191 protein-coding genes and 5 tRNA genes (1 of these 196 only partly in view) are annotated in these 230686 nt (G+C 69.2%); 95 read left to right on the forward strand and 101 right to left on the reverse strand.

Annotation, left to right across the window (positions count from 1 at the left end; translation table 11 throughout):
• From RIC11_RS10460 to ppk1, 3 genes are all read left to right on the forward strand, one after another.
• Positions 1–613, forward strand: partial view of a toxin-antitoxin system YwqK family antitoxin gene (locus RIC11_RS10460; protein WP_350210980.1) — the 3' portion only. 269 nt of this gene lie to the left of the window's left edge; the window shows 613 of its 882 coding nt (coding positions 270–882); its start codon lies off the left edge, out of view; the stop codon is at positions 611–613.
• A gap of 263 nt (positions 614–876) precedes the next feature.
• Complete coding sequence (gene ftsH / locus RIC11_RS10465) at positions 877–2889, forward strand: ATP-dependent zinc metalloprotease FtsH (protein WP_350210982.1); 2013 nt, start codon at positions 877–879, stop codon at positions 2887–2889.
• A gap of 210 nt (positions 2890–3099) precedes the next feature.
• On the forward strand, positions 3100–5325 hold the full coding sequence (ppk1, locus tag RIC11_RS10470; RefSeq protein ID WP_350210983.1) for a polyphosphate kinase 1: 2226 nt from the start codon (positions 3100–3102) through the stop codon (positions 5323–5325).
• Between the two features lie 10 nt (positions 5326–5335).
• Here the strand turns inward: ppk1 and RIC11_RS10475 are convergent, their stop codons facing one another.
• Positions 5336–7216, reverse strand: a complete 1881-nt coding sequence (locus RIC11_RS10475; protein WP_350210985.1) for a Hint domain-containing protein — start codon at positions 7214–7216, stop codon at positions 5336–5338.
• 217 nt (positions 7217–7433) lie between these two features.
• Positions 7434–7742, reverse strand: a complete 309-nt coding sequence (locus RIC11_RS10480; protein ID WP_350210987.1) for a hypothetical protein — start codon at positions 7740–7742, stop codon at positions 7434–7436.
• A 245-nt stretch (positions 7743–7987) separates the two neighbouring features.
• Here RIC11_RS10480 and RIC11_RS10485 point away from each other — a divergent pair, with 245 nt between their 5' ends.
• The 8 genes from RIC11_RS10485 to RIC11_RS10520 all read left to right on the forward strand — a co-directional run bounded on the left by RIC11_RS10485 (position 7988) and on the right by RIC11_RS10520 (position 12108).
• The gene (locus RIC11_RS10485; RefSeq protein ID WP_350210989.1) at positions 7988–8263 is read left to right on the forward strand and encodes an antitoxin family protein; all 276 of its coding nucleotides are present in this window, start codon (positions 7988–7990) and stop codon (positions 8261–8263) included.
• The gene (locus RIC11_RS10490; protein WP_350210990.1) at positions 8260–8661 is read left to right on the forward strand and encodes a type II toxin-antitoxin system VapC family toxin; all 402 of its coding nucleotides are present in this window, start codon (positions 8260–8262) and stop codon (positions 8659–8661) included. Before RIC11_RS10485 ends, RIC11_RS10490 begins: the two co-directional genes overlap by 4 nt.
• A 177-nt stretch (positions 8662–8838) precedes the next feature.
• Complete coding sequence (locus RIC11_RS10495; protein WP_350210992.1) at positions 8839–9057, forward strand: zinc-ribbon domain-containing protein; 219 nt, start codon at positions 8839–8841, stop codon at positions 9055–9057.
• 138 nt (positions 9058–9195) lie between these two features.
• Positions 9196–9669 (forward strand): DUF6428 family protein, encoded by a 474-nt coding sequence (locus tag RIC11_RS10500; protein ID WP_350210994.1) that lies wholly within the window; start codon positions 9196–9198, stop codon positions 9667–9669.
• Between the two features lie 62 nt (positions 9670–9731).
• Positions 9732–10571: a ThuA domain-containing protein gene (locus RIC11_RS10505; RefSeq protein ID WP_350210996.1), complete on the forward strand. Its 840-nt coding sequence runs from the start codon at positions 9732–9734 to the stop codon at positions 10569–10571.
• A 32-nt stretch (positions 10572–10603) separates the two neighbouring features.
• Positions 10604–11431, forward strand: coding sequence for a hypothetical protein (locus tag RIC11_RS10510; protein ID WP_350210997.1), 828 nt, complete (start codon positions 10604–10606; stop codon positions 11429–11431).
• Positions 11432–11498: 67 nt separating this feature from the next.
• Entirely contained in the window at positions 11499–11696 is a 198-nt protein-coding gene (locus RIC11_RS10515) for a hypothetical protein (protein ID WP_350210999.1), read from the forward strand.
• Positions 11697–11778: 82 nt separating this feature from the next.
• Positions 11779–12108: a hypothetical protein gene (locus tag RIC11_RS10520; protein WP_350211001.1), complete on the forward strand. Its 330-nt coding sequence runs from the start codon at positions 11779–11781 to the stop codon at positions 12106–12108.
• Positions 12109–12527: 419 nt separating this feature from the next.
• On the opposite strand, the gene thrS is transcribed toward RIC11_RS10520, so the two are convergent.
• A complete protein-coding gene (gene thrS, locus RIC11_RS10525; protein ID WP_350211003.1) occupies positions 12528–14708 on the reverse strand; it encodes a threonine--tRNA ligase in 2181 nt (726 codons plus the stop codon).
• A 339-nt stretch (positions 14709–15047) separates the two neighbouring features.
• Between thrS and RIC11_RS10530 the strand changes: the two genes are divergently transcribed.
• From RIC11_RS10530 to panB, 3 genes are all read left to right on the forward strand, one after another.
• Positions 15048–15743 carry a DOMON domain-containing protein gene (locus RIC11_RS10530; protein WP_350211004.1) on the forward strand — a complete coding sequence of 232 codons (696 nt, stop codon included), beginning with the start codon at positions 15048–15050 and terminating at the stop codon, positions 15741–15743.
• Between the two features lie 20 nt (positions 15744–15763).
• A complete protein-coding gene (locus RIC11_RS10535) occupies positions 15764–16582 on the forward strand; it encodes a class I SAM-dependent methyltransferase (RefSeq protein WP_350211005.1) in 819 nt (272 codons plus the stop codon).
• Positions 16583–16817: 235 nt separating this feature from the next.
• Positions 16818–17612, forward strand: a complete 795-nt coding sequence (panB, locus tag RIC11_RS10540) for a 3-methyl-2-oxobutanoate hydroxymethyltransferase (protein WP_350211007.1) — start codon at positions 16818–16820, stop codon at positions 17610–17612.
• Positions 17613–17709: 97 nt separating this feature from the next.
• Here panB and RIC11_RS10545 read toward each other — a convergent pair whose 3' ends face one another.
• Positions 17710–18279 carry a type 1 glutamine amidotransferase domain-containing protein gene (locus RIC11_RS10545; RefSeq protein WP_350211009.1) on the reverse strand — a complete coding sequence of 190 codons (570 nt, stop codon included), beginning with the start codon at positions 18277–18279 and terminating at the stop codon, positions 17710–17712.
• A 242-nt stretch (positions 18280–18521) separates the two neighbouring features.
• Positions 18522–18950 (reverse strand): thiol-disulfide oxidoreductase DCC family protein, encoded by a 429-nt coding sequence (locus RIC11_RS10550; RefSeq protein WP_350211011.1) that lies wholly within the window; start codon positions 18948–18950, stop codon positions 18522–18524.
• A 118-nt stretch (positions 18951–19068) separates the two neighbouring features.
• Between RIC11_RS10550 and RIC11_RS10555 the strand changes: the two genes are divergently transcribed.
• The 5 genes from RIC11_RS10555 to tmk all read left to right on the forward strand — a co-directional run bounded on the left by RIC11_RS10555 (position 19069) and on the right by tmk (position 27098).
• The gene (locus RIC11_RS10555) at positions 19069–20712 is read left to right on the forward strand and encodes a hypothetical protein (RefSeq protein ID WP_350211013.1); all 1644 of its coding nucleotides are present in this window, start codon (positions 19069–19071) and stop codon (positions 20710–20712) included.
• Positions 20713–20851: 139 nt separating this feature from the next.
• A complete protein-coding gene (locus RIC11_RS10560) occupies positions 20852–22729 on the forward strand; it encodes a hypothetical protein (protein WP_350211015.1) in 1878 nt (625 codons plus the stop codon).
• Positions 22730–23051: 322 nt separating this feature from the next.
• Positions 23052–25457 carry a TolC family protein gene (locus RIC11_RS10565; RefSeq protein WP_350211017.1) on the forward strand — a complete coding sequence of 802 codons (2406 nt, stop codon included), beginning with the start codon at positions 23052–23054 and terminating at the stop codon, positions 25455–25457.
• Positions 25390–26364 carry a helix-turn-helix transcriptional regulator gene (locus RIC11_RS10570; RefSeq protein WP_350211019.1) on the forward strand — a complete coding sequence of 325 codons (975 nt, stop codon included), beginning with the start codon at positions 25390–25392 and terminating at the stop codon, positions 26362–26364. Before RIC11_RS10565 ends, RIC11_RS10570 begins: the two co-directional genes overlap by 68 nt.
• 122 nt (positions 26365–26486) lie before the next feature.
• A complete protein-coding gene (gene tmk / locus RIC11_RS10575) occupies positions 26487–27098 on the forward strand; it encodes a dTMP kinase (protein ID WP_350211020.1) in 612 nt (203 codons plus the stop codon).
• Between the two features lie 33 nt (positions 27099–27131).
• On the opposite strand, the gene RIC11_RS10580 is transcribed toward tmk, so the two are convergent.
• On the reverse strand, positions 27132–28100 hold the full coding sequence (locus RIC11_RS10580) for a DUF368 domain-containing protein (protein ID WP_350211022.1): 969 nt from the start codon (positions 28098–28100) through the stop codon (positions 27132–27134).
• A gap of 399 nt (positions 28101–28499) precedes the next feature.
• Here RIC11_RS10580 and ispE point away from each other — a divergent pair, with 399 nt between their 5' ends.
• The 10 genes from ispE to RIC11_RS10630 all read left to right on the forward strand — a co-directional run bounded on the left by ispE (position 28500) and on the right by RIC11_RS10630 (position 40276).
• Complete coding sequence (ispE, locus tag RIC11_RS10585) at positions 28500–29411, forward strand: 4-(cytidine 5'-diphospho)-2-C-methyl-D-erythritol kinase (protein ID WP_350211024.1); 912 nt, start codon at positions 28500–28502, stop codon at positions 29409–29411.
• A gap of 120 nt (positions 29412–29531) precedes the next feature.
• Positions 29532–30179 carry a septation protein SpoVG family protein gene (locus tag RIC11_RS10590; protein WP_350211026.1) on the forward strand — a complete coding sequence of 216 codons (648 nt, stop codon included), beginning with the start codon at positions 29532–29534 and terminating at the stop codon, positions 30177–30179.
• Between the two features lie 628 nt (positions 30180–30807).
• A complete protein-coding gene (locus tag RIC11_RS10595; RefSeq protein WP_350211028.1) occupies positions 30808–31035 on the forward strand; it encodes a carbon storage regulator in 228 nt (75 codons plus the stop codon).
• 221 nt (positions 31036–31256) lie between these two features.
• On the forward strand, positions 31257–32540 hold the full coding sequence (locus RIC11_RS10600; protein WP_350211030.1) for an ATP-dependent 6-phosphofructokinase: 1284 nt from the start codon (positions 31257–31259) through the stop codon (positions 32538–32540).
• Positions 32541–32725: 185 nt separating this feature from the next.
• Positions 32726–34696: a redoxin domain-containing protein gene (locus RIC11_RS10605; RefSeq protein ID WP_350211031.1), complete on the forward strand. Its 1971-nt coding sequence runs from the start codon at positions 32726–32728 to the stop codon at positions 34694–34696.
• A gap of 183 nt (positions 34697–34879) precedes the next feature.
• The gene (locus RIC11_RS10610) at positions 34880–37201 is read left to right on the forward strand and encodes an efflux RND transporter permease subunit (RefSeq protein WP_350211033.1); all 2322 of its coding nucleotides are present in this window, start codon (positions 34880–34882) and stop codon (positions 37199–37201) included.
• Positions 37198–37620, forward strand: a complete 423-nt coding sequence (locus tag RIC11_RS10615; RefSeq protein WP_350211035.1) for a secondary thiamine-phosphate synthase enzyme YjbQ — start codon at positions 37198–37200, stop codon at positions 37618–37620. The genes RIC11_RS10610 and RIC11_RS10615 overlap by 4 nt, the downstream gene beginning before the upstream one ends.
• Before the next feature lie 219 nt (positions 37621–37839).
• Positions 37840–38391: a Uma2 family endonuclease gene (locus RIC11_RS10620; protein ID WP_350211037.1), complete on the forward strand. Its 552-nt coding sequence runs from the start codon at positions 37840–37842 to the stop codon at positions 38389–38391.
• 491 nt (positions 38392–38882) lie between these two features.
• Positions 38883–39896: an HD-GYP domain-containing protein gene (locus RIC11_RS10625; RefSeq protein WP_350211039.1), complete on the forward strand. Its 1014-nt coding sequence runs from the start codon at positions 38883–38885 to the stop codon at positions 39894–39896.
• Complete coding sequence (locus RIC11_RS10630) at positions 39836–40276, forward strand: PilZ domain-containing protein (RefSeq protein WP_350211041.1); 441 nt, start codon at positions 39836–39838, stop codon at positions 40274–40276. The genes RIC11_RS10625 and RIC11_RS10630 overlap by 61 nt, the downstream gene beginning before the upstream one ends.
• 236 nt (positions 40277–40512) lie before the next feature.
• Here the strand turns inward: RIC11_RS10630 and RIC11_RS10635 are convergent, their stop codons facing one another.
• Positions 40513–41856: a sulfatase family protein gene (locus RIC11_RS10635; protein WP_350211043.1), complete on the reverse strand. Its 1344-nt coding sequence runs from the start codon at positions 41854–41856 to the stop codon at positions 40513–40515.
• Positions 41857–42035: 179 nt separating this feature from the next.
• Here RIC11_RS10635 and RIC11_RS10640 point away from each other — a divergent pair, with 179 nt between their 5' ends.
• Positions 42036–42371 carry a DUF4235 domain-containing protein gene (locus RIC11_RS10640; RefSeq protein WP_350211044.1) on the forward strand — a complete coding sequence of 112 codons (336 nt, stop codon included), beginning with the start codon at positions 42036–42038 and terminating at the stop codon, positions 42369–42371.
• A 226-nt stretch (positions 42372–42597) separates the two neighbouring features.
• Positions 42598–43308, forward strand: a complete 711-nt coding sequence (locus tag RIC11_RS10645; protein ID WP_350211046.1) for a hypothetical protein — start codon at positions 42598–42600, stop codon at positions 43306–43308.
• Between the two features lie 113 nt (positions 43309–43421).
• Here RIC11_RS10645 and RIC11_RS10650 read toward each other — a convergent pair whose 3' ends face one another.
• The 5 genes from RIC11_RS10650 to RIC11_RS10670 form a co-directional block, all read right to left on the reverse strand.
• Positions 43422–43895, reverse strand: coding sequence for a YdeI/OmpD-associated family protein (locus RIC11_RS10650; protein WP_350211048.1), 474 nt, complete (start codon positions 43893–43895; stop codon positions 43422–43424).
• Between the two features lie 115 nt (positions 43896–44010).
• A complete protein-coding gene (locus tag RIC11_RS10655) occupies positions 44011–44841 on the reverse strand; it encodes a hypothetical protein (protein ID WP_350211050.1) in 831 nt (276 codons plus the stop codon).
• A gap of 322 nt (positions 44842–45163) precedes the next feature.
• Positions 45164–46096: a PEP-CTERM sorting domain-containing protein gene (locus RIC11_RS10660; protein WP_350211052.1), complete on the reverse strand. Its 933-nt coding sequence runs from the start codon at positions 46094–46096 to the stop codon at positions 45164–45166.
• A 221-nt stretch (positions 46097–46317) separates the two neighbouring features.
• The gene (gene groL / locus RIC11_RS10665; protein WP_350211054.1) at positions 46318–47937 is read right to left on the reverse strand and encodes a chaperonin GroEL; all 1620 of its coding nucleotides are present in this window, start codon (positions 47935–47937) and stop codon (positions 46318–46320) included.
• Between the two features lie 160 nt (positions 47938–48097).
• Positions 48098–48415, reverse strand: a complete 318-nt coding sequence (locus RIC11_RS10670) for a co-chaperone GroES (protein WP_350211056.1) — start codon at positions 48413–48415, stop codon at positions 48098–48100.
• 462 nt (positions 48416–48877) lie between these two features.
• Between RIC11_RS10670 and RIC11_RS10675 the strand changes: the two genes are divergently transcribed.
• Both RIC11_RS10675 and RIC11_RS10680 read left to right on the forward strand, forming a co-directional pair.
• Complete coding sequence (locus RIC11_RS10675; protein ID WP_350211057.1) at positions 48878–49135, forward strand: hypothetical protein; 258 nt, start codon at positions 48878–48880, stop codon at positions 49133–49135.
• A gap of 211 nt (positions 49136–49346) precedes the next feature.
• On the forward strand, positions 49347–49631 hold the full coding sequence (locus tag RIC11_RS10680) for a hypothetical protein (RefSeq protein WP_350211059.1): 285 nt from the start codon (positions 49347–49349) through the stop codon (positions 49629–49631).
• Between the two features lie 390 nt (positions 49632–50021).
• Here the strand turns inward: RIC11_RS10680 and RIC11_RS10685 are convergent, their stop codons facing one another.
• Entirely contained in the window at positions 50022–52274 is a 2253-nt protein-coding gene (locus tag RIC11_RS10685; protein ID WP_350211061.1) for a penicillin acylase family protein, read from the reverse strand.
• Positions 52275–52355: 81 nt separating this feature from the next.
• On the opposite strand from RIC11_RS10685, the gene RIC11_RS10690 reads away from it, so the two are divergent.
• Entirely contained in the window at positions 52356–53330 is a 975-nt protein-coding gene (locus RIC11_RS10690) for a carbohydrate ABC transporter permease (protein WP_350211063.1), read from the forward strand.
• 63 nt (positions 53331–53393) lie between these two features.
• Here the strand turns inward: RIC11_RS10690 and RIC11_RS10695 are convergent, their stop codons facing one another.
• From RIC11_RS10695 to RIC11_RS10720, 6 genes are all read right to left on the reverse strand, one after another.
• Positions 53394–55208: a 6-phosphofructokinase gene (locus RIC11_RS10695; protein WP_350211065.1), complete on the reverse strand. Its 1815-nt coding sequence runs from the start codon at positions 55206–55208 to the stop codon at positions 53394–53396.
• A 165-nt stretch (positions 55209–55373) separates the two neighbouring features.
• Positions 55374–56156 carry a polyprenol monophosphomannose synthase gene (locus RIC11_RS10700; RefSeq protein ID WP_350211067.1) on the reverse strand — a complete coding sequence of 261 codons (783 nt, stop codon included), beginning with the start codon at positions 56154–56156 and terminating at the stop codon, positions 55374–55376.
• A 60-nt stretch (positions 56157–56216) separates the two neighbouring features.
• Positions 56217–56462, reverse strand: a complete 246-nt coding sequence (locus RIC11_RS10705) for a hypothetical protein (protein ID WP_350211069.1) — start codon at positions 56460–56462, stop codon at positions 56217–56219.
• A gap of 45 nt (positions 56463–56507) precedes the next feature.
• Positions 56508–56711: a CsbD family protein gene (locus RIC11_RS10710; protein ID WP_350211071.1), complete on the reverse strand. Its 204-nt coding sequence runs from the start codon at positions 56709–56711 to the stop codon at positions 56508–56510.
• A gap of 285 nt (positions 56712–56996) precedes the next feature.
• Complete coding sequence (locus RIC11_RS10715; RefSeq protein WP_350211073.1) at positions 56997–57935, reverse strand: SDR family oxidoreductase; 939 nt, start codon at positions 57933–57935, stop codon at positions 56997–56999.
• Between the two features lie 37 nt (positions 57936–57972).
• On the reverse strand, positions 57973–59721 hold the full coding sequence (locus RIC11_RS10720; RefSeq protein ID WP_350211075.1) for an ExeA family protein: 1749 nt from the start codon (positions 59719–59721) through the stop codon (positions 57973–57975).
• A gap of 219 nt (positions 59722–59940) precedes the next feature.
• Here RIC11_RS10720 and RIC11_RS10725 point away from each other — a divergent pair, with 219 nt between their 5' ends.
• The 3 genes from RIC11_RS10725 to RIC11_RS10735 all read left to right on the forward strand — a co-directional run bounded on the left by RIC11_RS10725 (position 59941) and on the right by RIC11_RS10735 (position 62912).
• Positions 59941–60603, forward strand: a complete 663-nt coding sequence (locus RIC11_RS10725) for a phosphoribosylanthranilate isomerase (RefSeq protein ID WP_350211077.1) — start codon at positions 59941–59943, stop codon at positions 60601–60603.
• 211 nt (positions 60604–60814) lie between these two features.
• Positions 60815–62176 (forward strand): adenosylhomocysteinase, encoded by a 1362-nt coding sequence (gene ahcY, locus RIC11_RS10730; protein WP_502879389.1) that lies wholly within the window; start codon positions 60815–60817, stop codon positions 62174–62176.
• A gap of 145 nt (positions 62177–62321) precedes the next feature.
• A complete protein-coding gene (locus RIC11_RS10735; protein WP_350211079.1) occupies positions 62322–62912 on the forward strand; it encodes a DinB family protein in 591 nt (196 codons plus the stop codon).
• 260 nt (positions 62913–63172) lie between these two features.
• Here RIC11_RS10735 and RIC11_RS10740 read toward each other — a convergent pair whose 3' ends face one another.
• Complete coding sequence (locus RIC11_RS10740; protein WP_350211081.1) at positions 63173–63742, reverse strand: hypothetical protein; 570 nt, start codon at positions 63740–63742, stop codon at positions 63173–63175.
• A gap of 329 nt (positions 63743–64071) precedes the next feature.
• Here RIC11_RS10740 and RIC11_RS10745 point away from each other — a divergent pair, with 329 nt between their 5' ends.
• Together RIC11_RS10745 and RIC11_RS10750 are read left to right on the forward strand one after the other, a co-directional pair.
• Positions 64072–64818: a ParA family protein gene (locus RIC11_RS10745; RefSeq protein WP_350211083.1), complete on the forward strand. Its 747-nt coding sequence runs from the start codon at positions 64072–64074 to the stop codon at positions 64816–64818.
• A complete protein-coding gene (locus RIC11_RS10750; RefSeq protein WP_350211085.1) occupies positions 64811–65854 on the forward strand; it encodes a ParB/RepB/Spo0J family partition protein in 1044 nt (347 codons plus the stop codon). The genes RIC11_RS10745 and RIC11_RS10750 overlap by 8 nt, the downstream gene beginning before the upstream one ends.
• 59 nt (positions 65855–65913) lie before the next feature.
• Here RIC11_RS10750 and RIC11_RS10755 read toward each other — a convergent pair.
• From RIC11_RS10755 to RIC11_RS10770, 4 genes are all read right to left on the reverse strand, one after another.
• Positions 65914–65987, reverse strand: a tRNA-Pro gene (locus RIC11_RS10755).
• Between the two features lie 91 nt (positions 65988–66078).
• Positions 66079–67272, reverse strand: a complete 1194-nt coding sequence (gene lhgD / locus RIC11_RS10760) for an L-2-hydroxyglutarate dehydrogenase (protein WP_350211087.1) — start codon at positions 67270–67272, stop codon at positions 66079–66081.
• A gap of 47 nt (positions 67273–67319) precedes the next feature.
• Positions 67320–67811 carry a flavin reductase family protein gene (locus RIC11_RS10765; RefSeq protein ID WP_350211089.1) on the reverse strand — a complete coding sequence of 164 codons (492 nt, stop codon included), beginning with the start codon at positions 67809–67811 and terminating at the stop codon, positions 67320–67322.
• 45 nt (positions 67812–67856) lie between these two features.
• Positions 67857–68183, reverse strand: coding sequence for an MTH1187 family thiamine-binding protein (locus RIC11_RS10770; RefSeq protein ID WP_350211091.1), 327 nt, complete (start codon positions 68181–68183; stop codon positions 67857–67859).
• A 220-nt stretch (positions 68184–68403) separates the two neighbouring features.
• On the opposite strand from RIC11_RS10770, the gene RIC11_RS10775 reads away from it, so the two are divergent.
• Positions 68404–69459 (forward strand): DUF1207 domain-containing protein, encoded by a 1056-nt coding sequence (locus RIC11_RS10775; protein WP_350211093.1) that lies wholly within the window; start codon positions 68404–68406, stop codon positions 69457–69459.
• A 40-nt stretch (positions 69460–69499) separates the two neighbouring features.
• Here the strand turns inward: RIC11_RS10775 and RIC11_RS10780 are convergent, their stop codons facing one another.
• Both RIC11_RS10780 and RIC11_RS10785 read right to left on the reverse strand, forming a co-directional pair.
• On the reverse strand, positions 69500–71410 hold the full coding sequence (locus RIC11_RS10780) for a protein-disulfide reductase DsbD family protein (protein ID WP_350211095.1): 1911 nt from the start codon (positions 71408–71410) through the stop codon (positions 69500–69502).
• A 211-nt stretch (positions 71411–71621) separates the two neighbouring features.
• The gene (locus RIC11_RS10785) at positions 71622–72608 is read right to left on the reverse strand and encodes an aminoglycoside phosphotransferase family protein (RefSeq protein ID WP_350211096.1); all 987 of its coding nucleotides are present in this window, start codon (positions 72606–72608) and stop codon (positions 71622–71624) included.
• 273 nt (positions 72609–72881) lie between these two features.
• Here RIC11_RS10785 and RIC11_RS10790 point away from each other — a divergent pair, with 273 nt between their 5' ends.
• The 3 genes from RIC11_RS10790 to RIC11_RS10800 all read left to right on the forward strand — a co-directional run bounded on the left by RIC11_RS10790 (position 72882) and on the right by RIC11_RS10800 (position 76510).
• Entirely contained in the window at positions 72882–75734 is a 2853-nt protein-coding gene (locus tag RIC11_RS10790; RefSeq protein WP_350211098.1) for a zinc-dependent metalloprotease, read from the forward strand.
• A gap of 41 nt (positions 75735–75775) precedes the next feature.
• Entirely contained in the window at positions 75776–76123 is a 348-nt protein-coding gene (locus RIC11_RS10795) for a P-II family nitrogen regulator (protein ID WP_350211100.1), read from the forward strand.
• Positions 76124–76186: 63 nt separating this feature from the next.
• On the forward strand, positions 76187–76510 hold the full coding sequence (locus tag RIC11_RS10800) for a hypothetical protein (RefSeq protein ID WP_350211102.1): 324 nt from the start codon (positions 76187–76189) through the stop codon (positions 76508–76510).
• On the opposite strand, the gene RIC11_RS10805 is transcribed toward RIC11_RS10800, so the two are convergent.
• From RIC11_RS10805 to RIC11_RS10845, 9 genes are all read right to left on the reverse strand, one after another.
• Positions 76492–77490 (reverse strand): hypothetical protein, encoded by a 999-nt coding sequence (locus RIC11_RS10805; protein ID WP_350211104.1) that lies wholly within the window; start codon positions 77488–77490, stop codon positions 76492–76494. The two genes, RIC11_RS10800 and RIC11_RS10805, sit on opposite strands and share 19 nt — an antisense overlap.
• Before the next feature lie 21 nt (positions 77491–77511).
• The gene (locus RIC11_RS10810; protein WP_350211106.1) at positions 77512–77697 is read right to left on the reverse strand and encodes a DNA gyrase inhibitor YacG; all 186 of its coding nucleotides are present in this window, start codon (positions 77695–77697) and stop codon (positions 77512–77514) included.
• Between the two features lie 8 nt (positions 77698–77705).
• Complete coding sequence (locus RIC11_RS10815; protein ID WP_350211108.1) at positions 77706–78044, reverse strand: FmdB family zinc ribbon protein; 339 nt, start codon at positions 78042–78044, stop codon at positions 77706–77708.
• A 128-nt stretch (positions 78045–78172) separates the two neighbouring features.
• Positions 78173–78757 carry a nucleotide exchange factor GrpE gene (grpE, locus tag RIC11_RS10820; RefSeq protein WP_350211110.1) on the reverse strand — a complete coding sequence of 195 codons (585 nt, stop codon included), beginning with the start codon at positions 78755–78757 and terminating at the stop codon, positions 78173–78175.
• Between the two features lie 22 nt (positions 78758–78779).
• Positions 78780–79961, reverse strand: a complete 1182-nt coding sequence (dnaJ, locus tag RIC11_RS10825) for a molecular chaperone DnaJ (RefSeq protein ID WP_350211112.1) — start codon at positions 79959–79961, stop codon at positions 78780–78782.
• Between the two features lie 354 nt (positions 79962–80315).
• A complete protein-coding gene (gene groL, locus RIC11_RS10830; RefSeq protein ID WP_350211114.1) occupies positions 80316–81935 on the reverse strand; it encodes a chaperonin GroEL in 1620 nt (539 codons plus the stop codon).
• A gap of 136 nt (positions 81936–82071) precedes the next feature.
• Positions 82072–82374 (reverse strand): co-chaperone GroES, encoded by a 303-nt coding sequence (groES, locus tag RIC11_RS10835; RefSeq protein ID WP_350211116.1) that lies wholly within the window; start codon positions 82372–82374, stop codon positions 82072–82074.
• 172 nt (positions 82375–82546) lie between these two features.
• Positions 82547–84232 (reverse strand): chaperonin GroEL, encoded by a 1686-nt coding sequence (groL, locus tag RIC11_RS10840; RefSeq protein WP_350211118.1) that lies wholly within the window; start codon positions 84230–84232, stop codon positions 82547–82549.
• Positions 84233–84553: 321 nt separating this feature from the next.
• Positions 84554–85798: a Y-family DNA polymerase gene (locus RIC11_RS10845; RefSeq protein ID WP_350211120.1), complete on the reverse strand. Its 1245-nt coding sequence runs from the start codon at positions 85796–85798 to the stop codon at positions 84554–84556.
• Positions 85799–86025: 227 nt separating this feature from the next.
• Here RIC11_RS10845 and RIC11_RS10850 point away from each other — a divergent pair, with 227 nt between their 5' ends.
• Positions 86026–86439, forward strand: coding sequence for a GlcG/HbpS family heme-binding protein (locus RIC11_RS10850; protein WP_350211122.1), 414 nt, complete (start codon positions 86026–86028; stop codon positions 86437–86439).
• A gap of 188 nt (positions 86440–86627) precedes the next feature.
• Here the strand turns inward: RIC11_RS10850 and RIC11_RS10855 are convergent, their stop codons facing one another.
• Entirely contained in the window at positions 86628–87818 is a 1191-nt protein-coding gene (locus RIC11_RS10855; RefSeq protein WP_350211124.1) for a hypothetical protein, read from the reverse strand.
• A 409-nt stretch (positions 87819–88227) separates the two neighbouring features.
• Here RIC11_RS10855 and RIC11_RS10860 point away from each other — a divergent pair, with 409 nt between their 5' ends.
• From RIC11_RS10860 to RIC11_RS10870, 3 genes are all read left to right on the forward strand, one after another.
• Positions 88228–88974: a redox-sensing transcriptional repressor Rex gene (locus RIC11_RS10860; protein WP_350211125.1), complete on the forward strand. Its 747-nt coding sequence runs from the start codon at positions 88228–88230 to the stop codon at positions 88972–88974.
• 94 nt (positions 88975–89068) lie between these two features.
• Positions 89069–89140, forward strand: a tRNA-Gln gene (locus RIC11_RS10865).
• A gap of 324 nt (positions 89141–89464) precedes the next feature.
• A complete protein-coding gene (locus RIC11_RS10870) occupies positions 89465–89740 on the forward strand; it encodes a hypothetical protein (protein ID WP_350211127.1) in 276 nt (91 codons plus the stop codon).
• A gap of 135 nt (positions 89741–89875) precedes the next feature.
• On the opposite strand, the gene RIC11_RS10875 is transcribed toward RIC11_RS10870, so the two are convergent.
• Together RIC11_RS10875 and RIC11_RS10880 are read right to left on the reverse strand one after the other, a co-directional pair.
• Positions 89876–90862, reverse strand: a complete 987-nt coding sequence (locus RIC11_RS10875; RefSeq protein ID WP_350211129.1) for a ribose-phosphate diphosphokinase — start codon at positions 90860–90862, stop codon at positions 89876–89878.
• Positions 90863–90922: 60 nt separating this feature from the next.
• Positions 90923–91666 carry an NTP transferase domain-containing protein gene (locus RIC11_RS10880; RefSeq protein WP_350212034.1) on the reverse strand — a complete coding sequence of 248 codons (744 nt, stop codon included), beginning with the start codon at positions 91664–91666 and terminating at the stop codon, positions 90923–90925.
• Between the two features lie 228 nt (positions 91667–91894).
• Here RIC11_RS10880 and argB point away from each other — a divergent pair, with 228 nt between their 5' ends.
• From argB to rph, 4 genes are all read left to right on the forward strand, one after another.
• Positions 91895–92806: an acetylglutamate kinase gene (gene argB / locus RIC11_RS10885; protein ID WP_350211131.1), complete on the forward strand. Its 912-nt coding sequence runs from the start codon at positions 91895–91897 to the stop codon at positions 92804–92806.
• 128 nt (positions 92807–92934) lie between these two features.
• Positions 92935–94140: an aspartate aminotransferase family protein gene (locus tag RIC11_RS10890; protein WP_350211133.1), complete on the forward strand. Its 1206-nt coding sequence runs from the start codon at positions 92935–92937 to the stop codon at positions 94138–94140.
• A gap of 53 nt (positions 94141–94193) precedes the next feature.
• Positions 94194–95120 carry an ornithine carbamoyltransferase gene (gene argF, locus RIC11_RS10895; protein WP_350211135.1) on the forward strand — a complete coding sequence of 309 codons (927 nt, stop codon included), beginning with the start codon at positions 94194–94196 and terminating at the stop codon, positions 95118–95120.
• Positions 95121–95173: 53 nt separating this feature from the next.
• Positions 95174–95893 carry a ribonuclease PH gene (gene rph, locus RIC11_RS10900; RefSeq protein WP_350211137.1) on the forward strand — a complete coding sequence of 240 codons (720 nt, stop codon included), beginning with the start codon at positions 95174–95176 and terminating at the stop codon, positions 95891–95893.
• An 18-nt stretch (positions 95894–95911) separates the two neighbouring features.
• Here rph and RIC11_RS10905 read toward each other — a convergent pair whose 3' ends face one another.
• Entirely contained in the window at positions 95912–100057 is a 4146-nt protein-coding gene (locus RIC11_RS10905; protein ID WP_350211139.1) for a vWA domain-containing protein, read from the reverse strand.
• A 379-nt stretch (positions 100058–100436) separates the two neighbouring features.
• On the opposite strand from RIC11_RS10905, the gene RIC11_RS10910 reads away from it, so the two are divergent.
• The 3 genes from RIC11_RS10910 to RIC11_RS10920 all read left to right on the forward strand — a co-directional run bounded on the left by RIC11_RS10910 (position 100437) and on the right by RIC11_RS10920 (position 104717).
• A complete protein-coding gene (locus RIC11_RS10910; protein WP_350211141.1) occupies positions 100437–102374 on the forward strand; it encodes an SLC13 family permease in 1938 nt (645 codons plus the stop codon).
• 110 nt (positions 102375–102484) lie between these two features.
• Positions 102485–103588, forward strand: a complete 1104-nt coding sequence (locus tag RIC11_RS10915) for a S1C family serine protease (protein ID WP_350211143.1) — start codon at positions 102485–102487, stop codon at positions 103586–103588.
• A gap of 565 nt (positions 103589–104153) precedes the next feature.
• Positions 104154–104717, forward strand: a complete 564-nt coding sequence (locus tag RIC11_RS10920; protein ID WP_350211144.1) for a thioredoxin domain-containing protein — start codon at positions 104154–104156, stop codon at positions 104715–104717.
• A gap of 91 nt (positions 104718–104808) precedes the next feature.
• Here the strand turns inward: RIC11_RS10920 and RIC11_RS10925 are convergent, their stop codons facing one another.
• The gene (locus RIC11_RS10925; RefSeq protein ID WP_350211146.1) at positions 104809–106239 is read right to left on the reverse strand and encodes an Nramp family divalent metal transporter; all 1431 of its coding nucleotides are present in this window, start codon (positions 106237–106239) and stop codon (positions 104809–104811) included.
• A 309-nt stretch (positions 106240–106548) separates the two neighbouring features.
• Here RIC11_RS10925 and rpmG point away from each other — a divergent pair, with 309 nt between their 5' ends.
• The 6 genes from rpmG to RIC11_RS10955 all read left to right on the forward strand — a co-directional run bounded on the left by rpmG (position 106549) and on the right by RIC11_RS10955 (position 113573).
• Complete coding sequence (rpmG, locus tag RIC11_RS10930) at positions 106549–106725, forward strand: 50S ribosomal protein L33 (protein WP_350211148.1); 177 nt, start codon at positions 106549–106551, stop codon at positions 106723–106725.
• Positions 106726–106889: 164 nt separating this feature from the next.
• Positions 106890–108647: a single-stranded-DNA-specific exonuclease RecJ gene (gene recJ, locus RIC11_RS10935; RefSeq protein WP_350211150.1), complete on the forward strand. Its 1758-nt coding sequence runs from the start codon at positions 106890–106892 to the stop codon at positions 108645–108647.
• 59 nt (positions 108648–108706) lie between these two features.
• Positions 108707–109501: a hypothetical protein gene (locus RIC11_RS10940; RefSeq protein WP_350211151.1), complete on the forward strand. Its 795-nt coding sequence runs from the start codon at positions 108707–108709 to the stop codon at positions 109499–109501.
• A gap of 252 nt (positions 109502–109753) precedes the next feature.
• Complete coding sequence (gene lepA / locus RIC11_RS10945; protein ID WP_350212036.1) at positions 109754–111553, forward strand: translation elongation factor 4; 1800 nt, start codon at positions 109754–109756, stop codon at positions 111551–111553.
• 68 nt (positions 111554–111621) lie between these two features.
• Positions 111622–113079, forward strand: a complete 1458-nt coding sequence (locus RIC11_RS10950; protein WP_350211153.1) for a hypothetical protein — start codon at positions 111622–111624, stop codon at positions 113077–113079.
• Positions 113080–113147: 68 nt separating this feature from the next.
• A complete protein-coding gene (locus tag RIC11_RS10955; protein ID WP_350211155.1) occupies positions 113148–113573 on the forward strand; it encodes a gamma-glutamylcyclotransferase family protein in 426 nt (141 codons plus the stop codon).
• 6 nt (positions 113574–113579) lie between these two features.
• On the opposite strand, the gene RIC11_RS10960 is transcribed toward RIC11_RS10955, so the two are convergent.
• Together RIC11_RS10960 and RIC11_RS10965 are read right to left on the reverse strand one after the other, a co-directional pair.
• Complete coding sequence (locus RIC11_RS10960) at positions 113580–121019, reverse strand: SDR family NAD(P)-dependent oxidoreductase (protein ID WP_350211157.1); 7440 nt, start codon at positions 121017–121019, stop codon at positions 113580–113582.
• Positions 121020–121154: 135 nt separating this feature from the next.
• Positions 121155–122330: a Gfo/Idh/MocA family protein gene (locus RIC11_RS10965; protein ID WP_350211159.1), complete on the reverse strand. Its 1176-nt coding sequence runs from the start codon at positions 122328–122330 to the stop codon at positions 121155–121157.
• Between the two features lie 183 nt (positions 122331–122513).
• Between RIC11_RS10965 and RIC11_RS10970 the strand changes: the two genes are divergently transcribed.
• From RIC11_RS10970 to RIC11_RS10980, 3 genes are all read left to right on the forward strand, one after another.
• Positions 122514–123773 carry an acyltransferase family protein gene (locus RIC11_RS10970; RefSeq protein ID WP_350211161.1) on the forward strand — a complete coding sequence of 420 codons (1260 nt, stop codon included), beginning with the start codon at positions 122514–122516 and terminating at the stop codon, positions 123771–123773.
• 39 nt (positions 123774–123812) lie between these two features.
• The gene (locus RIC11_RS10975) at positions 123813–124445 is read left to right on the forward strand and encodes a hypothetical protein (RefSeq protein WP_350211162.1); all 633 of its coding nucleotides are present in this window, start codon (positions 123813–123815) and stop codon (positions 124443–124445) included.
• A 115-nt stretch (positions 124446–124560) separates the two neighbouring features.
• Positions 124561–124633 (forward strand) — tRNA-Glu (locus RIC11_RS10980).
• Here the strand turns inward: RIC11_RS10980 and RIC11_RS10985 are convergent.
• The 13 genes from RIC11_RS10985 to RIC11_RS11045 all read right to left on the reverse strand — a co-directional run bounded on the left by RIC11_RS10985 (position 124596) and on the right by RIC11_RS11045 (position 134926).
• A complete protein-coding gene (locus tag RIC11_RS10985) occupies positions 124596–125903 on the reverse strand; it encodes a tyrosine-type recombinase/integrase (RefSeq protein ID WP_350212038.1) in 1308 nt (435 codons plus the stop codon). The genes RIC11_RS10980 and RIC11_RS10985 overlap by 38 nt on opposite strands.
• A gap of 4 nt (positions 125904–125907) precedes the next feature.
• On the reverse strand, positions 125908–126108 hold the full coding sequence (locus RIC11_RS10990) for a helix-turn-helix domain-containing protein (protein WP_350211164.1): 201 nt from the start codon (positions 126106–126108) through the stop codon (positions 125908–125910).
• 137 nt (positions 126109–126245) lie between these two features.
• Positions 126246–126710 (reverse strand): ATP-dependent Clp protease proteolytic subunit, encoded by a 465-nt coding sequence (locus tag RIC11_RS10995; RefSeq protein ID WP_350211165.1) that lies wholly within the window; start codon positions 126708–126710, stop codon positions 126246–126248.
• On the reverse strand, positions 126710–127135 hold the full coding sequence (locus RIC11_RS11000; protein ID WP_350211166.1) for a hypothetical protein: 426 nt from the start codon (positions 127133–127135) through the stop codon (positions 126710–126712). Before RIC11_RS11000 ends, RIC11_RS10995 begins: the two co-directional genes overlap by 1 nt.
• A gap of 101 nt (positions 127136–127236) precedes the next feature.
• Positions 127237–127569, reverse strand: coding sequence for an HNH endonuclease (locus RIC11_RS11005; protein WP_350211168.1), 333 nt, complete (start codon positions 127567–127569; stop codon positions 127237–127239).
• 20 nt (positions 127570–127589) lie between these two features.
• Positions 127590–127985, reverse strand: a complete 396-nt coding sequence (locus RIC11_RS11010; RefSeq protein ID WP_350211170.1) for a hypothetical protein — start codon at positions 127983–127985, stop codon at positions 127590–127592.
• Positions 127985–129379: an AAA family ATPase gene (locus tag RIC11_RS11015; protein ID WP_350211171.1), complete on the reverse strand. Its 1395-nt coding sequence runs from the start codon at positions 129377–129379 to the stop codon at positions 127985–127987. The genes RIC11_RS11010 and RIC11_RS11015 overlap by 1 nt, the downstream gene beginning before the upstream one ends.
• On the reverse strand, positions 129376–130071 hold the full coding sequence (locus RIC11_RS11020) for a hypothetical protein (RefSeq protein ID WP_350211173.1): 696 nt from the start codon (positions 130069–130071) through the stop codon (positions 129376–129378). The genes RIC11_RS11015 and RIC11_RS11020 overlap by 4 nt, the downstream gene beginning before the upstream one ends.
• A 156-nt stretch (positions 130072–130227) precedes the next feature.
• On the reverse strand, positions 130228–130350 hold the full coding sequence (locus tag RIC11_RS11025; RefSeq protein ID WP_350211175.1) for a hypothetical protein: 123 nt from the start codon (positions 130348–130350) through the stop codon (positions 130228–130230).
• Positions 130347–130925: a hypothetical protein gene (locus RIC11_RS11030; RefSeq protein ID WP_350211177.1), complete on the reverse strand. Its 579-nt coding sequence runs from the start codon at positions 130923–130925 to the stop codon at positions 130347–130349. The genes RIC11_RS11025 and RIC11_RS11030 overlap by 4 nt, the downstream gene beginning before the upstream one ends.
• Before the next feature lie 27 nt (positions 130926–130952).
• On the reverse strand, positions 130953–131159 hold the full coding sequence (locus tag RIC11_RS11035; protein ID WP_350211179.1) for a helix-turn-helix domain-containing protein: 207 nt from the start codon (positions 131157–131159) through the stop codon (positions 130953–130955).
• A 206-nt stretch (positions 131160–131365) separates the two neighbouring features.
• Positions 131366–132292 (reverse strand): hypothetical protein, encoded by a 927-nt coding sequence (locus tag RIC11_RS11040; RefSeq protein ID WP_350211181.1) that lies wholly within the window; start codon positions 132290–132292, stop codon positions 131366–131368.
• 558 nt (positions 132293–132850) lie between these two features.
• Positions 132851–134926, reverse strand: a complete 2076-nt coding sequence (locus RIC11_RS11045; RefSeq protein WP_350211183.1) for a hypothetical protein — start codon at positions 134924–134926, stop codon at positions 132851–132853.
• 324 nt (positions 134927–135250) lie between these two features.
• Between RIC11_RS11045 and RIC11_RS11050 the strand changes: the two genes are divergently transcribed.
• Positions 135251–135490, forward strand: coding sequence for a transposase (locus RIC11_RS11050; protein WP_350211185.1), 240 nt, complete (start codon positions 135251–135253; stop codon positions 135488–135490).
• An 83-nt stretch (positions 135491–135573) separates the two neighbouring features.
• Positions 135574–135885 (forward strand): hypothetical protein, encoded by a 312-nt coding sequence (locus RIC11_RS11055; protein WP_350211187.1) that lies wholly within the window; start codon positions 135574–135576, stop codon positions 135883–135885.
• A gap of 258 nt (positions 135886–136143) precedes the next feature.
• Here RIC11_RS11055 and RIC11_RS11060 read toward each other — a convergent pair whose 3' ends face one another.
• From RIC11_RS11060 to RIC11_RS11100, 9 genes are all read right to left on the reverse strand, one after another.
• The gene (locus RIC11_RS11060; RefSeq protein WP_350211189.1) at positions 136144–137628 is read right to left on the reverse strand and encodes a GxGYxYP domain-containing protein; all 1485 of its coding nucleotides are present in this window, start codon (positions 137626–137628) and stop codon (positions 136144–136146) included.
• Between the two features lie 541 nt (positions 137629–138169).
• Positions 138170–140419, reverse strand: a complete 2250-nt coding sequence (locus RIC11_RS11065) for a GH92 family glycosyl hydrolase (RefSeq protein WP_350211191.1) — start codon at positions 140417–140419, stop codon at positions 138170–138172.
• Between the two features lie 32 nt (positions 140420–140451).
• Positions 140452–142152 (reverse strand): LamG-like jellyroll fold domain-containing protein, encoded by a 1701-nt coding sequence (locus RIC11_RS11070; RefSeq protein ID WP_350211193.1) that lies wholly within the window; start codon positions 142150–142152, stop codon positions 140452–140454.
• A complete protein-coding gene (locus RIC11_RS11075) occupies positions 142145–142660 on the reverse strand; it encodes a sigma-70 family RNA polymerase sigma factor (RefSeq protein ID WP_350211195.1) in 516 nt (171 codons plus the stop codon). Before RIC11_RS11075 ends, RIC11_RS11070 begins: the two co-directional genes overlap by 8 nt.
• 41 nt (positions 142661–142701) lie before the next feature.
• The gene (locus tag RIC11_RS11080; RefSeq protein WP_350211197.1) at positions 142702–143760 is read right to left on the reverse strand and encodes a DUF1559 family PulG-like putative transporter; all 1059 of its coding nucleotides are present in this window, start codon (positions 143758–143760) and stop codon (positions 142702–142704) included.
• Between the two features lie 50 nt (positions 143761–143810).
• Positions 143811–144779, reverse strand: coding sequence for a hypothetical protein (locus RIC11_RS11085; protein WP_350211199.1), 969 nt, complete (start codon positions 144777–144779; stop codon positions 143811–143813).
• A 28-nt stretch (positions 144780–144807) separates the two neighbouring features.
• The gene (locus tag RIC11_RS11090; RefSeq protein WP_350211201.1) at positions 144808–147033 is read right to left on the reverse strand and encodes a dockerin type I domain-containing protein; all 2226 of its coding nucleotides are present in this window, start codon (positions 147031–147033) and stop codon (positions 144808–144810) included.
• 229 nt (positions 147034–147262) lie between these two features.
• Complete coding sequence (locus RIC11_RS11095) at positions 147263–147901, reverse strand: PEP-CTERM sorting domain-containing protein (protein WP_350211203.1); 639 nt, start codon at positions 147899–147901, stop codon at positions 147263–147265.
• Positions 147902–148756: 855 nt separating this feature from the next.
• Positions 148757–150394 (reverse strand): N-acyl-D-amino-acid deacylase family protein, encoded by a 1638-nt coding sequence (locus RIC11_RS11100; RefSeq protein ID WP_350211205.1) that lies wholly within the window; start codon positions 150392–150394, stop codon positions 148757–148759.
• A gap of 297 nt (positions 150395–150691) precedes the next feature.
• Between RIC11_RS11100 and RIC11_RS11105 the strand changes: the two genes are divergently transcribed.
• The 3 genes from RIC11_RS11105 to tsaD all read left to right on the forward strand — a co-directional run bounded on the left by RIC11_RS11105 (position 150692) and on the right by tsaD (position 154410).
• Positions 150692–151657: a dihydrodipicolinate synthase family protein gene (locus RIC11_RS11105; RefSeq protein WP_350211206.1), complete on the forward strand. Its 966-nt coding sequence runs from the start codon at positions 150692–150694 to the stop codon at positions 151655–151657.
• A gap of 16 nt (positions 151658–151673) precedes the next feature.
• Positions 151674–153098, forward strand: a complete 1425-nt coding sequence (locus RIC11_RS11110) for an oxidoreductase (protein WP_350211208.1) — start codon at positions 151674–151676, stop codon at positions 153096–153098.
• A 283-nt stretch (positions 153099–153381) separates the two neighbouring features.
• Positions 153382–154410: a tRNA (adenosine(37)-N6)-threonylcarbamoyltransferase complex transferase subunit TsaD gene (tsaD, locus tag RIC11_RS11115; protein WP_350211210.1), complete on the forward strand. Its 1029-nt coding sequence runs from the start codon at positions 153382–153384 to the stop codon at positions 154408–154410.
• A 211-nt stretch (positions 154411–154621) separates the two neighbouring features.
• On the opposite strand, the gene dnaE is transcribed toward tsaD, so the two are convergent.
• The 6 genes from dnaE to purH form a co-directional block, all read right to left on the reverse strand.
• Entirely contained in the window at positions 154622–158251 is a 3630-nt protein-coding gene (dnaE, locus tag RIC11_RS11120; protein ID WP_350211212.1) for a DNA polymerase III subunit alpha, read from the reverse strand.
• Positions 158252–158338: 87 nt separating this feature from the next.
• Complete coding sequence (locus RIC11_RS11125; protein WP_350211214.1) at positions 158339–158764, reverse strand: PIN domain-containing protein; 426 nt, start codon at positions 158762–158764, stop codon at positions 158339–158341.
• Positions 158761–159036, reverse strand: a complete 276-nt coding sequence (locus RIC11_RS11130; protein WP_350211216.1) for a hypothetical protein — start codon at positions 159034–159036, stop codon at positions 158761–158763. Before RIC11_RS11130 ends, RIC11_RS11125 begins: the two co-directional genes overlap by 4 nt.
• Before the next feature lie 60 nt (positions 159037–159096).
• Positions 159097–159537 (reverse strand): SseB family protein, encoded by a 441-nt coding sequence (locus tag RIC11_RS11135; RefSeq protein ID WP_350211218.1) that lies wholly within the window; start codon positions 159535–159537, stop codon positions 159097–159099.
• A gap of 40 nt (positions 159538–159577) precedes the next feature.
• Entirely contained in the window at positions 159578–160273 is a 696-nt protein-coding gene (locus RIC11_RS11140; RefSeq protein ID WP_350211219.1) for an FHA domain-containing protein, read from the reverse strand.
• A 297-nt stretch (positions 160274–160570) separates the two neighbouring features.
• Positions 160571–162154, reverse strand: coding sequence for a bifunctional phosphoribosylaminoimidazolecarboxamide formyltransferase/IMP cyclohydrolase (purH, locus tag RIC11_RS11145; protein WP_350211221.1), 1584 nt, complete (start codon positions 162152–162154; stop codon positions 160571–160573).
• A gap of 820 nt (positions 162155–162974) precedes the next feature.
• On the opposite strand from purH, the gene RIC11_RS11150 reads away from it, so the two are divergent.
• The 5 genes from RIC11_RS11150 to sdhA all read left to right on the forward strand — a co-directional run bounded on the left by RIC11_RS11150 (position 162975) and on the right by sdhA (position 171029).
• Positions 162975–164729 (forward strand): S41 family peptidase, encoded by a 1755-nt coding sequence (locus tag RIC11_RS11150; RefSeq protein ID WP_350211222.1) that lies wholly within the window; start codon positions 162975–162977, stop codon positions 164727–164729.
• Between the two features lie 444 nt (positions 164730–165173).
• Positions 165174–165920 (forward strand): hypothetical protein, encoded by a 747-nt coding sequence (locus RIC11_RS11155; protein ID WP_350211224.1) that lies wholly within the window; start codon positions 165174–165176, stop codon positions 165918–165920.
• 299 nt (positions 165921–166219) lie between these two features.
• Entirely contained in the window at positions 166220–167848 is a 1629-nt protein-coding gene (locus RIC11_RS11160) for a tetratricopeptide repeat protein (RefSeq protein ID WP_350211226.1), read from the forward strand.
• A 250-nt stretch (positions 167849–168098) separates the two neighbouring features.
• Positions 168099–168989 carry a succinate dehydrogenase cytochrome b558 subunit gene (locus RIC11_RS11165; RefSeq protein ID WP_350211228.1) on the forward strand — a complete coding sequence of 297 codons (891 nt, stop codon included), beginning with the start codon at positions 168099–168101 and terminating at the stop codon, positions 168987–168989.
• 51 nt (positions 168990–169040) lie between these two features.
• Positions 169041–171029 (forward strand): succinate dehydrogenase flavoprotein subunit, encoded by a 1989-nt coding sequence (gene sdhA / locus RIC11_RS11170; RefSeq protein WP_350211230.1) that lies wholly within the window; start codon positions 169041–169043, stop codon positions 171027–171029.
• A 197-nt stretch (positions 171030–171226) separates the two neighbouring features.
• On the opposite strand, the gene RIC11_RS11175 is transcribed toward sdhA, so the two are convergent.
• Complete coding sequence (locus RIC11_RS11175; protein ID WP_350211232.1) at positions 171227–171574, reverse strand: winged helix-turn-helix domain-containing protein; 348 nt, start codon at positions 171572–171574, stop codon at positions 171227–171229.
• 273 nt (positions 171575–171847) lie between these two features.
• On the opposite strand from RIC11_RS11175, the gene sdhB reads away from it, so the two are divergent.
• Positions 171848–172699, forward strand: coding sequence for a succinate dehydrogenase iron-sulfur subunit (gene sdhB, locus RIC11_RS11180; protein ID WP_350211234.1), 852 nt, complete (start codon positions 171848–171850; stop codon positions 172697–172699).
• A 130-nt stretch (positions 172700–172829) separates the two neighbouring features.
• On the opposite strand, the gene RIC11_RS11185 is transcribed toward sdhB, so the two are convergent.
• Positions 172830–173153: a hypothetical protein gene (locus tag RIC11_RS11185; protein ID WP_350211236.1), complete on the reverse strand. Its 324-nt coding sequence runs from the start codon at positions 173151–173153 to the stop codon at positions 172830–172832.
• 714 nt (positions 173154–173867) lie between these two features.
• On the opposite strand from RIC11_RS11185, the gene RIC11_RS11190 reads away from it, so the two are divergent.
• The 6 genes from RIC11_RS11190 to RIC11_RS11215 all read left to right on the forward strand — a co-directional run bounded on the left by RIC11_RS11190 (position 173868) and on the right by RIC11_RS11215 (position 179217).
• A complete protein-coding gene (locus RIC11_RS11190) occupies positions 173868–175655 on the forward strand; it encodes a DUF1549 domain-containing protein (RefSeq protein ID WP_350211238.1) in 1788 nt (595 codons plus the stop codon).
• A gap of 227 nt (positions 175656–175882) precedes the next feature.
• Positions 175883–177133, forward strand: a complete 1251-nt coding sequence (locus RIC11_RS11195) for a DUF1501 domain-containing protein (RefSeq protein ID WP_350211240.1) — start codon at positions 175883–175885, stop codon at positions 177131–177133.
• A 51-nt stretch (positions 177134–177184) separates the two neighbouring features.
• Complete coding sequence (locus RIC11_RS11200) at positions 177185–177454, forward strand: hypothetical protein (RefSeq protein ID WP_350211242.1); 270 nt, start codon at positions 177185–177187, stop codon at positions 177452–177454.
• 120 nt (positions 177455–177574) lie between these two features.
• Complete coding sequence (locus RIC11_RS11205) at positions 177575–177844, forward strand: hypothetical protein (RefSeq protein ID WP_350211244.1); 270 nt, start codon at positions 177575–177577, stop codon at positions 177842–177844.
• Complete coding sequence (locus tag RIC11_RS11210; protein ID WP_350211246.1) at positions 177841–178164, forward strand: type II toxin-antitoxin system RelE/ParE family toxin; 324 nt, start codon at positions 177841–177843, stop codon at positions 178162–178164. Before RIC11_RS11205 ends, RIC11_RS11210 begins: the two co-directional genes overlap by 4 nt.
• A gap of 6 nt (positions 178165–178170) precedes the next feature.
• Positions 178171–179217: a zinc-dependent alcohol dehydrogenase family protein gene (locus RIC11_RS11215; protein WP_350211248.1), complete on the forward strand. Its 1047-nt coding sequence runs from the start codon at positions 178171–178173 to the stop codon at positions 179215–179217.
• 33 nt (positions 179218–179250) lie between these two features.
• On the opposite strand, the gene RIC11_RS11220 is transcribed toward RIC11_RS11215, so the two are convergent.
• Positions 179251–180630, reverse strand: coding sequence for a glycoside hydrolase family 183 protein (locus RIC11_RS11220; protein WP_350211250.1), 1380 nt, complete (start codon positions 180628–180630; stop codon positions 179251–179253).
• A 34-nt stretch (positions 180631–180664) separates the two neighbouring features.
• Positions 180665–182065: an excinuclease ABC subunit UvrC gene (locus RIC11_RS11225; RefSeq protein ID WP_350211252.1), complete on the reverse strand. Its 1401-nt coding sequence runs from the start codon at positions 182063–182065 to the stop codon at positions 180665–180667.
• Positions 182066–182399: 334 nt separating this feature from the next.
• Here RIC11_RS11225 and RIC11_RS11230 point away from each other — a divergent pair, with 334 nt between their 5' ends.
• The 3 genes from RIC11_RS11230 to RIC11_RS11240 all read left to right on the forward strand — a co-directional run bounded on the left by RIC11_RS11230 (position 182400) and on the right by RIC11_RS11240 (position 184945).
• On the forward strand, positions 182400–182996 hold the full coding sequence (locus tag RIC11_RS11230; RefSeq protein WP_350211254.1) for a YceI family protein: 597 nt from the start codon (positions 182400–182402) through the stop codon (positions 182994–182996).
• 135 nt (positions 182997–183131) lie between these two features.
• Positions 183132–184361, forward strand: a complete 1230-nt coding sequence (locus RIC11_RS11235) for an aldo/keto reductase (protein WP_350211256.1) — start codon at positions 183132–183134, stop codon at positions 184359–184361.
• Positions 184362–184399: 38 nt separating this feature from the next.
• Positions 184400–184945, forward strand: coding sequence for a hypothetical protein (locus RIC11_RS11240; RefSeq protein WP_350211257.1), 546 nt, complete (start codon positions 184400–184402; stop codon positions 184943–184945).
• Between the two features lie 40 nt (positions 184946–184985).
• On the opposite strand, the gene RIC11_RS11245 is transcribed toward RIC11_RS11240, so the two are convergent.
• The 5 genes from RIC11_RS11245 to RIC11_RS11265 all read right to left on the reverse strand — a co-directional run bounded on the left by RIC11_RS11245 (position 184986) and on the right by RIC11_RS11265 (position 191922).
• Positions 184986–185894: a DMT family transporter gene (locus RIC11_RS11245; RefSeq protein ID WP_350211259.1), complete on the reverse strand. Its 909-nt coding sequence runs from the start codon at positions 185892–185894 to the stop codon at positions 184986–184988.
• Between the two features lie 167 nt (positions 185895–186061).
• Positions 186062–187861 carry an aspartate--tRNA ligase gene (gene aspS, locus RIC11_RS11250; protein ID WP_350211260.1) on the reverse strand — a complete coding sequence of 600 codons (1800 nt, stop codon included), beginning with the start codon at positions 187859–187861 and terminating at the stop codon, positions 186062–186064.
• Between the two features lie 147 nt (positions 187862–188008).
• Positions 188009–189061, reverse strand: a complete 1053-nt coding sequence (locus tag RIC11_RS11255) for an NAD-dependent epimerase/dehydratase family protein (RefSeq protein ID WP_350211262.1) — start codon at positions 189059–189061, stop codon at positions 188009–188011.
• 134 nt (positions 189062–189195) lie between these two features.
• Positions 189196–190989, reverse strand: a complete 1794-nt coding sequence (locus tag RIC11_RS11260) for a fatty acid CoA ligase family protein (protein ID WP_350211263.1) — start codon at positions 190987–190989, stop codon at positions 189196–189198.
• An 84-nt stretch (positions 190990–191073) separates the two neighbouring features.
• On the reverse strand, positions 191074–191922 hold the full coding sequence (locus RIC11_RS11265; RefSeq protein ID WP_350211264.1) for an Lnb N-terminal periplasmic domain-containing protein: 849 nt from the start codon (positions 191920–191922) through the stop codon (positions 191074–191076).
• A 192-nt stretch (positions 191923–192114) separates the two neighbouring features.
• On the opposite strand from RIC11_RS11265, the gene RIC11_RS11270 reads away from it, so the two are divergent.
• Complete coding sequence (locus RIC11_RS11270) at positions 192115–193140, forward strand: mechanosensitive ion channel family protein (protein ID WP_350211266.1); 1026 nt, start codon at positions 192115–192117, stop codon at positions 193138–193140.
• Positions 193141–193273: 133 nt separating this feature from the next.
• On the opposite strand, the gene mutY is transcribed toward RIC11_RS11270, so the two are convergent.
• The 5 genes from mutY to lysS form a co-directional block, all read right to left on the reverse strand.
• Entirely contained in the window at positions 193274–194383 is a 1110-nt protein-coding gene (gene mutY, locus RIC11_RS11275; protein WP_350211268.1) for an A/G-specific adenine glycosylase, read from the reverse strand.
• Positions 194380–196392 carry a hypothetical protein gene (locus RIC11_RS11280; RefSeq protein ID WP_350211270.1) on the reverse strand — a complete coding sequence of 671 codons (2013 nt, stop codon included), beginning with the start codon at positions 196390–196392 and terminating at the stop codon, positions 194380–194382. The genes mutY and RIC11_RS11280 overlap by 4 nt, the downstream gene beginning before the upstream one ends.
• Positions 196393–196615: 223 nt before the next feature.
• Entirely contained in the window at positions 196616–197035 is a 420-nt protein-coding gene (locus tag RIC11_RS11285; RefSeq protein ID WP_350211272.1) for a DoxX family protein, read from the reverse strand.
• A gap of 115 nt (positions 197036–197150) precedes the next feature.
• A complete protein-coding gene (locus tag RIC11_RS11290) occupies positions 197151–197882 on the reverse strand; it encodes a hypothetical protein (RefSeq protein WP_350211274.1) in 732 nt (243 codons plus the stop codon).
• A gap of 128 nt (positions 197883–198010) precedes the next feature.
• Positions 198011–199684 carry a lysine--tRNA ligase gene (gene lysS, locus RIC11_RS11295; RefSeq protein WP_350211276.1) on the reverse strand — a complete coding sequence of 558 codons (1674 nt, stop codon included), beginning with the start codon at positions 199682–199684 and terminating at the stop codon, positions 198011–198013.
• Between the two features lie 241 nt (positions 199685–199925).
• Here lysS and RIC11_RS11300 point away from each other — a divergent pair, with 241 nt between their 5' ends.
• Positions 199926–200675 carry a hypothetical protein gene (locus RIC11_RS11300; protein WP_350211278.1) on the forward strand — a complete coding sequence of 250 codons (750 nt, stop codon included), beginning with the start codon at positions 199926–199928 and terminating at the stop codon, positions 200673–200675.
• Positions 200676–200823: 148 nt separating this feature from the next.
• Here RIC11_RS11300 and RIC11_RS11305 read toward each other — a convergent pair whose 3' ends face one another.
• The 3 genes from RIC11_RS11305 to RIC11_RS11315 all read right to left on the reverse strand — a co-directional run bounded on the left by RIC11_RS11305 (position 200824) and on the right by RIC11_RS11315 (position 204971).
• Positions 200824–201441 carry a superoxide dismutase family protein gene (locus RIC11_RS11305; protein ID WP_350211280.1) on the reverse strand — a complete coding sequence of 206 codons (618 nt, stop codon included), beginning with the start codon at positions 201439–201441 and terminating at the stop codon, positions 200824–200826.
• Between the two features lie 310 nt (positions 201442–201751).
• A complete protein-coding gene (locus RIC11_RS11310; RefSeq protein WP_350211282.1) occupies positions 201752–202720 on the reverse strand; it encodes an ankyrin repeat domain-containing protein in 969 nt (322 codons plus the stop codon).
• A 499-nt stretch (positions 202721–203219) separates the two neighbouring features.
• Positions 203220–204971: an NADPH-dependent assimilatory sulfite reductase hemoprotein subunit gene (locus RIC11_RS11315; protein WP_350211284.1), complete on the reverse strand. Its 1752-nt coding sequence runs from the start codon at positions 204969–204971 to the stop codon at positions 203220–203222.
• Between the two features lie 209 nt (positions 204972–205180).
• On the opposite strand from RIC11_RS11315, the gene RIC11_RS11320 reads away from it, so the two are divergent.
• Both RIC11_RS11320 and folD read left to right on the forward strand, forming a co-directional pair.
• Positions 205181–205699 (forward strand): phosphatidylglycerophosphatase A family protein, encoded by a 519-nt coding sequence (locus tag RIC11_RS11320; protein WP_350211286.1) that lies wholly within the window; start codon positions 205181–205183, stop codon positions 205697–205699.
• A 42-nt stretch (positions 205700–205741) separates the two neighbouring features.
• A complete protein-coding gene (folD, locus tag RIC11_RS11325) occupies positions 205742–206617 on the forward strand; it encodes a bifunctional methylenetetrahydrofolate dehydrogenase/methenyltetrahydrofolate cyclohydrolase FolD (protein WP_350211288.1) in 876 nt (291 codons plus the stop codon).
• A 155-nt stretch (positions 206618–206772) separates the two neighbouring features.
• On the opposite strand, the gene RIC11_RS11330 is transcribed toward folD, so the two are convergent.
• Both RIC11_RS11330 and RIC11_RS11335 read right to left on the reverse strand, forming a co-directional pair.
• On the reverse strand, positions 206773–207708 hold the full coding sequence (locus RIC11_RS11330) for a mechanosensitive ion channel family protein (protein WP_350211290.1): 936 nt from the start codon (positions 207706–207708) through the stop codon (positions 206773–206775).
• 51 nt (positions 207709–207759) lie between these two features.
• Positions 207760–207833: transfer RNA gene (locus RIC11_RS11335), tRNA-Val, on the reverse strand.
• 161 nt (positions 207834–207994) lie between these two features.
• Here RIC11_RS11335 and RIC11_RS11340 point away from each other — a divergent pair.
• Positions 207995–208963, forward strand: coding sequence for an aldose 1-epimerase (locus tag RIC11_RS11340; protein WP_350211292.1), 969 nt, complete (start codon positions 207995–207997; stop codon positions 208961–208963).
• A gap of 494 nt (positions 208964–209457) precedes the next feature.
• Here the strand turns inward: RIC11_RS11340 and RIC11_RS11345 are convergent, their stop codons facing one another.
• From RIC11_RS11345 to RIC11_RS11395, 11 genes are all read right to left on the reverse strand, one after another.
• Complete coding sequence (locus tag RIC11_RS11345) at positions 209458–209862, reverse strand: hypothetical protein (protein WP_350211294.1); 405 nt, start codon at positions 209860–209862, stop codon at positions 209458–209460.
• 87 nt (positions 209863–209949) lie between these two features.
• On the reverse strand, positions 209950–210459 hold the full coding sequence (locus RIC11_RS11350; RefSeq protein WP_350211296.1) for a hypothetical protein: 510 nt from the start codon (positions 210457–210459) through the stop codon (positions 209950–209952).
• Positions 210460–210504: 45 nt separating this feature from the next.
• A tRNA-Leu gene (locus RIC11_RS11355) sits at positions 210505–210586 on the reverse strand.
• A gap of 71 nt (positions 210587–210657) precedes the next feature.
• The gene (locus RIC11_RS11360) at positions 210658–212022 is read right to left on the reverse strand and encodes a Gfo/Idh/MocA family protein (protein WP_350211298.1); all 1365 of its coding nucleotides are present in this window, start codon (positions 212020–212022) and stop codon (positions 210658–210660) included.
• Between the two features lie 128 nt (positions 212023–212150).
• Positions 212151–214253: a VWA domain-containing protein gene (locus RIC11_RS11365; protein WP_350211301.1), complete on the reverse strand. Its 2103-nt coding sequence runs from the start codon at positions 214251–214253 to the stop codon at positions 212151–212153.
• Between the two features lie 21 nt (positions 214254–214274).
• On the reverse strand, positions 214275–215153 hold the full coding sequence (locus tag RIC11_RS11370) for a DUF58 domain-containing protein (protein WP_350211304.1): 879 nt from the start codon (positions 215151–215153) through the stop codon (positions 214275–214277).
• A gap of 73 nt (positions 215154–215226) precedes the next feature.
• On the reverse strand, positions 215227–215523 hold the full coding sequence (locus tag RIC11_RS11375; RefSeq protein WP_350211306.1) for a type II toxin-antitoxin system RelE/ParE family toxin: 297 nt from the start codon (positions 215521–215523) through the stop codon (positions 215227–215229).
• Complete coding sequence (locus RIC11_RS11380; protein WP_350211308.1) at positions 215516–215752, reverse strand: addiction module protein; 237 nt, start codon at positions 215750–215752, stop codon at positions 215516–215518. The genes RIC11_RS11375 and RIC11_RS11380 overlap by 8 nt, the downstream gene beginning before the upstream one ends.
• A gap of 161 nt (positions 215753–215913) precedes the next feature.
• Positions 215914–216930, reverse strand: a complete 1017-nt coding sequence (locus tag RIC11_RS11385; protein WP_350211309.1) for an AAA family ATPase — start codon at positions 216928–216930, stop codon at positions 215914–215916.
• Between the two features lie 134 nt (positions 216931–217064).
• Positions 217065–220184 carry a VWA domain-containing protein gene (locus RIC11_RS11390; RefSeq protein WP_350211311.1) on the reverse strand — a complete coding sequence of 1040 codons (3120 nt, stop codon included), beginning with the start codon at positions 220182–220184 and terminating at the stop codon, positions 217065–217067.
• Positions 220185–220262: 78 nt separating this feature from the next.
• A complete protein-coding gene (locus RIC11_RS11395) occupies positions 220263–221246 on the reverse strand; it encodes an NHL repeat-containing protein (protein WP_350211313.1) in 984 nt (327 codons plus the stop codon).
• 295 nt (positions 221247–221541) lie between these two features.
• Here RIC11_RS11395 and RIC11_RS11400 point away from each other — a divergent pair, with 295 nt between their 5' ends.
• The 4 genes from RIC11_RS11400 to RIC11_RS11415 all read left to right on the forward strand — a co-directional run bounded on the left by RIC11_RS11400 (position 221542) and on the right by RIC11_RS11415 (position 224929).
• On the forward strand, positions 221542–222678 hold the full coding sequence (locus RIC11_RS11400) for an L-threonylcarbamoyladenylate synthase (protein WP_350211315.1): 1137 nt from the start codon (positions 221542–221544) through the stop codon (positions 222676–222678).
• A 70-nt stretch (positions 222679–222748) separates the two neighbouring features.
• Entirely contained in the window at positions 222749–223216 is a 468-nt protein-coding gene (gene rpiB, locus RIC11_RS11405; RefSeq protein WP_350211317.1) for a ribose 5-phosphate isomerase B, read from the forward strand.
• A 15-nt stretch (positions 223217–223231) separates the two neighbouring features.
• Positions 223232–224629, forward strand: a complete 1398-nt coding sequence (locus tag RIC11_RS11410) for a glycerate kinase type-2 family protein (RefSeq protein ID WP_350211319.1) — start codon at positions 223232–223234, stop codon at positions 224627–224629.
• Positions 224630–224731: 102 nt separating this feature from the next.
• The gene (locus RIC11_RS11415) at positions 224732–224929 is read left to right on the forward strand and encodes a hypothetical protein (RefSeq protein ID WP_350211321.1); all 198 of its coding nucleotides are present in this window, start codon (positions 224732–224734) and stop codon (positions 224927–224929) included.
• 150 nt (positions 224930–225079) lie between these two features.
• Here RIC11_RS11415 and RIC11_RS11420 read toward each other — a convergent pair whose 3' ends face one another.
• A complete protein-coding gene (locus RIC11_RS11420) occupies positions 225080–226666 on the reverse strand; it encodes a DUF1598 domain-containing protein (RefSeq protein ID WP_350211323.1) in 1587 nt (528 codons plus the stop codon).
• 472 nt (positions 226667–227138) lie between these two features.
• Between RIC11_RS11420 and RIC11_RS11425 the strand changes: the two genes are divergently transcribed.
• The 3 genes from RIC11_RS11425 to RIC11_RS11435 all read left to right on the forward strand — a co-directional run bounded on the left by RIC11_RS11425 (position 227139) and on the right by RIC11_RS11435 (position 230641).
• A complete protein-coding gene (locus RIC11_RS11425) occupies positions 227139–229427 on the forward strand; it encodes a hypothetical protein (protein WP_350211325.1) in 2289 nt (762 codons plus the stop codon).
• A 140-nt stretch (positions 229428–229567) separates the two neighbouring features.
• Entirely contained in the window at positions 229568–229990 is a 423-nt protein-coding gene (locus RIC11_RS11430; RefSeq protein WP_350211327.1) for a hypothetical protein, read from the forward strand.
• A gap of 192 nt (positions 229991–230182) precedes the next feature.
• On the forward strand, positions 230183–230641 hold the full coding sequence (locus RIC11_RS11435) for an MraZ-related protein (RefSeq protein WP_350212040.1): 459 nt from the start codon (positions 230183–230185) through the stop codon (positions 230639–230641).
• Positions 230642–230686 lie beyond the last annotated feature (45 nt).

The raw sequence follows: 230686 nt of genomic DNA on the forward strand, positions 1-230686 counted from the left end.
GTCGGTCAACTTCCCGGACACCGACACCGTGCGGTTCGAGCGCGGCGTGGCCATCCTGTCGAACAACACGGCCGTCAGCGACGGTCCCAACAAGGAGTACTACTCCAACGGGCAGCTCTTCGTCGAAGGCCGCTTCGACATGGGCAAGGCCGTCGGCGAGTGGACCTACCACCACGAGAACGGCCAGGTCGCCAAGACGGTGAACTACGTCGACGGCAAGCCCGACGGCGAGGTCACGCTGTACAGCCCCGATGGGAAGGTCGTCGCCCGCCGCCAGTACGACGCCGGCGCCCGCGTCGGCACGTGGGAGAGCTTTAGCCCCGACGGCGAGCAGAAGGTCCGCGAAGAGTCTTACGCCGAGGGGAAGCCCGACGGGACGTTCCGGGTCTGGTTCCCCAACGGCCAGTTGCAGACCGAGATCCCCTTCGTTGACGGCAAGCGCGAGGGCGTGGCCAAGCAGTGGGACCGGTTGGGGAACCTCCGCGCGGAAATCACGTACAAGAACAACGAGCAAGACGGCCTCACCACGATCTACCGCAACGACGGCGTGGTCGTGCGTCGGCAGTACCAGGAAGGGCAGGTCCAGAGCGTCGAGCGGTCCGACCAGGGCTGACCCGACGCCGCTAGCGGGGGGGCGCCCGAGTTGGCGTTGGTGGGGTCGCCGTCTAGGGTTATGGCGCAGACCCACGCGGCGCCGACTTTGCAGCCGAGCAGCCCGTCGCAGCTCTCGGCGCACCGATCGACCCCGTGGCGCCGGCAGAGCCCCTGGGGCCGGCGAACAGAGCGGCCCCGGACGATCCAGCGGCGTCCGAACACGTAATGGCGCCCCAGCACACCTGGCGGCGCCCGAGAAAGCGTTCGCCCCCCCGGACCCCCATGCCCGAACCGCAGCCTAGCCCCTCTGCCGGCGGGCCCAACGCCGCCAAGCGTCCTCCGGCCAAGCGCCGGACGCCGCAATCGGTCTGGCTGATCGGCCTGCTGATGATGGCCCTGGGCTTCGTGATCGTGCAGTCGTTCACGACGCTCCCGTCGCTCGACTACTCTTTCTTCTGGAAGCAGGTCGAGGAGGGCAACATCGAGACCGCCGTGGTGCGGGGCCGCACGCTGTACGGCGAGTTCCGCGAGCCGCCCCCCGCGCCGGCCGTCGACGGCCAGACGCCGGCCGCCGCGCGCGAGCCGCTGCCCGAGCGCTTCACGGTGACCCTGCCGCCCGACGGGCTCGACGCGGACCTGAAGAAGAAGCTGGTCGCCGAGGGCGCCAACTTCCGCATCGAGCAAGAATTCAACCTCGACGCGTTGCTGACCGTGCTGTGGCTCGGCTTGCTGATCGGGATGGGCGTGTGGCTGTGGACCTTCGCCCGCCGGACCCGCGAGCAGATGGTCGGCGGCGGCATGCTCGGCGGCGTGACCCGCAGCCCCGCGAGGCTCTACGAGGCCGAGGAAGGCAAGGGCAAGACCTTCGACGACGTGGCCGGCCTGAGGGGCGTCAAGAAAGACCTCCAAGAGATCGTCGAGTTCCTCAAGGACCCCGAGAAGTTCCAGAAACTCGGCGCCCGCGTGCCCAAGGGAGTTCTGCTGAACGGCCCCCCCGGCACCGGCAAGACGCTGCTCGCCAAGGCGATCGCCGGCGAGGCCGGCGTGCCGTTCTTCTCGATCAGCGGCTCGGAGTTCATCCAGCTTTTCGTGGGCGTGGGCGCCAGCCGCGTGCGCGACATGTTCAAGAACGCCAAGAAGGCCGCGCCGGCGATCCTGTTCATCGACGAGATCGACGCGGTCGGCCGCCAACGCGGCGCCGGCCTGGGCGGCGGGCACGACGAGCGTGAGCAGACCCTCAACCAGATCCTCAGCGAGATGGACGGCTTCACGCCGAGCGAGACCGTCATCGTCATCGCGGCCACGAACCGGCCCGACGTGCTCGACCCGGCCCTGCTCCGCCCGGGCCGCTTCGACCGCCACATCACGGTCGACCGGCCGACGATCGAGGGCCGCGAAGAGCTGCTCGAGGTCCACACCCGGCACGTGCCGGTCTCCGAGGAGGTCGACTTCGGCAAGCTCGCCCGCGCGACGGTCGGCATGACCGGCGCCGACATCATGAACCTGGTCAACGAGGCCGCCCTGTGGGCGACCCGCCAGGGCAAGATCCTCGTCGGCCAAGACGACTTCGAGTACGCCCGCGACAAGCTCCTCATGGGCGACGCGCGCGAGGACATCCTCACCGAGAAAGAGAAGCAGGTGACCGCCTTCCACGAGGCGGGCCACGCGATCCTCGGCTGGCTGATCCCCAGCGGCTCGAAGGTCCACAAGGTCACCATCATCCCCCGCGGCCGGGCCCTGGGCGTCACGCAGTACGTGCCGACCGAGGACCGCCACAACATGTCCGAGAGCGAGATGCGCGCCCGGCTCGCCATGACCATGGCCGGCCGCGCGGCGGAGGACCTCGTCTTCAGCGAGCTGTCGGCCGGCGCCGAGAACGACCTGAAGCAAGCGACCGCGCTGGCGCGGAGGATGGTCGCCCACTGGGGCATGAGCGAAAAGCTGGGGCCCGTCGCGTTCCACTCCGACCACCACGACCCGTTCCTCGGCCGGGAGATCGTCCAAGAGACCAAGCCCTACAGCGAGCACACGGCCCAGATCATCGACGAGGAGATCACACGGACCCTGATCGAGGCGGCCGAGCTGGCCGACCGCACGCTGCGAGAGAACCGCGGAAAGCTCGAGAAGCTCGCGATGACGCTGCTCGAGAAGGAAGAGGTCGGCGACGACGAGCTGGCCAAGATCCTCGGCCCGGCCGTCGAGCCCGAGGACTCCCCGCTGGGCCCTCCCCGGCCGGAGTACATCTCGCCCGACAAGACGCCCGCCGCCGTCCGGGAAGACTCCCGCCGCGACTGACCCGGCGGCCGTGTGGCCGTGTGGCCGGCCCGACCGGCCCAGCCGGCAAAACCGGCCCGGCCCCAGCGGCCCGCTCACCGCCCGGCCGCGTGTGGCCGCGGGGGCGCTGAAAAGCCGCCACAAATCGCCTAGAGTTCCAGGTCGGGGCTCGCCCCCCCCGGGCGCCGCCGCCGCGCCGCCAGCCGAATCGCCTCGCTTCTCCGCGGCTCGATGGAACCACCCCCTTACCAGCCCGAGCACTTCCTCAACCGCGAGTTGAGCTGGCTGGAGTTCAACGCGCGGGTGCTGGAGGAGGCCGAAGACGACGCGAACCCGCTGCTGGAGCGGGTCAAGTTCCTGTCGATCTTCTCGTCGAACCTCGACGAGTTCTTCATGGTCCGCGTCGCGGGGCTCCGCGAGCAAGCGTTCGGCGCGATGGCGCCGCAGGACCCGCCGGCCGACGGGCTCAGCGCGTCGGCCCAGTTGCTGCGGATCGGCGTTCGCACCCGCGAGCTGGTCGCCCGGCAGTACGCGTGCTGGAACGACTCGGTCCGCCCCGCGTTGTCCGGCGAGGGGGTGCGGATCGTCAGCGAGAGCGACCTGTCGGCCGAGCAGCGGTCGGCGGTCGATTCCTACTTCCGCGACAGGGTGCTGCCGGTCCTCACGCCGATGGCGATCGACCCGAGCCACCCCAGCCCGCGGTTCCACAACCGGGGGCTCTACCTGGCCGCGAAGCTCAAGCGGAAGAAGGGCATCGGCCCCGAGCTGATGTTCGCCGTGGTGCAGCTGCCGCAGAACCGCGACCGCTTCGTGCCGATCGAGCCGGGCCAGAAGAGCGAGTTCTTGCTGCTGGAGGAGGTCGTCGCGAACCGCTTGCCGGAGGTGTTCGGCGGGTACCGCGTGCTCTCGTGCGGGTCGTTCCGCGTGTCGCGGGACATGGACTACGACCTGCTCGACGAGGAAGGCGACGACATGCTCCGCGCGATCGAGTCGCGCCTGCGGCAACGCCAACGCAGCGAGGCGGTGCGGGTCGAGGCCTCCACCGACCTGGACGACGAGCTGCTGCAGATGGTCGTCGCGCAGGAGGAGCTGCGGGTCGCCCCCGACGGCGAGGCCGACGCGTACAGCGAGGTCTACCGCGCGCCGGGGCCGCTCGACCTGACCGCGTTGGTGTCGCTGGTCGACCTGGTCGGCCGCGACGACCTGCTGCACCCGCCGCTCACGCCCCACGTGCCGCCGCACCTGAGCGAAGAGAAGAACCTGTTCGCCGAGATCGGCGAGCGCGACCTGCTGCTGCACCACCCGTTCGACTCGTTCCGGCCGGTCGTCCGCTTCATCTCCCGCGCGGCGCGGGACCCCGACGTGCTGGCGATCAAGCAGACGCTCTACCGCACGAGCGGCGACAGCCCGATCGTCGACTCGCTGATCGAGGCCGCCGAAGCCGGCAAGCACGTGACCGCGCTGGTGGAGCTCAAGGCCCGCTTCGACGAGCAGAACAACATCTCTTGGGCCCGCCGCCTGGAGCGGGCCGGCGTGCACGTGGTGTTCGGCTTCATGGACCTGAAGACCCACTGCAAGCTCGCGCTGGTGGTCCGCCAGGAGGGGGATCGCGTCCGCTGCTACGCCCACCTGGGCACGGGCAACTACAACCCCAGCACCGCGCGCGTGTACACCGACCTCGGCCTGTTCACCGCCGACCCGGCGATCACCGACGAGGTCTCCGCGTTGTTCAACTTCCTCACCGGCTACGCGCAGCACAACAACTGGAAGAAGCTGGTCGTCGCGCCGCAGGACCTCCACGACCGGACGATCGAGCTGATCAACGAGCAGACCGAGCGGGCCCGCCGCGGCAAGAAGTCTTGGGTGTTCGCCAAGATGAACTCGCTGGTCGACCAGCGGACCATCGAGGCCCTGTACGACGCGTCCACGGCCGGCGTGCCGATCGACCTGGTCGTGCGGGGCATCTGCTGCCTGAAGCCCGGCTTGCCGGGCGTGTCGGAGAACATCCGCGTGCGGAGCATCGTCGACCGCTTCCTCGAGCACAGCCGGATCATGGTGTTCGGCGTCGGCACGCGGCAAACGGTATGGCTCTCCAGCGCCGACTGGATGCCGCGGAACTTCGAGCGCCGCGTGGAGGTCATGTTCCCGGTAGAGCAGCCCGACCTGCGGCAACGCATCGTGCGCGAGATCGTGCCGGTCTACCTCCGCGACAACTCCCGATCGCGGGTGCTCCAGCCCAGCGGCGACTACGTGCGCCCCGACCTGGCGCCCGATGAGCCCCGCCGGCGGAGCCAGGTCGACCTGCTCGCGCTCGCCGAGGGCCGCTCGCCGCTGCCGCGCGTGCGTGGCGGCCTCTCGTTCGCCGACGACCCCGAGGCCGACGGGGCGCCCGCCGCCGCCGGCGACAACGGCGCCGCCGCCGGCAAGGGCCGCGGCCGCAAGAGCCGCAGCGCCTGACGCACCCCGTTCACCGCCGCGTGAGCAGCCCCACGGCCGGCCGGCGGGGCGTGTTGTCGTGCACGAGCAAGCCCGACTCGCCCACGTAATAGTTGGCCGCCCCCTCGACCACCAGGTTGTAAGCCCGCCGCGGCGCCATCGGCTCGACCGACCCGACGCGCACGGGCCCGTCGACCGCGCTGACGAGGTCCCCCTCGCGGAACTGCTTTGCCATCCGCCACCCCTGGCCCACGACCCAGAACGGGTGGCCTACGGTGCAGCGGATGGTCTCGCCGCCGGCGACGACCTCGAGCATCGGGCTCGGGTCGCGCACGGTGGTTGCGAGGACCGCGCGGAACGTGAGGTCGCCCCGGTCCGGGTCGCGAGCGAGGACCAGGTCGCCCGCCGCCAGCTCGTCGATCGGCCGCTGGCCCGTGCGTGTCCAGACCGGCGTGCCGGCGACGAAGCACTCGCAGCCCCCGGTGGGTGGCGGCGGGGGCGGCAAGCGGATGTAGGTCGGGTCGGCGGTCACGTAGTCCTGCGAGTAGCTCGTCTCGTAGGTCTGCTCGAAGGGCCGTTCGTAGCTGTCGTAGCCTGTGTACTCCCGCCAGTAATCCCACCACAGCCGAGGCTCGTCGCCCAGGTTGCGGCCGGTGAGCTGGGTTAGCCGCTCTACCACACGGCCGTTGACTCCACTGGCGACGGCGTTGTACGCGACGGCTTGAGCGTTCGTCTGCTCGGCTTCGTTTTGGTAAGCGATTTGTGTCTTCAATCCCTCGAAGCGCGCCTGGATCATCGCCTTGTAGACCGCGTCGGCTCGGGTTTCGACTCGGAAGCCATCCGGCGCGCCGAGCACGCGGTTGATGACCACGTCGGCGGTGCGTCGGCGGAGGTGCTCGTTGGTGCGGTCGTCGGCTTGCCGCCGCAGCCGGTGCTCGTAAACGACGTTCCCCTCGCGGTCCCTGATGATCCGGCTCTCGCTCTCGATCGGCGCGATCAGGGCCGAGAGCAGCATCGGCACGCTGTCCTCTTCCGGTCGACCGACGAGCGCTTCGCCGGCTTGGTCGCGCACGGCCGCCGACGGCGCCATCACCGCGAGGCGGCACAGCGAAGCGGTCACCTCGGGGTCATCGAGCCGCTGGGTCGCGGTGAGGAACTCCGCGAGCAGCCGGCGCCGGCGTTCGGCCAAGCGGCTGTCGTCCGCGTCGCGTAGGGCGAGGGCCCTGTTCTCGATCGGCCCGGCCGCGGCCGCGTCGAGGTCCTCGGCGAGCGACTCCCACTGCTCCGGTTCGATCCGATACTCGGCCTCCAGGTCGGCGAGCCGACGCTCCCAGTGCTTCGCGGCGTCCTCGGTCTTCTCGGCCTCGGCCTCCGCTTTTTCGGCCAGCGCGCGGTCCCAGAGCCGGCCGTCGCGCCATTCGGCATTGAGCCCCTCGAGCGCGGCGCGGTGGTTGGGCTCGGACTCGAGCACCCGCAGCCAGTGCGCGCGGGCCTCGGCGCGGAGGCCGTTCTCTTTGCACCAGGCTGCCAGGCCCGCGTGCTCGCGGGGCGTGTCGCCGAGGTCCTCCAGCCGCTGCTGGTACTCGGCGACCCGCGGGTCTTCCGACGCCAGGTGCTGCGCGTACCAAACCGGCAGCCAGCGGCCGTCGAAGCGGACCTCGCCCCGCTCGGCGCGGAGCGCGCCGTGGTCCGGGTCGAGCTCGAGGCCCTTGCGCAGCAGCTCGTCGCGGCCCGCGGCGGGCGACTCCTGGAGCGTCGCATCGACGGCCGCCGCCAAGCAAGAGTCGGGCGTCGACAAGGTCTCGGTCGCCGCGCCGAAGGCGGCGGTCGCCGCGGCGAGCGTCAGGGCGAGCGTCAGGGCGAGCGACGCCGGCAGCGGCAGGCGCGGGGTCGTGCGAATCGCGGTGGTCATGGCAGAACTCCTTCTCGGCAGGGGCGTCACGTGCGACGGACATGATCGGGCGGCGCGTAACGCTTCGCTGGGCCGCCGCGAGCCTATTCCCGCCGGTCGCTCGGCGCAAGCGCTTTGGTGGTTTGGGGTTGCTGCGCGGTGTGGGAGAACGACCAATCGAAACAAACGCGACACGCCTCCGGAGTCGTTGTAACGCTTGTTCGCGTCCGTTTGGCCCTTAAGCCGTTTCTGCGTCTTGGCTTACGGATCCGTTACACCATCGCGCCGACAACTGCTGGTGGAGCGTCGCGAACAGGCTCGCTACAGGGTCCTCGACGCGGGGCCGCCGCCGCTCGCGCCACTCGTGGCCTGTGTGGCGGGCCGTGTCGAGTCGGCTGCGGAAGGCGGGGTCCTGTTTCGCGGCCCGATAGACCGCTTGCCGGCTGAAGCCGAGTTCCTCGGCCGCTGCGGTGATCGATTGGCCGAGCAGCACGCGGCGGAGCAGCAGCTCGCGACGCGGGGCGGTGAACTTTCGTTGGCTGGGCATCACGAACCTCCGGGGCAAGTAGGGGCGGCAGGGCCAGCCCCTATTGTCCGCGACCCGATCCGGCTCTACGCCGGCCAATTTTGGCCGCTCGGGTCGCGAGCGGGTCTGCGGCGGGGCGCTTCGCACGGCCGATCTGCCGCTTTGGGGTGACCGTTGCGTCGCAGTCCCGCGATGCGGTGCCGTGTGCCGCACTCTGGCTCGCACGGAAATTGCTACCCGGCCGCCCCGCGGGCTAGAATCGGGGCATGGACCGAGTGCCCGCTATTTACGAAGACGGCGTGTTCAAGCCGCTCGCGCCGGTGTCGCTCCCGGAGCGGACCGAGGTCGAGATCCCGCTGCCGGCGCGTGACGCGGGCGCCCTGCCGGAAAGCGACGAAGACCGCATCGCTCGACAGGAGGCGGCTCTCCGGGCGATGTTCGACGAAATCGACGCTCTTCCGCAGCGGCGCAACCACGATGGGTGGTCGGTCGCGAACAATGCCGACGACGTGCTGTACGGCGGTCCCAACGGCCCGGCATGAGTCTTCTGTTTGTCGACACGGGCGTGTGGTACGCGGCGTCGCTGCCCGAGGACCGCGACCACGCGCTGTGCCGGACGGCGTTGGCGTCGGCAACGGCAAGGCTCCTTACCACCGACTACGTGCTCGACGAGTTGCTCACGCTATTGAGCGCTCGCGGCCATCGTGACGTAGCGGTATCTGTGGGGCAAAGGCTTCTCGAAGAAGACACGGTAACGCTGCTGAGGATCACCGACGCCGACATCGCCGAGGCGTGGCGCGTCTTCAAGTCGTTCACCGACAAGCGCTGGAGCTTCACCGACTGCACCAGCTACGCGGTCATGCAGCGGCTAGCCATCGGCGAGGCGCTTGCTCTGGACGACCATTTCCGCCAGTTCGGCTTCTTGAAGGTCCGGCCGTAGGCGGGGCGGCTTTTTGGAATTGGAGCCGGTTGTGGCGTCCGCCCCGGACCGACGTGGGTGGCTCGCCGCGGTGCGGTCAGGCGGGGCGCCGGATGACGGCACGGGCTTTGCGGGTTTGCGGGTTTGCCCGAGACTCTCTCCGCAGAGGACTCGGTACCCGCCGTCCCCGAGGCCCCTATGCTCATTATCGGCGTCAGCACCAAAGAGAAAGCGAAGCCGCAAGGGCGGTTCCAATGCCCGGTGTGCCAGTCGCAGCAGACCTACGCCGAGCTGCGACACGCGCGGCGGTTCACGTTGTTCTTTATCCCCGTGCTGCCGCTGGGGAGCAGCGGCACGGGGCGCTACGTGTGCACGAACTGTGGGAGCGGGTTCGGGTCGGAGGTGGTCCGAGGATAGCGGCGGATCGTTTGCCGGTGGTGCTAGGTCGATTTCGCGGTTGCGGCTTCCTGTCGCGCCAGGCGGGCTACGCGCGTCGGTCGCTTTGCGTGAGACTCGGGGGACGACCCCGCTCAACGCCCCTTTCGAGAGACTCCAATGAACCTCGCCGACTTCCGCGACGCCATAGCTGCCGGCGACAACTGCTCGCTCCGCTTCGAGCACTCAGCCGGCGCCCTGGCCGACCACTTCCACGTGACCGAGGTGGGCCGCGTCGAGAAGGACTTCGTCGACTGCGGCGGGGTGCGCCGGACCGAGGTCCGCTGTGTCTTGCAGACGCTCGTGGCCGGCGACACCGACCACCGGCTCACGTCGAACAAGCTGTCGAAGATCCTCGCGCTAGTCGACAAGCTCGACTTGCCCGGCGACGCGGCAGTCGAAGTCGAGCACCAAGAGCGGAGCGTGTCGGTTGACACGGTCGAATCGGTCCAGCGCGACGGTCCGACGCTCGTCGTCCGGTTGCGGCCGAAACAGACCGCCTGCCTGGCCGAGGACGCGTGCGGCATTGCGCCGGGGCTGCCGCAGCTAGAGGTCACCGACGGCGGCTGCTGCAGCGGGCCGGGTTGTTGCTGACCCGATGGGTCGACGCCGCTGGCTGTTTTCTCCTCTCACCAGAACGTCAGGAGCGCCGATCGATGGTCTCGAAGCGACTCTTAACCTGCCTCGCATTCACCGCAGCGGCCGGCTTCCTGCTCGCCACGGCCAGCGCCTCCGACGCCCAGCCCCCGGCGAAGCGGATCCTCTTGATCGGCAAAGAGCCCGATCACCCGCCGCGGTCGCACGAGTACATGGCGACCTGCCGGTTGCTGGCCGCTTGCCTGAACCGCGTCGAGGGCGTCGAGGCGACCGTGTCCGACGGCTGGCCCGACGAGCCGCTCGACGCCTTCGCCGCGGTCGTGCTCTACCGCGCGCCGTTCGCCGAAGAAATGTTCGTCGGGCCTCGCTCGGGCGAGGCCCGACGGTTGCTCGATAGCGGCGGCGGGCTGGTGACGATCCACTGGTCCGTCGGCGTGCCGCCCGAGGGCTACGACGCGCTCGGCGGCGTCATGACGCGCTACCAAGGGGGCGTGTGGCTGTCCAACAGCGGGCAGGTCGCGATCGGGCAGTCGCGCGTGCGCACGCTGCAGCCCGACCACCCGATCCTGCGCGGCGTGCGGCTCGAATCGATCCGCGACGAGTGGTATTTCAACCCAGAGGTCGCGGCCGACGCGGCGCCGCTGTGGTCGGTCGACACGGAGAGCGGCCCGCTCACCGTCGCCTGGACCTACCAACGCCCCGGCGGCGGCCGCACTTTCGCCACGACGCTGGGCCACTTCTGGGAAAACTTCACGCGCGAGCCTTTCCGCAAGGCAATCGTGAACGGCGTGCTGTGGGCCGCCCAAGCCGACGTGCCGGCCGGCGGCGCCGACGTGGAGGTCAACCGTGAGCTGCTCGAGCTCGAAGCCGCCGAGCGGCAGCCGGCTCTCTCGCCCTAGCTCAGCGTGGGGCCTCGCGCGGACTGTCCTGTATGCCAATCGTGCTAGGGATCGATGTCGGGCTCGTGTTGCACCGCCCGACGAGCGGGGTCTGCCTGAGCGGCGAGGGGCGTTTCGCCGTGGGCCACGCTTGTGCAGACAAGCTCAGCCGCGCGGCGGTGATCGGGCCGGTCGAGCGGGTCGACGTGGTCGCGATCGACGGGCCGGTGCTGCCCCGCGGCTCGCTGCACTTCGGCGTGCGGCCGGTAGAGAAGGTCTTCTGCTGGAAGCCGTTCATCGGCCGCGCGAGCGTCGGCGAAACGCGCCACGGCATCGGCGCCGCCCTGCGCCGCGGCGGGTGCGACACGGCCGAGCAGTTCGGGGAACTAACCAGCGGCTCGCCCTGCGCGACGCCCTACCCGCGCGTGCAACAAGGCCGCCACCTGGTCGAGGCGTTCCCGAACGCGTTGCTCGGGCTCATGCTGCCCGAAGCCGATTTCGACGAGCAGCCGAAGCACCGCCGCGGCGGCCGTTTCGATTGGCTGCTCCGAGCCTGGCGGGAACGCCGCGGCGACAAGCGACTGCGACGCGCGATCGGCTGGGACGACGCGGCCCTCTGGCGCGAGATCGGCAGCAACACGCACCACGAAGAGCAAGCCGGCCTGCTGTGCGCGGCCACGGCCGCGTGCGTGGTGCAGAACCGCTACACGGCGGTCGGCGAGCCGCAGGGGGGTTACCTGTTCTTCCCGCCGTGGGAGCTGTGGGCGCCCTGGGCGAAGGAGGGGCTCGGCCGCAACCGCGACGACCCGCGGCTGCCGCGGCCGGTCGACGTGTGGATCGACGGCGAGCGCTTCGCCGCCGCCGAGCCGCTGCCGCGGTAGGGCGCCGCGCGAGGCTCTGCGATAGAATCAGGGCCTGAGTCTTACGGACACCGCAGGCGGTGATGAGATGAAGGGGCTGAAGAAATTCCTCGGCGAGACCTGGTGGCTGTTCGGCGCGGTCGCCGCGATGGCGATCGCGATGGGCTACTTCACCGGCATGTGGCTTTACTACTTCTTCCCGCCCGTGCTCGTGCCGGTGATCCTGTACATGGCCTCGGTGCGGTACGACGCGCAGGGGAACCTGCGCGAGGAGCAGCGGCGGTGAGGGCGGGCTAGGGCGATGCGGAAATTCGCGCGGCTGCTGTGGTACGATAGAGAAGAGTCAACAACACGAACCGAGGGCCTGTATGCACGCCGAAAACGAGTCTTTCGTCCCACTGCTGCGGACATTGATCGACGCCGGGGACGGGGTGGCGGAGATCGTCGATCACGAGACCGGCCGCGTGTTTGTCGCCGTAGACAAGTCAGAGATCGAGCCACTTGACGCCGGGGGTCACGGCGCCCCGCCCGCGTGTTCGTTGGTCGGCAAGAGCCGCGACGACCGGGACGCGATGATCGACGCAGGCTACGCGAGCGGCGCGGCGGGCACGGTCGACGCGGCCTTCTGGAGCGACCTGCGGGCGAAGCTAGCCCAGCGTCAGTCGGCGCGTGGCGGCGAGTCGAATAGGCCTGTCTGACGAGCGACCTGCAGAGGTAAAGCGGAGTTGTTGCCGTCGACGCTCCGGGCTCGAGAATCCGGGCCGCCCGGGTCGCGGCCAAGGCTACGCGACGTCGCCCCTGTCGGAATTTTCGCCGGAGCTAAGACCGCAGACGAACCCGATTGCCGCGCAAATCGTCCAGCTGAGTGCAGAAGCCGCTGTGATCCATAGCGCGGAGACCCAAACGCCGGTAGCGACGTCTGAGAAACTCATGTCGGCAATTGACAGAGCGTTTACAAGGTTAGTCGACTCTTCGAAAGCTACATAGTTGGCGATGCACCAAAATAGGAACCATAGAACGCAACCGATTGCTACCAGGACAAGAGCCACCCACTTGGCGCCGAGCCAACCGGCATAACGCCCGGTCGCAACTGCGTTATCTAGCCGACCGCGATCCATCAATACTCGTTCCCCGCCGCCTTGCCGCTGAGGTCGACGCTCGTTCCTTCCGCCACTTGGCGGACGCGCTTCTCGGCGACTTCGGTGGTGAGCCGCTCGATCGCTTCGGCCACGGTGCACGCGCCGAGGTCCCCTTCGAGGCGGTCTCGGAGGGCGACCGTGCCGGCGTCGCGGTCCGCTTCTCCGACGACGACCAGGTACGGGATCAGCTCGAGCTGGCCCTCGCGGATCTTCGCTCCGAGCTTGCTGCCGCGGTAGTCGCCCTCGACGCGCAGGCCCGCTTCGCGGAGCTTGGCCTCGACCTCGCGGCCGTACTCTTCGGACTTCTCGCTCACCGTGAGCACCCTCGCTTGAACGGGGGCGAGCCAGAGTGGGAACGCGCCGGCGAAGTGCTCGATCAGCACGCCGACGAAGCGCTCGAGCGACCCCAGCGGCGCGCGGTGGATCATCACGGGGCGGTGCGGCTTGTTGTCGGCGCCGACGTACTCCAGCGCGAAGCGGGCCTCGCTGGGCAGGTTGTAGTCGAGCTGCACGGTCCCCAGCTGCCACTCGCGGCCGATACAGTCGGTCACGACAAAGTCGGCCTTCGGCCCGTAGAACGCGGCCTCGCCCGGCTCGATCGACAGGTCCGGCAGGTCCATGCTCTCGCAGACCTCTCGCAGCTGGGCCTCCGCCTGGTCCCACAGCTCCTCGCCGCCCACGTACTTCGTGCTGTCCGGGTCGCGGAAGCCCAGACGCACGCGGTAGTCCCGCATGCCGAGCGACTGGAGCACCTTCTGCGTCATCTCTAGGCAGCCGCGGAACTCGGCGGGCACTTGCTCGGGCGTGCAGAACAGGTGCGCGTCGTCCTGGGTGAAGCCGCGCACGCGGGTCATGCCGGAGAGCTCGCCCGACTGCTCGTACCGGTAGACCGTGCCGAACTCCGCCAGGCGGACCGGCAGGTCGCGGTAGCTGCGCGGCTTCGCCTTGTAGATCATCACGTGGTGCGGGCAGTTCATCGGCTTGAGCAGGTACCGCTCGTGCTGGTGGGCCCAGCGGTCGAGCGCGGCGGCGCGCTCGGCGGGGGTCTCCGCGGAGGTGAGGTCCGCGTCGCAGCCCAACAGTTGCGCGGCCTCGAAGAGCTTTTGCTCCTCGGCCTCGGTGATGTCGCCCGCCCTGAGGCGGTCGACCAGCGTGTCGACGAGCTGCCCCGCGCTGTGCTCGCAGAGCACGGGGAACTGGCTTTCGCGATAGTAGGGGAAGTGCCCGGAGGTCTCGTACAGCTCGACGCGGCCCACGTGCGGCGTGTAGACCGTCTCGTAGCCGCGTTCTTTCAACTCATCGCGGATCATCGCCTCGAGCGTCTGGCGCACGACGGCCCCCTTGGGGAGCCAGAGGATCATGCCGCTGCCGGCCTTCTGGTCGATCGTGAACAGCTCGAGCTGCTTGCCGAGCACGCGGTGGTCGCGCTTCTTGGCCTCCTCGATCTGCGCGAGGTGATCGGCCAGTTCCTTCTTGTCGAAGAACGCGGTGGCGTAGAGCCGCTGCAGCTGGTCGCGCGAGGCGTCGCCCTTCCAGTACGCGCCGGCCACGCTGAGGAGCTTGAACGCCTTGCCGATGTGGGCCGTGCTGGGGATGTGCACGCCGCGGCAGAGGTCGACGAACTCGCCCTGGCGGTAGAACGACAGCTCGCCCTCGTCGCCCAGGCCGGTCTGCACGTGCTCCACCTTGAACCGCTGGCCGAGCTCCTCGCAGAGCGCGAGCGACTCGTCGCGCGGCTTCTCGAGCCGCTCGAACTCGAGGTCCTCTTTGACGATCTTCTTCATCTCCGCTTCGATCTTCGGGAAGTCCTCCTCGGAGATCGGCCGCGGCGTGACCATGTCGTAGTAGAAGCCGCTAGCGGTCGTCGGGCCGAAGGCGAGCTGCACGCCGTCGAACAGCCGCATCACGGCCTGGGCCATCACGTGCGCGCACGAGTGCCGCATGATGCCGAGGGCCTCCGGGTCGCGCTTGGTGAAGAAGCGCACGCTCGCTTCCCCCTCGGCGGGCAGGCGGTAGGCCAGGTCGCGGGGCTTGCCGTCGACCTCCGCGGCGATGGCCGCCTTCGCCAGGCCGGGGCCGATCGCCTCGGCCACTTCGCGGCAGGTGACAGCGGATTCGAACGGCTTGGTGCTTCCGTCGGGCAGGGTGACCGTGAGCATGACGCGTCGCGCTTCCTGGTTTCGCAGTCGGGTTTCGGCGCCCCGCTACGAGAGGGGCGCATCGCCCGGCGATCATAACGCCTTACGCCCCTCAGCGGGACGGCGGCTCGACAAGGGGAACCGCCAAGTCGCCAAGAGCGCCAAGGCCGCCAAGGCTTTTGCTCTGAGCCGACGGCGCTAGCCGCGGGCGATCGAAGCGTGGCGGCCCGTGGTCCGATCGCCCGACGCTAGCGCGTGCGGCTAAAGCCAAGTCCTTGGCGGCCTTGGCGCTCTTGGCGACTTGGCGGTTTTATGTCGTCGGTTAGACTTGCGCACTGCAATCTCAACCTACTGAAGTCGATGTCGAACCTCCCCGCCCAGATCAACACGCTGCTGCCGCCGCGGTTCTTGTTCCAGTTCGCCGTGCCGGTGCGGAAGAAGACGCCGCTCTGGTCGCCCAAGGCGAAGGACGGGCTCACCCTCGGCGAGGAGCACCGCCTGCCCGACCTGGCCGCGCTGGACAGGGAGACCCCCTCGTCCGAGCGGAGGTTCGCCGACGTGCGCCTGGCGTGGGGCGAGGAGGGCCTGGCGCTGTGGGTCGAAGTGACCGGCAAGCAGCAGCCGGTCTGGCGCCGCGAGTCGCGGCTGGACGAGTCGGACGGGCTGCACATCTGGGTCGACACCCGCGCCACGCACAACGTGCACCGCGCGACCAAGTTCTGCAACCGCTTCATCTTCGTGCCGCCCGGCGCCGACCGGGGCGAGGATCAGGCGCTCGCCGACCAGATGCTGATCAACCGCGCCCGCGAGAACGCCCGCCCGGTGCGTCCGCGCGAGCTGCAAGTCGCCGCCAAGCCGCTCGACGGGGGCTACCGCCTGGCCGCGTTCATCCCCGCGGTGGCGATGACCGGCTACGACCCGTCGCAGCACGACCGGCTGGGGTTCAACTACGCGGTGGTCGACCGAGAGTTCGGCCTGCAGACGTTCTCTAGCGGCCCGTCGATGCCGTTCGACGAAGACCCGAGCTGCTGGGCGACGATGGAGCTGGTGGAGTAACCGCGCGGCCGAAACAGCGAATGTCCCTCCCCGAATGGCGACTGCCTGCCGGCGTGCCGCGTGGCGTGTGGGACTATACGCGCTCGGGCCAGATCGCCGAGCGCTACGACGCGTACCACGGCGACAACCCGCTGTTCGGGTTCGAGGCCGGCGTGCTCCGCGCGGCCTTCGGACCCGCGCCGCCGGACCGCGCGGGCGTGGTCGCCGACCTCGGGTGCGGCAGCGGCAGGGCGCTCGTGCCGCTGGTCCGGCAGGGGTGGCGCGGGTTGGCCATCGACTTGTCGCCGGCGATGCTCGACGTGGTCCGCCGCAAGGCCCAGGCCGAGGGCCTGCCGATCGACTGCGTCGAAGCGAACCTCGTTGAGCTCACCGCCGACCTCGTGCCCGATCAGGCGGCCGACCATGCGATGTGCCTGTTCAGCACGCTCGGCATGATCCGCGGCAGCGAGAACCGCCGCGCGGCGCTGGGGCACATGCGGCGGATCTTGAAGCCCGGCGGGCGGCTGGTGCTGCACGCGCACAACTTCTGGAACAACCTCCGCGACCCGGGCGGGCCGGGCTGGGCCCTCCGGAGCCTGGCCCGCGGCGCAGTGGGCCGCGGCGGCTACGAGACCGGCGACCGCACGTTCCCCTACCGGGGCGTGCCGAACTTCTTCGTGCACGCGTACCGCGCGCGCGAGCTCCGCGCCGACCTCCGCTGGGCGAACTTCCGCGTCGCCAGGTGGGTCCCCCTCGGCGCCGCGATCGACCCCGCCCGCCGCCACGCGCTGCCGCGCCCGTGGCTGCTCCCCTCGCTCCGCGCCACCGGCTGGCTGGTCGTGTGCCGCCGGGAGGGGTGAACCACGACGGGCACGACGGACACGACGGCCAAACACCGGGACCAACACGCTCCAGCCGTTGCTGCTCGCATCGGGTGGCGGGCAGACCGAATCTGCAAACGACAAGACTTCTGTGGCAAGTGCTCGCCGAGCGGTCCCGGAGAGCCTTCCAAGGGCGGCCGTCGTGCTCTTCGTGTCCGTCGTGGTTCACAGCCCGCCGATAGAATCTTCGCCTGGTCGATGCGAGACTAGGCGTATGCCACAGATGACCGCTCCGCAGTTCGCCGCCCGGAAGGGGTCGCGCGACAAGCTCGCCGTGCTGACGGCCTACGACTACCCGACTGCGCGGCTTGTGGACCAAGCCGGGCGGGAGGAGGGGGGCGGGGTCGACGCGATCCTCGTCGGCGACAGCCTGGGCATGGTGGTCCAGGGGCGCACGTCGACGCTCGGCGTCACGCTCGACGAGATCATCTACCACGCAGAGATGGTCGGCCGCGCGGTCGAGCACGCGTTGACCGTGGTCGACCTGCCCTTCCCGATCAACCACCGCGACCCGGCCGGCGTGATCGCCGCGGCCGCGCGCGTGCTCAAAGAAACGCGCTGCCAGTCGGTCAAGCTCGAAGGGGGCGTGGCCCAGGCCGATTCGATCGACGCGCTGGTCACGGCCGGCATCCCCGTGATGGGGCACGTGGGCCTGCGCCCCCAGAGCGTGCACCAGCTGGGCGGCTACAAGGTCCAGCGCGACCAGGAGCGCCTGGTGGCCGACGCGGTGTCGGCGGCCCAGGCGGGGGCCTACGCGATCGTCGTGGAGTGCGTGCCGCCGGACGTGGGCCGCGCTATCACCGAAGCGGTGGCCGTCCCGACGATCGGAATCGGCGCCGGGCCGCACTGCGACGGGCAGGTGCTGGTCGTGAACGACATGCTCGGCCTCACCACCGGCTACGTGCCGAAGTTCGCCCGCCAGTACGCGGCCCTCGGCGACGAGGTCCGCCGCGCGGTCGGCGCGTTCGCGGCCGACGTGCGCCGTGGCGAGTTCCCGCCCGGCGGGTGATCCACCGACGCGACGCGGGCGCGGCGCAGAAGAAGAGCCGCAAGCGCCGGGCGCTCGCGGCTCGATGCGGTTTGCAGGGATGAACGGCCCGAGCGCCTCAGGCGACCTGCGCCGCGTGTTTGCCCTCGGCGATCTCTTCGACCAGCTTGTCGCAGAACGCGGGCAAGTCGCTGGGCCGGCGGCTGGTGACGAGGCCCTCGTCGCAGACGCACTCCTCGTCGACCCAGTTCGCGCCGGCGTTGATCAGGTCGGTCTTGATGCTCGGGTAGGAAGTCACCTTCCGACCATCGACCACGCCGGCCTCGGCCAGCATCCACGGGCCGTGGCAGATCGCGGCGACCGGCTTGTGCTGCTCGAAGAACCCGCGGACGAAGCGGACCGCCTTCTCGTTCTGCCGCAACGCGTCCGGGTTGAACACGCCGCCGGGCAGCACGAGCGCGTCGTAGTCGTCGGGCGTGACCTCGTCGACGGTCTTGTCGACGGTGAACTCGTCGCCCTGCTTGTCGTGGTGCGCGCCGGTGATCTTGCCGCTCTCGAGCGACACCAGGTGCGGCGCGCCGCCGGCGGCCTCGACCGCCTGCCAGGGCTGGACCAACTCGATTTGTTCGAAGCCCTTGGCCGCGAGGAAGGCGACACGCTTGTTCTTGATCGGTGTGGGGCTGCTCATGCGGTGAAACTCCTTCCGTTGAAGGGTGACGGTACGGTGGACGGCGTCCTGTTCGCCCTGTTCTCCGGCGCTGGGCGCCACGGGGGGCGAGGACGCGATGAACGAGAAATGAGTGCAAATCGGGCGCCGACTTGCGTGCTGATGCTGTTAATCCCCGCTGATTTCCGGGGATTGATCGTCGTCGTTAGCCCCCCGTCATTGACGGGGGGCTAATTGCCCTGAGCGAGCGATCGCGGCGTTCTTTACCGGCTGTGCAGCGAGCATGCGCCGTCTTCGCAGTCGTCGGTGCGGCCGGCGATGAGATACCGATGGCGGGCCACCCACGCGTAGGCCGGCTTGGCCAGCCACATCGCTCCGGGAAAGTGCATCAGCGGGGCGAGCCACCACAGCCGCGGCAGCCGGCGGCTCAAGTAGCGCACGGCCTCCGCGCCCCAGTGATAGCTGCCCTGCTGGTCGACGACGCACATCTCCTCCAGCAGCCGCTCCGCGGGCGCGCCGGGGTGGTCCTCGGCTACGCGCGGGTCGTGCAGCGACAGGTAGGCCAGCCGGCCGCCCGAGTCGAACCAGCGGAGCTGCTCGACCCGCGCACGGCAGAACCGGCAGCGGCCGTCGTACAGCACGACGTCCGCCTGGGGGCGGTCCTCGGGGGTTGGCAGCGGTTTCTCGGGCATGGCGGTTGGCGGGGGTCGGTCCCTTCTAACCCGCAAGCGGTGCGGACGCGTATACTAGACCACCGGAAGACCGCTGGGCCCGCGGGTTCCGCCCAACTGCATTATCGGAGGCTGACCAGTGGACGAGATCCGGCAACGCATCGACGCGGCGCGGCGGCGGTTGATCCTCCGGCAATGGGCGGGCCGGTTGGCGGTCTGCCTGGCGGTCGCGTTCGGCGCGGCGCTGGTGGCGATCGCCGTGCCGAAGCTGGTGGCGGTCGCGGGGCTGCCGGCTGCTTGGTCCGTTTGGTGGCTAGTTGGCGCGGCGGTGATCGGCCTGGCAGCCGCGACCGTGTGGACGGCCCTCGACAATCGTAGCCCGCTCGACGCGGCCGTGGAGATCGACAAGCGGTTCGGTCTCCGCGAAAGGGTTGCCAGCACCCTGTCGCTGACCGAGGAAGACTTCTCGACCGAGGCCGGCGCGGCTCTGGCGCGCGACGCGCGGCGGGCGATCGACCGTGTCGAGGTCAGCGAGCAGTTCCGCTTCGGGCTCAACCGCACCGCGTGGCTGCCCGTCGCGCCGGCGGTGGTCGCGGTGCTGCTGGCGGCCCTGGTGAGCAACCGGACCGCCAGCGCCACGGCCGACACGCCCGACGCCAAGCAGGCGGTGGCCGAGCAGATCAAGAAGGTGGCCGAGGAGTCGCGCAAGAAGCTCGCGGAGCGGCGCAAGAAGGCCGAGGAGGAGGGCCTCGCCGACGCGAGCGCGCTCTTGAAGAAGGTCGAGGAGGGCACAGGCGAGATCGCCAAGAAGGACACCAAGGACAAGACCGAAACGGCCGTCAAGCTGAACGACCTCACGCAACAGCTCGCCGAGCGGAAGCAGAAGCTCGGCGGCGGCGACGAGCTCCGCGACCAGCTCAACCGGATGAAGGACCTCGGCAAGGGCCCCGCGGACAAGGCCGCCGACGCGATGAAGCAGGGCGACTGGAAAAAGGCGCTCGACGAGATCAGCAAGCTCAGCGAGAAGATCGCCAGCGGCAAGCTCTCGCCGGAGGAGCAGGAGCAGCTCGCCGACCAGCTCGGCAAGATGAAGGAGAAGCTGCAGCAAGCGGCCCAGCAGCAGGCCGCGCAGAAGAAAGAACTCGAGCGGCAGCTCGCCGACGCCCAGCGCAAGGGCGACCTGCAGCAAGCCGGAAAGCTCCAGCAGAAACTCGACCAGCTCGCACAGAAGGCGCCGCAGATGCAGGCGCTGGAGCAGCTCGCGCAGAAGATGGGGGAGTGCCAACAGTGCATGAAGCAGGGCGACGGCCAACAAGCGGCCCAGGCCATGCAGCAGCTCGCGCAGCAGATGCAGCAGTTGCAGAAGCAAGCCCAAGAGATGGAGATGCTCGACGCGGCGATGACCGACATCCAGATGGCCAAGCAAGCCATGGGCATGGAGGCCCAACAGCTCGCGCAGATGATGGGACCCGCGCCGCCGAACCAACAGGGCAAGCCCGGGCAGGGCATGGGCGAGGGGCGCGGCGAGGGCGCGCGGCCTAGCGAAGAGAACGACGTCAACTTCCGCGACTCGCAGGTGAAGCAGAACGTCGGCCGCGGCGCGAGCACGTTCGGCGGTTTGGTCGAGGGGCCGAGCATCAAGGGCGAGGTGGCCGAGTCGATCAAGACCGGCCTGTCGGCCGACACCGTCGAGCCCGCCGACCCGCTCGTCAGCGAGCGCCTGCCCAAGTCGCGACAAGAGCACGCCGAGGAGTACTTCCGCGGCCTCCGCGAGCGGCTCTAGCGGACGCTCGCAGCACGCACCGGGTCAAATCCCGCACGGCCTGCGCGGCACACGGTCCACCTTTTGCGTGGTAGACGCCCGCCGGACGGGGGGCGTAGAGTGCAAGTCCTCCTTTGACTCGCTCCTACAGGTGGACAGGATGTTGTCTCTTCGCCGATTCGCGGCGCCGTCGTTGGCGGTTGCTCTGTTGGTCGCCAGCGCCACGGCCTCGGGCCAGGCCCCCGACGAAGCCGACCTTTCGCAACTGGCCGAGCAGAGCGTCGAGCAGTTCGAGCCGCTGGGCGATGAGCACCTCAGGGAGATGCGTCGGCAGCTCGGCGAGCGGCTGATGGCTGTGGAGCGGCTGGTGGGGCCGGGGTCCGCGTGGCTGGATTACTTGCGGTGGGACGGGGCCACGCAGCTGCTCGACCCAGAGGGCCGGCCTGATTTCGCCGCCGCCGAGCAGACGCTGCGCCAGCTGTCTAGCGGCGCGGAGGGGCTCGAACGGCCCGAGCTGGGGGCGGCTTACCGAGCGATCGACCGCTTCCTGGGGCTTGCGCCGTTCGCGATGGCGCCGGCCGACCGGCAGCAGCAATCTTACGAAGCGGCCGCGTCGGGCTTAGCCGAGATGCTCGCCGACCCCGAGCGGCTCGCCGCCGCGCGGGGGAGTTTCCAGGCCGAGCGGCGCCTCGACGTGCTGGCCGACCTGGCGCCGGCCGGGCGGGGCGGGCCGCTGCTCGACGCGGCCCAGCGGCGCTTCGGGGCGAGCAACCTGATCGTCGAGGTGCAAGCGCCGCTGCTGGACCGCTTCGTGTCACGGCCCGTGACCGACTGCGCCCCGCTGACCGACTGCATCCTCGGCACGAGCATCCGCGGCACGGGCGCGACGTCGGCGCGGCTGGGCGCGTCGCCGATCGAGTCGGCCGGCCGCGCGCGGTTGGCGTTCAGCCTGGTTGGCTCGACCCGTTCTCAGACGGTCGGCGTGAACGGCCCGGCACAGATCCGCAGCGTCGGGAACACCACGTTCTACGCGACGAAGGTCGTTGAGCTGTCGGACGAGTCGTTCCGGTTGTTGCCCGCCACCGCCGAGGCGACCACCCGCACGCGGACCCAGAGCGTGTCGAAAGTCGGCGGGGGGCTTGGCAGCCGCTTGGTGTCGAAGATCGGCTCGCGGCGGGTGGCCGAGCAAAAGCCGCTGGCCGACGCGATCGCCGGCGAGCACGCCGAGGACCGCGTGGCGGCCGGCCTCGACCGCCGGCTGACCGACGAGATCGTCGAGGCCCGGCGCCGGTACGACGACCGCGTCACAAGGCCGCTCCGCCGGCGCCGAGCGACGCCGCGCCGCCTCACGCAATCGACGACCCGCGAGGCCTTGTTCGTCGACGCGGTGCTGGCCGACGAGGGTCAGCTCGCCGCCTGGGGCCCGCCGCCGCCGGGCGTGCCGGCGCCGCTATCGGTGCGGCTGCACCAAACGGCCGTCAACAATTTCCTCGACGCGTACCTGGCGGGCGTGACGATCCGCCGCGAGTCGGTCGACGAGCCGCCGCGGCTGGACATCGTCGCGCCGCCGTGGCTCGACCTGAAGGCCGAGGCCCCCGCCCAGGGGCGGCGGTTTCAGCCGTGGTCGATCCGCCTGCGGGACCGCCGGCCGGTCAGCGTCGAGTTCAACCAGGGCGAGCTCACCGCGCTGGTGCACGCCGAGGAGATCCGCGTCGAAGACAAGGTCTACGAAGGCTGGGACCTGATCGTGACCTACCGGCCCGAGCTGGTCGACGGCCACTGGCGCCTGCAGCGGCAGGGCCGCATCGATGTCTTGCCCACCGACTTCGACCCCGACCGGGGCGGCCGCTTGGCGAGCCGCGACGTGGGCCTCCGCAACAACCTGTCCGACGCGATAAACGATCCGCCCCGCTTGCCCGACACGATCGACATCGACCCGATCGACCTGACGCGCCGGCAAGGGCCCATCGACTGGCTCTCGATGGTCGACTTCCGCGTGGGCGAAGGTTGGCTATCCGCGGGCTGGAGGGCGCTCTAACGCCCGCCGAGGGCCGCCATTGCGGGCGGCCGCAACCGCTTCTCTCTCCCCGCCAGCCGCTTCCCACCTTTTTGTTAAACCCTGCGGGTTGGGCGGACGATATCGGTTGTGCTGAATGCTCCGGCTCGGGGTAGGCGGTCGCGCTTTGGGGGCGTGGCCGCCGCCCGCCGCTGGGGGCGGCCCGGGGGGGCGGGCGGCTTGCTAGCGAGCGAGTCGCCGAGATGTCAGCGAGCGGCAAACCCGGCGTGTCGAGCGTCCCCGAGCGGGGGCGGCCGCACGCTCCGGCCAGCCGGTCGCTTCCTCACGCCCGGAAACGCCCGCTATGCCTCGGACCTGTAGAGACGCCCTCTCGATCGCATTGGCCGCCGTGATGGCCGTCACGGGGTGCGCCCCGACGCAGCCGTTCTACTTCATGGAAGACGGCGACCTCAGCCACTATGTGAACGTGGCGACCCAGATCGAGTACCCGGACGTCGAGAGCCAGCCGCTGGACGAGGTGACCGGCGCGATGGCGCCGCTGACGCTCAAGAACCTCAGCGACTACGAGTTCTGGGACGTGTCGCTCGAGGAGGTCACGCGGATCACGCTGACCAACAGCCAGGTCATGCGGCAGGTCGGCGGCGTGGTCCAAGAGACCGGCCCGGAGACCATCTCCCGGAACCTGATCAACAACGTCGCGGTGGCGACCACCTTCGACCCGGCCCTCACCGAAACGTCGACCGGCACGTCGTTCGGGTCGGCGTTCAACGGCACCGGCGTCGAGGCGGCCCTCTCGGCGTTCGACGCGCAGTGGGACGCGTCCGTCAGCTGGCAACGCAACGAGCGGCCCCAGAACATCGGCGGCGTCGCCGCCCAGTTCCAGGCGCTGAACTTCGCCCAGGAAGGCGCCAACTTCTCGACCGGCCTGTCGAAGACCGACGCGGGCGGCGGCCAGTGGGGCTTCCGCAACAACACGCTGTACGACGGCAACACCAACCTCATCGCCCAAGGCGCCCCGGCGTTCAGCCAGTGGGAGACCAACTTCGAGGCGTTCTTCAGCCGCCCGTTGTTGCAAGGCGCCGGGGCCCAATACAACCGGATCGCCGGCCCGTTCGCGTTCGACCAGTACGCGCAGAACGGCTTCAACAACTTCGACGGCGTGATGATCGCCCGGATCCGCACCGACCTCACGCTGGCCGACTTCGAGGGCGCCGTCCGCAACGTGATGCGCGACGCGGAGCAAGCCTATTGGTCGCTCTACTTCGCCTACCGCGACCTGGAGTCCCGCAAGATCGGCCGCGACTCGGCCCTCCAGACCTGGAAGTCGGTCGCCGCCAAGCGGCGGCAAGGCTTCACCGGCGGCTCGGCGGGCCAAGAGGCCCAGGCGCGCACGCGGTACTACGAGTTCGAGGCGCAGGTCGAGCAAGGCATCTCGGCGCTGTTCACGGCGGAGAACCGCCTGCGCTACATCATGGGCCTCACGCACACCGACGGCCGGCTGATCCGGCCCGCCGACGAGCCGACCACGGCGCGCGTCAACTTCGACTGGCACGCGATCCACGGCGAGGCTTTGGTCCGCCGGGTGGAGGTCCGCAAGCAGAAGTGGACGATCAAGCAGCGCGAGCTGGAGCTGATCGCCGCCCGCAACCACCTGCTGCCGCGGCTGGACGCGTTCGGCACGTACCGTTGGCTCGGCGCCGGCGACCAGTTGTTCGGCAACGACCCGCAGAACATCCTGGTCGGCCAGCCGCCGATGCCGGTCGCCAGCCCGTTCGGCGATGGGGCCGGCGCGTTCAACGTGCTGACCGACGGCGACTACCAGGGCTGGGAAATGGGCCTCCGCTTCAGCCTGCCGATCGGCTTCCGCCAGCAGCTCTCGTCGGTCCGCCACCACCAGCTCTCGTTGGCCCGCGAGCGGGCGTTGCTGCAAGACCTGGAGCTAGAGGTCTCGCACCAACTGAGCGACTCGGTCCGCGACCTCGACCTGCAATACGGCTTGTCGGAGACCAACTTCAACCGCCGCTCGGCGTCGGTCGAAGAGGTCGAGGCGACGCAGGCCCTGTACGACGCCAACAAAGCGACGCTCGACACGCTCCTCGACGCCCAGCGCCGCCGCTCGGAGGCCGAATCCGCCTACTACCGCAGCCTGGTGGACTACAACCTCGCGCTGGTCGACATCCATTGGCGCAAGGGCTCGCTGCTCGAGTACAACGGCGTCTACTTGGCCGAGGGGCCGTGGCCCGGCAAGGCGTCGTTCGACGCAACACGGCGCGCCCGACAGCGTGACGCGAGCCTGCAGCTCGATTACGGTTTCACAAGGCCGGGCGTGATCAGCCGCGGGCCGCACGCCCAGCGACAAGGCGCGACCCACGGCGGCTGGCAAGACGCCGCGCCTGCCGAGGGTGTCGAGGTCCTCACCCCCACGCCCGCCGAGCCGGAGACCCTGCCGCCGCTGCCCGAAGAGACCCCGCTGAGCTCGGCCGGCGCCGGCGGCGGCGCGCCGCTGGCGCGGCTGTTCGGCGCGCCGGGCGCCGCGACGGCGGCGGACCGCCAGCTGCCGACCGGCTACGAAACAACCGACGACGCCCCCACGCAGCCCGCGGCGATCGCGCTGGCCAGCCACAGCGAAGCCCGGCCCGCCGCGGGCGGCGCGCCACCCAACCGCGCCGTGAACGCCTTTTATGAACGTCAAGCGGATCACGCGGCTGATCGACCTGCTGCAGCGGCTGCAGTCGGGTCAGGGAGATAGCGCCGAGGGCCTCGCCCGCGCGGGCGGCCTCAGCAAGCGGACCGTGTTCCGCGACATCGACTCGCTCAAGGCGGCCGGCGTGCCGGTCGCTTACAACCGCTCGACGAAGCGGTACCACATCGACGGCGAGCACTTCTTGCCGCCGACGAACCTGACGATCGACGAAGCGCTCGCGGTGGTGCTGATGGCCGACCGGCTGGGCCGTTCGCCCGGCGAGGCGATCCTCGCGCCCGCGGTGCGCGCGGCGGAGAAGATCGAGGCCGGCTTGCCCGCGGCGATGCAGAAGCGATTGCAAGCCGCCTCCGAGGCGATCCACATCGACCCCGGGCCGCGCAACCCGCTGGGCGATCACCACGACACGCACCACACGCTGCTGACCGCCAGCGTCGACCGGCAGGCGGTCCGGCTGCGGTACGACTGCCGCACCGAGTTCCAGGTCATCCAGACCGAGCTGGAGCCGTACTCGGTCTTGCACCGCGAGCGCAGCTGGTACGTGATCGGCCACTCGACCCGCCACGACCAAGTCCGCACGTTCAACATCGGCCGCGTGCTCGACATCGAAGCGCTCGACCGCTCGTTCGAGCGCCCCAAGTCGTTCAGCCTCGAGCGCCACCTCGGCAACGCGTGGCGGATGATCCCCGAGGACGGGCCCGACGAGCACGTGCACCTGCGCTTCGCCCCGTTCCTCGGCGGCAACGTGGCCGAGGTCCTGTGGCACCCGACGCAGCGTTGCCAATTCGCCGAGGACGGCTGGCTCGACTACCACGTGACGGTCTCTGGCCTGCGTGAGATCGTGTGGTGGGTGCTGGGGTATGGGGACCAAGTCGAGGTCGTGAAGCCGGCGCGGCTGCGCCGCATGGTCGGCCGCCGCCTCCGCGCGGCAGCCGAGCGGTATCCGGAGGCCTAGAGGCTTGAGGCGCGAGGCTTGAGGCTTGAGGCTTGAGCGGCGGGGGGCGAACAGTCACGCTAAGCCCCGTCGCCCGCGCACCCCCCGTCCCCCGTCCCTCGTCCCCCGTCCCTCGCCAACCCATGTTCCTGTCGATCGACGGCGTCGACGGTGGCGGAAAGAGCACGCAGTTGCGGCTGTTGCTCGATCACTACAAGCGGCAGGGGCAGCGCGTGGTCACGTGCCGCGACCCGGGCAGCACGCCCCTGGGCGAAGCGCTCCGCGAGTTGCTGCTGCACAGCGGCCCCGATCGGCCCATCGGCCCCCGCGCCGAGATGCTGATGTACATGGCCGCGAGGGCGCAGATGGTCGACGAGGTCATCCGGCCGGCGCTCGAGGGGGGCGCCGTGGTGGTGTCCGATCGGTTCCTGCTGGCCAACCTGGTCTACCAGGGCCACGCCGGCGGGATCGACCGCGACGCGATCGCTGCGGTGGGCCGCTTGGCGACCGACGGCGTGTCGCCCGACAAGGTGCTGCTGCTCGACGTCGACCCGCACACGGCCGCCGCCCGCGTCGGGCCCGCGCCCGACCGGATGGAGAGCCGCGGAGAGGCCTACCGCCAGCGGCTGCGTGAGGGGTTCTTGGAAGAAGCCCGGCGCGACCCGCAGCGGGTGGCCGTGATCGACGCGTCGCAGCCGATCGATGCGGTCCACCGGGCGATCCTCGCCGAGGTGGCCGCGGTCCGCTTGGGGTAAGCCGACGACGCTCCACGCGGGCGCCGGCGCCGCTCAGCCGGTCGGGTCGCCGGCGGACAAGTCGCGCGCGACCGTCGCCGACCGCTCTTGCCGGCGGGCAACCGCGTCGACGACCAGCACGCCCACGAAGCACCCCGCCGCGATGCCCGCGCGGGCGAGCGCTTCGGCGTCCCACACGGCGGGCCACACCGGCTCGAAGACCTTCAGCTTGAAGTCCGCCACGGCGGGCGTGGTGTCCACTTGGTACGGCCAAACGCGATACAGCGAGCCGACCATGAACCCGGCCAGCACGGCCATGGTTTCTGGCCAGTAGCGGGCGAGCAGCCACTTCAGGAAGCGGCTAAAGGCGAGCAGCCCGAACAAGCAGCCCGTGGCGAAGACCGCGAGCGTGGCCGCGTCGGTGGTGGATTGGAAAGCGGGCAGGCCCTTGATGATGCCGGTGATCTGCTCGTACTTGCCGAGCATCAGCAGCAAGTACGCGCCGCTGATGCCGGGGAGGATCATCGCACAGATGCCGACCGCTCCGGAGAAGAACGTGTAGGCGAGGCTGTCCGAGCCGGCCATCCTTTCTTGGCTCATCAGCCACACCGCGAGCGACGCCGCCAGCATGCCCAGCGCCACGCACCGCCCGGCCTGGGCCGCGCCGCGCGGGGAGGCCATCCGCGCCACCAGCCAACCGGAGGCCGCGATCAGGCCGAAAAACGCGGCGAAAGTGGCGGACCGGTGGTGGTGCAGCAGGTGATCCATCAGCCAAGCGAGGCCCTTGATGCCGATCGCCACGCCCAGCGCGAGCGTGATCAAGAACGGCCCGTCGACCCGCCGCCAAGCCGCCGCGACGCGGCCCCGCCGCAGGTCGCCGAGCCATTCCGAGTCGAACCGCGCGAGCGCTCCGAGCAAGCGTTCGTACACGCCCAGCACCAGTGCGACGGTGCCTCCCGACACGCCGGGCACGATGTCGGCCGCCCCCATCGCGACGCCGACGGCGACCGTGCGGAAACCCACCTCCGGCCTCCGCGGTCGGTCCTCCTCGGTTAAAGTGGGGCCTGCGGGCTGCTGGGGGGGCATGAGAAAACGGGGCGTTGTGGGCAAGTCTCGCCGCACCGGCGGCCGTGCCGAAGCGTACCACGCTAGGGCGCCGTGGGGACGGGTATCGGCGGCCCGGAATCGGTCGCCGTGTCAGCGTCGAATTGACGCATGCTGGCGCGACCCTTACAGTCCGCTAATGGCTTGACAATCTTTCAACCACGGCGTAGCCCGAATCCGCTACGATGCGGTGCGGCCAGCCGTGGGGTTCCCCCCTATTCCAGCGAATTGCGCCCGATCTAGAAACGCCTGCCCATCCCTTTGCGACCGGCCCGTCGCGAGCGGGTCTTACTCCTCTGGCCCCAAGCGGAGGCCAACTTGCAAACCGCGTCCGCCGAGACCGTCACGCTGCACCCGCCGGCGAAGGTGAACCTCTGTCTGGAGTTGCTCGGCAAGCGGCCCGACGGCTTCCACGAGTTGCGGACCGCGATGGCGACCGTCCGCTGGTGCGACACCCTGCGCCTGACCCGACGACCAGCGGGCGATGGCGTGCGGCTGAGGATCGCGGGCGGGGCGGCGGCCGCGGGGCTGGCGGTCGATAGGTCGAACCTGGTCGTCGCTGCGCTCGAGGAGCTGCGCGAGGCGGCGGGCGTCGAGGCGGGCGTCGACGCCCGTCTGCAGAAGCGCATCCCGGCCCAGGCCGGCCTGGGGGGGGGATCGAGCGACGCCGCCGCCGCGCTCGTGGGCGGGGCGCGGGTGTGGGGACTCGACTGGCCCACCGAGCGGCTCGCCGAAATCGGCGCGCGGCTCGGGAGCGACGTGCCCTTCTTCGTGCACGCCCTCGCGCCGGGCGGCTCGGCCTTCGCGGTGGCGAGCGGCCGGGGCGAGGTCGTGCGCGGCCTGCCGATCAAGTCGGGCGCGCCACTGGTGATCGCGAAGCCGCCGAGCGGCTTGTCGACCGCCGGTGTGTACGCGGCCGTGTCGCCGGACGACTGGTCACAGGCAGACGAGAAGCGATGCGAGCGGGTAGCCGCGGCGATGGCGGGCGGCCACGCCCGCTCGCTGGCCGGGCTGTTGGCGAACCACCTGCAGCGTGCCGCGGAGCGTGTCGCGCCGTGGATCGAGCGGGTCGCCGCGGCGTTCGAGTCGGCCGGTTTTGCGGCTCATCAGCTCTCGGGAAGCGGGTCGGCCTATTTCGGATTGGCCCGGTCCTGGGGCGAAGCGCGGCGGGCTGCGGCGAGGCTGCGGGCGCTGTGCATTGGGCAAGTGATCGCCACAACAATCGGGTGAGAAACGGGGCGGCGGCTACCGCGGGCGAGTAGAACGGGGGCAACACTTAGGCACGCACTTAACGAGCGTTCGAACGAACGTCGCGCCCCAGGCAAGCGCGACCCAAACGGAGTGATGGCTGTGCATATCACCGAGGTCCGCATCAAGCTGATGGAAGAGCCCGGCGAACGGCTTCGCGCGTTCTGCTCGATCACGTTCGACGATTGTTTTGTCGTCCGCGACCTGAAGATTATCGAGGGGGCGAGCGGCCTGTTCGTCGCGATGCCGAGTCGCAAACTGACCGCCCACTGCAGCAAGTGCGGCATGAAGAACCACCTGCGTGCTTCCTACTGCAACCAGTGCGGCGCGAGGCTCGGCGAGAGCCGCTTGATCAAAGACTCCGACGGGCGCACCAAGCTCTACGCAGACATCGCCCACCCGATCAACTCGGCTTGTCGGGAGATGATCCAGACCCGCGTCGTCGACGAGTACCACCACGAGGTGGAGCTGGCCAAGTCGCCGGACTACGTGTCCCGCTACGACGAGTACGACGCCGGCGACTACACCGACACGGACGAATCGCCGCCGGAGGCGATCCGCCGGATCGACTCGGCCCACCAACGCCCGGCGGCGAGCAAGCCGCATCACCCGCCGCAAGGCGACCCGAGCCGCGGCGCGTCGATCCGCCCCGAGACGGCCCCCACGGGCTCGACAAAGGGCGCCGCTTCGCCCGAAGAGACGCCCCACAGCGGCGGCTCCAACGGCGGGTTCGGCGCGGGCATCTTCTGACAGCCGCCGCCACGCCCCCCGCCCGTGGCGGCTCGCAGCGCGCGGCCTCAAGGTCGACCGTATTTATCCAGCGGACGTAAATTGCCCAGTCTGCTTAAGGGTCGCCCGTTCTCTTCCCGATAGAGTTCGTGTGCTGGCGCCCTGTGGCGGGATTTCGGTGGGCGACGTTCGCTCCGCCGGAGGCCCGCTGGTGGTGCGTCATGCGGGGCGGAGCCCCGCGCGGTTCTTACCCGGACGACACGGAGGCGGTCTGTGGAGCATGCGACAGCGGGCCCGGCGCCATGCGAGGCGCCCTCACGGCGGTTGACCGATCTGGCGGTCCAGGCACTAGCGGAGCGAGCCCGTCTGCGGATCGACAACGCGAGGGCGGTTTGGACACCGATCGTGCGCGGGGCGGAGGCCTGCGGCCTGCTCCTTTCGCTCTACGGCCCGCGGCGCTTGCTGCTCACGGCAATACTCGACGTCGAGAGCCGTGAACTCTGGTGCTACGACTCGCGGGGCCTCCGTTACCAGCGTGTGCCGCTCGCGGACAAAACTGGCGCGGGTGATTGACACCCGGCGCCCTGACCACTATACATATAGACACCCAACGGACCGGGTGTTCTTGCACGGAGGTTATAAAAATTCGATGCTCGTGCTCTCTAGGAAGGAGACCCAGCGAATCCGGGTCGGTGATTCGATCGTCGTGACGGTCGTAAAGATCGCGGGCGACAAGGTCCGTGTCGGGATCGAGGCGCCAAGCGATGTCTTGGTGCTTCGGGACGAGCTCGAGGCCTGGGAAGGCGGCCCAGCCGCTCAGGCAGCCTCGCCGTCGATGTCACGCAACGAGCGGCCCGCGCTGCGGCAGCCCGCTTGAGAGCTCCGCCAACGAGGCAACCGAGTCGGGACGCCTCTCGGCGCAAGCCCTGGCAGTCGACGCCGGACGTCCGCCGCGGCGGACTAGGCGCTGCCGCGGACTAGCACGGCGGCGCCTGTGGCTTGGCGAGAGCGGGTAGATTCGGGGATAACGGTCGGCCGCGGGCCGCACCAGGCGGTCCGCCAAACGACCCCGCCACGGCCCCCGGTCTCTATCCGCTGATGACGCACGACGACCTGACCGTCGCGACGCTTGGCCCGGCGCGGCGGGCTTCGCCGTTGCGGGTCCGTCGCTACACGCCCGACGCAGCACGGGTGGTGGTCGACGTCGACTTCGTCGAGGGCCAAGCGCCGCCGAGCGGCCCAGCGTTGGCGTTCGAAAAGGCAGGACCGCGCGAGCGGGTCTACTTCGACGCCGGGGCGTCGACCGCCGCGATCGTCACGTGCGGCGGGCTCTGCCCCGGGCTGAACAACGTCATCCGGCACCTTTACTACACGCTCCGCGACGGCTACGGCGTGTCGCGGGTTCTCGGCGCGCGGCACGGGTACGCCGGCCTCACGCCCGAGGGCGCCGCGCCGCTCGAGCTGTCGGGCGAGTGGGTCGAGGCGATCCATCACTCCGGCGGCACGATGTTGGGCACGTCGCGGGGGCCTCAAGACCCGGCGGTGATGGTCGACTTCTTGCTCGCCCGCGGCGTGAACATGCTGTTCCCGATCGGCGGCGACGGCACCCAGCGCGGCGCGCACGCGATCGCCGCCGAAGCCAGGCGCCGCGGCGCCGACCTGGCGGTCGTCGGCATCCCGAAGACGATCGACAACGACATCCGCTTCTGCTTCCAGACGTTCGGCTTCATCTCGGCGGTCGCGGAGGCCGAGCGGGTGATCGACCGCGCGCACGTCGAGGCCAAGAGCGTCGAGCGCGGCGTGGGCCTGGTGAAACTCATGGGCCGCGAGTCGGGCTTCATCGCCGCGGCGGCCACGATTGCTAGCGGCGAGGTCAACTTCTGCCTCGTGCCCGAGGAGCCCCTTAATCTGGAGGGCGGCGACGGCTTCCTAGCGCGGCTCGAGCGGCGCCTCGACGCGCGCTCGCACGCGGTGATCGTTGTCGCCGAGGGATCCGGGCAAGCTCTCATCCCCGGCCGCGACGCCGACGGCCGCGACCGCTCCGGCAACCTCAAGCTCGGCGACATCGGCGCGTTCCTGAAGCAGCAGATCGACGAGCACTTCGACCGGCTCGGCAAGCCGGTCGGGATGAAGTACTTCGACCCCAGCTACTACATCCGCAGCGTCGCGGCGAACGCGGCCGACAGCCTGCTGACGGAGCGCTTCGCCCGGCACGCCGCGCACGCAGCGATGGCCGGCAAGACCGACATCTTCGTCGGAAACTGGAACGGCCGCATCGTCCACGTGCCGCTGGTGGTGTCGGTCGGCCACCCGCGGCGGCTGGAGCCCGACAGCGAGCTGTGGGCCGCCGTGCTAGCGATCACCGGCCAAGAGCGGTGGTGAGCTAGGAGGAGGGACGAGGACGAGGGACGAGGGACGGGGGACGGGGGGCAGGCGACAGGGGGGCGGCTCGCGACGCTTGCCGCTTTGGTGGGGTTCGCCAACACTTCTGTGGCCGGCCGTGGTGGTGAACGGCGGCGCGGCGCCTGCGGTTACCGGTCCTCCCCGTTTCCTCCGCCCGAACGCGTATGGCCTGCCTCGTCCGTTCCTTGCCGACCGCCCTGCTGGCGGTGACTCTCGCCGTGACCTCGGGCGTGTCCGAGTGCGCGGCGGCGGCCCGCGATTTCTCGCTCCCCACGGCTTATGGCGGGCGGGTGTCGCTGTCCGACTACGCCGATCGCGAAGCGGTCGTCGTCGTGTTCCTGGGGACCGAGTGCCCGCTGGCGAAGCTCTACGGCGCCCGCCTGGCGGAGCTGGCGGAGCAGTACGAAGGCCGCGGCGTGGCGTTCCTGGGCGTCGACGCGAACCGGCAAGACTCGCTCACCGAGCTCGCCGCGTACGGCCGCCGCTCGGGCATCGGGTTCCCGCTCCTCAAAGACAACCACGCCGAAGCGGTCGACCTGCTCGGCGCCACCCGCACGCCCGAGGCGTTCGTCCTCGACCGGGTCGGCGAGGTCCGCTACCGCGGCCGGATCGACGACCAGTACGACGTCGGCGTGGTGCGCGACGCGCCCGAGCGCCGCTTCCTCCGCGAGGCGATCGACGCGGTCCTCGCCGGCGAGCCGGTCGCCACTCCCCAGACGCGGGCCGTCGGCTGCGTGATCGGCCGCCCCCAAGAGCCCGACGCCCACAGCGAGGTCACGTACGCCGAGCACGTGGCGCCGATCCTCGAGAAGCACTGCGTGGAGTGCCACCGCGAAGGGGAGATCGCCCCCTTCGTGCTGCGCGGCTACGAAGAGGTCGCCGGCTGGGCCGACACCATCGCCGAAGTGGTCCGCGACCAGCGGATGCCCCCGTGGCACGCCGACCCGAGCTACAGCCACTTCGCCAACGAGCGGCTGATGTCCGCCGAGGAGAAGCAAATCCTCTACGACTGGGCCGCCGCCGGCGCGCCCGAGGGCGACCCGGCCAAGCTCCCGCCCCAGCGCCGGTTCACCGAGGGCTGGCGCCTGCCGCGCGAGCCGGACGTGGTCGTGCCGATGCGCGACGAGCCGTACCGCGTGGCCGCCCAAGGGGTGATCGACTACCAGTACTTCGCGGCCGACCCGGGCTTCACCGAGGACACGTGGGTCCAGGCGGCGGACATCGTGCCGGGCGACCGGTCGGTGGTCCACCACGTGATCGTGTTCATCAGCCCGCCGGCGGATCAAGCGCAGCGCGGCCTCGGCTGGCTCGCCGCGTACGTGCCCGGCCAGAGCTCGATGGTGCTGCCCGAGGGGCAGGCGCGGCTCGTGCCGGCCGGGTCGAAGCTCGTGTTCCAGATGCACTACACGCCGACCGGCGCGGAGGCCGACGACCTCACGAGGCTCGGCCTCGTGCTCGCCGACCCCGCCACGGTGACCGAAGAGGTCGTGACCCTCGCGTCGGCCAACGCAAAGTTCGAGATCCCCCCCGGGGCGGACGACTACCCCGTATCGACGACGCGCGAGTGGTTTCCGGCCGGGTCGAAGCTCGTGGGCCTCGCGCCGCACATGCACTACCGCGGCAAGTCGTTCCGGATGACCGGCGTGTGGCCCGACGGGCAGCGCAAGGTGCTGCTCGACGTGCCGCGGTACGACTTCAACTGGCAGACCAATTACAAGCTGCGTGAGCCGATCGAGCTGCCCGAGGGGTTCGCGGTCGAGAGCGAAGCGACCTTCGACAACTCCGAAGACAACCCGTTCAACCCCGACCCGACCGCCGCCGTTCGCTGGGGCGACCAGTCGTTCCAAGAGATGATGGTCGGCTTCTTCGAGCTGTCCGCCCCGCGCGGCAGCCTCACGCGCGACCTCGGGCGCCGCTCGGACGAGCCCTCCGAGGCGAAGCAGGGCGAGGCCCGAGCGGTCGCTCAGCGGCTCTTCGAGCGGCACGACGACGGCGACGGCTCGCTGACCCGCGGCGAGCTGCCCGACGCGTTCGCGGTGTTCGCGTTCGACCGCTACGACCTGAACGACGACCAGGAGCTCACCGAGGACGAGGTCTACGAAGCGGCCCTCGCCGAGGCGACACGCTCCTTCTGACGAGACGTACCCCATTTGTGGGAGGCTTCTCCAGAAGCCGATTACGCGGCGCCAACAGTTGCCGGCTGGCGTGCCGTCATCGGCGTTTGGCGACGCCTCCCACAGCGGCGTCGCCTCGCACAACTGAACCGCGCTCCGGAACCGCGTCGGAGGCGCCCCCCCGATCGCCCGCCCCGCCCGCCCGTGAACACCGTCGCCGACCTGTTCGTCCGCTGCCGGCACGCCGTCGGCTGGATGCTGCTCGCGGTCACGGCCGTCGCCGCGTTGGGCTACATCGCGCCCGCCAAGACCAGCCACCCGCTGGAGCGGTACGAGATCCCCCTCGAAGACGACCCGCCCACGGCGACCGAGCGGGTCCGCTCGCAGTTCAACCTCGGGTCGAGCGACGCGTTCCTGATCGTCGAGACCGAGGACCTCTTCACGCCCGAGTCGATCGCCGCGGTGCGCCGCGCGGTCCGGGCGGTCGAGTCGCTCGACTCCGTGCAGAGCGTGTTTTGGATCGACCGCGTGCCGGCGCTGAACGTGTTCGGCTTGGCCGACCCGCTCGTGCCGCCCGGCGACGCGTCGGCCGAGGCCTTCCGCCAGGCCGGGGCGCAGCTCCGCGAGCACCCGCTCGCCGGCCAACTGATCTCCGACGACGGCCGCGCGCTGCTGATGCCGGTCGTGTACGACTGGCTCCGGATGGAAGACGACTCGGCCGCCACCGAGGCGATCCTCGCCGCCGCGCGCCAGGCGGGCGGCCCCGAGCTGACCCGGGTGATGCTGACCGGCCGCGCGCCGTTGTTCGCCGATCAGAAGGCCGCGTTCGACCGCAACACGATCCTGTTCCAGGCGATCGGCTACGCGCTCGCGCTGGTCCTCTCGGCGATCATGTTCCGCGGCGCGGCCGCGGTCGGCGTCGTGTTCGGCGCGGCCGCGCTCGGGGTCTTCTGGTCGCTGGGCTTCGTGAAGCTGCTCGGCGTGCCGGCCAACCCGCTGGCGGACGTGGTGATGCCGGTGATGCTCGCCATGATCGGCCTCACCGACGGCGTGCACCTGCTGGTCCAGGTGCGCCGCCGCCGCGCGGCCGGCGACACGCCGGTCGAGGCCGCGCGCGACGCGATCGCGCGGGTCGGTCTGGCCTGCTGGCTGACGTCGCTCACAACGGCGATCGGCTTCGGCTCGCTGCTGTTCGCCAAGAGCGACTACGTGCAAGACTTCGGCCGCGTGTGCATGATCGGCGTGTTCATCGCGTTCACCGCCGTGTGCACGTTCGTGCCGTGGGTCTGCAGCACGTGGGTCGGCCGCTACGTGGACCGCGGCTACGAGCGCGACCTCGTCGGCGCCGGCGTGGCGCGTCTGAGCGGACTCGTCGATTACACGGTGCGCCGCCGCCGCTGGGTCAGCACGCTGGCGATCGCCATCACCGTGGCCCTCACCGCGCTGTCGCTGCGGCTGCAGCCCGACAACCGGATGCGCACCGCGTTGCCCGCGGCGAGCCAGTCGTACCAGGCGCTGGAGTACGCGGACCGGCAGTTCGGCGGCGTGCAGTTCATCCGGGTCGAGCTGTATTGGCCCGACGGGCTCGAGAGCGACGACCCGCGCGTGCTGGCCGCCGTGCGCGACGTGGAGCGGCTGATCCTCGACGAACCCCTCCTGTCGCGGCCGCTGTCGATCCGCTCGATGCTCGCTTCGCTGCCGGGCGACCCGGACGACCTGTCGACCCAGGCGTCGTTCTTGTCGCTGCTGCCGCGCGAGCTGCGGGCGTTCTTCTACGACGCGGGCCAGCAGCGGGCGATCGTGTCGGTGCGGATGCAAGACCACGGGATCGCCGCGCACACGCCGGTCTTCGAGCGGCTCGAGACCCGCTTCGCCGCGATGGCCGACGAGCACCCCGGCTTCACGCTGCGGCTCGACGGGCAGCCGGTGCGGATCTCGCGCGACCTGTACCAGATCGTGACCGACCTGCGGGCGAGCCTCGGCGCCGCGTCGGCGATCATCTTGGTTGTGCTCGGCGTGGTCTACCGCTCGGCTTGGATCGGGTTGATCTCGGTCGTGCCAAACCTCTTCCCGCTGGTCTTCACCGGCGCGTTGTTGCTGGCGACCGGCACGCCGCTCGACATGTCGAGCGTGTGCGCGTTCGTGGTTTGCCTGGGGATCGCGGTCGACGACACGATCCACTTCTTGTCGCGGTTCCGCCAAGAGCTGGCCGCCGACGGCGACGTCGAGGCCGCCCTCCGCCGCGCGTTCGTGGGCGTGGGGACCGCGCTAGTAATGACCACGATCATCCTCTGCAGCGGCTTCGGCACGATGCTGCTGAGCGACATCCCCGGCCAACGCGCGTTCGCCGCGATGGCGTGCAGCACGATCGCGGCCGCGGTGGTCGGCGACCTGGTCGCGTTGCCCGCGCTGCTCGCGTGCTTCCACCCGCGGCGGATCGGCTCGCGCGCGGCGGCCGACCTGGCGGCGCCGCTCGGCGAGCGCCCCCTCAGCCCGTCGGCCGCTGTGGTAGACTCCCCCGCATGAAGTCCTACCGAAAAGAGCTGTGGTTCAACCTGCCCGAGCGGATGGCGTTTGAGAACATCACGCCGACCGTCCAGGAGTGCGTGCGCGAGAGCGGCGTGGCCGAGGGCCTGTGCCTGGTGAACGCGATGCACATCACGGCGAGCGTGTTCATCAACGACGACGAGCCCGGCCTGCACCGCGACTACAAGAAGTGGCTCGAGGAGCTCGCCCCGTTTGACCCCTCGCCGCAGCGGTACCACCACAACCGCACCGGCGAGGACAACGCCGACGCGCACCACAAGCGCCAGGTCATGGGCCGCGAGGTCGTAGTCGCGATCACCGAGGGGGAGCTCGACTTCGGCCCCTGGGAGCAGGTCTTCTACGGCGAGTTCGACGGCCGGCGGAAGAAGCGCGTGCTCGTGAAGATCATCGGGGAGTGAAGATCATCGGCCAGTGAAGATCGTCGACCAGTGAAGATCATCGACCAGTGAGCCGGTGTGATCGGCAGCGGACCAAAAAAGGCGAGCCTCCGACGTGAGTCGGGGGTGGGAACCACGAAGGACACGAAGAGCACGAAGCCCGCCAGAAGGTCATGCTATGCTTGGCAGCCGTAGCGTGATGGTGTCGTCGTAGCAAGGCGCTCGGGAGCAAACACGACGATGGCGACCGGAATCCCCCTGCTGACCGCCGAACAGTTCGCCGAACTCACGAACATCGAGGGGCCGTGCGAGCTGGTGCGAGGAAAGGTCGTCGTGTCGCCGCCGCTGTCGTTCAATTCCGGCCACTTGTGTGCAACGGTCATTCGCGCGGTCGGAGGGTACGTACGAGCCAACGGTCTTGGCATGGTCGTTGGCAGTGGCGCCGGCGTAGTAACAGAGCGTGATCCGGACACGGTCCGCGGCGCCGACGTAGCGTTCTACAGCTACCAAGCCGTTCCCAAAGGGACACGGCCGCAACCCTACGCGGCCAATCCGCCAGAGCTCGTGTTCGAGGTCCGCTCGCCGAGCCAGAGCTGGCCCGAGGTCCACAAGAAGGTGGCGGAGTATCTGGAAGCCGGCGTGCAAACGGTCTGTGTCGTCGACGGCCCGTCGCAGAAGGTCGTCGTCCACTACGCGGACCGCCCGAGCGAAACGCTCGACGCGGGGCAGTCGCTGCGGCGGCCGGAGATCCTGGGCGATTTAGCGGTGGCGGTCGGCGACCTGCTCGACTGATGCCGCTGTCAGCGGCGCCTCGCGTGTCGATCTGCGGAGGACGGCCAAGCCGACCCGATTTCGGCGATCGTCGAACCAGCCGAGGTGAGCGGCGCCGACGCGCGCTGGACGCGGGTCTAACGGGGGTAGGCTGGTCCAACTTCGGCGACTCGGAACAACAGTCGTGGGCGCCACTGTCCGGCTTGTCCGGCAGTGGACGCCGGGTACCCGCTTCGCACTGCTGGCGAGCCAGCAGTGGCGCCCGGCGCTTGCGGCTGTCCGGGCTGCTCGCTTGGAGCCTGCCAAGGCGGATGACCGGCAGGACGCGTACAAGCCGACCACGTCGGCCACGTCGCGCAGGGGAATCCTCTCCAATTCTTCGCTGCGTTCATCCGCAATCTTGTGCCACACTTCTGGGTGGCCGGGCCGGGCGCCGTGCGAAGGCCACGGTTTTATGTGATGCGTCAAACCCTCGCCGCGCGACGCCGACCCCCCGCAGCACGCTCTGCCCGATGTCTACCTTGCAGACCGAACAGCGCCTCGCGCGGGCCGATGGCTTTAGCAGCCTGCCGGTCCAGTACTTCTTGACCAAGCGGGCGCCGGCGGTCGATGTCTACGCCTTTTTTGAAGGCGACGCAGAGCCGCGGCTGCTCGCTGGCCGGGAGCACGACGCGCCAGCAGCGGAGCTCGAGGGTTGGAAGCGGTCGGGCTTGAGCCATGTGCTCGTGCGGAAGAGCGACGCGCAACGGGTGAGGCAGCAACTCGCGGGTTGTCTCGACGAGCTAGCCGACGACGAATCGCTCCCCGCCAACGACCGCGTGCGTGTCTTGCAGTCGCTGCTCGCGTCGACCCTCGAGCAGCGCCTGTCAGGTGCGGACGCCGATGCCTGGATCGCCGAGGCGAAGTCGGCCGCGGAGCGGATCGTCCGGCTGAGTCAGCAGAGTGGCGTCACGGCGGATTCACTGTTTCAGCTAGCGCAGCACGACACGACGACGTTCGTCCACGCGACCAACGTGGCCGCGTACGCCGTGCTGTTGGCGGTCCAGCTAGGAACTACCGACGCAGAGGAGCTCCGCCAGATCTGCTCGGGGGCGTTGCTGCACGACTACGGCAAGAAGTTTCTCCCGAAAGCGCTGCTCACGAAGCGCGGACGTCTGGACCAGCAAGAGCGTGCGCTGATCGAGTCGCACGCCCAACGCGGCTTCGAAGCGCTCGCCGGCCGTTCGGGCGTCACGCCGGGTCAGCTGATGATGGTCTACCAGCACCACGAACGACTGGATGGCAGCGGCTACCCGGTGGCGCTGGTGGGCAACGAGATCCACCCCTGGGCCAAGCTGCTCGCGGTGGTCGACGTGTTCGACGCGTTGACCGCCAAGCGTCCTTACCGGCTCCAGGCCCCGGTGGCCACTGCGTTGACGGAACTGACCGAGAGCGCCGGTGTTCAATTCGACGAAGAGGTTGTGCAATGCTGGGTGTCGATCTTCAAGCGCAAGTCGCGGAAGAGCGTTGGCTCGGTCTCGACTTGAGGGCGTCACTCCCGTCGGGAAGCGATGTCCGGCCGAGCGACAGCCGTTGCTCTTTTCCGGACGCGTCGCGTCGCAGCCGGGAGCGCGTCGCGCTCGCCGGTCGCGCAATCGTGCGTCGCGGAAAGCGGCGGTTAGGGGTGTTCCCCCGCGACTTCTCTGTCGGCGGGGTGGGGTTCGTCTCGCCTTGCCAACTGTTCCCGAACGAACGGGTCGAGCTCGACCTCGGATTGGACGAGGAGCTCGAACTCATCGTGCGGCGGTGTCGGCGGTTGGCCGCCGAGGCGTTTGTCTGCGGGACGGTGTTCGCCACGGGTCCGATGTCCGCCCGCCAGTGCCGGGAGTTTGCGGACGCGGTGGCCAGCGTCAGCCGATCGGTATGAGTTGCATGCGGGGTCGCCGAGTCCGTGTCGGCTGCTGGCTGCCTCCTATCGCTCGATCACCGGCTACGCCGCAGATGAGATCGCGTCGGCGAGGTCCTCGCAGAACGAACTTGCCCGGGTAGGGAGTTCCCTTCTGTCGAGGGGAAGCCGGCTGGACGCGTGCCGTGCGGCGCGGTTTCCGGCGTCGTTAGGCGGGTCGTCGACTCGGGCCTCTGGTGAGCCGGTCCCCGCCCGCGTTATGGAGTCCACCACGCGTCGAGCTCGTCGGTCAACTCGGCGACTACCTCCGGGTGGCTCTCGGCCACCTCGCGCCGCTCGTGCGGGTCTTCGGCGACGTGGTACAGCTCGGCCGCTGCGTCGGGCAGGCGTTGTTGGTAGGGCAGAACCAGCTTCCACGGGCCGTGGACGGTCCAGCGGTGTTTCAGGCTCGCGGCCGGCCGATCGAGGTCGACGATGTCGTGCTCGTAGATCGCGCCGAAGGCTTGGTCGCGCTCTATCAGCCGTTCGCGCTCGAGCAGGCTCACCCCTTGCAGCTCTTCGCCCGGGGCGAGGCCGCACGCGGCGAGCACCGTCGGCGCGATGTCGATCGTGCTGACGAGCGTGGTCTCGTCGCGGCGCGGCTCGACGTGGTCCGGCCAGCGGACCATGACCGGCGTACGCAGGCCGCCGTCGTAGGGGGAGCGTTTCGAACGCGGCGCGTAGGCCGAGCGGTCGCGGCGGTTGACCCAGCCGTTGTCGCACGCGTAAACGACGATCGTGTCGTCGGCCACGCCACGCTCGTTGAGCAAGTCGAGCAGCTCGCCGCAGGTCTCGTCGAACCACTCGCACATCGCCCAGTACTTGGCCACGCTCGGCGAGTCGACCTTGTCGCGGTACTTCGCCAGGAGCCGCTCGGGCGGGTTGTGGGGCGTGTGCGGCAGGAACGGGGCGTACCAAAGGAAGAACGGGCGGCCCGCCTGTTTGGCCTCGTCGAGGAAAGCCGGGATCGGGTCGAGCCCCTCGCGGCCGATACGCAGGCCGTCGTCGCCGTGGCGGCCGCCCGGCTCGGGGAATCCGCGGGTCATCCCGTGCGTGAAGCCGCCCCGCTTGTACGAGCCGAGCCACCACTTGCCGGTCTGCAGCGACAGGTAGCCACGCTCGGCCAGGCGCCGTGGCAGGGTGGGCCAGTCGTCGGCCTTGGCGATCAGCCGGGCCCGCCGCTCGTCGCGGCCGGGGTCCGACGCGCCGGGCCCACGCGGCGCGCCGGGAGTCCGCGCGGGGTCGTTGCCCACGTAGCCGTGCTCGTGCGGGTAGAGGCCGGTGATGATCGAGGCGAGGCTCGGCGCGCAGAGGCTCGTCGGCACGTAGCCGCGCGTGTAGGTGAGGCTCTGTTCGGACAGCCGGTCGAGCCGCGGCGTGTCGATCGCCGGGTGGCCCATGAAGCCGTAGTCGGTCCACGCTTGGTCATCGGCGATGATCAGCACCACGTTGGGCGTCGCAGCGAGGGCGCCCGCCGCGGTGAGGATCCCGCCCACTAAGAGCAGCGCGACGCGGCGGAGGCCGCTGCTTAGGAGCGTCGCCGTGCGGAATCGTGTCGGCATGTCGCTTGCGTTGGGTAGTTGCAGCACAACGGGTCAGCCGGCTTGCGAGCCGGATAATCGCTCCACCATACACGGCGCGGCCCGCCGCATCAGCGCAGGCTGGTCGGCCTCCGAGCAGGCTGGTCGCTCCGCCCCCACCAAGCACCGCGGCCCTTTTTCGGTCGCCGAAAGGACCCTCTATGTCTGTGATTTCCGACCTTCCCGAACGCGTCCAAGAGATCATCGATCAGGACCCGGACGACGCCGCGGCCCAGATCGAGTCGCCACCGGAAAGCCTGCTGGTGACCGGCGCGGCGATCGCCGCCGGGGTGGCGACCCGGAAGGGGCTCAAGGCGGTCTGGAAACGCGTCGCCGGCGTGGAGCCGCCCGATTCGCCCACCAAGGCGGGCGTCACGTGGCGCGACGCGCTCATCTGGGGCGCGGCGGTCGGCGCGGCGGTCGGCGTCGCCCGGGTGATCGGCCAACGCACGACCCACGTGGCAACCCGGCGAGTGCTCGAGCGCCGACGCGGTTGACCGCCGGCTGCCGGAGACCGCCCAGTGATTGGGGCGCGGGGAGTTGGGCTCGGAGATTAGGGCGCAGTCGGTGGAATCTGCTTGATACGGGCCGCCGCTGCGGCTAGCCTCAGCGGGACGAACGAGGGCCGTGCTGCCCGCGGTCCCGGCTGCGCCACGGCCGCCGGACCGCCCGCGGCGTGTCACGGCCCCGAATGCCTCCTCCCGCGTCAGCCAGGATCGCCTCATGAGATGCACCCTTGTCGGGCTAGCCGCCCTGTCCCTCGCCGCGCCGGCAGGCGCGACGACCATGCTGTTTGACTTCGGGAATATCGCTCGCCAGACCGCTCTGCCGGGCTGGAACAACGTGGTCTACACGAACCCGGACCCGCCGCCGCCGCTTGAGACGGTGGTCGACAGCACCGGCGCGAACGTTCCGGGAGTGTCGCTCGCGATCACGGATCAGTTCTTCATCAATGGCCAGCCCTCGCAGATCGGCAGCGAGAGCCCCTCGGGCGACGCGGCCGCCTACCCGGTCGACGCCACCGACGACTACTTCTTCGGCCACACCGGCCCCTTCGCCGGCGCCGAGGACAACCCGACCGGGGCGATCACGCTCGCCGGGCTCGATCAGGGCCTCGCTTACGACTTCCGCTTCTTCTCCGCCCGCAACGGCGTCAACGACAGCCGAGAGACCGCTTTCTCGGTGGTCGGCGCCAACTCCGCCAGCGGCGTGAACGTAACTTCCAACAACGATTCGGAAGTGCTGAGCTTGCCGGGCGTGTTCCCGGACGCCAACGGCGAGATCACGGTCACCGTGTCGGCCGGCCCCGGCAACGACAACGGCAACGCGTTCTATTACATCAACGTGATGCAGGTCGACTTCATCCCCGAGCCGGGCGCCGCCACGCTGCTCGCCCTCGCGGCGGGCTCGTTTGTCGCCGCCCGGCGCCGCTGAACGGCCCGGCTGGACAACGACAACACACGACCAAAGAGCCGCCGGCGCGAGCCGGCGGCTCTTGTTGTTTGTCGGCCGGAGCCTTGCTCGGGCGGCGACCCGCTGCGGCGCGGCTACGGCGCCCCGCCGGCGATCTCTTCCAGCACCTGCTCGACCCGCCGCCGCCGGGTGTCGGGGCGCTTGGCCGACCCGACCCGGTAGGCCAACCCACGCCGCCGGCCGGGCGTCAGCTCGTTCCAGAGTTTCTTGAGCCGGGAGCTCGCTTCGAGCGCCCGCTCCAGCTCGATCGGCACGTCGACCCGGTCTTGATCGGCGACCGAGAACCGGACGAACACGCGGTCGCCTGCCTCGCAGCGTAGCCGCTTGAGGAAGCGCTTGGACAACAGCAGGTAGCGGCCCTTCTTGTGTGGCATGAGGGCGCCGCTCAGTGGCACGCCGTTCACCTCGGCGTCGATCCGCAGCGGCCGGCCGTCGGGGAAGGGGACCGACCGCCGGGTCGCGTCGGGCAAGAACACCACCGTGTACCGAAACGTGTCGAACGACCTCGCCACGATGGGGGCTTCAAACTCGTAAGCGGCGGCGGCCATGCCAGAAGGGTAGGCGGGTCCACCGCGGAGGAAAACGAAAAAGCCGCCGGCACGCGCCGGCGGCTTCTCGATGGTTTGGACGTAGGGGCTCGTTCGTTGAACGAGGCCAGCGACGCTAAGCGCCCATCCGGCCGCGTGCGCCGGCGAGGCCGGTCAGCAGCAGCCAGATGAGGCCGGCCGACGCCTCGGGGACGACGGCCGAGTCGATGTCCAGCGCGAAGTTGTCGACGCGGATCGTGCCGAAGTTCTTCTCGATGTACAGGCCGAAGAGGTCGACCGTGCCGTCCGGCAGAGCGAGGCCACTCTCGGAGCCAGCGGTCGTGGTCCGACGCGGCAGGGTGGTCGTGTCGCCGCCGATGTAGGTGTCGAACAGGCCGAACGTCAGCGTGCTGGGGTCCAGCATGTTCATCGTCCACGCGTTGCGGTCCCCCACGTGGAGCACGCCGGTGTCCGACACGTAGAACTCGCCGTCGACACGGAACACCAGGTGCATGTCGGTAAAGTCGGCGATATCCGGACGCGGTTGGGTCGCCGTGCCGGTGTTGTTGCGCGACTCCCAGATGACCTTGTTCAGGTCGCTCGACTGGAAGCTGTACTCGTTCGTGTAGATGTACACGCCCGCGCGTTGGTCCGGCGAGAAGAAGGCGAAACCGGTGTCGGCGGTCGGTCCGACCGGGTTGGAGTTGATGGCGGGCAGCTCGGTGCTGCCGGTGCTGACCGAGATCTGTCCGTCGGGCGGCGACGCGATCGAGTTGTCGTGTTGGCCGGCGAACCAGCTCTGGTCGATGGCGAGCTGCCCTTGGCCCGCGGTGCTGCTGTCGTTCGGGAAGATCTCCCGGTACTCGATCGCCGCGTCGGCGGTCGCCGCGGAGAGCGCCGCGACGGCCAAGCTTGCAATCAGAAGAGCGATCTTGTCGCGAAGCTGCGAGAATGTTCGAAGCTGCATTTCCATTAGCCCGTGCGAGAACACCCGGCGCTCATGGACAGCCACCGAGGCCGCCCCCATCCCGTGCGCCGAATTCGTCGTCAGATTAGCTGCGGGTATCCACGCCAGCAATCAATTTCCGCTTAAAAAGCGAGCGTTTTTCCTTGCTAGCTTTCGGCGCCCGCGCGACCCGCCGGGCGCTTCGCCGGGCCGGCAGTCGGCCCCCCGATTTGCCAGCGCTGACCGACGAACTTTCCGCCACGTTGGTCAACAAAAAGAAGCCGCCGGCGCTCGCCGGCGGCTCCTTGATCGTTGTTGAATGGTCGGCAGCTCTGCGTGCGATTCAGCGACGCCGGCGGGTAGCGGCCGCCGCGCCGAGTAGCAGGAGCGCCGAGGTCGTTGGCTCGGGGATCTGCGTTACGACCACGTTGTCAAACACGCCGTACTGGAACGTCGGGTTGCCGATCGACGTGAAGAAGTCGGCGTAGAACAGCGAGATGTTGCCGTCGATGGTGCAGCCGTTCGACCCGTCGGACGTGTCGTTGCAGTCCATCGTCACAATCGGCAGGCGGTCGCCGTTGGGCTTCTCGATGACGACATCGACAACGCCACCGATGGCGGTGAACTCGTAGGTGACCCACTGGAAACCCGGCGAGCCGGGGGTGCTCACGCCGCCCGCCTGGCCCTGCGCGGCGGGGGCGGGCGCCTCGGGCAGGAAGTCCGCGTAGTAGGGGTCCGAGCCCTGGCGGGTGCCGGCGGCCATCGCGCTAGAGTCGACGAAGAAGCCCGACTTGAGCGCCCGCCAGTCGCTCGCCGAGCCCCCGTCGCCGGTCGCGATGAGCTGCGCGCCGCTCGCCACGTCGGCCGTGACGCCGTCGTACCCGAGGCCGCCGCCGATGAACTCGGTGCTCGTGCCCACGTTGTCCTCGAAGTTGATCCAGGCGTCGAACCGCAGCTGGTAGTCGCCGCTGAAGCTCTCGCCAACGGGGTAGAGGGTCAGGAAGCTGGAGGCGCCCCGGCTGATGTTGGCCTCGGTCTTCAAGCCCGACGTGGCGGCGTCGCCCGGCGCGCTGTTGGGCGCCTCGGGGATGCCGACGGTGCTGTAGTTGAAGCCGAATGTCGCGCTGGTGTCCGGCGTGGCGTTCACGCCCCAGTTGTCGGCGCCGTTGAGTTCGCTGCGGTAGATGACCTCCGCATCGCCCGCGGCGGCGCTAAAGAGGGCGCCGGCGGCCACGCCCAGCGTGGCGAGGAGACGGTTCAGGTTTGTCGAGATCATTAGACGGGGTCGGGCTAGGCAGGAGGCGGAACGCTTACGGTTTTCACCCTAGTTACGGCCCTTGCCCCGGCAAAGGAATTCGCGCCGGATGCGTGACTCGTCGCGCAGGCAAATCGCGCCTTTGCGCATGAAAGAAGCCGCCGGCGTGCGCCGGCGGCTTCGTCGCTTACTACTCCTTAAAAGCCTCCCGCCTCCGGCCTACAGCCTAGAGGCCGCAGGCCTCAATACATGTCGTCCATGCCCGGGGCGCCGGCGCCGGCCTTGTGCTTCTTCGGCGCGTCGGCGATCAGCGCGTCGGAGGTCAGCAGCAGGGTGGCCACGCTGGCCGCGTTCTGCAGGGCGGTGCGGGTGACCTTGACCGGGTCGATGACGCCGGCCTTCACCAGGTCCTCGTACTTGTCGGTCGCCGCGTTGTAGCCCTCGGCGCCCTTGGAGTCGGCGACCTTCTCGCAGACGACGCCGCCGTCCTTGCCCGCGTTGTTGGCGATCGCCTTGAGCGGCGCCTGCGACGCGCGGACGACGATCTGGTAGCCGACCTCTTGGTCGTGGGTGAGGCCGGTGGGCTTGACCTTGCTGCTGCAACGCACGAGGGCCACGCCGCCGCCGGGGAGGATGCCCTCTTCGACCGCCGCGCGGGTGGCGTGCAACGCGTCCTCGACGCGGGCCTTCTTCTCCTTCATCTCGCTCTCGGTCGCCGCGCCGACGTTGACCTTGGCCACGCCGCCGGAGAGCTTCGCAAGGCGCTCCTCGAGCTTCTCGCGGTCGTAATCGCTGCTGGTGTTCTCGATCTCGCGGCGGATCTGGTCGATGCGGCCCTTGATGTCGCCCGACTTGCCCGCGCCCTCGATGATCGTCGTGTTGTCCTTGTCGATGATCACCTTCTTGGCGCGGCCGAGCTCCGCGAGGCCGATCGACTCGAGCTTGACGCCCAGGTCCTCGAAGATCGCCTGGCCGCCGGTCAGCACGGCGATGTCCTCGAGCATCGCCTTGCGGCGGTCACCGAAGCCGGGCGCCTTGACGGCGGCCACGTTGAACGTGCCGCGGAGCTTGTTGATCACCAGCGTGGCGAGGGCCTCGCCCTCGATGTCCTCGGCCACGATCAACAGCGGCTTGCCCGAGTTGACCACCGCCTCGAGGACCGGCACGAGGTCCTTGACGCTGGCGATCTTCTTCTCGTGGATCAGGATGTAGCAGTCCTCCAGCACGCACTCCATCAGCTGCTGGTCGGTCACGAAGTACGGCGACAGGTAGCCGCGGTCGAACTGCATGCCCTCGACCCACTCGACCTCGGTCGCGAGCGACTTGCCCTCGTCGACGGTGATCACGCCGTCCTTGCCGACCTTCTCCATCGCCTTGGAGAGCATCTCGCCGATCTCGTGGTCGCCGTTCGAAGCGACCGTGCCGACCTGGGCCATCTCCTCGGTCGACTTGACCTTGATCGACATCTTCTTTAGCTCGGCCGTGATGTCCTCGACGGCCTTCTCGATGCCCTGCTTCATCTGCACGGGGTTCACGCCCGCCACGACCGCCTTGAGGCCCTCGTTGAAGATCGCCTCGGCCAGCACGGTCGCGGTGGTGGTGCCGTCGCCGGCCACGTCGGACGTCCGCGAAGCGACCTCCTTCACCATCTGCGCGCCCATGTTCTCGTAGGTGTCTTCCAGCTCGATCTCCTTCGCCACGGTGACCCCGTCCTTCGTGACGGTCGGCGAGCCGAACGACTTCTGGAGGATCACGTTGCGGCCCTTCGGGCCGAGCGTGACCTTGACCGCACGGGCGAGCTTCTGCACGCCGCGGCGCATCGCGTCGCGGGCCTCTTGTTCGAAAGCGATGATCTTGGCCATAGGTGGCTATCCGTTGTGTTGGGGGAGTCGCTCCGGTGGGAGCTTGGATTGGCTTCGGTGAACAAGGCGCTGGTTGCGAGGCGCTAGGCGCTAGTCTCGGACGGCGGCGTCCGCCACAGCCCCGACCAGCCATCAAAAATTAGCGCCTTCGAACTAGCGCCTATTCGACCACCGCGAGGATGTCCGACTCGCTCATCAGCAGGTACTCCTCGTCGCCCAGCTCGATGGTCTCGGGCGCGTAGCTGGTGAAGAGGACCTCGTCGCCGGGCTTGACTTGCATCTCGCCACGCGAGCCGTCGTCGAGCAGCTTGCCGGGGCCGACCGCGACGATCGTGCCGCGGTTGGGCTTCTCGCGCGACGAGTCGGGCAGGACGATGCCGCCGGCGGTCTTCTCCGACGACTCGATCCGCTCCACGACAACCTTGTCGCCCATCGGTTCGAGCTTGACCTTCGTCTTCTTCTTGGTGGCGGTCGCCATCGGCGAACTCCTCAACAGCAAGGGGTGGATGATTCGGGAAACGTCGAGCCCCACGGCCGGGTGGCCTCGGGGCGGATGGTCCTGTTCGGGACGCGGCCGTCGGCCCTACGCGGCGCAACGGTGACGCAGTCGGCCTTGCCTGTCAGCAAGTCGTGCGCCACACCGCGATAATCTCGGTAAGCCGATATATAGCAAGGGTTTGCGTCGGGGTGCTCCCGCCAGGCATGCCCATAGCGGCTGCCAAACCGGCCCCTCGACCCCGTGGCGTCGACCCGCCTCGCCAGCAGTTCTGCCAGAATGGCGCCCGCCTCGCGGGCCGGAGGAGGGGCGGGCAAGGCGGGTCGGCCTGGCGGTACGCCGGTTGCCCCGTTGGGCTTGCCGGTCCGCGGCCCCTACAAAACCAAAGGCCCCCCGCGCCCCTCACCCGCTCGCAAAAGGACCGCCCGAATCAGGAACCCCCTCATGAAAGCCCCCCGACTCACGCTAGCGTTGGCCGGCGCCATGTTGGCCGCGACGCTGCTGGGCGCCGCTTCGGCCGACGCCGTGCCCCAATGGCGGCTGCGGCGTTGGCTCGATTACCGGCAACCGATCGATCCGACGATCCGCCCGACGGTCCGGTTCAACGCCCCGGCGGCGCCGCGCTACACGCCCCGTTACTGGACCCCGCGTCGGTCCACGCCGGCGTACGCTCCGCACGGCTACCGGGTGATTATTCGCTGACCTGTCCGCTATCGGCGGTTGGCGGCGCCGTTGGCGCCAGGTGTGCACCTGTTGTCGAGGGAGTCGGTTTCCGCCCTCTCCGGCCGCGAAAGACTTGGCCTTGGCGGTTCCGACCACGCAATGATCACCCTCACCGCATGCTGGGACGCATCGGCGCCGATTGGCGCCTGGGCCCTCGCGGTGCGAGGAAGCACACCTTAAGGAGGCATCGATGACCAAGAAACGCATACTCTCGTGGACGCTCGCGTCGGCCGCTTCGGCCGGCTTGATGCTTGTGGCCACGCCCGAAGCCGACGCGTTCCGCGTGCTGCGTCGGCGACCGGTAGCGCGCCGCGCGCCGATGCGGGTCTACCGCACGCCCGGCCGCGCCTACCGACGCGGCGTGCTCCGCGCGCCGAGAGCCGGCGGCTATTACAGCCCCTACGGCTACGGCGGCTACGGTTGGAACGGCGTCCGCGTGAACGCGCCGGGCGTCGGCGTGACGGTCGGATTCTGAACGAAGCCGATCGCGCGGCCCCACCCGAGCGACAGCAATCTGCTGCGACTCATGGCCCGATGTCGCCCGCGACATCGGGCCATCTTCGTGCGCGTCGCAGGCGCTAGTGTCAGGCGCTCGCCTTGCGGTTAGCGATCAAGAAAGGAGGCCGGTAGCCGAGCGAATTCCGGCCAATCCGCCAGCGGCCGGCGCGCGAGCGGGCCACAATTACCGAGGCGAGAGCAACGACCCGGCTCGCCCGAAGCCGCGCCGCCGTGGCGCTCACTGTAACGAAACGCGAAGTCGCGACGCGGCAACGGCTTACGCGTGGTTTCGCTACAGGTTTCGTTACTTTGGGCCGCGGCGAATGTTCGTGTCGCGTTTGTTTCAAAAACCGCGTCGCGCCGGCGATCAGCCGTCGGGGCCGCTCGATTGACACCCGACGAGCCGCTTGTACTGGCCGCTCGTCCAGAGGGGGATGTCCGATTTGTACCAGCGGCTGAAGCGGTTCTCGCTGGGGCCCCCGGGCAGGTTGGTCCAGGCCTCGTCGGTCGACAGGTCTGTGACGAAGTGGTAGCTCGGCGCGAAGGTGGATTCGCGGGTGGCGGTCGCCTTGAGGTGGCCTTGGAAGGGGGTCGCGTGGCAGCCGGGCATCGCGGTGCGGGCCGACTCGAACCCCAGCAGCCGCCCGGTGGCGGTCCGGCCCTGCGTAGCCCCGAAGAAGCGGTCGGTGAAGTGGAAGGAGTTCACGTCGGACCATCGCGGCGGCGGCGTGCGGACCGCGCCGCGGGCGACGAGCTTGTCGGCGGCGGCGCGGATCAGCTCATGCTTGTCGCGGTGGGCCCACCAGCTGCTAGTGACCTTCGGCAGCACGCGGTCGATGGCGGTGAGCACGCTTTGCGCGTAGCCGATGCGGGTCGCCAGGTAGATCATCCGCCGCCAGCCGATGCCGCGCTCGTGGCCGAAGATCTCCAGCAGCACCGACTGATAGAAGTTCATGAACAACGCCGCGCCGGCGCTCTGGGCGTCGAACCGGCAGTCCCATTCGGCCAGGCGCTGCTTGACGGGGTGGTCGTCGGGCAGGTGGGCGAGCAACGCGGGAAGCAGGTCGCGGGCGTGGACGCTCGTGACGTCGTACTGCAGCTCGCGCATGTCGGCCAGCGTGGCGCGGGGCAGCTCGGTCAGGCGCTCGTCGATCCGGCGGCGGCGGTAGTCGTGCAGCGCGTGGGAGTGCATCGGCGCGCCGTCGGCCAGGTAGGCCTCTTCGTTGGCCGACGCGACGAAGCCGCGCGGCGGGTCGTACTCGCGCGGGAGCTGCTCGGGCGGGGTAACCCCTTGCCAGTGGCGGCGGACATCCCAGGCGGGCGTCGGCGTGAGGCCCGAGGCGCCGCGTCGCGTGGGGAGCCAGCCGCTGGCCTGCTTGCCGATGTGGCCGGCCGAGTCGGCGAACACCCACACCAGCGACGGGTGCGGGCAGCCCCGCACGCGGTCCATCGCCTCGGCGGCGGAGGCCGAGTGCAGCACGTCGAGCCACACGCCGATCGACCGCCCGCCGCCGGGGCGGGACCCGATCCACGCGACCGACAGGTGGCGCCCCGGCTCGGTCGGCGCGGCGGTCAGCACGCCGACCTCGTTCTCGTAAACAGACTCGACGACTTCGCTGCCCGAGCGGCGGAGGATCCGTTCGCGGCGCGGCCGGTAGTCGAGCCACGCGTCGCCGCGGCGGTACTGCCACGCGCCGTCGCGGTCGGGGTGGGGCCGCAGGTCTTCGATGAAGAAGTCGCTCGTGTTGGCGTGCATGTAGGTCACGCCCCACGCGAGCCGCGGGGTCCGGCCGACGGCCATCAGCGGGCAGCCCGGCAGCGTGGCGCCCATCGCGTACTCCGGCCGCCCCGCGTCGCCGCGCCAGCGGAGCACGGCCTCGTACCAGATGGCGGGCAGGCGGTTGACCTCCAGGTGCGGGTCCGACGCGAGCATCGCCGCGCCGGACGCGCTGCGGCTCGGGGCGACGGCCCACGCGTTGCTGCCGGCCAGGCGGGGCAGGTCGGCGAGCAACTCCAGCGTGTCGTCCGACATCTGCTTGGCGAACTTCACGTCGCGCAGCGGCTCGAAGTCGACGCCATCCAGGTAGGGGCGGAACAGCTCCTTGAGCCGCTCCTCGTCGATGCCCAGTTGGATGAGCTCGAGGATCACCCGCTCGCTCTCTTGCTCGCCCACGGCGAGCCCGGCGAACGACAACAGGTTGCCGATGAGCATCACGGACTCGGGCGTCCAGGGCTCGGGCTGCACGCCGACGGCCCACATCGGCAGCGTCCGCCCGACCTCCTTGAGACCGTCGTTCACGCCGCGGCAGTACCACTCGAGCTGCTCGAGCACCCCCGGGGAGAGCATGCCGACTTCCTCCGCCAGCCGGCGGTGGATGCCCGCCCGGCGGAGGAAGCGGTCCATCTCCAGCATCTGCGGGCGGTCCGCCAGCAGCTCGGCCGCCCGCCCCGCGGCCACGGCCCGGGCGAAGACCATCTGGCTGGGGCGGTCGATCGCGTGCAGGTAGCCCAGGGCGTAGACCGCCTCGAGCCAACAGCCGCACTCCACATGCGGCACGCCCGCGGCGTCCCGCGATGCGGTAAAGTCGACCCTCGACGCCTTGAGCTCCATCGGCTGCATGGCGGCGAGTTTAGGCGCTCACGGGGTTTTCAACTACAGAGGCGGTCGGGGCCGCAGCAGATGTCCAGAGACCAGCCCGAAATGGCCCGCGAAGATGGGCCCCGGCGAGCGACGATTGGGGCTTGGTCACCGGTCCTCCGAGCCCTCCCCTTCCTCGCTCCCTGGGCGGTCGGCTTTCTGGCGCTGGTTGCGTGGCCGTTTGCTGCTTCGCTGTGGTGGAGCTTCACCCGCTACGACCTGCTGTCGCCGCCGCGGTGGGTTGGCTGGCGGAACTACCAGCGGCTCGGCGAGGAGCTCTGGTCCGGAGGGCCCTTCGGCCGCGCGTTGTGGAACACGGCCTACTACGCCGCCGTGAGCGTGCCGCTCTCGGTCGCTCTTGGTGTGGCCTTGGCCGCGCTGTTGGCGCAGGGCGTGCGCGGTGTGGGGGTCTACCGCACGCTCTGGTACTTGCCGTCGGTCGTGCCGGTCGTGGCGACCGCGATCCTCTGGATCGCTTTGCTCGACCCCCAAGCGGGCCTGGCGAACGCGGCGCTCTCGACGCTCGGGGCGCCAGAGCAAGGCTGGCTCAACAGCACGAGCGAGGCCCTCTGGCCCCCGAGCTGGCCCCCGGGGGCCGCCGGGCGGGTGTTCGGCTCGAAGGACGCCCTGGTGCTGATGAGCCTGTGGGGCGTGGGGAACTTTGTCGTGATCTACCTGGCGGCGATCGGCGACATCCCCGAGAGCCTCTACGAGGCGGCTCGGTTGGACGGCGCGGGGCCGCTACGCCGATTCGCAATGATCACCCTGCCCATGCTCTCGCCGGTCATCTTCTTCAACGTGGTGATGGGCCTGATCCAAGCGGTGCAAGCCTTCGCCCAGGTGTACCTGGTCAGCGACGGCGTGGGCGACCCGGCCGGGTCGACGCTGATGCTCTCGCTGCACCTGTTCCTCGCGGCGTTCCGCGACCTGGAGGTCGGCTACGCTTCGGCGATGGCCTGGGCGTTGTTCGTGATCGTGCTGGGCGTGACCGCTTGGCTGTTCGGCACGTCGCGGCGGTGGGTGTTTTATAGGGGGTGAGGGGTGAGGGGTGAGGGACGGGGGACGGGGGACGGGGGACGGGGGACGCGGCGCGGCGGGGGACTAGTCTAGGAGGGCGGCTTCTAGGGCGGAGCGGGCGTCGTCGAGGCGGTCGACTTCGGTGTCGAGGTCGTCGGCGGGCTCCTTACCGGCGGCCTTGTCGGCGCCGCGTGCGGCTGGCTTTGCGGAGGCCTTCGGCCCCGGCTTGGCGGCCAGCTCTTCGGCGTCGAGGTCCTTCATGCTCTCGTCGAGCGCCGGCGAGTTGGGCGCCGAGTCGCGGGAGGCCTTGGCCGCGGCGGCGATCCGTTCGGCCAGTTCGGCCTGGGCGAACGAGAGGTCGGGCAGGCCGCAATCGTCGTCGTCGGAGTCGTCGGGGTCGGCGGCCTCTTCCTCGGCGTTGTCCAGCTCGAGGGCGACCGTTGGCGTTTCGGGCAGCTCGACGGGCGAGCGGGCGGCGGGGGCCTCTGGCTCGCCCTGCTGGTCGGCGTCGACGGCGGGTTGCGGCGGGTTGTCGTCGAGGTCGGCGAGCGGGTCGCCGTGGATGGCCTCGTCGGCCTCGGCCACCAGGTCGAGGACCTCGTCGGCGAGCCGTTCTTCGTCCTCTTCGAGCGGCTCGTCGGCTTGGGCAGACAGCACGGTGGCCGCCACGCCGGGCCCCGGGGTCGGCTGCGAGGACTCGCTGGCGGCAGGCAGCAGAGGCGCCTCGTCGGCCGCGGGCGTCGGCTGCAGGTGCCCGTGGACCAGGTGGGCGGCGGGCTCGAGCCGGTCGAAGATGTCTTGGCCGATCTCGTCGGCCGGGCGGTCGCCGAAGCTGATGCCCAGCGCGCGAGCGGCCTGCACGCCGGGGCCGTGCGGGTCGACCCGGCGGATTTCGTGGACCGCCTCGATGATGGGGACGCTGGTCATCCCGGGCGGCTGGCTGCAGATCATCTCGCCGAAGCGGCCTTCTTTGACCAGACGCACCGCGTGCGCTCCGAACTGCGTGGCGAGCACGCGGTCGAACGTGGTCGGTTGCCCGCCCCGTTGCAGGTGCCCCAGCACGCTCAGGCGGGTCTCGCGGTGCAGGCGGCGTTCGATCTCCGCGGCGACGGCGCGGCCCACGCCGCCGAGCTTCATCTGGGCGCCGTCGTTGGCCTCGCCGACCAGCCCGCCGCCGGGGAGCTCGGCGCCCTCGGCGACAACGACCAGCGTGAACTTTTTGCCTTGGCTTTCGCGGTGGAGGATCTTGTGGCAGACGTGCTCGTAGTTCCACTCGATCTCGGGGATCAGGATCACGTCGCCGCCGCCGGCGATGCCCGCGTGCAGCGCGATCCATCCCGCGTGGCGGCCCATGACCTCGAGGACCATGATCCGTTCGTGGCTGGCGGCGGTCGTGTGCAGGCGGTCGAGCGCGTCGGTCGCACACTCGATGGCGCTGTCGAAGCCGAAGGTGAACGCGGTGGCCGAGAGGTCGTTGTCGATCGTCTTCGGCACGCCGACGACCGGCACGCCGCTCTCGTGGAGCTGCTGGGCGACGGCCAGCGAGCCGTCGCCGCCGACGCAGATGAGGCCGTCGATCGCGAGCTGCGAGATCGTCTGCTTCACGCCGGCGACGAGCGCCGGGTCGAGCTCCTTGCGGTCCTGGATGCCGACCGTCGCGGCGAAGCGGCCCTTGTTGGTCGACCCGAGGATCGTGCCGCCTTGGCTGAGGATGCCGCGGGTGCTCTGCGGGGTCAGGTGGACATACTGGACCGGGTCGTAGAGCCCCTCGTAGCCCTTCAGGAAGCCGACGCAGTCGTAGCCGAGCTGGTGGCAGGCCTTGACCGCGCCGCGGATCACCGCGTTGAGGCCCGGGCAGTCGCCGCCGGAGGTGAGGATGCCGATACGTTTGGTGCTCATGTCCTATCCGGCCGTGAGTTTCGAGTCGCGCCGCCCTAGAAGGCCGCGGCGGAATGGAGGGTCTGCCGGCAAGGCTAGGTCACAACGAACGGCGCGGCGGCGAGCGCCGTCGGTCGACTATCCGTCACAACCGAACCGGGCCGGAGGCCGGGGGCGGCGGGGGTCTCAGGTCGAACGCGATCCGTCGGCCTCTGCCGAAGGCTGCTTGCGATCTCCGAAGGGCGCCGCGGCCGGGCCGAGCCACTCTTGTGCGCCGAGCCGCAGCAGCAGCCCGGCCGCGGCGGACGCCTCGCCGCGGTTGATCTTCGACGCTCCAGCGCGACGCTCGGTGAACGTGATCGGGGTCTCGGCGAACGACGCCCCGAGGCGCTTGAGCCGCCAGAGGATCTCTTCGAGGTACGCGTACCCGCTCGACCGCATCGAGCCGAAGTCGAGGCCGCGGAGTTTCTCGACGCGGTACGCGCGGAAGGCGCCGCTAGAGTCGCGCACCGGCAAACGCAGGAGCCCCTTTGCCGCCACGTTCACGACGCGGCTCATCACATGGCGCCGCCACGGCCAGCCCTCGATCGCCCCGCCGGCGGCGTAGCGAGAGCCGATCGCCACGTCGGCCCGGGCCAGCGCCGCGACTAGGTCGGGCAACCGGTCCGGCGGGTGCGACCAATCGGCGTCGAGCGTGCAGACAACATCGTAGCCCCCGTCGATCGCACGCCGCATGGCGGCGAAGGTGGCCGAGCCGAGGCCCAGCTTGCCCGCGCGGTGGAGCACCTCGACGCGCGGATCACAGCGGGCTCTCTCGTCGGCCCATCGCCCCGTGCCGTCTGGCGAGGCGTCGTCGACGACGAGCACGTCGGCCTCGGGCAGGGCGGATTGGACCGCGTCGACGAGCGTCGGCAGGTTCTCGATCTCGTTGTAGGTCGCTATCGCGACGAGCGTCCGGGGCGCGGCCATCGCAGGATGATGCCGGGGCCGGCGCGACGCGTCGAGGCGGGTCCGGGAGACCGAGGCCCCCTAGGCTCGCTGCGCGTGCGGCTCAATGGGGCCGGGCCGGTCGGGCGCGGGCTCGCTCGGCGGCGGGTCGTGCAGCGGCGGGTCGTGCAGCGGCGGCGGGGCCGGCAGGGGCTCTCCGGGCTGCGGCACGCCCGGCGAGGGGGGCCTGGGCGGCGCGAAGTCGGGCGCGGGATGGGTGGTGGGTGGATCGCCTTCGGCTCTCGGTGAGTCCGAGGAGCGGAAGCCGCGATACATTTTGGTGTCCATAGTCGCGTCAGAAGCGACACGCCGCTTTGGCCTGCCTTTGGTGGGTCAGCAGTTACAGCTCTTCTCGAACTTCGACACCTGCTTCTCTGCTTCTTCTCGAGCGATTCCGTAGCGCTCTTGGACGGTTCCGACGAGCTGGTCGCGCTTGCCGTCGATCCGGTCGACATCGTCGTCGGTGAGCTTGCCCCATTGCTCTTTGACTTGACCCTTCGTTTGGGTCCATTTGCCTTGGATCTGATCCCAGTTCATTTGGGTAGGCTCCGTTTGATTGAGGAGGCGTTTCTCGCTTGCCTGGTGGCTTTGTGTGCCTGGAAGCCACTAGGCAAGCGATGTGCCATCCCCGCGGTGGCAAACCTAACTTGCAGCGCACAAAGCAGTTGCGGCCCAGCGCCTACCCGATCCGCCGCGGCGGACAGGTGGCGCCGTATCGATCAGCCCGACGCCGTGGCAATCAGGCGGCTGCCGTCGGCGGGCATTGGGGGCGGGAACGGCGCGGGTCGATCCCGCGGCATCGGCGGTTCGTGAAGAGCGCCCTCAGGCGGCGATCGATCGGTAGTAGTCGATCGATTGCTTGAGGCCGTCGGCGAACGCGACCCGCGGCTCGTAGCCGAGCAGCGTGCGCGCGAGGGTGATGTCGGCGAGGCTCTCGCGGATGTCGCCCGGCCGCGGGTCGGCGAAGACCGGCTCGAGCGTCGTGCCGGCGGCGGCGTTGATCGCGTCGATCAGGTCGAGCAGCGTGGTGTGCCGCCCCGTGCCGATGTTGATCACGCGGCCGCTCGCCTGGGGCGCTTCGGCGGCGAGCAGGTTGGCCCGGACCACGTCCTCGACGAAGACGAAGTCGCGGCTCTGCATGCCGTCGCCGAAGACCGTCGGCCGCTCGCCACCGAGCATCTTCGTCACGAAGATCGGGATCACGGCGGAGTACTCGCTCGCCGGGTCTTGCCGCGGGCCGTAAACGTTGAAGTAGCGGAGCGCGACGGCCTCGATCTCGAACGAGGCCGCGAACGCCTGGCAGTACAGCTCGCTGGCGACTTTGCTCGCCGCGTAGGGGGAGAGCGGCTTCGCCGGGTCGGTCTCCCGTTTCGCGGCCGATAGCTGGTCGCCGTAGGCGGCGGCCGACGCGGCCATCACCACGCGGCGCACGCCGGCCCGTCGGGCCGAGTCGAGCACCTGCACCGTGCCGGTCATGCAGGCCGAGTGCGACTCCATCGGCGTGCGCAGGCTCGCCGGCACGGAGGCCATCGCGGCCTGGTGGAACACGAGCTCCGCGCCGTCCACGGCGCGGTCGACCGCGGCGGCGTCGGCCACGTCGCCCCGGATTAGCTCGACCTGCTGGCCCAGGTGCGCGAGGTTTCTCGGGTAGCCGGTGCTGAGGTTGTCGAGCACGCGGACGCGGTCGCCGCGCCGGGCCAGAGCGGTCGCGATGTGCGAGCCTATGAACCCGGCGCCGCCGGTCACCAAGCAGAGTGCCATAGCTGTCTCCCTGTGTGAGGACTACAGCTTAGCACGGTCAGCCCTGCCGGAGGTTCGCGAACAGCTGGCGGTAGTCTTGCCGGCACGCGGACGACTCGAGCTCGGCGAGTGGCTCGTCCGGTTCAACCAGCACGATCGGGTCCTCGTCGTCGTCGGCCCGGTCGTCGGGGTCGTCGAGGCCGACTCGCGCGGCGATCGGAGATTCTTCGTCGCCGACCGGCTCGCGGCGCTGGAGCGACGGGGCGTCGGCCGCCACCGCGACCGGCGCGACCTCGGCGGGATCGGCTTCGGCCACCGCGGCGAACGCCTCGGCCAGCTCGTTGCGCTTGCCGTGGGAGACCTTGGGCGCCGCGGGGATGACCCGCTCGGCGTCGGCGAACGGGTCGACGACCAGCTCCTCTTCGTCGAACTGCTCGTCGAACGGGTTCGGGGCGGTTGCCGGCGCCCCCTTGGCGGCCTGGGGTTCGCCAGCAACGGGCGACTCGACGGGCGACTCGGCGGGCGACTCGTCGGGGGCTCGAAGGGCGTCGCCGATGGGCTCGTCGTCGTCCTCGTCCATGAGGGTGTCCTCTTCCTCTAGGTCCGCGTCGGCGGCCGCCAGGTCGGCGGCAAACGGGCGGTCCTCGGCCGGATCGTCGTCGGCGCGGTCACGCTCGGCCGCCAGCGACGGGAACGCGTACGAGACACACTCCTCGTCGTCGGCGGGGGCCTCGTCGCTCGGGTCGGCCGAGCGCTGGCCGGTCGCCCGGTGCAGCCGCTTGTCCGCGTCCCACACGCCGGAGGTCGCGCTCGGGGCGAAGCCGCGCGCGGCGGCCGCGGCGGCGCTGACCGCTTCGGCCTCGGCCTGGAGCACGTCGCCGAGGTCGTCCTCGTCGTCGAGCAGCCCGAACTCGACCGACGAGTCGTCGTGCGAGCCGTGTGCTTCGGGCGTCGCGGCGGCGGCGAAGCGGGTCGACGCGGGCGACTGCCAGGGCGCGGCCAACTGGTGCAGGTCGGACCACGCCGCGCCGATCGAGGCGGCGTCGAGCCGCGGCCGGCCCTGCTCCACCGACAGCACCATCGCCCGCTCGCCCACCTGGTTGATCAGCCGCGGCAGCCCGTCGGTGGCTTGCCACATCGCCTGGTACGCGTCGTCGGCCAGCAGCTGGTCCGGGTCGCCGCCGGCGGCCGCCAGGTGCGCCCTCAGGTACGCGGCCGTCTCGTCGCGGGTGAGGGGCTCGAGGTAGCAGCGGGCGACGAGGCGCTGGTTGAACGCTTCGAGCTCCGGAGCGGTGAACGCCTCGTCGAGGGCGTGGCTGCCGGCGAGCACCAGGCGCAGGCGGGGCAGTCCGTTCTGCGCGACGTTCGTCAGCAGCCGCAGCTCCTCCAGCAGCCGCACGGGCAGCGACTGGGCCTCGTCGACGAGCAGCGCGACGGCGCGCGACTCGCCGTCGGTCGACAGCAACGCGTCGCTGAGCGACAGGCGGAGCTCGCCCTCTTCGCGCTGCTGGTACGGGCGGCCGAGGCCGTGCAGGATCGCCTGGAGCAGCGCGCGGCGGGTGCACAGCTGCGCGCCGGCCAGCCGCACGACACGCAGCGACGCGCCGAGCTCGCTGCAGAGCGCCTCGATGAGCATCGACTTGCCCACGCCCGGCGCGCCGATCAGCAGGGCGGGGCCGTCGCCGCGGACCAGGCACTGCACGAGCCGCCGGCGGGCGGCCTCGGCGGCGGCGCTCGCGAAGTAGCGGTCGACCCGCGGGTGGGTCGGGAAGATTCGCTCACCGGAAGCGAGAATCGGCGACGGCATAGCGTTACACTCCAAAGCGGCGGACCCGAGGCCGCTGGCTCCACGCCCGACGGCGGCGACGCACGGGCGGCGCGAGCCCACACGACCGTCATTGCCATCGGCGCCCCGCGGCGCCCCGCTTAACTCGGACACGGCGCCGGCGCCGGTTGTCGCCGCGCCGTGCGGGATGGCGCACATAGGTACACATCACGCCGCCACGCCGCGAACGCCCGATCCGCCGTGTTTCGAGTCAAGATCTGCGGAGTGACCACCCCCGCCGACGCGGCCCAAGCGGTCGCCGCCGGGGCCGACGCGATCGGGCTGAACTTCTACGCGAAGAGCCCCCGCTGCGTGAGCGTCGAGGCCGCGCGCGACGTGGCCGACGCGGCTCGCGGCGCGCTGCGTGTCGGGGTGTTCGTCAACGCGTCGGCGGGCGAGATCACCGCCATCGCCGTCCTGGCCGGGCTCAACGCGATCCAGCTCCACGGCGACGAGCCCGCGTCGTTGCTGGCGGAACTGCCCGCCGCGTTGCCGGTCGTCCGCGCTGTGCGGGTCGGCACGGAGGGCCTCGCTCCGGCGCTCGAGTGGCTCGAACAGGCGCGGCGGTTGTCGAGGCCGGTCGCGGCGTTGCTGGCCGACGCGGCCGCAGCCGGCGCGTACGGGGGCAGCGGCAAGACCGCCGATTGGCGGGTGCTGGCGGAAGAGCGGGGCCGGCTCGGCGAGACCCCGCTGGTGCTAGCTGGCGGGCTGACGCCGGAGAACGTCGCCGAGGCGATCCGCCTGGTCGCGCCGGACGGCGTCGACACCGCGTCGGGGGTCGAGCAGTCGCCGGGCCGGAAGGACGCCGACAAGGTCGCCCAATTCGTCCAGCGGGCCGCCGAGGCTTTCGGAGCTGCCCGGTGACGGCGCCCGCCGGCGTGCGGTTCTGAGGCCTGTGGGACGCGTCGCAAGGCGATTTCAGCGGTTGAGCACCACCGGCGCCGCCGCCTATACTGCTGCGCTTACCCGCCTGAGAAAGTGAAGGCCGCACGACGCGGCCCCCCGGCCCCTTGGCTCCTCTGCCCGGCCGGGACCGAGAACGTTTCTTCAACGACCCCCCGACGGAGGCCCGCCTGTGGCGACCCTGACGACCGAGAAGCTCCCCTACAAAGTCCTCGACTGCACGCCCGAGCGGTTCGAGGAGCTCGCCGCGTTCGGCCGCAAAGAGATCAACCTCGCCGAGAACGAGATGCCGGGCCTGATGGCCCTGCGTGAAAAGTACGGCAAGGACAAGCCGCTGAAGGGGGCTCGGATCGCCGGCTGCCTGCACATGACGATCCAGACGGCCGTTCTGATCGAGACCCTCATCGAGCTCGGCGCGGAGGTCACCTGGAGCAGCTGCAACATCTTTAGCACGCAGGACCACGCGGCGTGCGCGATCGCCAAGGCGGGCATCCCGGTGTTCGCTTGGAAGGGCGAGACCGAGGAAGAGTTCGACTGGTGCATCGAGCAGACGCTGTTCGCGTTCCCGTCGGGCGAGCCGCTCAACATGATCCTCGACGACGGCGGCGACCTGACCGCCATGGTGCACGACCGCTTCCCCGAGCTGCTGTCGAACATCAAGGGCCTCTCCGAGGAGACCACCGCCGGCATCCACCGGCTGGAGGTGCTCAACCGCAAGGGCCGCCTGGGCGTGCCGGCGATCAACGTCAACGACTCGGCCACGAAGAGCAAGTTCGACAACCTGTACGGTTGCCGCGAGTCGCTGGCCGACGGCGTCAAGCGCGCCACGGACCTGATGCTGGCCGGCAAGGTGGCAGTCGTGTGCGGCTACGGCGACGTCGGCAAGGGCTGCGCCCACTCGCTGCAGCGCTACGGCTGCCGAGTGATCGTGACCGAGATCGACCCGATCAACGCGCTGCAGGCGGCGATGGAGGGCTTCGAGGTCACGACGATGGAACAGGCCTGCAAGGAGGGCAACCTGTTCGTCACCACGACGGGCAACAAGGACATCATCCTCGGCGAGCACATGGTGCACATGGCCGAGGACGCGATCCTCTGCAACATCGGGCACTTCGACACCGAGATCGACGTCAAGTGGCTCGAGAAGCAGGTCGCCGACGGCAAGGCCACCAAGGTGGTCATCAAGCCCGAGAAGGAGGGCGCCGTCGACCGCTACACGTTCAAGGACAGCGGCCGCTCGGTCATCGTGCTGGCCAAGGGCCGCCTGGTGAACCTCGGCTGCGCGACCGGCCACCCGAGCTTCGTGATGAGCACCTCGTTCACGAACCAGACGCTCGCCCAGATCGAGCTGTGGAACAACGTGGGCGAGTACGAGACCAAGGTCTACATGCTCCCCAAGCGGCTCGACGAAGAGGTCGCGCGGCTCCACCTCGACAAGCTCGGCGTGAAGCTCACGAAGCTCACCGAGGAGCAGGCCGAGTACATCGGCGTGCCGGTCGAGGGCCCCTACAAGCCGGAGCACTACCGGTACTGAGTTAGGCTGTAGGCTGTAGGCCTTAGGCCGTAGGAAGAAAGAGCATCGATTAGCCCCCGGTCAATGACCGGGGGCTATTTCGTGCGCGGGGCGCCGTTTCGGGTAAGCTTCACAGCGTCACCACGCCACTTGTCCGGAGTCCGCCATGCACCGCGTCGCCGCGTTTGCCGCCCTCTTGTTGTTCGCCGGTGCGATCGCGCCGGCGGCCGAGCCGCTCGACCTGCCCGAGCCTCCCGAAGAGAAGAAAGAGTGGCGGGCCTCCGGCGAGCTGGGCGAGCTGCTCACCGCGATGGCCGAAGCGAGCGCCGCGTCGCGCGAGGTGTTCGAGCCGCTCACCGCCGAGCAGCTCAACTGGCGGCCGCCCAACGGCACGCACACGCCGCGTTGGAACGCCGAGCACATGGCGGCCACCCAGCTGATGTTCTTCTCCCAGATCTACGCCCAGCTCGATCCCGACCGCCACGAAGTGGTCCGCATCAACCCCGAGCAGATGCCCGACGACTACCAGCCGGCCCACCCCGACTGGGGCGGCGAGCAAGAGGCCGCGCAGATGGAAGCCATCTCCGACTACGTGCAGGGCCACGCTTACTTGCTGGAGGGCCTGCCGCTTGACGAGGCGGCCCCCGGCAGCCGCTGGACGCCGCGCCGGCTGCTGAAGCGGATGGAGAGCCACTACGACGAGCACACGGCCAACGTGAAGAAGAAGTTCGAGCTCGAAGGCTGGCCAGCGGAGTGAGCCCCCGCCGTCGACCCTAATCGCGCGAAGGGCGCCGAGCCGCGCCCGTAAGGAAGCGACCAACGGCTAAACGTCGTGCTCGGTCGCTTCCTTACGGGCGCGGCTCGGCCAATCTCTGCTACTCAATCTTGTGCTGTCCGCGGGGCCGCCGCGGTGTTCCATAGGGCCATCGCGGTGTTCCACGTGGAACGACCCTGCGGCCAGCGGGATTGGGGTGTTCCACGTGAAACCGGCGCCCTGGGCGGCGGGCGCCGGATGTTTCACGTGGAGCGCGCCGCGCGGCGTTTGCGGAGCCGGCGGTCGGCCCAACAGTTGACGACGACCACCACCGGTCGGTGCGCAATTGCCGCCACGGCCGCCAGGACGATGAGCGCCGCCGCCGTCGTGGGTCGCAGCAAGCCGGCCGTTTGCATCAAAGCGAGGAGGATCGAGAGCGGGACGACACTCGCCAGGAGCATCGCGATTGTGAGGCGCGGACGGCCTGTGCCGCGGCGGACGGCCCGCCGCGCTTCGCGGATCGCGTGCACCGCGCCAGCGGCTTCGCCGACGATCACCGCGGTGACGACGTAGCAAGCCGACACGGCCGACCGTAGCGGATCCGACTCCCACGGATCCAAAGCAGCAGAGAGCCACAGTGGCGCTGTGGCGGTGATCGCTGCGGCTGCCCCGGTTGTCATCGCCACATGGAGAGTCTCTCGCCGGACGCCGCTTATCGACCAGCTGAAAGCGGCGAGGGGGATGAAGATGAGGAAGACCGTGGCGAAGTAGACGAACGCTACGCCGAACACTACGGCGGCGGCGACGACACAGCCGAGTGCGGCGAAGAGCAAAGCGAGACTGTCTTCAAAGTTCGATCTGCTAAGAATCCATAGGAGCATGGCGCCAGTGGCCAGGAGGCCAACCACGAGTACCGCCCCAGCCGAGAAGGAGGCCAGCCAGAGCCCAAGCAACACTGCCAGCCGCACCCAGTAATCACGTGGCGACGGTGCGAGGCCAAGCTCTCGTGGCGGATTAGGCTCTGCGGCCTCGCGGCAAGTCGGCGGTCGCAAGCCGGCGCGTGTCCCCGGCGATTCTGCCATTCCCCCTCCCGGCGCCCCCTCCTAAACTCCGCCCCCCAAAGCTCCCTCAAGCCTGCCGCCTCCAGCCTCCAGCCTCCCCCATGGGCCGCGTCTTCTGTATCGCGAACCAGAAGGGGGGCGTCGGCAAGACCACCACGGCGGTGAATCTGGCCGCGGTGCTGGCGACCTCCGGCCGCCGCACGCTGCTGGTGGACCTCGATCCCCAGTGTAACGCCACGAGCGCCGTGGGCGGCGAGCCGACCGCTCGGCACCCGCTGGTGGAGCGGTCGCCGCTGCGGGACGCGGTGGCGGCGACCGGCGTGGAGTCGCTCGAGCTGCTCCCGGGGAGCCGCAGCTTCCACGACGTGGACCACCTGGCCCAGGTCGACGGCGGCGAGGCCCGCTTGGTGGCGGAGCACCTGGCGTCGAGCCTCGGCGTGTACGACTGCGTGCTGGTCGACTGCCCGCCGTCGCTCGGCGCGCTCACGCAGACGGCCCTGGCGACCGCCGACGAAGTGCTGATGCCCCTGGAGTGCGAGTACTTCGCGATGGAGGGGCTCACGCAGATGATCGAGCTGATCAAGCGGGTGATGGCCCGCCAAAACAGCCGTTTGCGGTTCGGCGGGATCCTGCTAACCAAGCACGACGACCGCCTCGAGCTGACGCACGAGGTCGAGCGCGAGGTGCGCGACTTCTTCGGCGAGATCGTGTTCGACACGGTCGTGCCGCGCGACGTCGCCCTGGCCGAGGCCCCCAGCCACGGCCAATCAATACTTGACTACGATTGCCGCTCGCGCGGAGCGAGGGCGTATATCGAGGTGGGCATGGAGGTCCTCCAGGATGAGTAACCAACGCCGATTGGGTCGTGGGCTAGAAGCCCTGTTGGGGCGTTCGCTCGAAGAGGGCCAAGCGCCGATCGGCGCCGCCACGCCGCTGGTGCCGGCCGGCGCCGCCGAGCCGGCAAACACGAGCGCGCCGGGGTCCCCGGAACCGCCGCCGGCCACCGAGGAAGCCGCCGAGGACGACGGGGTCATGACCCGCGACCAGGACGGCCAGCGCTGGCTCGACTTGGGCGTGATCGAGCCGAACCCCTACCAGCCGCGCAAGCGGTTCGACGAGGAAGAGATCGCCGACCTGGCGGACAGCATCCGCGAGCACGGCGTGCTGCAGCCGCTGGTGGTCCGGCGGGTGGACGGACGCTTCGAGCTGATCGCCGGCGAGCGCCGCTTGCGCGCCGCCCAAGCGGCCGGCTGGCAGCGGGTGCCGGTGCAGGTGCGCGACGTCGACGACCGGCAGACGGCCGAGCTGGCGATCGTCGAGAACCTGCAGCGCAAGGACCTCAACCCGATCGAGAAGGCGACCAGCTTCGAGCGCTACCTGCGCGAGTACGGTTGCACCCAGGAGGAGCTGGCCGCGCGCGTGCACATCAACCGCTCGACGGTCGCCAACCTGGTGCGGCTGCTCGACCTGCCGGACGACGTGAAGTCGCTGGTCGTCGAAGGGGAGCTCTCACAGGGCCACGCGCGGGCGCTGCTGGGGTTGCCCGGCGACGAGCAGAGCCGATACGCGAAGCGGGTGGTAGGCGAGGGCCTATCGGTCCGCCGCACCGAAGAGCTGGTCCAGGAGCACGGCGCCGCCGCAGCCGACGACGAGCTGCGTGTCGTTGGCCAAGACGGCGTGAGCCGCCCCTCGGCGCCGACCCGCGGCGAGCAGCTCGCCGCGCTCGAGACCGAGCTGACCGCGGCCCTCGGCGTGAAGGTGAAGCTCACTCAGAACGCCAAGGGCGCCGGCAAGGTCACGCTGCACTTCGCCGACGGCGAGGCGTTCGAGCGGCTCCGCAGCGTGCTGACCGCCGTGCCGAAGCCGGCCGCCGAGGCTGCCTGAGCGCGGCCCCAGCGAGGCGAGGTCGTGGCGAAGCCAAGCCGAGCCCGGCAGAAATCCAGTCGGGGCGACACGATTCGAACGTGCGACCTACTGCTCCCAAAGCAGTCGCGCTACCAGGCTGCGCCACGCCCCGTGATCTGAGCCAGACATCGTACGTCGCCGAGCGGTTCACGACAACGATGGCTCTCGATTGGTGGGGGACTCACGAAATCCGCGCGCCGTTGCTAGTCGACCAGCCGGTCGACCACCAGCGAGCCGATGTTCAGCGAGGCCGTCGCCGCCGGGCTGGGGGCGTTGAGCACGTTGACGACCCGGCCGTTCTGCTCGATCAGGAAATCGTCCACCATCGACCCGTCGGGCAACACGGCCTGGGCGCGGACGCCGGCCGGCGCCGGCACGAGCGCGTCGGCGGTGATCTCGGGCACGAGCCGCTGCAACGCGCGGACGAAGGCCGCCTTGCTCGCGGAGCGCCACATCTCCCCCGCGCCCATCCGCCAGTGCTTGGCGGCCAGCTTCAGGAACCCGCCGTAGCTGAGCGACTCGGCCAGGTCCTTCACGTTGAGCGTGGTCTTGCCGTAACCCTCCCGCGCGAGGGCGAGCACCGCGTTGGGGCCGCACTCGACTCCGCCCTGGATCATGCGGGTGAAGTGCACGCCGAGGAACGGGAACGCGGGGTCGGGAGTCGGGTAGATGAGGTTACGGCACAGGTGCTGCGCGGAGGGCTTCAGCTCGAAGTACTCGCCGCGGAACGGCACGATCTTCGCGCCCGGTGTTGCGCCGCCCATTTTGGCGACCCGGTCGCTTTGCAGCCCTGCGCAGTTGACCGCTCGGTCGGCGGCGAAGTCGCCGGCCGTCGTGGTGACGACCACCTCGGCGCCGGCTTGCTTGAGGGCCGTCGCCCGGGCGCCGGTGACGACGCGGCCGCCGGCGGCGAACAGCTTCTCCGCCAAGCGGCGGCACACCGCGCCGTAGTCGACGATGCCGGTCTCCGGCACGTGGATCGCCGCCACGCCCGCCGTGTGGGGCTCGAGCTCGGCGAGGCGCTCCACGCCGATCCGCTCGCACCGCACGCCGTTGGCTTGGCCCCGCTCGTAGATCTTCTCCAGAGCCGGAACCTGCTCGTGGTCGACCGCGACGATCACCTTGCCGCAGAGCTCGTAGGGGACGCCCTCCTGCTCGCAGAAGGCCTCCATCGCGCGTTTGCCCTCGCGGCAGTTGATCGCCTTCAGCGAGCCGGGCTTGTAGTAGATGCCCGAGTGCAGCACCCCGGAGTTGTGGCCGGTCTGGTGCCGAGCGACGGCGTCTTCTTTTTCGAGCACCACGACGGTCGATCCGGGGCGACGCTCGACGAACCGCCAAGCCGTGGCGAGGCCAACGATTCCGCCGCCGATGACGACGAGGTCCGTGTGGTCGGGCATGCTCGCAACCGCCCTGGTGGCGGGCTTGGGTAGTGGAACGGTGGGCTTCAGTAGTGGTCCGCACGATTGCGGACGTGGACCATCGGCCGGGCGTCGCCCCGCAGCGCGCCGCCGGTCACGTGGGCCACCACGACGCGGTGGTCCGACGCGTCGACCCCGGCCGACGCGCGGCACTCCAGCACCGCGAGCGCCGCGGCCAACGCCGGCGCGCCGACGGCGGTGGGCTCGGTGTCGATCCCTTCGAACGCCGGCTGGCCCGGCTCGAAACCCTTGCCGAAGTGCTTGAGCAGCCGCTTGTCCCCCTCGGCCACCACGTTCAACGCGAAGGGTTCTCCGGCCTCGATCCGCTGGGCGACGTGGCGGCCGGGCTTGATCGCGAGCGAGATCATCGGCGGCTCGAAGCCGGCTTGCTGCACCCAGCTCGCCAGCATGCCGGTCGCGTTCTCGCCCGCGCCCACGGTGAGGATGTAGATCCCGCTGGGCACGCGGCCCAGCGCTTCGTAGAGGCCGCCGCTCGGTTTGCTCTCTGAGTCACTCAATTGTCCGCCCCGTTTGCTAGCGGTGCTGTCGAGTCGTTGATCGGGTCAATCGGTGTGCGGGGTCGCCTTGCCGAGCTTCTGTTCGACGCTCTGGACCTTCGACCGCAGGCGGCCGCTCTGCCCGGCGCGGTAGTCGAGCTTGGCGGAGCAGCTCACCCTGTCGCTGTCTTCGGCGAGCAGCTCGACGCACCGCCGCATCAGGTCGAGCACGTCGGGGAGCTCCCCCTCGACGATAGTGCCCATCGAATGCAACTCGTAGGGCAAGCCGCTCTGGTCGATCAGTTCGACGCACCGCGCGACCTGGCCGCTGACGCTCTGGCCCACGCCCATTGGCACGACGCTCATCTCTAGCAGCACCATAGGGGGCTCCAAATCGGCGGGGTGGAGGGGGGGCGGATCGTCCGTTTCGACTCTACCGGTTGTAGGGATATTGCGGGCTGGCGTCGAGGGGATGCGAATCGTAAGTGGCTTCGCCGCAGCAGCTTACGATTCGTCAAGTCTGCTATGTCGAGTGACCGATCTAACCGCTACGCTCCGCACGACTGGCGGCCGGCCGACAGGTGGGCTCGCTGCGCACCCGTTCACCGTCGAAATGCCCACCCGACTCCCGACCGCCGCCCGGCTGCTGCTCGTCGCGCTGGCGTGCGGCGTGAGTGCTGCGACGTCGGCCCGATCTCCGCGGGTCGATCCTTTCGTGGAGGCCGTCCGGCTCGCCGAGCGGCCCGTCGTTCAGACTTCCGCGACCAGCGGCGCCTTGGCGACCGATCACGGCCTGCTGCCGCCGGCCTACGGCGTTGAGGGCGGCTTCGAGCCGCTGCCGGTCGCCGCGCCGCCGGTGGGGGCCGTGGCGGGCTGGGGCTACGATTCCGGGCCCGGCTTCGGCTGGCAGTTGATGCCGGACGGCCTGATCTACCGGAGCTACCTCGCCGGCCCGCGCGAGCCGCGGCTCGCTCTGCACTCGTTCAACAACCGCACCCCGATACAGAAGAGCGAGAACCTCTGGGACGCGACGCTCGGCGGGCGTCGGGGCATCCTCCGCTACGGCGACTACGACCCCGTCAGCCCGGTCGGGTGGCAGCTCGATCTGGAAGGCGCCGCGATCGTTCGGCTCAACCTGGACGAGAACCGCGACGTCGACGCGTCCGACTTTCGCTTCGGCGTGCCGCTCACCTACACCGCCGGCGACGGCGTCGCGTACAAGTTCGGCTACTATCACGTGAGCAGCCACCTGGGCGACGAGCTGATCGCCCGCACCGGCGTGAACAACCGGGTGAACTACGTGCGCGACGCGATCATCCTCGGCGTGTCGCGGCACGTCACGCCCGACCTGCGGGTCTACGGCGAGATGGCGTGGGCGTTCTTCACCGCGGGGGGCGCCGAGCCGTGGGAGTTCCAGTTCGGCGCCGAGTGGTCGCACGCGGGCCCGACCGGCTTCGCGGGCACGCCGTTCCTAGCGACCAACGCGCACCTGCGCGAGGAGGTCGACTTCGGCGGCGACTGGACGCTGCAAGCGGGCTGGCTGTGGCGCGGCGACACCGGGTCGACGCTCCGCGTTGGCCTGCACTACATGAACGGCCAGAGCACCCAGTACCAGTTCTTCGACCGCTGGGAAGAGCAGATCGGCGCCGGCCTCTGGATGGACTTCTGAGGCGGTGACGCGCGACGCGTGAGGCGGTTCGCCTTCGGCCTCAGCGCAATGCGCCGGCCGGCCGGGCCTCGCCGATCTCGATCTCGGGGCCGGCGGTCGCTTGCGGGTTCGCTTTGACCGCGCCGGCGCTGGCGAGCGCTTCGAGCAACTGCTCCTCGGTGAGCACGTCGGGCAGCAGGATCGGGTCGTCCGGCCGGTCGGCCGGGAAGATGGCCAGGAACGGGATGCTGCGGCTGCCGAGGCGTTCGAGCGTCTGCTTGATGGTCTCGCTGCGGTCGGTCCAGTCGGCGAGGATCGGCGTCACGCCGTTCTCCCTCACGACGCGAGCCACCCCCTCGGTGTTGATGACGAACCGCGAGTTGTACTTGCAGGTGGGGCACCAGTCGGCGGTGAAGTCGACCAGCACGGTGTCGCCTTGGCTCTTGGCCGCCTCGAGCGTCGCGGGGCTGAACGGCACCCACGGCAGCTCGTGATCGCTCGGCCCCAGCGCCCAAAACGACGCGAACCCCGTCACGACGGCGGTCGTTATCCCGAGGCCCCAGGCCCGTGCGCGGGCGGCGGCCGACTTGGTGAGGGGCGTCGACCCGATCCACCAGCACGCGAACCCCACGCCGACCAGCGTGGCCAGCGTGGGCAGGTAGACCGATTCGCCGAGTGTCGCGATCAAGTACACGACGGTCGCCATCAACACGAAGCCCATTAGCTGCTTGAAGGTGACCATCCACGCGCCCGGCTTGGGCAACACCTTTATCAGCGACGGGAACGCGCCGATCAGCAGGTAGGGGGCCGCCATTCCGAGCCCGACGAACAAGAAGATCAGCGCGGTGATGGCCGGCGGCTGGCTGAGCGTGTAGCCGAACACCGGCCCCAAGAAGGGGCCGCTGCACGGCGTGGCGAGCACCGTCGTGAACACGCCCTTGAAGAACGCGCCCGAGTAGCCCTCCTTCGCCTGCAAGTCGTTCGCCTTGCCCACGCCGGCGAAGCCGGGAATGGGGATCTCCCACACGCCGAGGAAGCTCAGCGCCATAGCGAAGACCAGCACCACCATGCTGACCTTGAACCACGAGAGGGTGTACAGCTCGCCCCAGCCGAAGCTCTGTTTCGCCAGTCCGAGTTGGGCGAGCGAGGCCAGCACGGCGAGCAGCAAGAAGACGCTGATCAGGCCGGCCGAGTAAGCCAGATTCATCGTCAGCACGCGCCGCCGGTCGTGCCCCGCCTGTTCAGCGAACGAGAGCACCTTCAGCCCGATCACCGGCAACACGCACGGCATTAGGTTCAGGATCAAGCCGCCCAACAAGGCGAAGCCGAGCTTGACCGCGAGCCCGCCGCTCGCCGCGTCGGCCATCGCCGCCGACTCTCCCCCCGTCGGCGACGGCGCGCCGGGTTGTGCGAAGGGGGGAGGCTCGATCGAGCCGGGCGGAGCGAGTTCGGCCAGGAACGTCGCCTCGACCGCGTTGCAGGCGACTTCGGTGCAGGCCTGGAGGTCGGCCTCGCCGCTGATCTTCAGCCCGGCCGGATCGGCGCCTTCGGGCAGCGCGATCGGCGCCCGCCACGTGACCTCGCCGGTGTGCTCCTCAAGGACCAAGCCCGGCCAGATCTGCTCGTCGGTGTGCTTCTCGGGGGGCGGATCGGCGACCCAGTCGCCGACGCGACGGACGCCCGAGCCCTCGTTGATCGAGAGCTTGGTCGGCTGCGGTCCGCCCTTGGCTTGGGTGACCGAGTAGATGTGGTAGCCGTCGGCGACCTTGGCCGTGACGGCCAGCATGGCGGGCGAGGTCTCGGTCGGGGCGGTGAACCGCGCCGACACGGTGACCAGTTCGCCGTCGGGCTGGCCTGCGCCGAAGTCCAGCCCATCGAAGACGCCCCCCTTGAAGCCTTCAAGGTTCAGCTCGGTCGAGCCAGGGCTAGACTTCGACTGGGCTGCGGCCGCCGAGCCCAACAGCGCGCCCACAAGGCAGGCGGCGCAGGCGAAGGATCTATAACGGTCGGGTCGGCACATCGGCAGTTTCGGCGGCGCCGGCGATGAAAGGCGTTGGGGGCGGAGGGGTACCCGGGGATCGAACTGAATATCCCCGGGAATGGCAATTCGACGCAACCGCACGCCGGTCGGTTCGTCGCGCCTGGCCCCGGACGTGAGCTGCCGCACGTTCGACTGGGGGCCCTCACTCCGCGGGTAGCCGCATCGCTATCGAGCGGAGTCGTTCGGTCACAGCGGCCTGATCCCAACCGCCCCGGTCGCGGCCGGCGAGCCACTTCCGCCAATTGTCGGCCGCAATCACGGCGTTCGCCTGGTCGAGGGCGGCTACCAGCTGGCGATCGATCGGTCCGGCGGCCGCTGCGTACAGATCGACGACGAGGTCGCGCAGCCGACGGTCGCCAGCCGCGAGTTCTCCGGCCAAACGCGCGACGTCGGCCTCCGCCAAGTCGACCCGCATCGCGCCGAAGTCGACTACGCCCGACAGCCGCCCATCGCGCAGCAGGAAGTGGTCGGGCCGCGCGTCGCCATGGACGATCACCGTCGGGGACTCCTGTTCCCGATAACGCAACAGTCGCTGTGCGGTCGCCGCCGCGGCCCGGCGTGCCGTAGCGACGACACCCGCCAGCCCGGGGGGGGCGTTGGACAGATCGGCGGCCTCGCTCGGGTCTTCACCAGCCGCGATCTCTCGGAGCCGATCGATCCGCTGGGCGACCGACCAGACGGGCGCACCCCGTGGCGCCTGGAGGCCGCGGGCGGCTCGGTGCAGCGCGGCCAGGCCGCCGATCGCCGCCTTGAGTTCCTGCTGCGACGGCTTCGCTCCCAGCGGAGCGCCTTCGAGCCAGGGCGAAGCCTCCCAGGAAGCGCCGTCGGGATCGCGGAGGGGCCATCGCTCGGCGCCTTGCCCGGGCAAAGGAACCGCGACGAAATCGCAACCTCGGTGAAACAACTCGGCGAGAGTTTGCGTAATCCAACCGAGTCGCGCCTCGGCCATTTCCGCGGGCCAGCGGCGGACGGCGTACGCGCGATGGCCGTCGCACACCCGCCAGACCAAAGCATCCGACATCCCGCCACCGGCCGCGCACCAGGCGACCTCGGCCGCCGCGAAGAGGCGACGTTCGACTTCTCGCCGTATCCGGGTCGGGGCGCCGGGCGGGGTAGTTGGTTCGGGCATGGCGGGGTGGGCTGCGGCCTTCCCAAAAAAGAGGGGGCCGTCTGTTACTTCGCCTGGGGCATTTTGGCCGGCTGCGGTAGCTTTGATGTGTGGAACGACTCGGCGAAGTACGGCGTCGTGGGGTATAGTTCCGCGCCTCGCCAGGCGTGTCGCTGCCTATTATTCCTAGAACGCCGGTTGTGACAGCGTCGAAACGGCCCGCCGCCGCCGCCGGGCAGGCCGCGGGAACCGCCTCTGGGACGCCCGAGTCCCTAATTAAGAGAACCAACTGATATGACGCGTAGGACCCTCCGCCCGCTGTGCTGCCTCACGCTCCTCGCCCTGGGAGTGGCGCTCGCCACGCCGCACCGTGCCGCAGCGGACGAGTCCTCCGGCGGCGGTAGTGCGGCCGACTCGGCGCAGCAGGCGCCCGGCGAAGCCGGCCCGATCGCCGCCGGAAGCAACGGCGGCTCGAGCAGCGATTCGTCGGACAAGGCCGACGAGGACTCGAAGCCGAAGTACCCGCCCGCCTCGAAGGTGCTGAAAGACACCAAAGAGATCGAAGGCGTGGTCAAGATGCACCTGTCGGACGAGAAGCTCTTCGCCGAGCTGAAGTCGTCCGACTTGGACAAGGACTTCATCGTCCTGATCACGATCGCCAAGGGCATCGGCCAGGCGCCGCTGCTGGGCGGATACAGCTGGAACTTCGACGACAACTGGGTGTGGCAGTTCCGCAAGCAGGGGGACAACATCCACATTGTCCGCCGCAACGTCCGCTTCAAGGCCGCCAGCGGCACCCCGACCTCCGAGGCGGTGAAGCTGGCCTACACCGACAGCATCCTGTTCAGCCTGCCGATCGCGTCGCGCGGCTCGGGCGGCTCGTACATTGTCGACCTGTCGCCGGTCTTCTTGACGGACCTGCCGCAGATCAGCCAGGTGTTGTACGGCTTCTCGTTCAACAAGCAGCGGAGCAGCTGGGGCTCGGTGACCGGCTACGACCAGAACGTCGAGATCCAGGTCGCCGCCACCTACGCGTCGTCGGGCACGCGCTACCTGGAGACCGTGCCGGACTCGCGCGCGGCCACGATCAACGTCCACTACTCGATCAGCCGGTTGCCGGACACCGACTACGAGCCACGCGAGGCCGACGACCGAATCGGCTACTTCCTGACCGCCGTCAAGGACTTCTCGAAGAAGGACCCCGACGACCGGTTCGTACGCTACATCACCCGCTGGAACCTGCAGAAGGCCGACAAGTCGGCCGACGTGTCGGTCCCGAAGAAGCCCATCAAGTTCTGGCTCGAGAAGACGGTGCCCTACCAGTACCGCAAGCCGATCCGCGACGGCATCGAAGAGTGGAACCTCGCTTTCGAGAAGGCCGGCTTCTACAACGCGATCGAGGTCGAGCAGCAGCCCCAGAGCGCCGAGTGGGACCCGGGCGACATCAACTACAACACGTTCCGCTGGATCACCTCGGGCGCCGGCTTCGCCATGGGCCCCTCGCGGGTCAACCCGATGACGGGCGAGATCCTCGACGCGGACATCATCTTCGACGCGGACTTCTTGCAGGCCTGGAAGCAGGAGTACGAGCTCTTCACGCCGCAATCGATCGCCGCGCTCACGGGCGGCCCGATCGACATCGAGTCTTACGAGGCCCAACAGCGTAGCCTGCCCGCGCGGCTTCGTGGCCACCAGCACACGGGCCGCTGCAGCTGCAACCTGCTCGGCGGCGCGGCTCGGCAGATGGCCTTCGCGGCGACGATCGCCGCCACGCGCAAGCGCTCCACCGAGGAGCTCGACAAGCTGGTCAACCAGGGCCTTAAGGAAGTGACCATGCACGAGGTCGGCCACACCCTCGGACTGCGGCACAACTTCAAGGCGAGCACCCTTTATTCGCTCGACCAGATGAAGGACGTCGAGAAGACCCGCAAGACCGGCCTGGTGGCCTCGGTCATGGACTACGCGCCGGTCTTCATCCTCCCCGAGGGAGAGCCGGAGGTCGACTACTACACCACGACGATCGGTCCCTACGACTACTGGGCGATCGAGTACGGCTACAAGCCGCTGAAGGACGAGAAGGAGGGCCTCGAGAAGATCGCGTCGCGCAGCGGCGAGCCGGGCCTCGCATACACCACCGACGAAGAGACTCGCGGCATCGACCCCGACCCGCACAGCCGCCGCTTCGACTTCAGCAACAACCTCGTCGACTACGCGAACCTCCAAGTGGAGCTCGTCCGCGAGGCGCTGCCGAAGGTCGTCGACGACCTGGTCGAAGAGGGCGAGGGTTACCAGAAGGCGCGGCAGGCCCTCGGCGTGCTGATGGCCCGCGAGGGCGCGGCGGTCTTCAACGTGGCGCGCTACGTCGGCGGCGTCTACCTGAGCCGCTCCCACAAGGGCGACGACAACGCGCCCGAGCCCTTCGAGCTCGTCGATCCGGAGCGGCAACGCGAGGCGCTCGCGTTGGTCTCCGAAGAGCTGCTCGGCGAGCAGCCGTTCAACGTGCCGCGTTCGCTCTACAACAAGCTCACCCCGTCGAGGTGGAGCCACTGGGGGGTCCGCTCGACCTCCCGGATCGACTACCCCGTCCACCAGACGATCCTGATGTGGCAAGACCGGGTGTTGGACCAGCTGCTCAGCTCGCTCACCCTGACGCGCTTGCACGACAACGAGCTGAAGCTCGACCCCGACGAGGACGCGTTGACCGTCGCGGAGCTGATGTCGACGCTCTCCGACGCGGTCTTCGCCGAGATCCGCGGCTTCGAACCCGGCGAGTACACCAACCGCAAGCCGCTCATCAGCAGCCTCCGACGCAACCTGCAACGGAGCTACCTCGAGCGGCTCGCCACCCTGGCGCTCGACCGGACCACCGCGCCGGAGGACTGCCAGACGCTGGCCTACGCCGAGCTGGCCGACCTGAGGAAAGAGATCGACGAGCTGCTGGAGGACGACCCGGAGATCGACCGCTACACCTCGGCGCACCTGCGCGAGGCGTCCGACCGCATCGAGAAGACTCTCAAAACAGACCGGGTCTTCGAGCGCGCCGGCGGCGGGGGCCTTTTCTCTACTCTGATCTTCGGCGCCGAACCGGGCGCCGAGGGCCAGGCCCCGGTACTATCGGCCGACCCAGAAGGGTATCCTTCCGACTGACCGCCGCCCTCCCAGAGCGGCGGAATCCGTCAGGCGGCGGCATGAAGCTGATCATCGCGGTTATCCAACCGACCAAACTCGAAGCTGCGCAGCAGGCGCTGGCGGCGATCGGCGTCACGCGCCTGACGGTGGCCGACGCGATGGGCTTCGCCCGGCAACGCGGCCACGCAGAGACCTACCGCGGCCACGAGTACGAGACCCATTTGCTCCGCAAGGTCGAGTTGCAGATCGCGGTGAACGACGACTTCGTCGAGCCCACGATCCACTGCTTGGAGGAGCACGCACGGACCAGCAAGGAGGGCCACATCGGCGACGGCAAGGTCCTCGTGCTGCCGCTCGCAGAGGCCTACCAAATCAGCGACGGGCTGACCGGGCCCGGCGCCGTGTGAATGCCTTGCGGCCCTTTGTCGGGAGATCCGTTCTTGTCTGCCGTGCTCGTGACAACCGACCTTATGGCCACCTCCACCGCCGACGGCGCGGCCCGTGCGGCGGGCGTCGAACTGCAGACCGTGCGGCCCGCCGACGTGCTCGCGGCCATCGACGAGTCGACTCGGCTGGTCGCCTTCGACCTCACGGCGAAGGCCGCCGACCTGCCGGCGCTGGTCAGGTCGCTCCGCGAAGCGGCGCCGCGCGTGACGCTGCTCGCGTACGGGCCCCACGTGCACGAGGCGAAGCTCGAGCAAGCCCGCCAGGGAGGGTTCGACGTGGTGCTGAGCCGCGGCGCGTTCCATCGCCAGATGGGCGAGTTGCTCGCACGCTACGCGGCAGGCGACTGAGCCGGCTGGTTCAGCTCGTCGATCGGCTGGCCGTCGATGTCGCGACGCAGCAGCAGGTAGACCGCGCCGAACGAGGCGAACGCGTAGGCCGGGTAGTAACCCCGCGCCAGGCGGACCGCCGCGCGGGCGAACCAGCCGGTCGGCTCCCGGAGCATCCCCTCCGCGCCTGTGACCACGGCGAGCAGCCAGGCGGCCAGGCCCAGCGCCGCTTCGAGGAGCGTCGTCGTGAGGAGGCCCACCGCCGCGGCAATCGCCGCGTACCAAGCGAGTCGGGCGACGCGCTGCGTTGCGTAAGCGAACGCCCGGCTAGCCGCATCGAACGCGTCTGCCCCATCGACAGCCGTGGCGGCCAAGGCGATCGGCAGCCCGACGACCGCGGCCAGCGTGAGAACCGCCAGTGGGATCGCCGCGAACACGAAGCCTAGCGGCGCGAGGGCTTCCGCAAGCGGCGGCCCGCCGACGAGGCGCGTCAACGCCGCCAGGGACCACAAGACCGCCGCGACCAAGCCGGCGGGCGCCGCCAGCAAGGCGGCCGCCGCGAGCACCGACGGCGTGCTCCGGATCCCGCTAAGCAACGAGCGGAACACCCCGCGGCCCGCCGCCCTGGTCAGCCTGAGGGCCGTGATACGAATAATCGCCGCGCCGATCGCCACCCACAACACCGCGGCGACGACCCCCCAAGCCGAGGGCTCGCGGTAGTTGAACACGCCCGACCAAACGTGCGCCGCCACGAGCCAGGGCCGCGCCGGGCCGAGCGGCGCGTCGGCGGCGGCGGATCCTATCGCCGCCGCGGCGAGGCCGCCAACGACCATCGGCCACCCGGCGACGGCTTCCGGGACCCGCAGCAGCAACAGCCACGGCGCGACCGCCGGCCAGTCCATCCGACGCAGCGGCTCGGCGGGCAGACGCGGCAGCGGGCGGTCGTCCGGCATGGTGGAGCGGGTCGCGTGCGTAGCGATCGCCGGCGACAGGGGGGGCACGGCGGGCGAGGGGCGTCGGAGCTAGGCGTCTTCCGGCTCGCCCTGGTCGGGGTCGTCGTCGGGGTCGTCGGGGTCGGGCAGGTGCGGGAGAGAATACCCCTCCTCGAGCCACCGACCCAGGTCGATCGTGCGGCACCGCTCGCTACAGAACGGCATCGCCGGCGTTTTTGCCGGATCGAATTGGTTGTCGCAAACGGGGCAACGCACCGAGCGGGTCACTCCTTCTTGGCCGACTTCGTATCGGACTTGGTGGAAGTGTTCTTCTTGGTGTCGGACTTGCTGTCAGGGGCCGCCGACGCCGATTCCGACTTCGACTCGGACTTCTTCTCGCCCGACTTCTTGTCCTTCTCGGCCGCCTTCTTGTACGAGTCGCTGCGGTAGTCGGTCTCGTAAAAGCCAGACCCCTTGAAGACGACCGCCGCACCCGTCCCGAAGAGCCGGCGGAGCTTGAGCTTGCCGCACTCGGGGCACTTTTTCTTCACGGGCTCGGAGATCTGTTGGAACAGCTCGAACTCGTGGTCGCACGCGTCGCAGACGTAGTCGTAGGTTGGCATTGGATGGGCCCGCGAATCACGCGAATAAAGGAACAGATGGAAGGTCGCCTCGTTTCTGCGCTTCGCCGTCTATCGAACCCTCCGCCGAGTCTCTTGGACTCGTAGGGATAGGCTCGTCCCGCTGGTATTCAGCTTTCCGCCGGCCCCGACGACACGATCACCTGCGCCGGCCGGAGGACGCGGTCGTGCAGCTTGAAGCCGGACTGGGCCGTGTGCAGGATCGCCCCGGCGGCGAATTCCTCGGACGGCTGTTGGAGTATCGCCTCGTGGAAGGTCGGGTCGAATTCGACGCCGGCGGTGGTGTCGATCGGCTCGCAGCCGTGCCTAGAAAGCGACTCGGCCAGCTGCTGCCGGACCATCTTGAAGCCGGCCGCCAATTCCTTAGCCTCGCCCGACTTCTCGGCCGCCTCGAGCGCGCGATCGATGTTGTCGATCGCGGGCAAGAGGTCGCGGGCCAGGTCGAGCGGGCCGTATCGCCGCGCGTCGGACAGCTCGCGGCGGGCGCGGTTCATCACGTTCTGGAGCTCCGCCTGCAGCCTCAGGACGCGGTCTTCCGCGGCCGCCAGCTGCACCTCGACGCTCGGCTCGGCGTCGGCCGCCGGCTCGTCGGCGGGGTCGCCCGCCTTGAAGATGACGGTCTCGCCCGGCGCCGTTTCGCCTTCGGCCTGGGGCTCGGCGAGCGCGTCGTCGATGTCGTTGGGATCGGTTGGCATGGCGCTTGGCCCGGGTTCGTGGTCAGTCGTCGGCGTCGCCAGCCGACGCCGCGTCGGCCGCCGCCGGCTCGCCGTGCTCGCCGACGAAGTAGTCCTTCAATTGCTGGAAGAAGCTCTTCCGCTGCGGCGCGACGTTCTTGTGCTCGAGCTCCGCGAGCTGCCGCAGCAGCTTCTCCTCTTCCGGCGAGAGCTTCTTGGGCACCTCGATGATGACCTGCACGAGCAGGTCGCCCAACCCGTGCCGGCGGGGGTCGGGCATGCCGCGGCCGTCCAGCCGCAGGATGTCGCCGGACTGGGCGCCCGGCGGCAGCTTGATCGTGTCGCGGCCGTCGAGGGTGGGCACCTCGAGCTCGCACCCGAGCGCGGCCTGCGTGTAGGTGATCGGGATGCGGCAGATCAGGTGCTGGCCCTCGCGCTCGAAGAGCGGGTGGTCGAGCACGCTGATGAAGCAGTAGCAGTCGCCGGGGGGGCCGCCGTCGGGGCTCTTTTCTCCCTCGCCGGCGATCCGCACGCGGGTCCCCTCGTCGACGCCGGCCGGGATGCGGACCTCGGTCGCGACGGTCTTCAGCCGCTGCCCCGTGCCGCGGCAGGGCCGGCACGGCTTGCTGACGGTGCTGCCGGCGCCGTGGCACGCGGGGCAGGTGGTCTGCATACGGATGATGCCCGCCGCCTGGACCACTCGGCCGTGGCCGCCGCAGTAGCCGCACATCTCGCGGGTGGCGCCCGGCGCGGCGCCGGTTCCGCCGCAGTCGTCGCACGCCTCGTGGCGTTGGAACTGGACCTTCTTGGTGACGCCATCGGCCGCTTCGTGGAGCGTGAGTGTGACGTCGCACCGCACGTCGCGTCCCGGGTGCACGCGGGCGCGGCCGCCGCGACCGCCGCGACCGCCGGCGCCGAACATGTCGCCGAAGATGTCGCCGAACGCGCTGAAGATGTCCTCGACGTCGTTGAAGCCGCCGGCGCCGCCCCGCGCGCCGTTCACGCCCGCGTGGCCGAAGCGGTCGTAGCGGGCGCGCTTCTCCTTGTCGCCGAGCACCTCGAACGCCTCGGCGGCTTGCTTGAACAGCGTGACCGCGCCCTCGTCGCCCGGGTTTTTATCCGGGTGGTGGAGGATCGCCATCTTGCGATAAGCCGAAGCGATCTCGGCGTCGGTCGCGTTGCGATCGACGCCGAGCACTTCGTAGTAGTCACGTTGAGCAGGCATCTATTCGTGGGGCTTCTGGGACCACGGATGAACGCGGATGAACACGGGTGTCCTAGCGGTCGATGTGCCGAACGAAGTCAGCGGAATGGTCGCCGTTCTCAGGAACGACCACTTTCTTCAGGTCTTGCCAGCTACGATATGCCTTTTGCGGCATCCCAGGCGGGTGGAACACGACGTTTGGCTGCTCGATCTGGCCCGTCTCTACTCGCAGGAGACGCGCATTGGTACGGAAGCCAGCCGCTCCGCATCCGAGTTCATCCGTGTTCATCCGTGGCTTACTCCCGTCAGCGAACCGGGCCACGCGCCGTGGTGCGGCGGTGGCCCGGCGGGCTGTGACGATCGGGTTGGTCGCGGTCAGCGGACGCTGCCCACGACGCCGCGCTTGTCGTCGTCCTTCGAGTCGTAGTTGGTCACCAGGGCCTCGGTCGTCAGCAGCAGGCCGGCGATGCTGGCGGCGTTGCTGATGGCGGTCTTGACGACCTTCGCCGGGTCGATGATGCCGGCCTTGAACATGTCGACGTACTCGCCGGCGTTGGCGTCGTAGCCGATGTTCTTGCCCTTCTGGGCGACCTCGTCGGCGATCACGCTGCCGTGCAGGCCGCCGTTGGCGGCGATCTGCTTGAGCGGCGCGTCGAGCACGCCGAGCACGATGTCGACGCCGATCTTCTCGTCGCCCTTGGCCGAGGAGCGGGCCGCCTCGACGGCCTCCCTCGAGCGGAGCAACGCGACGCCGCCGCCGGGGAGGATCCCCTCTTCGACGGCCGCGCGGGTGGCGTGCAGGGCGTCTTCGACGCGGGCCTTCTTCTGCTTCATGTCGGCCTCGCTCGACGCGCCGACCGAGATGATCGCCACGCCGCCGGTGAGCTTCGCGAGCCGCTCCTGCAGCTTCTCCTTGTCGTAGTCGCTGGTCGACTGCTCGATCGACTTGCGGATCTGCTCGATCCGCTTCTGCACGTCCTCGGTCTTTCCGGCGCCCTGCACGATGGTGGTCGTGTCCTTGGCGGCCGACACCTTCTTCGCGCGGCCCAGGTGCTCCAGCGTGACGCTCTCGAGCTTCACTCCGAGGTCCTCGCTGATCAGCGTGCCGCCGGTCAGCGTGGCGATGTCGCCGAGCATCGCCTTGCGGCGGTCGCCGAAGCCGGGCGCCTTGACGGCGGCCACGTTCAGCACGCCGCGCAGCTTGTTGACAACCAGCGCCGCGAGGGCCTCGCCCTCGACGTCCTCGGCGATGATCAGCAGCGGCTTGCCCTTCTGGCTGACCGCCTCGAGGACCGGCAGCAGGTCGCGCAGGTTGCTGATCTTCTTCTCGTGGATCAGCAGGTAAGCGTCCTCCAGGACCGCCTCCATCGAGGTCTGGTCGTTGATGAAGTAGGGCGAGAGGTAGCCCTTGTCGAACTGCATGCCCTCGACGAACTCGAGGGTCGTCTCGGTGGTCTTGCCCTCCTCGACGGTGATCACGCCGTCCTTGCCGACCTTCTCCATCGCGTCGGCCAGCAGGTCGCCGATCACCCGGTCGTTGTTCGCGCTGATGGCGCCGACCTGGGCGATCTCTTCCTTGCTGCTGACGTCCTTGGCGGCCTCGTCGAGGTGGTCGCACACGGCCTGGGCGGCCTTCTCGATGCCGCGACGCACGGCGGTCGGGTTGCTGCCCGCGACGATGTTGCGGGCGCCCTCCTTGAGGATCGCGCGGGCGAGCACCGTGGCGGTCGTGGTGCCGTCGCCGGCGAACTTGCTCGTCTTGTCGGCGACCTCGTGCACGAGCTTCGCGCCCATGTTCTCGAAGGGGTCTTCCAGCTCGATCTCCTTAGAGACCGTGACGCCGTCCTTCGTGACGGTCGGGCCGCCGAACGACTTGTTGATGATCACGTTGCGGCCGGTGGGACCCATGGTCACCGCCACCGCGTCTGCGAGCTTGTCGACGCCGGCGATCACCTTCGCCCGCGCGGCGTCGTCGAACATGAGTTGTTTGGCCATTGTGGTTCCTGTGTGGTTTGGGCCGCGGGTCGGCGGTTGAGCCGGCGTGGTTTGTCAGACGGATGCCAGACTGCGAGAGGCCACTTGGGGCTGTTCCGATCTCGCCTCTGTCAACGCGAGTCTCGCATCTCCGGGGTCAGCCGGTGACTTTCGCGAGCAGGTCCGACTCGCGGAGGATCTTGTACTCGTCGCCGTCGATCTCGACTTCCGACCCGCCGTACTTGCCGTAGATGACCTCGTCGCCGACGGCGACCGACAACGCGCCCCGCTCGCCCGAGTCGAGCAGTTTGCCCGCCCCCACGGCGACCACCTTGCCGCGTTGCGGCTTCTCCCGCGCGGAGTCCGGCAGCACGATGCCGCCGGAGGTGACCTCCTCCGCCTCGAGCGGGGAAACGACAACGCGGTCGTCCAGGGGACGCAGATTGATGCCTTTGGCCATGGATTGGATTCCTTTGTGACGGTGTATTTGCCGCTTCTTCGAAGCGTTGATTGGTTTGAAGCTATCGGCTGTCAGCCATTGGCTGTCGGTGGGCGCCGCGGAGTCTGTTGGGGCAGAGTCTCTCGGGGGCGTCGCCGACAGCCGATAGCCGACGGCGGGCCCCCCTCGTTCATCACATCATGCCGGGCATGCCACCCATGCCACCCATGCCGCCCATGCCACCCATCCCGCCCATGCCGTGGTCGTGATCGTGGCCGCCGGCTTCGTCGTCGTCGTCCTTGGGGGCGTCGGTGATGAGCGACTCGGTCGTCAGCAGCAGCGCCGCGACGCTCGCCGCATTCAGCAGCGACGTGCGGACCACTTTGGCCGGATCGATGATGCCGGCCGCCACCAGGTCGACGTACTCGTCTTTGTCCGCGTTGTAACCTTCGTTCTTGCCCTTCAGGTTGCGGACGCGGTTGACAACGACGGCGCCGTCGACGCCGGCGTTCGCGGCGATGCAGGAGAGCGGGTAGCTGAGCACGTTCTTGACGATCTGCGCGCCGAGCTTCTCGTCGCCGGCCAAGTCGAGCTTGTCGACGGCCTTCTCGCTACGCAGCAGCGCGACGCCGACGCCGGGGACGATCCCTTCTTCGAGGGCCGCGTGGGTGGCGGCGCGGGCGTCGTCGAAGAGGTCTTTGCGCTCCTTCATCTCGCTCTCGGTCGACGCGCCGACCTTGATCTGCGCGACGCCGCCGGCGAGCTTCGCCAGCCGCTCCTGCAGCTTCTCGCGGTCGTAGTCCGAGTCGGTTGAGTTGATTTCGGCGCGGATCTGGTCGGCGCGGCCCTTGATGGCGTCCTTCGATCCGGCGCCGCCGACCATGGTCGTCGTGCCGCTGGCGACGATCACTTTCTTCGCGCGGCCCAGGTCGGAGAGCTGAACCCCGTCCAGCTTGATGCCGAGGTCCTTGAAGATCGCCGAGCCTCCGGTGAGCGTGGCGATGTCGCCCAGCATCGCCTTGCGGCGGTCGCCGTAGCCGGGCGCCTTCACGGCGCAGACCTGCACGATTCCACGCAGCTTGTTGACCACCAAGGTGGCGAGGGCCTCGCCCTCGACGTCTTCGGCGATAATGAGCAGCGGCTTGCCGCTCTTGCTGACCGCTTCGAGGAGCGGCACGAGCAGCTTGGCGCTAGAGATTTTCTCCTCGAATACCAGCACCTGGCAATTCTCGAGGACGGCCTCCATGTCGTCTTCGTTGGTGACGAAGTGCGGCGACAGGTAGCCGCGATCGAACTGCATGCCCTCGACGACCTCGACGGTCGTTTCGGCGGTGCGGCCCTCTTCGACCGTGATCACGCCGTCCTTGCCGACCTTGCTGAACGCGTCGGCCAGCACCGAGCCGATCGTTGGGTCGCCGTTGCCGGCGATCGTGGCGATGTGCTGCAGCTCCTTCTTGTTCTTGACCTCGATCGGGTCGGCGAGCTTCTCGATCGACTTGCCGACCGCCTCGACCGCCTTGTGGATGCCGCGGCTGAGGGCCATCGGGTCGGCGCCCGCGGCCAGCATCTTGAGGCCTTCGCGGAAGATGCCCTCGGCCAGCACGGTGGCCGTGGTCGTGCCGTCGCCGGCGACGTCGTTCGTCTTGCTCGCGGCTTCCTTCACGAGTTGGGCGCCGAGGTTCTCGTACGGGTCGTCCAGGTCGATGTCTTCGGCGACCGTGACGCCGTCCTTGGTGACCTTCGGCGACCCCCAACCCTTGTCGAGCACCGCGTTGCGGCCACGCGGGCCTAGCGTGCTCTTCACGGCCCGGGCCAACTTCTCGACCCCCAAAGAGAGCGACTTGCGGGCGTCTTCGTCAAAGACCATCTGTTTTGCCACGGCGAATAACCTCCGGCGGGGAGAATGGCTGCGGCTGGCAGTCGCCAGCGGGTTTATTGAGGGCCCTGCGTCGCCCCCCCTCTGGAGAGGCGGCTTAGGCAGGCTCGCGTGCTTGGCAGGCCAACGCCTGCCATGGCAGGCGCACCTTCACCGCGCCGCGAGTGAGCAACCGGCGTGCCAGCAGCCGTAAAGCATTTGAGAGAAGCCGTTTGTGGAGAATCGCTCGATGCCCAGCGGCAACCGAGCGAGGCCGGTCTGCCATATTGGCGCCGGTTCGTTGAGGGCGGCAGCGTGGCCGCTGGGGGCTACTGCCGTTGGGGGCTACTGCCGTTGGGGCGGCGCGCGTTGCGGCTCGAGCTCCGGAATGTGCTGAAAGGCGATCCGCGGCGGGGCCGCCGCTCGCGCGTCGTGCATCGAGGCGAAGTACATCGAGCCGGTCCCGAAGCGGTTGTTGACCGCGTCCATGGCCCTCGCCGCGCTCGCCGCTTGTCGGTCCTCGGCGAAGAGCGGAAGGCTTCGGCGCCGGGCTGGCTCTAGCTTCCAGAGCGTGACCGATACCTTCAGCGGAACGGCCGTCCTGTCGTCTGGCCCGCGGAGGCGCCAAGCCGACTCGAATGCCTTGAGCATCGTCGGCGTATCGTCGCAGGCGGCCAGGCAAGCGCGGCCGCGCCACTTGCCCCCGCCCAGGTGGTTCACGCCGAACTCGATCCGCCGAGCCACCAGCTCCGCCTTGCGGAGCCGGGCGGCCGCCTTGTGGATCAACCGCACCAGGGTCGCGCGGCTGGTCGCTTCGGTGCGATCGGGCGGGGCGAGCACCTTGGAGTGCCCGATGGTGCGGCGCTGGGTGGCCCGCTCGTCGGCCTCTTCGCCGCGTAGCCAGTGCCACCAGAGGCCGCCGACGCGGCTGCCCCAGACTTCGATCATCGCGTCCTTCGACAGCGCGCAGAGCGCCCCGGTGGTCCGTACCCCGCGTGAGGCGAGGCGTTTCTCGAGGTTCGGGCCGATGCCCGTGAAGTCGCGGAGCTTCAGCCGGTGCAGTCGGTGCGGGAGCTCTTCGCGGGTGATGATCGATAGGCCATCGGGCTTGTGGAGGTTGCTGGCGAGCTTGGCGAGCAAGCGGTTCGGCGCGAGGCCGATCGACGAGCGTAGGTGCTCGCCCACTTGGTTCGCGATAGCCGTCTTGACGCGCCGGGCAACCGACGAGGCGGATGTCGCGTTCCTGTCTGGCGTCGCTAGCCGGCAGGCCATCTCGTCGATCGAGCAGATCTTGGTCACGGGCAGAACCGAATCGACCGTCGCGACGATCCGGTGGTGCATCTCCACGTATCGCTCGTGCCGTCCCTTCACGAGCACGAGCCCCGGGCACTGCCGCCGCGCGGCGCCGACGTTCGTGCCGGTGCGGACGCCGTAGGCCCGGGCCTCGTAACTCGCGGCGATGCACGACGTTCGATCGGTCATCGCGGGCACGACCGCAACCGGCCGCCCGCGCAGCTCCGGGCGGAGCTGTTGCTCCGCCGAGGCGAAGAACGCGTTCATGTCGAGGAACAGCCAATCGACCTCGGCCATCGCGGGGCGCCTTGCGGTATGGGGACACGCGTACACTATCGACCGGCGGCGGCTCCGTCAATCAACTTCTCCCGACAGAAGTTCAGCCGCTGACGATGCGCAGGAACGTGCGGATGCGGCTCGCGGCTTCTGACTCGCATCTGCTTGTAAGCCGTCAGGTCACACGCCGGAAAGTGCATCCGAATCCGTCTGCGTTCATCTGCGGCCAACTCCCACTGGAGACGACCATGCCATCCGCTATCGGAATCACCTTGAAGCAAGCCCAGGCCGCTGTTGAAGCGGCGATGAAGAAGTCGCAAGAGATCGGGACCGCGATGGACATCGCCGTGGTCGACGCCGGCGGGAACCTGACGGCCTTCGCGAAAGAAGACGGCGCGTGGCAGGGCTCGATCGATATCGCTCAGATCAAGGCCCGCACGGCCCGCTATTTCGACATGCCCACGGGCGAGGTCGGGAAGCTCTCGCAGCCGGGCGGCCCGCTCTACGGGATCGAGCACTCCAACGGCGGCCTGATCACGTTCCCCGGCGGCTTGCCGATCAAGGACAAGTCGGGCCAGATCATCGGCGCGATCGGCGTCAGCGGCAGCACGGTCGAGAACGACCACACGGTCGCCGAGGCCGGGGTGGCTGCCGTCTCGTAGACGCGTCGTGCCGGGCTGCTAGAGAAAAGAAAAAAGGCGGCCCGGTCCAAGGTGGACCGGGCCGCCCTAATCGTCTTGACCAGACCTCTTTCTCAGTCGGCGGCCGCCGCTACGAGGGGCGGCCGGCTCAGAGGGGAGGCTTCGCTAAGCCCCGCCGCGGGCGGCGGGGCCGTTCTCGGTCATTCAACTCAGCCGTTGCAGCCGCAGTCGCCCGCGGGGGCGCCGCAGTCCGAGCAAGGGGCCTCGGCCGCACCGGCGCCGCCCGCTTCGGGGCAGTCCGGGTTGGTGCAGAGGACCTTGCAGGGGATTTGCTTGCAGACGACTCGCGGCACGCACTTGGTCACCGTGTAGGGGACCTGACGGGCCTCGCACTTGTAGCAAGTGACGGTCTTGCAGCACTGCTGCGGCACGCAGACGTTGTAGCACACGGTCTTCGTGCGGCACTCGGGAACCATCTTGCAGACCTTGTAGGTGCAGGTCTTGCACTCGGGCACCATCTTGCAGACCTTGTAGCAGCAGGTCTTCGTGCGGCACTCGGGAACCATGCGGCAGACCTGGTAGGTGCAGGTCTTGCACTCGGGGACCATCGTGCAGACCTTGTAGCAGCAGGTCTTCGTGCGCGGCTCGCACACGTACTTCGTGCAGCAGATCTCTTTCGTCTCGCAGGTCGGGACCCAGACCTTCTTGCAGCAGGTCTTCGGCTCCGTGGTGCACTCGATCTTGCAGCACGAGCCCGGCTGGTAGCAGCAGGTGCAGGTGCAGGGGTCGTAAACCCACTTGCCCGGCGTGCGGACCGTGCGGTAGTAGGTCTTGCCCGGGATCGTGTAGGTCTCGGTCTGCCAGCTGCCGCCGTTGACCGTGATCGTCTTCGTGTAGGGGACCGCCTTGCGGACGTAGTAGGTCACGTCGCGGGTGCGGGTCTCCCACACCGGCTTCTGGACCGTGTAGGTGCGGGTCTTGGTCTCGTACACGGGCTTCATGACCGTGTAGTTGATCTCCCGCTGGCGGGTCTCCCACACCGGCCGGTTGACCGTGTAGGTGCGGGTCTTGGTCTCCCACACGGGCTTCATGACCGTGTAGTTGACCTGCTTCTGACGCGTCTCGGTAACGTACTTCGTGTAGTTGACAACCTTCTCGTAGGGGACCCGCTCGTAGCAAGTGCGGTAGCGGGTCTCCTCGACGCGGTCCATCACCGTGCACCGCTCGGTGCGGTAGATGGTGTGGTAGTGCGGCGCCTCGCAGACGCCCTCTTCAACCGGGCAGCAGGCGTCGCCGCCTGCGCTGGCATAACGTGCCGCACAGTTGCACGCCGCGTTTGCTTGCGAACCCGCAAGCGAAACGACGGCGGCCACGAGCGGCAGACCGTACAAACGTTTCATTGGTTTGTCGCCTCCTCAAGAAACAGCTGGGGGTAGTGGGGGGTCTGGTCAAGACAGACAAAATCCGTCCGTAGTAAGGTCGGGATACTCAATCCGCGCCCCTTAGCTGTTCTTCCTAGATTCCGCTGTCGGCGCCGGCGCCCCGGTAGGGTCACTTTGCGCGACCCAACTCTTTTGCCACGCGTGACTTACCCTCGCGCGGCGCATCATTCGTGGGGCCGTTCGCGACGGTTGTAGCGGCGGCGGCTAGGGGCCCCGCAGCCTCGCCACTGGGGCGCCGGCCTAGCAGAGCGGGACAAATTGCGACTCGCCCGCTGGCGCCGTAGATTCGAGGTTGTCGGCCGAGCCGCCCGGCCGTTCACGGCCGGGGTGTTTCGCCGGGAAGCCACACCGCGACCGAACTGCCGGCATGTCCGAATCCGCCGAACCCAGCCCATCGAACGGCCCCCCGTCTGCCCGCCCGCAGGATCGGCCGGGCGCGAAGGGCGATGAGGCGCGCACCCCTCCGAAGGCGGTCGTCAGCCGGTTGAGCCTCTACTTGAGAGAGCTGCAGCGGGTGCTGCGTAACGGGGACCAGACCATCAGCTCCAGCCAGCTCGGGAAGATGCTCGGCTTCACCGACGCCCAGGTCAGAAAGGACTTAGCCTACTTTGGGCAGTTCGGGCATCCGGGGGTTGGCTACCGGTGTGAAGAGCTGGTAGCCGCGATCCGACGCATCCTTGGCACCGACCGGGAATGGGTCGTTGCGATCGTGGGCGTGGGCAACTTGGGCCGCGCGTTGCTGGGGTACCGGGGATTTCGGCCCCAGGGCTTCCGCGTCGCGGCGGCGTTCGACAGCGATCCGGCGAAGGTCGGGATGAGCTTTGGCGGCGTCGCGGTCGAGCCGATCTCGTCGCTCGAGAGCACCGTGCGGCAGCACGGGGTGACGCTCGGCCTGATCGCGACGGCGGCCGAATCGGCGCAGGGCATCGCCGACCGGTTGGTCGCTGCGGGGGTCGTCGGTATCCTGAACTTCGCCCCGGTCACTTTGTCCTTGCCGGAAGGAGTCGCACTGGTCGGTGTGGACCTGGCGACCGAACTGGAGCAGCTCAGCTTCTCGGTCGCCAACCGTCAGACGACCGCCAGGGCCTCGCCGCCGATGGGAGACAGCCGTTAACTCGACGGCCGATTTCGGTTAGCCTGTCCGCGTTGGCGGAGGGAGATCGCCCGGCAGCGGAGCCTGCCGAGCCGGATGCCGTGAAACCGACAGAAACCCCGTAGTGTAATTGGTAACACCAGGGATTTTGATTCCCTTATTCCAGGTTCGAGTCCTGGCGGGGTTGTTTTCTCTTGCGGGCGGCGGCCCGGAGCGGCGGGTGGGTTGGTGACTCGGGCTAGGACACGACTCGGCCTGGGAGATGGCCCGGGCTACTAGCCCGTAAGGGGGCGCATCAGTAAGCTCGTCGCGATCCGATCGGCCGTCGGAACCACCGGCCCAACCGGAATCACTAGCGGCTGGCGCGGGAGCTTTCAGTCGGAAGAGGGAGGCCCGCCCGGCTCCCCCTCGGCTTATACTAGCGACTGAGAGTTCGCCCCCCTCCGCCCCTTACCCGCTGCCCTGCCCACGGGTTGGCGACTCCAACATTCTTCGAAACGTGGAGCTTTAGATGACTTACTACAAGAAGTTCTTTGGCCTGGTCCTGGCGGCGACTTGCTGCGTCGGCCTCGCTGGATGCGATGTCGATGTCGAGGAAGAAGGCAAGATGCCCGCCGTCGACGTCGAGCCCGGTGAGATGCCCGAGGTCGACGTCGATGGCCCCGAGGTCGACGCCTCGATGGAAGAGAAGACCGTCGAAGTTCCCGACGTGGACGTCGGCACCGAGGAGGCCGAGGTCTCTGTCCCGGATGTCGACGTCGACTTCCCCGAAGACGAGCAAGAGTGAGCCCACGGCGGGGCGGCGCCGTCGCTGGCTGACCGAGCCGCCCGCTTCGGCACACATCCCAGACGTCCGCACCGCTCGGCCGAGCGGCGCGGACGTTTTTTTGTGGGGTTGCGGCTACTTATTGTTGCGCTGCGGCTACCGCACCGATTCGGGGGCTTCGCGGAAGAGCTTGCTCACCGACTCGTTGCGGTGGATCCGCTTGATCGCCTCGCCGAGCAGCGGCGCCGCGTCCAGGACCTGCGTCTGGGGCAGTCGCTGCGCCTCCGCGAGCGGGATCGAGTTGGTGCAAACGAGGCTCGCGAGGTCGGCCTCCCGCAGCCGTTCCATCGCCGGCCCACACAGCACGGCGTGGGTCACGCCGACGTGGATCTCCTTCACGCCGTGGTCGTGCAGCACCCGCGCGGCGCCGCGGATCGACCCGGCGGTGGTGATCATGTCGTCGAACATCAGTGCGGTGCGGCCCTCGATCGGGCCCCCGAGGATGTTCGCTTGCTCGGTTGTCGTGGCGCTGGTGCGTCGCTTGTCGATAATCGCCACCGACACGCCCCCCGACTTGTCGATCGATCCGAGCCGCTTCGCGTGCCCCAAGGCGCGTTTGATGCTCCCCTCGTCGGGGCTCACGACAACCACCTCGTCGAGGTTCGGCACCACCTTGCGGAAGTGCTCGTTCAGCACCGGCGCGGCGTAGAGGTGGTCCACCGGCACGTCGAAGAACCCCTGGATCTGGGCCGCGTGCAGGTCCATCGTCAGCACCCGCGTCGCGCCGGCGCGGGTGATCAAATTGGCTACCAGCTTGGCGGTGATCGGCACCCGGCCTTCGTCCTTGCGGTCTTGCCGCGCGTAGCCGAAGTAGGGGATCACCGCGGTGATTCGCTCGGCGCTGGCGCGCAGGCAGCTGTCGATCAGCACGAGAAGCTCCATGAGGTTCTCGTTGACCGGCGGGCAAGTCGGTTGGATCAGGAACACGTCGCGGCCGCGCACGTCCTCGTCGATCTTGCAGCTAATCTCCCCGTCGGGGAAACGGCCCAGCGACACCCGCCCGAGCGGCACGCCCAGGTAGTCGGCGATCGATTGGCTCAACCGCGGGTTGGCCGTGCCGCTAAAGATCTTCAGGTCGTGCATTGGGGGCGGGCTGCGGGCTGGAGGCCGTAGGCGGTGGGTAGCGCAAGCGACGCTTCGAGATCACGGGTGCGGCGGCTCGCTCGTCCGAGCCAGTTCGGCTTCGACGGCAGCCAGGTCGTCGGGCGTGTTGATGCTGAGTGCCTCGCACGGTTTGAGCGCAGGCAACGCGAGCACCCCCTTCCCCTCGCTGAGCAGCAGGCCGGGGCAGTCGGTGATGTAGTACTCGCCCTGGGCGTTGTCGGTCGTCAGCTTGTCGAGCGAGGCCAGCAACTCCCGCGAGTCGAACAGGTAAGTGCTCATGTTCACCTCGGTGATCGCTCGCTGCTCGGGCGTGCAGTCCTTGTGTTCTACCACGCCCACAAAGTGGCCCCGGGCGTCGCGGACCACGCGACCTAGGCCGGTCGGGTCGTCGCGGTGGGCCGTGCCCAGCAGGCAGGCCGGGCGGGAGCGGGCGAACTCTTCAAGCAGCGCCTGCAGGCTCGAGGCCTGGAGCATCGGCGAATCGCCCGCCACGACGACCACCGGGCCGGTGGCTTCGGCGATCGCCGCACGGGCCATCATCACCGCGTGCCCCGTGCCGAGCTGCTCTTGTTGCAACACGAACTCGACGCCCCGCTCGCCGGCCAGCTCCCGCTCGACCAAATCCGCCTCGTAGCCCACGACCACCACGATCCGGTCGACGCCCGCGGCGCGGAGGGCGTCGATCACGTAGCGGATCATCGGTCGCCCGGCGACAGGCACGAGAACCTTGGGCAGGTCGGACTTCATCCTCGTCCCCTTGCCGGCGGCGAGCACAATCGCCATCGGCGCGGACGCGGACTCCGGGATCATCGTCATGGAGGGCAGCAGGCGGCAGAGGGCGGGGGGCAGATGGCCAGCCGACATGATCGCCGAATCGGGCGCTGCCTTCCAGCCGCGAGCCCCGGATCGGCGGCACGCGGGCGCCCGGCTCACCTGGGACACTGGTCGGCCGGCTTGGCGGGCCGCCTGCCGGGCAAGTAAAATCCGAGATTCTGTCCCCGCGAGGCCCCCGTGCAAGAAGCGATCGAAAAAGCCGACGTGCTCATCGAGGCGATGGGGTGGATCCGCCGGTTCCGCGACAGCGTCACGGTGATCAAGCTCGGCGGGAGCCTGTTGGACGACGAGGACGCGCTCCGCCACCTGCTGATCGACATTGTCTTCATGGAGACCGTCGGCATGCGGCCGGTGATCGTGCACGGCGGCGGCAAGGCGATCACCCAAGCGATGGCCGCCGAGGGGCTCGAGCCACGGTTCGTCCAGGGCCGCCGCTACACGGACGACGCCACGCTGGCCGTCGCCAAGCGGGTGCTCGGCGGCGAGATCAACGAGGCCCTGGCCGCCCGCATCGAAGAGTACGGGGGCCGCGCGATGCCGCTCAATTGCGCAGGCGAGACCAACAACAACGTGCTGTTCGGTGAGCGGATCACGCTCTCTGACGAGCGGGGCGAGCCGATCGACTTGGGCCACGTGGGCCGCGTCACGCGGGTCGACCGCGACACCCTCGACAACCTCTGCTTCGCCGGCCAAGTGCCCGTCATCCCCTGCCTTTGCGAGAGCGAGGAGGTAATCGATGGCGAGCGACAGCTGCTGAACGTGAACGCCGACACCGCCGCCATGGCGGTCGCCGAGGCCCTCGGCGCCGAGAAACTGGTCTTCCTCAGCGACGTGTCCGGCGTGCTCCGTGACCAACACGACCCCGGCAGCCTGATCACGACCCTCACCCCCGACCTCAGCCGCGAGCTGATCCGCGTCGGCGCGATCGCCGGCGGCATGATCCCCAAGGTCGAGGCGTGCCTCGCAACGCTAGACAAGGGCGTAGGCAAGATCCACATCATCGACGGCCGCCTCCGCCACTCGCTGCTGCTCGAGATCTACACGAACCGCGGCGTCGGCACCGAGATCGTCCACGAATCCGCGGCGTGACCGTGAACCACCGATGAATAACGGATAAGCACCGACGAGAGTGTGCGGTGGGGCTCCAAGCCGCCCGCCCGCCCGAACCCTCTCTGTTTATCCGTGTCTGTCCGGGGTTCCTTCCTAGGAGACCAAGCGTGACCACCACCGCCGACGTTTCGATGTCGCCCGCTACCGCCGAGCTGTTCCAGCGGTACGTCGTGCCGAATTACGGCCGCTACCCGGTGTCGCTGGTGCGCGGCGAGGGCTCGCACGTGTGGGACGATCAGGGCCGCCGCTACCTCGATTTCTTTCCCGGCTGGGGGTGCAACTTGCTCGGGCACTGTCCCCCGGCGGTCGTCGAGGCCGTGCAGGACCAGGTCGCCAAGCTGATCCACGTGCCCAACAGTTGGTACATGGAGCCGCAGGGCCAATGGGCCAAGCTCCTCAGCGAGCGCTCCTTCGGGGGCCAAGCCTTCTTCTGCAACTCCGGAGCGGAGGCCAACGAGGCGGCGATCAAGCTGGTCCGGCTCCACACGCCCGAGGAGCGTTACAAGATCATCACGTTTACCGGCGGGTTCCACGGCCGCACGCTCGGCGCCACGACCGCCACGGCGCAGCCGAAGTACCACGAGGGCCTTGGCCCGCTCGTCGCGGGGTTCGACTACGCCCCCTTCGGCGACCTCGACGCGGTCCGCGAGCTGGTCGACGACGAAACCGCCGGGCTGCTCGTCGAGCCGATCCAGGGCGAGGGAGGGATCCGGCTTCCGCCGGAGGGGTTCCTCGAAGGGCTGCGGGCGATCGCCGACGAGAACGAGCTGCTGCTCGTTTTCGACGAGGTCCAGGCCGGCTGCGGCCGCACCGGTGAGTGGTTTGCCTACCAGCACTTCGGCGTCACGCCCGACGTGATGACCCTGGCCAAGAGCCTCTGCGGCGGCGTGGCCGGCGGCGCCTTGCTGACCACGGCCGAGATCGCCCCCAGCCTCCGCCCCGGGATGCACGCGGCCACGTTCGGGGGCAACCCGCTGGCCGCCAGGGCCGGGATCGCGACGCTCGAAACGATCGAGCGCGAAGGCCTGCTCGATCGCGCCAAACAACTCGGCGAGCGATTCCGAGAGAACCTCGCCCCGTTGGTCGACGAGCTGCCGCACTGCCAAGAGCTGCGCGTGTGCGGCCTGATGATCGGCCTGGAGTTGCTCGTCGAGGGGGCGCCGGTCGTCGCCGAGTGTATGAAACGGGGCCTCTTGATCAACTGCACCCAGGGGAAGGTGATCCGCCTGTTGCCGGCGATGACCCTCACCGACGACGAGGTCGACGAGGGCTGCCAGGTCCTCGCCGACGTGCTCCGGACCATCGAAGCCTAGCGGCCGACCTGTCCCCCCGGCCCCCCGTCCGCCTCCCGCCTGACTGCCTTGCCATGCGCCACCTCGTTACGCTCGACGACGTCACCGCCGCGCAGCTAGAGACCATCTTCGCGATCACCGAAGACCTGAAGAGCAAGTTCGCCCAGGGCGTACGCGAGCCCCTCTTGCCCGGCCGGGTGCTCGCGCTGCTTTTCGAGAAGCAGTCGCTCCGCACCCGCGTCAGCTTCGAGGCCTGCATGACCCACCTGGGCGGCGGGAGCCTGATGCTGGGCGCCGACACGGGCTTCGGCGGCAAGCGTGAGTCGATGGCCGATTTCGCCCGCGTGCTGTCGCAGATGGTCGACGTGGTCGTCATCCGCAGCAAGCGGCACGACACCGTCACCGAGTTCGCCAAGCACTCCGCTTGCTCGGTCATTAACGGCCTGACCGACCGGGCGCACCCGTGCCAGGCGATCGCCGACTTGTTCACGATCCGCGAGAGGTTCGGCGGCTTGGCCGGCCGCAAGCTGGCGTGGGTCGGCGACGGCAACAACGTCGCGCGAAGCCTCGCGCTCGGTTGCGCAAAGCTAGGTGTAGAGTTCGTGATGGCCACGCCCAGCGGCTACGAGATGGAGAACGGCTACCTCGACCGCGTCCGCAAGCAGTGTCCCGACGCGAAGCTCACCGTGACCAGCGATCCGGAGGCCGCCGTCGACGGCGCGTCGGCCATCTACACCGACGTGTGGGCCAGCATGGGGCAAGAGGCCGAAGAGGCCAAACGAAAGAAGGACTTCGCCGCGTTCCAAGTGAACGAGCACTTGTTCGCAACCGCGCCGGACGACGCCGTTTTCATGCATTGCCTGCCGGCCAAACGCGGCGAAGAGGTGACCGACGGCGTCATGGACCACGAGCGGAGCGTGGTCGTCGAGCAGGCCGCCAACCGCATGCACGCCCAGAAGGGCGTGCTCGTTTGGCTGCTCGGCACGCACGCCGCTGGCTGACCGCCGGCGGCGTTTTCACCCTCACGCAGCAGCCAGGTAACAGCGAGCAGCCGATGCCACGCCACGACGGGCGACGCGCCGATCAACTCCGCCAGCTCCGCTTCTCGCTCGGCTACGCGTCGGCGGCCGACGGGAGCGTGCTTGTCGAGTGGGGCGGCACGATCGTGCTCTGCACCGCGAGCGTCGCGCCGGACGTGCCCACTTGGCTCGCTGGCAAGGGCCGCGGCTGGGTGACCGCCGAATACAACATGCTGCCGGGCTCTACCCGGCCCCGCAAAGCGCGGCGGGCCGACGGCCGATCGACCGAGATCCAACGCCTCATCGGCCGCTCCCTTCGCGCCGGCATCGACCTCGGGGCCCTCGGCGAGCGCACGATCACCGTCGACTGCGACGTGCTGCGCGCCGACGGCGGCACGCGAACCGCGAGCATCACGGGCGGCTGGATCGCCCTCGCCGCGGCGCTCCGCTCGATCCGCGACGAGCAAGGCCAAGCCGTCTTCCCCGCCCCGCTGCGGCGGCCGCTGGCGGACCCGATCGCGGCGGTGAGCGTGGGTATCGTTGCCGGCGACGCGGTGCTCGACCTGGACTACCCCGAAGACTCCACCGCGGCGGTCGACATGAACGTCGTTGCGACCGGCGCGGGAGAGCTGGTCGAGGTGGTCGGGGGCGGCGAGGGAGCCACTTTCACGAAGGCGCAGCTCGACGCGATGCTCGACTTGGCGCTCGCCGCGACAGCCGAGTTGGCCGCACGCCAGCGCGAAGTGCTCGCTTAGGCCGCCGAACCCGGAGCCTCAAAAGGCGCCGCCCCCCTGGCCGCCGGCCCCGCCGCCGCCAAGCCCGCCGGCCCCGCCGCCGCCGCCAAGCCCGCCGGCCCCGCCGCCCAGGCCGCCTGCGCCGCCGCCCTGGTTGTTTTGGCCGCCGCCGGGAATCGAAGCGGCCGCTTGGGTCAGCTGCTGGCCGGGCGAGGTGCCCGGGCCGGTGAACGAGAAGGTGAAGATCTCGCCGATTCCGGTGAAGCTCGGGTTCGGCGAGACACGCACGAACCGCCGGTCGGCCGACACCACCGCCGAGGCGGACATCTGCGTGCCCTCGGGCAGGACCGTGATCTGCGGCTGGAAGCCGACGGCGCCACGGCCGGCCAGCGCCAGCCGGCGGCGCCGCTCCTGGTCGGGGCGGAGCGACACGGGGCCCTCCTGCGACAGAGAGCCGAGCTGTTGCATCAAGACGGCCTGTGTGACCTCGTTTTGGCGCTCGAGCGCCGCGGCGAGTAGCTGGTCGTCGATCGGTTCGACTCGGCGTCCGGCGGCCGCCTCGAACTCGGCGAGGGCCTTGCCGTCTTCGCCGAGCTGGATCTGCTGCGACTGGGCTTCTTCGTGCTCCGTGCCGGCGGCGATCGTCACTTCGACGTTCACCGTGTCGGCCACCGGTTCGCCCCACACCTTCGACACGAGCACCTCGTACTTGCCGGAGAAGCCCCGTGGGCACTCGTAAGTTTCACTGCGGACGCCCTTCTCGCCGGTTCCCTCGACGCGGAGCCCGCCCCCGGCGGTGACCGGCGCGCCGGCCCAACAGACCGTGCCGCCCGGCTCGCGGACGGCCAGATCGATGTCGGCTTCGCCGGACCAGGTGACGCGAACCTGGAAGTCGCGGCGCTTGGCTTGAGCTAGTTCCTCTCGGTACCGCTCGGCGGCCCGCGAGTCGCCCTCGGCCTCGAGCCGCTCGAGCAGCGCCTTGCTGACGAGGCGCGCCTCGTCGACCAGCCGTTGCTTGTCGCGTGGCCAGGCGCGGCCGAGGATCTCGGTCGTCACGGCCCGCAGCGCGTCGGTGTCTGCCGACCGCTTGGCTGCCGCCAGGGCCGGGGCGAGGACGTCTTGCAGGAGGGGATCGCGTGCGAGCGCCAATCGGTAGACCTGCACCGCGCGGCGGTCCAAACCCATCCCGATCAGGTAATCGGCGATCGCGGCCAGTTGATCGGGGTCGGTCGCCAGATCGACCGCCGAAAGCAGCGCGCGCTCGACCTGGGCGTCGTCGCGTCCGTCCAGCCGCATTGCGATAGCGAGCGACTCGTACATCCAGGCCTGCTGCTCACCGGCGCGGATCGCGGCGTCGATCATCGACGCGACGCCCTCGTAACGCTTGGCGTCCATCAACCGACGGGCCGCGTCGCGAACGGCTACTGGAGCGGGCGCCGGGTCGGCGAAGACCGCGTCCCACTCGGCTTGCGCGGCGCCGCCTTCGGGCAATCGGATCGGCTCGACCGGCTCTTCTTCGGACGCCGAAGCGGTGATCTGGGCCGGTTCGGCGGGGGTGTCGTCGGCCTCTGGCTCAATCGACAACCGGCGCTCGGGCCGCTTCAGCGACAGGGCCGGCGCGTCGTCCGGCACGCTGAACGCGCCGCCGCCACCGCCGAAGCCGCCGCCGCCGCCGCCCAGGCCGCCGCCACCGCCACCCAGGCCGCCACCGCCGAGGCCACCGCCGCCGCCACCCAGGCCGCCGCCGCCGCCGCCGATGCCGCCCGCCTGCGGCGGCGGGATCGGGATCACGAGGTCGGCGACCGGGTAGACCTTGGCCGTCAGCCGCGTCGACGCGTCCTCTTCGGTCGTGATCAGCAGGATCTCGTTGTCGATCACGTAGGTCAGCTCGAGCGGCTCGAGGATGCTCCGCAACGCGGACCTCAGCGACACGTTGCGCCGGCTGATGGTGATCGGCTCATCGGCATCGATGCCGAAGTCGCTCAGCGCAGTGGTCGCAAGGTCGATGGGGATGTTGTACTGTTCGCTCAGCAGGCTGACGCCCTCTTCGAGCGGGATGTCGACCCAGTCCAGCCCGCTCGCGGGCAGGGGGCTCCCCAGCGCGTCGTAGATCGCCTTCTCCGAGGGGCTCTCACCGGCCACGTCGACCGACTTGTATTTCTCCCGCAAGCGGGTGATCTCGCGCCAACGCTCCGCGTCCGGGAACTGCATCAAGATGTTGTCCGGGAACGGGATCGCCGACAGCTCGACCTGGGCGAGCGTCTCGATGAAGCCGGCCGCCCGCCGCTGGCGCAGCTCTTCGTTCAGCTCGTGGTAACGCTTCAGCTCGCCCCACACACGGACCACACGCGGGACGACCTCTTCGGGCGCGATTTCTTCGGTGATGTCGGCGATCTCGGCCGCTTCGGCGAACCGGCGTTCGTCGATCAGGGCGTTGAACCGCTCGACGAGCTGGTCGAGTTGCTCGCGCTTCTGCTCCATCCGGGCCAAGAGCAGGCGGCGTTCCTCGGCGGCGGCGAGGACCTCTTGCCGCTCGCGGTCGAGCTCGTCCTTGATGGCCGCTTGCCGCCCCGCCTCGCGGAGGGCCGCTTGGAGCTTGTCGATGAGGCCGGCGCGGACCGATGCGATCAGCTCCGGCGCTTGCTCGACGTTCTGTAGCATCAGCTTGAGGGCCTGAATCGCCTGCTCGGGGTCGGTCGCCATGGCGTCGCGGGCATCGGCGATCGCGGTCGACACCTCGCGCTCGAGCAACTGGGCGAACACGCTGCGGTTGCGTTCCACGGCGCCGAGGAAGCGCCCATCGACGACCGCTTCGCGCGGCGGGTAGAGGCCATCGTCCTCGAAGCGCGGCGCGGCCTCGCCGAAGGAGGGCTCGGGTTGGTCGATCGGGGCGGGGCTCGCCGGATCGTTCGGCAGGACCTCCAGCTGGGCGGTGCGGATCAGATTGAGCGAGTTCTCGTCGCGGACTTGCTGCACGGTCTTCGCCCGCAGGTTGCCCGGGTCGCGCCGCAGCACCGCTTGGCTGATGCGGGCGGCGCCCTCGGCGTCGCCCAGGGCGGCGGCTTGCTCGGCGACCTTCGTCAGCCGGCGGGTCTCGGCGTTGACCAGACGAGCCGTCTCGTCGAGGCCGGCTGTGCCGAGCGTGGTGAGGGCTAAGCCGCCATCGGCCGCGGAGCGGTCGACCAGCGACTTGAGGAAGGCGTTGTCGTCGCTCGCCACGGGCACAGTCGCCGACCACACCAGGGCCTGATCGCCCTCCAGGGCGTCGACCTCCAGCCGCTGGGCGTCCCGCGTCATCCGCCCCACGACGATCGTGTCGCGATCGCTCCGCAGCGGCGGCATGTCGGCCGGGTAGGCCGCCAGGACGGCGTCGTTGGCCGACGCGGACTCGGGCCAGGCGACCGCCGCGTGGCTCCAGTCGGCCAGCACTCGGCCCACGCGCCCGCCACGCCGCGCGGCGTCGGCGTCCGACGCGGCGAGGCCCGACTCGTCGACGAACAGGTTCCCGCCGGTCTGGTTGGCCAGCGCGGCGAGCAAGTTGGCGTTCACCTTCGGCCCAACGGCGTAGCTAGACACGGTGATCCGGTCGCGACGCAACTGCTCGACCGTCGCCGCCCATTGCCCCGATAGGTCCGTCTGGCCCATCGCTACGCCATCGCCCACGTAGACGATCGTCCGCAAGCGGTCGCCGTCGCGCTCGGCCAACAAGTCGGCCGCTTTCTCGACGGTCGCCCGGAGCTCGCTCGCCCCGAGCGGCGTCGTCCCCCGCAGCTTTTCGATGGCCGAGGCCAGCTCCGGGCTGCCGGGCCGGGCCGGGCCGTCGGTGAGCAGGCGGGCGTCGAGGTCGGCGGCCACTAGCTCGACGCGGTCATCCGGGTGCAGGCTCTCAAGCAGGGCTTCGACCGAAGCGATCGCCGTCCGCCGGAACGGACCGACTTGGCTGGCCGACGTGTCGACGACCACGACGATGTCGCTGGGGGTCGGCCGCGCTTCGGGCTCGATCGGACCGAAGCTGGCCGCGAAGTAGCGGTCGCCCTCTGGCGTGTCGTACACCTTCAGGTCGATGTCACTGGCGGCCGACGCCGCGGCAGCCGAAGCCGCTGCGCAGCAGCCGGCGAGCAACGCCAGTCCGACGCGACCGGTCGAAAGGGTGAACCACGACCGACGAAGAGGGTTCAAGATCATCTCGAGGGCTGCTCCGCTGGGAAAGCCGTCCGCTTGGGAAAGCCGGGCCTGTCTCTGTCCGAACAATAATCTAGCGCCGGCGCTGACGCCGTCGGTTTCTGCTCGATCGGGGGCTTCGAGGAAGCGCGCCCGGCGACCGAAGCAGCAGCGCAAACCGTTGCCGGCTGTGTATTTAGCCAAGAGCCTCTATCTTATCCGCGGCAGAAATGCCCTTCCACCAGTTTTCGCCGTTTTCAACGCGTCGATTGCAACGCCTGTAGCGGTCGCCGCTTCGGCTGGCCCCGCGGCGGGTGGCTGACACGCACTAGCGGCCGTAAACCGATGCTGCGATTGTTGGCGTCGCGGCCGTCCGCATCCGCTCATGCTCTACCGCAATCCTATGCCGCCCGTTGCACTGGTCGTCGCCGCGCCGGGATGGCACGCCGGACTCGCGCTGGCGGTCGTGGTTGGCGTGTTCGCGACGCTCATGCTACGCCGGTCGACGCCGGTGGACCTGCTGTTCGTGGGGGCCCTCACTCTGGTTACGCTCGCCGGGATCGTTCCCGCCGAGACCGCCCTGTCCGGCTTCTCTAGCGGGCCGGTCCTGCTGATCGGGGCGCTGTTCGCCGCGGCCGCGGGCCTCCGCACGACCGGCGCGCTCGACTGGATCGGCGGGTGGTTGCTGGGATCCGCCAAGACCGAGCGGCAAGCCCTCCTGCGGCTGACGCTCGTGACGCCGATCTCGGCGGTCGTCCTCAACACGCCGCTCGTGGCGATGCTCGCGCCGGTCGTGATCGATTGGTGCCGCTCGCGGAAGGTGTCGCCGTCGCGGCTGCTGATGCCCCTGAGCTACCTCACCATCTTGGGCGGTGTGATCACCGTGATCGGCACCAGCACCACGCTGGTGTGCAACGCACAGATCGCGGACGAGCACGCGAAGCTGGAGGCCGCTCGCCGAGGCGGCGCGGCGCTCGACGAGCGGTTCATCGAACGGACCGCCCCGATCGGCCTGCTCGAGATCGGCCGCGTGGGCGCCCCGGTCGCGGCGGTGGGCATCGCCTACCTGCTGTTCGCCGCGCCCCGACGGCTGCCCAACCGGGTCGACCTGCTAGAGGACCTCGGCGATCGCCGCCGCGAGTACCTGGCCGAGATGCTCGTGCAGCCCGGCTGCGGGCTGGTCGGGAAATCGGTCGAACAAGCCGGGCTCCGCCACCTGCCGGGGCTGTTCTTGATCGAGATCACACGGGATCAAGAGTCGATCACCCCGGTCACGCCGTCCGACGTCATCCAGACGCACGACCGGATGATCTTCACCGGCGTGGTGGGCACGATCGCCGACCTCGAGCGGATCCCCGGCTTGGTGCCGGCCGCCGACATCACCTACGAGTTCCAGCCCGCCGAGCGCACCCGGCGGCAGCTCTCCGAGGCCGTGTTGTCGCGCACTTCGCCCGTGATCGGACGCACCGTCCGAGAAGCGAACTTCCGCCAGCGGTACAACGCGGCGATCGTCGCGGTGCACCGCGGCGGCGAGCGGCTGGGCGCCAAGATCGGCGACATCCGTTTGCAGGCAGGCGACACGCTGCTGCTGCAGACCCGCTCGGGATTCGTAGAAACGCAACGCAACAGCCGCGACTTCTACCTCGTGAGCGAGGTCGGCGGGTCGTCGGCTCGGCGCCACGACCGCGCTCCGATCGCCGTCGCGCTGTTCGTCGCCCTGATCGCGTGGCTGATCGCGGGCGCGACCGTGGGAGACATCGGCGGGCCGCTGGGGATGCTGCTGACGCGGTCGGTGCAGCCGGTCGCGGGCATGGCGCTCGTGGCGGCCATGATCGCCACTCGGTGCTTGACCTCCAACCAGGCCCGCTCGGCAATCGACCTGCAGATCCTCATCACCATCGCTGCGGCGATCGGGCTGGGCAAAGCCCTCAGCGAGAGCGGCGCGGCCGAGTGGGTGGCCCGCGTGCTGGTCCAGTCGGTGCAGCTCGCCCCGGCGCCCGATTCGCTGTTGCCGTGGCTGCTGCTAGCAACCGTGTACGTCCTCTCGATGCTCCTCACCGAGGCGATCACCAACGCCGCGGTGGCGACCATCATGATCCCGATCGCCGCGGGGATTGCGCTCGAGGCGGGCGTCAGCCCGCGGCCGTTCTTGATCGCGGTGGCGGTGGCCGCGTCGCTGTCGTTCGCCACGCCGATCGGCTACCAGACGAACCTGATGGTGATGGGCCCCGGCGGCTACCACCCGCGGGACTATCTCCGCGTGGGGGGGCCGCTGGCCCTGCTGGTCGCTATTGCGGCGATCGGCCTGATCGGCATCCTATGGCCGTTCCCGCTTGGATGACCGCATTCAGCAGCCAACCGACGAACGAACGGCGGGCGCGCCGCGTACCGGCGTGAGAGTCGTCCCTCCCTCCCAACCGCAGAGACCTAGTCGCCGTGAACCGACAGGCCATGTCTACGCCCCAACGCCTCGCCGCCGCCGGCGCGCTGCTTGTTGCGATCGCCACCGCGGCGTTTGCAGCCTTCCCAGCGGCCGCCGCCGCCCAGTTCACCCCCGAGGAGCTGGCCAACATCCGGGTTTACGAGACCGTCAACAAGAGCGTCGTGCACATCACGACCAGCACGGTCCAGGTCGATCCTATCTTCGGACGGGCGATCCCCGGCGAGGGGGCGGGGTCCGGGTGCGTGCTGGATAAGGAGGGCCACATCCTCACCAACAACCACGTGATCGAGGGCGCGCGGCAGGTGGTGGTCGCCTTCTCGGATGACCGGACCTACAACGCGCAGATCGTCGGCCGCGACGAAGAGTACGACATCGCCGTGCTCAAGATCGACGCGAAACCCGAGACCCTCGACCCGATCGAGCTGGGCCGCAGCGAGGGCCTGCGTGTCGGTCAAAAGGCGTTTGCGCTCGGCAATCCCTTCGGCCTCGACGGCACGCTGACGACCGGCATCGTTTCGAGCCTCAACCGCTCGCTCCCCAGCCGCACCGACGGCAGCGTGATGACCGGCATGATCCAAACCGACGCGGCGATGAACCCCGGCAACTCCGGCGGCCCGCTGCTGGACTCGTCGGCCGAGATGATCGGCATGTGCGTCGCGATCCGCAGCTCGGTCGGGCAGAACTCGGGCGTTGGATTCGCGATCCCGGTCGACCGGGTGCGGCGCTTCGTGCCGGAGTTGATCCGCCACGGCAGGATCCTCCGTGCTTACCACGGCATCGTGCAGGTGAGCGAAACGCCGCAGGGCCTACGCGTGTGGCGGGTGAGCGACGGCAGCCCGGCCGACGCCGCGGGGCTGCGCGGCATGCGGATCGTCGAGCGGCGCTGGCGCGAGGGGGCCATCCTCTACCGCGAGCGCGAGATCGATCGCGATTACGCCGACCTGATCGCCGCTGTCGATGGCCAGCCAGTCAAGACACACACCGAGTTCATCGACATCATGGACGGCTACAAGCCGGGCGACCGGGTCGTGTTCACGGTTGTGCGCGACGGCAGCCGCGTCGACATCCCTGTGACGCTCTCTGCAACCGAGCCGCGCACGGCTCGGCGGTAGCCGCGTTCGGCCTCGAGTCGTGGCGCGGCTAAAGACGCGCGATGGCGGCCAGCCCAAAGCCCCTATTCTCCCTTTCTTGGCGGGTTTGCTCAGATTTTTCAGTGGCTGATCGACTTGGTCCGGCCGCCGAGCGACCCCCGAGGCAGGCTCCGCAGCACGTTGGCGGACTTCGAGTTAGGCGCACGGGCGCGGGAGACCGCAAGGTCGCAGCAGCCTGCGCTTCCGCGCTAACCGGCAGATTTCTCCAGCCACGCCCCTTGTGCCATCGGTCGCGGCGGATACGGTCGGTCTCTCGCTTGAGCGAGCGCTGCGAAGGCTCGCTCTGCGAGTGGCCGGGGCAATGCCCCCGGCGAGGTGTCGGTGCTCGACGTTCCTACCTAGCCGAGGCTTTCTTACCGGGCCGTCCCCCCCGCTCGCAGTCGCGAACTCCTTCCGGGCGGCCTCCCTGCCTAACTGCCGCGAGTCGGTCCCGACGCCGACACCCCCGCGTTCCTCCCGGCAATCTTGCCGGGGCGACGTTCTCCCCGATCGGCCCGCGGCGCAAGTTCCCCTTAGGAGACGAAGGATGCTTACGACTTGGATGTTGGTCGCTATGGTCGCCGGCTTGTCAGCCAGCGAGGGCGACACCAGCGGGTGGCACGCCGATTACGGCGCGGCGCTCGCCGAAACCAAGCATGAAGCGCAGCCGCTGCTGGTGGTCTTGGACGACCCGTCGGATGAAGCCAACCGGCTGGACCCCGACCTGCTGAAGGCCGAGTCCGGCGCCCTGCCGCTGGACAGCTACGCGTTGTGCCGCGTCGACGTGTCGACCGACTACGGAAAGCAGGTGGCCGAGGGCTTCAAGGTGACGTCGTTCCCGCACGTGGCGATCATCGACAAGTCGGGCTCGGTGATCCTCCGCCGCGTGTCCGGCGACGTGTCGCTCGCCGAGTGGAAGCGAGTGCTGAGCCTGCACGCCGAGGGCGATCGCCTCGGCCAGACGCGCTACACCGTGGCCAAGCAAGTCGTCGACTCGCCGGTCGCGACCCAGCCCGCCGCCACGCCGTCGTTCTCGGCGCCGACGTTCTCGTCGCCGATGAACGCGTCGCCGCGTCCCTACTGCCCGAGCTGCCAATTGCGTAACCGCTGAGCCTCGTTGCAAAGCGAGTGAGCACAACGGGGGCTGGGCCATCCATGCGATGGCTCAGCCCTTTCTCGTGCGCCGACGATCCGGCCGAGCGTCACTCGAAGAGCAGCTTCGGCGCCTGCACCACGCAGAAGTACGTGAACACGACGAAGCTGGCCACGAGCCCCACCCCGATCCACGGCCCCGGCCGAAGCCGGCGTGCGACCTCGGGCGTGAACAGCCGCGGCATCACCCAGTAGAGGCCCACGAGCACGGCCAAGGCTTGCACGGGCGTCAGCAGCAGGCCGTCGGCGATGGCGGCCGTCTTGACCAGGGCGACGGGCTTCTCGCCGAACTGGTGCACGATTGTCATGCTCGTCAACAAGTAAAATCCGAGCCAGAAGCGGCGGCGCCGCAGCGGCGATTTGCCCGCGGCGATCCTCGGGAGGCAAATCCGCACGCAGTCGTCCAGCAGCATCGGCCAGCCGGTGATCTGCGCGATCTGGGTCGACAACAGCGCGGCAGCCCCGCCCACGAGGAACAGCGTGGCGCCGGTCGAACCCCACTGGCCGCCGAACACCTCGGCCAACGTCGTCGCGACACCGGGCCCTTCCGGCGCCAACTCGAGCGGCCGCAGCACGCCGGCGCCAGCGATCAGGAAACAACTCGTGACACTCGCGCCGACGACCAAAGCCACGGTCGCGTCGAACGTCACCACGCGGCGCCACCCCCGCAGGCGGTCGACCTCCTCGTCGCTCAACCGGCGGAGACGCTCCACGTCGGCGGGCCGTCCTTGACGCCCTCCGGCCGTCGCGCCGTAGCCCGCGCCCATGATCCAGTAGGTGTACCAGACCTGGCTGGCGAACCCCCCCGCGCCCCAGCCCAGCAACGGGAGCATCTCTGCCCAGGCGCTGCCGGAGACATCTTCTTTGGCTAGCGCCCAGGCGGGCACCTCCGGCACGGTGGGCACAAGGCCGGCGAGCAGTTCGGCCAGCGGCGGGGCGACTTGCGCTGCGATGGCGACCACGCCGACAAGGGTCACCGTGATGAGGCAAGCCATCACGATCTTAAGTGGCTTGAACTCGCCCACCCAAGCCATCGCCACGGCGACCAGCGCGACCATCCAGCCGGCAACGTCCGCCCGCAGCGGCGTGATCGCCGAGAAGAACACTCCCGCCGCGCTCGAGACCGAGCCGATCGAAACGACCGAAGCGGCGAGCTGCGCCACGAGGACCAGCCACACGACGGCGTTCTTGGGCCCGGGCAGCCTCGAGAGCAGGTCGATCTGCCCTTCGCCCGTGGCGGCCGTGTACCAGCCGCCGGCCAGCCCGATGAAGTACTTTAGGGCCACGCCAAGGACGACCGCCCACAGCACGCCCACGCCGAGCACCGCGCCGGTCCGGGTAGCGAGGATCACCTCGCCCGATCCGATGTACTCGGCGCACCACACGATCGAGGGCCCGAGCACCGCGGCTAAGGCGAGCCCTTTGGGTGGCGGGGCGATCGCGGCCGCTGCGGGACCGCCCGGGTCGGGGCTTTTACTCATCTACCCAAGCGATCAAGAGGCCAAGCGATCAAGTGGCTGGTCGAAAAGTCCCCAGCGGCCAGCGACGAGTCCCGACCGGCCCGGGCGAGGGGTAGCGTAGGCTCGCCCCGCACGGCGACGCAAACCCCCGCCGCGCCGCGAGCCGGGGTCTCGCCGCCCCGCCGCCCCGCCGCCCCCCGGGGGCCGGGGCCTTCCGCCGATCGTCGAAGCCCGATAATCTACGGGGCTGTCGGCGGGCCGGCCGACCAATCGAAAGCCGATCCTGTTCGGCGAGCCCAGTCCAACTGATCGATCCCAGCGAGTGCGTCGATGGCCAAGAGCGGTGGCAAACGGAAAAAGAAGGTCGAGACCGTCTTCCTCGTTTGCGAAGAAACGGGCGACTACAACTACACGATCCGCCGCAAACCCGGCGGGGAGAAGCTGAAGCTCAAGCGGTACAGCCCGCGGCTCCGCAAGCACACGTTGCACGTCGAGAAGAAGAAGTAGGGCGCGGGGCTCCGGCGCCAGCCGCCCACCCGCCGGGCGGTTGCGTGTTGCGCGGTTTGAAGGGTGGATGGCGGAGCGGGGAGGGCAGGCGTTTCCGCGTCGGTGGGCCGTTCAGTTACCCCCTCCCGCACGCCGCCTTCCGCCTTTTCTGGTACAAGGACGGTATGCCAAAGCGCTGGCGGATTGCGACGCACGACCCCGCTCGGATCGCCCAGCTCGAACGGGCCGCCGGCCTCCCGCCCGTGCTCGCCCAGCTGCTCATCGCCCGCGGCATCGACTGCCCGAACGCGGCGCGAGAGTTTCTCGAGCCCAAGCTAACCGGGCTGCGCGACCCGGAGGTGCTTCCCGGCGTGTCGCTCGCCGCGGACGAGATCGGCCGCGCGGTCCGCGACCGCGAGAAGATCGCCGTCTACGGCGACTACGACGCCGACGGGATGACCGCCGCGGCGATCCTGCTGAGGTGCCTGCGGCTCCTCGGCGCCGACGCGCGGCTCTACGTGCCGCACCGGATCGACGAGGGCTACGGCCTCAACGCCGATGCGCTGCGTCGGTTGGCGGAGGCCGGCATTCGGACCGTCGTCACGGTCGACTGCGGCGTGGCGAGCGTCGCCGAGGCGGCTCTCGCCCGAGAGCTGGGCCTCAGGCTGGTCATCACCGACCACCACCAGATGGCCGACCGCCTGCCCGACGCGGCCGCCATCGTGCACCCGAAGCTCCCCACCGCCGGCGACCCCTACCCCTTCGATGGCCTCTGCGGCGCCGCCGTCGCGTTCAAGTTGGCCTGGGCGCTCTGCCAGCGGGCCAGCCACGCCAAACGCGTCGGCGAGCCGATGCGGCGGTTCTTGTTGCAGGCGACCGGCCTTGCGGCGATCGGCACCGTGGCCGACGTGGTGCCCCTCATCGACGAGAACCGCATCCTCGTGCGGCACGGCCTCGCGGCGCTGCGGCACTCGCCGACGGTTGGCTTCGCCGAGCTCGAGAAGGTCGCCGGCCTGACGAAGAAGCCCGCCTTGGAAGGGGAAGACCTAGGCTTTTCCGTGGCCCCGCGCCTGAACGCGGCCGGGCGGCTCGGGCAAGCAGAGCTAGCCGTCGAACTGCTGACGACCGACGACCCGGCCCGCGCCGCCGAGCTCGCCGCGTACGTCGACGAGCTGAACGAGACCCGCAAAACGGTCGAGCGGAGCGTGCTGCTGGCCGCCCGCAAAGAAGCCAAGCAGTGCTTCTCGCCGGACAGCGACCCGGCGTTGGTGCTCGCCGGACGGGACTGGCACCCGGGCGTGATCGGCATCGTGGCGGGCAAGCTGGCCGAGCAGTACGCAAAGCCGGTGGTGGTCATCTCGCTCGACAAGCTCGGCGCCAAGCCGGCGATCGGCTCCGGGCGGAGCGTGCCGGGCTTCAACCTCTGCGCGGCGCTGGCAGCAGCCGGCGAGCACCTCGCCAGCCACGGCGGCCACGCGGCAGCGGCCGGCCTGCGTGTCGACGAGTCGCGGCTCGAAGCGTTCCGCATCGACTTCTGCGCGCATGCGGCGAGCGTGCTGGGCCCCAACGGCGACGCCGCTGAGCTGGCCATCGACGCCGAGGCGCCGCTGTCTTCGCTCACGCACCAGACGGTCGCCCAGATCGAACGCCTGGCGCCCTTCGGCCACGGCAACCAGCGGCCCACCCTCTGCTGCGGCGGCGTTCGGCTGGCCTCGGCGCCACGCCCGATGGGTGGCGGCCGCCACCTGTCGGTGGACCTCGTGCAGTCGGGCGTGAAGCTGCGGGCGGTGGCGTTCGGCGCGGGGGAACGCGAAGAAGAACTCCGCCGGCTCGACGGCCCGTTCGAGGTCGCGTTCCGCCCGGTGATCAACACGTTCCGGGGTTACCGCTCGGTGGAGATGCACCTGGCGGATTGGAAGGCGGGGGAAAGCGGATCGTTCTAACGTCCGCGTGGCGTGCCTCCCGTCGAGCCAGTCGAGACGGCAGCATCTTCGAGCGCATAATGGCGGTTGTGCAGCACGACCGCCTAGAGAACCAGATCGAAGAGCCGCTAGATACTGACGCGGATGCGCCGACGCAGACTCGTGGCAATCGGTTGCGGCAGCGGCTGCGGATTCTCGACGTGCTTGGACTGTCGACCGGCTGCTGCCTGTACGCGGGGCTGCAACCGCTGTGGTTGGGAGAGCCCCCGAAGGAGCCATTCGAGGCGGCCTACTGGCTCCTCTACCGTGTCGTGAGCGTCGCGGTCTTTGGAACGGCGTTGGGGTCGGCGACCACGTTGTTCCGGCGGGCTCGGGAAGGGCAACAATTCCAGCCGGGGCATTGGGTCCTCGTGGCCCTGTTGCTCTCGATGCCGCTGCAACTGATCGGCGGCTTGGTGTACTACCTGCGCACGGTGGGCGCTCCGGACTACTACGCGACCTACTATGCGTGGCACGCGCAGAGACTCGTCGACTGCACGCTGGTCGGTTGCTGCTTTCTGCTGATCGCGTTGCTCACACTCGACCAGCGTTGGTGGTCGCTCTTGTTCTGGATCTCAGGCGGCGTTTTGGTGTGTCTGGCGCCTCAGCACGTCGCGGCGCTCAACGATGTCGTTTCTGACTGGTTCTGGAAGTCGCACCAGCTTGCCGAGCTTGTGGTCGGCCCGGTGCTGCTAGCGGTGATCCTCACGGCCGCGCTGAGCGACCGTCGTCGTGCGATCTCCAGAGACTGGCTGCACTGGCTGGGGGTGGCTGTCGCGGTCTTCTACGCCCTCGCCAATACAGTCGACGGGGCGTACTCCGTTTTGAACTGGTAATTGCCCCACTGGAGGCTGCTAGGAGGGCCGTTCCCGTCGGGAAACCCCGGAGGAAACCGCCCCCGCCGCTCTTCCGCCGGCGGCGGCGGGGGATTCAAATAGGGGGCTCGGGCCCGAGCCGCTAGGCCCGCCCTCCGAGTCTGACCTGCCCTCCCGTGTTCCCCCCGCATGGCCGACGCCCCCGCCAGCCCCCCGAAGCCCTCCCCCGGACCGGCCAAGAAACGCAAGCCGGGTGAGCCGATCGATCCTGCGATGATCCGCAATTTCTCGATCATTGCCCACATCGACCACGGCAAGAGCACGCTGGCCGACCGCCTGCTGGAGGTAACCGGCACGGTCACCCAGCGGGAGATGAAGGAGCAGTTCCTCGACGAGATGGACCTCGAGCGGCAACGCGGCATCACGATCAAGGCCAACGCCGTGTCGATGAAGACGCAGCACAAAGGCCAAGAGTACGAGCTCAACCTGATCGACACGCCGGGCCACGTCGACTTCCAGTACGAGGTCTCTCGTTCGCTGACCTGCTGCGAGGGAGCGCTGCTGCTCGTCGACGCGTTCCAAGGCGTCGAGGCCCAGACGGTCGCCAACGCGTACAACGCGATCGACCACGACCTCGAGATCATCCCGATCCTCAACAAGATCGACCTGCACCACGCCCGCCCCGACGAGGTCCGCGAAGAGATCGAACACACGCTCGGCCTCGACGCGAGCGAGGCGATCGGCTGCAGCGCGAAGACCGGCCTCAACTGCGACCAGGTCATCGAGGCGGTCATCAACCGCATCCCGCCCCCCAAGGGCGACAACTCCGCGCCGCTCCAGGCGATGGTGTTCGACAGCGTGTACGACGAATTCCGCGGCGCGATCATCTACGTGCGCCTGATGAACGGAATGGTCCGCAAGGGCGACCGGATCAAGTTCCTCCAGGCCGGGACCGAGCACGAGGTGATCGAGCTGGGGCAGAAGACCCCCCGCCGCACGCAGACCGACTTCTTGTCGACCGGCCAAGTCGGCTACCTGATCTGCAACATCAAGTCGCTCGGCCACGTGCACATCGGCGACACGGTCACCCTTGCACGCGGCGAGCCGGCCAAGCCGCTGCCCGGCTACCAAGAGCCGAAGCGGATGGTCTTCTGCGGCCTTTACCCGAGCGACGGGCAGGACTTCGAGAACCTGCGCGACGCCCTCTCGAAGCTGCAGGTGAACGACCCGAGTTTCGTCTTCGAGCCGGAGACCTCCGACGCGCTCGGTTTCGGCTTCCGCTGCGGCTTCCTCGGCCTGCTCCACATGGAGATCGTGCAGCAGCGACTGGAGCAAGAGGCCGACATCGACCTGGTCCAGACCGCGCCGAACGTGACCTACCGGATCCAGACCAAGGACGGCGAGTGGCGCGAGGTCCACACCCCCACCCGCGTGCCCGAGATCGGCGACATCGAGGAGTTCCAGCAGCCGATCGTGCGCGTGAGCTTCGTGCTCCCGACCGAGTACATCGGCGGCGTGATGAAGCTGTGCGCCGACCGCCGCGCGGAGTTCGTCCGGCAGGAGTACCTGTCGCCGACGCGATCGATGCTCGTGTACGACATCGCGCTAGCCGAGGTCGTCTACGACATGCACGACCGTTTGAAGAGCATCACCCGCGGCTACGGCACGATGGACTACGAGCTGAAGGGCTACGAGAAGGGCGACCTGGTGCGGCTCGACATCCTCGTGAAGAACGAACGCGTCGACGCGCTCTCGATCGTCTGTGACAAGCGCGACGCCGACGCGCGTGGCCGCGCGGTCATCAAGAAGCTCAAGGAAGAGATCCCCCGCCACATGTTCGAGGTCGCCCTCCAGGCGGCGATCGGCACGCGGATCGTCGCCCGCGAGACGATCAGCGCCATGCGCAAGAACGTCACCGCGAAGTGCTACGGCGGCGACATCAGCCGCAAGCGAAAGCTGTGGGAAAAGCAGAAGGAAGGCAAGAAGCGGATGAAGTCGATCGGCTCGGTCGACATCCCGCAGAAGGCGTTCCTCGCGGTCCTCGAGACCGGCGACGAAGAGGGGAAGAAGTAGCGGCGCCGCCCCGCGGCGAGGGTATTATCGGGGGAGCCGTCCCCTGCCCGCCAAGAGGCCCGCTCCAGATGCCCTGTCGCCGCAGCCTAGCCGCGTTGTCTCTCTTGTCGATGATCACGCTCGCCGGCGCCGGCCGAGGCCAGGAGAGCAGCCCGGACAGGGGGCAGCCGCTGCGCGTCGGGAACGTCTTTCCCGACATGACCGTCATGGCGCCCGGCGTGGGCAGCCGATCCGAGACCGGTATCGGCGCGTTGATCCCGTGGGCCGATCGGCTGTGGGCGATCGGCTACGTCGCCCACATCCGGGGCGACGGGATCGGTCTGTACGAGATCGACGAAGACCTCGCGTTCCGCAAGCACCCCGCGTCGATCACCGGCACCTTCGCCAACCGGATGGTCCACTGGGAAACCGAACAGGCGGTAATCGGGCCGCACCTGATCGACGCGGAAGGGAAGGTCCGCACTCTCGAGGGGCTCGCCAAGCACCGGCTCACGGCCACCGCGCGGCATCTGGAAGAGCCGGAGAAGAAAGCCTACTTTCTCACCATGGAGGGCCTGCTGTTCGAAGCGGACCTCGAGACCCTCGAGACCAACCGGCTCGCTGATTTACGCGAGGAACTCGACCTGCCCGAGGGCGCCCAGCCACACTTCAAGGGCGCCCACACCGCGCAGGGGCGGCTGGTTGTGGCGAACAACACCTACGAGGAACAAGAGTACCTCGGCCAGCGCGCCGCCGGCCGGCTCGCCGAGTGGGATGGGCGGACATGGAAGACTCTCGAAGCGAATCCGTACGTCGAGGTCGCGGGTAAGCAGAACCCCAGCACGGGGAAGCGGTACGGCAACTCGCTCTACGCGATCGGCTGGGACCGCGCGTCCGTGATCTTGCGCGTGCTGCACGGGGGTGAGTGGCGCCGGTACCGGTTGCCGAAGGGCTCGCAAGCGTGGGACCACACTTGGAACACCGAGTGGATGCGCATCCGCGAGGTGCAAACCGAGCGGTACCTGATGGACGCGTTCGGCCTCTTTTACGAGCTCCCGCCGACGGTCTACGGCGGCACGGTCGTGGGAATCAAGCCGATCGCCAGCCACCTGAGGATCTGCCCAGACATGGTGTCCTGGCGGGGGATGCTCGTGCTCGCCGGCGATCAGACCGACAACGCGGTCGGCCAGCCCCAATCGGGGCTCTGGCTGGGGCACATCGACGAACTCTGGGGCTGGGGCAAGCCGTCCGGCTGGGGCGCTGTCTGGTGGGAAGACGACGTCGAGGCCGGACAGGTGTCCGACCCGTTCTTGATGACCGGTTTCGACAAGAAGGTCGTCCACCTCGCGAACGACTCCGACCGCGCAGCGGCGGTCTCGATCGAGATCGACTTCCTCGGCTCCGGTCGGTGGCGCGAGTATCGCAGCATCGAGTTGCCGGCGGGCGGCTACGTCCACCACACGTTCCCCGACGGGTACAGCGCCCACTGGGTCCGCGCCCGCGCCAACGACGCGTGCACGGCCACCGTGTCGTTCACCTACCACTAGCCCCCAGGGTCCGACCGGGGCTCTCGCCGGGCGCGTCGCCACAGAAGCATCAAGACCCTCCCCCTTCGATGCGCGCGATCGAACCAACAAGGGCGGTCCGGACCGAGGCGGACCATCACCTGTTCGTCTACGGCACGCTGATGAGCCGCTACCACAACGCGCACGCGGTCGCGTTGAGGCAAGCGGCGAATCTCCTCGGGCGGGCGACACTCCGCGGCCGGATGCACGTCGTCCAGGGGCCTCGGGGGACGCTGGTGTACCCGGCGGTCGTCGCGTCGGACGACCCGGCGGACGTCGTGCGCGGCGAGGTCTACCGGGTCGAAGACCCGGGCGTCTTCGATCGGCTGGACCGCTACGAGGGCGCCGAGTACGAGCGACGCACGGTCGCGGTCGAACTGGGCGACGGCCGCAGGCTCAGCGCGCTCGCTTACCTGTTCCTCGGCGCGACCGACCGCCTGCCGCGCGTCCCGTCGGGCGACTTCGCCGCGCGGTGACCGGGGTTACGGGGCCTGGGCGAGCACCCGGGCGATCACCGCGGCGCCCTCGCCGCTCATCATCGAGAAGTGGTCGCCGGGGGCCTCGTGCTCGGAGAGCGAGTCGCCGAGGAGCTCCCGCCACGCGTGCACGTTGGCCTCGATGCCGCTGGTCACCTCTCCCAGGCCGCCGTGGACCGCCGCGCGTACGTACTCGACGGGCGCGTGCACGGCAGCGTGCTGGTACGCGCGGGTAGCGACGACCAGCGCCTCGCCGACCGCGACCAGCCGGCGCACGTAAGCCTCGTCGACTTCCCCGGGGACGATTCCCGCCCGTTGGGCCTCGGCCAGGGTGGCGGCGAAGCGCTGCGACTCGTCGAGTTCGGCGAGCGCGGCCGAGTCGACGGCCATCGACGACTTGCCGGAGAACCGCGCCGCGAAATCGAGGATCGAAGCGAGGAAGACCGCGTCGTCGTCGGTGTCGACCCGGTCGTAAACGCCCGGCGGCGGGCTGTCTAGCAGCGTGACGCGCTCCACGCGTGCGCCGCGACGCTCGAGCGCCTGCGTGACGGCCAGCGCGGTGATGCCACCGGTGGACCAACCCGCCAGCTCGACCGCACGGCCCGGGAAGGCCTCAACGATCGCGGCGGCGTAGTCCTCTGCGGCGTGGCCGACGTGCTTGTGGGGTGGTTGCGCGGAGTCGAGCCCGCGCGGCCGCACCGCGTACACCGGTCGGTCCGGGGGGAGGCCGGCTGTCACGTAGCGGTAGGCGCCGACGTCGCCGCCGAGGACCGGCATGAACACGAGCGGCGTCGAGCCGTCGGCGCCGGCGGCCAACTGCACCAGCGGACGCCAGCTTTCCTCCGCGGCTCCGGGGCGATCGGGCGATTCGCCGACGAGCTCGTCGAGGGCCGCCTCGGCGAGCGTGGTCACGCTCGGCCCGGCGAGCAGCTTGCTCATCGGCAGGGTGATCGCGAGCTTGCTCTCGAGGTTGTTTTTCAGCTCGAGCGCCATCAACGAGTCGATGCCGAGCGTCGTCAGCGGCTGGTCCACCTTGATCTCGTCGCGCGGCACGTTCGTGACCCGCGCAAGCTCCCCGTGCACCAACTCGGCTATCAGCCCCAGCCGCTCGGCCGGCGCGGCGTCGAGCAGGCGGAACCGCGCCGGGCTCTCGCCGCCGGGGGCTTGAGCCTCGTCGACGAGCAGCCCCTCGAGCAACGGCGGCTTGCGGCCCGCCAACAGCCGCGACATCGCGTCCCACCGCGCGTCGACGACAACCGCGTGGACGGGGTCGGTGCGGAGCAGGTCGCCCAGCAACGCCAGCGCCGGCTCCGGCGGGAGCATCCCCATGCCCTTCGCGGCGACCGCCCGGGCCGTGTCCCCCGAGGCCATGCCGGCGCCGCTCCCGTGGTCGTCGCCCCAGGGTCCCCACGCGACGCTCACCGCCGGCAGGCCGGCTTGGCGGCGGTGGGCGGCCAGCGCGTCGAGCGCCGCGTTGGCGGCCGCGTAGTTGGCTTGGCCCGGCGAGCCGAGGGTCGCCGCCACCGAAGAGAACAGCACGAACTGCTCGACGCCGGCCAGCGGCGACCCGTGCCGCCGCGTGGCGTTGTGGAGGTTCCAAGCGCCGATCGCTTTGGGCATGAGAACCTTCTCGAGCCGATCGCCGTTGAGGTCGTCTAGCAACGCGTCGTCGAGCACGCCGGCCGCGTGGATCACGCCGGCTACCGGCGGGAAGCCCTCGGGCAGGCCCGCCAGGGCCGCGTCGAGCGAGGCCGCGTCGGCCACATCGCCACGCAGCGCGACCGCCTGCACGCCGCGCCCCTCAAGGTCTTCCAAGAAGCCGCGATCCGCTTCACCCGCAGCGCGGCGCGAGAGCAAAGCGACGCCCCCGGCGCCGTTAGCCGCGAGCCACTGGGCGACCTTGCGTCCCAGGGCGCCCAAGCCGCCCGTGACCAGGTAGCCCCCGCCGCGCACCACGCCCGACCGGTCGGCCGCCGCCTCGTCGACGCGCATCGACACCACCACCTTCCCGATGTTCTTCCGCTGCGACATGTAGCGGAACGCGTCGACAACCTCGTGGGTCGGGAACTCGGTGACTTCCAGCGGGCGGTAGGCCCCCTCGGCGAACCGCCGCATCACGGCCGCGAACAGCTCTCGCACGTGCCGGGGGCGTTCGCGGAGCAATCGGTCGAGGTCGATCGCGAAGTACGACAGGTTGTCCTGGAACGGCTGGAGCCCGATCTTGCGGTTGCGGTAGATGTCGATCTTCCCGATCTCGCAGAACCGGCCATAGGCGCGCAGCAGGCCGAGGCTGGCGTCGATGGCCTCGCCGGGGAGCGAGTTTAGGACAACGTCGACGCCTTCGCCGCCGGTGGCTTCTCTCACCCGGTCGACGAACTCGAGGGAGCGGGAGTCCATCACGTGCGCCACGCCCAGCGAACGCAACAGGTCGCGCTTCCGGTCGCTGCCGGCCGTGGCGAAGACCTCCGCGCCGGCGTGCTGCGCGACCTGCAACGCCGCGAGGCCAACCCCCCCCGCGCCCGCGTGGATCAGCACCCGCTCGCCGCGCTCCAGCCGGGCCAAGTCGACCAGCGCGTGGTGGGCGGTCAGGAACACGATTGGGATCGTGGCCCCCTGGGCGTGCGTGACCCCCGGCGGTTTAGGCACGACCGCGTAGGCCCGGGTCTTCATGTGGGAGGCAAACGCGTTGGGCCCCACGCCGATGGCCTCGTCGCCGACGCGCAGGTGCTCGACACCCGGCCCCACCCGGACCACCACGCCCGACGCTTCGATGCCGAGCGGCGCCTCGCCTTCTTTGACGCCCGGGTACAAACCGAGGGCCTTCAGCACATCGGAGAAATTAAGACCGGTCGCGTGCACCTGGATCTCGACCTCGCCGTCGCCCGGCGCTTCGCGCGGGTGCGGCGCGTAGCGCAGCGTGTCGAAGGAGCCCACGCGTTCCATGCCGAGCCGCCAGCTCTCGACCCGGGGCGGCGCGGCGCCGCCCTGCCGGGCCTGCGAGGCGAGCGCCTCGGCCGGGGCGAGTCGCGGCGCGAGGCGTTGCCCGTCTCGGTGGGCGACCTGGGTCTCGTCGCCGGCGGCCGCCAGCTCGTCCCACACGGGGCCCGCGTCGTCGGCGCCGACGGGCAAGTCGACGAGCCGCACGCGCAATTCGGGTCGCTCCATCATCGCCGACCGGCAAAGCCCAACCGTGGCCGCTTGCACCGGCGAGGCCGCCGCGCTCCCGACGCTCTGCCCACCGCGGGTGACGACGATCACGCCGTGCTCTGCTGAGGGCCGCTGGCCCACCGCTTGGAGCAACCGCAGCACCGCGCCGGCGCCGCGATCGGTCACGCGGGACCAGCCCTCCTCGCTGTCCGCGATCTCGATTCCCGCCAAACACACCACAGCCGAGGGGGGCTGCGGCAGCTCGGCCAAGACCCGCGCGAAGTGGTCGCGGTTGGTCGGGTCGATCGTGTAACGGATCGGCTTCACGGCGCCGTTGCCCGCGGTCGGCGAAGCGAAGCGATCGCCAAAGCGGGCCTCCACGACCGCCGACCCCGCCGCCAGAGCGCGTCGTGCCAAGCTGTCGGCCAGCGCTGGATCGCCGCCGAACACCACGACGGGGCCCTCGCCGGTCGCGCCCTTCGTCAGCGGCGCCGGCCGCCACTGGGTCTGGTAAAGCCAGTCGGTCGGCTTGGCGATGCGGCCCCGGCCGGCTGGGTCGGCGAGCCGCTTGGCTCGGACGCCCCGGAGTTCAACGATCGGCCGGCCGTCGCCGTCGAGGAGCCACGCGTCGGCGTCGATCGTGTTCGGGCTAGCTTGCTGGGAGCTCGGAGCCGGGTCCCGACGCACCGCGTAGGCGTGCAGCGGCTCTCCCTTCTTGATGGCCCGCCAGCTGCGGACCGACTCGACGCGCACAGGCAGATACGTGTACGGGCTGTTCGAGCCATCGGCTTCCAGTGGCAGCGTGCACGCAACGGTCTGCAGCAACGCATCCCCGAGCACCGGGTGCAAGCGGTAGCGGTCCACCTCGGCGGCGACCGACTTGTGGGGCGCCAGGTCGGCGAACGCGTCGTATTCGGACCGATAGACATCCTCCAGCACCCGGAACGCGGGACCGTACTCGAGGCCCCGCTCGCCGATCTGCCGGTAGAACTCCGCGCGGCGCAGCCGCTGGACGGCGCGGCCCTCCACGCCCTGCCTGTCCGCCGGCGCGACAGCGGGCGCCGCATCCCAGCGACGGATGGTCGCCACGGCGTGTTCGACCCACTCGGCCTTCCGCTGGTCGGAGGGCGCCGCGTGGATCGATACGCTGCGACGGTCGTAAGCCCCACCCTCGACGTGCGTCTGCACCCGCAGACGCGACTTGTCCGCGACGGTCAGGGCGCGGCGTATCTCGACATCGGTCACCAGCACCGGGCTCGGCGACCCGTCGGCCACGCTGCACGCGGCGGCGAGCGCTTGCTCCAGGTACAGCGACGCCGGCGCGACGATCGAGCCGCTCACGCGGTGGTCGCCGATCCAGGCCGGGGTGTGGTCGTCGACGGGCGCCTCGTACAGGTCGCCGCCCGTCGCGACCGGCAGCCGCGCGCCGAGCGTAGGCGAGTCGCCCTCGCCGGCGCGGGCGACCGCGTTCGGGCCGTGCGCCGGCTGGAGGTTCTCGTACCAGAAGCGTTCGCGCTTCATCGGGTAGTTGGGCAGCGGCAAGCGCCGGCGGCCCCTCCCCCGGTAGACTCCCCGCCAGTCCACGTAGCCGCCGCCGGCCCAGTGCGAGGCCAGCGCGGCCATGACCGCGCGCGTGTCGTCGACGCTCGGCCGCAGCGAAGGGATCCAGCGCGGCTCGCCAGCGAACGCCGCGCCCGACTTCGCCGCCATTCCGGCCAGCACCGGCGCCGGGCCGACCTCGATCCAATGCGTGGCGCCCGTCGCGGCGGCTGCGGCCACGCCGTCGGTGAATCGAACCGTGTTGCGTAGGTGGTCGCGCCAGTAAGCGGACCAGTCGGCCGGCGCGGTCTCGTCGGTCAGGAGCCGGCCCTTCACGTTCGATGCGATGGGCACGCGCGGCGGGCGGTGTTCGATCTGGCCGGCGATCGACTGGAATTCGTCGAGCACCGGGTCCATAAGCGGCGAGTGGAACGCGTGCGACACGTCCAGCCGCTTCGACTCGATCCCCCGCTCGCGCAGGTCGGCCAGCGCGGCCTGGAGCTCCAACTTGTCGCCCGAGAGCACCGTGTTGGCCGGGCCGTTTACGGCGGCGATCGCCAGCCGGTCTTGGCGGCCTTCTAGCGCTTCCGAAGCGGCCGCCGCGTCGGCGAACACGACCGCCATCCCGCCATCGCCGGGCGCGCCGTGCATCAGTCGGGCGCGGTGGGCGACCAAGCGGGCGCCGTCCTCGAGGGTGAGCACGCCGGCCGTCACGGCGGCCGCGATCTCGCCGATGCTGTGCCCGAGCACCACGTCGGGCCGCGCGCCCCACGAACCCCAAAGTTCCGCCAGCCCGCACTCCACCGCGAACAGCGCGGGCTGCGTGTAGAGGGTTTGGTGGACCCGCGGGTCGTCGGCCTCGGCCAGCAGGTCGGCGACGCGCACGCCGAGCAGCTCGGCGAAGACCGCGTCGCACCGCTGGACGACACGGCGATACACGGGCTCGGCGTCGTACAGCCGGCTTCCCATTCCCGAACGCTGGGCGCCCTGCCCCGTGAAGAGCCAGCAGGATCGGACCGCGTCGCGCGCCGGCAGGGCGTCGTCGGCTCGGGCGCCGGCCGCCACGCTATCGAGCTGGTCCAGCAACTCGTCCCGATCCGCCGCCACGAGGGCCACTCGGTGGGGGAAGTCGCACCGCCCCGTGTTGGCCGTGTAGGCGACATCGGCGGGCTCGGCTCCCGCGCCGTCGGCGCGAAGCCAATCGGCTAGCCGCTTGGCTTGCTCGGGCACGCGGTCGGGCGTCTTGGCGGCCAGCTTCACCACGTGGGCCGGGCGGTCGGGCGTCGCGTCGTCGACGCTCGGCGGCAGCGGCGCCTCGGCGACGACGATGTGGGTGTTGGCGCCGCCAAAGCCGAACGAGCTGACGCCAGCGATCCGGCGCCGCCCCTCCTCGGCCAGCCGGCTCGGCCACCGCTGCGGCTCCAGGAGCGGTTGGACCCGCGAACCCGCCGTGCCCGCGTGCGGGTTGAGCTGCTTCAGGTGGAGCTGCGGCGGGACCTGCTCTTGGCGCATAAGCAGGAGCGTCTTGATCAAGCCAGCGACGCCCGACACCGTCTCGGTGTGGCCGATGTTGGCCTTGACGCTCGTCACCCAGAGCGGGCGGTCCCCGTCGCCGTCGCCGCGGAACACGCCGGCCAGCGCTTGCAGCTCGACCGGGTCCCCCAAGGGGGTGCCTGTGCCGTGGCCCTCCACATAGTCGACATCCGCCGGCGAGATTCCCGCGTCGGCTAGTGCAGCGTGCAGGCACGCCTGCTGCTGGTGCACGCTCGGCGCGGCGATGCCGGCGGTGCGGCCGTCTTGGTTGACCGCGCTGCCGAGGATCACACCGAGGATGTCGTCGCCGTCGCGCTGCGCGTCGTCCAGCCGCTTCAGCATGACCAACGCGCAGCCCTCGCCGCGCACGTAGCCGCTGGCCGCCGCGTCGTACGAGCGGCACCGCCCCTCGGGCGCGAGCATGTGGGCTTGGCTGAACGCGATGGTCACGTCGGGGACGAGGATCGCGTTCACGCCGCCCGCGAGGGCCGCGTCGGACTCGCCCGAGCGGAGGCTCTGCACGGCGAGGTGGATCGCGAGCGAGCTGGAGCTGCACGCGGTGTCGACCGACAGGCTCGGGCCCTTCAGGTCGAGCACGTACGACACGCGGTTCGACGCGATCGACAGGGCGTTGCCGGTCCCCACGTGCGCGTCGATCAGCTGGTAGTAACCCGCGGAGTGGACGGGCGCCTTCATGTAGTCGGTGCCGCCGACCCCGACGTACACGCCGCACACCGAGCCGGCGATGCGGTCGGCGGGCCAGCCGGCGTTCTCGAGAGTCTCCCACGCGACCTCGAGCAGCATCCGCTGCTGCGGGTCCATACGGGAGGCCTCCCTCGGCGTGACACCGAAGAAGGTAGGCTCGAACAAGTCCACGCCGTCGACGAACGCGCCGCGACGCGTGGTCGACTTGCCCGGGCCGCCGGCCGGGTCGTAGAAGTCGTCGACATTCCAACGGTCGGCCGGCACCTCGGTGACGCCGTCGCGGCCGTCGCGGATCATCCGCCAAAGAGCCTCCACGTCCGGCGCGCCCGCGAAGCGGCCGGACATCCCGATCACCGCGATCGGCGCGCCGGGCTCGACCGGGCGCTGGCGGCCGGCGGCCTGCGCGGGCGCCGGCGCGCCGGCCGCCGCACGCAGCTTCGCGGCGGCGCGGGACGCCAGGCGCTGCTGCAAGCGGTTGCGCTGGTCGGGGGAGAGCTTCGCGAGGCGGTCCAGGTCGGCCATCGGCAGGGGTGACGAACGGCGCCGGGCAGGCGGCGCGGATGCCCGTCTTCCTGACGGCGCCTGTTGAGCGGTCGGTAAAGGTCGCGCGGTTCCTGGCGCTTCTTGCTGGTGCGGTGTGTGTCGCGGCTAGGGGGGCTACTCCACCCGCTCGACGTCTTGCCAACCGCCCGACTCGGCCGACGACTCGACCGCCTCGAGCACCGCGACGCACTGCGCGCCGTCCCGGAAGTCGGGCGCGACGTCGCCGCCGGCGGCGATCGCTTGGATCAGGTCGCGCACGCCATGCACAAACGTGTGTTCGTAGCCGAGCAAGTGGCCCGGCGGCCACCAGGCGCCGGCGTAGGGGTGGTCCGGTTCGGTGGCCATGATGGTCTTGAAGCCTTGGCGGTTGGTCGGTTCGGCCGTGGAGTAGTACTCCAGCGTATTCATCTCTTCGAAGTTCCACGCCAGCGTGCCCTTGCTGCCGCTGATCTCGAACCGGTTGTAGTTCTTGCGGCCGGTCGCCATGCGGGTCGCCTCGAACGTGCCGATCGCCCCGCCCGCGAAACGGGCTAGGAACACCGCGGCGTCGTCGACGGTTACCTTGCCCACCCCCGACTTGCCCGAATCGCCCGACGCGCCGATCCCCGCGCCCGACCCGTCGGGGTAAGGGCGTTCGGTGACGAACGTCTTCAGGTCGCCGACCACCCGGGTGATCTCGTCGCCGGTCAAGAACCGCGCGAGGTCGATCAGGTGGGCGTTCAGGTCGCCGTGCGCACCGGAGCCGGCCACCTCTTTCTCGAGCCGCCAGCTCATCGGCGCCGACGGGTCGACCAACCAGTCCTGCAGGTAAACAGCCCGGTACTGCCGGACCTCTCCGATCTCGCCCGCCGCGATCATCTGCCGCGCGAGCGACACGGCCGGGCACCGCCGGTAATTGAAATTCACCATGTGCCGCACGCCCGCCTCGCGGACGGCCGCTAGCATCTTGCGGGCGTCGTCGAGGCTATTCGCGAGGGGCTTCTCGCAAAACACGTGCTTCCCCGCCTGGGCCGCCGCGATGGCGATCGGCGCGTGGGTCGCGCCCGGCGTGCAGATGTCGATCAGGTCGATGCCCTTGTCGGCGACGACCTCTTCCCAGTCGTCGCTGCTCTTGGACCAGCCGAACCGGTCGGCGAAAGCCTGTGTCTCGTCGCCGTCACGGGCGCAGACCCATTTCATCACCGGCTGGAGCGGCAAGTCGAAGAACTGGCCCACCTTCGTGTAGGCGTTCGAATGGGTGCGCCCCATGAAGCGGGCGCCGATCATGCCGACGTTGAGTTGGTCTGCCATGTCTGAACAGGGCTCGATGACGGTAAGAGGAGGGGCCTGGCGCGGGGTTGCGGACCCGCCAGCCTACCAAACCCCGCCGCCGCGGTCAGCAACCCCCGCCAGCAACCGGCATGCCGCAAGATCGCGGGTACGGCTGCGCTTGCCCGCGAGCCGGATCGATCCGGCGCCGCTATGCTGTGCGGCATGACAACCGTCCACCCCACCCCCGCCCCCGCCGAGGCGTCCTCCCCAGCCGGCGGACAGGCGGCCCACCGCGGGAGGTTGCTGTCGCTCGACGTGATGCGAGGGCTGACCATCCTGGCGATGATCCTGGTCAACAACCCGGGCGACTGGGGCCAGATGTACTGGCCTCTGGGACACGCCGATTGGCACGGCCTGACGCCGACCGACCTGATCTTCCCGTTCTTTCTCTTCATGGTCGGCGTCGCGATGGCCTACAGCTTCGCGAAGTACACCGGCGAGCGCGGGCGGCCGACGCCCGCCGTGTGGCGCCGGATTGCCCGCCGGGTGTTCTCTTTGATCGCGTTGGGGCTGCTGCTCAACGCGTCGGGTCGGCTGATCTCCGTTCCGCTGGGGTATTCCGATTCGTGGGACTGGGCCACCCTGCGCTGGCCCGGCGTGCTGCAGCGGATCGGCCTGGCTTACCTGTTCGGGTCGGTGATCGTGCTGACGCTGGGGGCCCGGGGACAAGCGGTCGCGGCGGTCGGCCTGCTCGTGCTGTACTCGCTGCTGCTCGATTTCGCGCCTCCCGACGTGCCCCCCGCCGAGCGGATGACGCCCACCGGCAACATCGTGCGGGTCGTCGACGTGGCCGTCATCGGCGAACCGCACATGTGGACCCAGGCGACGAGCCACCCGACCGACCCGGAAGGGCTCCTCAGCACGTTGCCGTCGATCGTCACGGTGCTGATCGGCTACGCTGTCGGCCGCCGGCTCCGCGGGGCGGACGCGGCGGGAGGGCGGACCCTCATCGGCCTGCTCGCCGTTGGCGGCTTGCTAGCGGCGGCGGGATGGCTCTGGCACAACGGGCCGCACCCGGGGTGGGGCCAGTACGTCAACAAGGCGTTGTGGACGCCGAGCTTCGTGCTCGTGAGCGGCGGCCTGGGCATGGTTTGCCTGGCGGCTTGCTTGGCCGTGTTCGACCGGTACGGGAGAGAATCGCCCCGCGTCCGCCGCGTCGCGACCGCTTTCGAGGTGGTCGGCGTGAACGCGATCTTTGTCTTCGTCGCGTCCGGTTTCGTCGCCAGGGCGCTGACGGTCTTCCGAGTGAGCGACCGGACGCTTAAGGATTGGATCTACACCAACGGCTTCGTCGAGCCGCTGCACACCGTCGGCCTGAACGATCCGCGGCTCGCCTCGGTCGCCTACGCGTGCTGGTTCGTCGCGTGTTGGTGGTTGTTGCTCGCCTGGATGTGGTCACGCGGCTGGACTATCCGGGTCTAACGGCCCGGTCCCCCTAGGCGCCGCAGGCGCGAACCCTCGATGGCTCGGCTAGTCGAAATAGAGCTGCACTCGGACGCTCGGCCCCTGCCGCCGCGTGTGCGCGACCTTTTCGATTGCGCGGACGACCTGGTCGAGCGGTTCAGCAACGACCATCGCGAGCGGCCGGTGCCCGCCTTCGTGCCGAGCGACTTTGTGGAGGTCCACCACTCGCTGCAACGGATCGAGGAGGCCCGGCTGACAACGGGGCCGAGATTCCTCGAGTGGGGCAGCGGCATCGGCGTGGTCACGTGTCTGGCGAGCCTAGCGGGATTCGACGCGGCCGGCATCGAGATCGAGCCCGAACTCGTCGAGATCGCTCGGGGCTTGGCCGACGACCACGGTTTCGACGTCGAGTTCGTCGCCGGCAGCTTCGTCCCCACCGGCGGCGAGCAGGTCATCGAGAGCCACGCCTACAACCTGGCGAGGTCGGTTACCTGGCTTCGCACCGACGGGCACGACGGCTACGAGCTGCTGGGCCTCGAGGCGGACGACTTCGACCTCGTCTTCGCGTACCCGTGGCCGGGCGAGGAGGAAGCGATCTTCGACCTGTTCGCCGAGTACGCGGCCGACGGCGCCCTGCTGCTGACCCACCACGGCGAAGACGGCATGCTCCTGCAGCGGAAGCGGCGATAACCGCCGCCGCCCGTTCGCGGGGGCCCTACAACCGGCAGCCCGACGAGGGTCCTTGCCCCGCCCCCGAGGAGCGCCGATACTACGTGACCGGCCATCCGCGGCTAGTGAACAACCCGCCCCGTTCGTCTAGTGGCCCAGGACACCGCCCTCTCACGGCGGAGACAGGGGTTCGACTCCCCTACGGGGTACCTTTGCGCTCTCAGAACCCCGGGAAACACAGCGTTTCTCGGGGTTTTTCGTTCCGGGTGGTGCAGCGGGTGACGCCGATTTCTGCCGGTTTCCGGCCCCTTGCGCTCCACCCCCTGCGTCACCCTTAGCGGCGTCTCGGCCGGGTAGCTCGCCCCTCGCTATCGCGAGGTGTTCGGCGGTCACGCTCCGGTAGTTGCGGCGTGCGATTTCTTCGGTGTGGCCCAGCCACGCGGCCGCCACGTGCGAGGGGAACCGGTCGGCTAGGTCGGTCGCCCGGCTCGCCCGCATGGCATGCCACAGCCGCGGCCAGGGCGTCAGGCCCGCACGGGCAATCAGCCGCAGCAGTTGCGTTCGCAGGTTGGCCTCGCCGCTTCGGTAGCGGGTCACGCAGTAAACGGCCCCCTCGGGTGCCGCCTCGAGTGCGTCCCGCAGGTACGGCAGCAACTCCTCGAATAGCGGAACCGTTCGCGACGCCTTGCCTTGCTTGGCGGTCTTCGGCGAGGTCACCCGCATCGTGCCGCCGGCCCAGTCGATATCGGACCACTTGAGCCGTAGCGATTCGCTCGGCGTCCGCAAGCCGCCATAGCGGGCCAGGGCAATGAGCAGCTTCCACTCGCTGTCCGGTGCCGCCTTGAGCAACTTATCGGCGTCGGCCGCGGGAACGTACGCCTTCCGCTCTGCGTTGCTGTCGTCGCCCGCGATGAGCCCCTCGAATGGCGATTCGGCCAAGTAGCCCCGTTCTACGGCCTCGCGGAAGAACTGCTTCGCTCGCTTCACGTGGGCCGCCACGGTCGCGGGGGCATGTTTTGCGGACAGCCACTCCCGCCATCGCTTCGCATGCTCGGCGGTGATATCCCGCAGCGGCATATCCTCGGCGAGCCCCTCGCAAAGCTTCCCGCGGGCCGCCTTCCAGTTGATTACCGTTCGCTCGGCCGGTTTCGCATTGCCTTCCCTCGCGGCCCATTCGCCGATGAGAGAATCGAGGAACGCGGCCAGCGTCGCCGCCTTGCGGGGGCCGCACAGCCCCACGCCGGCAAGCTTCGCGTGCAGGTCGTCGCCGAGGCTCGCGAGCCATTCGGCGGTCGCGTTGCTCAGCGGAGCCCCGGCAATCCTCGCCGATACGATGGATTGAACTTTGCTCGCTATTTCCGCGGCGTCTTTCTTGCTGACGCCGGGCAGCCGCACGGCCCGCCGCTTGCCGTTCTCATCGCGGAACGCCACTCGGTAGCGTTTCCGGCCGCTCGCGGTCTCTGTGACAACCGACGCCATGGCCTCAGCCCTTCCGTTTGACTAGCTCGAGTTGGTAATAGCGGCACAGCGTCTCGGCGTGGTCGAGACGCAGGGTTCCGTCGCCCTTGGCGAACCGAACCAGCGTCGGCCGGCTTATGCCGGTCTCCGCCGCCAGCGAGTTGAACGACTGCGAGTCGTCGAGAACGGCCTCGCGTAGCTTGTCGGTAATCGGGTGTTCGGCCATTGCTTGTCCGAGTTTGTACCAATAGAACGCCGGCCGGTCAAACCGAGCCCCACAGCCGCCGCCTCACGCGACGCAACGGCCCGGCCCGATACTTTGGCCACGGAAACGCCCCGACGCCACAGCGGGCCACGTGGGGCCTAGAACCGCACAACGCCATCGGCGAGCCCCCATCGCACGGCCTCATCGGCTTTGACGTAGCTTTCGCCCCGTATGAGCGTCTCCACTTCGGCGAGCGTCAGCCGCGAATGGGCAACGAACGCTGCCGCCATCATCCGGTTTCGCTTGGCGATTTCTTCGGCGTCGCTGTCGCCCGTTCTGCCGTCGCACCGCCACGCCGAATGAATCAGCAGCTCGCCGAACGGGTACACCATCCGGCGGGGCAGTTGCACCGCCAGATAAGCCGCAGCGGAATGGGCCGTGTCGATTAAGGCGGTCGGCCGATGGGGGCGGAGCAGCTCGAGCATGCGGTCGGCTTCCGCCAGGCTGCCGCCCCTCGAGTCGATATAGACTTCGCCCCGCTCGCTTTCGGGGGCGGCTTCAATCTGCCGCCGCAGGTCGCGGGCGGTCGCGTCGGTTCCGATAACGCCGAGTATTTCGAGCATCAGCTAAGCATCCCCTCTAGCTCGGCGTCCGCGTCCCGCTCGGCTTTATCCTCGCCGAGGCTGGCCCGGTCGCCGGGGGTCAGCCCGAACGCGGCCGCCATCTTGGTGAAGAACCCCGCGTAAGCGGCCCAGGCGACGCGTGTGTCGCGGTCGGTCGGGTCGGCCTCTAGTCGGCGGCTGCACTCACGCAGGAACGCCCACGACTCGCACAGGGCCGCCAGGGAGGCCGCGTCGCTCGAGCACAGCCACGGCCCACGGGTCCGCGTCACGTGGTCCCACATGTCCGACGCGTCCGGCTGAAGGTCATCCGGTTTGCGTAACGCGTCGCCGCCGGTGACCGGCCCACGCTTCGGCAGGTAGCCCCGATAGGCTCCCTCTAACTTCAGGACCGCCAGCGGCTTCGGTTTCGGGCCTCGCTTGCCCATCTTCACTACCCCCTATGCAAAACCGTGGAAAAAATCAGCGAGTCTCTCGCCCCGACTAACAGCCGGTTCGCGTTAGAAACAGACGGCCCCCCCTACCCCCTTCACTCCCCGCGGTTGGTGCGTCGCGAATGACAGCCCTTGCATAACGCCTCGAGGTTGCCCCACGTGAGAGCCAGGTCGGGCCGGTCGGCTCGCTTCTCGCGGTGGTGAACTTCCGCGGCCGCCGTGGTGCGTCCCGCCGATAGGCAGTCGCGGCATAACGGGTGTTCGGCCAGGAACGCGGCCCGCAGCTTCCGCCAGGCACGCGAGCAATAGAACGGGTCCGATGGCCGCGTCCGGTCGTAGCTGCGTCGCTGGGTTCGGTGGCATGCTTCGCACTTGCCACGTGATAGCCGCCGGCATCGGCCGCAGCGTCGTAGGGGGGCGGTCGCCATGGGTTGCTACCTAAAGCGAGTTAGGTGTCTGTGTTCTTCCGTTGGTTGGTCGGCTCGCGGGCCGGGGTAGTACCTTCGGGCCGTCCCCAGGGCCACGTCGCCCCGCAGGCCATGCACCGCTCGAGCAGCCCCCCGGCCGCGTCGGTCCGGTAGGCCACGGCGTCCGCCTCGAGGTCGGCGTCGCATCGCGGGCAACGGGTCGGGTCCAGGTAGGGCGGTTCGTCGTCTCGCCCCTCGAGCATCCGGGCCAGGTCCGCCGCATAGTGCCGCACGGCCGCCCGGTCGGCGTCGATCAGTCGCCCGGCCGGGTCGCGTATCCGCAGCTCGCCATCGACCACGCGGAGCCCCACGCCCCACTTGGCCAGCAGCTCGGCGAGCACGCCCATCGAGTGCGGCGTCGCTGGCGGGTAGCTCATTACGGGGCCTCCCATCCGGCGAGGTCTCCCACAGAGTCCGCCACAGTCTCCCCAGTGTTCGCCAAGGAATTACCCTTGGCAGACTCTGGGAACTCTTGGCAGACTCTGGCGGATTCCGCCGAGGGGGGCAGCCGCCACAGCCAGGGGCCGCCGAACCCATCGGGGGCGTTTTCGACTCCCAACTTCGCCTTGGCCCGGTCGAGCGTCCGCTCGCTCACGCCATCCCGGCGGGCGTCCGACTTCAACTCCTTGCCAGGTCGCGGCCCCATCGCCAACGCCTCGCGGAGCCATCGCACGGCCTCATCGAGGGCCGAGCCGTCGCCGTCGCGGCCCGACGATTCGCGAGCCATGGCCTCATCGGCTGACATTTCCACGGGGACCGACTCCCACAGCAGCCGGGCCGGGTCGCCGCCGATACTGAACGCCAAGCCGCCGGCGTCCGGGCCGAGGTTGTTTTTGCCGGGCAGCAACAGCCGCCGCCCCTTGGTGTCGGGGTCCGGCGATAGGTGCCAGACGCTACGGGCCAGCCCCGTAAACGCTCGCGAGCCGAGGGCCGTGTCGTCGGCAAACGTCCCGGCCGACTTCCGCCGGTGGGCGATGATGAGCACGGCCGCCCCGGTCTCCTCGGCCATCTTCGCTACGGGGGCCAGCACGGCCCGCACTTCGTTATCGCGGTGGGCGTCGCAGCGGCCGCCGAGAAAGCTTCCGATGGGGTCGATACAAACCAGCCGGCAGTCGGCCACTTGCTCGAGCGTCTCCCGCAGCGGCCCCACGTCGGCCAGCGTGAACCCTAGTTCGGTCGTCTCGTCGCCATCGGTCCGCACAACGCCCCGCAGCGAATGCACGCGGCTCGGGTCGGCGTGGTGGGCGTCTAGCCGCGGCCTCACGGTGTCGGCCGCGTCGTCCTCCGCCCCGACCAGCACAACCGAGCCCCGCTCGCACGTGGCCCCATCGGGCCAGGGGCTCCCCGTGGTGATACGGGCCGCAATGTCGCAGCTCAGAAACGACTTGCCGCAGCCCGGCATCCCGACCAGCAACGAAACACGCCCCGCCGCGATACGCCCCGGCCACAACCAGCGAATCGGTTTCGGCGTCACTTCCGCCATACAAACAACCGAGGGCCGCCAGCCGCTCGGCGGTTCCGGCTTAGCGTCGCCGCTAGCCGCCTCGAGGTCCGCCCGTACGGCCTCCGTTGCAACCGTCGCCGCTATGTCGGCCACGGCCTCGGGGTCGAGCCCCAACGCCTCAGCGGCCGCCTCAGCGAACTTGCCACGCTTCCACGCCACGGCCGGGTCGAAACGGTCCAGGTGAACCCGCTCGCCTCTGACGGCCACCACTTTGCGAGCCCCGGTGCGGTCCGGCTTGCCGAGGGCTATCTCGAGGGCTCCGCTCATTCGATGGCCCCTCCCCGCAACGCGGCCGCCATGGCGGACAGCTTGCCGCTATCAAACGCCGGGCCGGTCGCCTTGGGCTTCGGCGGTTCGGGGTCACGCCACGCAAGCTCGGCCGCTTCGGCGTCGGCGTCGGTCCCGCTTAGCGGGTCGGGCAGCATCCGCAGCCGTCGCACCGCAGCCCCGATACGCTCCTCGCTGCTGCTGCCGGCCAGTGAGCACGCAACGCGGTGGGCGTGGTCGGCCAGGTCACGCGGCAACCGGGCCGCCTCGAGGAACTCATCGCACAGCCGGGCCGCTACCCGCTGGGCGTCGTCGCTCAGGTCGGCCCACTTGTGCGGCGTCGCGGCGTCGCCATCGAGCCCCAGCCGCTCGGCCGCGTCGGTCGCCTTGGCGGCTACCGTCGATTCGGTTTCGCCGGTCTCGTTTGCCGGTGCCGTGGTCGGGCTCGTGTTCGCGACGATTCGCCGGCAGCGGTCCAGGCACGCATCTTGTAGCCAGGTGGGCAACGGGCCGAGGGTCGCCTCGAGGTACAACTCATTCGCCCGCAGCACGCCTTGAAGCGTTTGTAGTTGCCCCGCCTCGAGGTCGCCGTCGCCGGTCAGGCCCGCAGCACGGGCCGCGGTGTCTACCTTCGCGAACGCCTTACGGTGGGCGGCCGCATCGTGTCGCCACCCTTCGCCATCGTGTATCATTTGTGTGTCCTTTCGATATGACCCGGCGGCCCCTCGGCCTTGAACGAATGAGGGGCTCGCCGGGTTGTTTCGTTATTGCCCCCGCTCCTCGCGGAGCCGTTCGTACTTCGCCCGGATTGCGTCGACTTGTGCCCGCAGCGGGGCCTTACTCATCGCCTAGAGGTTGAAATAGCCCGGCAGAATCCCGAGCGGTCCCGAGAACCCGGTCGCCCGAACTCGGTTCATCACTAGGGCCTGAAACGCGGTGGGCTTGGTCGGCTTCTTTTCACGTGTGGTCATTGGTCGATTACCAGTTGAGATTTAAGAATGAGCCGCAGCCGACGCTCGGCCTCGGCGGTGTCGTCGTCGTTTTGCTCGGCCAGCTTCCGCAGGTGCCGCTCCTCGCGGTCTGCGTTCGTCACGTGCCCCACAGCCTCATGCCATCGCGGGTCGCTTTGCAGCGTCAGCCGCTCGAATTCCTCGCGGGCGTGTTGGCGGTTGAGCAGTGCCCCGGGCAGCAGGTCGCCCGAACGCCCATTGGCCGCTGCCGCCTCGAGTAGCTCCCGGCGGGTTTCCTCGCGGTGGGCCTTCGCCTCGGTAGCGGAACGCCGGTTGTCCTCCGCCAGCCGGTCGAGCAGGGCGGCCCCCTGCCGGCATAACTCGAGCCGCTCGCGGGCATGGTTGAACCGCTGTGCCAGCAGCTTGTCGCGGGTCGCGGCCAGCTTTTTCGGGTCCAGGTCGCCGGGCCGATTCACGAGCCCGGTAACTTGCCGCTCGAGGTCCGCCTCGGCCGCCTCGAGGGCGTCGCGGGTTTCGTTGTGGTCGGCCACGTCGGCGGCCAGGTCGTCGTTGTGTTGGGGGGTCGGTAGCTTCACAGTGTGTCTTTTCGGTTGGGGTGTGATTCACTCCGCGTCAGGCGAAGCAACAGCCTCGAGCAACTCCGAACGCAGGAACCGCCATTGGTTGCCCAGTTGTGAACCGGGCAGCCGGCCCGCTTTGGCCAGCTTCCAGGCGGTGCGTTCGGAAACGCGGAGCAGACGGGCCGCCTCATGCAGCGTCAGCACTTCGCTGTCGCTCTGACTCTGGGCGGGCTTAACACGTGCGAGCATGGCTATGCCCTCCGGGTGAAACGGTGCGAGTGCGTCTCGCGTGCCGCATAGTTCACGCGATACCGACGCAGGGCTCAAACGCTCACGGAAACTGTGAGAGCAACAAAAAACGCCACGGGCCGGCTTCGGCTCGTGGCGTTCGGTAGTGGGCCGCTTGCGGTTTTTTTCCGCCGCTTGGCAACTGTGAGAGCTAACAGTGCGAACTGCTAGAGCACGCCCCGTCTATTAAGGTCGTCGCGGTATTGCTCGAGCGTCAGGTGGTGTCGCTTTAGGTGAGTCTTTACAGCATGAATGGCGTTCTCAATTGTCGTGTGCCATTCGTGTCCCGGTTCCAACAAGTCCGTCGGCGTAACCTTTGGGATTTGAATCCCGTTGTCGCCACACCAATCGTAGAACGCTACATCCTTGCGAGGGTTACCCTTGAGCCCTTGCTTAGCCTTCCACTCTGGCCACGCTTCGTTGTACCGAGCCCATGCCCACGCGATGCGGAACCGTAGCCGCTCCTCATCGGCGGTCAGGGTCGGCCCCCGCCGCTTCCCCTTTGGTTCCGGCTTCGGCGTCGCGGGCTGCGGCTCCGGTTTTGGCAGCGGCAGCATCGTGAACAACTTCCCTGCCGCTTCTCGTGCCGCTTGCAGGTACGGCTCCTCGCCCGTGCCGTTGAAATCGTCAGCCTGCCGCACGGCCTCCACGGCCGCGGTGTGGGCTTCGTAGGCGGCGTCTATGCGTTGTGCAGCGAACGGGCCACGGCCCGCATCCTCGCACCACTGCTGGGCTTCCCGGTAGCAACGCAGCAGCGGGGGCTCGCCGCCGTTCGGCCCGCGGAAACGCTTCAGAAGGTAGGCGGTGCGGCCGCCAGGGTCGGTGTAGACGCCTTCCTCGGTTGGATTGAGGCAGCGGAACCGCTCCTCGTCCCAACGCTTCCACGGCAGCGGCCAGCGGTGCAGGTCCCGCTCGTTTTGACGCCGCACGGCCCGCTGTTCTGCCCAGGGTAGGCCCGGCCCAGATAGAACCCGCAACGCTTGGCGGTCCCGCTCGAGGGCCATCTCTAGGAATGCCTGTTCAATCCGCAACCGGTGAAGGAACCGGCAAAGGGGGTGCGTGCCGTCAGTCTGTAGCCGCGTCGTGTAACCCATCACTGCCGCCTCCCTCGCGGCTCCCAACGCTCAGAAAGCGAGGGGGCGGGGCGGTTGGGATACCCGCCGATTCGGCCGCTAAGCCTAGCCCCCTCGCGTGGTCGCTCCGGTAGCTTAACCGGTCGCCGCGGCCTCTCGAATGACACGCAGAATGGCCCGCCGGTCGGCGTCGGTCAGGTACGGCCAAGCGTCGCGAATCACAGCGAGGGCCGGGTCGGTGTCTCCACCCCCTGCGTCACCCTCGCCGGAAATCGCGGTTTCTCCCGACGATTCCGGCGGTGGTTCGACTCCCCTACGGGGTACCTTTGCGCTCTCAGAACCCCGGGAAACACAGCGTTTCTCGGGGTTTTTCGTTCCGGGTGGCACACTTTGGGGGGCGATGCTGGCGGCTTCCGGGGGCAGGTCAGCCCATCTTCTACCCGTCATAAACGGCGGCGGCGCGTCGGTTCTCGGCGGCGGCGCCTGGTGTTTCCCCCGCTGGGGACAGCCGCAATAGGGAACATCGGTTGCCGGGGCGACGCGTCTGCCAGGCCGGTGTCTCGCACCGAAGCCCCACGACTAAGAACTGGGTTGAAGCTCTACACTGACTTCGACTCCTGCGGGTCGCCCGTCGTGTCGCAGCAGAACGGTTCGCGACGCTTCGTCCCATTGCACATCCTGACACGGTGACCCGTCCACCGTAATCCTGGCCGGAGCGGATGACAGCCGAATGCGTGTACTGGCGCGAATCCCTTCGGGCGTCGAGATCTGATAAGTCAGCCTCCGGCCATCACAGTTCCATGCTTCCACACGTCCCGCGGCTGCCAACAGCAAAGGGTCCTTTGACGAGACGGCCTGCAGGTCGAGCAGCCATGCTTGCTCGCCAGGACGGACAGTTACTTCTCTACAGACGGACAAGTGCGGATCGAGTAAATCGAGGAAGGCGCCTCGCATAACCAATGGATCGTTGCTCACCGCTTCGTCCAGCACTGCGGCAATCACGTACGGCCCCCGCCGTAATCGCAGGTAGTTGCGTTCTTCCCAGTCACCCCCACCTGACTCGACGGCGCCGCGCACGACACGCCGGAACTCTTCCGCGTTCGTTTCCGACCGCGAGTAGTAAGAGGGGTGCTTCCGCCTGACGATTGCGCGCCCCTTACGGCATTCAAATTCCCCGGCATCGGGCGCCAACGGCATGCCTAGGCATTCAAACAGGTGCTGGCTGGGGCTGCTGTAGGATCGACCCGACTGATTCCACCACTCGCGCACGGCGTGGAATGGATCGGTGTCGGCTCCGACATAGATCAGCGTGCCGCCGGCCTCGACCCATCGAGCCAGAGCGAGATGAACGCCAGGCTGCAGCGGCTTCATGAACTCGTAGCTGAGCACCAGCACGCGGTAGTCGTCGAGGTAGCCCGGGACGCGGAGGACGTTGTCCAATTGAACAGGCCGAACCGGGACGCCGTGTTTGATGAGTGGCAAGGTCAGCCCATAAAAACTCGACAAGCTGTGGATCTCGTCTCGAGTCTGCCTTGAGTCGTCGTCGGGGCTATCGGCGAGGCCTTCGCTGAAGGCGGGATCGGCGCGTTGAAACATGGCTGAGTCGGCTAGGAAAACACCAATCGGCTGCGTGCCTCCGCCATAGTCAACACTGGGCTGCCGCATGTCCCGCAACTGGTTGAAGACAACGGCAAGAGTGGTCGCGTAATCACCACCAATCCTGGTCGCGTCTGGGCTATTCGCCGGGTAGCGTTCTTGGAAGACGCGTTTGGGCCACGGAGAAACTTCGTAACGCCAAACGTCGTGATGCAACAGCGACGCGACGAGGGTGCGGATGTAGTTTGCTCGGTAATCACCCCAATCGTGTCTTGGGTTATCCTCGATCGGATCATGGAGGAACCACATCCGGCGGCCGGTCCCACGGGTGAGTTCTTGCATGATTCCGTACTCTAGGTATGCCGTTTCCAGCGTTCTTTCCGCCGTCCGACCAGCGTAGGTGTTTGGCGTTCGTGCCGTGCCGGTCCACACCTGCGCGATGTAGCCGTCGACGCCCGGCAGGTCGATCAACGCCGACTCGGGGCTCACGATTCTCCATTGCGTGTAGTTCAGCAAGCTGTGCGTCGGCACGTAGAAACGCACGGGCCGGTTGTGCCGGACGAGCGCGTACTCCTTCATGGATGAGCAGAGCCGATCGAGCGTTCGCCTGTACAGGTAATACTTGAGTTTGCTAGCGCGGTACTGGGCGTCGACGCTGCTGTCGGGTCGCTGCCACGGCTCGTTGTAGTAGATCTGCCACTCGCGTTTAAACGCCTCACTGAAACCCGCTCGCGCCCAGAATTCCGGCTCTTCCAGGTGCACGCCCACCACTCCATGGTCTATTGCTCGCTTCACACCGCCTTCCAAATACTGGCTGAACGCCACCGATGGAACCATGTAAGGCTTTGTCGCTCCGTGCAGAATCTGACTCCCGTCTGCCGCGACTTGCGCTTCGTCCCAATGGTTGCGTCCATCGAACGCGCCCTCTAGGTAATCCTGGTAGGCGCCCCACGACACGCCGGTCATCAGGTGCAGGACGTACCCGGCCTGCTTCCATTGCGACAAGCGATCCTCCATCGACGGACCGATCCCGTACGCCATCACGAAGTCGGTCTGCAAATCAAACTTCGGCCCGATTGACCCAGACTGCTGGAAACCTGTGTGCTCAAGTTGACGCGGTGTAATCAGGTCGGGGATTGGGTCGGCGGACCGGGCAGCCGCGACGCACATCAAGCACAGCGCGCAGGATATGCCTCCTTGAGTCCTCATTATGCCTCGGCGGAGAGCAGTAAGCGTTTGGATCATTCCTTTACCTTTCTAGTGCGAAGTCTCGATCCGTGGCGTGCTTAACCCTTGCTCAGCGAACGTCGTGAGACGCCTGAAAGAGGGCCTTGTTGATGGACCAATCGTCCCCACGTGGAGGAGCGGCCTGGGACTGACCCCGTGACTGACGACCTGCGAACCCGGCTCGGCGACGAGCATTGGCTGCTTGTCTCCGAGACCCAGCCGGGGCTCGAGGGCGGCTGCCCGACGGTCGATCGGCGGGTCTGCCTCGAGGGCGTACCTTGGATGATCCGCTGCGGCTCGCGCTGCAGGACCTTTCCGCCTCGGTTCTCTTCACGCCTGACGGTACACCGTCGCTTTGTCGAGTGGGCTAGCACCGGTGAGCCCGATCGGGCGTAGGAGCGCGTGCCGCGTGCGAACGACCGCGAGCACAAGAGTGACCAGCGAGAGGGCCTAGCCGATTGGGCATTCATCCCGATTGATTGAGGGACGAGCACGTCGGCAAGACCACGCTGATCAAAGGAAGCGAGATCGTGGCGTTCGCCGACGCGACCGAGACGCCGCTCGCTATCGACAACGCATCGCACAGCCAAGCCGAGGTGAACCTCCTCTGGGCTTTGTTCGAGTCGTTGGCGACAACGCGGCCTTCGGCCGTCATGCTTATCTCGGGCGACTCCGGGCCTTCGGCGCCATGTGATCAGCCCGATGTGGCGATCGACGTGTCGGCTTGGCGAAACATGGCTGTCTGCCGTCTGGTCGCAATCCGGCTTGGCTGGAGCCTGCGTCGTTACTGACGGCGTTCGAGAAGCGCACGCAGTGTGCTTTGGCAGCACAACTTTCGTTGCCCTCTCGTGGGGCACGAGGCTTGCTTGCATATCTACCACGCCAACGGCGCCCTCGCCTGCCTCGCGATGCTCGATGAGCCGTTGTCAGCCACGAACGACTCAGCCGGACGCCGATCGCAAATGCGTCAGGGCGCCGCTGAATACCATAGGTCTCCTTCACCGTCGGGCTAAGAGTGCCCACGGAGCAAGAAACGTTCTTCTTGCGGGTTAGTCAGCTCCGCCGAGCCCCTCGCGGTTGTTTCTGAGGTGGACAAACAGTTCGTCAAGAGTCACGACTTCGACGCCGGGACTGAGGTTTGCGACGATGTACGCAAGGTTGCTCATTGGGTCGCCTTGGGCCCCGCCGGCCTTGCCTACCGACCACGGGTGGACGTTGACGATCGAGTACGACGCGACATCGTTGAGCGGATCGCGGGGCGCCTTGTTTAATTTATCGACCAAGCTGTTCGGTGTTTCGAAGCCGTCCCAAAGCGTGTAGCGGACCGAGGCGATCGGCGTCCCCCGATGCCAGTAGGTCGCGCCGTTGTTGCCGGCGTACGCGTCGGCGTGTGTTTTAAACATGACGCCGTCGATCTCTGGCTGCGACGCCAAGGCATTGAGCACCTGGGTGTCATAGACCACGTCGAGCACCGAGACCACGTTGTGATCAATCCGCGCCATCGCCGCTGCGGTAGCCATGGCGTAACCGATAGGATCGGTTTGCTGACTCGGATAGTTGATCCCGCGTCCGCCGGCGGTAACAAACGTAGTTGGTGACCGGTCGCCGGCCGCTTCGTCGTAGAAGTATTTCAACGCCGTTGCGTTGATTGCGGAGATCTCGGGCGTGAGATCGAAGGTCATGGGGAAGGTCCCCCGATGCGGCGAGCCAAACCACCGGCCATCTCTCGCAAAGGAACCTGTCAGCCACTGAGCGTTGTCGCCATCGCTCATAACGAAAGCCACGTAGTGGCTGTTGCGCGAGGTTGGCGTAGTGGGGTCGGCCTTCGCCGGGCGAGGCGGTAGCTCCACCTCCCACCGCGAAGGGGCCGCCGCGGAGCGTAGGAAGTCTGCTGGTACGGTCGTCAGGTTATTCTCGGCGGCGGACTGGAAGAACTCGGCCTCGCTGTTGTTGTGTCCCCAGCCGAGGACCACCGAGTGGTCGTTCTGGCCGGCGAGGAATCGGTCGCGCGCCGCGCCCGCTGCGTCGAAAACGAAGCCGTTTGTCAAGACAGCGTAACTGCGTACCTCGTATTTCTTACTCGATTGCTGGCGGAATATGACATCGCGATTGAACGTGAAATTATCGTAGACCCAGTCGTACGACCGGCCACGGACGTCCGCAAGCTCGTCCAGCCCGGCGAGTGAGAGGGCCCTCCGCAGCGGGCCGGCCAGCTGAGATTCGTGTACCATGACAGCGTCTGCGGCGCCGGCGACGCTCGTCGCGTGGTTGATCGTCTCATCGTTGTAGACGACGTAACCTTTCAGCTTCGGCGCGTAGCGTTCGACGAACCAGGACGGATCGTTCCGCCAGACGACAGCCGTGGCCGGGTTGTTCTCGACATGGCGGTCAAGCCAAAACTCGGGATCCCCGCTGGGCTCCGACCTCCGGTGAGCCATGTGGACCTCGGGCGAGGTCCTCGCCACCACCCCCGCTAAGCTCGCCACCAGCGTGCGGCGCGCATCGTCTGCGCCATCCATGTCGAAGACGTACACCGTAGGAGGATTTGCCGCACGCGATACAGCGCCCAGTAACCCGGCGCACATAGCAGCCGAGCACGCAAACCCCAGGGCTGTGGTTGCGTTTGCGGCGTTCGTGAAGTACCTGGGCTGCCTGTGTCTAGCCATGGTGACTGAAGCAACAAAGTCTGCTGATCGGGAATCGAGCCAAGTGCGCATTCGATGCCGAGTCTGCTAGGCGTGCGCTCGCGATTGGCTGGAATAAGCCCTCTGTGATTTGTTAAAGCAGCAGCTAGATCGAGGGGCGACCGCGAGCGCCTCGGAGCGAGCAGAGCAATTCAAGGTCTTGTGACGCAAGCTGGTCCGTTGCGACGGCTGGGCGACCACACAAGACGCCGCGGACACGCCGTGGCCGCTGCGATCCGCTAATGAGTCGCGAGCGATAAGCGCTTTGTCGCTTGGTCCTCAGGGCGCGGTTTCGTTGACATTGCTATCCGAGCGAGTCGAAGGTGACGACGTGCCGCTTCTCCTCAGGAGCCACAACGCCTGTCGCCGAGTCGGTCCGGATCCGGTGCGGCTACCGACGCGCGTTGTCCTCGCTACGCTCAAAGGGGCGGGCGTCCGGCCGTTGCCCATAGGCCTTGTCCGGCTGGTCGGCCACGGCGAAACGGAGCCGTCCTCCTGCGGCGAGTTCATCGTGCTCGATCCAGGAACGGCTTAACGGGAGCCCGTTTAGCTCGACGCCGGTAACGTAGCGATTGGCGTCCGACACGTTGGGAGTCTCTAGAACTAACGTCTTTTTCTCAGGCAGCCGAATCGTGGCGCGTTCAAAGCGTGGCGATCCGATCACATAGCCTGGCTCGCCCGGACAGACTGGGTAGAAGCCCAGTGTGCTGAACAGATACCAGGCCGACATCTGCCCGTTGTCCTCGTCGCCGCAGTAGCCGTCCGGCCCGGGGCCGTAGAGTTCATCGACGACCCGTCGGATCGGGTCCGCTCCCTTCCACGGCGCACCGGCGAAGCTGTAGAGGTAGAGGACATGATGCACGGGTTGGTTGCCGTGGGCGTATTGGCCCATACCGCCGGCGACCATCTCGGTCATCTCGTGGATTTCTCTTCCGTAGTGACCAATCCCGAAAGTGGGATCGGCGTCGAGCATTGCGTCTAGCTTGTCGATGAACGCGTGGTCACCACCCATGAGTCCGATCAGGCCCGGCACGTCATGGAGAACCGACCAGCTGTAATGCCAAGCACTCCCTTCCGTGAACGGGCCTCCCCACTCGTCGGCTGCGAACGGCTCTCGCCAGCTGCCGTCGCGCAGCCGGCCGCGCATGAAGCCGACTCTCGAATCAAACACGTTCCGATAGTTCTGCGCGCGTCGCAGCAGGGCGGCCGCCGCTTGGTCGCGGCCGGTCGCCAACGCGACTTGAGCCACGCACCAATCGTCGTAGGCGAATTCGAGTGTTCTCGCGGTCGCTTCGCCGACCTCGTCGCAGGGCACATAGCCGAGTTCGAGGTACGGCGCCAAGCCTCTCCGGCCTACCCCGAGTTTGTCGCCAACCACCGTGGCGTCGCGTAGGCAGCCCGCCAGCGCCGTGTCGACGTCGAAGTCGTCGATGCCTTTGCTAAGTGCGTCGGCGATAAGTGACTCGACGTGGGTGCCGATCATGCAGTCTCGGTAGCCGGGGCTGGCCCACTTCGGAAACCAGCCACCCTCGCGATAAGCGTTGATCCAGCCACGGATGATCGACGCGTTCAGGTCGGGATCGATGAGGCTCAGCAAAGGGTAGACGGCCCGGAACGTGTCCCAGAAGCCGTTGTCGGCGTACATTTCTCCCGGTTCGACGCGGCCGCTGTACGGGCTGTAGTGCACGGTGGCGCCGTTGTCGTCGACTTCGTGGAGAATGCGCGGGAAGAGGAAGAAGCGGTACAGGCACGAGTAGAAGGTGACGCACTGGTGCGGCGTCGCGCCTTCGATCTGGATGCACGCGAGTCGGTTGTTCCAAGCGTCCCTCGATCTGCTTCGTACCTGATCGTAGTTGCTTGCGCCGACCTCACGCCGGAGATTAGTCGCCGCCTGGTCGTGGCTGATGAATGACGTGCCGATCTTCAGGGTGACAGACCGGCCGTCGGACGGCCGGAGTCGGAGGACACAGGTCCGTCGCGCGTTGCCCTTGTGAGAGTCGTCGACGAGCTCGATCGGGCAGTCGAAATCCGCGACGAAGCGGCAGCCGAAATCGCCCTCCACGCCACCTTGATTCGTCCGCGCCGTTCCGCGGACGGTCCGCGTCGATGCGTCGACCTCAACCTCGCCTGCCTCGCAAACGTCCAGAAGGATCCGGCACGGTTGGGCGTCGGGGTAGTCGATGCGAAACACACCGCAGCGGGTGGTCGAAGTCATGGCGACTCCGATATCAAAGTCGGCTAGCCGCACGCGGTACTCGTAGGGATGCGCGGACTCTTCTTCGTGGCTGTATGCGGAGGAAATGGGTAACGGAGCGCCTTCGAGGAAGGGCATCAGGGAGAACTGACCGTAGTCGCCCATCCAAGGGCTCGGCTGATGAGTGGCCTGGAAGCCTCGCAGGCGAGTCGCACCGTACTGGTAGATCCAGCCTGTGTGATCGCCCGTGCGTGGCGTCCAAAACGTCATCCCGTGGGGTGCAGCTACCGCCGGGTAGGTGTTGCCTTGGGAGAACTCGAACGTCGAATCCGTACCGACCAGCGGGTTGACCCAATCCGCGTTGTTGCCAGCTAAGCTCGCCGGGCCGAGCAGCAGGAACGCCACGCACGACAGACGGGCGAGCTTTACGCGGTAGGGGAAGCACACGGGACAAGTCTCCAATCGATCAGACCGATTGCTCAGGGGCGCCCTTGAACGTACAGCTCACCGATTTCCTTGCCGGACAAGGGGCGGCTGAACAGCAGGAGCTCGTCGATCCTTCCATTGAGGCTGCGGACCGTGTGGTCGACGAATCCCTCGCCGACCCAGTTTCCGATCTCGGCAGCGCCGAACCGTATCTTTGTTTCCTCCTCGATCGGCAGTCTCGCGACGGGTTTGCCATCGAGATAGTGCGTGACGCGCTTCTCTCCACCGTCGTAGACACAAGCGACGTGCAGCCAACGGCCGACGTCGAGCAGTCGAAGCACGCTCGGAGACAGGTAGTCCGACGACACGTCTCCCGCCTTCACGCCGAGCAAGAGTTGCCCGGTCTCGGTGAACTGCCAGTGCGGCTCACCCAACTCGTGCCCGTCGGTGAGCAAGATCGAGCTGAGCCAGCGATCGAAGCCATCGATCCGCAACCAGCAAGAGAAGGTTACGGATTCGTACTCGCCGGGAATGCTGAGACGTACGCGGTCGTTCAAGCGCTTGAACTCGAGAGCTCGCTTCCACGGCCACCGCCCTTCGGACCATTGGCAACCAACGATCGCGCCCTCGAGCGAATCGGCTGCGTGCGGGCCATCGTGGAGCAACATTCGTTGCCACTCGTGATCGGCGTTGAAGCCGTAATTCAGCACGACGCTTTCGTCGGCTTTTAGGCGGCTCCTGTAGTCCTGCCACTGCGCAACGCGGCTCGTCGATTCTCGACTGGCGAGCTCGGCGAGCCGCTGACGGCCGAGGAAGTCTATCGGGCTCGCGTTGACCAAGCTGGTGCTTCCGCCACGATCCGTGCGGATCGCCTGCCCAATCCGAAGGATTTGAGGCTCGTCGGCGGCCGGGGAGCGAGCCGCCGACGTCGAGGGCTCGAGCCGCACCTCCCCGTCAAGCACGTGGACCTCGTCGCCGCCCGCTCCGACACGTACCGCGAACTCCGTGCCGAGGTCGACGACACGCTTCGACGGCGTCTCGACGACGAAACCGATCGCCGGGTTGGGGACGTTCGCTCGTATCTTGCCGGCCACACAACGCATGGCCATCGCGCTTTGCAGCTCGATTTCGGCGGGAGCCTCGAGGACAACGTTCGCCCCACTCAAGAACTCGATTTGAGCGACCCCGCGCGTCAGCCGCAGGCGGCCGCGGCCGAGTGCGGATCCGATGTGACAATCCGCTCTATCGCCCCACCGCGCGTCGAGTGTTTTGGTGACAACAGCGATGGTCTCCGAGTCCTTCTCGCGAAAACGTTGGATGCTCGGGTTGTCGAGCCGCTGGAAGCCGTCGGCCGCGGTGATGGGAGGTGACTGCGCGACGGGGACGACGCCGGTCGGTTCCGCGCGCCAGGCTATCGCGACTAGGCCCGTTGCCGCGACCGCCAGAGCCACGGGCGCCCATCTAGTGGCGTGCCGGGTGAGCCATTTCGATACGGCGTTCTCTTGATCGCGGCGACGCGATCGCCTTGCGAGCGTGAATGGGTCGAACCCACTACGGACGAGGTCATCGTGCAGGGCGGCGTGCAGATCGAACCATCGGACGTAGTAGGCGAGCGTATCGTCGTCGTGGGCAAGGATTTGTCGGAGGCGCGCTGCGTCGGACTCCGAGAGTGAGCCGTCGGTCAGTTGGCTGATCAGCCGGATCGCCTCGCGCGAAACGCGACGCCATCGACCTTCTTGACTGTTGCTAGGCATGGCCCGCTCGGATGCGTCGTTGGATACACTCCATCAGCCCGAGGCGGATGCGCCGCAGGGTCATCTTCACGGCCCCCTCACTCTTACCGAGGAGTGAGGCGATTTGGACGACCGGCGTCTCCGCGCGATACCGCATGCCGAGCAGGTTCATCTGCTCGTCGGTTAGCTCGGTCAAACAATGCCGCAACGCGACCCGTCGCTCGTCGGTGTCCTCTAAGACGGAGGACGATGCGATTGCCGCCTCGATTCGATCCTGGTCGATAAACACCCTTGACCGCTTAGAATCACGCATGTGGCTGAGTGCTTTGTAATAGGCGACCTCTCGTGCCCAAGCCTTGAAGTTGGACCCCGGTTGGAACTCGCCGGCCTTCTTCCACAGCACGAGGTTCGTCTCCTGCAGAACGTTGTTGGCCTCCTGGACCCCGCCCAACAGCATACAAATGTAGGAAAACAGGGCGGGCTGGGCATCGGTTAGATGCGTTACGAAATCCGATTCTCGGTCGTCCATGTCGTTGGGGACTTCCTTGCCAGACCAGTCCAGCTACGAGCTCAGGGAACGTCGACGACCTCGCCGTCGGACTTGTGTGCCAGCAAGTTGAGCAGCTGCCGATCCGTGTCGAAGCCGACGGCGCGCACCGACCCGTCGGCGAACGCGGTGTTCACGCCGCCGGGGTGAGCCGAACCGAGGCAGAAGGCGATCCGTTGGCCGAGGCCGGGGTCTTCGTCCGGGTAGTCGGCTTGCGCTTCTTCTTCTGACGAGTCGGGGCCTACCGGGTACATGGTTGAACGAATCGTGTCCGGGTCCCAACCGTCGGTCCAGCCTCGGTCGTCGTACCAGATGTACTCGCTCGACTCGTAGTGCTGAGGTTCGAGTCGCTTCTCCGCGAGCAGAATCGTCTTGCTCGTCCCATCGGTGATCTGCGCGACCCGGGTGAGTGACCAGTCTCTTACGGCCACGTTATCCGACGGGTTGGGGTCCAGGCCGCCCACGTGCATGATGTCGTAAGGTGTTCGGACGATGACGCCGTCGAAAGGTCCCGTTGCCCGTCGCGGCTCGTCTTGATTGGTGGTGTAGCCGTAATAAACGTAGCGGGCGAGACCGGTGTAGTAGCCGCTCTGGTCGAGCGCCAGGGGTGGGGGGCCGGGCGTGACAGCGCAGTAGTCCATCCTGAAGTTGGTCGCGCCGCCGGCGAGGTTGCGAGTCGGGCCTCGTCTTGACGGGCAGAAGTACATGCCGACCGACACTTGGTCGAGGTCCGCCTGGGTCGCGAGGCCGTGCACGGCGTTCTCTTCGAGGAAGGGAAGAATCTGGAACGCCCAGCCAAGCCCCTGACGCTTCGGGCCGTTCGCGCTGCCGTTCTCGCTGTAATTCTCAAGCGTCGGATAACGCCGAGTCCCGCCCGACGGGAAGACCTCGTAGGTGTCGTACAGGTTGAGGCACGCCAACCCCATCTGCTTCAGCTGATTCACGCACTGCGTGCGCCGCGCCGCTTCCCTTGCCGACTGGACGGCCGGCAGAAGCATCGCCACGAGAATGCCAATTATCGCAATCACGACCAGCAGTTCGACCAGTGTGAACGCGCTCGGGCGTGTGGTTCGAATCTTCATCCTAAAAAACTCGATAATGAGTAAAACGGGTCACCGTCGAAGGGGTCCCCTCAGCTGCGGCGCGGGGCGCCCACGACGAACGCGAGCAACCCGATCAGGGCTGCGCACGCAGGTTCGGGGACCGCCTGCGAGAGCGGCGACACAGCGAAGCCATACTCGGCGGCCCAGCGGCCGTAATCGCTTTGGTCGACGACGCCATCGTTCGTCGCGTCGGCGCGGAGGTCGGACATCGACCCGTTGGTGTCTCGCCAGATGGTGTAGTCCGCGGCATCGACGACACCGTCGGCGTTGAAGTCGGCGGAGATGGGCCGGGTCACGCGGATGTTGTCGAAGAGCACCTGTCCCGCGTTGAAGGCAGTGAACGCGTTCACGCTGATCCGGACGTCGCCGAACACTGTTGTTCCGGCCGCTGGGCGTCCGTCGTCGTCCGGTGAATCGGGGGAGTCGAACGGAACCACGAACTCACGCGGCGGCAGCGACACCCATGTGCTGTCGGGGTCGACGCCGTCCGATCCGCTGTAGTACTGGTCCTCGAAGATGAACATCGACCCGGTGCTCTGTGGGTTATCGGCGTTCACGTCTTCGAAGAACCGCAGGTCCGCACGAAACTCATCGCCGCCGGACTGGTCGGCGCCGATGAACTTGTAGTCGAAGGACCAAGTCAGTGTCTCGCCGGCGATCGCCTCGAAGGCGATCGACCGCATGTCGGCGGTTGCGGGGAACGATACAGGGCCGACCGACACCTCGTAGTAGTTGAGGGCGAAAGAATTCGTCCCGACACCGTCGGAGTCATCGGTCTGGATCAACTCAACCGGTTGCGTGGGGGACTCGGCCGGTGTGCTGTTGCGACGGAACCAACTCACCGGGGCGTTGTTCCCGTAGTCGTCCACGATCGGCAGCTCGAACTCGTCGAGCGCGAGAACCTCGAAGTCCCCATTGGCGACAATATTGGGCTGGGCGGCGGTGAGCGAAGGGACCGCGAAGAGACTGGCCAAGAATAGAGCGCTACGGTGGTTCATTGAGTTTCTCTCGGTGCGAGGAGGACCGCTATTGATATAGTGTGTACTCGCCACGGGACGCACGGCCTCCGCGCAACGATGCGGCGAGCGAGGCTAAACCGAACAAGGCCGCGGCGGCCGGTTCGGGGACCGCTGGCGACGACGCTTCGAAAAGCCCGTAGGCGTTCCTCCAAACGTCGAGGTCGGCCTGGTTGATGACGCCGTCGCGGTTGCCGTCGGCGTTGGCGCCGGGCGTTACCCGTTGGCCTTCGGAGTCCCGCCACACGGTGTAGTCGGCCGCGTCGATGACGCCGTCCCCGTTGTAGTCGCCGGCGATTCCCACCAGTGGGCGGAGGCTGACGTTGTCGATCAGCACCCGCCCGCCCGAAAAGGGCCCGAAGTAAGTGCTCAGGCGAACGTCTCCAATTGCTGCGCCGGCAGGCGCCACCGCGGTTGCGGTGATGGTGTGCCACTCGTTCTCCGCGTAGCCCGACGCGTCGACGAACGGCGCCGCCTCGCCGAGGAACACGCCCCCGTCGCCCTGCGGGCCACTGAAAAACCGCGCGTCGGCTCGGAATCCTTCCCCCGCCGCGACGCCCTGGAACTGGAAGTCGAGCGAAAGCAAGTATTCTTCGCCCGGAAGAATGTCGAACTCGGGCGACCGCCAGTCGGCGTTCGGCGAGTCGATCGCGGCGGCGTAGGAGCCCTGGCCGTCGGAGTCGGCCGGGGAGACCCAGGCGGTCTCGCCCGGTCCCGCCGCGTAAAGCCACGACTCGGGCCGCCCAGCGACCTGATCGTCGGCGATTTCGAAGTCGGGGTTCGGGACTAGGTTGGCGCCAACCCCTTGGCCGCGGATTGTCAGTCGGTTGTTACTAAGATGAACAAACAACTCGTCGAGAGTCACGACCTCGACGCCGGGGCCGAGATTGCTCGCGATGTAGTCGACGTTGCTCATCGGATCGCCGAGCCCGCCCCCCGCCGTGCCGGTCGACCACGGGTGGACGTTGACGATCGAGTACGACTCGCCGCGGGTCAGTGGGTCGCGCGGCGCGCTGTTGAGCGTCGCGACCAGGTCGTTAGGGGTGCTGAAGCCGTCCCACAGAGTATACCGAACCGACATCACGGGCGTGTCGCCTCGGAAGTAGAGAGCGCCGCCGTTGTCGGCATACCCGCCGCTGTTGGTCTTGAACATGACGCCATCGATCTCGGGGCGATCGGCAAGCGCGTTCAGAACGCGGGTGTCGTACGCGGTGTCGAGCACCGAGATGACGTTGTGGTCGACCCGCTGCATACCGGCGACCGTGGCGTCGACGAACCCCTGCACGTCGGTGAGCTGGCTGGGGTAATTGATGCCCAAACCGCCGGCGGTGACGAACGACACCTCCGACGCGTCGCCCGCCGCCTGATCGTAGAAGTGCTTCAGCGCCGTCGGGTTGATGTCCAAGAGCGCGGGCGTCAAGTCAAAAGTCATCGGGAAGTCGCCCCGATGAGGCGAGCCGAACCAGCGATCACTTGTCGCGAAGTCGTTGGTTAGCCACTGCGCGTTGTCGCCGTCGCTCATGACGAAAGCCACGTAGTGGGCATTCGGATTGGTGACGAGATCGCGGCTCGCTTTCGCTGGGCGAGGCGGCAAATCGACCTCCCACCGTGACGCGGAAGCGGCCGATTGCAGGAAGTCCGCCGGTACCGTCATCAGGTTGTTCTGCGAGGCGGAGCTGAAGAACTCCCCCTCGCTGTTCTCGTAACCCCAGCCGAGCACCAGCGAGTGGTCGTTCTGGCCGGCGAGGAATCGGTCGCGCGTGGCGCCGGTTTCATCGAACACGAAGCCCCCGTTCAGCACCGCGTGGCTCCGCAACTGATACGCTTTGTTCGGTTGCTGCCGATAGATCAGGTCTCGGTTGAAGGAGTAGTTGTCGTAGACCCAGTCTGCGCTCCGCCCCCGAACGTCGGCCGTCTGACTAAGACCGGCCTGAGTCAGCGCCGGACCGATTGGGCTCGATAGCTGGGACTCGTGGACCATCAGGGCGCCGGTTGCGCCGGCCACGCTAGTGGCTTGGTTGATCGTCGCGGAGTCGTAGAGCACGTAACCGTTGAGCTGGGATTTGTAGCGGTCAATGAACCAGAGCGGGTTGCTCTGCCACACGACGCCGGTCCCCGGGTTGTTCTCGACGTGCCGGTCGAGCCAAAACTCCGGGTCGCTGTTCGGCGCCGAGGTGCGGTAAGCCATGTGGATCTCGGGCGAGGTCCGCGCGACGATTCCCGCTAAGCTCGCCATCAGCGTCCGGCTAGTCGAGCTGCTGCCGTCCAAGTCGTAGGCGTAGATCGTCGGCGGGTTTGCCGCCCGAGCTCCCGCGAGCGTTCCCGCGAGAGCCAGGGCGGCCAACACCCCGCTGCGATAGGATGGTCTCTCCGCCATAGTTGCTTCTTCGGTTCCAGGCGCTCCGCCCCATGCGCCCGCCCTCTGCCGAGATGGGCAGGGGCGGACGCCGTGCGTGAGGGCGGGCTTATCGTCTGCCGCGGCGGCGCAGGCTCGCCGCCGCCACTGCCACACCGGCTAGGCCAAGCGAGGCGGGCTCGGGGATCCGGACGTCGACGTTGTCGATCCGAAATCCCTGCCCCACGAGCCCGTCGTCGAAGAACCCATTGCTGATCCGCACGTCCGCCGTTAGTGCTCCGGCGGGGACTTCGAGCGAGTTTGGCCCGAGGGTCTGCCACACCCCCGTCGCGTCGGCGGTCACCACGATCCGCTGCTCACCTCTAAACGCGCCCGCGGTGCCGCCGCCGACTGGGTCGAAGCCCGCGAAGAATCGGAGGTCGGCGCTGAACTGCCCCGAGGAGCCGTCGAGGAACTTGTAGTCAAGCGACCATACCAGTGGCTCGCCGGGCGTCACGAAGAACGCCGAGGAGCGATAGTCGGAGCCGGTACCGGTGATCTCGGCGCTGCGCGAGCCGACGCCGTCCGAGTCGTCGGCGAGCTCGTAGCCGATCGATCCGCCGCGAAACCAGGAGTCCGGGAAGAGCGGGTCCCCGCCGTTGTCGAGCTCGAAATCCGGGTTTTGGACGAGCGAGGCCGACGCACCTAGCGGCAGCGACACCGCTGCTGCCAATGCCACGGCCACTGCGAAGCAGTAAGACTTCATCATCAGGCTTCTCCAGGTGAAATGCTATGACCGGAGCCGGTCGGACGAGACTGAGCAACGAGTCGGACGTCAGGGTCCGAGAAGCTGAAAAGTGCCGCAGCGAGCGGGTAGATGAAAAGTTCAGCCCGGCAGACACAGGTCGCCGGACGCCCGCACCGCTGCATCTGCCTCAACTTCAATTCGCGTTGCCACCTCAAGGTAACTCGAAAATCTTACCCGAAGCGGGAATAAGCTGGGCCAGCCTGGTCCGAGGCGGCTTGCCAGGCCGGCGCCGAAGTGGGGTCTCACGGGCGAACATCTGGTGGCCAACCCGGTCTTTCAACAGCGACTGCAGGCCGCCTCGGATTCTGCGGCGTGCGAAGAGAGGGCTCCATTTCGTGGCAGACTTCATCGTTCTGTAGGCAAGCTGCCCCGATGGCGGCCTCCGAATTGGGCGAGACGCCGCCCCGATAGGCGAGCGTCGGTGTCGGGCCCACCTGCCCCCGATAGCCGCATGCCGAACGGCCAGTTCGCCTCCAACTGGCCGTCCGCGTCTCACTTTCCAGAATGATCAGGCGTCCGGCAAATCGGAAAACGCTGACGAGTCTACCCAGAGCTGCCTAGCTTGGCGACCGCGGCGATCGCCTCCCTGGCGGCCTTGCTCAGGGAGGGCCAAGCCTCGACGATCGCCGCCACCCCAGGGTCGAGTGTGCCACCCCCTAGGTCGTCCTCGGCGAGAATTGCGATTTCCCCCGACGATTCCGCAGGTGTTTTGACTCCCCTATGGGGTACTCACGGCTTGATAGTGGCCGGCTGGGGATGGTCGTCCTCGGGGGCTCGGTTCGGCCGGCGCTTCTGCCGATTCGACTGCCGGGGCCGCTACTGAGCCGTGGTCGCCGTCTTTCGCAGGGCTCGCCCCGCGGCGAGGTCGGCTGGCTGGCCGTCGCGGATCGCGACCTTGCCCCCCACCAGCACCCAACGCACGCCGGTCGACTCCTGGAACGGCGCCTGGTAAGTCGCGTGGTCGCGGAACTCGTCCGGGTCGAACGCCACGACGTCGGCCACGGAGCCTTCGCGCAGGCGGCCGCGGTCCGCCATCCCGAGGATCTCGGCGGGCAGGCCGGTTGCGCTGTGGATTGCCTGCTCGAGCGGCACGACGCCCTCCTCGATCGAGAAGCGGCCGATCTTACGCGGGAAGGTGCCGTAGCTGCGCGGGTGGGGCTTGGTGCCGTCGTCCACCTTGACGCCGCCGTCGGACGCGGTCGCGACCCACGGCTGGGTCATGACCCAGCGTACGTCGCGCGGGTCCATGCCGAAGTTCACCGCGCTGGCGGATCCGCCGCGGAGGAGGTCCATCGCCGTGTCGATGGGCTGGCGGTTCTCCGCCTTTGCGATCTCACGGATCGTGCGACCGACCCACTCCGGGCGGGGCTCGTACGAGGCGATCAGGATCTTGCCCCGCGCTTCCAAGGCTTGCTGCACGACCGGCCGCAACCTCGCGGCTTGTTCGGGGTCCTGCAACCGCTGGCGCCAGTCGCCCTCGCGCTCTTCGTCCGGCAGGAGCATCGCCGAGACCGACGTGCTGCTCGCCTCGTAGGGGTACTGGTCCGCCGTGACCCGCAGCCCTTCCCCCCGCGCCCGCTCGATCTCGGCCGCCGCCACCCGCACCTTGCCCCAGTTGCGGCGCTTGCTGGCCTTGAAGTGCGAGACATGCACCGGCGCCGAGGACTTCCTGCCGATCTCGATCGCTTCGAGCACCGACTCGACGAGCGTGTCCCCCTCGTCGCGGATGTGGCTCGCGTAGATTCCGCCGAACTCGGCGACCACGGCGGCCAGGGCCGCGATTTCGTCGGTGTCGGCGTAGGCCGAGGGGACGTACTGCAGGCCGGTCGACATGCCCCACGCGCCGGCCCTCATGCCGTCGCGGACGATCTGCCGCATCTGGTCCAGTTCTTCGGGCGAGGGGGCCCGCCGCGTGTCGCCGATCACCCGGCCACGCACGCCCCCCTGCGGGACCAGATGGGCCACGTTGACGCCCGGCGGCGCCGCGTCGAGGCGCGTGTAGTAGTCGCCCACGTCGACCGCGCCGCCACCGCAGTTGCCCGTCACGATGGTCGTGCAGCCTTGCGTCAGGTAGCAAACCGAGCGGCCTGTTTGGTCGCCGAAAATCGGCCGTGTCGACACCGTTTCGCCCGATTCGGGGTCCGTCTTGTCGCCCCCTAGGTCGCTGTGGTTGTGCAGGTCGATGAAGCCCGGTGCGACCACCAGGCCGCTGCAGTCGATCGCTTCGGCGCCGGCCGGCGCGGCGAAGTCCCCCACGGCGACGATCCGGTCTCCGCGGATCGCCACATTCCCCTTCCGCGCCGGAGCGCCGGACCCGTCGTGGACCGAGCCGCCTACCAGCACAAGGTCGGCCTCGATCGCGGCCTCTTCGGCGGGGGTTGTCCCGGCCCCTACGACTAGCACCGCGAGCAGAGCGGCGGTGGGAGCGATCGCAGAGCGGGTGGGGCGGGGCATCGGGGGTCCTCGGTCGCTAAGGGGGGATCGGCGGCTCCGCAACGCCCTCGCACGAGCCGCGGGCGCCATCGCGGCCCCCGCCCAGCTTGGCTAAGATACCAGCCTGGCGCCGCAGCCGAGTCCGGTTCCGGGGGGCGAGAAGTCGGCGTTATTCGGCGAGATTGTAACCCCCCGACGCGCCGGAGTCCCGCGACGCGGAGCCTCCGGGCGAGCACCTGGCCCCGCCGCCGCTGGAAAGCCACCCACCACGAAGCCCCCGCCCACCACGAAGCCCACAGCCCCCAAACTGCTCCGCCGATGAGCGAAACCGATATCGACCCGCTAAAGCTGATCCAGCCCCGGCGCAAAGTGCACGGAACGACCGCCGTGCTGCTGCCGTTCACCGAGGGGGGGCAGATCGACTGGCCGGCCTTCGACGGGCTGCTGGACCGCACGGTCGCCGCCGGCCTCACGCCGGCGGTCAACATGGACACGGGCTACGTGAACCTGCTGGACGAGGCCACGCAGGACCAGGTCCTCGCGCGGACCCGGCAGCGGCTCGAAGGCCGGAGGTTCGTGGCCGGCGCGTTCGTCCGCGACGAGCCGGGCGCCCCGTTCGACCTCGACGCGTACGCCCGGCGGATCGACGCGATCCAGTCGGCCGGCGGCGTGCCGGTCATCTTCCAGTCGTACGGCCTCGCCCACCAGGCCGACGACACGATCCTCGCCAACTACCAAGCGATCGCCGAGCGGTCGGACGAGTTCATCGGCTTCGAACTCGGCACGATGTTCGCCCCGTTCGGCAAGATCTACTCGCTCGACACCTACCGGGGCCTGATGGCGATCCCCCGGTGCAGCGGCGCGAAGCACTCCTCACTGCGGCGCGACCTGGAGTGGCGGCGGATCGCCCTGCGGAACGAGACCCGCCCCGACTTCCGCGTCTACACCGGCAACGACCTGGCCATCGACATGGTCATCTACGGCAGCGACTACCTGCTGGGCCTGAGCTGCTTCGCCCCCGACGCGTTCGCCCGCCGCGACGCGATGTGGGAGGCCGGCGACCCCGGCTGGAACGAGTTGAACGACCTGCTGCAGCACCTGGGCTTCCTGGCGTTCCGCGACCCCGTGCCCGCGTACAAGCACGCCGCGGCGATGTTCCTCAAGGCCCGCGGTTGGCTCGACTGCTCGGCGACCCACCCCGACAGCCCCCGCCGCGGCGCGGCGGACCAGGAGCTCCTCGATCAGATCGCCGCCACGCTCCGAGAGCGGCTCGCCTCCTCCTAGAAGACCTCGCCCCGCGATGAACTTTCCGAAAGTCGCCAAGCTCCGGACCGCCGACCAACTCCGCGAACGACTCGCCGAGCTCGGCGTGCAGCTGCCGCTCGACGACCAGCTCGCGCCGGCGGGCGAGTCGCCGCTCGGGGAGCCCATTTCGGTCGACGGCCTGTCGATCGGCAACCGCTTCTGCATCCTCCCGATGGAGGGCTGGGACGGAGAACTCGACGGGCGGCCGACCGAACTCACCCGCCGCCGCTGGCGGAACTTCGGCGACAGCGGCGCCAAGCTCATCTGGGGCGGCGAGGCGGTCGCCGTGCGCCACGACGGCCGCGCCAACCCCAACCAGCTGGTCCTCAACGACCAAACGGCCGGCCACATCGAGTCGCTCCGTGAAGAGCTCGTCGCCGCGCACCTGGCCCGTTTCGGCTCGACCGACGACCTGCTCGTCGGCCTGCAGCTCACCCACTCGGGGCGGTTCGCCCGGCCGAACGACAAGAAGCGGATCGAGCCGCGGACCGCGTACCGCCACCCGCTGCTCGACCCGCGGGTCGGCGTCGAGGACGACACGCCCGTGTTCACCGACACGGAGCTCGACCGGCTCGTCGACGACTTCATCGCCGCCGCCCGGCTCGCCGAAGCGAGCGGCTTCCGCTTCGTCGACGTGAAGCACTGCCACGGCTACCTGGGCCACGAGCTGCTCTCCGGCTACGACCGCCCCGGCAAGTACGGCGGCGACTTCGACGGCCGCACACGGTTCCTGCGGAACATCGTCGAGGGGATCCGCTCGGCGGCGCCCTCGCTGGCGATCGGCGTGCGGGTCAGCGTGTTCGACTACTTCCCCTACCACCCCGGCCCCGATGCCGGCGTCGGCGTGCCAGACGGCTCGGGCGACTACCGCTACGCGTTCGGCGGCGACGGCAGCGGCGCCGGGATCGACCTCGCCGAGCCGAGCCGCTTCCTGTCGCTGCTTTCGGAGCTGGGCGTCCGACTGGTCTGCACCACGGCCGGCAGCCCCTACTACAACCCCCACATCCAGCGGCCCGCGGCCTTCCCGCCGTCCGACGGTTACCAACCGCCGGAGGACCCGCTGGTCGGCGTCGCGCGGCAGATCGACGCGACCGCGCGCCTGAAGCGCGAGCACCCGCAGGCGGTCGTCGTCGGGTCGGCCTACAGCTACCTGCAAGACTGGCTGCCGAACGTGGCCCAGCGGGTGGTCGCCGACGGCATGGCCGACGCGATCGGCTTGGGCCGCATGGTGCTCTCCTACCACGACCTGCCGGCCGACGTGCTCGATGGCAAAGCGATGCAACGCAAACGCATCTGCCGCACGTTCAGCGACTGCACGACCGCCCCCCGCAACGGCATGGTCTCCGGCTGCTACCCGCTCGACCCGTTCTACAAGGAACGCCCCGAGCGGCAGAAGCTGGCCGAACTAGCGGCCAAGTAACCAGCCAAGTAGCCGGCCCGTCGCGAATTAGCCACTATCAGCGGCGATCCGCTGGGCTTTCGAAACGATACGCGACACGCGCCGAAAAAATGCTCTGTCACGTTTCCCCCGGCCAAAACGGCGGTTTAGTCGTTGCGCCGCAACGGCTTAGGGATGCGTTACACGGGCCAGCCAAGGTGTCACGATTGAGCCGCCGCACGGCCACGCCACCACGATTATCACCGATGGCGCCGGCCCGGTGGGGCGGATTCTCTATTCGTCGAAGCAACGCTCGGGTAGCGCCATGGTCCGCATCCTCTCGATCGAATCGACCTGCGACGAGACGGCCGCCGCCGTGGTGACCGATTCGCTCGAGGTGCTCGGCGCGGTGGTCGCTTCGCAAGACAACCTCCACCAGCGCTTCGGCGGCGTGGTGCCGGAGATCGCGTCGCGCGCCCACGTGGAGCGGATCTTACCCGTCATCGACGAGGCGCTCCGCAAGGCGGGCGTCCGGCTCGGAGAGCTCGACGCGGTCGCCGTGGCCAACCGCCCGGGCCTGGTCGGCTCGCTGCTGGTCGGCCTCTGCGCGGCCAAGGCCCTGTGCGTGGCCACCGGGTTGCCGCTGATCGCGGTGAACCACCTGCAGGCGCACGTGTACGCTTGCAAGATCGCCAGCGGCGAGGACGTGTTCCCTTGCGTGGGGCTGATCGTGAGCGGCGGCCACACCAACCTGTACCGCTGCGACGGCCCGACCGACTTCACGCCGCTGGGCGGCACGATCGACGACGCGGCCGGCGAGGCGTTCGACAAGGTCGGCTCGCTCCTCGGGCTGCCCTTCCCGGGTGGGCCGAACGTGGCCAGGCTGGCCGCCAGCGGCGACCGCACCGCGATCCGATTCCCGCGGCCGATGCTCGACGACCCGTCGCGGCTCGCCTTCAGCTTCAGCGGCCTGAAGACCGCCGTGCGGTACGAGATCGCCGGCCCGGGGGGCGACCCGGCGGGCGTCGAGCTGCCCGAGCAACGCCGCGCCGACATCGCGGCGAGCTTCGAGGAAGCGGTCGTCGATTGCCTGATCGGCAAGTCGGAGCTCGCCCTGCGGCAGACCGGCTTCGACACACTCTGCGTCGGCGGCGGGGTGGCCGCTAACGGTCGGCTCCGCGAGCGCCTCGAAGCCGCGGCGGCCGAGCACGGCCACCGGCTGTATATCCCGCCGATGTCGCTCTGCACCGACAACGCGGTGATGGGCGCGATCGCCATCGAGCGCTTCAGGGCGGGCAAGTTCGAGTCGCTCGACCTCGACGTGCACCCGGGGCTAGAGCGTGTCGGCGCTTGAGCCGACGGCGCTAGCCGCGGGCGGACGGGGCGTGGCGGCCCGCCCTTCGATCGCCCGACGCTAGCGCGTTCGGCTCAAGCGCTGCTCGCGCCGGTGGGCGGGTCCCCAGCTCTTGAGCCGACGGCGCAAGCCGCGGGCGGACGGGGCGTGGCGGCCCGCCCTTCGATCGCCCGACGCTAGCGCGTTCGGCTCAAGGGTGCGAGGCAATCGCTCACGCCCGCGCCGGTTCGCGCCTGCCGCGGCGGGGCGCGGGGGCCTTTGATGGCGGCGCGCCGCCGGTTAGGCGGAAGCGGCCGGGGCCGAGCAGGTCGTCGACGCGCGTGCGTAGCTCCGGGCTGAGGTCGACGCCCTTCGGGCAGTCGAGCTGCACGCGGCCGCCGTCTTCGAGCAGGAGGGCGAGCTTCAGCGACTTGGGGCCCGGGTAGCCGCGGAGGATCTCCCGGAGCGACTCGATCCGCTCGACCCCCTCGGATTCGCGGAGCGTGATCACGACGCCGTTGGTGAAGCGTTGCGACAGCTCCGAGAGCGGCATCAGCTCGTTGACGATCAGGTTCACCTCCTCGGCGCCGGGGCGGCGGTCGATCGCGCCGCGCACGCCGACGATCGCGTCGGGCTCGACCAAGGGGCCGAACTGGGCGAACTGCTCGGGCCAGAGGATGCACCGCATGATGCCGTCCATGTCCACGAGGTCCCACATGGCGTACTTGCTCGGCGCGCCGGGCTTCGGGTTCTTCGTGTGCGAGAACTTGATCGCGGCGAGCATGCCCCCCATGACGACCTCGGTGCGGTGCTCTAGCTCGCCCACGCCGGTGCTGGAATGGCTGCAAAACGTGCGGAGCGTCTGCTCGTGCTCGGCGAGCGGGTGGCTGGTGAGGTAGAAGCCGAGCACCTCTTTTTCCAGGACCAGGCGCTCCTTCTCGTCGAGCTCCGGCACGTCGGGCAGGGGGGCGGCGACCGTGGCGCCGGGTTCTTCGGCCTCGTCGAAGAAGAGGCCCTTTTGGCCGCTCTTGCGGTCGGCCAGCACGGCGGCGCCCGCCTGCATCGCCTTGTCGATGCCGGCCATCAGCGAAGCGCGGTTGCCGCCCAGGCAGTCCATCGCGCCGGCCTTGACCAGGGTCTCGATCGTGGAGCGGTTGCACGCGGCCGGGTCGACCCGCTCGCAGAAGTCGTAGAGGTCCTTGAAGGGCCCGTCCGCCCGGCGGGCGGCGACGATCGCCTCGGCCGCGCCGCCGCCGCAGGCCTTAATGGCGCTGAGGCCGAAGAGGATCTTGCGGCCGTGCTTCGCGTCGGGCGACCCGTCCGGCACGACGGCGAAGTCGACGTCGCTGGTGTTGACGGTGGGCGGGTCGACCGTGACCCCCATCCGCTTGCAGTCCTCCAGGTGCTCGACGAGCGCGTCCTTGCTCTTGAAGTTGCGGCCCGGGATGTCGCCCGAGAGCAGCGCGGCCATGAACGCGACGGGGTAGTGCGCCTTGAGGTAGGCGGTCATGTACGCGATCAGCGCGTACGCGGTGGAGTGGCTCTTGTTGAAGCCGTAGCCGGCGAACTTCTTGATCATCTCGAAGAGATCTTCGGCGCGCTTCTTGTCGAGGCCCTTGTCTTGGGCGCCGTCGAGGAACTGCTCGTAGAACTTGGCGATGATCGGCAGCTTCTTCTTGCTGATCGCCTTGATGCACTTGTACGCGTCGGAGAGCGGGATGCCGCCGAGGCGGTTGAGGATCCGCATCACCTGCTCTTGGTAGACCATCACGCCGTGCGTCTCGGAGAGGACCTCCTCCATCACGGGGTGGGGGTACTCGGCCTCGCGGCGGCCGTGCTTGACCTCGATGTACTGGTCGACCATGCCCCCTTCGAGCGGGCCGGGGCGGTAGAGGGCGTTGGTCGCGATGATGTCGAGGAAGCTGTCCGGCCGCATCCGCTGCAGCAGGTCGCGGATGCCGCCCGACTCGAGCTGGAAGATGCCCTTGGTCTCGCCGCGGCAGAGCAGGGCGTAGGTCTCCCTGTCGTCGAGCGGGAACGCGTACGGGTCGACCTGCTCGCCGGTGGACTGCTCGATCAGCTCGACGCTCTTGGCGAGGATCGTCAGGTTCCGCAGGCCGAGGAAGTCCATCTTCAAGAGGCCGGCCGCCTCGACGTCGCCCATGGCCCACTGGGTGATGACCTCGGTCTTCCCCTTCACCCGCTGCAGCGGCACGTACTCGTCGACCGGCTTCTCGCTGATGACCACGGCCGCCGCGTGGGTCCCCACGTTGCGGGCGAGGCCCTCGACCTTCATCGCCAGGTCCAGCAGCTCGCGGACCTCCGGGTCGGTCTCGTAGGACTTGCGGAGGTCGTCGCTCGTTTCGAGCGCCTTCTCGAGCGAGATCCCCAGCTGCTCGGGGATCATCGCGGTGATCTGGTCGACCCGGAAGATCGGCATCGACATCGTGCGGCCGACGTCCTTGATCGCGGCCCGCGCGGCGAGCGTGCCGAAGGTGCCGATCTGCGCGACGTTGTCCTCGCCGTACTTGTCCTTGACGTACTGGATGACCTCGCCGCGGCGCTGCTTGCAGAAGTCGATGTCGATGTCCGGCGCCTCGAGGCGGCTCTCGTCGAGGAAGCGCTCGAACAGCAGGTCGTACTTCAGCGGGCACACGTGGCTCAGCTTCAGCGCGAAGCACACGAGCGAGCCCACGCCCGACCCCCGCGCGGTCGACGGGATGCCCTTCTCGACCGCGAAGCGGACGAAGTCCCACACGATGAGGAAGTAGTCCGGGAAGCCGAGCTTGTTGATCACGCCCAGCTCGCGGTCGACCCGCTCCATGACCTCCTTGGAGAGCTCGCCGCTGGCCGGGTCGCCGCCCGCCCAGCGCTCGGGGACGGCCTGGTAGCGCTCCTTCAAGCCGCCGATCACCAAGTCCCGCAGGTACTGCTCGGAAGCCTTGATGTTGTGGATGGTCTTGCCGGGCGGGGTGAAAGTGGGGAAGTGACGCTGGCCGAGCTGCAGGTCGAGATCGACCGAGTCGGCGATCTCCTGGCTCCGCGCGACCGCGTCGGCCACGTCGGGCATCGCCGCGTACATGTCCTCCGGGCTGCGCAGGTAGAACTGGTCGCCCTCCATCTTCATGCGGTTCGTGTCCGTGCGGAAACGGCCCGTGTTGATGCAGAGAAGCACGTCCTGGGCTTCGGCGTCCTCGCGGTTCACGTAGTGGGCGTCGGACGTGGCCACCAGCGGCAGGCCCTGGCGGTTGGCGAGTTCGACGGTCAGGTCCTTCGCTGCGCGCTGGATCTCGACGCCGTTGTCTTGCACCTCGAGGAAGTAGCGGTCGCCGAAGACACGGCTGAACCACCCCGTGACCTCGAGCCCGCGGGCCATCGCCTCGTCGGCCGACGCGCCCGACAGCAGCGACTTGGAGAGCTCGCCGCTCACGCACCCCGACAAGCAGATGATCCCTTCGCTGTGCGCGGCGAGCAGTTCCTTGTCGATCCGCGGCTTGTGGTAGAAGCCCTCGAGGTACGCGCGGCTCGCCATCTTCACGAGGTTGCGGAAGCCGGTGCGGTTCTGTGCGAGCAGCGTCAGGTGGTAGGCCGCCTCCTTGCTGCGCGAGGCGCCTTCCTTCTCGAAGCGGCTGCCCGGCGCGATGTAGGCCTCGTAGCCGACGATCGGGTTGATCCCCTCGCCCTTGCACGCCTGGTAGAACTCCAGCGCGCCGTACAGGTTGCCGTGGTCGGTGAGGGCCAGGCCGGTCATGCCGAGCTCTTTGGCGCGGCCGACGAGCTTCTTGATCGGGCTCGCGCCGTCCAGCAGCGAGTAGTGGCTGTGGCAGTGGAGGTGGACGAACGGGCGCGTGGCGGCATCCATGGCGTACGAGAGCAAGCAGAGGGCAGCGGGCAGAGGCGCAGCTTCGATGCTGCAGGGCCGCCTATGATACGCGATCTGCTAGCAGCGTCACCCAGCGGCGGCGGACCAATCCTCGACGCGCACGCCGTGGAAGGGCTCAAAATCGCGCGGGTTGAGCGTGCAAAGCGTCAGGTCGTTCGCCGCCGCGACCGCGGCGATCTGGCCATCGGCGAAGGGCGGCGTGCGGCCGATTTGGCTCAGGTTGGCCCGCTCTGCGGCGTGCCACTCGGCGGCGGCCTGGTCGAAAGGGAGAACCGGCGTGCCGCCGGAAATCAGCTCGTGAATGGAAGCCAACAGGTCGGCCCGACGACGGCCTGCCGGCAAACGCAGCACGCCGAAGAGCATCTCGTCGAGGACGATCGAAGCGATCGCACTGAGGTCCTCGATCCGCGTGATCCGGCCCCGCAGCGTTTCGGAAACCGCGGGGTGCATCGGCGCCGCGACGACGCTCGTGTCGAGCAGATAGCGACTCATTCGAACGACGGCGGCTCGCGACCGGGCGACCGATCACGCCATGAATCGACTTCTTCCTTCGTGAATCCGTATTCCGCGAGATTGTACTTTTCTCGCAGTTCCAACATGCGGCTGATCGGACCGCGCGGTGTCGCATCCTCCACGGATCGAGAGGGCGTCACCACCGCGATCTCCGTTTCCCCGTTGCATAGGCGCACCTGCTCTCCGCTTGCCACTAGTTCCAGGAAACGTGGCAGCTCGTTCGGCAGGTCGGCGATCGAGAAGTCTTGCACTTTCCAAATTGTAGGCCGCGTGCGTGTAGTCCGACAATCAGTTTTCCGTGTCCAGCCTGACTAAGTTCGTAGCCCAATCTCCCAACTCTTCTCGCTGTAGAGATTGAGGTCCACAAAGTCGACCTGCAAATCGGTTGCGACATCAAAGATGAGAACTTTTCCTGCGCCCAAGCCAAACACTTTGTGTAGCTTCTTGGAGACCTTCCCAACGAACGCATGCATCTTTTTCTCACTCGAAAACGCTGGCAGACGCCTTTGGCCGTTCTCTTCGAACACCCACGGGCGAAAGTCGTCAGCCGCGAGATCGCTCGCCTCGGCTTCAACGAGTGCGAGTAATTCCTCTTGGCTAAAGTTGTCCGCGTCGAGGAATCGGCTGGGCTTCTGCGGAATCAAAACCGGTCGCGTCTCTAGGTACGCCCTTAACTCGGCCATGTCGCCCCGATTAGCGACGCGCTCGAGGTCATCGAGCCCGGTCAGCTGTTCGACGAGCTTGGCGAACATGCAACCCCTACGGTAGTAACGGTACCCTAACCGGCATCGATTATTCCGACCCGCCGATCCGCCGCAGGTACTGCGCGATCTGCGCCTGAAGGTCGATCAGGCCGTGCCACCGCTCGCGGCTGATGGCCACGGGCTGGTCGCCGTCGGGGGCGACCGCGCCGTGCAGCAGCGCGCGGGTGCGGCCGTGGAAGTACTCGAGCATCTCGGCGACCTGCGCGGCTTGGGCGGGAGTGAGGCCCTCGGGCATGTCGGGCGGGCCGGGCAGGTGGAGCGTGCCGGGGAAGCCCAGGGAGTCGCTGCCCCAATGCAGATCGACCGCGACCGAGTCGTCTTCGTTGCTCTCGCTGCGCGGCTTGAGTGGGCCCGTGGCCTTCTCGACCATCGAGTCGCTCGGCGCGCGCTCGCCGAGCGAACGGAGCACGTTCACACGCTCGGCGATCTCTTCGCGCGTGCCGTAGAGGAGCGTCGACCTGCCCACCGCGATCAGGTCGCCGACCTGCAAGATCCGCAGCTGCGTGTCCAGGCCGTTGACGCGCGTGCCGTTGGTGCTCTCCAGGTCGGTCAGGACCACCTTCCCTTGGTCCTCCTGGATCTTCACGTGGAAGCGGCTGATCCGCTCGTCGTTGAGCTGGATCGTGTTGCCTTCCTCGCGGCCGATCGTCAGCGGCGTTTCGATTTCGTCGAACAGGGCGCCGCGATCGGCGCCGTCGAGCACTTGCAACGTGACGCGGGCCATGAGTCCAGGCAGGGGCGTTCTTGTTTGACCAGTCGTACCACCAAGGCGCTGCCCGGGGCCCAATCGCACATGCTCATGACGCCCGCCGAATTCCCGCCAGCGGCGCCGCTCCGAGCGCCTTCAACCCCTTATATCAAAGGAGTTTGCGACGAACAAGCGATGGGCCGCGTCGCGGCGGGGCTTCGGGGCGGCGGGCTTCGGGCTTCGGGGAGGATGGCAACGCCCGCTGGGGTCTCTTCGCCGGCTCCCGGCGCCCGAAGCCCGAAGCCCGAAGGCTGAAGCCCGAAGCCCGAAGCTCTAGTGCCGGAAGTGGCGGCGGCCGGTGAAGAGCATCGGCATGCCGCAGCGGTTGCAAGCGTCGATGACCTCCGCGTCGCGTTTCGAGCCGCCCGGCTGCACGATGGCGGCCACGCCCGCCTCGTGCGCGGAGAGGACCGAGTCGTCGAAGGGGAAGAACGCGTCGGACGCCAGCACCGAGCCGGCGACCCGGTCGCCCGCCTTGCGGATGGCGATCTCGGTCGAGTCGACGCGGCTCATCTGCCCCGCTCCGACGCCCACCAGCATGCCGCCGCGGGCGAGCACGATGGCGTTGCTCTTCACGTGGCGGCAAGCGGCCCAGGCGAAGCGGAGGTCGGCCATCTGCTCGTCGGTAGGCCTGGGTTCGGTGACGCACTCCCACGCGTCGACCTCGTCCGGACCGTTGTCGGCCGTCTGCGCGAGGTAGCCCCCGTCGACCGCGCGGAGCACCAAGCGGTCGCCGGCGCCGCCGGCGCCGACACGCACCAGCCGCACGTTGTTGCGCCACTTCGGCTTGGTCGTGAGGATTTCAACGGCCTCGTCGGAGAACCCCGGCGCGGCGATCGCCTCGACGAATTTGCCCGGCTCGGACAGGCACTCGGCTGCGGCCGCGTCGACCTCCGCGTTGAAGCCGAGGATCGATCCGAACGCGCTGACCGGATCGCCCTCCCACGCCAGGCGGGTCGCTTCGCCGACGGTGGCGGCCGTCGCGGCGCCGCACGGGTTGTTGTGTTTCAGCACCGCCACGCCCGGCGTCGGCAGCGATTGCGCGGCGGCCCACGCGGCGTCCAGGTCGAGCCAGTTGTTGTACGACAGCTCCTTGCCGTGCAACTGCTCGCCGTACACGAGGGAGTCGGCCGGCGCGTCGGCCAGCGCGTAGAGGGCCGCTTGCTGGTGGGGGTTCTCGCCGTACCGGAGCGGCGCCCGCTTCACCAGAGACAGCGTGACCCGGTCGGGCAACTCGGCCCGATCGATCGACTCGGTCGCGGCGGTTTGGCGTGAGAAGTAGCCGGCGATCGCCGCGTCGTACTCGGCCGTGTGCTTGAACGCGGCGGCCGCCAAGCGGCGGCGGTGGTCGAGCGTCGTGCCGCCGGCCGACTCCAGCGCTCCGGCGATCTGGTCGTACTGCGACGTGTCGGTGGCCACCGCCACGAAGGCGTGGTTCTTGGCGGCCGATCGGACCATCGACGGGCCGCCGATGTCGATCAGCTCGATCGCCTTCTCCACCGGCGGGTCGCCCGCGGCGATCGCCTCGCGAAAGGGGTACAGGTTCACCACGACCAAGTCGATCGGCTCGATGCCGTGATCGCGGGCCGACCCCATGTCGCCGGGGTTGTCGCGGCGTGCGAGCAGCCCGCCGTGCACGCGTGGGTGGAGCGTTTTGACGCGGCCGTCCATCATCTCGGGGTAGCCGGTGTAGTCGGCCACGTCGCGGACGGCGAGGCCGGCTTCTTCCAGCGCGCGGCGCGTGCCGCCGGTGCTCAGCAGCCCGACGCCGGCCGCGGCCAGTCGCTTGGCGAAATCGACAAGACCCGTCTTGTCGCTCACGCTCAGCAAGGCTTGCTTGATCGGCTGCGTCGACATGGGCTCTCGCTCCGCGGAATGAACGGCGAACTCCGGCGCCAGGCAGAGGGGGCCGGCCGCGGACCCCGCCAAGCGCGACCGCGTCGCGGACGATAGCACCGCTGGCCGGGCCGCGCCAACGATCCCGCCGCATCCGACCGAACCGCGCGGCGGGCCGCGGCGTACTTCCAGTCGCAAGGGTTCGGGTCGTAGGGCCCAGCCGTTGCTCCGGCTCGGGCGAAGAAGCCCGGGCAACCTGGCGGCACGAAGCCTCATCCCCAAGCGGCTCTCTCGCAGACCGATTCTTGCCGTCGCCCGCTGTGAGGGCGCGACACGGGGTGGTCCGACGAGGCCGGTTTCGCCGGACGATCCCCCCGCTGAGGGGACCGTCGTGCGGCCTGTGCGGGTCGCCCGCCCGAGGGCGGCGACAACCTCAGGAAACCGCCGCGCGTCGTTTTTGACCGCCCCGGAACCGCGATCTATATTCCGTTGGCCTCGACCTTGGCATGAGCCAGGGAATTTGTCGGAAACCGGCTGCTGCGCTCCGCCGCGGCGCCGGTGCTGGGACGCGCTCCGACTGCGTAGCCACTTCGATCGTCGTTCCCGTCGCCCTTCCCCCGGGCTCGCTGAGCGTCCCAACCGTCACCGGCCCCTCTCGCCGCAGGCCGCCCCCCAGTCGGGCGCCGCGCACCGAGCGAGGGCGCAAGTTGGGCCTCGCTGGCGACTCGGCTCCGGACGCGATCGAGCCGCCCACCGCCGCCCGACGCCGCCGTGCCGCCTGCCCCAGGCGAGCCCCGCGTCCGCGTGGCGGGAGTCCTGCCCAGCGAGACGGAACGAGCCTATGTCCCTGCGTCGAATCACGCCGCGTTTTGTGCGCGGGCTGTTGCTGCTAGTCGGCCTTGCCGCGGCGGCCGCCCACGCCCAATCGCCGGCGGTCGCCCCGGCCGCGCCCCGCCGGGGCGAGGCGGTCGCTATCCCGGCCGAAGCGCTGCCCGCTAGGGCAGACACGGCGCTCGAGAAGGGGCTCGAGCTCGAGTCCCGCGGCCGCTGGGGCGACGCCGTCGCCCACTACGAGCGGGCCATGCGGCAGAACCCCGAGGACCGCCGCCTGGAGCGGCGCTTCGGGATCGCCCGCCTGCACAGCAGCCTCGAGCGCCGCTACGCCGACGCCAGCTACCTCGACACGCTCGGCCAGCTCGACACGGCCGCCGCCCTCGACCTGCACGCCGAGCTGTTGTCGAAGATCCAGGCGCACTACGTGGTTGCGCCGCCGTGGACGAAGCTCACCCGCGACGGCGCCGAGGCGATGCTCATCGCGGCCCGCGACCCGGGCTTCTTGAGCCAGCACGGGATCCGTCCTTCGGCCGAGTCGGTCGGCCGGCTGCGGCAAGAGCTGATCGACCGGCTTTCGGCGGCGGGCCAGGTGCGCAACGCACGGGAGGCCCTGCGGCTCGCGTCGGACTTCTCTCGGCTCGGCGAAGCCGAGCTGGGCGCGCCGGCTTCGGCTTGGACGCTCGAGTTCGTCGCCGCGGCGGCCGGCGGGCTCGACGGCTACTCGGCTTTCCTCACGCCCGGCCAACTGCGCGACGTGTACTCGCAGATCGAGGGCAACTTCGTCGGCCTCGGAGTCGAGCTGAAGGCCGACGGCGGCGCGTTGCTGATCGTCCGCGTCATCCCGGGCAGCCCGGCCGAGAAAGCCGGTATCGCTCCCGGCGACCGGATCACGGCCGTCGACGGCCAACAAACCGCAACCCTGACGACCGACGAAGCCGCGAGCCTCCTGACCGGCGACGAAGGCAGCTACGCGTACGTGACGGTCGCTTCGCCGGTCGAGGGCGACGCGGCGGCCCACCTCACCGCCAAGCCCACGCCGCAGGGCGCGATCCTGGGCGAGTCGCGCACGATCCGCGTGCGGCGCGAGCACGTCGAAGTGCCCAGCGTCGAAGACGCGCGGCTGACCGACGCGGCCGCCGGCGTGGCCTACATGCGGCTGCCGGTCTTCCAAAAATCGACCGCCCGCGACGTCGAGTCCGCCCTGTGGGACCTGCGCCGGCAGGGGATGCGGACCCTGGTGATCGACCTGCGGGGCAACCCGGGCGGCTTGCTTACCGCGGCCGTCGAGCTGGCCGACAAGTTCGTCGACCAAGGGGCCATTGTTTCGACCCGCGGCCGCAGCGAGGGCGAGGATTTCGACTACCGCGCCCACCGTGCGGGCACGTGGCGGGTGCCGCTGGTCGTGCTGATCGATGGCGATTCGGCTTCGGCAAGCGAGATCTTTGCCGCGGCGATCCGCGACAACCGCCGGGGCGCGATCGTGGGCGACCGCTCCTTCGGCAAGGGCTCGGTTCAGGGCATCTTCCCGATGACCCGGTCGGGCGCCGGCGTGCGGCTGACGACCGCCAAGTTCTACTCGCCGCTGGGCCGCGAAATCGACAAGGTCGGCGTGAGCCCCGACGTGCTCGTGTCGGCCGAAGCCGATGTGGTCGCGACCGGCTACCGCGGCGCCGAGCCGGCCGACGACGCCGCCCTCGTGCGGGCGATCCAGGTCGCTCGGCAGCAGGCGAAACTGGCGTTGCAGCAGCCGGCCGTCCGCTGAACCGCGCCGGTAGCACGCCTTTTCAGGTCGGGGGGTGGGCGCCGGCTCGCCGATTCCGCTTGCCACCCAGCCGGTGGCGGGCCCAGCCGGTGCCGGGGCGAGTTGACACGGCCGCGCATTTCCACGGATATTTAAGGGGCCGTTGCAGGCGGGCTGCGGAGCCGGATCAATCGCTCGGCTCCGGGACGGCGCGTCCACGCTCTGGGATCCCGTCGCCGCCGGCATTCTGTCAGTGGGATGAAGCGCCGGTGTGGGGCCGATTGGCCTCCCGCGCGACTGGCCCGCCGCCCGACTGCCGTTACGCCCGATTGCCGTTACGTTAGCCCGTGGCGACGCTAGCCGACGGCGCCCTCAGCGCGGTCACTCGTTCGACCCCCCGGGCGCCGCGCGGACCGTAAACCAACTCATCCGGCGCCCAGAACGGGTCGCCGCGGAGAAACCCCGATGCCGATGCCACGCGAAGAAGACGACGACCTGTTCCACGACGAGGCCGACGTGGACTTCGACGACGACTCGGACGACACCGCCTCGCCCGGAAAGAAGGGCGCGAAGAAGAAGACCGCCAAGAAGGCGCCGAAGAAGAAGGCCGCGACAAAGAAAACGGCCGACGCGAAGAAGTCGACCACCAAGAAGAAAAAGAAAGCCAAGAAGGCCGCGGCGAAAGACGACGACGCCGACGACCAAGCGGCGGACGACACCGGCAAAGCTGGCAAGAAGGGCAAGAAGGGCGCCGGCGCAAAGCAAAGCCCTGCGAAGCCCGACGCCCCCAAGAAAGGACCCTCCAGCGGCGGCTTCGCCGCCGGCTTGTTCGACGAACAAGACGCCGCCGATAAAGAGCAGGCCGACGACGAGCCGGCTGACGAGGAACGCGGCGGCGAGCCCCGTAGGGAGAAGAAAGGCGGGAAAGACAGCGACAAGAAGCGTCGCCACGACAAGCCGGCCGACTCCGACGACGACGCCCCGGCCCCGGATTCCGACGAGGACGAGTACGGCCGCCCCGCCGCCCAGGCCAACTACGTGGTCCACATCTACGAGCTGGGCCGCCTGAAGCGGACCATCGACCGCGCGTTCACGCCCGAGGACGCCGAGGCCTTCGCCACGGTCTACTGCAAGACCTCCAAGCGATACGGCCGCAAAGCGGTCGCCGGCAAGAAGGACACGCAGCCGGCCAAAGAGCTGACCGAGCCGTGACCCGCCGCCGCATCGGGCGGCCGGTGGGCGGCGTGTGAGCGCCGGCGGTGGCCGAGGTCTCGGGGGCCGGCGCGGCTTGCGCGGTCGTCGCGACCGGCATATCCGTTTCTCCGCGCGAAGCGATTCGCCGTCGGCTGTGGAACTCGACCCCGGGGCCACGCGTCGCAAGGGGTAGACTCGCTCAACGAGTTCCCCGGCGGGCTCGGCGCCTGCTGGGCATCGGCCCCAGCGGACGGCGCCGCCCGCCCACTCGCCCAAGCGACCCCACCCCCCGCCAATCCACCGGGAAGCGAACCGTCATGCTCGGCCGCTCGATCCTTCGCCCATCGATCCTAGCGCTCGCCCTCGCCGCCGCGGCGCCCGCCCTCGCCCAGGACGTGGCCCCCCCCGAGGGCGCGCCCGCCGAGCTGGGTGACCTCACGCCCGGCGAGCAGATCCAAGCCCTGCTGACCCAGGGCCAAGAGCAATACAACGCCGGCAACTACGAGGCCGCGTTGCAATCGTTCACGCCGGTCGTGCGGGCCTTCGAGCAGAGCGGCGCCTACCGCCCCGAGCCGCTGCTGCTGCGGGCGCGGACCTACGCGAAGCTCGAGGAGTACGAACCGGCCCTGGACGACCTGAAGAAGGCGTTCCAGTACGCGCAGAGCCAGCCGGCCCTGTTGCCGCAGATCCAGAACGCCCGGGCCGAGATCTACATGGACCTCAAGGCCTACGAGGAGGCTTACCCGGACCTGCAGGCCGCGCTGGAGATCGCCCGCAACGACCCGCAGATCAACTTCAACTACGGCAAGGCGCTGGTCTACCTGGGCGGGGCGCAGATGGCCGAGAAGCCCCTCACCAAGTACATCGAAGCCGCCGCCGCGGCCGTCGAAGAGCGCGCCGCCGAAGGCGAGAGCCTCACCGAGGAACAAAACGAGCAGCGGTCCGAGGCCCACGTGCTGCTCGCCCGGGCCTACGCCGCGACGCTCAAGTACGAGAAGTCCCGCGAAGCGATCGCGACCGCGCTGGAGATCGACCCGGACAACTACGACGCCTACTTCACCCGCGCCCAAATCAACCTGCAGGCCGAGGAATACGGCGCCGCGGTCGCCGACATCCGCCAGTCGATCGAGAACTACGAGCCCGAGGAAGAGGAGGACACGATGCCCTTCGCTCAGGGCTACCTGTTCCTCGCTTCGGCGCTGGAGGAAAAGGGAAAGGAGCTGGCCCGCAACGGCGACGAGCAAGCGGCCGACGCGGCCTACGCCGAGAGCGAGAAGGCGGCCGAGAGGCTGATCGAGTTGCTGCCCGAGGAGGACATGCGGTCGCTCGGCGTGCGGATGGCCGCGCTCTTCCGGAAGGGCGTCGCCGAGCGGTTGCAAGGCGACCTGGGTGACGCCGTCACGTCGTTCAGCCAGGTGATCGAGATCGACCCGAACCAGGGCGAGGCCTATTTCCGCCGCGGCATCTGCTTCCACTTCCTGGGCGAAGAGAGGCTCGCCGTGCGGGACTTCGAGCAGGCCGCCAGCATCAACTTCGACAGCCCCCGCTCGAACCTCTGGAAGGGCATGTCGTACGCCAAGAACGGCGAGTACCGCGAAGCGATCCGCGCGTACGGCGAGTCGATCGCCGTGAGCGACCGCTACACGCCGGCTTACGTGAACCGCGGCCTGGCGCACCTTTCTCTGGGCAACTACCAGAAGGCGATCGACGACTTCAACGAGGCGATCCGCCTGAACCCGACCGACGCGGCCAACTACTACCGCCGCGGCCGAGCCCAAGCGCTGCTCGGCGAGCGGGAGAAGGCGATCCGCTCGTTCACCAACGCGATCGAGTTCGACCCGGAGCTGCGGCCCGCGTACAGCGCGGCCGCCGAGGAGCTGGCCGCCGACGGCCAAGAGGCCCTCGCGGCCGAGTACCGCTCGCGGCTCGCCACGCTCGGCGAGTAAGCCCTTGCGCCCGCCGCCAGCCGCGGCCGGCCGCGACCGCTTGACGCACCGCGCCCGGCGCCGTGTTCCGGCCCGCGGCCGCAGGCCGTATACTCGCCCCCCAGCGGAGCCCGTGCCCGGCGTCCCCCTCAGGGGGCGCGGCGGGCGCCGCGACGCCGCCGCGGGGCGTTAAGCACGGGGGCCGACCCCCGGTTAGCCTCGCCCGACGCGGCCGTCTTCCCGTCGCGCGTAGCTCAAATGGGGGCACGAGGTGTCCGAGGCCGGTTCGATCGCTAGCAGCACGTCGTTTTTCGTCCGACACGAGTTCTTGATACGGCGGCTGCACTCGCTCTCGGGACTGATCCCGGTTGGGGCGTTCATGTGCGTGCACCTGGTGACCAACGCCAGCGTGCTCAACGGCCCCGAGACGTTCCAGGAGAACGTCTACCGGATCCACGGCTTGGGCAAGCTGCTGCCGCTTGTCGAGTGGCTGTTCATCTTCCTGCCGCTGATCTTCCACGCGGTGGTCGGCGTGTGGATCGTCACGACCGGCGTGCCCAACACGTCGAACTACGCGTACGGCGCCAACTGGCGGTACACGCTCCAGCGGGCGTCGGGCATGGTCGCGCTGGTGTTCATCCTCTACCACGTGTTCCACATGCACGGGTGGCTGCACTTCGACTGGTGGCTCGCGATGGCCGAGCCGCTGGGCGGCGCCAAGTTCGCCCCTTTCAACGCCCCCTCGACGGCCGGCGCCGCGCTGCAAAACCCGCTGATCATCGCCTTCTACGCGGTGGGGATCGTCGCCAGCGTGTTCCACCTGGCCAACGGCCTCTGGACGATGGGCATCACCTGGGGGGCTTGGACCAGCGCCGCGGCGCAACGCAAGGCCCTCTACGCGTGCGGGGTCTTCGGCTTCGCGTTGCTGGCGGTGGGGCTCTCCGCCCTGGTGGGGATGGTCGGCGTCGGGTCCGGCGAGGGCTTCGAGCAGGCGCGGCAGATCGAGGAGCAGATGTTCAAGTACAAGGTCGAGGCCGGCCTGATCCCGGCCGACTCGCACAAGAAGGTCCACGAAGGGGACGACCTGCCGGCCCGCACCTACGGCCTGGAGCCGGTCGAGCCCGGCCAGGACGCCCCCGAGTCAACCGAAACCGGCGACTGACCGCCGCCGCCAACGAGCAGGCGCCACCCGCCTTATTTAGGGAACACGAAAATGAGCGAACAACGCGTCCTCGTGGTCGGCGGCGGCTTGGCCGGCTTGGCTTGCACGATGAAGCTGGCCGAGCTGAGGGTGAAGACCGACCTGATGAGCCTCACGCCGGTGAAGCGATCGCACAGCGCGTGCGCCCAAGGCGGGATCAACAGCGTGAACTCGCTGACCCGCCAGCAGGGCGACGACGAGTGGCTGCACTTCGACGACACCGTGTACGGCGGCGACTTCCTGCAGCACCAGCCGCCGGTCAAAGAGATGGCCTACTGGGCGCCGAAGGTCATCGACCTGATGGACCGCCTAGGCGTGCCGTTCAACCGCACGCAGGAGGGCTTCCGGGATCAGCGGCGGTTCGGCGGCACGCTGTTCAAGCGGACCGCGTTCGCCGGCGCGACGACCGGCCAGCAATTGCTGTACGGCCTCGACGAGCAGGTCCGCCGGCACAAGGCGGCCGGCCTCGTCGAGATGTACGAGGGCTGGGACTACCTCGGCCCGGTCCTCGACGACGACGGCCGCTGCCGCGGCGCGGTCGCTCAGAACCTGGTGACGATGCAGATCCGCGTGTTCAAGGCCGACGCGGTCGTCGTCGCGTCCGGCGGGTGCGGCCTGCTGTACGGCCGCAGCACCATGTCGATGGCCTGCAACGGATCGGCCGCCAGCCGCACCGCGCAGGCGGGCGTGCGCTACGCCAACGCCGAGTTCATCCAGGTCCACCCGACCGCCATCCCCGGCGCCGACAAGTGCCGCCTGATGAGCGAGTCGGCCCGCGGCGAGGGGGGCCGTGTGTGGGTCCCGCGTAAGCCGCACGACCCGCGCGAGCCGGCCGACATCCCGGACGGGGAGCGCTACTACTTCCTCGAAGAGCGTTACCCGGCCTACGGGAACCTCGTGCCGCGCGACATCGCCACCCGCGAGATCTTCAACGTCTGCGTGAACGAGGGCTTGTCGGTCGACACGGACAAGCAGTGCGTTTACCTCGACCTCACGCACATCCCCCGCGAGGAGCTCGACCGCAAGCTCGGCGGCATCCTGCACATCTACGAGAAGTTCCAGGGCGTCGACCCGCGCGACGTGCCCATGAAGATCTTCCCGGCCGTGCACTACTCGATGGGCGGCCTCTGGGCCGACTACGCCCGCAGCGCCGATGGCGGCCTCGACCCGGCCAACCCGCGCAACCACCAGACGAACGTGCCGGGGCTCTACGCGATCGGCGAGTGCGACTACCAGTACCACGGCGCCAACCGGCTGGGGGCGAACTCGCTCTTGTCGTGCATCTTCACCGGGCTGTTCGTCGCCCCGGGCATCAAGGCCATGATGGACTCGCTCGACGCGAGCACCACCGACGAGAAGTATGACCCGCTGCACCGCACCGCCCTGGCCGACGAGCAGCGGGAGCACGACGCGCTCGTCCGCGGCGCCGGCGAGGGGGACGAGAACCCCTACGAGATCCACCACCAGCTCGGCGAAGAGATGACCCGCGCCGCGCTGGTCGTCCGCAAGAACGACCAGATCGCCGCCGCGATCGAGAAGGTCGACGAGCTGTGCGAGCGGGCGAAACGCTGCAGCCTGTCCGACACCGGCGCGTGGACGAACCAAAACGTCGTGTTCGCCAAGACGCTCCGCGACATGTTCCCCCTCGCCAAGGCGCTGCTCAAGGGCGCGCTGGCGCGCGACGAGTGCCGCGGGGCCCACTACAAGCCCGACTTCGCGATGCCCGGCATCACGGCCGAAGACCCGGCCGAACGCCGCCGCGAGGCCGAGCGGTGGTGCGACGCGTTCGTCGAGAAGAACCGCAAGTGGCTCAAGACCTCGATCGCCGATTTCGACGCGTCGGGCGAGCCCACCATCACTTACGAGGACGTCGACACCTCGCTCATCCCGCCCCGCCCGAGGCTCTACGGGCTGGTCGGCGCCGAGGTCATCGAGGAGGTCTGGAAGGAACGCGCCGCCGCCCAAGACACCGCCCGAGCGGCCGAGCCGGCGATGGCCTGATTCGCTGCGGCGTGAGCCCCTCACTCGCGTCGGGCGTGAGCCCCTCACTCGCGTCGGAGGAGAAGGAGGACCAGAGCCTCGGGCGTCAGCCCGCCCGAGGCTCGGGCGCACAACTAGGCTCACCCATCGGACGTGGGCACTAGGCGCCTCTGCAGCTCTCGGCCGGCGCCTAGGCCTCGACGTTTGGTCGCCGGCCCCTACTTCAGCGACACCTTCACCGAACGCCCGCTCGGCGCGAAAGTGACCTTCCCCTCGCGGGCCAGCCAGCCCAGCGCCAGCAGGGTGGTCTCGGCGGGCCGGTCGATCGCCTTCTTCAGCGCCGCAAGCGTCATCGGCGCCGCGCCGTTCAGCACGCCCCAGACCTCGCCGGCCGCGTAGCCAATCTGCTCGTCGCACAACTCCGGCTTGGGCGCGGCGGCTTTCGGCGTGGGGGCCTTCGCCGCGGCCGGCTTCTTCGCCGCCGGTTTCTCCACGGCGGTCGCCTTGGCGACGGGCTTCACGGCGGTGGGCGTCGGCGGGAGTCGCTTGCTGGTCTTCTTGGCCATGATGGTCTGGCGCGGGATCGGGGGGGGCGGGGGACGCGGGATGGCGGCGGGCCGCGACGCTCGCGCCGCGGGCCGGACGCGCCGCCTCGGTGCAGGGGCGGCGCCCGACATGCGGATCGTAACGCCCCGACCGCCCGTCGAGACACCCCATAGCCCGTGAAATCCCGCCCCAGCGCTGCGGTTAAGCCGATACAGGCGCTGGCGGCGGGCCGCTGGCGGCCTTAAATTGCCGGGACAACCGATGAACCCTATGCGGCCACGACGCTGCCAAGCATGATCGCTCCAAATAAAGACCACGCGAAGCCCTCGAGCTTCGACGTCCGCATCCTCCGCCAAAACGCGCCCGGCGAGCCGTCGCGGTGGGAGCGGTTCCGGCTCCCGTACGAGCCGAACCTGAACGTCATCAGCGTGCTTCAGAAGATCGCCCGGATGGCGAAGACCGCCGCCGGCGAGAAGACCTCGCCGGTCGCTTGGGACTGCAACTGCCTGGAAGAGGTCTGCGGCGCCTGCACGATGGTCATCAACGGCCGCGTGCGGCAGAGCTGCTCGGCGCTGGTCGACCGGCTCCTCGAAGAGAAGCCGGGCGAGATCGAGCTGCGCCCGATGTCCAAGTTCCCCGTGCTCCGCGACCTGGTGGTCGACCGCCAGCGGATGTTCCGGTCGCTCGAGCGGGTCGACGCGTGGGTGCCGGTCGACGACTACCTCGACCGCGGCGCCGGTCCGAAAGAGTCCCAGGAGTCGCAGGAGGTCCGCTACCCCCTGTCGGAGTGCATGACCTGCGGTTGCTGCCTCGAGGCCTGCCCCCAGTACACGAAGGTCGAGCTCCAGCGGAAGCCCGGCGAGAGCGACGAGCAGTTCGAGGCCCGCAAGAACGCCGCGTACGACACCTCCTTCATCGGGGCCGCGGCGATTAGCCAGGCGATGCTGTTCAACGAACACGGCACGGGCAAGATGCTCGCCGAAGAGCGGCTCGAAGCCCTGATGGGCCCCGGCGGCGTGCACGCGTGCGGCAACGCCCAGAACTGTGTGGCCGTGTGCCCGAAGGCGATCCCGCTGACCCGCTCCATCGCGCGAGCCGGACGCCAGGTCACGGTGCACACCATCAAGAAGTTCTTCGACCGCTAGAGCGGACGCGGGGCCCGGAGCGTCAAACAGCGAAAGCCGGCGCCGCATGGACTCGCCATGCCGCGCCGGCTTCGTTTGCTTCATCGGGTGCGGACGCCGGCTCGCGGCGCCTCGGTCACGGGGCGGGCGATCAGAACCCGATCGAAATCCCGACGCCGCGGCCGCCGTAGAACGCCGGGCCACCGCGGTAGAACGAGTTGTAGCCGTACACCGGCGTCACGATGGCGCCGCGGCCACGGTGATAGCCGTAATGGCTGGGACCGTATCCGCCCCAGTCGCCGCCGTAGCCAGCATAGTAGCCGGGGCCGTAACCCCAGCCGCCGCCGCCGCCGCAGCGATGGCGATGGCCGGCGTCGGCCTCGCTCGCTCCGCCAAACGTGAGCAGCCCGCCGGCCAGCAATGCAGCGCCGACGATCAGGGAGCGCTTCGCAGCGCGTTTCGTAAACCGAATCATTTCTGTTTCCTCCTGTGGCGCCGCCGCAGCGGCGAGGTCTGGGTCGGCGGCCAGGCACGGCCGCTCGCGGGTTGGTTGCCTTGAGGAATGGCACGTGCGGCGCCAAGGACGGCCGCTTCTCGTAAAGGCCTTCAAAATGGCGGTTTACGTCACGCACCGCCCAACAGCACCCGCTCAGGCGGTTTCAGGAAGAGGTCAAATTGTGGACATATTGATGTCCGAATGACTCTTCCTTTCGATTGGCAGTGCAGTTATTGGCACATTCGTTGCAAAGAAGGGTACCGTCAGATGCTGATCCCCTCGGTTCCATGTGCTGTTACTGGGCCGGAACGAGTTGAGGCGCTCACGGGGTCGGCAGACGAGAGGCAAACGCAACGGTTAACGGAATCCCTTGAAGGAGAAGAGGTTACGACACGCGGCAAGCCGCCGTACCTAGCCGTGTGTCGCACTAGATTCTGTTCAACCAAGGCGGGTTCGGGGTCGATCGGAACAGGCGACCCCGACCCGCCTGTTGCGTTTTGATGCGTTCAATATTGCAACACTGTTGGCGTGCAATGCAGGATTGAACACTCCGCCGACGCTCGACAAAGCCCTACACCGCGACTTCTGAGGCGACTTCCTTTACCGTGGAAGTTCCTGGCCGCGTAGGATTGGTAGCTGAGTAAGCGTCCTCCTCCGCCCCCCGGCCACGAAGCGTTCGGCTTCATTCATTTGATGCGTCGCCCGATTGTCAGCGTCGCCGTTGCCCTGACGTCCGCCGTTGCGGCGGGCGTCGGATCCCTGCCGTCGTGCTGTGGCGCGACAGCCGACGACCAGGCCATCGTCCGGCAGATCGACTCGGCGCTGTCCGAAGCCTGGGCCGACGCCCGCGTGCAGCCCGCCCGCCCCGCGCCCGACGGCGCGTGGGCGCGGCGGGTCTACCTCGACGTGGTGGGGCGTGTGCCGACGCTCGACGAGCTCACGGCGTTCGCCCAGCAGCCCAAGCCAAAGCGCCGCGAGTGGTTGGTCGACCAACTGCTCGGCGAGGCCTACACGGCCGAGCGAGCACGCTGGCTCGCCACCCAGTGGGCCAACCTACTGATCGGCCGCACCGGCGGCCGGAGCAACGACTCGCTCGTCGTTCGCGAGCCGTTCGAGGGGTTCCTTCGCGCCGCGTTCGCCGAGAACCGGCCGCTCGATGAGTTGATGACCCAGCTCGTCACCGCCGTGGGCAGCGTCCGCCCCGAGGACGAAGACCACAACCCGGCCGCCAACTACCTGGCCGACAAGATGGACGACGGCGGCGTGCAAGCGACCGCCAAAACCGCCCAGGTCTTCCTCGGCGTGAGCGTGCAGTGCACGCAGTGCCACAACCACCCGTTCAACGAGGGCCGGCAGAACCAGTTCTGGGAGCTCAATGCGTTCTTCCGCCAAACCCGCGCCGAACGCGTGCGCGGCGAGCCTGGCCAGCGTGCGAAGGCCCGCCTCGTCGACCGCGATTTCTACGGCGAGGGCCGCGGCCCGATGGCCGCCGTGTCGCTCGCCCCGGGCCAGCCCGAAGCGGCCGAGACCTACTACGAGCTCCGCAACGGCAAGCTGAAGGTCGCCTACCCGGTCTTCATCGACGGCACTTCGCTCGCCGGCGTGTTCAAGGACCGCGGCCACGACCACGGCGACAGCGGCCGCTTGGCGCTCGTGAACCGCCGCGAGGAGCTCGCCGGCCTGATCGCCGCCTCGCCCGACTTCGCCCGCGCCGCGGTCAACCGCGAGTGGGGCCGCTACCTCGGCTACGGCTTCACCCGCCCGGTCGACGACATGGGCGCGCACAACCCACCGTCGCACCCCGAGCTGCTCGGAACGCTCGCCGACGCGTTCCAGGACACGGGCTACGACCTGTCGCGGCTCACCCGGTGGATCCTCCTCAGCGAGGCCTACGGCCTCGACAGCCGCGCGCCGCGCTCCGGCGAAGAACACGACCCCGCGGCCGGCGCCGTGCCGCTCTTCAACCGCTTCTACCTGCGGCAGCTCACGGCCGAGCAGATCTACGAGTCGCTCATCACCGCCACCCGCGCCGACGAGATGCTCTCCGACGAGCGCCGCGAACAGGCGCGCGACCGTTGGCTCCGCCAGTTTACCACCGCGTTCGGCAACGACGAGAACGGCGAGTCGACCTCCTTCGACGGCTCGATCCCCCAGTCGCTGGCGATGATGAACAGCGAGCTGGTGCGCCGCGCGACCGAGCTCGGCTGGGGCGGGTGGGAAGAGGGCGAAGCGTCGGGCTCCTACAGCAAGCAGCCGAAGCGGCCCTCAGGCTTCCTCTCGTCGGTCGCCGCCGACCCGACACTCACCAACGCCGACCGCGTCGAGCGGCTCTACCTAGCCGCGCTCGCCAGGAAGCCCGACCGCAACGAGCTGGCCGTGTGCAACCGACTGCTCGCGGCCCGCGGGGGCGACGCCGCCGAGGCCCTGCGCGACGTGTGGTGGGCGCTGCTGAACAGCAACGAGTTCATCCTCCAGCATTGAGTTGATAAGCGGTCTCGGCTTGTCCGCGACGAAGACCTCGCCAGGAGTTTCCAAAACGGTCTCGGCTTGGCTTCGCCAAGACCTCGCCAGGGCGTCGACTCGTGATCACAATCAAGACGGGTTCGCCCGAGGCTAGCGCCTTCGGCTCAAGAACGCGGACAACCCCCTGTAGCCGAAGGCGCTAGCCTCGGGCAGCGCCACCCGCACCCGACGGCCGGAGCACCGACATGAACTACCGCATGAACCGCCGGCACTTCCTCGACCACTTGGCCGCCGGCGCGGCGTTCGGTGCGGCTTCTTTTGCACTAGGGCGCACGGTCGAGGCGGCCGCCGAGCGGCTGCGTCGCGACCACAAGTCGTGCGTGCTCCTCTGGATGGGCGGGGGCCCCCCGACGATCGACATCTGGGACCTCAAACCCGGCGCGCCGACCGGCGGGCCGCTCAAGCCGATCTCCACCACCGGCGACCTGCAGATCACCGAGCGCTTGCCGCTGGTGGCCGAGCAGATGAAGCACCTTTCGGTGATCCGTTCGATGAGCACGCGCGAGGCGGACCACACGCGCGGGCGGTACTACCTGCACACGGGCTACGTGCCGAACCCGAACGTTGTGCACCCGAGCTACGGGTCGGTCATCGCGCACGAGCTGGCGCCGCAGCTCGCGGGTCTCGAGATCCCGCCGTTCGTGACGATCGGCGGTCCGAGCGAGGGCCCCGGCTTCCTCGGCATGGCCTACGCGCCGCTGCAAGTCGACCCGAGCGGCCGCGTGCGCGACGTGCAGCCCCTCGTCGAAGAGGAGCGGATGCGGGAGCGGCTCGCGTTGCTCGCGGAGATCGAGGGCCGCTTCGCCAAGCAGCGCCGCGGGCCGGCCGCGACCGAGCACGCGAAGGTGCTCGAGCGGACCGTGTCGCTGATGCAATCGAGCCAGATGTCCGCGTTCGACGTGAACTCGGAGCCCGAGAAGGTCCGCGAGCGGTACGGCCAAGGCGGCTTCGGCCGCAGTTGCCTGCTCGCCCGCCGGCTGGTCGAGGCCGGCGTGCCGTTCGTCGAGGTGAACCTGGGCGGGTGGGACCTGCACGACAACTGCTTCGACCGGCTCGACCAGAAGCTGCCCGAGCTCGACCAGGGCATGGGCGCGCTCGTGGCGGACCTCGCCGAGCGCGGCCTGCTCGACCAGACGGTGATCCTCTGGATGGGCGAGTTCGGCCGCACGCCGCGTATCAACGAAGACGCCGGCCGCGACCACTACGCCCGCGCGTGGAGCGCGGTCGTCGGCGGCGGCGGCCTGAAGGGGGGGCTCGCGGTGGGCGAGACCTCGGCCGACGGCACAACGGTCGAGTCGCAGCCCCACTCGGCCGAGGACCTGATGGCCACCGTCTGCCAGGCGATGGGCCTGTCGCTCCAGACCGAGTTCAAGAGCACGAGCGGCCGCCCGATGAAGATCGCCGGCGGGGGCACGCCGATCGCGGAGTTGTTCTGAACCGCCAAGACGCCAAGAGCGCCAAGGCCGCCAAGAAGGAAGGAAGCTTCGATGAGTGATTCCTCCGATCCCGTCGTGCTGACCGAGGTCCCGACCGAGGCCGACGCGATCCTGCTGCGTGACGCGCTGGCCGAGCACGGCGTGCGGGCCGAGTACGACGGCGCCACGATCGCCGGCTTCCGCGCCGAAGCGCCGGCCATGGTCCGCGTGCTGGTGGCCGAGTCCGACCGAGACCTGGCCCGCCGCCTGATGCAGGACCACCGCCTCGACACGCCGGGCCAGGTGGACTGGTCGCAAGTCGACGTGGGCGAGCCGGAGTGACACCAAATCAGGGCGGTGTCGGCGATCCCCTGACGCAACAGACGCAGCGACGCCGGCCGGGGGAGATGGCCGTTGGGCGGCGAGTTTGACGCATCGGCTTCGAGCAGAGAAGATTTCGATATGCATATCCCGCTTCCCGCCGACGCCGAGCAGCGTTTGGCCAGCCACGCTCGCGCGGCTGGTTACTCGGATGTCGCAGCGTTTGCAGCCGACCACCTGCTGAGGATCGCGAACGCGCCGACCCCCGCGGGCAGTTCGGCGGACGCCCTGCAAGCGAGCCTCGCTATGCTCCGCGAGAGCGAGTCCGACATGGCCGCCGGCAGGACCGAGGACCTACGCGAAGCCCTCGCGGACATCGCGACAAAGCATGGCCTTCGCAAGGGGCCATGAGGTACCGCGTCCGCGTCACGCTCCGGGCGAAAGCGGCGATCGATGAGCAAATCGGATACATCGCCAACATGCGGCAGTCGCCAACCAACGCACTCCGCGTGCTCGAGGCGATTGAGCAGTCGATCGACTCGCTGGCGACAATGCCCGAAAGGGGCGCCCTCGCGCCAGAGGACGCCTACGTCGATTACAGCGTGCGGATGCTGATCATCATGCGGGTCTACCTGTTGCTCTATCGGATCGACGAATCGGGCGGCACGGTGGTGGTCGTCGGCTTTCGACACGGGAGCCGTTTGCCAAGACCCGGCGACCTCGGGGAGTAGGCACCCGTGAAAGCCGTCCTCTACCACGCGTTCGGCGCCGCGCCGGAGCTGGCGACCATCGCCGATCCCGAGCCGCCCGCCGGCGGGGTGGTCGTTCGGGTGGAGGCCACGGGCCTCTGCCGCAGCGACTGGCACGGCTGGCAAGGGCACGACGCGGACATCACGGCCCTGCCGCACGTGCCGGGGCACGAGCTGGCCGGCGTGGTGGTCGCTGTCGGCTCGGGCGTGCGGCGGTGGCGCGGCGGGGAGCGCGTGACGACGCCGTTCGTTTGCGGTTGCGGCGGCTGCGAGTACTGCGCGGCCGGCGACCAGCACGTCTGCCCGAACCAATTCCAGCCCGGCTTCCATGGTTGGGGGTCGTACGCGGAGTACGTCGCGCTGCCGTACGCCGACGAGAACCTCGTCGCGTTGCCCGACGGGATGTCGAGCGTCGCCGCGGCGAGCCTCGGCTGCCGGCTCGCGACCGCCTACCGCGCGGTCGCTGTGCAAGCCGCGCTGCGGCCGGGCCAGTGGCTCGCCGTGCACGGCTGCGGCGGGGTGGGCCTGTCGGCGGTGATGGTCGCCCACGCGCTCGGCCTGCGGACGATCGCCGTCGACGTGCGCGACGAGCCGCTGCGGCTGGCGGCACAGCTCGGCGCCGACCACACGATCAACGGCGCCACGACGCCCGACGTGGCCCAATCTATCCGCGACCTGACCGGCGGCGGCGCCCGCGCGTCGATCGACGCGCTGGGCAGCCGCGCCACACTGGCCGGTTCGCTCGCGTGCCTGCGGCGCCGCGGCCGGCACGTGCAGGTCGGCCTGCTCGCCGGCGACGACCTCGACCCGCCGGTCGCGATGGGGCCGGTCGTCGCCTACGAGCTCGAGATCGTCGGCAGCCACGGCCTTCCGTCGCACGCGTACCCGGCCATGCTGGGGCTCGTAGCCGAGGGGAAGCTCGACCCGACGCGATTGCTCGACCGCACGATCCCGCTAAATGCCGCGCCGGCCGCCCTCGCGGCGCTGGGCGACTACGGCGGCGCGGGCGTGAGAGTGATCGACCTATCGCTATGACGCCCGCCCCGTGTGTTCTCGGTTCGATAGCCGCTAGGGCGCCTCGCCGAACATCTCGTCGAGGTCCAGCCGGTACAGGATCTGGTTGTAGTCGTGCCGCGGCGTGGGCTCGGCGCCGGCGGCGAAGGCGGCCGTGTAAGTCGCTTCGAACAGGACGATCGGCGACCCGTGGTCGACCAACTCCGGGTGCAGCCGCGGGTTGTAGAACGTGTAGTTGTCGTGCGTGACGACCTTCTGCGCGTCGCCCCACGGGCCCACCGGCGAGTCGGCCTCCGCGTACCACAGCTCGCCCAGGTACGACGGCTCGCCCCCCTGCTCGCAGAAGACCGTGATCCACTTGCCGCGGTACGCGTTGAAAGCGATCGAGCCGCGGTGCGGCGTCACCCGGCGCCCCGACCGAGAGGCGACGTCGGCTTGCGGGGCGAGCGCCTGCCACCGCTGCGGGTCGGAGTACGCGTCGAAATCGGCGGCGCACTTCAGCGTCGGGAAAGGGTCGCCGAAGAGCACCCACTCTGCGCCCGACTCGTCGGTCCATCGGACCGCGTGGCCGTGCGGGGCGGGGGGCGGCTTGGGTGGGCCGTCGGACTTCCGCCAGAGGGTCTTCAGCGGCGTGAAGCGAGCGTGCTCGTCGTCCCACACGCAGAGGCCGACCTCGTACGAGTCGAGCGGCGGGTCGATCTTCGAGTAGGTCGCCACCAAGCGCTCCTGGCCGTCGGCGTCGGCGAGCGACACCAGACCGCTGAGCCACGTGGGCCCCTCGCCCGGCATGCGCGCGACGTCCCGCACCGCGCCGTCGGCGTCGCGGAAGAAGTCGTAAGCGATGCCGAGCGGCGGCTCGAACCGATCCAGCGGCCGCAGCGGCGTGGTCGCGCCGGTCATGTGGAAGCGGCCGAGCGGGTAGCGGGCGAGCGTGGTGTCGCCCCACAGCCAGAACAGCTTGCCGCGGTGCTCGGCCAGTTGCACGCTGTCACAGCCGAGCACGCCTGATTCCTTCCGAGCGTCGCCGAGGTTCCGCTGCTGCGATTCGCCGAACAGCCCCGCGCCGGTGATCCGCCCAAGGCGTTTGCCAGGCAGCTCGCGCTTCACACGGATCTTGAGGGTCTCGCCCGGCCGCGGCGTGACGCGCACGCCCTCGTAGCCGAAGCCGTCCGGTTCGACGCCGTACCCGTGTGCTTTCACCGTCAGCCACGTCGGCTCGCCCATCAGCTCCGGCAGGTCGAACGCGGCCACGCCCGCGTTGTCGGTCACGAGCGTCACGTGGTGGGTGGTGGTGAGCTCCACGAGCGGCACGGGCCAGCCGTTCTGGTCGTCGACGACCTTTATCTGCGCTGGTTCAATCGCCGCCGCGGGGGCTGCGATCGCGGCGATCAGCGTGAACAGCAGCGGCGCTGTGCCCGTCGGGGAGGGCGTCATGCTTCGCTCTCTGGGTAGCGTGGGACGCACCACTCTACTCACCCAGCGTGCGCTTCCGCCGCAGCAAATGGTGGTAGTGCTGAGCAAAGCGGTGCGACTCGTCCCGCACGTACTGCAAGAGCCGCAGCGCGAACGAGTGGCGGCTGAGCCGCAGCGGCTCGCTGTCGCCGGGGCGGTACACGAGCTCTTCCTTCTTGGCGAGCGAGATCACCGTGGGCGGCTCGATCCCCAGCGACTCGAACGCCTGCATGCCGCGCGAGAGCTGGCCCTTGCCGCCGTCGATGAGGAGGATGTCGGGGAACGCTTCGCCGGCCTTCTCCAAGCGGCCGAAGCGCCGCGCGACGACCTCGCGGATGCTGGCGAAGTCGTCGACGCCCTCCACGTCGCGGATGCGGAACCGGCGGTAGCCCGGCTTGAAGGGCAGGCCGTCGATGAACTGCACGAGCGACGCGACCGTCTCGCTGCCGCCCAGGTGCGCGATGTCCACGCCCTCGATCACCCGGGGCTGCTCGGGCAGCCGGAGCACCTTCTGCAAGCCCGCGAGGCCCTTCTTCGGGTCGACATAGAACACCTCCGGCTGCACGTCCTCCTCCAGCTCTCCGCGCTCGTCGAGGCGCTCGAGCAACCGGATCTCGTCGCGCAGGCGGGCCGCCTTCTCGAACCGCAGCTCGGCCGACGCGTGCTCCATCTCGGCGTTGAGCTCGCGCAAGAGTTTTTTGCGGCCCCCCTCGAGGAACGTGCGGAGCCGCGCGATCTCCTTGCGGTACTCCTCCTTCGAGACCCGCAGGTTGCACGGCGCGGTGCACTGGTCGATCGACGCCAGCAGGCAAGGCCGGAACCACCGCCAACGCTCGTCGCCCTCGTCGATGTCGAGGCTGCACGTGCGGAACTTGAACACCTTCTGCAGCACCTGCATCGCTCCGCGCAGCGCGTACACGCTCGTGAACGGCCCGTACAGCTTCACGCCGGAGGAACGCGGCTCGCGGGTGATCTCCACCCGCGGGAAGTCCTCGCGGGTGGTGATCTGCAGGTAGGGAAAGGACTTGTCGTCGCGGAGCTCGCGGTTGAATTTCGGCTGGATGTCCTTGACCAGCCGCGACTCCATCAACAGCGCGTCGACCTCACTGTCCGCGTCGAGGTAGTCGACGTCGTACGCTTCTTGCACGAGCTGCGCGGTGCGGTGGTCGTCGGCGGCCGCCTTGAGGAAGTAGCTGCCGGCCCGCGCGCGGAGGTTCTTCGCCTTGCCCACGTACAGGACCCGCCCCTTCTGGTCCTGGAACAGGTACACGCCCGGCGTGGTGGGGAACTTGGTGCGGACCTTCTCCGCGGCCCGCGCGAAGAACTCCGGCTGGGTCTTCGGCAGGGCGTCCGGCGCGGCGCCGTCGTCGCCCGCGGGGGTGGTCTCGATCGTGGTCGCGTCGCGGTCGTCCGCCATCGCTGTGCGCTCTCCTTGTCTACGTAACCGTAGGCGCAGCAAGCGTTTCGGAGAAGGCCTCGGAGTTGGGAACCGCCAAGCCGCCAAGAGCGCCAAGGTCGCCAAGAGGTGATTTGAGCCGCACGCGCTAGCATCGGGCGAATCGGAGCACGGTCAGCCACGCTTCGTTCGCCCGGGGCTAGCGCCCTCGGCTCAGGCAATTGCCTTGGCGCTCTTGGCGGCTTGGCGGTTCTCGCTCACCCGCCGCGAGCCCGCCTCGCTCACTTGCTCGCGGCGGCACGACAGGCACAATCGGGCGTTGCCCCACCCCCTCTCCCGCCGCCAGGAGTTGGCCATGACCGCTTCTAGCTCGCGACGCTTCGTGCCCCCGACGCTCCTGCTCGCCCTCGTGGCCGGCGCGGCCCAGGCGGCCAGCTACCAGGTCGACCCGTCGCACACGTCGGTCGTGTTCAGCATCAGCCACATGGGGCTGAGCTACACGTACGGCATGTTCCGCGAGTGCTCCGGCCAGGTCGACTTCGACTCGGCCGACCCATCGGCGGCCCGCTTCCGCCTGACGATCCCGGTGGCGAGCATCGACACGATGAACGCCAAGCGCGACGAGCACCTGCAAGCCGCCGACTTCTTCGACGCCGAGAAGTTCCCCCAGATCGCGTTCGAGTCGACGAGCGTCGAGCCGACAACCGGCCCCGACGGCAAGCCGCTCTACAACGTGACCGGCAAGCTCACCCTGCACGGTGTGACCAAGGAGGTCACCCTCCCGGTGCGGCTGCTCGGCGAGAGCAGCGGCCCGAGCGGCGGCCCGCGGGTCGGCTTCCACTGCCAAACCACCCTGAAGCGGAGCGACTTCGGCATGAGCGGCGGCATCCCCGCGATCGGCGACAGCGTCGGCGTGACCGTCAGCTTCGAGTGCGTCCCGCCCCAGCCGTAGCGATTTCCACCCACGACGAATCCCGCCGAGGTGGTGGTTCCCACCCACGACTGACGTCATGGGCTCGCGTCCCCGCTTCCCTCTTCCCGCTTCTCCTCCCCTCGTCCCCCGTCCCTAACCCCTCGTCCCTCACCAATGCTCTACCGCCGCTTCGGACGCACCGAACTCGAGATGCCCGTGTTCAGCTGCGGCGGCATGCGCTACCAGCAGTCGTGGGACGACGCGCCGCTGGACGTCGTCGAGGACGAGAACCAGAAGAACCTCCGCGCGACGATCCATCGCGCGCTGGAACTCGGCGTCACGCACGTCGAGACGGCGCGCGGCTACGGCACCAGCGAGCGCCAGCTCGGCCTCGTGCTCCCCGAGCTGCGCGACCAGCGGCCCGAAGGGGGCGGGCCCGACGGGCTGATCATCCAGACCAAGATCGCCCCACACGCCGACCCCAAGGAGTTCCGCCGCCAGACGCTCGACTCGCTCCAGCGCCTGCGCCTGCCGCGTGTCGACCTGCTCGGCCTGCACGGCATCAACACGCACGAGCTGCTGTGGCACGCGGTCCGCCCCGGCGGGTGCCTGGAAGAGGCCCGCAAGCTGCAGAAGGAGGGCCGCGTCGGCCATGTGGGGTTCTCGACCCACGGCTCGACCGACCTGATCGTCGACGCGGTCTCCACCGAGCTGGCCGGCGGCTTCGACTACGTGAACCTCCATTGGTACTACATCAACCAGTGGAACTGGCCCGCCGTTCTGGCCGCGACCGAGCGCGACATGGGCGTGTTCATCATCTCCCCCAGCAACAAGGGGGGCATGCTGTACGAGCCGCCGGAGAAGCTCGTGCGGCTGTGCGAGCCGCTCCACCCGCTGGTCTTCAACTGCCTGTTCTGCCTGCGGCGGCCGGAGGTCCACACGCTGAGCCTCGGCGCGGCCCGGCCGAGCGACTTCGACTTGCAGATGTCCTCCCTACCTCTGCTGGAGCGAGCCGACGAGCTCCTCCCGCCGGTCCTCGAGCGACTGAGCCAAGCGATGGCCGACGCGGTCGGGCCCGATGTGGCCGAGCGTTTCCGCGAGGGCCTGCCGCAGTGGGACGACGGCGACAACGCGGGCTACATCAACACGCACGTGGTCCTCTGGCTGCGGAACCTCGCGCTCGCGTACGACATGGTCGAGTACGGCAAGATGCGCTACAACCTGCTCGGCAACGGCGGCCACTGGTTCAGCGGACTCGGCGCCGCGTCGCTCGACAGCTACAGCAGCGACCGCCTGCAAAAGGCGTACAAGAAGTCCCCCTTCGCCGAGCAAATCCCCGCGTGGCTCCGCGAGGCCGACGCGCTGCTCGGCGGCGAGGAGGTCCAGCGGCTGAGCCAGGAGTGATGTTCGCAAAACCCTTTGGCGGCCACGGGACTGCACGAGTGAACGTCGTCCTCAAGCTCGCCGATCGGGACGACGCGCGCGTCATCAAGAACCTGTGGCCGCTCTACCAGCACGACGTGTCGCAGTTCGATGCGGGCTTCGTCCCGAATCGTCACGGCCTCTTCAATCCCGACGACGGCGTCGCCAGCTGGAAGCGGCATACCGACGAGGCGATCGCCGGTTGGTGGGGCGCGCCCGAGTCGCTTTTCCCCTACCTCATCCTGGCCGACGGCCGCCCGGCCGGCTTCAACCTAGTCGCGGCCCGCCCCGCTCTGTCAGGCGCGATCGACGCCGACTTCGTCGTGCACGAGTTCTTCGTGCTGCACCCGTTCCGCGGCAAAGGGGTCGCCGAGCAGGCCGCCATCGAGGGCTTCAACGGGCGCCCCGGCAAGTGGGAAGTCGTCACCTGGCCCACCCACGCCCGGGCCATCGCGTTCTGGCGCCGGGTGATCAACGGCTACACGTCGGGGGAATACACCGAAGCCGAGGTCGACCACGCGTGGGGACGGCGGGTCGCGTTCCGGTTCACTAATCCGGAATCGTAGGGCAATCAGGCGAAGCCAAACCGCATCGCCGCGCGGAGCTCTAGGTAGCGTCTTCGCCGCTCGATCCGGGCGCCGCCCGCAACGCGCTGGCGTGCACGCTGAGCGCGGTCACGGTGACCAGGATCAGCGCCATGCCGAGGAGCTGGGAACCGACCAGCCTCTCGTCCAAGACCACGAAGCCGAAGACCGACGCGGTGACCGGCTCGATCATGGCCGCCACCGAGGCCACGGCCGGCGTCGTGTGCCCGAGGCCGACGATGTACAGCATGAACGACAACCCGGCGCCGAACACCCCGAGCACCACGAACAGCGGCCAGCGGGGCGCGCCCGGGGCCGCGACGAGTTGCCCCGCGTCGGCGGGCCAGGCAAGAACCGCGAGGAGCACCGCGAACGCGACCGCCAGGATCGCCTGCGGGCTGCCGTGCGGCGCCGCGTACTTGAAGCCGAAGATGAAGACCGCGTAGGAGAGCCCCGCGAGGAGCCCGGCGCCAACGCCGATCGGCGTGACGCCGCCGGGCCCGAGCTCGCCAATCCGCGTCAGCAGCACCACGCCGAGCATGACGGTCGCCATCGCGGCCCACTTCAGCCCGGTCGGCTCTTCGAGCCGCAGCGTGAAGGAGATCAGGTAAACGAACACCGGCGCGCAGTACATCAGAGCGGCCGCTACCGCGACGCTCCCCTGGGCGATGCTCACGAAGTAGAACGCGAAATTGCCCGCCACGCCGAGCCCGGCGACCGCCGACCAGAACCACATCGCGCGACTCGCCAGGCCGCTGCCGCGTGGACGGACCGCCAACCACGCAAGAACGATCAGCAAGCCGATCGCGCCGCGGTAGAAGGAGACCACAAACGGGTCCCAGCCGTCGGCCATCAAGACCCCGCCGATCCCGCCCGACACCCCCCAGCCGAGAGCCGCTAAGGCGATCAGTGCCGTGCCCGCGCGTCTCACGTGGTCTCCCGTCGGCGAAGTCCGGCGCCGCTCGAGCCGGCTGACCTTTCCGAGCGATTGTCGTGGGGCGAAGCCCCCGAGGCAAACCGTGCGAGCCGCCGCTCGCTTCGCGACCCGAGTGGCCATCGGCAACTAGCGCCTAGCGCCGCCCAACTAGCGCCTCCCTCCTACACATCCACCTTCACCGCCAGCTCCTTGAGCTGCTTCGCGTCGACCGCGCCGGGGGCCTCGGTCATCAGGTCGGTCGCTTTTTGCGTCTTCGGGAACGCGATCACGTCGCGGATGTTGTCGTAGCCGCCGAAGAGCATCACGAAGCGGTCCAGGCCCAGCGCGATGCCGCCGTGCGGCGGCGCGCCGTAGGCGAGGGCCTCTAGCAAAAAGCCGAAGCGGTCCGCGGCGGTCTCCTTGTCGATGCCCAGCAGCGTGAACACCTGCGACTGGACCTCCGGGTCGTGGATCCGGATCGTGCCGCCGCCGGCCTCCGAGCCGTTGATCACCAGGTCGTAGGCCTTCGCGCGGCACTTCTGCGGGTCGGTCTTGAGGTGCTCCACGTGCTCGTCGAGCGGAGCGGTGAACGGGTGGTGCATGGCCGACCACTTGCCGGTGGCTTGCGGGTTGTCGGCGTCCTCGGTGCGTTCGAACATCGGGAACTCGACGACCCACGAGAAGTTCATCTCCCGCTCGTCGTAGAGCTTCATCTCCTCGCCGATCTTCGTACGCAGCCCGTGCAGCACCTTGCAGGTGGCCAGCCAGTCGGCCGCGGAGAAGAGCACCAGGTCGCCGACATTCGCGTCGAGCCGCTCGGCCATTGCGGCGCGGAGCTCGGGCGAGAAGAACTTCGCGATGTTCGAGTTGAGCGTCGGCTTGCCCGCTTCCTCCTCGACGCGGAACCAGGCGAGCCCCTTCGCGCCGAGGCCTTTCACGTACTCGGTGAGCGCGTCGATCCCGCGGCGGCTGTAGTGCTCGCTCCCACCCGGCACGCAGAGCGCCCGCACGTGGCCGCCCGACTCGACGACCGACTTGAACACGCCGAAGTCGCTCTTGGGCGCGAGGTCGGTGAGGTCGACGATCTCCAGGGCGAACCGCAGGTCGGGCGCATCGTGGCCAAACCGTGTCATGGCCTCGTCGTAGGTCATGCGGGGCAGCGGCAGCTTCACCTCCAAATCGAGCAGGTCCTTGGCGAGTTTCGCCACGAGGCCGTCGATCACGCTCATGATGTCGTCGTCGTCGATGAACGCCATCTCGAGGTCGAGCTGGGTGAACTCCGGCTGCCGGTCCGCGCGGAGGTCCTCGTCGCGGAAGCAACGCGCGACCTGCACGTAGCGGTCGTAGCCCGCGATCATCAGGATCTGCTTGTAGAGCTGCGGCGATTGCGGCAACGCGTAGAAGCTCCCCTGGTGCACGCGCGAGGGGACCAAGTAGTCCCGCGCGCCCTCGGGCGTCGAGCGGCCGAGGATGGGGGTCTCGATGTCGACGAAGCCCAGCTCGGCGAAGTAGTCGCGCATGCCCTTGGTGATCTTGTCGCGCAGCAGCATCGCGCGTTGCATGGCCGGGCGCCGCAGGTCGAGGTACCGGTGCTTCAGCCGCAGGTCCTCGCCCGGCAGCTCGGTGACCGACTCGCTCGGCGACACCGGCGGGGTCTTCGCCTTGTTAAGCAGCTTCAGCTCGGTCACCCGCAGCTCGATCTCGCCCGACGCGTGCCGCGGGTTGGCCATCCCCTCGGGGCGCGGCTCGACGTTGCCCGTCACCTGGATCACGTACTCCGCACGCAGCTCCTTCGACTTCTCAATGATCGCCGCGGGCGTGTCGGGCGGGTTGAAGACCACCTGCGTGATGCCGTACCGGTCGCGCAAGTCGACGAACAGCCCGCCCCCGTGGTCGCGGTAGCTATCGACCCAGCCGCAGAGGGTCGCTTGAGAGCCGGCGTCGGACTTGCGGAGGGCGCCACAGGTGTGGGTGCGGAGCATTTGGGATTGCGGAATTCGGATTTCGGATTGCGGAACGACGCGCACCGTTAGGAACCGGAGCCCCGCGGCGTCAGTCGCGGGGAGTTGCGTAACGCGAAGCGGCGATTGTATTTGCGGCCCGCGGCGGCGAACAGGTAAGCCCGCGGCCTATTCCGCATTCCGCATTCCCCCTTCCGCATTCGCCCGCAGCCACTCGCCCAGCCGACGCATGCCCTCTTCGGTCGAGATCTGCGGGCGGTAGCCGAAGTCTCGGGCGGCGGCCTCGGCGTCGAACCAGTGGTCGGTCGCTAGCGACCGGGCCACGAAGCGGGTCATCTTCGGCTCGGCCGCGAAGTCGCGCAGCAGCCAGTGCCTGAACTCCAAGAGAGCCCCCGCGTAGTAAGCGGTTCGCGCGGAGACCGATTTTTCGACCGGCGGCAGGCCCACCAGCGCGAGGATCTGGTCGATCCACTCCCAGCACGCGACCGGCTCGCCCTGGCTGATGAAGTACGCCTTGCCCGCGTTCTTGGGGTCGGGCTTGGCCAACTCGTCGGCCGCCAGCAGGTGCGCGGCGGCCGCGTTCTCCACGTAGACCATGTCGACCCGGTTCTGCCCAGCGCCCACGCGGCGGAGCTGGCCGCTTCGGGCGCGCTCGACCAGGCGGCGCGTGAGGTGGTGGTCGCGCGGGCCCCAGACCAGGTGCGGGCGCAGCGAGGTCGTGCGGAGCATGCCGCTGGGCTCGACGTCGGCGCCGTCCTGCGTGAGCACGAAGTTCTCGGCGAGCGCCTTGGAGTGGGGGTAGTGGGCGAGCCAGCGGGTGGGGTAGGGGGAGGTGTTGTCGACGCCGCGTTGGTCGCAGTCCCAGCGGGCCGCGTCGAACGTGACGCTCGGGCTCGACGTGAACACGAGCCGCGTGACGCCCTGCTCCTGACAAGCGGCGAGCACGTTGAGCGTGCCGTGCACGTTCGCCTGGAAGTAGTCCATCCACTTGCCCCACACGCCGACCTTGCCACCCACGTGGAACACGCAGTCGACCCCCTCGCAAGCGGCGAGCACCGTCGCGCGGTCGGCCAGGTCGCCGCGGCGCATCTCGACGCCAAGCGCGGCCAGCTCTGGGTAATCCCCGCGCGCCAGCCCGCGCACCGAGTCGCCGCGAGCAATCAATTGCTCGCAGAGATAGCGGCCAAGAAAGCCGCCAGCGCCGGTGACGAGGGACTTCACGATTGCGGAATTCGGATTGCGGAGTGCGGAATGAAAAGCGCCGCGAGCCCACGACGTTAGTCGTGGGTGGAACAACGAGAGAACACTAATGGCCGCTAATCGTCGCTAATCCAATTAGCGTCGATCAGCGACGATTAGTGTTCTTTCCTCTTCCGCAGTTGCTTCTCGGCCCATACGGCTAGCTCTTCGCGGCGGATCTTGGAGTTGTGGCGGATGTCGGTGGGGAACTGGTGCTTCACCAGGTGCTTTTGGATCGCTAGGCAGCCATCACCAGTTCGGTTCCTGCGATTGGCTTCTCGCAGAGCAAAATACTTCTCAGGCTGAAATGGTGGGTTCGAAATTACCTTTGGATGTTCGATGATGATCACTGGTTCAATCCCAGATTCACATTGCACTCCGACAAGTGCCGCTCGGCTGAACGGAGGTGCGAACTGTGTTTCTATGCACTCTGTGAACAGGGTTCCCTGACTAGTCACCACCCGCTGCGACTTCCGCCCGCAGTACCAAAACCGTTCTTGCTCGTCGAAGTAGCCAACATCCCCCATGCGGTGCCACACAGCAGGGTTTCCGGGGTCCGTGCCATCAGTGATCTTCGCCAGCTCGTTGTGCGTCGGGCCGGTTTGGTCGCTTCCTGACGGGCGCGGCTCGGTGTTTAAGTACTCCTTGCTGACTTGCGGGCCTTTGACAATCAGCTCGCCGATCTCGCCGGTGGGGAGCTCTTCGGTCTCGTCGATCGTGGGGATCGGGTCGTCGGTGATCCGGATGACCCGCCACGCGAACGTGGTTCCACCCACGACTGACGTCGTGGGCTCGCGGTCTATCTGCTGGCTGCCTTCTGCCTGCTGCCGGCTCCCAAATCGGCGACCGACACAGACCCCGGCGCCGTTGTCCGTTTTCTCGGCGGTTTCGTTCAGGATCTCCTGCGCCTCGATCGTCGCGACGGGCAGCGCCTCGGTCGCTCCGTACGGCGTGTGCATCGTGGCTTCGGGGTGAACGCACGCGAGCGTGCGGCGGATGACCTTGGCGGGGACCGGCGCGCCGCAGGAGAGGAGCTTCTTGAGCGTGGGGATCGACTCGCCGGTCTCTTCGCAGTGGCGGCTTACGCGGTCCCACACGGCCGGCGAAGCGAACGCCTGGGTGACTTTCCACTGGTTCGCCGCGGCGAGGAGCTTCTTGGGGTCGCACGACGCGGGGCGCGAGAAGTCCATCTCCGGCAGAATCGTTGTCACCCCGCAGGCGATATTGAAGAGCCCGAACAGGGGGAAGCAGGCCAGGTCAGTGTCGCCAGGGCGGATATCGTACTCGGCTTGGATCATGCCGCACTGCGCCTCGAACGTGCCGTGCGTGTAGAGCACGCCCTTGGGCGGGCCGGTGCTGCCGGAGGTGAACACGACCGCGGCGCTGTCGCTGGCGGTGGTCCGTGGCCAGTGGCCCGTGGTTGGTTGTTGGCCGGCGAGCCTTCTGAGGGAGGTAAGCGTCTGCCCGCCCCAGAACCAACGCCGACCCACAGTCACGTTCAGCTTCGCTTTGGGGAACCGTGAGCGCTTCAAAACTCGCAGCGCGTGGCCGAGCGGGATCGCGACGAAGCCGTCCGGCTCGGTCGCCTCCAGGCAACGCACGATGTTCTTGCGGCCGAGGCCCGCGTCGACCAGCACCATCGTCGCGCCGGTCCGCAGCAACGCGAACACGAGCGCGACGAACTCGATGCCGGGCCGCACCAACAGGGCGATCCGCTTGCCGGGGCCAACGCCGATCGCCATCAAGCCGCGGGCGAGGCGGTCGGCGTCGGCTTCGAGGTCGCCGAGCGTCGCCGTGCGGAACCCGCCCCGCCCGTCGGCCGCGGCCAGCGCAACCGCGTCGGGCCGCGCGGCCGCAGCGGCGGCCAGCCGGTCGGCGACGTTCACTCTCTCGGGGCTAGCTTCCGCCATAGCCGGGCGATTGTCGCCTACCCGCTCCCCGCCGACCACCCGAGGCTGCCTACTGCCCTCTGCCCTCTGCCCTCTGCCTACTCACTACCGCCGGATCGCTTCGCTGAAGTCGAGCCCCGGATCGTTCGCGGCGAGCCGCGCCTTGGTGTTGATCAACGACCGCGCCTGGAGCTGCTGGAAGGACTCGCCGTTCGCCACCAGCAGCCCCTCCTTGTACGCCTTCTCGGCCGACAGCCCGGGGAGCAGCACGCCCGCATCGAACAGCAGGCGGTTGGGGCGGATGAGGTTGACGTGCTCGTAGATGTTCGTCGTGCAGTTGTTGGTGAGCAGGTGGTAGAACTCCGGCTCGTCGGCGAGCTCGTTCGCGCGCTGGAGCATGCTCACGAGCAGCTCGCGCGCGGCCTCCGGCGTGGCGGTCGTTCGGTACAGGTAGACCGGGCTGTCGTAAGCGACCGCCTGGCGGTAGAGCACGTCGCGCTCGTCGGCCACCACGTACATGATCTCGTACTGCTGCGCGAGGCCCAGCGCCGGGTTGAAGGTCTCCTCGCCCTTCTCCTTGCGGACCTCGACGCTCACGGCCAGGTGCTCCGGCTCGGTCAGCGGCGGACGCGGCGCGAACTCGAAGCTCACCATCGTGTGCGCCAGGGCCGGCACGGGGCCGAACGGCATCGTGATGAAGTCGACGCCGCGTACGCGGGAAAGCTCGTAGGAGCGGTCGTCGTAGTCGACGACATACTCGCCGGGCCCGAGGTGCTTGCAGTAGCGCACGTTCTCGACGCGGACCCGGTCGCAGTTGAATTTCGCACGCGGCAGCACGGCCTGGTCGGGCGCCCAGTCGCGGTGGTTCGAAGCGACCGCGCGCTCCTCCACCGTGCGGCAGCCCAGAGCGGCGCCGCAACACGACAACGCGATCAAGGCGTGCCGAACGTCCATGGGCCGCGGAAGATAGGGGGCGAGCCGAAGCGGGGCAAGATCGCCCGCCCCGCGGCCCCGCGGCCCCGTGTGGGCGCCGCGTCGATGACCCGGCGCTAGCGACGTGCCCCCGCGCACCCGCTGTTGCCGCTCGCGGGCCCTTTTGCTAACAGCTCACCCCGTACGCGCGACCCTATCGCTGGAGCCAAGCCGATGGCCGAAAGCCCCGCCCCAACCGTGAGCACGCTAGACTCGATCCGGCAGACGCTGCTCCAGGCCGGTTACGCACCGGCCGAGGTCGAAACGCGCGTCGCGGCGATGGCCCGAGCCGGCGACACGGCCGTGCCGACCGCCGGCGAGCGGTTCGAAGCGCTCCTCAACCTGATGACGAGCGGCCAGTTCCGCGTGCTCACACAAGAGGATTGGACCTTCCTCGCTATCCAGGGCGGCATGCGGGTCGCTCTGGTGCTGGTGATCCTGTTCCTGGCGATGACCCTCGCCGGGTGGGTCGGCGCGGCGGCGCGGGCGAGCCTCACGCGGATGCGGTTCGACGCGACGCTCGCCAAGTTCCTCTCGAAGCTGGCCCGCTGGGGTGTGCTGCTGCTGGCCGGGCTCACGTGCCTGAGCTACTTCGGCGTGGAGACCACGAGCTTCGCTGCGGTGATCGGCGCCGCCGGCTTCGCCGTGGGCCTCGCGTTCCAGGGCACGCTGTCGAACTTCGCTGCCGGCGCGATGCTGCTGATGTTCCGGCCCTTCAAGGTGGGCGACGTCGTCAACATCGGCGGCAACCTCGGCATCGTCGACGAGATCGAGCTGTTCACCACGACGATCGACACGTTCGACAACCGCCGCTTCGTCGTCCCCAACGGCGACGTGTTCGGCGCCACGATCGAGAACGTCACGTTCCACCCGCGGCGCCGCGTCGACGTCGAGGTCGGCTCCTCCTACTCGGCCGACATCGACGCCACCCGCCGCGCGCTGGAGCAAGCGATCGAGGCGGCCGAGGGCAAGCTGGCTGACCCCGAGCCGGCCGTGGTCCTCAACGGCCTGGGCGCGTCGAGCGTCGACTGGCGCGTGTCCGTGTGGGCGCCCACCAGCGAGTTCCTCGCCGTCAAGCAGTCGCTGATCCGCGCGGTGAAGCAGAGCCTCGACGCCAACCACATCGGCATCCCCTTCCCGCAGATGGACGTGCACCTCGACGGGGCGCTGCTCGCCAACGAGCGAAAGAACGCCGCGTGAGGGGATGAACCACGACGGGCACGAAGAGCACGACGAATCGTTCGTGCGAATGCCTTGTTCCTCTTTCTCTGCCTTGCGCGAGAAGACCCGGCGACTCCGGACGGGCCGTCGTGCTCTTTGTGCCCGTCGTGGTTCACAGAATCAGCTTTGAGAGCTTGCGGCCCGTCACGCTCAGCGGCAGGTCGGCCAGCTCGCTCGGCCGGACCCAGCGGGCCGGCTTGCGCACGCGGCCTCCGGCGGCGGCCGCCTCGTAGCAGTCGAGCGTGATCCTGAACCGGGTCACGCCGTGCTTGAGCGTCGTGATCAGGGCGCCCGGCTCGCAACGCACGCCGGTCTGCTGGAGCACCTTGCCGGCCAGTTCCTTGGCGGCGAAGAGCGGGCCCTCGGCGTCGATTGCGAAACGCGGGAAGTCCCACAGCCCGGCCCACCGCTCCCCCTCGCCGCACCGGCGCACGAGCACGCTCGGCCCCCGCCGCACGACAACGGCCGCCTCGCGCGTGTCGGTGAAGCGGAGCTTCTTGGTCGTCGCGCCGAGCCGCCCGATCGAGCCCTCTGCCCGCGCGCGGCACAACGGCTCCAGCGGGCACTCGCCGCACAGCGGCTCGGCCGGCTTGCACACCAGCGCCCCAAGCTCCATCAGCGCCTGATTGAACCGCGCGGCGCCCTTGTGCGGCAGCAGCTCCTCGGCCAGCGCCCACAGGCGGCGTTGGCCGGCCGCGCTGGTGGGCTCGCCGTCGTACGCGACGAGCCGCGTGAGCAGGCGGATGGTGTTCGCCTCGAGGATCGGAGCGGGGCGGTCGTAAGCGATCGACACGACCGCGCCGGCCGTGTAGCGGCCGATCCCGGGCAGAGTCATCAGGCCCGCCACCTCGCGCGGCATGCGGCCGCCGTGCTCGGCCACGACTTGCTTCGCCGCCGCGTGGAGCGACCTGGCGCGGCGGTAGTAGCCCAGGCCCTCCCACAAGCGGAGCACGTGCTCTTCGTCGGCCGCGGCCAAGTCGGCGACCGTGGGGAACGCCTCGACGAAGCGCTCGAAGTACGGCCGCACCGTGTCGACCTGGGTCTGCTGCAGCATCACCTCGCTGACCCACACGCGGTACGGGTCGCGCGTGCGCCGCCACGGCAGGTCGCGGGCCGAGCGGCCGTACCAGGCGAGCAGCCGCCGGCGCAGCCGCGACTTGTAGTCGGCCGGCAGGGGGGCCGGCAGGGGGGCCGGCGGTTCGCCCGACGCGACGCGGGTCACGGCGCGTCGGCCGGCGCGAGGGGGATGGTCTTGCGCGCCCAAACGACCCGCCGCTCGGGGCCGTCGTAGCCGGCCAGCCACTGGCGCGGCTCTTCGATCACCACGCCGATGACGCCCACCTCGCGCGTGGTGGCCGCGCCGGCCACGATGAACCGGTGGAGGTCGAGCTCCTCGGCCATCACGACGGGCACGACCTCCCCGTCGAGTTGCAGGTCGTATTGAACCAGCTCGCCGACCCGGTTGATGTCGACGACCGTCCCCGCGAAGAGCACGCCGCCGTTCGGGCGGCCGGTCCAAGCGAGCCACGGGCCGGCGACCTGCTGCGACTGCCGGCGCCCGCTCTCGGTGCGCCACAGGCGGCGGAACACGTCGGTGGCTTCGAGCTCCGCGGTGAGCGAGCCCCCTTCGGCGCCCGGGTCGAGCAGCGTGAGCACCTGGGCCAACTGCGACAGCTCCGCGTAGGCGCGGCCCATATCGGGCAGCTGCTGTTTGTCGGCGAGCGAGCCGGCGGCGAACGCGTCGCCGGCGGGCCTCGCACGGTCGACCGCTTCGGTCAGTTCCGCCACCGAGTGGCTGGGCGCGCCGACCAACCCGATCCGCGCCGCGGCGGGCTCGCCCCACGGCGGCAAGCCGTCGGGGCCGAGCGGCGTCTGGTACACGCTCTGCTGCGAGATCGGCTTGGGCGTGTTGTCCGGCTCGAACGAGACCGGCTCCACCGCCGGGTCGGTTGGCAAACCCTTCGGCAACGTCGACCGGGCATCGGCCATCGTCGGGGGTTCGGCAGGCAGGTCACTCCCGGCCTGCGGCGCGGGGTCGTTGCTGGCGAACTCGCCCGGTTCGGCCGGCAAGTCGGGCGGAAGGGGCTGGCCCTGCGTGTCGGCGAGCGTGCCGGCCGCGGCGAACGGGTCGGCGGGTTGCGACCGGGTGTCGGCCGTCGACGCGTCGAGCGGCTCGGGCGCCTCGGCCGCCCCGGAATCTTCGGAATCTTCGGACGAGATCGCCAGCAACGCGCGGTCGTCCGCCGGCTCGGCGGCGGCGGCGGCTTCCTCGCGCAGCGCGGCGCGCCGCTCGCGCGACCCGGCGGCCACGTCGGGTCCCGTCGACGACGGCGCAAACAGGTACGCGGCGGTCCCCGCGCCTGCGAGCAACAGCAGCCCGGCGGCGACCGCCAGCGGCCGGCCCCATCGCCGCCGGTTGGCGTCGAGGCCGTCGGCGTCGGCGTCGGATCCTACCGGTTCCAGGCGGAAATCGCCTTCTTCGGGCGCGTCGTTGTCCGGCGCGTCGTCGTCCGGCGCGTCGTCGTCCAACGCGTCGTCGGCCGGGTCGAACCGGAAGTCGCCGATCTGCAGGTCGAGCGGAGGGGCCTCGTACGGCTCGAGCTCGACGGTTGGCAGGGCCGCGAGCGGCCCACGATCCGCTTTGTCGCTCGCGTCGGGGTTGGCGGCCTCCGCCGACTCGGCGCCGTTGGCGACGGCGCCGCGGTGCTCGCCGAGCCGGAACGAGCCGAAGTCGAAGCCCAGCGCTTCGGAGAGCGAAGGCTTGGCCGCTTGGCCCGTGCCGCTCGCCGCGTCGGCGTGAGTTTTGTCGCCGTTCGTGAGGGGCGACGGCTCAAGAGGCGACCGGCCTTCGCTGGCGTCTGGCTCGCCGTTGCGGAGCAGCCAATCGGCGACCGTGGGGGCCGTCGGGGCGGCGGATGGGGAACCGTCGGCCGGCTCGGTGGCGGCGCCGTGGTCCGCGGGCGGCTCGGGTTTGGCGGCCTTGTCTCGAAGCATGCTCTGCCCGGCCCGCTTGCCGGCGCTGGGCTCGCTGGCCGGCACGCTGATCTCGACCGGCTCGGCCACGCCCAACTCGGCGACCTCCAGCGAAGCTACCGGCGTCGCCGCGCCGCACGCCGGGCAAGCGACGGCGCCGGTGGCGGCTTGGAGGGCGAACAATTGGCCGCAATCGCCGCACTCGGCGACACGGAGCGGGGCGGCCGAAGCGGCGGCCGACGGGCGGGGGGTGGGCATCGTCGCGTAGTTCCTACGGGCCGAGATCACGCCGTCTTGGCGTGGGGCGGACAGCGAACCGGCGGGAGGGCGACTGCCGGCCGCGGCTCGAGGGCGCATTTTGCCCGGATCGCGGCCGGAGAACACCCCGGATTGCGTCAATCCGCGCCGCCGCCAACAGCGGCGCCAGCGTCGCGACCCTCAGAACCGTCAGGGTCGGGCGCCCGGATGGGGGGTGGCTGCGTCAGCCGGCCGCGTGCCTCCGCCGCGCCGCGTCGACCGACCACGCGCCCGGCCCGAGCAGCGCCAGGGCCACCGCCGGCGCGAGGTAGAGCACCTGCAGCTCGATCGCCCAGCCGCCGTGCTCGCCGAGCTCTAGGACCTGCCCCGGGTGCGCGAGGGCCACGGCGACAACCATGTTGAACGCCAGCACGAGCGCCGAAACGCGCGTGAACAGCCCGACGATGAGCAACAGCGGCGCGAGCACCTCGCCGACGTACACGCCGTACGCGAGCGCCGAGGGGAGGCCCTTCGACTCGAGCATCCCCGCGATCCCGCCGACGCCGCCGGTCAGCTTCGCGACGCCGTGCAGCAGCATCAGCCCGCCGAGCGTCAGGCGGAGGATGAGCTTGCCGAGGTCGTCGGCCCAAGGCTTAGAATTCAACGGGTCCGCCACTGGTACTCCCCAAGGTCTTTGGTTAGCTCACGCTCGCTGCCGCTCGGCGGGCGGGCGCCGAACGCGCCTGCTCCCTCAGCCGCCCTCCCTCAGCCGCCCTCCCTCAGTCGCCAATCCGCGAGCGAAGGATCAGCCCGCCCGCCGCCGTAAGGACAAGGCCGACGAGTCCCGTTGCGGGTTCGGGGATGATAGGGGCCGACGCGAACAGGGACAGGTTGTCGATCGCGAAGAGCCGGGTGCTCGAGACCGTCCCGTTGAGCGTCGCCGCGGACAACCTTACCGACTCGATCGGCGCGTCGAATGGGTCGGTCGTGAGGCCGAACTCGAACAGCCCATCTGGCCCGATCGGAGAGAGCGGCCGGCTGTCGGTCGCGCCCCCCAGCAGCGTCACGAGCACGTCCAGCCGCACGCTCTGGGCCACGTCGATCGTCGGCGCGAGCAGGTTGAACGACAGGGCCTTGATCCCGTCCAGCGGGTCGAGATCGAGTCGCAACGAGCTCGGCGAATTGGCGTTGCCCAGCACCGTGTTCGGCGTGAGGGCGGTGTCTTTCGCGACCCGCAGCGTCGGGCTCGAAACGAACTCGACCGGCGCGCCGGCCCCGCTCGGGAACGTGCCGCTGACCGCCGGGTCCGACAAGCTCAGCGGCGAGCCGAAGATGCTGACCTGGCCCGGCGAGAGCGTGTTGTCGTCGAAGTCCTCGAAACCCGCCAGCGAGTACAACGCGCCGGCGTCGGCGTCGAACGCCGCGAAGCTCGTGTAGAACTCGATCGCCGCGTGCGACGACGCGCCGGCCATCGCGAGCGACACAGCGATCAGCAATCGAACCACGTTCATCCGGGGCGCCTCGGGGGGTGGGATGGCTTGCACAGAGAGCCGCCTTTACCGAAGTAGTAACCTACCGGCCGCCCGAACGCGAGCACCGATGCCCGCTTTCGCCGCCCGGAAGTCGGAGCCGCGGGCGTTCACTTCTCCGGCCGCAGCAGCGGGAACAGGATCACGTCGCGGATCGTTTGCGAGTTGGTCAGCAGCATCACCAGGCGGTCGATCCCGATGCCCAGCCCACCCGCGGGGGGCATGCCGTGCCGCAGGGCGCGGACGAAGTCGTGGTCCATCTTGGCCATCGAGTCCTCGTCGCTGAGGCCCGTTAGCTGGCTCTTGAACAGCTCTTCTTGCAGGTCCGGGTCGTTCAGCTCGGTGTACGCGTTGGCGATCTCCATCCCCTCGACGAACAGCTCGAACCGCTCGGCGACCGCCGGGTCGCCGGCCTTTCGCTTCGTGAGCGGGCAGATGCTAGCCGGGTAGTCGATCACAAAGATCGGCCCCGTGAGCGCGTCCTCGACCTTCTCCTCGAACACCTCGTTCTTGATCACGTCCGGGTGCCGCTCCGCGCCGGCCTCGTCGACCAAGTCGAAGCCGATCTTCTTCGCCAGGTCGGCCACCGCGCCGGAGTCCGTCGGGTCGACGCCCGCGTGCTCCTCGAACAGCTCGTTGTAGGTCTTGCGTGTGAAGGGCGGCGTGAAATTGATCGTCGAGTCGCCCCAAGGAAGGACGTATTGCGGGTGGTTGGCGCTCGAAGCTCCCCCAACTTCCGTCGAGGGCGCCCTAGCAGAGCCCTCCCGCCTCCCGCCTCCGGCCTGCAGCCTCTCAATCGCCTCGACAATGATCCCCTCGGTGAGGTCCATCATGGTCCGGTAGTCGCCGTACGCCTGATAGGCCTCGAGCATCGTGAACTCGGGGTTGTGCTTCGGCGAGATCCCCTCGTTGCGGTACACGCGGCCCAGCTCGTACACGCGCTCGATCCCGCCGACCAGCAGCCGCTTCAGGTGCAACTCCAGCGCGATGCGGAGGAACAGGTCGATGCCCAGCGCGTTGTGGTGCGTGTTGAACGGCCGCGCGGCGGCGCCGCCGGCGATGGAGTGGAGCGTGGGGCCCTCGACCTCCACGTAGCCCCGCGCCGCGAGGGAGTCGCGCACGCTGCGCACGACCCGGCTGCGCGCGAGGAACCGTGGCAGCACGCCTTCGTTGTACGCCATGTCGACGTACCGCATCCGCTGCCGCGCCTCGGGGTCGGTCAGTCCGTGGTGCTTCTCGGGCGGCGGCTCGAGGCTCTTGGCGAGCAGCGAGAGCCCGCTGGCGGCGATCGACAGCTCGCCCGTGTTCGTGCGGATCAGCTTCCCCTCGCAAGCGATGAGGTCGCCCAGGTCGAGCTCCTCGACCAGCGGCCAGTCGTCGCCGACCTGCTGCTTGCCGACCATCAGCTGCAAGTCGCCCGTCTGGTCGCGGAGGTTCATGAAGACCAGCTTGCCCGCCGAGCGTGACAGCACGATCCGGCCGGCGACCTTGACCTCCGGCCCCACGACCTCGCCGCGCGGCGGCTTCTCTTCGCCCGGCGTGTGGGCCTTGTCTTGGTCGGCCTTCCACTGGCGGAAGTTGAAGCCCTCGGGCTGGGCGTCGAAGTCGGGGAGCGGAGCCTCCTCGCCGTCGGGCCAGCGGTACTTGACCCGGTCGGCCATCGCGCGGGCGTCGCCGATCGGCGTGAGGCCATCGGTCCGCTGGCCCCACGGGTCGCGACCCATCGCGCGGATCGCTTCGAGCTTGGCGCGGCGGGCGGAATGCGGGTCGTTCTCGGCAGACATCGGCGCGGGCGGATCGGGTGGGCGGCGGCGGGGCGGCGCGCCAGCGGTCGGGCGGCCGAAGGGCCGAGATTCTCGCGGCCCGGGCAACCAGCGGTCAACGGCGGGGGCGGCGGCGAGAGCGCCGGTCGCCGGCGCCGCTCGCGTCGTGGGCTCGCTTCCCTCTTCCCGCGTCGCCCGTCCCTCGCCCCAGGGCGGCCGCCTTCGTTCCCCAATCCGACAGATAGCCCTATCCTTAGAAGTGATGACCGAGCCCCAGCGCGAACCGTCCGCCGCCCCGCCCGACACGGCCGAGTCGATCCGCCGCACCGCTAGCAACTTCCGCCGGCTGGCGATCATCGTGCTCGCCGCGGCCGGCGTGCTGGTGATGGTCACGGCCTCCACGATGGGCGTGCTCTATTGGGCCGCCACGGCCGACGTGCCCGAGTACGAGGCCGTCGTCGAGGTCGACCCGGCCGAGGCCGAGACCGCCCGCAAGCAGCTCGAGAGCCAGCTCTCGACGCTCGCCAGCGACACCCAGCAGCTGCGCGAGTGGAGCAGCCGGGTCTCCGCGCAGCAGATCAACGCCTGGCTCGCACTGCGCCTGGAGCGCGAGGCGCCCGGCTTCCGCGACGCGGGCGTGCTGGCGCCGCGTGTGGTGCTGCGTGACGGGCAGGTGATGCTCGCCGCGCGGAGCGAGGCGAACCGCGTCGACGGCGTCGTGTCGCTGTGGCTCGCGCCGATGATCACGGACACCGGCGACGTGGCCCTCGACATCACCGCGGCCAAGATCGGCCGGTTGTCGCTGCCGCTGGAGGTGGTCTCGGGCATCCTCCGCCAGACGCCGATCGGCGGCTTCGACTGGATCCGCCTGGCGGCCGACCCCGGGCGCGCGGCGCTGGTGCTCGACCTCGACCGCCTGCGCCTCGGCGGCGACCGCTCGCTCCGCCTCACCGGCCTCGACGTGCGCGACGGCGAGCTGCTCCTCCGCGGCGAGAGCGAGCCGGTGGAGTAGTGAGGGACGGGGGACGGGGGACGGGGGGGTGGCCTTTGAGCCGAAGGCGCTAGCCTCGGGCCGCACGCCGGGGAACACCTGGCCAGCAAGAACGGGCCGGCGCTGCGCGCCGGCCCGTTCATGAATTCCTTCAAGCGTCGCGTCGGTATCACTTCCCCTTCGCCACGCCGATCACCCCGGCGGCGACGCGCGGGCCGGCGTCGCCGGAGGGTTGGCTTTGCAGGTCGTCCTCGCCGCCGTGCACGACCATCGCGCGGCCGACGACGAAGTGCAGCTTGAGCCACGGCGCGGTCATGTCGACGTTCGCGACGCCGTCCTGGCCCGCCTCGATGTTGCCGAGGTCGCCGGCGTGGTGGTCGGCCATGTCGGGGCCGCCGTGCTGCGAGTCGTCGGGGTTGTAGTGCCCGCCGGCCGACTTCGCTTCGGGGTCGGACAGGTCGCCGTACTCGTGGATATGGAAGCCGTGCTTGCCCGGCTCGAGGCCTTTGACTTTGCCCGTGATGCGGAGGCCTTGATCGGTCTGTTCAAAGTGGATCGTGCCGTCGACGCCGTCCTTCGCCTTGGAATGCAGGACCGCCACGCCGGCCTTTGGCATGTCGACCTCGGCCGCCATAAGCGACGATTCACCACCATGTGGGCGCGACGCCTGCGAGCCGGCTGGTTGCTGAGCGGTCGCTTCGGGCTCTTCGCAACCAGTCGTAGCAAAGGCCAGGCACATCGCCAGCACGCCGCAGCCGGCCAGGGCGGATCGGAAAGGCTTCGTCATGTCGGTCTCCCTCGTTTGGGTTCGAGTTAGGGGCGGTCGATCTCGCCAGAGGGGATGCAAATGCGTTGCCAACAGAAACCACCGGTGCGCTAGTCGTATCAGAGCCGCGGGGCGTCAGCCCCCGGAGCGATCCACCGAGCGGCTGTTTCCCCTTAACGCAGAGCGAACCACGACGGGCACGAAGGGCACGACGGCCGCATCGGCGGGGCTGGCCGGTGAGCGGCTGGCGGGGAGAGGGCCCGCGAATGACGCGAATCGACGCGGATGAAGCGCGGAGGGAGAACGCAGGTCAAATCGTTGTAGCGACGGATCAGTTGGCCGCGTCTTGTTGCTCGGCGGCCTGCGTCGCCTTCTCCTTCGCTGCGATCTCACGTGCCTCAGCCAAGAAGGCCCGTTTACGCTGCAGCGGTGTCCCACTGATGCCGCGCCACCTGACTATGTCCTGCTTCGCGGCGTCCATATCGACACCCTCTCTTTCCAGCAGATCAACCAGACCCTGTAGGCTCTCAGTGAGATCAGGCGCCGCTGGTCGAGGCTTCAATAGCTCCTCGGCGACGAAATGCGGCAACGTACGCAGTCCAACGTTTGTCTGGTAGATATGCTGCCTAACATCAAGCGAAGCGCCGAGTCTAACCAGCTCTGCAGCTAGGTCGTACTGCCCCCCCCACAGAAGCGCTCGCATCGCTGGCGTCACGCCACCGACGCCTCTGGCGTCTAGATCGGCGCCAGCCTCCGCCAATGCTCGCACGCGCTCGATTTTGTTGGCGCCTCGTCCTCTAATCGTAACGTGAAGCACTGGAAGCACACCCGCGCGTCGGCCTTGCGTCGTGAGGTTCGGGTCGCCCCCATGCTCCAAAACGGCCCGCCAATGGCGGTCGAACGACGATCCGAAGGCGAGGTGCGTCACCGCGTGCCCTTCCGGGAACGCGCGGTTGACCGCGGCGGCGTCGGTCATCAGCACGTTGGGGTCGGCGCCGTGCTGGAGCAGCTTTTCGAAGCGCTCGAACTTGTCTTCGGGGAACGCCCACAACAGCGGCGTCACGCCTGCCTTGCCGACGGCGTTCACGTCGGCGCCCTCGGCGATCAGGCGGTCCATTGCTTCGAGGTCGTTGGCCTCGATCGCTTCGCAGAGCGCGATGACCTGCGGGTCGTCGAAGAAGTCTTCTGCGTCGAGGCCCGCACGGGCGTGCCAGCCCCCGATGATCTTCGAACAGCCGCCCAGGCAAACGGCGAGCGTAAGGGCGAAGGCGGCGCAGTTCGGGAGCGGGGTCGGACGCATGGTGTCGGTATTGTAGTCACGATTCGCGTCGATTCGTGGGCCGCTTCTCGAAGAGCCGCGGGGCGTCAGCCCCCGGAGCGAACCACCGATCGGCTGTCTCCCCTTAACGCAGAGCGAGCCACGACGGGCACGAAGGGCACGACGGCCGCATCGGCGGGGCTGGCCGGTGAGCGGCTGGCGGGGAGAGGGCCCGCGAATGACGCGGATCTTCGCGAACAAAGCGCGCCGCAGCGTGTGCTGCGGGCCGCTCGTCACGATGTCGGTGGCTAATTCTGTCCCGGAGTCGGCGCGGTCGGCGACAATTGCCGGGTTTGCGAGCGGGCGAAATGGGCCGCGAACCTGACGATCCGGCGTGCGGGAAGGTTTACACGTCGCGCGGTGTAACGTTTGCGCAAGCGCCTGCCGCAGCACGGTTTAGCCGCGGTTTCGTGACTCCCAAGCGTGACACGGCGAAAAACGGCGCGCCGCGTTTGTATCGAAACGGGGCCGAAAACGGCGCTCAACCGCAGGCGGCCAACAATTCGTCCTTGCCGACGCGGTCGCAGTAGTCGCCGAGGGTCTCGCCGGGCTGGCGGTTGGCCTTGAAATGGTCGAATACCTTGGCCAGCTCGTTGGCGATCTGGCCGGAGGGCACGAGGTCCTTGTAGATCCAGTTCAGCCGGTGTCCCAGCCGCCCGCCGCCGAGGAAGAGCGTGTACTTGTCTTTGGCCTTGCCCACCAGGCCCACGTCGGCGTTGTACGGCCGCGCGCAGCCGTTGGGGCAGCCGGTCATGCGGACGGTGAACACCTCGTCTTGAAGGCCACGCTCGGCGAGCTCGCGCTCGATCTCGGTCATGATGCTCGGCAGGATCCGCTCGCTCTCGGTGATCGCCAAGCCGCAGGTCGGCAGGGCCACGCAGGCCATGCTCCACCGGCGCACGTTGGTGAAGTCCTCGGTGAGCGGCACGCCGTGCGATCTGAAGATCGACTCGAGCTTCGGCCGGTCGCCGGGCTCCACGTCGCAGAAGATCAGGCTCTGGTGGCTGTTGATGCGCATCGGCAGGGCCATCGTGCGGCACACCTCGCGCAGCGCGGCCTTCAGCCGGTAGGGGCCGTCGTCCTTGACGCGGCCGTTCTCGATGTTCAGCCCGTAGTACCAGCGGCCGTCGCCTTGCTCGCCCCAGCCCATGCCGTCGTCCTGGTCGGTGATCGGCGCGTCGCGGGGCGGGTCGAGGGAGCGGCCCGCGTACTCTTCGACCTTCTCTTTGAACCTCTCGATGCCCCAGTTGGCGACCAGGTACTTCAGCCGCGCGACCTTGCGGTCGGTCCGGTCGCCGAAGTCGCGTTGGACCTTCATCACGGCCTCGGCGGCCGAGACCTCCTCGCCGGCCGGGCAGTAGCACATCGGCACGCCGACCGCGGGGAACGTCTTGGCCGCGCTGGGCGTGCGGCCGAAGCCGCCGCCGACGATCAGGTTGTAGCCGACCACGCGGCGCTGGTCCCCCTCGCCCTCGGTGATCGCCAGGAAGCCGATGTCCTGCGTGTACACATCCGCGTTGTTGTCCTCCGGCAGGGCCACGCCCATCTTGAATTTGCGCGGCAGGTAGGTCTTGCCGTAGATCGGCTCGACGGGGTCGCCGTCGTAGCGGCCGCTGGTCTGGATGCCCGGCACGCGGGTCTTCTCGCCGGTCTCGCCGTTGGTGACCCACAGCTCCTGGTACGCGCCGGTCTGCGGCGCGAAGTGCACCTTCAGGCGGCCGGTGAGCTCCTGCATGGCTTCGTACACGCCGTCCTTCTTGGGCAGCGGCGAGCACATCATGTTGCGGCACACGTCGCCACACGCGGCGAGCGTCGTCTGGCCGATCTCGTTGACGCGGTGGATGTAGTGCCGCAGGTCCTTCTTCGGGATGCCGTGGACCTGGATCGCTTGGCGCGTGGTGAAGCGGAGCGTGCCCTCGCCGACCTCGTCGCACAGGTCGAGCTGCGCGAGCAGTTGGTCGGGCGTCATCAGCCCGCCGGGGATCACGGTCCGCACCATCATCGAGAAGTACTTGCCGCCGGGGACCTTCTCGGCCTTGGCCTCTTTGCGGCGGTCGCGGTCGTCCTGCTCGTAGGTGCCGTGGTGCTTGAGCAGTTGCATCGCCTCGCCGGAGAAGTTCGGCTCGTCGTTGACCAGCTCTTCGGGGATGGGCCCGCGCAGGTACTGGCTGGCGTCCTTGAAGCCCTCGACGGGGGTCAGGTTGACTTCGGCGTTCGTGGCGGAGTCGCTCATTCGGGGGGGGCGGGTGGATCGGTTATCTTGGCGGGCTGCGGCGGATAGGCCGAGCCGGAGGGTCACATCCTTAACCGGAAGCATATCGGCCAGGGCAACGGCCGGCCACACGGGTTGTGGGGGAGGCTGTAGGCCAGAGGCCGGAGTCGGTAGGGTTTTCCGCTCCGAGCCGCGACCGTCAGGGAGCGTCTGACGACGCCCAAAATCGATTGGATTCTCCAGTTAAGAAACGGATCAGCCCGCTCACGGCGCCGGCCGCTTGGCTGGCGACCGGCCTGGGAGTGACCGCCCGATCCCCCGCGCCGGGCACGATCGGGGCGCTGTGGGGCGTGCCGATCTGGGCGGCGATCGCGCAGCTGCCGTGGCACTCGGCCCAGTTGGCCGCGGTCGGCCTGCTGATCGTGCTCGGGGCGCCGCTGTGCGATCGGGCGGCGCGCGAGCTGGTCGACCTCGGCCTGGCGGCCGACGCCAAGGACCCGCAGGCGATCACGTGGGACGAGTTCACCACCGTGCCGCTGGTGTATGCCTTCGCGCCGGAGGCCGGCCTGAGCGTGGTGTGGCTGGTGGTCGGGTTCGCTTGGCACCGGGTGTTTGATATCACCAAGCCTTGGCCGTGCCGGCCGTTGGAGCGGCTGCCCGACGGCGCGGGCGTGATGGCCGACGACGCGATGGCCGCGCTGTACGCCGGGCTGGCCTACGCCGGCTGCTGGCGACTCTTCGGAACCTGAACCTTCCCCCGCCGCTCCCTGTACCAACGCACGAGGCGCCCTGTGGCCGAGATCATCGACGGCAAGCGGATCGCCAGCCAGGTGCGCGACGAGGTGGCCGCGGGCGTGGCGAAGCTCAAAGCGGCCGGCGGGCCCACGCCGTGCCTGGCCGCGGTGCTGGTGGGCGAGAACCCGGCGAGCCAGGTCTATGTGCGCAACAAGCAACGCGCGTGCGAGAGGGCCGGCATCGACAGCCGCCTGGAGCGCCTGCCGGACACCGCCAGCGAGGCGGACTTGTTGGCGGTGGTCGAGCGGCTCAACGCGGACCCGGCCGTGCACGGCATCCTGGTTCAATTGCCGCTGCCCGGCGCGATCGCCGAGGCCAACATCCTCCGCGCGATCGACCCGGCGAAGGACGTCGACGCTTTCCACCCGGAGAACGTCGGCCTGATGATCCAGGGCCAGCCGCGCTACCTGCCCTGCACGCCGCACGGGGTGCTCGAGCTGCTCCGCCGGTCGGGCGTGCCCACCGCGGGCAAGCAGGCGGTGGTCGTGGGCCGCAGCGACATCGTCGGCAAGCCGATGGCCATGCTGCTCGCGCAGCGGGGCCGCGACGCGACCGTCACACTCGCCCACAGCCTCACGCCCGACCTGCCCCGGGTCTGCCGCACGGCGGACATCCTGATCGCGGCGGTCGGCCGGCCGCGGATGATCGGCAAGGATTGGATCAAGCCCGGCGCGGCGGTGATCGACGTGGGCATCAACCGATTGAGCGACGACGAGGGGGGCGGCCTCGCCGGCGATGTCGACTTCGAAGCGGCCGCCGAGGTCGCCGGGTGGATCACGCCGGTCCCCGGCGGGGTCGGGCCGATGACGGTCGCTATGCTGCTGCACAACACGCACCGCGCGGCGCAGCTCGCTGCCGGCGTGGCGGACTAGCCGGCCCTGCGATGTGGTCCCTCGCCGGATTTAGCTGGAAGAACTCACCGCGGAGATCGCGGAGGACGCGGAGGGGCGGGGCACGCGGTTGATCACGCCGCGGGCGGGACACTCGCGCTAGTTCGCGATATTCGCGCGAGCTTTCTGAGCGGGCCCTACCCCTCGGAGTCCTCGCTCTCTTTCCGATCCACGTGCAGCGGCCCCTTGAACGATACCACGCGCTGCGGCCACGGGATCTCGATGCCCGCTTCGTCCAGAGCCCGCTTGACGGCGCCGACGACCTCGTCGCGCGACCGGCGTTCGTCGAGCGGCGTGGCGCCGGTCCACCAGGTCACCTCGAAGTCGACGCTCGACGAGCCGAGCCCCGTGAGGAAGATCTCGACCGGCCGCTTGCCCGAGACCGTCTGGCACGACTCGACGGCTCGGCGGATCACCCCCCGCGCGCGATCCGCGTCGGCCTCGTAAGCGACCCCCGCCGGCACGGTCATGCGGCGGATGTCGCGCGAGGTCCGCACCACCACGGGCTCTTTGAACAGCTTCGCGTTGGGCACCGCGACCAGCTCGCCGTTGGTCCGCCGCACGAGGGTCATCCGCACGGTGATGTCCTCGACCTGCCCCTCGATGTCGCCGCAAGCGATGAAGTCGCCCGGGTCGAACGGGAACCGCCACAGGATGAGGATCCCGGCGATGAAGTTCTCGACGATGTCCTTGAACGCGAAGCCCAGCGCGACCGAGCCGATGCCAAGCCCCGTAAGCACCTTCGCCGGGGTCATGCCGGGGAAGATGACGACCGCGGCGACGATGATCCCGACGACCCACACGCCGACCGAAGCGAGCTGGATTAGCAGGTCGCGCAGGCTGCGCCGGATCCGGTTGCTGGCGAGCACCCGCCGCAGGACCGACGCGACGATCCGGCTGACGAGCCAGGTCGCCGCGAGCACCACCAAGCCGCCGACCAAAAACGGCAACCGGGCGAGGAAGTCTTCCCACAGATCGGCGAGGCTCCGGAAGACCTCGGCCTGCATCTCTTCGGGCGTGTCGGGCAGGTCGGAGAAGCCGCTCTCGCCGCCGGCGTCGCTCGTTTCGGCCATGTCGCTCCGACGCAAACCCGCGGAAACCGCCGACCTCCCGCAAGAGATCAGTGGGCGATGAGGGACTCGAACCCCCGACATCCTCGGTGTAAACGAGGCGCTCTAGCCAACTGAGCTAATCGCCCCCGGCGGCGCGCCGCTGCCGCGGCTCGCCGGCTCTGCCAGGGTAGGGCATCGGGGGGCCGCGTCAATCCGCGGGGCCGCGGGGGCTGCTGCCGGGCGCGGGCTGCGTCCATACTCGGAGGTCAGGACTCGGAACCGGCCCCCTCTGGAAGGACACGCAACCATGCCCGCCGAAGTGGTCCACCTCACCGCCGCCGACAGCGGCGCCACGGCCGACGTGCTCGTCGGCCTCGGCATGAATTGCTTCAGCTGGCGCACGCCGTTCGCCGGCGACACGGTCACCCAGGCGCCGCACGAGATCCTCTGGGCCGAGCCGGGGTTCGAGTCGGGCGAGCTGCGGCCGTCGAGCTCCGGCATCCCGCTGCTCGCGCCGTTCCCCGGGAGGATCGCCGGCCCGTCGTTCGAGTGGAACGGCAAGCGGTACGAGCTAGAGGCCAACCACGGCGAGGGCGTGGCGATCCACGGCTTCGCGTTGCGGGCGCCGTGGCGGCTGCTGGACCGCCGCATCGACAAGGTCACCGCCGAGTTCACGCCGACGCTCGACGCGCCGGAGACCGTCTGGCAGTGGCCGAGCGACTACCGCGTCGAGGCGACCTACTCGATCGCCGCGAGCCACCTGACGCTCGACGTGCGGATCGAGAACACCGGCGACGAGTCGATGCCGCTGGGCTTCGCCACGCACGCGTACTTCCGGCTGCCGCTCTCCGACGGGGCGGACCCGGAGTCGACGCTGGTCTGCGCGCCGGTCGACGGCGAGTGGCTCATGCAAGACATGATCCCAACCGGCGAGCTGAAGCCGGTCGAGCCGACCGACCCGCTCCCCTCCGGCGCGCCGCTCGACGGCCAGCGGTTCGACACGCCGTACCGGCTGGTCGAGGGGGAGGGGGCGACCGAGTTGGTCGATCCTTCGACCGGCCGCACGCTGCGACAGACATACGACGAGTCGATGCGGTGCTGCGTGGTCTACACGCCGGGCCACCGCGAAGCGATCTGCCTCGAGCCCTACACGTGCCTGCCGAACCCGTTCGCGATGGAAGCGGCCGGCGTGGCGACGGGGCTCCGGGTGCTGCAGCCGGGCGAGGCCTACTCCACGCGGCTGATCCTCGAAGCGACCTGCACGCCGAAGGTGTGAGGGCCGCCGCGGCCTCCGCGCGGCGGCGAGCCGGTGCACGGATCGCGCCGCTAGGCTGCTGGACCGCATCGGGCGGAGAGCTGCGGGAAGGCAGGAGAAGAGTCCTTCCGGGTTCTCCGTGGGTCAACTCGGACAAGTGCGGGTTCGGACCTCCGCTCGGACAACAACGAGCGGGGGTCGCCCCGACGCCATCGCCCTCGCATCGACCGCGGCCCAGGGGTGACGGCCGACGCGAGGGCGACGACGACGGGGCTCGAGCGGGACCGATCGGAATCACACCTGGAACACAGTTTAGTGAGCCCCTCCCGTTTTCGCCGTCGCGTCGGTCCTCGCCCTCCGATGGGATCGACGCGACGGCGGAAACGGGTGGGGCGGCCCCCTCTTGTCGAGCCCGAGCCGAGGGACACCCAAGGAGAACCCGGACGGAGCAAAAAAAGCCCCGGGTCGTGCGACCCGGGGCGGGAGTTGCTCGTCGGTGGCCGCGCGGCGGCGGCTCACTCTTCCTCTTCGAGGTCTTCGGGCTCTTGCTGGGCTTGCTCCAGGTCGCCGCCGGGGAGCTTGCCCTCGGCGATCAGGTCGCCGAACTTCGGGGCGGCCGGGTCATCGGGGTTGGACGACTGCTCGGCGACCTTGGCGAGCGCGTCTTGGATCTTGGCGTCGTCCTTGCGGTCCTTCTTCCCGATGTACTCGTGGAGCGCTTCGCCGTAGGGGTTGCGGTTAGTCTTCTTCTTGCCCTGGTGGCAGACGAAGCACTTGGCGTCCTTGACCACGACCGCGAAGTCCGGGTTGGAGTCTTCCCCGGCGTAGACGATCAAGAACTGCTTTTGGAACTGCGGAAACGCATCCGCCGTCGCGGCGACGCCCGCCACGGCGGCGAGGGCGAGTAGGCTTCGAAGCATGGGTCGGGTCCAAGGGGTTCGTCGGACTGTGGGGGCGTGAGCTCCCCGTGGGGCGTAGCTGGTTCGTGTTGGCGAGCGGCCGCGGCCCTACTCGGGCTCGCGCTGCGACTCTTCGAGCGGGCCGCCCGGCAACTCGCCGCGGGCGATCAACTCGCCGAAGGTGGGGGCGGCCGGGTCGCTCGGGTCGGACCTGGTGTCGGCGATGGTCTTTAGCGCCGCGAGGATCTTGTCCTCGTCTTTGCGGTCCTCTTCGGTGAGGTGGAGCGTCAGCTCCTCGCCGTACCGGTTGTAATTGGTCCGTTCTTTTTTGCCCTGGTGGCAGATATTGCATTTGGCCTTCCGCGCGAGCTTGCGGAAGTCTTTGTCGGCGTCGGGCCCCTTCGTGTAGAGGTCGTAGAAGCCGCGCATGTGCTCGCTGTGGGCCTCGGCGGTCGCCGTGGCGGCGGCGAGGCACAGCACCGCTAACAGGGTCAGCGGCAGCCCACGACGCGCCGCGCCGGCGCGCACGCGGGGGCGAGCGGCACACGCTTTGGGAGAGGGGGTCTGCGATCGGGTCATCGGCGGGACCGCGCCGGCGGGCCGACGGCGGTTGATCATGGTGGGAAGCGTCGCTTTCGTTGGCGCCGAGATCGAAGGTGCGAGTGGGGACGACAGGAATCGAACCTGCACTCCCGAAGGAACTGGAACCTAAATCCAGCGCGTCTGCCAGTTCCGCCACGTCCCCGGGTGGCCGCCCGCGCCGGAGGGGGCGGGGGCGGCCGAGTCGTCAATCATACCACGCGGTGAGGCGTCGGATCAGGTCGCCGTGGCGGCGCCGACGACTTTCTCGCCCGACGGGGTGCGGCTCCACGCGGTGTCGCCGCCGGGGGTCGGGACCGGGTAGCGGCCGCTCTGGTTCGGCAGGACCGGCGGGTCGGCGTCGAACGCGTAGCGCTGCGGCGCGAGCGACACGTCGGACTGGATCGCCTGGTCCCACTCGACGACCTGACCGCTGTAGGTGGCCATGCGTCCGAGGATGGCGGTCATGGTCGCGATGGCGCCGTTCTCGCCCTCGGCGAGGGGCTTGCCGTCGCGGATGCTCTTCTGCAGGTCGATGTGCTCCTGCACGTACGGGTTCTCGCCCTTGGCGCGGACGCGGTCGGTCGGCTTCCCGGTGCGGTCGTAGAACTTGTGGCCGCTCACGCTGCAGTGCCCCTTGGCGCCGTGGGCGAACTCGGAGACCTGGCTCCAGGTGTTCGGCTGGTGGCGGCACTGGCTCATCATGGTCGTGCCGTCGGCGTAGGTGAACTCGACGCAGTGGTGGTCGAAGATTTGGCCGTGGTCCTTGCCGGTGCGGACCTCGCGTCCGCCCATGCCGTTGGCGCTTACCGGGTGGGCCTGCTTGATCCAGTTGCTGACGTCGAGGTTGTGGATGTGCTGCTCGCAGATGTGGTCGCCGCACAGCCACGTGAAATAGTACCAGTTGCGCATCTGGTACTCCATCTCGGTCTGCTCGGGGCGCCGCGGACGGGTCCACACGCCGGCGTTGTTCCAGTACACGCGCGTGTAGAGGACCTCGTCGCCGAGGGCGCCGTCCCAGATGCGGTTGACGGTGTCGATGTACGCGGCGTCGTGCCGCCGCTGCAGGCCGATGCCGACCGCCAGCCCGCGGTCCTTCGCGTCGCGCGCGGTCTCCATGAACGAGCGAATGCCCGGCGCGTCGACCGCCACGGGCTTCTCGGCGAACACGTGCTTGCCCGCGTCGACCGCCTCGCGGAAGTGCTGCGGCCGGAACCCCGGCGGGGTGGCGAGGATGACGATGTCGCAGTCGGTCGCGATGACCTGCTTGTACGCGTCGAACCCGGCGAAGCGTTGGTCCTCGGGGACCTGGATGCGGTCGCCGAACTCCTCGGAGAGCTGCTGGTGCGCGGAGGTCATGTTGTCTTCGAACGCGTCGGCCACGGCGACCAACACGGCGTCGTCGCCGGCGTTGAGCGCGTCGCGGACGGCGCCCTTGCCGCGACCGCCGCAGCCAACCAGCCCAACCTTCAGCCGCCCGCTGCCCCCCGGGTGGGCCGCGAAGGCCCGCGGCGCGGCGGCGGCGGTCGCGGCGGTCGCGGCGGCGGCGGTCAGGAACTGGCGGCGATTCGACTGGCCGGCGGCTTGATTGGGCTGCGACATAAAAGGGCGCTCCGTAGTCGGCAAGCGAGGGCGGGGGGGGCGGAGAGATTTGTCCTAAAGAGAGGCCGCTTCGGGCCGAGCCTACAGCGTAGCCCGCCGAGCCCCGCCGATCAACGCCGCGGCACGGTTCACACGTACACCCGCCGGTGGTAGACCCACCACTCCAGCACCAGCACGCCCAGAGCCGCCAGCAGCAGCCACCGCCACAGCTCCTCCCGGGCCGGCGCGGCGCCGGCGGAGGAGGCCACCCGGATGTTGCCGATCTGGATGTCGGCCACTCGGGCGCGCTGGGCGTCCTCGGGGTCTTCTTCCGTGCGGAGGCGCACGTCGCTCTCGGCCGGGTCGAACAAGTTCACGGCGAACCGGCGCACCTCGCGGCCTTGCTCGATGACGCGGTACACGCCGGCCTCGCCGGCGCCCTGGTAAACGAAGGGCCGCTCGCCGCGGCGGCGGAGCCGCTCCTCGCGTCCGGAGGGGCTCACCACGACGATTTCTTCGGTGGCGGGCGAAGCGGGCCGCAGCTCGACCGCCTCGCCGGGCCGCAGCGACCGCGAGCCGACCGACTGCCGCGCGACGCAGTACTCCAGCACGTTGAGCCAGAAGGTGGGGAAGCTGTGGCGGTTAATCCAATCGGTGTTGCGCTGCAGCGCGCCGCCGACCTCGACCAGGATCGGGAAGCCCAGCACGGTGTCCTCGTAGCCGTCGCGCGCGGCGACCGCGGCGATCGGGCCCTCGGCCGCATCGATCAGGGTCGCGGCGTTCTGCGGCGGGTCGAGCCGCAGCGACTGGACGATGTCGAAGTTGCCCAGCTCGATGTTCGCCAGCAGCGGGTGCGAGCGGTTCCAATCGATCACGATCGGCACGTTGATCGTGTCGGACGCGTCGCTGGCGTCGGCCTCGGCGTCGGGCCCGCCGCGCCAGGCGTCGCCCGGCGGGAGCTGGCCCACGTAGACCGCGTGCGACCGCGGAGAGGACTCCGGCGCGCAGCGGTCGTAGATCACCAGGTCGTACACGGCGGCCGCCGCGGCCGCGCGGTACTCGTCGGAATCGAGGAACCCGGGCGGCTCGGTCTCGACCGCGCCGAGGCGCTCGATGCGGCTCGTGGCGAGCGCCTGCTCGATCGCCGGGTTGCCGGCGGTCACCAGCAGCACGCGGCTGTCGGACGGGTCGTTGATCGCGGCCCAGCCGACGTTGTCGACGGCCAGTCGGTCGCCCGCGGCCGACAGCGTGTCGGCGGTCAGCCGCGCCTCGAGCACGCCCTCGCCGGGGGCGGCGGCCGCGTCGCCGACGGGCAGGGTCACGCCCGCCGCTTCGCCGGCCGGCAGGGTCAACCGCTGCGCGTCGACGACCGCGCCGGCGCGGCGGAGCTCGACGACCGCGTCGATCGGCTCGGCGCCGTAGTTGGCCGCTTGCACGAACGCTTGGAGCCGGCCCGCGACCGACTCGCTGCGGCGGGTCTCTAGCGCGGTGATCGCCAGGTTGGCGGTCGAGGGAGAGCCGAGCGGCACGTAGACCGGTTCAAGGTTCCCGAGCGCGAAGTCTTCGACGTCGCTGAAGCGGCCGTCGCTGAGGATGAAGACCGTGGCCGGCTCGGGCGGGACGACCTCGACGTCTGGCGCCCCTTCGGCGACGCTCACCCTGGCCGGGTTGGCGAGCCCCTCGGCGAGCTCCAGCGCTCCGCCCAGGTCGGTGGGGCCGATCGTCGGCTCGATCGTGGAGAGCCGCTCGCGGAGCAACCGGGTGTTGTCGGTGAACTGCTGCACCACACGCGGCTGGCCCGCGTACGAGATGATCATCGCGGTCATCCCGCGCTCCATCTGGTCGATCAGGCCGGCGACCTTCTCTTTGGCGACGTCCAACCGGGGGCGGTCGCCGTCGGTCTTGTAGGGGTCGGCGTCGGCGTCGGTGGTCGACATGCTGGCCGAGTTGTCGACCAGGAAGATCAGCCTCGACCCGGTTAGGTCGGTCCCTTGCCAGCCGGGCCGCAGCAGCGCGAGGATCGCCAACGCGACCAGCAGCAACTGCAAGAACAACAGCAGGCTCTGCCGCAGACGCTGCCACAGGCTGTTGACCCGCAGGTCCTCGATCGACTTCTTCCACAAGTAAGTGCTGGGCACCTCGACCGGCGTGCGCTTCAGCTTCAAGAAGTACAGCGCAAAGATCGCCGGCGGCACGGCCGCGAGCAGCGCCCACTGGGCGGGGGAGAGCGTGTTGCGGAAGAGCTCAGACATCGCTCATTCGATAAAGGCTCGTCATCGCACCAGACCCCGTTTGCGTAGCCACGTGGTCATCAGCTCCTCGACGGGCCGCTCGGTGCTGGTGAGCAGGTAGTTCATTCCACGGCGGCTGCAGTACTCCGACGCGCCGGCGGTGAACGCGGCGAGCGTCTCTTTGTAGCGGTTGATGAGCGGCGCGCTGACGGTGATCTCGGCCTCGTCGGCGTCCTCGCAGTCGACCAGGCGCAGGTCGCCGACCACGTCGGGGTCGATCTCCGCGGGGCTGAGCACGTGCATGACGAACACGTCGACCCGCTGGGCCACCAGGTACCGCATGGCCGACTCGTAGCCGCGCTTGTCCATCAGGTCGCTGATCAGCACGACCACGCCCCGCCCCGGGTTCCGCAAGCAGAACTTCCGCACGCCCTCCTCGAGGCTGGCGGATTCGGCCGGCTCGATCCCTTCGAGGAACTCGAGCAGCCGCGGCACGCTCCGGCGGCCGCGTATCGCGGGGGACCGCTCGCCGCCGAGGGTCTCGACCCGCACGCGGTCCGCACGGATGAGGCCAATAAAGCCGAGCGCGGCGGCGAGCTGCTTCGCGTACTCGAGCTTGGTCGGCTCGCCGAAGGCCATCGAGGGGCTCGCGTCGATGAGCGTGTAGAAGTGGAGGTCCTCTTCTTCGAGGAACAGCTTGACGATCAGCTTGTCGAGCCGCGCGTAGAGGTTCCAGTCGAGCGACCGCAGGTCGTCGCCGGCCACGTAGTTGCGGTAGTCGGCGAACTCGACGCTCTGCCCCTTCTTCGCGCTGCGGCGTTCCCCCTTCATCCGCCCACGGAACACCTTGCGCGTGACCAACTCGAGGCGCTCGAGCTGGCGGGCGAGGTCCGGCGGGAGGAGGTGCTGGGCGGTGGGCACGGCTGGCGGGCTTTTGGGAGGGGAAGGGGGAATAGATGGGGATGGGGATTCATCGGTGCACTAGGCGACGACGCTAGTCGAGGCGGTTCTTCCAATATCCCGGACGCCGTTTCAGGTGCGCGACGGCGACAGCGAAGATGCGGTCGGGCAGGCGTAGATAGACAACGGCGTACGGGTAACGCGTCACTCTGAAGTAGCGAGTGCCGTGCAGGTACGTTGGCCATTGCTCAGGGAGCTGACAGACCTGTTTGGTGGCGATTTCAACCCCTTCAAGGAAGCGATCAGCCGCGGATCGTGAGCGTTTTGTGTACCACCGGTACGCCGCTTCGAACTCAACTTCGGCTTCCGGATGAAACTCGATCTTAAGCATCCCCGATCGCCCGCATACGCCTGAAGACATCCTCCGAGGGGACTCCTTTCACGTTGCCGGCTCGGATCTCCTCCACACGCCGAGCGATCTCCTCGTCCCAGGCGGGGTCGAGGGGCGGCTCGCCGCGCTCTTGGTCAACGCTGCCCATGAGCCTGGCAGCGAGTTCTTCGCGCTCCAACGCCGGGAGCTTCATCGCCGCATCGAATAGAGCGTCGGGGGTTGCGTCCATCGTCATCTCCCAAGAAATCGGGCCCGTTCGTATTTTAGCCAGCCACGTGGAGCGAGAGCTCCGTCGCCCTCACCTCTATTCATGCCCTTAGCTCCCCTCCGAAGCTTGGCCCGCCTGGTTGGTCACACCCCCGACTTACGTCGGGGGCTCGCCGGGATCGCTTACGCGGCTTTTTGGTCGTCGGCCTTCTCCGGGACCGCTTTGAGGATGTCGACCAGCACCGTGTCTGGGGCGATGTTCTCGGCTTCGGCTTCGAAGTTGAGGATCACTCGGTGGCGCATCGCGGGGAGGTACACGCGGCGGATGTCGTCGAAGCTGACGTTGTAGCGGCCGCCGAGCAGGGCCCGGACCTTGGCCGCCAGGGCGATCGTCTGCGCGCCGCGGGGGCTCGCGCCCCAGCGGAGGTGCTGGTTCGTGGCCGGGGCCGCGTACTCGCCCTCGGGGTGGGTGGCGAGCACCAAGCGGGCGATGTAGTCCTGCACGTGGGGAGCGAGGATCACCTCGCGCACGAGTTGCTGGTGCTCGCGGATCTCCGCGCCGTGCATGACCTTGGCCGGCGTGAACACGGCGCCGGTCGTGGTGCGGTGGAGGATCTCGTTGAGGTCCTTGCGGTTGGAGTAGCCGACGACCAGCTTGAAGAAGAACCGGTCGAGCTGGGCCTCCGGGAGCGGGTAGGTGCCCTCTTGCTCGATCGGGTTCTGGGTGGCCATCACGAAGAACGGCCGCTCCAGGTCGAACGTGGTTCCGGCCGCGGAGACGCGCTTCTCTTGCATCGCCTCGAGCAGCGCCGACTGGGTCTTCGGTGTGGCCCGGTTGATCTCGTCCGCCAGGCAGATCTGGGTGAAGATCGGCCCGCGTTGGAACTCGAACCGCCGCCGCCCCTCCGGGTCCTCGACGATCATGTTCGTGCCGAGGATGTCGGCCGGCATGAGGTCGGGCGTGAACTGGATGCGGTTGAAGTTGAGGTCGAGCGCCTCGCTGAGGGTCTTCACGAGCAGCGTCTTGCCGAGCCCCGGCACGCCCTCCAGCAGCGTGTGCCCGCCGGCGAACAGGCAGGTCAGCACGCCGTGCAGGATGTCGCCGTGGCCGACGATGACCTTGCCGAGCTCGTCGTAAACGGCCTTGTACCGCTGGGCGAACTTGGCCGCGCGTTCTTCGATGTTCTGTTCAAGGCTCATGGTTCAGATGATTGGCTTGCGGGGTCACTAAACGAACCACAAAGGCACAAAGAGCACGAAGGAATTCTCATCGAGCTTACTTTTCGTCCGTCGTCAGCTTCGTGTCCTTCGTGTCCTTCGTGCCTTTGTGGTTCCTACTGATCGTCGTTCTTCTTGTCGCCGAGGGCGTCGCGTTTGGCTTTTAGCAGGCGCGAGGTGTAGCCCTCTTCTTGGGGTTTCTCCTCCGAGGCGAGTTGCTCTTTGCCGCTCGGCGAGGGCTTCTTCTTGCCGCTCGCGGCCGGGCGACGCAGCTCGTCGAGCGGCGACGCGTCGCCCTGCGGGGGGCTCTCTTCGGGCGCCTCGAAGCGGGTCGCGCCGGCCGCGGTGGTGCTCTGGCGGACCTCGGCCTTGCGGCTGCGGAGGCGGGCCATTGTTTCGGGCCGGGTCTCGGGCGCGTCGGCGCCGGTGAGGCGGCGTTTCACGCGGCCCCAGAGCACGGCCAGCCAGCCGAAGCCCAGCTGCACGCGGCGGACGAACACGTCGGCCACGAAGACGACGCTGGCGATCAGCACCATCAGCGGCCAGATCGGCTGGCTGGCGATGGCCGGCGGCAGGTCGCGGCGGTACGGGTCGTACGCGTCGGACGCGGCGATCGAGCGGGCCGCGTCGGGGTCGACGAGCTCGGCGCCGGTGGCCTCGGCCACGTCGACGCCGGCGCCGCCCCCCTCGGCTTCGAGTTCGGCGATCGAGCTGAGCAGGGGCAGGTTGGTTTCGCGGTCGCGGAACTCGTCGCTGTAGCCGACGTTGACGCCGGTCCGCAGCACGCCCTGCCCCGCGCCGGGGCTGACGACGATCATGTAGCTGCCGGGGTCGTCGGCCTCGATCTCCGCCACGTAGCGTCCCGGGGCGACCTGGCGGAAGTCCAGGGCGGTCGACTGCAGGTCGGGGCGCACGGCGGCGCCGCCGATGGCGGGCAGGTCGAGGAACTCGTCGTTCTTGTCGAGCGCGTCGATGACGACCCGCGCCTTGCCGTCGACCACGTCGGTCGCGACGGTGAAGTTGCCGGTGTCGCCGGTGGGGCGCATCGACCAGCGGATCATCTGCGAGAAGAAGCGGTCGTAGTCGCTCCAGCCGGTCCAGGCCTCGCTCCAGCGCGCGCCGGCGTCGGTCGTGAAGGCGACCGCCTTGCCGAGGCCGTAGGTCCACGCGGCGAGGATGGTCGAGCTCTCCGGGTCGGGGGGCTCGGGGGAGCGGAGGACGACCTCGACCAGCGAGCTGTCTTTCACGGTGGTCATCACGAAGCCCGAGGTCGGCGGGAATTGGGGCCCCACGCCGCGTACGATCTCGTGGTTGATCATCTGGGCCGGCGCGAGCGGGGGCTCGAACTCCTTGACCAGCGGCCGGCTCACGCGGCGCGCCTCGCGCTGGTAGATCTTCGGCAACGCGTTGGGGTTGCGGACCACGTAGTACTTGCCGCCGGTCTGGTTGGCGATGTTCTGCATGGTGCGGTGGCCGGGCGGGCCGTGGGCGCCGACCGCCACGGTGGTGATCTTGACCTGCTGCTGCTTGAACGCGTTGATCGTGGCCGCGCTGGGCGGCGAGGGGTCGCCGTCGGAGATGATGATCATGTGCTTGATGGCGGGCGCGGGGTTCGTGAGGCCCGCGAACGCGGCGGCGGCCATCTTCATGCCCGGGTCGAAGTCGGGCATGTCCATCTCTTGCATCGTGTCGACGCGGGCCTTCATCGGCCCCCGCGCGGGGCCGACCGGGATCATGCCGCCGGCCGCCTGGCCCCACAGCCACTGCTCGCCGCCGATGCGGTAGGTGATCACGCCGGCGTAGTCGCGGGGCCCGAGGGTGTCGATCGCTTCGACGGCGATCCGCTTCATCCAGTAGTTGCCCTGGGGGATCTCGCTGGCGTGCATGACCATCGCGAGCGCGCCGACGGGCGTGACCTTGGCGGCCTTGATCTCGAAGTCGACGGGCATCGCCTTCTCGAGCTCGGTCCCGTTCCAGCCGCCGGCCCCGAAGGAGCGGTCGCCGCCGAGCATCGCCAGCCCGCAGCCGAGCTCCTCGGTGTTGCGGACGAGCATCTCGACCTGGGCGTCGGAGAAGCCGGACAGCGAATCGGTGGTGACCGTGCCGCCGCCGTCGGACCCGAAGCCGCTGGTGCGGGGTGTGTTGGCGAGCACGACCGAGTCGTAACGCTGGAGCTCGGCGAGCGACGCGAACAGCTGGTTGCTCGCGCGGACCGTCACGGCGAGGCCGTCGCTGCGGAGCGCGTCGACCACGCGGTCGTACTCGCCGGGGTGCTCCCAGTCCTCGATCAAGAGGACCTGGCCCTTGCCGCGCACGTGGGTGAACGCCGAGGCGACGTTGTTCTGGGCCGACGCGTCGTCTGTCGGGTCGGCCGGGATGAAGCGGGCCTCGTAAGTGTAGAAGTCGGCGCGGTCGAGCTTGTCGGTGAACGTGCGCACGTTGGGGCCGGGCTTGAGCGTGACCGATTGCTCGGAGATGACCCGCTCGACGTCGCCGGTCTTGCGCACGATGCGGAGCGTGCCCTCGGTCCCGGTGTCGGACTCGGTCTCGTGGTCGATGACGATGCGGACCTCGAACGGCTGGTCGAGCCGCACGTCGGACGGCAGGGCGACCTTGTCGACGGCGGTCTCGCTGCGCGCGGCCAGCGGCAGCGGAAGCACGTCGACGCTCACGCCGGCGGCGGCCATCGCGCGGGCCTGGCGGAGCGCGTCGCCGGAGGTCTCGTTGCCGTCGGTCACGAGGACCACGCGCCGCGCGGAGTCGGGCGGGAAAAGGGCCATCGCGCGGCTCATGGCCGCTTCGAGGTTCGTGGCTTGGCGGTCGACGAGCGACTCGATGCGCGTCATCTCGTAGTTGAAGTCGACCGGCGGCAGCTCGACCTCGGCGTCGCCGCCGAACACGATCACGCCCGCGCGGTCCCCCTTGTCGTCGCGGCGGTGCTCGCGGATCAGGTCGTTGACGAGCGAGACCATCGCCTCGCGCTGGGCCTCGGGGACGCTGAGCGACTGGTCGAGCAGGTAGAGGACGGTGAGCCGGTCGGTCTCCTTCCGGTAGTGCGCGTCGGCGAGCGCGAACACGATCAGCGTGTAAACGACCGACCGCAGCACCAGCGCCATCACCCGCCGGTACCGGCCCAGCCCCGACAGGCCCCGGTAGCTGAGCGCCCATAGCAGCGGCAGGCCCATCAAGAGGGCGAGCCACCACGGGCTGTCGAAGGCGAGCGAGTGGGAGAACAACGGGCCGGACGGGGGACGGGGACGTATGGCGAGCCCGCGGTGTCAGCCGCGGGTGGTGGCGCCGGTAACCTCTCTCAGCTAACTGACCTCCACTCTCTGCACGCGGTGGTTGCGGGTGTCCAGCACGTGGAGCCGCCCTTCGGAGTCGAGCACCAACGCCCACGGGTCCCAGAGCTGGCCGTCGCCGGAGCCTTGCGACCCCCACACGCCGAGCGGCTGGCCGTCGGGGGTGAACTTCTGCACGCGGTGGTTGCCGAACTCGGCGATGTAGAGGTCGCCCTCGTGGTCGCGGACGATGTCGTAGGGGTAGTACAGCTCGCCGGGGCCCGACCCCTCGGTTCCCCACGCGAAGAGCAGCTCGCCGCTGGAGTCGAACACCTTGACGCGGTGGTTGCACGCGTCGCACACCCACACGCGGTCGTCGGGATCGATCATCAGGTTGTTCGGCCGCTTGAACTGCAGCTCGCCCGAACCGTGCGAGCCCCACTGGAGCAGGTACTCTCGCTCGGGAGAGAACTTCTGGATGCGGTCGTTGTCGCCGTACTCCGACACGTAGTAACAGCCGGAAGAGTCGCGCGCCACGTCGGTGACGAACCCGAACTCCCCCTCGCCCCGGCCGTTCACGCCGCCGATCGTGTGCTCGGGCTTGAGCCGCCCGTCGGGCGTGTAGGCGAGCACCCGGTAGTAGTGCGTGTCGGCGACCAGCAACTCGTTGTCGACCGGGTCGAACGTGAGGCCGGTCGGCCGGCCGTTGTGGCTCTCGGGCGTCTGCCAGCCGTGGAGGAACTCGCCGTCGGCCTCGTAGGCAAGGATCCGTGCGGTGAAGTCGACCAGGTAGAGCCGGTCGCTGGGGTCGATCGCCATCGCCCTGGGCTTGTGCATCCGGCCGCCGACGATGCCGTGCGTGCCCCAGACCGCCTCGAGCCGGCCGAACGACGACAGCGACGCGTCGGCCCCCGAGTCGCACCCGAAACAGCTCAACACCACCGCCGAGGCGGCCCCCGCGACGAAGCTCCGGCGATCGAAAAGCGGGTCGGGGGCGGCGCTTGGGCGGTTGGGCATGCGTCGCGGAGAGCGGGGCCAACTTCCGGCGCGGCGGGCGAAGCGGGCCCCCGCGGGTGTTCCGTGTGCTCGCATCGTCCCACCTAACGACAGCCGAGGCAAGCAGCGGCGCGGGGCCGCCGCGCACGGGCCGCGCCGCGGAGCAGAGCCAGGGGGGGCGTCGCTGTGCGGCTGCGGATTGTTTCGCGGTGCGCGGGTCACGGTCGAGCGCTGTCGGTTGACCCCTGATTTTTGAAGCAAGTAGACTGCTGGCTTCGGTTTGCGTCGCCCCCCGCGTCTCCCAGCCCCCCGCGCCATGCCCGCCACTGTGATCGATGTCGCGAGGGCGGACGACGTGCGCGACGTGGTGCACCGAGCGGTTCAGGCGCTGGCCGAGGGGAAGCTGGTAGGCCTGCCGACCGAGACCGTCTACGGCGCGGCGGCGAGCGCAACGCATCCGGACGCGGTCTCCCGCCTGGCCGAGGCGAAGGGGCGCGGCGACCGGACGCCGTTCGCGTTGGCGGTGAAGAGCGCCGACGACGCCGAAGACTACGCGCCGGGCTGGAACCCGATGGCGCGTCGGCTGGCGCGGCGGTGCTGGCCGGGGCCGGTCACGCTGGTGGTCGACGCGAACCGCGACGAGGGCCTGGTGGGGCGGCTCCCCGAGTCGACGCTCCGCCGCGTCTGCCCGGAGGGGACGATCGGCCTCCGCTCGCCCGCCAACGAGCTGGTGCAGGCGATCCTGAGGATGCTCGCCGGGCCGGTCGTGTTGACCAGCGCGAACCGGGCCGGGCGGCCCGACGCGACGACCGCGGCGCAGTGCGTCGAGGCGCTGGGCGACTCGCTCGACCTGGTGCTCGACGACGGCCCCTCGCGGTACGGCCAGCCGTCGTCGGTCGTGCGGGTGACCTCCGAAGGCCTCGAAGTGCTGCGCGAGGGGGTCGTCGGCAGGCCAACACTCGAGCGGCTGAGCCGGTATATCGTGGTGTTCATCTGCACGGGCAACACGTGCCGCAGCCCGATGGCGGAGGTGCTGATGCGGCGCCGGTTGGCCCAGCGGTTGCGGGTGGCCGACGACGAGCTGGAGGCCCGCGGCGTGATGGTCGCGTCGGCGGGGATCGCCGCCGGCCCGGGGAGCCCGGCGAGCCCCGAGGCGGTAGAATTGATGAAGGAGCAGGGGCTCTCGCTGGCGGCCCACGCGTCGCAGCAGCTGAGCGAGCACCTGGTCCGCCACGCGGACCTGCTCGTGGCGATGACGCCGTCCCACGTGGAGTCGGTCGTGAGCCTCTGGCCGGAGGCTGCCGGTCGTGTCAAGCTACTAGACCCCTCAGGCGGGCCGATCGCTGATCCGATCGGGGGCCCGATCGACGTGTACCGCCGGTGCGCGGAGCAGATCGACGCGTTGGTCGAACGCCTCGCGGGACGCGTCGTCGCGGAACTCGGCGCCAATTGATCCTGCCCGCCCACCCCAGCCGCCGGCGCCCCGCGGCGGGACTCCTCACGCCTATCACCCGAACGATCCGATGCGAATCGCCGTCGCCAGCGACCACCGTGGCGTAGAACTCCGACGCACCGTGATCGCCAAGCTCGAGAGCCTGGGGCACGAGGTCATCGACAACGGCGCCGACGGCGCCGACAGCGTCGACTACCCCGACTTCGCTTCGGTGGTGGCGGGCAAGGTTAGCTGCGGCGACGTCGATCGCGGCGTGCTGATCTGCGGCACCGGCATCGGCATGGCGATCGCCGCCAACAAGTTCTCCGGCGTGCGCGCCGCGCCGTGCAACGACGAGGTCACCGCCGAGATCAGCCGCCGGCACAACGACCTCAACGTGCTGTGCCTTTCGGCCGACCTGCTCAGCGCCCGGGTCGCGGAGCGGATGCTCGAGGTCTGGTCGCAGACCGAGTTCGAGGGGGGCCGGCACGCTCGGCGGATCGACAAGATCACGTCGCTCGAGAACACGAACTGCGGCGGGAGCGAGCCCGCCCACTGAGCGGGCCACACACCGATGGCGCGAGGGGAACGATCGCTCCGCGACGACGCGCTGTGCATCTGGCGCGCGGGGGTCGCCGCGGTCGCCCCCGAGCGGCTGCTCGCCGAGGCGATCCGGGTCGACGCTCCGCGCAGCCTCGCGATCCAGACCACCCGCGGCGACTCGGTCGAGATCGACCTCACCCGGCTCGGCAGGCTGCTGGTGGTCGGTGGTGGCAAGGCCGGCGCGGGCATGGCGCGGGGCATCGAAGCGGCCTTCGCGCCGCTGGGCCTCGGCGCCGAGCGGCTGACCGGCCTGCTGAGCGTGCCGGCCGACTGTGTCGACGCGTCGACCGAGCGTATCGAGCTCGTCGCGGGGCGCCCGCCCGGCGTGAACGAGCCCCGTCCCGAGGGAGCTCGGGCGGCCCAGCGGATGCTCGAGCTAGCAGCCGCGGCCGGTCCGGACGACGTCGTCGTGTGCCTGCTTTCGGGTGGTGGGTCGGCGCTGTTGCCCGCGCCGAGCGAGGGGGTCACGCTTGCCGACAAGGTCGCGGTCGCCAAGCGGCTCGCGGCCGCGGGCGCCGACATCGGCCAACTCAACACGGTCCGCCAACACCTCAGCCGTTTCAAAGGGGGCGGGCTGCTGAGGGCGTGCAACGCCGGGCGGCTGGTGACGCTCGTCCTCTCCGACGTGCTCGGCGATCCGCTGGACCTGATCGCCAGCGGACCGACGGTGGCGCCGCGCACCACGCCGCGGGACGCGCTGGAGGTGCTCGACGGTCTGGGGCTCACCAGCGAGTCGGACCTCGCGGCGGTCGTCGCCGCGCTGCGGTCCGCCGAACGGCCCGGCGCACGGTCGCGCGTCGCGGTGCGGACCCGCTCCGACACGCTGGTGCTGGCGAACAACGCCACGGCGGTCGACGCGGCGGGCGTCGAGGCCGAGCGGCTCGGCTACTCCCACGCGATGCACTGCGCCGGTGCGTCCGAGGGCGCCGCCGAAGAGGTCGGCCGATCGTTGGCCGCGATGGCGCTGCGCATGCGCGAGGCGAACAGGCAAGCGGAGCCCGATTGCTTGATCACCGGCGGCGAACCGACCGTCGAGCTCGCCCCGCCCGAGGTCCGCGGTCGCGGGGGGCGCAACCAGCAACTGGCGCTGGCCGCGCTAGAGGAGCTGGGTGGCTGCGAATCCATCGCGCTGGTCTCGGGGGGCACCGACGGCGAGGACGGGCCGACCGACGCGGCCGGCGCGGTGGTCGACGCGGAGGTGGCCCGCCGGCTCGCCGGCGCCGACCTGAGCGACGCGCTCCGCCGCAACGACGCGTACCCACTCTTCGATTCGGCCGACGCTTTGCTCCGCACCGGCCCCACGCACACGAATGTCTGCGACCTCCGCGTGGTCACGGTCGATCGCGGAATGCCGCGAACAACCGCGTAAACGCGCGTTGCGGCACGACCGTTGCAAAGAGGGTTCTTGGGCGCCCAAGCGGCGGCCCCAACACTTTTCTGCACCCTACTTCGAGTCAGGCGAACAGAGACCGTGAAAACCCTCACCTGCAAAGGATGTGGGGGCGAGGTAGCTCCCACCTTCTACAAGACGCACGTCGACCAAATCGACGGCCGCACCCGCGAGATGGTCTACTACGAGTGCCCCCTGTGCGGACCCGGGCGCCAGAACGGCCCGGAAGACGCCGGCATGCCACGGGCCTTCCCCGCGCCGGCGACGATCGCCCCCTAGGGCCTCGCCCGGTGGCCGCGCGCCGGAACGCCCGGCGCGCGACGGGACAAGCAACAAAAAGAAGAGGGCGTGGGGGCCATCCCCACGCCCTCTTTGTTTCTGCGTGAGCTCGTCCGGGAGATCGCTCCGCGGGCGGCCAGCGGCCGGGGGTCAGTCCCACCACCAGCGGTCGGCCTCGGCCCCGGCGATGATCGCGTCGCGCTGGGCGGTGAGCTTGCCGTCTTCGTCGGTCGCGACGTTCTCGGTAGCGAGCGCCTCGGTCGGGCGGATCTGCACGCCGCCGCCGATGGGGGTCATCAGCGTGGAGCCCTTCCAGATGCTGTTGACCGCCGACGCGACGCTCTGCGGCGCGTTGTAGGTGCTCACCGGGTACCGGGCCTCGTCGCCGAAGACCGGAATCGACCACTCGGTCTGGTCGTAGAAGCCGCGGTCCCGCATGTACGCGGCCGCGACGAGCAGGTCGATGCAGTTGCGGAGCTGCGCGTAGACGGGGTTCACGCTGGCGAGGGTCGGGAACTCCTTGGTGAAGTTCTCGGTGAAGCCGCGGCTGGCGCGGTTGGTGCGGCCGAGTTGGGCGCGTGTGCCGTCGGACGACACGACCTCGTCCTCGCCGACCAGCTTGACCCCCTCGCCGACGAGCTCCATCGCCAAGCCGTCTTCGCTGGCCTTGATGCGCTCGTAGTCGGGCACGAAGTACCACCGCTGCAGCGCGTTGCGGCTGACAGCGGCCGGGTTGGTCCGCGCCACGTAGCTCTTGATCGGCGCGATCGGGTTCTCGAGGCCGATGCCGATGAGCTTCATGCGGTAGTCGGCTTCGACCAGCACCTGCGCGAAGTGGGTGTCGGCCGGCACGCCGCCGATGGTGATGACTTGCAGGCCGAGGCTCTCGCGCAGCTTGTTGACGATGAACTGCGTGTCGGCCTTGGTCGCCGCGCGGCCGAACCGCGTCAGGAACTGCTGCATCCGCGCCAGGCCCTCTTGGGTCGGGTCGATCGAGCAGTAGACCAGCGGCGCCGCGTCGGGGTCGCTCTCCGGGGCGAAGGCCCGCATCGCGACGATCAGGTCTTGCAGCTCGACAACCGGCGAAGCGGTCTGGATCCCCAGCGTGCGGCCCGACGGGTGCACGGCCCACGGCTCGGCCGGGCCGGCGATAACGATCTCTTTGGTTTCCGGGTAGCAGAACACGTAGTCGATCCGCGTCAGCCCGGCCAGGTTTTGCATCACGTCGGTCGGCTGCTCGCCGGCCGCCAGGCGCTCGCGCACGGCGTCCTCGAGCCGCGTCAGCGAGACCTTCCGGAGTTCGCTGGGCTTAGTGAGGTCGCCCTCGAGGCGATTGAGCGACTCGCGTACGCGTTGCTGGGCGAGCTGCCCGGTGGGGTCGGCGACCGTGGTGCTACGCATTACGCCGTCGGCGTCGACCACCACGCCCGACCCGACGCCACCGCCGCCACCGCCGCCGAGGCCCCCGCCACCGCCGCCGAGGCCGCCACCGCCACCGCCCAGGCCGCCGCCGCCGCCCAGGCCGCCGCCGCCGCCGCCCAGGCCGCCGCCGCCGCCCAGGCCGCCGCCGCCACCGCCCAGGCCACCACCGCCGCCGCCCAGACCGCCACCGCCGCCGCCCAGACCGCCACCGCCGCCGCCGAACTGCGCGGCGGCGGGAAGCGCTAACGTGGCGGCGATCGACAGAGCTAAGAGCCCACGGATCGCGGTGCGGGACCAGGCCAAAGTACGTCGCATAGTGCGTCCTCAAACGCCGTAAGACCGCGTCGCCGTTGCTCTTGGCAGGCGACGCAACAAACGCGGTGTTGTTTTTGGGGGGGGAGGGCGGAGGGGCTCCGTCCGCCGGGGCTCCGTCCGCCGGGCCGCGGCGCACGTGCGTCCGCGGGCCGGATTGGGCGGCCGAGACCTCGCCTTGCAGCCTAATCGGGCAATCTGGGCAAGGCAAGAAACCGCACCGGGTTGCGGCGATTGCGGCTCGCTCGCGCGGCGGTTCTTTGGCGTATTCGCTCCGACCGGCGCAACCCGCAGCCGAGCGTGGTGAAAAGTCAACGCATCCGTTGCTGTTTCGCAGCACGCCGCGGGGGGCGGGGTACGTTTTCCCGGTTTTTCCGCCCGAGGGGCTGCGCGCGCCGTTGCGCCGCCCCGCGGGCCGCCACTGCGGGGTACCCGACCGAACGTGAGCCATCCCGGCCGAAACGCCGACCGACTCGTGCGCCTCGCCGTTGCGGCGGCGGTGCTCGTGAGCGGCTGCGCCGGGCTGCCGAGGATCGACCCGTCGGGCCGGCGGATCTTGGTTTGGCCCGAGCCGGCGGCGCCCGCGGCCGCTCCGGCGGGCCTGCCGTCGCTCGGCAACGTCGACGCGCCGCCCGTTTTCTCGGGCCAGACGGTCAGCCCCCTGCCCCCCGCGACGGCCCCGCCCGTGGGGTCGGTCGCCGGCGTGCCGACGTTCGTGCAGCCCTCTCCGCAGCAGGCGGTCGCGGCGAAGCCGGCCGAAGAGACCCTCTCGATCACGCCCGAGCGTGTCCTCGCGCCGATCGGCAGCGAGGTCGTGCTCAAGGCGGGCGTGTGCAACCGCGACGGCTTCCTGCGCACCAACCGCCGGGTCGAGTGGATGCTCGGCCAAGAGGGCGCCGGCCAGTTCGTGCGTGTGGGTGAGCAGGGCGAGCTGGACATCCTCCGCCTGCCGTGGCAGCGGCCCGACAAGCGCGACAACGCGTACGCGGTCGGCTACACGGCGCCGTTCGACGTGTGCCTGCGCCGCGGCACGCCCGACCCCACCGACGACGTGCAGGTCGAACGCGGCGAGGCCTGGATCACCGTGACCAGCGCCAGCGAAGGGGTCAGCTACGTGACCGCCGCCGCGCCGGAGACCGACAACTGGGACGCCCGCCGCGCGACCGCGACGGTCTACTGGGTCGACGCGCAGTGGCGGTTCCCGCCCCCTCAGGCGCTGCAGCCCGGCCAGGCCGCGACCCTAACGACCTTCGTGACGCGTCAGAGCGACAACGCCCCGATCGCTGGCTGGCTCGTTCGCTACGAGGTCGCCGGCGGCGACGCCACGGCCCAGCTCGGCTACGGCGGCGGCCAGTCCGCGAGCGTGCCGACCGACGCGTCGGGCCGAGCGACCATCCAGGTCACGCCGACCGACGACCGCCCCGGCACGGCCCAGGTGCGTGTGACCGTCGTGCGACCGGCACAGTCGGCGCCGATGCCGAGCCCCGAGTTGGTGGTCGGTGCGGGCGAAGCGATCGTGACTTGGTCGCCGGCGGCTGTTATTGGACCGATCGACACGCCGACCACTCCCGCCCAACCGTCGGCGCCCGCGCCACAGCCCCCCGCGCCGTTCGAGCCGCCGCCGAGCCAGCCGGCGGACCCGATTTTGCCGCCGGTGGCCGGGGCCGGTCCGCGGCTCGAGGTGAGCGTTAGCCGCGAGTCCACCGGCCGGGTCGCGCCGAACGACTCAGTCCCGGTGCTGATCACGCTTCGCAACACCGGCGATGCGCCGGCCGAGGACATCGGCCTGGTGATCGACTACGACCGCGGCTTGCTGAACGCGAACGACACGATGGGCCGCTACCGCTTGGAGCGCGACGACCTCCGTGACCTGGGGCCGGGCGAGTCGATCGCGGTCGACGCGGTCTTCGAAGCGGTCACGCCCGGCCGGCAGTGCCTGAGCGTCACCGCGACGGCGGCCACCGGCGCCGAGGCGTTCGAGCGCCTGTGCGTCGAAGTCGCCCCGCCGGCCCCCGCGCCGGCGCCGGAGCTGCGGATCGAAGCCGACCTCGACGCCGTGCGCGACGTGGGCCAAACGCTCACCTACCTGGCGACGGTCTACAACGACGCGGCGGTCGCGGCCGAGAACGTGCGCGTCGAGATCCTCAACAGCCCCGAGCTCACCCCCGAGCAGGCGACCGACGGCTGGGCGGAACTGCCCAACGGGCTGGTGTGGCAGGGGGAACGGATCGAGGCCGGCGGCCGGCTGAGCTTCACGGTCGAGTATCTTTGCGAGTCGGCGACCCGCGACGCGGTCATCACCACCTACGCGCTGATCGACGAGCAAGAGAAGGCCCAGCGCACCGTCGGCGTCGAAATCCGACCCGCCCCCGATGCCCCGCCGCCCGCCGCGCCGCAGGCGTCGCTCGAGGGGTCGCTCAGCTCGCTGGCGAACCCCGCGCAGGTGGGCCGCTCGTCGACGCTCGACGCGACCATCACCAACACGACCGACGAGCCGATCGAGAACGTGCAGTTCCGCGTGCTGTTCCCGCCGCAGATCGAACCGCAACTGACCCAGGCCGGTTCGCCGCTAGGGTTCCAGCGGAACCAGAACGCCATCGAATTCTCGCCGATCGAGGTGCTCGGCGCGGGGCAGAGCTACCGGGTGGCGATCCCCTACACGCCGACCGATCAGGGACAGGTCCTGATCCAGCTCGAGATGCGCACCGGCGCGACCGGCGAGGTGAACCGCGCGGAAACGACCGTTACGATCCGGGGGAGGTAACAGGGGTGGCTGTTGGCTGTTGGCTGTCGGCTATCGGCTGTCAGCTAGGCAGACGACGGCGTCGCCGTCGCTCTTTGGGCCGATAGCCGATAGCCGATAGCCGATAGTTGATAGCTGATAGCTGATAGCCAACAACCCCCATGCTCCGCTACGCCCTTCTCTGGCACGAGTGCCCGCCTGGTTACCGCGACGGGCCGCACTACGACCTGCTCGTCGAGCGGCCGGGCGCCGACGGCGAGCACCGGCTCGCCGCGTGGTCGCTCCTCGAACTGCCGCAGCCTTGGGCGATAGCACTGGGGCGTGCGCCGGCCGGCGCACGCGAAGTCGCCGCGACCGCGCTCGCCGATCACCGGGCCGCGTACCTCGACTACGAGGGGCCCGTGTCGGGCGGGCGAGGCACGGTCGAGCGCGTCGCGGGCGGCCGCGTTGAGTGGCTGCACGAGGGCGAAGCCCAAGTACGCCTGCGTCTGAGCGAGCCGAGCCGGATCGCCGGCGAAGCGGTGCTCTCTGCCGGCGTGGGCGACCGATGGCGGCTGACGGTATCGGTGGACAGCATCGGTTGACAGCTTCGGTTTAGAGCGGCCGTGGCTGGGCATAAAACCCACGGTTTCGCCACGGGAATGCTTGCGTTGGGCCGACAGCCCCGTATAACTGCTCGTGCTTGGCGAGTTGTGGGCTCCAAACCCACGGCGCCAGGCTAGCCAACGGCCAGGGCGGGCCGATTCCCACCCACCGGCCCTGCCCCGTTGCCTGTTGTGCTGACCGGAGAAGCGATACGCACGCTCGACCAGCGGCTGCGCCTGTCGCTCCCCGCTGAGATGGCCGGCGCCCTCGGGGCGGAGGCCCTCATCGCGAAGGAGCGGCCGGGGTGCGTGAGCCTCTGGCCGCGCGCAGGCTGGGAGCAGAAGCAGCAGCAAACGGCCGAGATCATCCGCCAGAAGCTCGCCAGCGGACGCCTCGACGCCCGCCTCGGCGATGTGCAGCGGCTCGGCCGGTTGCTCTCTACACGAGAACGAACGATCCCTATCGCCGGCCGCGGCCGGTTGGTCATCCCGGAGGGCTTCCGAGACTTCCTCGGCGTCGACGCCGGAGGCGAGGTCGTGGTGGTCGGCGCGGCGGTCTGTGTCGAACTCTGGCGCCCCTCGGTGTGGGCCGAAGTGATCGGCCAAGAGATGCCCGCCTTCCGCGACCTCTTGGAAGACCTCGCCCGCTAGAGAGGGCCACAACCAAGATTCGGAGGAGCGAGGCCCGGCAGCGAA

The sequence above is a fragment of the Botrimarina sp. genome, from assembly GCF_040219535.1.
In the GTDB taxonomy this organism is placed as follows: Bacteria; Planctomycetota; Planctomycetia; order Pirellulales; family Lacipirellulaceae; genus Botrimarina.

Bases quoted from the DNA above. Each gene is read 5' to 3' on its own strand.
- ftsH (WP_350210982.1), top strand. From the start codon at position 877: ATGCCCGAACCGCAGCCTAGCCCCTCTGCCGGCGGGCCCAACGCCGCC.
- ppk1 (WP_350210983.1), top strand. From the start codon at position 3,100: ATGGAACCACCCCCTTACCAGCCCGAGCACTTCCTCAACCGCGAGTTG.
- RIC11_RS10475 (WP_350210985.1), bottom strand. From the start codon at position 7,216: ATGACCACCGCGATTCGCACGACCCCGCGCCTGCCGCTGCCGGCGTCG.
- RIC11_RS10480 (WP_350210987.1), bottom strand. From the start codon at position 7,742: ATGCCCAGCCAACGAAAGTTCACCGCCCCGCGTCGCGAGCTGCTGCTC.
- RIC11_RS10485 (WP_350210989.1), top strand. From the start codon at position 7,988: ATGGACCGAGTGCCCGCTATTTACGAAGACGGCGTGTTCAAGCCGCTC.
- RIC11_RS10490 (WP_350210990.1), top strand. From the start codon at position 8,260: ATGAGTCTTCTGTTTGTCGACACGGGCGTGTGGTACGCGGCGTCGCTG.
- RIC11_RS10495 (WP_350210992.1), top strand. From the start codon at position 8,839: ATGCTCATTATCGGCGTCAGCACCAAAGAGAAAGCGAAGCCGCAAGGG.
- RIC11_RS10500 (WP_350210994.1), top strand. From the start codon at position 9,196: ATGAACCTCGCCGACTTCCGCGACGCCATAGCTGCCGGCGACAACTGC.
- RIC11_RS10505 (WP_350210996.1), top strand. From the start codon at position 9,732: ATGGTCTCGAAGCGACTCTTAACCTGCCTCGCATTCACCGCAGCGGCC.
- RIC11_RS10510 (WP_350210997.1), top strand. From the start codon at position 10,604: ATGCCAATCGTGCTAGGGATCGATGTCGGGCTCGTGTTGCACCGCCCG.
- RIC11_RS10515 (WP_350210999.1), top strand. From the start codon at position 11,499: ATGAAGGGGCTGAAGAAATTCCTCGGCGAGACCTGGTGGCTGTTCGGC.
- RIC11_RS10520 (WP_350211001.1), top strand. From the start codon at position 11,779: ATGCACGCCGAAAACGAGTCTTTCGTCCCACTGCTGCGGACATTGATC.
- thrS (WP_350211003.1), bottom strand. From the start codon at position 14,708: ATGCTCACGGTCACCCTGCCCGACGGAAGCACCAAGCCGTTCGAATCC.
- RIC11_RS10530 (WP_350211004.1), top strand. From the start codon at position 15,048: ATGTCGAACCTCCCCGCCCAGATCAACACGCTGCTGCCGCCGCGGTTC.
- RIC11_RS10535 (WP_350211005.1), top strand. From the start codon at position 15,764: ATGTCCCTCCCCGAATGGCGACTGCCTGCCGGCGTGCCGCGTGGCGTG.
- panB (WP_350211007.1), top strand. From the start codon at position 16,818: ATGCCACAGATGACCGCTCCGCAGTTCGCCGCCCGGAAGGGGTCGCGC.
- RIC11_RS10545 (WP_350211009.1), bottom strand. From the start codon at position 18,279: ATGAGCAGCCCCACACCGATCAAGAACAAGCGTGTCGCCTTCCTCGCG.
- RIC11_RS10550 (WP_350211011.1), bottom strand. From the start codon at position 18,950: ATGCCCGAGAAACCGCTGCCAACCCCCGAGGACCGCCCCCAGGCGGAC.
- RIC11_RS10560 (WP_350211015.1), top strand. From the start codon at position 20,852: ATGTTGTCTCTTCGCCGATTCGCGGCGCCGTCGTTGGCGGTTGCTCTG.
- RIC11_RS10565 (WP_350211017.1), top strand. From the start codon at position 23,052: ATGCCTCGGACCTGTAGAGACGCCCTCTCGATCGCATTGGCCGCCGTG.
- RIC11_RS10570 (WP_350211019.1), top strand. From the start codon at position 25,390: ATGAACGTCAAGCGGATCACGCGGCTGATCGACCTGCTGCAGCGGCTG.
- tmk (WP_350211020.1), top strand. From the start codon at position 26,487: ATGTTCCTGTCGATCGACGGCGTCGACGGTGGCGGAAAGAGCACGCAG.
- RIC11_RS10595 (WP_350211028.1), top strand. From the start codon at position 30,808: ATGCTCGTGCTCTCTAGGAAGGAGACCCAGCGAATCCGGGTCGGTGAT.
- RIC11_RS10600 (WP_350211030.1), top strand. From the start codon at position 31,257: ATGACGCACGACGACCTGACCGTCGCGACGCTTGGCCCGGCGCGGCGG.
- RIC11_RS10605 (WP_350211031.1), top strand. From the start codon at position 32,726: ATGGCCTGCCTCGTCCGTTCCTTGCCGACCGCCCTGCTGGCGGTGACT.
- RIC11_RS10615 (WP_350211035.1), top strand. From the start codon at position 37,198: ATGAAGTCCTACCGAAAAGAGCTGTGGTTCAACCTGCCCGAGCGGATG.
- RIC11_RS10620 (WP_350211037.1), top strand. From the start codon at position 37,840: ATGGCGACCGGAATCCCCCTGCTGACCGCCGAACAGTTCGCCGAACTC.
- RIC11_RS10625 (WP_350211039.1), top strand. From the start codon at position 38,883: ATGTCTACCTTGCAGACCGAACAGCGCCTCGCGCGGGCCGATGGCTTT.
- RIC11_RS10630 (WP_350211041.1), top strand. From the start codon at position 39,836: ATGCTGGGTGTCGATCTTCAAGCGCAAGTCGCGGAAGAGCGTTGGCTC.
- RIC11_RS10635 (WP_350211043.1), bottom strand. From the start codon at position 41,856: ATGCCGACACGATTCCGCACGGCGACGCTCCTAAGCAGCGGCCTCCGC.
- RIC11_RS10640 (WP_350211044.1), top strand. From the start codon at position 42,036: ATGTCTGTGATTTCCGACCTTCCCGAACGCGTCCAAGAGATCATCGAT.
- RIC11_RS10645 (WP_350211046.1), top strand. From the start codon at position 42,598: ATGAGATGCACCCTTGTCGGGCTAGCCGCCCTGTCCCTCGCCGCGCCG.
- RIC11_RS10650 (WP_350211048.1), bottom strand. From the start codon at position 43,895: ATGGCCGCCGCCGCTTACGAGTTTGAAGCCCCCATCGTGGCGAGGTCG.
- RIC11_RS10655 (WP_350211050.1), bottom strand. From the start codon at position 44,841: ATGCAGCTTCGAACATTCTCGCAGCTTCGCGACAAGATCGCTCTTCTG.
- RIC11_RS10660 (WP_350211052.1), bottom strand. From the start codon at position 46,096: ATGATCTCGACAAACCTGAACCGTCTCCTCGCCACGCTGGGCGTGGCC.
- groL (WP_350211054.1), bottom strand. From the start codon at position 47,937: ATGGCCAAGATCATCGCTTTCGAACAAGAGGCCCGCGACGCGATGCGC.
- RIC11_RS10670 (WP_350211056.1), bottom strand. From the start codon at position 48,415: ATGGCGACCGCCACCAAGAAGAAGACGAAGGTCAAGCTCGAACCGATG.
- RIC11_RS10675 (WP_350211057.1), top strand. From the start codon at position 48,878: ATGAAAGCCCCCCGACTCACGCTAGCGTTGGCCGGCGCCATGTTGGCC.
- RIC11_RS10680 (WP_350211059.1), top strand. From the start codon at position 49,347: ATGACCAAGAAACGCATACTCTCGTGGACGCTCGCGTCGGCCGCTTCG.
- RIC11_RS10685 (WP_350211061.1), bottom strand. From the start codon at position 52,274: ATGCAGCCGATGGAGCTCAAGGCGTCGAGGGTCGACTTTACCGCATCG.
- RIC11_RS10690 (WP_350211063.1), top strand. From the start codon at position 52,356: ATGGCCCGCGAAGATGGGCCCCGGCGAGCGACGATTGGGGCTTGGTCA.
- RIC11_RS10695 (WP_350211065.1), bottom strand. From the start codon at position 55,208: ATGAGCACCAAACGTATCGGCATCCTCACCTCCGGCGGCGACTGCCCG.
- RIC11_RS10700 (WP_350211067.1), bottom strand. From the start codon at position 56,156: ATGGCCGCGCCCCGGACGCTCGTCGCGATAGCGACCTACAACGAGATC.
- RIC11_RS10705 (WP_350211069.1), bottom strand. From the start codon at position 56,462: ATGGACACCAAAATGTATCGCGGCTTCCGCTCCTCGGACTCACCGAGA.
- RIC11_RS10710 (WP_350211071.1), bottom strand. From the start codon at position 56,711: ATGAACTGGGATCAGATCCAAGGCAAATGGACCCAAACGAAGGGTCAA.
- RIC11_RS10715 (WP_350211073.1), bottom strand. From the start codon at position 57,935: ATGGCACTCTGCTTGGTGACCGGCGGCGCCGGGTTCATAGGCTCGCAC.
- RIC11_RS10720 (WP_350211075.1), bottom strand. From the start codon at position 59,721: ATGCCGTCGCCGATTCTCGCTTCCGGTGAGCGAATCTTCCCGACCCAC.
- RIC11_RS10735 (WP_350211079.1), top strand. From the start codon at position 62,322: ATGCACCGCGTCGCCGCGTTTGCCGCCCTCTTGTTGTTCGCCGGTGCG.
- RIC11_RS10745 (WP_350211083.1), top strand. From the start codon at position 64,072: ATGGGCCGCGTCTTCTGTATCGCGAACCAGAAGGGGGGCGTCGGCAAG.
- RIC11_RS10750 (WP_350211085.1), top strand. From the start codon at position 64,811: ATGAGTAACCAACGCCGATTGGGTCGTGGGCTAGAAGCCCTGTTGGGG.
- lhgD (WP_350211087.1), bottom strand. From the start codon at position 67,272: ATGCCCGACCACACGGACCTCGTCGTCATCGGCGGCGGAATCGTTGGC.
- RIC11_RS10775 (WP_350211093.1), top strand. From the start codon at position 68,404: ATGCCCACCCGACTCCCGACCGCCGCCCGGCTGCTGCTCGTCGCGCTG.
- RIC11_RS10785 (WP_350211096.1), bottom strand. From the start codon at position 72,608: ATGCCCGAACCAACTACCCCGCCCGGCGCCCCGACCCGGATACGGCGA.
- RIC11_RS10790 (WP_350211098.1), top strand. From the start codon at position 72,882: ATGACGCGTAGGACCCTCCGCCCGCTGTGCTGCCTCACGCTCCTCGCC.
- RIC11_RS10795 (WP_350211100.1), top strand. From the start codon at position 75,776: ATGAAGCTGATCATCGCGGTTATCCAACCGACCAAACTCGAAGCTGCG.
- RIC11_RS10800 (WP_350211102.1), top strand. From the start codon at position 76,187: ATGGCCACCTCCACCGCCGACGGCGCGGCCCGTGCGGCGGGCGTCGAA.
- RIC11_RS10815 (WP_350211108.1), bottom strand. From the start codon at position 78,044: ATGCCAACCTACGACTACGTCTGCGACGCGTGCGACCACGAGTTCGAG.
- grpE (WP_350211110.1), bottom strand. From the start codon at position 78,757: ATGCCAACCGATCCCAACGACATCGACGACGCGCTCGCCGAGCCCCAG.
- dnaJ (WP_350211112.1), bottom strand. From the start codon at position 79,961: ATGCCTGCTCAACGTGACTACTACGAAGTGCTCGGCGTCGATCGCAAC.
- groL (WP_350211114.1), bottom strand. From the start codon at position 81,935: ATGGCCAAACAACTCATGTTCGACGACGCCGCGCGGGCGAAGGTGATC.
- groES (WP_350211116.1), bottom strand. From the start codon at position 82,374: ATGGCCAAAGGCATCAATCTGCGTCCCCTGGACGACCGCGTTGTCGTT.
- RIC11_RS10845 (WP_350211120.1), bottom strand. From the start codon at position 85,798: ATGGCCGAGGTCGATTGGCTGTTCCTCGACATGAACGCGTTCTTCGCC.
- RIC11_RS10850 (WP_350211122.1), top strand. From the start codon at position 86,026: ATGCCATCCGCTATCGGAATCACCTTGAAGCAAGCCCAGGCCGCTGTT.
- RIC11_RS10855 (WP_350211124.1), bottom strand. From the start codon at position 87,818: ATGAAACGTTTGTACGGTCTGCCGCTCGTGGCCGCCGTCGTTTCGCTT.
- RIC11_RS10860 (WP_350211125.1), top strand. From the start codon at position 88,228: ATGTCCGAATCCGCCGAACCCAGCCCATCGAACGGCCCCCCGTCTGCC.
- RIC11_RS10870 (WP_350211127.1), top strand. From the start codon at position 89,465: ATGACTTACTACAAGAAGTTCTTTGGCCTGGTCCTGGCGGCGACTTGC.
- RIC11_RS10875 (WP_350211129.1), bottom strand. From the start codon at position 90,862: ATGCACGACCTGAAGATCTTTAGCGGCACGGCCAACCCGCGGTTGAGC.
- RIC11_RS10880 (WP_350212034.1), bottom strand. From the start codon at position 91,666: ATGGCGATTGTGCTCGCCGCCGGCAAGGGGACGAGGATGAAGTCCGAC.
- argF (WP_350211135.1), top strand. From the start codon at position 94,194: ATGCGCCACCTCGTTACGCTCGACGACGTCACCGCCGCGCAGCTAGAG.
- rph (WP_350211137.1), top strand. From the start codon at position 95,174: ATGCCACGCCACGACGGGCGACGCGCCGATCAACTCCGCCAGCTCCGC.
- RIC11_RS10905 (WP_350211139.1), bottom strand. From the start codon at position 100,057: ATGATCTTGAACCCTCTTCGTCGGTCGTGGTTCACCCTTTCGACCGGT.
- RIC11_RS10910 (WP_350211141.1), top strand. From the start codon at position 100,437: ATGCCGCCCGTTGCACTGGTCGTCGCCGCGCCGGGATGGCACGCCGGA.
- RIC11_RS10915 (WP_350211143.1), top strand. From the start codon at position 102,485: ATGTCTACGCCCCAACGCCTCGCCGCCGCCGGCGCGCTGCTTGTTGCG.
- RIC11_RS10920 (WP_350211144.1), top strand. From the start codon at position 104,154: ATGCTTACGACTTGGATGTTGGTCGCTATGGTCGCCGGCTTGTCAGCC.
- RIC11_RS10925 (WP_350211146.1), bottom strand. From the start codon at position 106,239: ATGAGTAAAAGCCCCGACCCGGGCGGTCCCGCAGCGGCCGCGATCGCC.
- rpmG (WP_350211148.1), top strand. From the start codon at position 106,549: ATGGCCAAGAGCGGTGGCAAACGGAAAAAGAAGGTCGAGACCGTCTTC.
- recJ (WP_350211150.1), top strand. From the start codon at position 106,890: ATGCCAAAGCGCTGGCGGATTGCGACGCACGACCCCGCTCGGATCGCC.
- RIC11_RS10940 (WP_350211151.1), top strand. From the start codon at position 108,707: ATGGCGGTTGTGCAGCACGACCGCCTAGAGAACCAGATCGAAGAGCCG.
- lepA (WP_350212036.1), top strand. From the start codon at position 109,754: ATGATCCGCAATTTCTCGATCATTGCCCACATCGACCACGGCAAGAGC.
- RIC11_RS10950 (WP_350211153.1), top strand. From the start codon at position 111,622: ATGCCCTGTCGCCGCAGCCTAGCCGCGTTGTCTCTCTTGTCGATGATC.
- RIC11_RS10955 (WP_350211155.1), top strand. From the start codon at position 113,148: ATGCGCGCGATCGAACCAACAAGGGCGGTCCGGACCGAGGCGGACCAT.
- RIC11_RS10960 (WP_350211157.1), bottom strand. From the start codon at position 121,019: ATGGCCGACCTGGACCGCCTCGCGAAGCTCTCCCCCGACCAGCGCAAC.
- RIC11_RS10965 (WP_350211159.1), bottom strand. From the start codon at position 122,330: ATGGCAGACCAACTCAACGTCGGCATGATCGGCGCCCGCTTCATGGGG.
- RIC11_RS10970 (WP_350211161.1), top strand. From the start codon at position 122,514: ATGACAACCGTCCACCCCACCCCCGCCCCCGCCGAGGCGTCCTCCCCA.
- RIC11_RS10975 (WP_350211162.1), top strand. From the start codon at position 123,813: ATGGCTCGGCTAGTCGAAATAGAGCTGCACTCGGACGCTCGGCCCCTG.
- RIC11_RS10985 (WP_350212038.1), bottom strand. From the start codon at position 125,903: ATGGCGTCGGTTGTCACAGAGACCGCGAGCGGCCGGAAACGCTACCGA.
- RIC11_RS10990 (WP_350211164.1), bottom strand. From the start codon at position 126,108: ATGGCCGAACACCCGATTACCGACAAGCTACGCGAGGCCGTTCTCGAC.
- RIC11_RS10995 (WP_350211165.1), bottom strand. From the start codon at position 126,710: ATGCTCGAAATACTCGGCGTTATCGGAACCGACGCGACCGCCCGCGAC.
- RIC11_RS11000 (WP_350211166.1), bottom strand. From the start codon at position 127,135: ATGGGCAAGCGAGGCCCGAAACCGAAGCCGCTGGCGGTCCTGAAGTTA.
- RIC11_RS11005 (WP_350211168.1), bottom strand. From the start codon at position 127,569: ATGGCGACCGCCCCCCTACGACGCTGCGGCCGATGCCGGCGGCTATCA.
- RIC11_RS11010 (WP_350211170.1), bottom strand. From the start codon at position 127,985: ATGAGCTACCCGCCAGCGACGCCGCACTCGATGGGCGTGCTCGCCGAG.
- RIC11_RS11015 (WP_350211171.1), bottom strand. From the start codon at position 129,379: ATGAGCGGAGCCCTCGAGATAGCCCTCGGCAAGCCGGACCGCACCGGG.
- RIC11_RS11020 (WP_350211173.1), bottom strand. From the start codon at position 130,071: ATGATACACGATGGCGAAGGGTGGCGACACGATGCGGCCGCCCACCGT.
- RIC11_RS11025 (WP_350211175.1), bottom strand. From the start codon at position 130,350: ATGACCACACGTGAAAAGAAGCCGACCAAGCCCACCGCGTTTCAGGCC.
- RIC11_RS11035 (WP_350211179.1), bottom strand. From the start codon at position 131,159: ATGCTCGCACGTGTTAAGCCCGCCCAGAGTCAGAGCGACAGCGAAGTG.
- RIC11_RS11040 (WP_350211181.1), bottom strand. From the start codon at position 132,292: ATGGGTTACACGACGCGGCTACAGACTGACGGCACGCACCCCCTTTGC.
- RIC11_RS11070 (WP_350211193.1), bottom strand. From the start codon at position 142,152: ATGCCTAGCAACAGTCAAGAAGGTCGATGGCGTCGCGTTTCGCGCGAG.
- RIC11_RS11075 (WP_350211195.1), bottom strand. From the start codon at position 142,660: ATGGACGACCGAGAATCGGATTTCGTAACGCATCTAACCGATGCCCAG.
- RIC11_RS11080 (WP_350211197.1), bottom strand. From the start codon at position 143,760: ATGAAGATTCGAACCACACGCCCGAGCGCGTTCACACTGGTCGAACTG.
- RIC11_RS11085 (WP_350211199.1), bottom strand. From the start codon at position 144,779: ATGAACCACCGTAGCGCTCTATTCTTGGCCAGTCTCTTCGCGGTCCCT.
- RIC11_RS11090 (WP_350211201.1), bottom strand. From the start codon at position 147,033: ATGGCGAGCTTAGCGGGAATCGTCGCGCGGACCTCGCCCGAGATCCAC.
- RIC11_RS11095 (WP_350211203.1), bottom strand. From the start codon at position 147,901: ATGATGAAGTCTTACTGCTTCGCAGTGGCCGTGGCATTGGCAGCAGCG.
- RIC11_RS11100 (WP_350211205.1), bottom strand. From the start codon at position 150,394: ATGCCCCGCCCCACCCGCTCTGCGATCGCTCCCACCGCCGCTCTGCTC.
- RIC11_RS11105 (WP_350211206.1), top strand. From the start codon at position 150,692: ATGAGCGAAACCGATATCGACCCGCTAAAGCTGATCCAGCCCCGGCGC.
- RIC11_RS11110 (WP_350211208.1), top strand. From the start codon at position 151,674: ATGAACTTTCCGAAAGTCGCCAAGCTCCGGACCGCCGACCAACTCCGC.
- tsaD (WP_350211210.1), top strand. From the start codon at position 153,382: ATGGTCCGCATCCTCTCGATCGAATCGACCTGCGACGAGACGGCCGCC.
- dnaE (WP_350211212.1), bottom strand. From the start codon at position 158,251: ATGGATGCCGCCACGCGCCCGTTCGTCCACCTCCACTGCCACAGCCAC.
- RIC11_RS11125 (WP_350211214.1), bottom strand. From the start codon at position 158,764: ATGAGTCGCTATCTGCTCGACACGAGCGTCGTCGCGGCGCCGATGCAC.
- RIC11_RS11135 (WP_350211218.1), bottom strand. From the start codon at position 159,537: ATGTTCGCCAAGCTCGTCGAACAGCTGACCGGGCTCGATGACCTCGAG.
- RIC11_RS11140 (WP_350211219.1), bottom strand. From the start codon at position 160,273: ATGGCCCGCGTCACGTTGCAAGTGCTCGACGGCGCCGATCGCGGCGCC.
- purH (WP_350211221.1), bottom strand. From the start codon at position 162,154: ATGTCGACGCAGCCGATCAAGCAAGCCTTGCTGAGCGTGAGCGACAAG.
- RIC11_RS11150 (WP_350211222.1), top strand. From the start codon at position 162,975: ATGTCCCTGCGTCGAATCACGCCGCGTTTTGTGCGCGGGCTGTTGCTG.
- RIC11_RS11155 (WP_350211224.1), top strand. From the start codon at position 165,174: ATGCCGATGCCACGCGAAGAAGACGACGACCTGTTCCACGACGAGGCC.
- RIC11_RS11160 (WP_350211226.1), top strand. From the start codon at position 166,220: ATGCTCGGCCGCTCGATCCTTCGCCCATCGATCCTAGCGCTCGCCCTC.
- sdhA (WP_350211230.1), top strand. From the start codon at position 169,041: ATGAGCGAACAACGCGTCCTCGTGGTCGGCGGCGGCTTGGCCGGCTTG.
- RIC11_RS11175 (WP_350211232.1), bottom strand. From the start codon at position 171,574: ATGGCCAAGAAGACCAGCAAGCGACTCCCGCCGACGCCCACCGCCGTG.
- sdhB (WP_350211234.1), top strand. From the start codon at position 171,848: ATGATCGCTCCAAATAAAGACCACGCGAAGCCCTCGAGCTTCGACGTC.
- RIC11_RS11185 (WP_350211236.1), bottom strand. From the start codon at position 173,153: ATGATTCGGTTTACGAAACGCGCTGCGAAGCGCTCCCTGATCGTCGGC.
- RIC11_RS11190 (WP_350211238.1), top strand. From the start codon at position 173,868: ATGCGTCGCCCGATTGTCAGCGTCGCCGTTGCCCTGACGTCCGCCGTT.
- RIC11_RS11195 (WP_350211240.1), top strand. From the start codon at position 175,883: ATGAACTACCGCATGAACCGCCGGCACTTCCTCGACCACTTGGCCGCC.
- RIC11_RS11200 (WP_350211242.1), top strand. From the start codon at position 177,185: ATGAGTGATTCCTCCGATCCCGTCGTGCTGACCGAGGTCCCGACCGAG.
- RIC11_RS11205 (WP_350211244.1), top strand. From the start codon at position 177,575: ATGCATATCCCGCTTCCCGCCGACGCCGAGCAGCGTTTGGCCAGCCAC.
- RIC11_RS11210 (WP_350211246.1), top strand. From the start codon at position 177,841: ATGAGGTACCGCGTCCGCGTCACGCTCCGGGCGAAAGCGGCGATCGAT.
- RIC11_RS11220 (WP_350211250.1), bottom strand. From the start codon at position 180,630: ATGACGCCCTCCCCGACGGGCACAGCGCCGCTGCTGTTCACGCTGATC.
- RIC11_RS11225 (WP_350211252.1), bottom strand. From the start codon at position 182,065: ATGGCGGACGACCGCGACGCGACCACGATCGAGACCACCCCCGCGGGC.
- RIC11_RS11230 (WP_350211254.1), top strand. From the start codon at position 182,400: ATGACCGCTTCTAGCTCGCGACGCTTCGTGCCCCCGACGCTCCTGCTC.
- RIC11_RS11235 (WP_350211256.1), top strand. From the start codon at position 183,132: ATGCTCTACCGCCGCTTCGGACGCACCGAACTCGAGATGCCCGTGTTC.
- aspS (WP_350211260.1), bottom strand. From the start codon at position 187,861: ATGCTCCGCACCCACACCTGTGGCGCCCTCCGCAAGTCCGACGCCGGC.
- RIC11_RS11260 (WP_350211263.1), bottom strand. From the start codon at position 190,989: ATGGCGGAAGCTAGCCCCGAGAGAGTGAACGTCGCCGACCGGCTGGCC.
- RIC11_RS11265 (WP_350211264.1), bottom strand. From the start codon at position 191,922: ATGGACGTTCGGCACGCCTTGATCGCGTTGTCGTGTTGCGGCGCCGCT.
- RIC11_RS11270 (WP_350211266.1), top strand. From the start codon at position 192,115: ATGGCCGAAAGCCCCGCCCCAACCGTGAGCACGCTAGACTCGATCCGG.
- RIC11_RS11280 (WP_350211270.1), bottom strand. From the start codon at position 196,392: ATGCCCACCCCCCGCCCGTCGGCCGCCGCTTCGGCCGCCCCGCTCCGT.
- RIC11_RS11290 (WP_350211274.1), bottom strand. From the start codon at position 197,882: ATGAACGTGGTTCGATTGCTGATCGCTGTGTCGCTCGCGATGGCCGGC.
- lysS (WP_350211276.1), bottom strand. From the start codon at position 199,684: ATGTCTGCCGAGAACGACCCGCATTCCGCCCGCCGCGCCAAGCTCGAA.
- RIC11_RS11300 (WP_350211278.1), top strand. From the start codon at position 199,926: ATGACCGAGCCCCAGCGCGAACCGTCCGCCGCCCCGCCCGACACGGCC.
- RIC11_RS11305 (WP_350211280.1), bottom strand. From the start codon at position 201,441: ATGACGAAGCCTTTCCGATCCGCCCTGGCCGGCTGCGGCGTGCTGGCG.
- RIC11_RS11310 (WP_350211282.1), bottom strand. From the start codon at position 202,720: ATGCGTCCGACCCCGCTCCCGAACTGCGCCGCCTTCGCCCTTACGCTC.
- RIC11_RS11315 (WP_350211284.1), bottom strand. From the start codon at position 204,971: ATGAGCGACTCCGCCACGAACGCCGAAGTCAACCTGACCCCCGTCGAG.
- RIC11_RS11330 (WP_350211290.1), bottom strand. From the start codon at position 207,708: ATGGCCGAAACGAGCGACGCCGGCGGCGAGAGCGGCTTCTCCGACCTG.
- RIC11_RS11340 (WP_350211292.1), top strand. From the start codon at position 207,995: ATGCCCGCCGAAGTGGTCCACCTCACCGCCGCCGACAGCGGCGCCACG.
- RIC11_RS11345 (WP_350211294.1), bottom strand. From the start codon at position 209,862: ATGCTTCGAAGCCTACTCGCCCTCGCCGCCGTGGCGGGCGTCGCCGCG.
- RIC11_RS11350 (WP_350211296.1), bottom strand. From the start codon at position 210,459: ATGATCAACCGCCGTCGGCCCGCCGGCGCGGTCCCGCCGATGACCCGA.
- RIC11_RS11360 (WP_350211298.1), bottom strand. From the start codon at position 212,022: ATGTCGCAGCCCAATCAAGCCGCCGGCCAGTCGAATCGCCGCCAGTTC.
- RIC11_RS11365 (WP_350211301.1), bottom strand. From the start codon at position 214,253: ATGTCTGAGCTCTTCCGCAACACGCTCTCCCCCGCCCAGTGGGCGCTG.
- RIC11_RS11375 (WP_350211306.1), bottom strand. From the start codon at position 215,523: ATGCTTAAGATCGAGTTTCATCCGGAAGCCGAAGTTGAGTTCGAAGCG.
- RIC11_RS11380 (WP_350211308.1), bottom strand. From the start codon at position 215,752: ATGGACGCAACCCCCGACGCTCTATTCGATGCGGCGATGAAGCTCCCG.
- RIC11_RS11385 (WP_350211309.1), bottom strand. From the start codon at position 216,930: ATGAGCCTTGAACAGAACATCGAAGAACGCGCGGCCAAGTTCGCCCAG.
- RIC11_RS11395 (WP_350211313.1), bottom strand. From the start codon at position 221,246: ATGCCCAACCGCCCAAGCGCCGCCCCCGACCCGCTTTTCGATCGCCGG.
- RIC11_RS11400 (WP_350211315.1), top strand. From the start codon at position 221,542: ATGCCCGCCACTGTGATCGATGTCGCGAGGGCGGACGACGTGCGCGAC.
- rpiB (WP_350211317.1), top strand. From the start codon at position 222,749: ATGCGAATCGCCGTCGCCAGCGACCACCGTGGCGTAGAACTCCGACGC.
- RIC11_RS11410 (WP_350211319.1), top strand. From the start codon at position 223,232: ATGGCGCGAGGGGAACGATCGCTCCGCGACGACGCGCTGTGCATCTGG.
- RIC11_RS11420 (WP_350211323.1), bottom strand. From the start codon at position 226,666: ATGCGACGTACTTTGGCCTGGTCCCGCACCGCGATCCGTGGGCTCTTA.
- RIC11_RS11430 (WP_350211327.1), top strand. From the start codon at position 229,568: ATGCTCCGCTACGCCCTTCTCTGGCACGAGTGCCCGCCTGGTTACCGC.